Source organism: Gluconacetobacter asukensis (genome assembly GCF_014174375.1).
In the GTDB taxonomy this organism is placed as follows: Bacteria; Pseudomonadota; Alphaproteobacteria; order Acetobacterales; family Acetobacteraceae; genus Gluconacetobacter; species Gluconacetobacter asukensis.
Map to the genome: position 1 here is coordinate 1 of NZ_JABEQE010000001.1, position 230686 is coordinate 230686.

Here is a 230686-nt window from a genome sequence, read left to right on the forward strand (position 1 = left end):
CGACAGACATGACGTCATCCAGCGCTTTCGACGAAGACAGGCACAACCCGTCAGAAAGCGAAGCTCACAAGCTCAAGACCTCAGAAAATATTAACTTCGCGCCTATGGGGCGAAGCCCTCGGCCGCTTGCAACGATGGGGGCGGCAGGTCGTAGCCATCGAACCCGGTGGTGCCATGCACATGCTCGGCGGTACGCAGCGCCCCCACCAGCGGCCCCGCCGCCCCGGCATAGACCGGCACATCCCCCCGTCCCGCCAGTTCCAGCGCCATCAGGGCGTTTCGCGTGGTCAACGCCAGCGGCACGTTGCCCCCCACCGTCGTCAGCGCCAGCACCTCCAGCTTGTCAGGCGATGCCAGCGCCATGAGGAAAGCGACCGCATCGTCCGGTGACGGGTCCGTGTCGATAATGATGGCGCGCGCCACAATATCCCTCCTTCAATCGGACCGATCGTCCGGCACCCAGTACAGCATCCGCGCCAACGCCCGGTCCACCCCCCACCAGAGCAGTACCGTCATCGTCGCCAATACCAGCAGCGCCGCGAACATCAGGTCGGTCTCGAAGCGCGTATTGGCCGTCTGCATCAGGAAGCCCAGCCCCGACGACGCCCCGACCCACTCCCCCACCACCGCGCCCAGCGGCGCGATCGCGGCAGCCACCCGCAGGCCGGAGGCAAAGGCCGGCAGCGCCGCCGGCAGCCGCAGCCGCAGCAGCACCAGCCCAGGCCGCGCATCCATGCTCCGCGCCAGATCCAGCCAGCCCGGCGGCGTGCGGCGCAAGCCATCGAAGAAGGACGAGGTGATGGGAAAGAAGATCACCAGCACCGCCATCACCACCTTCGAGGCGATGCCGAAGCCGAACCACAGCACCAGCAGCGGCGCCAGCGCAAAGACCGGCACCGCCTGGCTGAGCAGCACCAGCGGCATCATCCAGCGCCGCACGGGGGCCGACGCCATCATCAGCAACGCCAGCACGCCACCGCCCAACGTGCCCAGCAGCAACCCCAGCCCGGTTTCCAGCAGGGTCGTCCCCGCCGCGCCGGCCAGCAATCCACGCTGCGCCCACAGGGCCCGCCCCACCGCTCCCGGCGGCGGCAGCAGATAGGGCGGCACCCCGCCCAGCCGGACGATCCCCCACCACAGCAGGCCCAGCCCGCACAGCGTGCCCACCGGCCGGCCCAGCCGCCCCGCGATTCGCCGCATGCTCATGGCCCCGCCGCATCCAGCATGCGGCGCAGCAGCACCCCCTGGGCATGTAGCACGGATTCCTCATCCGCCGGCCGGGGCACCGCGCCCTCCGGCACCGCAATGCCCGCCACGCGCACCGGGTCACCTGCCATCAGCAGGATTTCCTGCCCCAGCCGGCAGGCTTCCAGCGGGTCATGGGTAATCAGCACCACCGTGCGCCCATGCAGGGTCTCGGCCGCCAGATCCTGCATCCGCGCCCGCGTCACGCTGTCCAGCGCCGAAAAGGGCTCGTCCATCAGCACGACCGGACGATCCTCGTACAATGTCCGGGCCAGCGCCACACGCTGGCGCATCCCACCCGACAGTTCGGCCGGCAGCGCCGTCAACCGGTCGGCCAGCCCCATCCGCCGCAGCAACTCCGCCGCCCGGTCACGATCGGGCCGCCGGCCGCGCAGCCGATCGCCCAGCATCACATTGTCGATCACCCGCGCCCAGGGTTGCAGCAGATCGCGCTGGCCCATCCAGGCCACCCGGCCCGCCAGCCGCGCGCCGTCATCGGCCGCGACCGTGCCCGCCGCCGGGCGATCCAGCCCCGCGATCACGCGCAGCAGGCTGGTCTTGCCCACCCCGCTGGAACCCAGCAGCACGGAAAACACCCCGGCCGGCAATGTCAGGTCCAGTCCGGTGAACAACGCCCGCCCACCATGCGCCACGGCCAGATCCCGCAGCCTCAGCGCAGGTGCCGGTGCCGTCACCGGCGGCGAACGGGATAGGCCAGCCCCAGCGCGTCGCGTGCCGCCGTGGCCAGCCGGTCGACCCGCTCGTTATTCTCGTCACCCGAATGGCCGCGCACCCAGCGCCACTCGACCTGATGACGCTTGGTGATCTCCAGCAGCCGCCGCCACAGATCCATATTGGCAACCGGATCGCCCGATGCATTGCGCCAGTTCCGGCGCACCCAGCCAGTGTGCCAGCGGGTGATGCCGTTGCGCACATATTCGCTGTCCGTGTGCAGCACCACCACACAGGGGCGCTTCAGCGCCTCCAGCGCCTCGGCCGCCGCCGTCAGCTCCATGCGATTGTTGGTGGTCTCGGCCTCGCCACCCGAAATCTCGCGTTCGGTGCCGCGAAATTTCAGCAGCGCCGCCCAGCCGCCCGGGCCGGGATTGGGCTTGCAGCCGCCATCGGTCCAGATCTCGACCGGCGCGGACGCGTTCGGCACATCAAGCTCGAACGCGGCATCGGCCTCGATCGGCCGGTCGGTATCAGACGCCATAGACCGACGCATCCTCCGCCGCACGATGAAAGCGTAGGCGGCGCAGGTAATCGAGCGGGTCCTTGCGCGTCACCATCGCGCCGGGTGGCGTGTTCAGCCAGTCATACAGCCGGGTCAGCAGAAACCGCATCGCGGCCCCCGCGGCCAGCACCGGCATCGCCCGCCGCTCGGCCGGGCTGAGGGGCCGCACCGATTCATACCCCGCGATCAGCGCCCGCGCCCGCTCGGGCACGAACGCGCCATCTTCCTCGAAACACCAGGCATTCAGGCAGATCGCAATGTCGTAGGCCAGGAAATCGGTGCAGGCGAAATAGAAATCGATCAGCCCCGACACCCTGCCATCCAGAAAAAAGACATTGTCGGGGAACAGATCGGCATGGATCTGCCCGCGCGGTAACGCGTCGCCCCCCGGCCAGGCCGGCAGGATCGCGGCCAACGCGGCATCCAGTTCCGCCCCCAGGCCCGGCGACACCGAATCCGCATCCGCCCGGCAGGAATCCAGCAGAGGCGCCCAGGCCGCCGGCCCCAGCCCGTTGGCACGTTCGGCCGTAAAGTCCCGCCCCGCGACATGCAGCGCCGCCAGCGCGGCACCCACCGGCGCGCAATGCTCCACCCGCACGTCGCGCGGCCACACACCGGGCAGAAAGGTCGTGATCGCCGCCGGCCGTCCGGCCAGGCTGCGCAGGGCATCGCCGTCGCGCCCCGCCACCGGGCGCGGACAGGACAAGCCGTGATCAGCCAGAGCCCCCATCAGCCCCAGGAACCAGGGCAGATCGGCGGGATTCACCCGCCGCTCGTACAATGTCAGGATAAAATCGCCGTCCGTGGTCCGCAGGACGAAATTGCTGTTCTCGACCCCTTCGGCAATGCCCCGATAGGCCGTGAGTTCACCGATATCGTAGAGGGACAGGAACGCCCGCAGCGCCCCGTCCGACACATCCGTATAGACCGCCATGCGAACCGGGCCTGATCAGCCCAGCGGCGCCGGCAGGCGGAAGGTCACATTCTCTTCCTTGACCGTCCGTTCCTCGATTTCCAGCGTGAAATGCTTGGCCAGCGCCGTCACCATTTCCTGCACCAGCGCCTCGGGCGCCGAGGCCCCGGCGGTGATGCCCAGCGTGTTCACCCCGTCCAGCACCGACCAGTCCAGGTTGCTCAGGCGCGGCACCAGCAGGGCACGCGGCGCGCCGGAGCGTTCCGCCACCTCGCGCAGGCGCTGGGAGTTGGAGGAATTCGGCGAGCCGATCACGATCACGAGGTCGCAGCCCGGCGCAATGGCCTTGACCGCTTCCTGGCGGTTGGTGGTGGCGTAGCAGATATCCTCGCGCTTCGGCCCCTCGATCAGCGGGAAGCGGCGGCGCAGGATCTCGACGATCTCGGCAGTGTCATCGACCGACAGCGTGGTCTGGGTAATGAAGGCCAGGCGCGTCGGATCGGCCGGCTGCACGGTCCGGGCCTCTTCCGCGTCATTGATCAGGGTCACCGCGCCGGCGGGAAGCTGGCCCATCGTGCCCACCACTTCCGGGTGTCCGGCATGGCCGATCATCAGGATGTGACGGCTCTCGGGGCCGCCATCGGCGAAATGACGCTCGGCCTCGCGATGCACCTTGGAGACCAGCGGGCAGGTCGCATCCAGGTACAGCAGGTTGCGCCGCTCGGCCTCGGCCGGCACCGTCTTGGGCACGCCATGGGCCGAGAACACGACATGCGCGTCGGCCGGCACCTCGTCCAGTTCCTCGACGAAGATGGCACCCTGCGCTTCCAGCTCCTCGACCACGGTCCGGTTATGCACGATCTCGTGCCGCACATAGACCGGCGCGCCATAGCGGCGGATCGCTTCCTCGACCACGCGGATCGCACGATCCACCCCGGCGCAGAAGCCGCGCGGCCCGGCCAGAAGAACCTTCAGCGACCGCATGGGCGCCTCAATGGGGGCGGAATCGGAGGTCTGAATCATCTGGTCGGGCATGGTGTTCCCCAAACGGCCGGCGAGCGGTATAGGATACGGGCCGGGGGCAGCGACCGGCCGGCCGCGCATCCCGGTGCTGGTCCGGCCCTACGCAAACCGGGGCCATGGCGCAAGCCATTTTCCTGTAACCCCGGTGCATTTGGACATACCCGTCCAGCCGGAGCCACACAAGCAGCCCGTCCACATGGCGGTCCCCGCAACCATGACCAAGCACGAGACCCCGGAACCCGCATGACCTCCCGCATGACCATCGCCAGCCCGAGCGGCCTTCGCCGCTTTCGCCCCGCCCATCTCAGCGGCCTGGCGATCCTGCCGCTCGCCATGTCGCTGGCGGCATGCACCCTGGACAATCCGGATGCCTTCGCACCGTCCTGCCCGATCGTCGAGGTCCCCGGCGCGGCCGCCGACCTGGTCGCCTTCACCGGCCCGTCGCACGATATCGGCCATCTGGCCTCCCGTGCCAGCGTGACGCGCGTCACCGGCCAGTGCCACAAAGGCCAGGGAAAATCGGCCTCGGTCGTCGCCGATATCAGCCTGGGCCTGAACGTCACGCGCGGCCCCGGCGCCGGGCGCACGCTCGAAATCCCGTATTTCGTCGCCGTGGTCTATGGCGACGAGATCAAGAACAAGAAGCAGTTCACCGAGACGGTGCAGTTCCCGGCCAACGTCACCCAGATGCTGACCCATACCCGCATCGTGCCGATCACGCTGCCGGTGTCCAAGCATGTCACGGTCGACGGCTACCGGCTGGAAGTCGGCCTCCAGTTGACGAAAGAGCAGCTGGAGTACAACCAGACCCACCTGATCGCGCCGACCTTCCATCACATGTGACCAGCAAACGGCCACGGGCCCACAGCCATGCCGGCAGCCGGCGCGCCCGCGGCCTTCACCGACAGACCAAGCGATATTAGCGACATGAAGACAGCATGACGGACACCGCCCTTTCCCAGACCGCGCCCGCCCTCAGCCAGCGGGAAATGACCCTGCGCGGTTTTATCCTCGGTGCCCTGATCACCATCGTCTTCACCGCCTCCAACATCTATCTGGGGCTCAAGATCGGCCTGACCGTCGCGTCGTCGATTCCGGCGGCCGTGATCTCCATGTCCGTATTGCGGGCGATGGGCGGCTCCACGATCCTCGAAAACAACATGGTCCAGACGCAGGCCTCGGCGGCCGGCACGCTGTCCTGCGTGTTCGTCTCGCTGCCCTGCATGATCATGATCGGCTACTGGCAGCATTTTCCCTATCTGGAGACGACGCTGATCACGCTGGCCGGCGGCATGACCGGCGTGCTGTTCACCGTTCCGCTGCGCCGGGCCATGGTGACCAACAGCGACCTGCCCTACCCGGAAGGCGTCGCGGCGGCCGAGATCCTGAAGGCCGGGTCCGAAAGCGGCAGCCCCGAGAGCCTGCGCGCCCTGCTGACCGGCGGCATCCTGTCGGCCCTGGTCACGTTCGCCACCGGCGGGCTGCGCCTGCTGGCCGACGGCGCGGCGCTGACCGCGACATGGGGTGGCGCCATCTTCCGCGCCTCGACCGGCTTCTCGCTGGCCCTGCTGGGCGCGGGCTACCTGGTCGGGATCGCCGGCGGCCTCGCCATGCTGATCGGCACCCTCATCGCCTGGGACGTCGCGGTCCCGATCCTCAGCGTCAGGTTGCCCAATCCCGGCCATCTTGCCGCCGGAGATTTCGCAACCCAGCTCTGGACGCACAAGGTGCGATTCCTCGGGGCCGGCACCATCGCCATTTCCGCCATCTGGACCCTGGCCCTGCTGGCGCGCCCGGTCGCGGCCGGCATCCGCGACATGATGCACGCCCATGGTTCGGACGACGAGGACGGCCGCATGCGCGACCTTACGCCGCGCACACTCCTGCTGCTGACCGGCCTGTGCCTGGCCATCCTGTTCGTCCTGTTCGTCGCCTTCCAGTATCCCTTCGCCCATGGCGGCGCCATCGTCACAGCGGCGCTGGCGGCGGTCGCATTCTGCGCCCTGTTCGGCTTCCTGGTCGCCGCCGCATGCGGCTACATGGCCGGCATCGTGGGGTCCTCCTCCTCGCCGCTGTCGGGCATCGCGATCATCGCCATCGTCCTGGTCGCGTCCTTCATGCTGGTGCTGGAACCGCTGGGCGTCCTGCCCACCGAGATGTCGGCCAACAGCCGGCACCTGGCCGTGGCCTTCGCGCTCTATATCCTCTCGGCCATCGTCGCCTCCTCGGCCATTTCCAACGACAACCTCCAGGATCTCAAGACGGGCCAACTGGTCGGGGCCTCGCCCTGGCGGCAGCAGGTGGCGCTGCTGGTAGGCTGCGTCAGCGGCGCCATCGTCATTCCGCCGGTGCTGGAACTGCTGTACCAGGCCTATGGCTTCGTCGGCGCCATGCCCCATGCCGGCATGAATCCCGACCATGCGCTGCCGGCCCCGCAACCCGCCCTGCTGACCACCATCGCCATCGGCATCTTCCAGCACCAGCTCGACTGGACCATGATCCTGATCGGCATCGCACTGGGCGTCGTGCTCATCGTCACCGACCTGGGCCTGCGCCGCATCGGCGGGGCCCTGCCGCCTCTGGCGGTGGGTATCGGGCTGTATCTTCCTCCTGCGGTCAGCGTCACGCTGGCCATCGGCGCCATCATCGGCTGGGCCTGCTCGCGCGGCGCCCGCCAGGCCGAAGGCGGCATTGCCACCATGCTGGCCTCGGGCTTCATCGTGGGCGAAAGCCTGACGGGCGTGCTGCTGGCCGGTGTTGCCGGCGCCACCGGCCGCGACGACACGCTGGCCATCCTCTCGCCCGACGCGACCACGCTGCCGTCGGTGCTGGGATTCCTGGTCTTTGCCGCCATATGTGCATGGTTCGGCCACCGCATCCGCAAGGCCTGATGGGACATGCGCGCTGGCGGCGATCCGGCGCGCGTTTTCTGCGCTCCGATGCTCACGGCCATCAAGGCCGCTCCGCTTCGGTGCTCGAAAACACACGACGGCCGCGGCCCTGACGGGCCGCTCTCGCTCACCAGCCCACATGTCCCATCAAGCCCTGAGAGCGTCGACACGAACGGCAAAAGGAGTTTCGGACGTTGATCCCCTTCTCGGTCCTCGACCTGTCCCTGATCGTTCGTGGCAGTGACGCCGCCACCGCTTTTCGCAACAGCCTCGACCTCGCGCGCCATGCCGAGGCGCTGGGCTTTCACCGCTACTGGGTGGCCGAGCATCATGCCATGCCGGCCATCGCGTCGGCGGCGACCGCCATCCTGATCGGCCATCTGGCGGCAGGCACGCAGCATATCCGCGTCGGCGCCGGGGGCATCATGCTGCCCAACCATGCCCCTCTGATGGTGGCCGAACAGTTCGGCACGCTGGAAAGCCTGTTCCCCGGCCGGATCGACCTCGGGTTGGGCCGCGCCCCCGGCTCGGACCAGGAAACGATGCGCGCCCTGCGCCGCGATCCCACCAGCGCCGATCGCTTCCCTCAGGAAGTCGCCGAGCTGCTGCATTATTTCGCACCACCCCAGCCCGGCCAACGTGTGCAGGCCGTGCCCGGCGCGGGCATGGATATCCCGGTCTGGCTGCTGGGATCGTCGCTGTTCTCGGCCCATCTGGCGGCCCATCTGGGCCTGCCCTTCGCCTTTGCCTCGCATTTCGCGCCGGACATGATGGAAGAGGCCGTCACGCTCTACCGCCAGCGCTTCACCCCATCCGCCCGGCTGGCGCAGCCCTACGTCATGCTGGGGCTGAACGTGGTGGCCGCCGACACCGATGCGCAGGCCCGGTTCCTGTTCACCTCGCACCAGCAGCAATTCGTCGCCCTGCGCCGGGGCCGGCCCGGCCAGTTTCCGCCACCCGTTGCCGAAACAGAGGGACTATGGACCCCGGCCGAACAGGCCGGAATCGACCGGGCACTGGCCTGCGCCGTCGTGGGCGGCCCGGAAACCGTGCGCACCGGCCTGGCCCGCTTCATCGAACGCCATCAGCCAGACGAGTTGATGATCGTCGGCGCGATCCACGACCACGCCGCCCGCCTGCATTCCTTCGCCCTCGCGGCGGCGGCGCGGCACGCGCTGGCCGGGGCTTGACCGCACAGGACCGTGGACGGGCCGTATCGCGAATGCGATGATGCAGCCATGTCCATCCAATTCGCCGACCTCACTTTCTCCACCCCCTCCGCCGAAAGCCTCGATGCGGCCTTCGGCGCCGTATCCGCCCTGCTGGATGAAGGCGACCGCGCCCAGGCACTGGCCCGCTTCGACGCCGAACGCCGGGCCTATGACAGCTGGGCCTCGATGGTCGCCCTGCGCTTCTCCCAGGACACCACCAGCCAGCAGGCCCGCACCGATCGCGACCTGGCCGACCGCCTGACCCCGCACGTGACCGAGCTTGAAGTCGCCATCAAGCGCCGGCTGCTCGACGATCCCGACCGCACAGGCCTCGCCACCGCCATCGGCACCCACACCGTCCGCCTGTGGGAAACCGACATCACCACCTTCGACCCGCGCATCCGCGAGGCCCTGGAAGAAGAAGCCCGGCTGGGCGCCGACTATACCGCCCTGCTGGCCGCCGCACGCGTGACGGTGCAGGGCCAGACGGTCAATCTGTCCGGCCTCGCCCCCTTCGCCGAACATCCAGACCGCGCCGTGCGCCACGAGGCCGAGAAGACGCGATGGGATTTCTTCGCCGCCAACGGGCCCGAACTTGACCGGATCTACGACCAGCTGGTCCAGGTCCGCCACGGCATGGCGCGCACACTGGGTTATGACAGCTACACCCCCCTGGGCTACCGGCGGATGCGCCGCGTCGATTACGGGCCGGAAGAGGTCGCGCGCTTTCGCGACGACGTGCTGACCCATGTCGTGCCGCTGGTGAGCGCAATCATGGAAAACCGCCGCCTGACCATGAACTGGGACCGGCTGCATTTCTGGGACGAATCGCTGATCGACCCGCTGGGCAACCCGAAGCCGGCCGGCGACCACGACCTGCTGCTGGAACGCGCGCAGACCATGTTCGACCGCATGGGCGGCGATCTGGGCATGTTCTACCGCCAGATGGTCGAGGGCGGCTTCCTGGACCTGCGCAATCGCGAGGGCAAGGCCGGCGGCGGCTTCTGCACCGCCTTTCCCAGCATGGGAATGCCCTTCATCTTCGCCAATTTCAACGGCACCCAGCACGACATCACCGTCTTCACGCACGAGATGGGCCACGCCTACCAGAACTGGAAGAGCCGCGACCTGCCGGGGATCGACCTGCTCTGGCCGACCATGGACGCCGCCGAGATCCATTCGATGGCGCTGGAATTTCTCACCTGGCCGCAGATCGACCTGATGGTCGAGGACGGGCTGGCCGACCGCTTCCGCCGCATGCACCTGATCGGCTCGCTGAGCTTCCTGCCCTACGGCGTCTGCGTCGATCATTTCCAGCACGAGGTCTACGCCAATCCCGACATGACGGCCGCCGAACGCCACGAAACCTGGCAGCGTCTGGAAAAGCTGTACCTGCCCTGGCGCGATTACGGCGACCTGTCATGGCCCGCCGGTGGCGGCCGCTGGCAGGCCCAGGGCCATATCTACCGCTCGCCCTTCTATTATATCGACTACACGCTGGCCCTGTGCTGCGCGATGCAGTTCTGGCTGCACAGCCGGGCCGACCAGACAGGCGCGATGGCAATCTATGCCGATCTCTGCGCGCTGGGCGGCTCGCAGCCCTTCACCGGCCTGGTCGACGCCGCCGGGCTGATCAGCCCCTTCAAACCCGGCACCCTGGCCGACATCGTGCAGGAGGCCGACCGCTTCCTGCACACGCGCTAAAGGCTGCTTGCAAAGTTACCCTGCCGGCGATCCGGCGTGCCGCTTTGCGGCACTCTCACTCGGCAGGCCGACTTTTCAAACAGCCTTTCGAATTAAAAAAAGGCGAGGAAAACCCCCGCCCTTCCATTCAGGCCCCGCGGCCGTTCCAGCCTGCCAGCAGATCAACGACCGCCTGGGCCGACATGCGCCGCGCATTACCCAGTTCCAGCGTACCATCCGGGTTCAGCAGCCGCCCCTGCGGCGTGACGATCAGCACCGTGGGCACGGCCTTGATCGTCACCCCATAATGCTGCGCGATATCCAGGTTGGTATTGATCCGCCCGACATTGACCATCACGGTAACGAAATGCGCAGCCACCCAGGGCGCGACCGAGGGCAGCGCCAGAACACCCGACAGCATCCGGCAATCCGGGCACCAGTTGCCGCCGAAATCGATCAGCACATTGCGGCCGGATTCCTTGGCCGTCTTGAAGGCGGCATCGACCTGCGCCTGCGCGCCCTCGGTCGGCCCATAGGGGGCGGCGACCGGCTTCGGCGTTTCCTGCCCCACCTGGGGCACGGGCGGCAGGTCGGCCAGGGCCGGGGTGGCGGCCAGACCGGCCATCAGGACGGTCAGGGGAAGAAGGCGGCGCAGAAGCATGAAATTCGGTCCATGAAGCCAAGGATGAACAAGGCATAATATCAGGTTAAGATGGATCTTACGCGGCGAAAGCCATACAGATCCATCATGACGATAAAAGGATCTTCTCCCGGATGACAGAGGCCGCGCAACCCGGCATCGCCCGCACCCTGATCAAGACCGCGGCCATGGTGGCCGTAACGGCCGGCCTGATGGCCACCCTGCGCTACAGCGCCCATGTCGCCTATCTGGTCGATCACATTGCCGGGACACGGCTGTGGAGCAGCCTGTACGGCATGACCGGCGCCTCGGACGCCGAGGCCCGCGAACGGCTGATCGTGATAGGGGTCGCCGTTGCCTGCTTCCTGCTGGCCCTGCCGATCGTGCAGGGCGGCGAATGGGCGATCGACCGGCTGCGCGCGCACCGGGCCTCAGCCCGGCGGTAACGGCCCAGCCTGGGCCGCCGCATCGCGGTCCCACAGAAACGTCAGCTCATGCTTGTTGTGCCACAGATGCAGCACCCGCCCCCCCGGAATCGCGGCGAAGGCGACGGCTGTCTCGTGGTCCGTGGTGCCCTGGAACTTGATGGTCATCACGATGCGCCGCGCCGTGCCGCCCGCGATCCAGCGCTGCGCCAGCGCCAGCAGGCGCGTCGGGTAAGCGATGATGTCGGAGAACATCCAGTCCACCGCCCCCAGTTCGGCGGGCTCGATCCCGAACGCGCTTTCCCGGCGCAGCGTCACCCCCGGCATCGCCGCCACCTGTGGTGCCAGGTCCGCACGATCCACCGCCACCACGTCCGCCCCACATTGCGCAATCGCCCAGGTCCACCCGCCGGGCGACGCCCCCAGATCGACGCAGCGTTCACCGGGCATGGGCCACGCACCCAGCCGGGCGCAGGCTTCCCATAATTTCAGATAGGCGCGCGAAGGCGGCCCCACCCGATCCTCGACAAACGGCACCATCCCGTTCACGAAGGGCGAGGATTTGCGCGTCGACAGCAACAGCATATCCGGCGCCAGCAGCGTCCACCCGCCCAGATGCCCGGTGGGCGCCGCGGAGGGAAAGACCAGCGGCCGGGCGGCCACCGGCGGCAGGCGGTCGGCGATCAGCGTCGCGCGACGGTGATGGCGCACGGCATGACAGGCCCAGTTGCGCTGCCGGCCGCGCAGCAGCGCCACCGCCGCACCGATCGAGGCGATGGAGTGGATCTCGGGCTCCAGCCAGATATCCAGCGCCCATGCCGCCGCAACCGGCGGGCTGGCCGAAAGCGCCAGCCGCCCATGCCACGCCATGATGTCCGCGCCCTGCCGGCCCAGTTCCTCGGCCAGCGCGTCCTCGAACCCTTCGGCCGCCAGATAGGCCGCACGCACGGGGTGCGGCAGCACGACCGGCGCCTCATCGCCATGAACAGGTGCGGTCATCGGCGCAGCCCGTCCACCGCCAGCAGCAGCCACGCCAGCATCAGCAGGCTGCCGCCCGTGGGCGCAACCGGGCCCAGATGCCGCCCGGTCACGCCGGTCCAGCCGACGGCACCGCTGAACAGCACCACCCCCAGCGCAAAGGCGGCGCCGGCCAGCAGCAGCGGCACCCGCCGCCCCCGCACACACAGCAGGATGCCGACCGCCAGCAGCGCGGGCGCGTGCCACATGCCCATCTGCACCGCCTCGCGCGCCAGCGCGCGGCCGGAAGAAGCGGCGAACATCGCATCGGGCAGGTGCGCCGCCAGCGCGCCGCCCGCCACCGACAGCAGCCCCAGCAGGCCGCCTAGCGAGAGGAAAAGCCGGGCCGCACGCGGCACCGAATAAGGAGAACCAGACAGTGTCATCACGACCGGCAGTCTAGCCGGGCGCCCCTGTTGCCGTATAGTCGCCCCATGCCACGCCACGACCTGTTTCCGGACATCGCGCCGTACGAAAGCGGCACCCTGCCTGTCGGCGACGGGCACGAACTTTATTGGGAACAGGCGGGCAATCCGGCCGGCCGGCCGGTCCTGTTCCTGCATGGCGGCCCCGGCGCAGGCAGCGGGGCGGTCCATCGCCGCTTCTTCGATCCCACGCACTGGCGAATCGTGCTGTTCGACCAGCGCGGCGCGGGCCGCTCGCGCCCGCACGCCTCGGTGGTCGCCAACACCACGCCGCACCTGGTGCAGGATATCGAGCGCCTGCGCACGGCGCTGAATATTCCAGACTGGCTCCTGTTCGGCGGCTCATGGGGCTCGACGCTGGCATTGTCCTACGCCCAGGCCCACCCCGAGCGGGTGCGCGCGATGATCCTGCGCGGGATCTTCCTGGGCCGGCCGAGCGAACTGGACTGGTTCTTCCACGGGCTGGCCCAGGTCTTTCCCGACGCGCATGCGGCCTTCCTGTCGCACCTGCCCGAGCATGAGCGTCACGATCCGCTGACGGCCTATTGCCGGCTGCTGTTCGACCCCGACCCGGCGATCCACCTGCCGGCGGCGCGGGCCTGGTCGGGCTATGAGGGCACATGCTCCACCCTGATCCCGGCCCCCGCCGCCGTCGCCGGCTTCGCCCGCGACCGCGCGGTGATCGGCCTGGCGCGGATCGAGGCCCATTATTTCCGCCACGGCCTGTTCCTGCCGCCGGGCGGCCTGCTGGGCCATATGGAGCGGATCGCCCATATTCCCGGCATCATCGTCCAGGGCCGCTACGACATGATCTGCCCCTGCACCTCCGCATGGGACCTCGCCCATGCCTGGCCCGGCGCCACACTCAGCCTGGTGCCCGACGCAGGGCATTCCGCGCTGGAACCGGGGATCCGCCGGCGGCTGGTCACCTGCGTCGAAGAGATGCGCACACTCTAGCAGCATCGCCCGAACCCCTTGGGGATGCCCACGTTGGACCTGTATCCGCCATGCCGGAAAGGATCGGGGACCAATGACGAAACATGATCGCTGGATGCTCTTCACGGTGCTGCTGCCGCTGGCCGCCTGCGCCACCGCACCGAAACCCGCACCCGCGCCGCCGCCGCCTGCCCTGACCGAGACCGACGCCACGTTCATCGAAAAGGCCGCCCGCAGCAACGATTTCATCATCGCGACGGCAAAGCTGGCCGCCACCCAGGCCCGCAATCCGCATGTCAAGGATTTCGCCGCCCGGCTGGTCTCCGACCACACAGCCAGCCAGGACCGGCTGAAGGCCATCGCCGACCGGCATGGCACCACCCTGCCCGACGATCTGAACACGGACGAGGAACATGTTCTGCACAGTCTGAAGGCCGAAAAGGGGCGTGCCTTCGACCGCGACTTTACTGCCCTGCAGATCGCGGGCCACAATGATGCCGCCCCGCTGTTCCAGGCCGAAGCCGCCAGCGGGTCCGACCCGGCCCTGAAAACCTACGCCACCGACATGCAGGCGGCCATCCAGTCCCATCTGGACATGGCCAGGACATTGGGCCAACACGGGCACCATCGTCGCCCGCATCACTGACCGGAACGAAGCCGCAGCCGGTCCCCCGACCATGAGGAACCGACACGCACCATGAGCATCCGAATCGATCGCATCGTCACCCGCGGCGGCGATGGCGGGCAGACCTCGCTGGGCGACGGAACGCGGGTGGACAAATCCTGCGCGCGGATCGAGGCCCTGGGCGCGGTGGACGAGGCCAATGCCACGATCGGCGTCCTGCGGCTGCATGTGCCGGCCTCCTCGCCCGATGCCGCCTGCCTGGCGCGCATCCAGTCCCTGCTGTTCGATATCGGCGGCATCCTGTGCGTGCCGGAATCCGGACCGGCCGATACCGACAATTTTCGCGGCGGCGACGCGGCGGTCGCGTTTCTCGAACAGGCGACGGAACGGCTGCGCGCCTGCCAGGCGCCCCTGCGCAGTTTCGTGCTGCCAGCCGGCAGTCCGGGCGCCGCCCACGCCCATCTGGCCCGCACGGTGGCCCGCCGGGCAGAACGCCAGGTCGTGACGCTACGCCATGCCGAACCCGTCAGCGCGTCCGTCCTGCGCTGCCTGAACCGGCTGTCCGATTATCTGTTCGTGCTGGCCCGGCACCTGAACAATGACGGGCAGGACGACGTACTGTGGCATCCCGGCAGCCCGGATATCTGAGAGCCCGACCGAAAATGCGCGCTGGCAGCGATCCAGCGCGTGTTGCCTGCGCTTCGGTGCTCATGGCCATCAAGGCCACTCCGCTCCGATGCTCGGAAACACACGCCGGGCGCGGCCCCTTGGGCCGCTCTCGCTTGCCAGCCCACATTTTCGGTCAGGCTCTGACAGCGGCGCGCCTATCCGGGCCCACGGGGTCTCCATTTTTTCAAATCACGTCGGCGCGCCCGGCATCGCCATTCCGGCGGAATACAGGATCGGACTAGACATCACGGAAACGTGATGTTTATTATCCCATCAATTCCAGAACCCGGGGGAAAGACCAAAAGCCCCCTGCTTCCTCCCACGTCCCCTCGGCAATCAAGCAGGAAATACCCTACCCGTCCAAAATCATCGGGATTTACGCAATAAACAATTACAATATCCCAATGCGATATCAAAAAGATAAAAGACAAAGAAGAAAACATCACTTAAAAAAGAAACATAATTCCATGATGAACACAAAAAACACACAATCTATCCATTCAACACGACAATATTCGTAATTATTTACGACAATTTAATTCTAAGTATTGCACAATGGTGAAATTTTGCACATGCGGTATCAATTCAGGGCAAAGCACCGGAAGAACATGCGATCAGCCCGGCCTTGCATTTTCTTCGGGAAAGAGAGTATATGAAACTTATTGGATCAAATTCTCTTATCCATAATGCGCTGCGCACTCACCGGTTCCGAACCGGTTGCCTGCCTGAAACCGGCGGTCGGTCATTCCGGCGCGGCGCAACAACAAGAACAGTTTCCGTTTCGTCCGGAATGAAATGAACAAGACAAAAAAAACGCCCCCACACCGGCATATTTTCAAACATTCCCCACGATTTTCATCTCCTCTTTGAGAGACACCCCATGTCCGCATCCTATAACGATACCTTCCCCTTTTCCGCAGATACCGAACAGCCCGACATCGACAATCGCGATGAGGTCAACGAACAGGCGCTGCGTCTCGCCCTGTCCCGTCTCGGCTCGAAACAACCCGCCCCCGCTTCCTCCGCCCCATCGGCGCCCCGCGCCAACGCCCGTCCCTTCGATGCGGCACAGCGGCGGCGGAAATTCGTCCAGGACGGCGATGTCCGGGTCGAACATCATGTCCTGAACCGCCCCACAGCCCGCGCGATGCATGCGCCGCAGGACGATGGCGGCGAAATCGAGCGCCTGCGCCAGCAAGTCAAGCTGCTGCAAAAGCAGCGTGACGATGCCGACCGCGCCAGCCACGATGCCCAGACCAGCCTGCGCTCGCTGGAAACCCGCATCGGCCATGCCGATATCATCCTGGCCGAAGCCCAGGCCGGACTGGCCAGCCGTGACGAGGAAATCCGCGCCCTGCGATCCAGCCTGTCCACGGCCCGCGCCGAAATCGCCCGCCTGACAGAGGAGCTTTCTGCCCCCAGGACGCGCGCCGCGGCCCCCCAGCCGCCCAGGCCCGCACCGGTTCCCCGTCCCCGCCGCGCCCTGGCCCCCGAGGTGATCGAGGACGAACCCGAGCCCGTGAAATGGTGGATCAAGAAGAAATAAGCCCGATCATCCGGACAATACGGCCCGTTCGCGCGGATTGGCGCGCCGGCCCTTGATCCGCGACACGCGGACCATGCCCCGTCTTTCCATCATGCTTGAACGGCTCGCGATCGTCCTGGTCATCACCAGCATGGCCGGCGCGGCCGCAATCCTGATGATGGCGCCGCTGGTCAACGGGCTTTTCCTGCTGCTGCGCGATATTTTCGGCATCCTGTTCCTACCCTTCTCCTTCCTGTTCGGCATGGCCGGACAGACAGAGCATGCGCGGGTCATGGGCAATGTCGTCGGCGGCATGGGGATGGAACTGCTCTCTCACCCCCTGCGCACACTGGCCGCCGCCATCGCCAGCGCCGCCAGCGCCGTGCTGTTCGTCGTGGCGCTCAGCGCAGCCGGCCGCATCGTCATGGCCGCCTCGCTGGCCGCCGGGCTTCTGGCCTTCTGGCTGGCCGGCACCGCGACGGGAATGATCCTGCTGCCCGGGCTGATAATCGAAATCCTGTACCTTCTGCGCCCCGCCCGCCCCCGTGGTGCCATGCCGGGCGAGTAACGATTATGCGCAGTCGCGTCAGGCCGTCGCCAGCACCTTGCGCATGATCTTGCCCGATCGCGTCGTCGGAAGCTGCTGCACGAACAGCACGTCCTTCAGCCCCACCCATCGGCCCATGGCGCGCCCGACCCGTTCCACAATCTCGGCCGTCCAGCCTGGCTGTACCGGCCACGAGGCAGGCACGACATAGGCAACCGGCCTCTGCCCCCGCAACCCGTCGGAGACAGCCGCCACGGCGCAGCCATGCACGGCAGGATGGCCGGCAATGATCTTCTCGATCTGGACGCCGGAGACCCGCCGCCCGGCCACCTTGATGACATCGTCCGATCGCCCCAGCATATGCACGGCCTGATCGTCCGTGATCAGCCCTTCATCGAACGTGCGGTAACAGGCCCCATCATCCGCCAGATACGGGGTCGGCGGCCGAAGTGCTCCCTCTTTCCAGATCCCGGCGAGGCAACCCGGCGGAAGCGGCAGCGCCAGCAGGATTTCCCCACTCTGCCCGCCCTCGACCGGCGGGCGGACACGCGGCGAAAAACCGGGCGCGGGCCGCCCGATATCCTCCATGAGGGCCGGAGGGGCGCCCTCGGCCAGTCCAAAGAAATGCGCGGTGATGCTCCACCCGGTTTCAGTCTGCCACCAGTGATTCACCACCGGCCGGCGGAAAGACGACCGCGCCCAGTCCAGCAACGCCGGATCGGCATATTCCCCGGCGACAAAGACCCGCTTCAACGCGGACAGATCATGGCCGGACAGGTCCGCCCCACCCTGGCGCATCACGCGCAACTGCGTCGGCGTGGTGAACAGGCACCGGACATCATGCGCGGCGCACAGCCCTTGGATCACGGCAGCAGAGGGGCACCCTTCCACGATAACGCTGGTGCCCCCACTCAGCAGAGGCGCGTAGACACCATAGGAATGCCCGACCACCCAGCCGAGATCCGACGTGGTGAAGAAGCAATCGCCCGGCCCGCAGCCATAGATCAGTTCCATCGACAGGCTCAGCGCCACCGCATGGCCGCCATTGTCGCGGACGATCCCCTTGGGCGTTCCCGTCGTGCCGGATGTATGGAGAATATAGAGCGGGTCCTCGGCCCGCACCGGCACCGGGGCCACGGGCACGTGCCGCTCCAGCGCATGAAAATCATGATCCCGCGCCGGCTCGGCCCGCATCGGGCAGGCCGCGCGCTGCACGATGACGCAGCCATCGGGCACATGCCCGGCTCCGGCCAGCGCCTCGTCCAGCGTCGTCCGCACAGGCACGGCGGTCCGCCCCTGAAAACTGCAACTGGCCACGACGAGGATCTTCGGCGTCACGTCATCGATCCGCCGCGCCAGTTCCGCCGCCGCATAGCCGGCGAAGACCACGACATGCACCGCGCCGATCCGTGCACAGGCCAGCATCGCAATCGCGGTTTCCACCATGCAGGGCGCCGCGATCAGAACCCGATCCCCCTTGCCGACACCCAGCGCGCGCAGGCCGCCCGCAAACCCCGCGACCCGGCGCCGAAGCGTGGCATAAGACAGGATCTGTGTCTCCTGCGTCGCGCAGGAATGCCAGACCAGGGCGGGCTGCTCCCCGCGTCCGGCCGCGACATGCCGGTCCACCGCATTGTGGCAGCTATTGAGCGTGCCGCCGGCAAACCAGTCATGCCACCCGTCCGCACGGGGCCGGCAGGCGGTCACGGGCGCCCGCTCCCACGCAATGCGCCGCGCCGCTTCCAGCCAGAACCCGTCAGGATCGGTCGCGGCCGCGTCCCGCATGGCGTCATATGTTATCCACGGGAGCATGGCGCGTCTCCTCTCAGGCGATGGGGATCTCTTTGCCGGTGATCTGTCCGGCAAGCCACGCGGCATCACGCGAAATGCCGGAAAACCGGCCAGACCCCCAGGTGTGCAGCCACGGCAGGCCCAGGAAGTAGAAGCCCGGCGCACCGGTCACGCCCCGATCCCACACCGGCTTCGTGGCCCCATTGAAGACCGGCACGTCGATCCAGCGATAATCCGGCCGGAACCCGATGCACCACAGGATGGCGGTAATCCCGGCGGCTTTCAGGTCCAGCGGCGCATTCTCCGCAGCAGGCTCCCACACCGGCACATACGGGGCCTCGGTCGGCGCCTCGATCCCCGCCCGCGCGATATGCGCGTCAATGGATGCCTTGATGTCGGCATTGGTCCTGTCGGCATCGTCCAGATTTTCCCGCAAATCGGGCAGGAAAAACGCGACCTCGTCACGAATGGTCTCCAGCGTACCGTGCAGGCCCACCCCGTCCTTCGCGAACTGCCGCAGATCCAGATCATGCCCGCCATTGCGACCGGTGACGTAATGGTTGGTCTTGTCGCGCGCCCCATCCCGCAACGGGTGCCTGTCCACCGTCAGGTCGTAGAACTTCATATCCGCCAGCCAGTCCACCACATCCCGCCCGCGATAGAAGCGCGAGACACGCGGCGCGCTGCCGACGCACAGATGTACCTTGCGGCCTTCCAGATGCAGGTCCTCGACGATCTGCGCGCCGGACTGCCCGCTGCCCACCACCAGCACCGCCCCCTCGGGCAGTTGCGCGGCATTGCGGTAATCCTGCGAATGAATCTGGACAATCGCGGGATCGATCGCACCGGCATAGCCGGGGATCACGGCGTCATGATAGGCGCCGGAGGCAATGACGACGTGCCGCGCATGCCAGATTTCATCATTGGTCACCACACGATACCCGCCCGCTTCATGACGGGTAACGGAGGTCACGCGCGTATGCTCACGCAGCGGCGGCGCAAAAGAGTCCCGGAAAGACCGCACATAATCGACGATCTCGCCCTTCACCATGAAGCCATGCGGATCATCCCCCGCATAGGGGTGGCCCGGCAGCCGGCACTGCCAGTTCGGCGTGACGAGGCAGAAATTGTCCCAGCGTTCGTCCTCCCAGGAATGGCAGGCCGTTCCCGCCTCCAGCACCACATGCGCCACGCCCTCGCGGCAGAGATACCAGCTCAGGGAAAGACCGGCCTGCCCCCCACCGACAATGACGACGGGAATGGTTTTTTCATTCTGTGACATAAGGATATTCCGCAAAGGGATTTCAGTGGAACGACAGGACACGCACCCGCGCGCCCCCTGAATCGGCAAAACGCCCGCACATTTCGCGAATCACCTGCAACTGGCCGAGCGCGCGACTGCACGCAAACCCGTACCGGGCCTGCACCCGCGCACTGGCCTCCGTCAGGGCCGCCTCCGCCCGGGCGAGGAAATCCGCGACCGGATACTCCGTCCCGACCACAAGGTGATCGCGCACGACCAGAGACGGCGAATAACAGTCGCTCTCCGTCTCGTCCGGCCATCGGACACGAAAGATCATTTCAGGCATGGATCGAACGCTCCTGAAGCGCACTGGACCCGGGCAGCGCCGCCAGGCGCCGGTATGCGGGAATGTGCCGCGCGGCGACGCCGTGCCAGCAGAAGCGGCGCGCAACCGCGGGGCCGATGGCCCGGAAACGCTCGCGCCCGCCGGGGCTCAGCGCGTCGTGCAGGGCACGGATAAGGGTGTCGGGCCGGTGCGGCACACACCACAGGGCCTCATCACCACGCAGATGCTCGGTAAAGGGCGCTGCGTCGGGCACGATGATCGGCGTGCCGCAGGCCAGCGCCTCGACCGGGCACAGCCCGAACCCTTCGCTGCGCGAGGGATAGGCCAGCACCGCCGCCTGCCGGTAGAAGGCCGCCATGTCGGCATCCGCCACTGGCCCCGTCACCGTCACGGCCTCCGCCTGCCCGCTGGCCGCCAGACGATCCGCAAAAGCCGCGCGATAATCGGAATGATCCAGCAGCGACGCACCGCCGGCGATGACAAGATGCACATCCGGGCGCACCGCGCGCAGGCGCAGAAAGGCCTCCAGCAGGGCAAGCGTATTCTTCCGCCGCTCGATCCCGCCGACCGACAGAATCAGATGCCGCTCCGGCGGCAGCCCATGGCGCGCCCGCAACGAACCGTCCCGCTCACCCTCATCGGGCAAAAACCGCAGCGAATCGACCCCATTGCCGACAACCGGCGCTACACGCCCCCATTCCGCAAGCAGGGTGCTTTCCCACAGCGCGCTGACGGTCAACAGCTCCGCCGCCGCCCGCAGCCCCCGCGCCTGACGCATCGCCAGACCGGGATCGGAAAAATGGTCGAGATGATGAACGGTGCGCGCAAAACCGGGAATGCACCCTTCCGCCACCAGATCCGCCAGCGCATTGGCACTGATCGGGTCCTGGGCATGGAATACATCGTACCGCGCCCCCCGCAGCGCCTCACGCATGGCGCCATAATGCAGCTCGACCCGCGCGGAAAGATCGCGCACCTCCGGCACCGCAATGCAGCGCACGTCACAACGCGGCGCGCGGAAGAAACCCGCCCCGCCGGCATCGGGCGCGATCAGCGTTGCCTCATGCCCGGCGTCGCACAGCGCCTCGGCCAGCGCCATGCCATGCACCACGCCCCCGCGCGGGTTGGTCGAATGGGTGAGGATAGCAATGGAAAGCGTCATGGCGCACACCCGATCAGCGGCCCGTGCCCCAGATCCCAGAACGTCTCGCGCGCCCCATCCCACAGCGCATCCAGCCTCCCCGATCCGTCACAGGAGCCGATGATGGCGGCGGCAATGCCCCGCGCCCGGAACCGGGCAAGAACGGCCTCCGCATCCGCCGGCCGCGCGGTCAGAAGATAACCATAGCTGGGAAAGGCCCCGAGCCAGCGCTCCAGAGGCGCCCCCTCCGGCCGGGGAATGGCCTCCAGATCGATCGTGATCCCGATCCGCGAGCATTCCGCCAGCATCAGGGCGGTGCCGAGAATCCCCGCCATGCTGATATCCTTGCCCGCCCGACTGAGCCCCGCCTCCGCGATCTCCGGCAGCAATTCCAGGTCGGCCCGCAGCCGCGCGGCATCCGCGCTCGTCCCCAGTCCGGAACTCGCATCCCAGAACGGGTGCGGATCATGCCAGCGCCCCCGCAGGTCGATGGCCGCAACCAGCACCTCGCCCGGCCGGGCATCGAAACTGGTCAGCAGCCACCGGGCCCGCCCGAGAATGGCAACCGACAGCGAACAATGCGCGCTGCCGAGATTGGTATGCCCGCCCACAACCGGGATGCCATAGGCCCGCGCACCGTCGCGCAGCCCATGCAGGATCGGCGCGGCGCTCTCGGCGGTCTCACCCCACAGCGTATCGACAACCGCGATCGGGCGCCCGCCCATGGCCGCGATGTCGCTGGCATTGACCATGACGCCGCAATAGCCGGCGAACCACGGCATGGCGCGCACGAACCCGTCCTGAAATCCCTCACTGGCGAACAGAAGATAGCCATCCCCATCCGGAATGGCCGCGCAATCGTCACCCAGCGCACTGGCATCCCCGGCCCGATAGCCCAGGGCGGCGACCGTGCCGGCAATATCGCGTTTCGCCGCCAGCGCGCGACTGCTCCGCAACCCATGCAGCATCCCGGCGAGGGCGCCCATCATCACGCACTCCGCCGCAGGACGGGCTGAGGACGCAGCAACCATGTCTGCGCCCGCCCATGCGCCGGATAGCGCGACAGATCGGCCTCCATCTCATGATGCGGCAGGCCATGCAGGGTGATGGTGCCCAGGCTCCTCCAGTGCAGGCGCCGAAAGAACAGCACATTCTGCTCCTGCACCTGCGCCAGAAAGCGCCGCGCCCCGAGCCCGTGCGCGGTGCAGACCGCCATGCGGATCAACTCCGCCCCGATCCGCCCCAGCTTTCGATGCTCCGCATGCACGGCCAGCCGCGAACCGCGCCAGAGGCCGGGCTCGGCCTCATGAATGCGCACGGCGCCGACAATCCGGTCCGGCATCCCGGCCACGCAGCACGAGGCGATGATGGGCATGGCATGCGCATCGACCGCATCACGGTCGTCATCCGCAAAAACCCCCTGCTCCCGACAGAAGATTTCCCGCCGCACGGCATAATGGCCGGCCCGCTCCCATTTCGATCGCGCCAGACGCACGATATATTCCGTCGGGATAAAGGGGCGATCATCCACATCATCCATGGCCGGCCTCATTGCTCATACGCCGAGAGCGACGAACAGGCGCCGCACCGGCCACACCCCGCGCGGATATCGCTCGATTTCATGTTCGCTTCACGCAGCATGCGGCCCAGCGGGGCCAGGACCGATTTCATGAAATCGGACGATGGCGGCGCATGCTCTTCCAGCGGCGTGCCCGAAATCGGCACGAACGGCACCACGAACGGATAGACCCCCAGCGCAATCAGCCGCCGGGCCAGCGCCAGGATCTCTTCAGCCGTATCCCCCAGCCCGGCCAGCAGATAGGTATTCACCTGCCCGCGCCCGAAGACGGGCACCGCACTGGCAAAGGCCTCCAGATAGCGATCGACGCTGACGGTCGCCTTGCCGGGCATGATCCGTTCCCGCACCGCCTGGGTCGCGGCCTCCAGATGCATGCCCAGACTGTCCGCCCCGGCATCGCGCAGCCGCCCGAACCACGCATGGTCACGCGGAGGCTCGCACTGCACCTGAATCGGCAGATCGACCGCCGCCTTGATCGCACGGACGGACTCCGCCAGCACGGCGGCCCCCCGATCCACGATATTGGGCGTGCCGGTCGTCAGCACCATGTCGCGCACATGGTCCAGCTCCACCGCCGCCTTCGCCACTTCGGCAAGCTGCGCCGGGCTCTTGTAGGCAATGGTGCGCCCGGCCTCCAGCGACTGGCCGATGGCACAGAACTGGCACGCTGTCCGCCGGTCGGCATAGCGGATACAGGTCTGGTGCACGGTGGTCGCCAGCGTGTCGCGCCCATGCAGCAGCGCGATCTTCCAGTAGGGAATACCCTCCGCCGTCTCCAGCCCATAAAAACGCGGCGGTGCCGGAAAACGGATCGGGCCCAGAGCCTGCCCATCGCGTACCAGCATGCTGGTACCGTCGGCAGTCGGCACGCTCGCCTGAAAAGGCGAGCGCCGCGCATCGGCCGTATAGACCGGAACCATCACGGTCTGCCCGGCGATGGTAATCGCCTTGTGGTCCGACGGCCCCGCCCCACCCTTGCGGGCGACGCCCCCGCCCTGCTCGCCGATCTGCAACCCGAAGGATTGCAGGTCGGTGATCAATTGCCGTCCGGCAACGGTGCCGATTGTGGGAACACTCATGGCAGAATCTCCATCCCACCCAATTCCGCACCCGGGCCATACGCATGCACGGTGCGGGCCGGGCGCCGATCGACCAGAAGGCTGAGCAGTTCGGGCCGCGCATAATGGCCCACCGAGTCCATCATCCGCTTGCGCTTGGTGATCAGCGCGAAATCCAGATCGGCGATCACCATCCCCTCGCCCTCGGTCAGAGGCGTGCCGAGCAGCTTGCCTTCCGGCGAGACAATGGCAGTGAAACAGCCACCCCGCAGCGGGCCTTCCAGCGCCGGATCGCCCGCAACCTGGCTGATCTGCTCATCGGTCAGCCAGCCGGTGGCATTGACGACGAAACAGCCGGATTCCAGCGCATGATGCCGGATCGTGACCTCCATCTGGTCGGCAAAGATCTGCCCGACCAGCGATCCCGGAAACTGCGCGCAGTGGATTTCCTCGTGCTGCGTCATCAGCGCGTAGCGCGCCAGCGGATTGTAATGCTCCCAGCAGGCCAGCGCCCCGATGCGCCCCACCGCACTGTCCACCACTTTCAGCCCCGCGCCATCGCCCTGCCCCCAGACCATGCGCTCGTGATAGGTCGGGGTGATCTTGCGGCGCCGGAGCAGGATCTCGCCCGTGGCATCGAAGATGATCTGCGTGTTGTAAAGCGTGCCATGATCGCGCTCGTTCACGCCCAGCACGACCACCATCCCGGTCTCGCGCGCGGCCTCGGCCACCATGCCGGTCACCGGACCCGGAATGACGACCGCGCGTTCGTAAAGCGCCAGATGCTCGCCGCCGAAACGAAAGGCCGGCTGGATGAACGAGAAATAGGGATAATAAGGCACGAAGGTTTCAGGAAAGACCGCCAGATTCACGCCCCGTTCCGCGGCGTCGCGAATGCTCTGGCAGACTTTCCGCGCGGTCCCCGATCCGTCATCGCCCAGAACAGGCGAAATCTGGATGGCCGCCGCACGAACGATGCGTGACATGAAGGCTGTCCTTCCCGCAATCGGATGCTCAGAGCGTCCAGGTATCCAGAATGAAGGCGTTATCCCGCCGGTGCAGCAGCACCAGATCCAGCACGTCCTGCGGATTGATGGGCGTGATCCCCGGAATCAGCGACGGCTCGCCATGGCCATACAGCGCCTGGAGCGCGAACCGGCAGGCATAGACCTTGCCGCCTTCCTCGATGATTTTCGAAATCTGCTTGTTGCAGTTCATATGGCCGGGAAAGGCTTCATCCCCCAGACGCGGAAAGCCACGCTGGATGCCAAGCGTCACACCGGGCCCATAAAGCAGGACGGAGGTCTCGAACCCCTTCCGGATCAGCCGCGTCGCCTGCAAGAGATTGACGAACCCGATCGAGCCCTCGAACGCAACGGTATGGAAGGTCACCAGCGCCTTCTCACCCGGATTGGCTTTGACGTCCTCGAAAACCTTGTTTTCGTAATCGACGAAGATATCGCCATCCTTATGGGGGGCGTGTTCGACTTTCGGCATGATGGATCTCCCGTATGGATCACTATCCGGCGGCACAAGGCAGGCCGCCCTGACGGGAGAAGTCGTGGCATGGGATCAGGCGGGAGGTAAAATTTTGTATGTATCTCGCCTTCAATACAATGAAGACAATCACCCCGACGCACCCCACAGCGCCGATTTCAATTCCATACAATATGATATCCGGCAGGGTACAATAGGCTCCCTCCCTCACAACCCATTGTTATACCTCACTTTATAAATCACGAACTCGTGAACGCCCTGCACCTTTATCTGATACCGGTCGGCCTCTCACACGATATCCGCAAATCCCGGCGACCGCTTATGCTGCAACACCGACACGACCCCGCGCAGGGAGTCTTCAAGGCTCGCGGCATCCGGCGCACTCCCCAGCGCAACTCGCGCCCGCTGCGGCGGCTCGCCGCTGATCGTGAACACCGTGCTGGGCACCAGCGCCAGCCCCCGGCGACGGGCATAGGCCACGAAATCCGTGCTGCCCCACCAGTCCGGCAATTTCAGCCAGACATGCGGCCCATCGGGATTCATGCAGTGCCCATCTCCCAGAATCCTGCAGGCAATGGACTGGCGCAGCCGAAGCTCGTTCCGGATCGCATGCAGGATCTGCTCCGCCTCCCCCGTCTGCATCCAGCGCGCGGTCAGCGCACTGAGCAGCCCCGCATTGGTCAGCGCAATCGCCCGGATCGCGGCGGTGACCCGGCGCGTCATGTCCGTGCCCGGCAACGCCACATAGGCCGTACGCAGGCCTGGGCTGAGCGTCTTGGCCAGCGTGGCAACATAGAAGACGCGCCCATGGTCCAGCGCCGCCAGCGCCGGCGGAGGGTTGTCCATCAGCAGGCTGTAAGGATCGTCCTCCACCACATGCAGATGATGCAATTGGGCGACGGAGAGGATATCCCGGCGCCGTTGCAGCGACATGGTCGCCGTAGTCGGATTGTGGATGGTGGGAATGCAATAAAGCAGCCGCGGATGATGCTGCGCGCAGACCCGGTCGAGTTGCTCCGGCATCATCCCCTCGACATCGCTGTCCACCCCCACCAGGATCAGCCCGAACTGCGCGGCGATGGTGCGAATGCCCGGATAGGCGATCCGATCCGTCACGATCACATCGCCGGGTTGCGTCAGCGTGGTGACGATGGCCGCCAGCGCGCTCTGCGCCCCCGGTGCCACCAGCACCTCATCCACCCGGCGCGGCCCGACCACCGGCGCGATCCATTTCGCCCCAAGCTGACGTTCCTCCATCGTGCCGCCGGTCACGCGGTACGACATCAGGCTGTTCAGATCCTGCTGCTTCAGCAGCACCGCGATATCGGCCTGGATCATCTTCTGCAGCGGCGGGTCCTGCGGTACCGGCGGCAAATTCATGGTCAGGTCGATCACCGCCGGCCCCGTATGCCGCCAGTGGCTTTCCCCCGCGCCGACGCGGATAAACGTCCCCCGCCCCACCGTGGCGTCGATCAGTCCCCGCCGCCGCGCCTCGGTAAAGGCGCGGGTCACGGTGGTCAGATTGGTGCCCAGATACTCCGCGATCGTCCGCTGGGGCGGCAGCCGGTCCCCCTCCCGTAGATCCCCCTTGCGGATGGACAGCGCCAGCGCATCGACCAGCGTGAGATAGATCGCCCCCGCATTGCGATCGACCCGTTCTTTCCAGTGCGCGAGATAGGACGGGTCAGACATCGGGCGAGCAACTTTCGTATGGAACCAATGGGCAGACATGTCTCCATACAATACCGGCAATCCCTCCGCGACATTGTATGCATCATGCCACCGCAAGAACCATCGCCGTCCCCCAAGCCGTTTCCGGCCCGGCATGCTACCCTCCTCCACCGACGACCCGGTTACGAGACACAGAGCATGACCCAACCCGCCTCTCCCGCCGCCTACCGCACACTGGACCCGGCCGGCATCCGCGCCTTTCTCGCCGCCCAACCCGCCCTTGCGGCGCGCCTGGGCGGCCAGCCGGACGCGTGGCGGGTGCGCGAGGTCAGCGACGGCAACCTCAACAATGTGTTCCTGGTCGACGGCCCGGCCGGCGGCGTCTGCTTCAAGCAGTCCCTGCCCCATGTCCGGGTCGACCCCAACTGGAAGATGCCGCTGGACCGCACGGCGTTCGAGGCCGCCTATCTGCGCGCCGTCCGCCCCCATGTCGGCGACCTGACGACCGAATTGCTGCATTTCGACCCCGACCGGTTCGTGCTGGTGGTCGAAAGCCTGGACGGCCACGTGGTGCTGCGCCACGGGCTCATGCAAGGCGGCGACTGGCCCGACGCGGCCGCCGCCATCGGCCGTTTCGTCGCCCGCGCCACCTTCCCGACCTCGCCGCTGGCCCTGAAATTCGAGGATGCGTCGACCCTGCTGGCCCCCTTCGCCCGCAACCACACGCTCACCCGCATCACCGTCGACCTGGTGCTGACCGATCCCTACCACGCCCACCCGCGCAATCACTGGCTCAGCCCGGAACTGGATGCCACGGTGGCCGCCCTGCGCGCCGATCCGGCGGTGCGCCGACGGGTGGGACAGATGCAGACCCGTTTCCTCACCTGCCAGCAGGCCCTGCTGCACGGCGACCTGCACACCGGCTCGGTCATGGTCTCAGGCAGCGACACCCGCGTCATCGACGGCGAATTCGCCCTCCCCGGCCCGATCGGCTTCGATTGCGGCCTGTTCATCGGCAACCTGCTGATGCACCTGTTCGCAACCCTCACGCCCGAGGGCCGAGCCCGGGCGCTCCGCGACATCGACCAATTCTGGACCCATTTCCGGCAGGATTTCATCACCCTCTGGACCAACGCCGTCACACACGGCCAATCCGGCGACGCCTACGCCGCCCCCCTGTTCCGCGACGATCCCGCATCCCTGCGCCAGGTGCAGACCCAGTTCCTCGACGACATCGAAACCGACACGATCGCCTTCGCCGCACTCGAGATCATCCGCCGAATCACCGGCTATGCCCACGTCGCGGACTTCGACCTCATCGCGGACCGCACCGCCCGCGCGGCAAGACAGGAAGCCGCCCTGCGCCTGGCCCGCGACCTGCTGGCACATCCCGAACGCACGCCCACCATCGCGGCGCTCAACATGATCGCCGGCGATCGCGCCTGCTGAATGAAGGCACGCCCCGAAATGTGCTTCCCGACAGGTCCCGAATGACAACCGGCTTCTCCGCAACGGTCCGCCGCGCCACGCAGATCCTCACGGCACCGAAATCCGACCGGCCTCTCTTCGGGCAGACATCGACATTGGCGCACAGGCAGCCAAACGCGCGAATAGGCTATTCCCTTGCAATCAGGATGGCTCTTATCGATTTCGTCTTGAGTTCATTATGCTACGTCCTGTCAGGACAGCCGGTTACCGATCCCCACCCAAATCGACAGATAGATCTCACCGAGTTATTAATCGTATTGTTCGTGGATGTACTTTTTGTTGCCCCCCTACTTGAAACATCCATATTCCATTTTCTCTATAAACTCATATTCTCCCAACTCGGAAAACTGACGAACAGAACAAGGCTGATATTCTACATCATTCTGTCGGATCTCATTTTTTTCGTTCTGCATCTCCCCAAGAGGAGCCACGGTATTTTCATCTATCACTCTTTCTACCAGGCCCTTGTCATCGGACTGGTATCCGGCAGTATTTTCAGCCTCACCTATTACAGATCAGTCAATGAATACCATTTCCGCCCCTACCTCACGACGGCCCTCTGCCACGCTCTCGTCAACGGACTGCTGGTCATCGGGCTTACTCTTGTCTAGGCCCTGCCGTGCCACCCACGGTTTACGGCACGCAAGGGCTGCGCAATAAGGGCGCTCCCGCTCCGCCCCTCCCTTCGGCATCTGAGGCCCCATGATCCGTCTCGACACTATCAGCAAGCATAACGGCCATCGCGTCATCTTCATCGAGGCCTCGGCGGCGCTGCAGAAAGGCGAGAAAATCGGGCTGGTCGGCCCGAACGGCGCGGGCAAGACGACGCTGTTCCGGCTGATCACCGGCCAGGAAGAACCCGATGAAGGCCATATCCTGACCGATCGCGGGGTCACGGTCGGCTTCTTCAACCAGGATGTGGGCGAGATGTCGGGCCGTAGCGCGGTCGCCGAGGTCATGAACGGGGCCGGCCCGGTGGCCGAAATCGGGGCGGAACTGGCCGAGCTGGAAACGGCGATGGCCGACCCGGAGCGGTTCGACGAGCTGGACACCATCCTCGAACGGTTCGGCGAGGTCCAGGCCCGCTTCGAGGAACTGGGCGGCTACGCGCTGGACGGGCGTGCGCGCGAGGTCCTGCACGGGCTGGGCTTCAGCCAGGAAATGATGGACGGCGATGTCGGCCGCCTGTCGGGCGGATGGAAGATGCGCGTGGCGCTGGCCCGCATCCTGCTGATGAAGCCGGACGTGATGCTGCTCGACGAACCGAGCAACCATCTCGATCTGGAAAGCCTGATCTGGCTGGAGCAGTTCCTGGCCGGCTATGACGGCGCCCTGCTGATGACCTCGCACGATCGCGCCTTCATGAACCGCATCATCAACAAGGTGATCGAGATCGACGGCGGCGTCCTGACCAGCTTCTCGGGCGATTACGAATTCTATGAGCAGCAGCGCGCCCTGAACGAAAAGCAGCAGCAGGCGCAGTTCGACCGCCAGCAGGCGATGCTGGCCAAGGAAGTCGCCTTCATCGAACGCTTCAAGGCCCGCGCCTCCCACGCCGCACAGGTGCAGAGCCGGGTCAAGAAACTGGACAAGATCGACCGCGTCGAGCCGCCGAAGCGCCGCCAGACGCTCGCCTTCACCTTCCCGCAGGCCCCCCGGTCAGGCGACGCGGTCGTCAATCTGCGCGGCGTGGACAAGACATATGGCAGCCGGGTGATCTATCAGGATCTCGACCTGCTGATCCGTCGGCAGGAGCGCTGCTGCGTGCTCGGTGTCAACGGCGCAGGCAAATCGACGCTCTTGAAGCTGGTCACCGGCACCACCGAACCCGATGCCGGCACGGTCACCCTCGGCGGCAGCGTCAAGATGGGCTATTTCGCCCAGCACGCCATGGACCTGCTGGACGGCGACCGCACGATCTTCGAAACCCTGAACGACGCCTTTCCCCTCGCCCCCCAGGGCTCGCTCCGGGCGCTGGCCGGCGGTTTCGGCTTCTCGGGCGATGATGTCGACAAACTCTGCCGCGTGCTCTCCGGCGGCGAAAAGGCCCGTCTGGTCCTGGCCCTGATGCTCTACGATCCCCCGAACTTCCTGGTGCTCGACGAACCGACCAACCATCTCGACATCGCGACCAAGGAAATGCTGATCACCGCCCTGGCCGATTATGACGGCACCATGCTGTTCGTCTCGCACGACCGTCATTTCCTGGCCGCCCTGTCCAACCGCGTCCTGGAACTGACACCGGAAGGCATCCATCGCTACGACGGCGGCTATACCGAATATGTCGCCCGCACCGGCCGCGAAGCGCCAGGCCTGCATGCCTGACGCTTTACCCACAGGCGAATGACAGCCACAGACCGGCTATCAGAACTCCGCCGACAAGGTGAAGTGGTAGACGCGCGGCAGGCCCGCATACAGGGTTGATGCCGCGCCCGATGTGCCACTCGGCGCACCCGTATAAACCGATGCCCAATACCGTTCGTTGGTCACATTGCTGACGCCGAAACGCGCGACCCACGGAAACCGGGCGACATGGAAGGCATAACGTGTGCCCAGTTCCAGCGTCGTGTACGATCCGGTATGCAGCGTGTTGGTCACGTTGGCCGCGCGGTTACCCATATAATGGATACCGGCATTGAAGGCCCAGCCCGACGCGAAGGCGCCCAATGAAGCCGGCAGGCGGTAATCCAGCAACAGACTGGCCTGCAACGGCGCCGCGCCCACAATCTCCTTGTCATTATAGGCGGCGGTCCTGCTGTCGACCAGTTCCGCATCCAGCCAGGTCATGCCGGCAAGAACCGAGAGGTTCGGCAGCACTTCACCCGAAACCTGGGCTTCCACCCCATAATTGCGCTGCGTTCCGCCATATGTGTAGGTCTGGCACGTCGTGCCGCCTGCGCAGGAACCATTCGCCGCCGCAACATACATCGCATAAGGCGAGGTCATACGGAAACCAGCGACGTTGAGCTGCATTTTCTGATAACGCAGTTTATAGCCGACTTCATACTCTTCCGAATGCGCAATCGGCAATGCGATGTTGGTATTGGTATAATATTGGCTGTTCGGCGTCACCGGCCCCGCTTCAACCGACCGTCCATAGGTAAAATAGAAGGTCTGGTTATCGGTCGGTTTATACATCAGGCTGGTGGTCGGGCTGAAAGCCGCATCGGCCGAAAAGGTCTTTTTCAGCGCACTGGTTGCATTCAGCGCCCCCGCCTGATCGATCCAGCTCCAGGCCAGCGTACCCATGATCGACCAATGTCTGTTGATCGTCAGCGTATCGCCCACGATAAAGGACTGGCTGGTAATGGTGCTGGATTTGTAACGCCCCTGATAATAAGGCTGCGTGCCATTCGTGGGCGCGGCACCATACATATTGTATGTTCCCAGGCTCTGCGCAGGCGTTACCGCACTTGTCGGGTTATAATTTCCCATCATGTAGCCGTTGGTGCCGATGACCAGATCATGCCGGATCGGCCCGGTATAAACACGGCCATTGAAATACGCCATGTTGCTCCCGACGCGGAAATCGTTTGCCGTCGTCGTTGCAGTGGCCTTCGAAGAATAGAACCCATCCGTTCCATCAGTCGCGGTCAGCGTATCGCTGATACCAAAGGACTGCCGCATGGCGTCCTGGTAGAGGCCGCCCAGCGTAAAGCTCCAATCCTCGTTGATCTGGTGCCTGACCTTGGCGAGGAACGTATTGGTCTCCATGTTATAGCCGCTCCAGTCAGGAGCCAGCCGCTTGCCCAGATCCGGTGCCTCGGGCAACTGCCCGCCAATGCCGGTGGGGTTGGCGGCGGTGCCGGCAGGAATCCCGAACCCCGGTGCCAGGCCGCGCGCGGCGTAGGTATAATGGCTGGCGTCAATTTCGATAACCGTCCTGTCGTCCAGGTGGATATCGAAATCGGCGCTGACCATTTCGCGCCGTATCCAGCTTCCCGGTGCGTAGGCCGTGCCATCGGCATGCAGCATGTTCAGGCGGTAGCCAAACCAGCCATTCCTGCCGACACGACCGGAGATATCGCCATTGACGATGGGCGTGCCGATGGAATCCACACCGACCGAAAGCCGTTCGGTCCGCCGGTCGGTCGGGCGCTTGAGTGTATATTCAAAAACGCCGGCCGGATTTTCCGGCCCATACATCGCCCCGGCCAGACCGTTGAGCACCTGCAGGTTATCGACCCATTCAGCCGGATAAGGGGTGGTGGACACCACATTCAGCCCGTCAAGGCGGGAATTGGCGACCACATCGGCCTCGAACCCGCGCGACTGCGGGCGGGACGTATTGGGGTCGCCCCGGATTTCCAGCTGAACCGAGGGCAGATACTGCGCCATGTCATTGATGTTGCGGATCTGCTGATTGACCACAACGTCATGCGGAACACCCATGATGGAATAAGGCGTATCCAGCGTGTCCCGATTGCCCAGCGGCCCGAGATAGACGCTCTTGTTCATATATTTGGCGGCCGTGCCGTCCGCCGCATGATGACCATGAACGGTCACGGTTTCGCCGTTGGAACCGTCCAATATCCCCGCAATCGGGGCTGTGGTGGCCGATGTTCCGGCAGGCGACGTTTTGGCGGCCCGTGTTCCGGCAGCCGGCGTCCTGGCGGGGGGCGTTTTTACGGCGGTCTGGCTGCCAGTCCTGCCCTGCTGTGTGGAGGCAGGCGGTGCGGCCAGCGCCGAAGTGGCCAGCAGAGAGGCGCCAAACGTGCCGGCGATGAACAGGGCATGAAAACGATGAGGCATGGATCTGGCGCATCCGGACTATGAACAAAGAACGTGAGACGCGTCTTTTTTGCCCGCCCTGAGATGGGGCTGTCTATATATCCCCATACATAGATCTGTATATGGGTGAATATAATCACAGACTGTTGCCGGAATAATACAGTTCCGGCGAAGCCCAGATAATTGGCGGAAAACATGATGCTGGAAGAATGCCCGTGGCGCTCATCCACCCAGGTGACCTTTCAGCGGATCAGGGACGAAAGGACAGACATAGCCATCCCCCTCTGGTTTCCACGCTTGCCGTAATCCTCTCACCACAGGCATGATCACTCTCATGCGCCGTTTCCTGCCGATCCTCGCCCTGCTCCTGCCCACTGCGGCGGCGGCGGCCCCAAGCCCCAGCCCCTCCGAGATCGTGGCCCACGCGCCCAACACCGCCTGGGCCGACGTGCCACCGGACCGGCTGCTGGTCATGACGCTGGCCGACGGCGCGCAGGTCGCGATCGAACTCGCCCCCCAATTCGCACCAATCCACACCGGCAATATCGTGCATCTGGCACGCGCGCATTGGTGGAACGGTGGCGCGATCGTCCGCGTGCAGGACAATTACGTCGTGCAATGGGCCCCGCGCGACGAAAAGGCCAAGCCACCCGCGGGCTTTGTCGCCCATCCACCAGCGGAATATGATCGCGCGCGTCAGGATATTGCCATTCGTCCCCTGGGCTTTTCCGATCCCTACGCGCCATCGGCCGGGTTCTCGTCAGGATGGCCCGTCGCCGTGGATGGCGACCGGGTCTGGCTCCCCCACTGTTACGGCATGGTCGGCGTCGGGCGCGACATGCCCCCCGATACCGGCGACGGGCAGGAACTTTACGCCGTCAACAGCGAGGCCCCCCGCCAGCTCGACCGCAATCTCGCCATCGTGGGGCGGGTTCTCACCGGCATGGAGCATCTCGGCGCATTGCCGCGCGGCACGGCCGCCCTGGGCTTTTACGCCAGCAAGGCCCAGAACGTCGCGATCCGGAGCATCTCGCTCGCCGCCGACCTGCCCAGCGCCAAGCAGCCGCATCTTCAGGTCATGCGCACCGACAGCCCCACATTCACGGATTACCTGAACGCCCGCGCCAACCGTACGGACCCGTTCTTCGTCCGCCCAGCCCATGGCGTCGCGCTGTGCAATGTGCCGGTGCCTGTGCGGCTGAAACCGTAAAGTCGCGCTGTTCTTTTTTGAAAAAAGAACCAAAAAACCTTTATTCGTTCAGGGACCTTGTGCTGGGGACACGAGATTTCCCTGAACGAACAAATCTTCCACTATCGCAGGCCGGCTACAAATTCGGCGATCCGCGCGCAGGCCTCGCGCAGCACATCGTCACTGGTGGCGCAGGAGAGGCGCAGGTAAGGCCCCAGCCCGAAGGCGCTGCCATGCACGCAGGCTACATGCTGCTCGTCCAGCAGGGCACGGGCAAAATCCTCATCCGTCCGCACCACCTGCCCGCCCCTGCTTGTCCGCCCCAGGCAGCCGGCAATACCCGGATAGGCATAGAACGCCCCCTCCGGCATGGCACAGGTCACGCCGGGAATGGCGCGCAGGGCCTCCACCACCATCGTGCGGCGCCGCGCATAGGTATCGCGCATCTCCGCGATCAGCGACGCCGGCCCATCCAGCGCGGCGGCGGCCGCGGCCTGCGCGACCGAACAGATGCCCGAGGTCGCATTGCCCTGAATCCGCGTCATCATGCGGATCAGCCGCTCCGGCCCACCCGCATAGCCCACGCGCCAGCCGGTCATGGCATAGGATTTCGACACCCCGTTCACCGTCAGGATGCGCGCTGCCAGATCCGGCGCCACGGCAGCCAGCGAATGGTGCCGTGCCCCGTCGAAAACCAGATGTTCGTAGATCTCGTCGGACAGGATCCACGCCTGAGGATAGCGGCGCAGCACCTCCGCCACGGCTTCCAGATCCGCCAGCCCCATCACCGCGCCGGTCGGATTGCTCGGAAAGTTCAGCACCACCCAGCGCGTGCGCGCCGACATCGCAGCCTCAAGCGCCGGCGCCGTCAGGCGAAACCCGTCTTCCTCGCGACATTCGGCAATCACCGGCACGCCGCCGAACAGCCGCGCCGCCAGCGGGTAGCTGACCCAGTAAGGTGCGGGGATCACCACCTCGTCGCCGGCATCGATGGTCGCCATGAAGGCGTTGAAGATCACCTGCTTGCCGCCGTTGGAAACCATGATCTCCGACAGCGCGTATTCCAGCCCGTTCTCACGCGCGAACTTGCGCGCGATCGCGGATTTCAGCGCCGGAGTGCCATCGACGGGCGGATATTTCGTCTGCCCGTCCAGCGCGGCCCGATGCGCGGCCTCGATCACCGCACGCGGGGTGGCGAAATCCGGCTCGCCCAGCGCCAGCGACAGCACCTCATGCCCCTCGGCCCGCAGCGCCCGCGCCCGCACCGCCATGGCGATGGTGGCGGGCGATTCCAGCCGCCCGGTGCGGGCGGCGAAGCCGGGCTCCTCCGATGTCATGTACCGGCCCTCAGCGCAGGCCGGCGCAGAAGCGCTGAATGCGGGCACACGCCTCGCGCAGGCTTTCCGTGTCCGTGGCATAGGAAATGCGGAAATGCCCGGCAAACATGAAGGCCGCGCCATGCACCGCCGCCACACCCTCTTCCTCCAGCAGCGCGGTGACGAAATCCTCGTCATTGCCGATGGTGCGTCCGCCGGCACTCACCTTGCCCAGACAGCCTTCGATCGACGGGAAGACATAGAACGCCCCCTCCGGCCGATGACAGCTCAGCCCCTTGGCCTGGTTGAGCATGCCCACCACCAGGTCGCGCCGGTCCTGATAGGCAGCCACCATCTCGCCGATGAAATCCTGCGGCCCCGACAGGGCCTCCAGCGCCGCCGCCTGGCTGATCGAGCAGGTGCCCGAGGTCGACTGGCTCTGCAGCTTGTTCATCGCCTTGGTCAGCACGGCCGGCGCGCCCGAAAAGCCGATGCGCCAGCCGGTCATGGCATAGGCCTTCGACACGCCGTTCATCGTCACCGTCCGCTCGCGCAACTTCGGCTCCACCTGCACGATGGTGGCGGGCACGAAACCGTCATAGACCAGCTTGTCATAGATATCGTCGGTGAAGATCCACACATCCGGATGCCGCAGCAGCACGTCGCAGATCGGCCGCAGATCCTCGGCGGAATAGGCCGCGCCGGTCGGGTTGCAGGGCGAGTTCAGGAAGAACCACTTGGTCCGGGGCGTGATCGCGGCCTCCAGATCCTCGGCCCGCAGCTTGAAGCCGGTCTCCGCCGGGCACGGCACGATCACCGGCACACCATCGGCCAGGGCCACGATGTCGGGATACGACACCCAGCACGGCGCGGGGATGATCGCCTCGTCCCCCGGATTCAGGGTCGCGACCATAGCATTGTAGATCACCTGCTTGCCGCCGGTGGAAACGATGATCTCGTCGGCCGTGTAATCCAGCCCGGAATCGATACGGAACCGCTCGGCCACGGCCTTACGCAGCGCCAGCGTGCCGGCCACGTCGGTATATTTGGTCTGCCCCTCCGCGATCGCGCGGATCGCCGCGTCCTTGATGTTCTGCGGGGTGTCGAAATCGGGCTCACCGGCCGACAGGCTGATAATATCCTGTCCAGCCGCCTTCAAGGCACGCGCCTTGGTCGAAATGGCGATGGTCTGGCTGGGGCTGACCTTGTTCAGACGGGCGGCGATAAGATCCATGACACCAAGTCCACAGTAACGGGGAAACACACCGGCACCACGGGCGGGCCGATGCGGGCGCACACCGTAATGCGAAGCGCGGGCCGAGGAAACCGCCGATCGCAGCAGATCAGGCCGGCAGGGGCGCTTTTCCCGTCGCCGCGTCGCGCACGGCCTGCGGGCTCCATCCCGCCTCGCGCAGCGCGCGCAGGGTCTGCGCCCGGTCACGCTTGGCCAGCCGCCGGCCATCCTCGTCCAGCAGCAGGGGATGGTGCAGATAATCCGGCGCGGGCCAGCCCATCAGCACCTGCAACAGGCGATGCACCGCCGTCGCGGGGCGCAGATCCGCGCCCCGCGTCACCAGGCTGACCCCCTGCAACGCGTCATCATGGGTGACGCAGAGATGATACGAGGCCGGGCAATCCTTGCGCGCCAGCACCACATCGCCAAACGGCGCGACCGGCGCCGACAGCATCCGCCGCCCGCCCCCATCCCCCCATTCGTGCCAGCTCATGACATCGCCGCCCGCCTCCCGCGTCGCGCGCGCCATGTCCAGCCGCAGCACATGCGGCACGCCCCGGGCAATGCGCTCGGCCCGTTCCGCCGCCGACAGGCCGCGGCAGGCGCCGCCATAGGCCAGCGTGCCGTCGGGGGCCTGATGGGGCGCATGCGCGGCCTCCGCCGCCTCGCGCTTTATGTCGGCACGGGTGCAGAAACAGGGATAGAGCAGCCCCCGCCCCGCCAGCCCGTCCAGCACGGCCCGATAATCCGCCATATGGTCGGACTGCCGGCGGACAGGCCCATCCGGCACGATGCCCAGCCAGGCAAGATCCTCAAGGATCGCCTCTTCATATTCCACCCGGCAGCGGCCGGAATCGATATCCTCGATCCGCAACAGGAACCGCCCGCCCGACTCGCCGGCCGCATTCCAAGCCGCAAGCGCTGCAGCAGCATGCCCCAGATGCAGAAAACCGGTCGGACTGGGCGCGAAACGCGTCACCCAGCCCCGCCCTCCATCCCTATTTCCACCCTGAAAACAGCAGGATGCCGTCATACCGCCACGCTCCCTCACCCGCCGCCCCGCCGCCGGATCGACACGAATGCCCCCGCCTCCCTTGCGGAAACGAGGAATATTTGCGATATAGATTGAAGGTTCTCAACGGCGCATATCATTTGGCGTTCGGATTTTGAGTAACAACGCCCGATGATGGTGTGGCGGCATCGCGAAAGGATGCGCCCCTTGCTTGCTGGCAGTCCACATTATCCGGCCTTGGTCCTGAACGCTGATTTCAGGCCGCTTTCCTATTTTCCGCTCTCGCTCTGGTCATGGCAGGATGCCATCAAGGCGGTGTTCCTCGACCGGGTCTCGGTCCTCAGCGAATATGACGAGGAAGTCCGCTCCCCCAGCCGGTCGCTCCGATTACCCAGCGTCATCGCGCTGAAGGATTATATCCCGACCGCCCGCCGACCCGCCTTCACCCGCTTCAACGTCTTCCTGCGCGACAATTTCTCCTGTCAATATTGCCTGGACCGCCTGCCGACCCACGATCTGACGTTCGATCACGTCATTCCCCGCTGCAAGGGCGGCCGCACCACGTGGGAAAATGTCGTCACCGCCTGTAGCCCCTGCAATCTGATGAAGGGCTCGCGGATGCCGTATGAACTCCACATGTATCCGCGCCGCACGCCCGCCCAGCCTTCCACGTGGGAATTGCAGGAAAACGGGCGCTCCTTCCCGCCGAATTACCTGCATGAAAGCTGGCGGGATTATCTGTACTGGGACAGCGAACTGGATACCTGACCTGTTCCGCCCCGCACGCCTTTCCAGACAGACTTCCTCATTCCGAGCCTGACTGGAAATGCGCGCAGGCAGCCCGTCACCCCGGCAGCAGCGCGGGTTCCACGGCGGCTTTCCGCACCACCGCACTCTTTCCGGGGCCACGCACCTCCGGCAGGCGGAATTTTTCGACCAGACCGTTGAGCCGCCGCCCTTCGCTGGCCAGCCGCCGGGATGTTTCGCTGAATGTCTCGGCAACATTCGTGTTCTGCTGCGTCGTCTGATCCAGCGAACCCACGGCGGCATTGATCTCCGACAGGCTGGACGATTGCTCCTTCGCCGCCACGGCGATGGCATCCAGATGCTCGCCCATCTCGCCGATAAAATCGGAAATCGTCCGCAGCGCCCCGCTGCAATCCCGGACCCGGCTGGAGCCCTCCTTCACGTCGGCGGCGGTCGCGCGGATCACGCTCCGCACATCCCGGGCGGCGTCGGCGCATTTCTGCGCGAGCAGACGCACTTCGCTGGCCACCACGGTGAAGCCCCTGCCCGCATCCCCGGCCCTGGCAGCCTCGACACTGGCATTCAGCGCCAGGATATTGGTCTGGAAGGCAACGCCGTCGATCATGTCCACGATCGCGGCGATCTTTTCCGATCCCCGTTCGATCCGGCTCATCGCCTCTTCCGTCTCCAGCGTGACGGTGCGCGAGGTCGCCGCCGACTCGCGCGCCCGCACGCCGATCCGGTGGGCATTGTCCGACCGCTCCGCCGTATCCGCCACGCTCCGGACAATCCCCGACACCGCCGCGTTCGTCTGCTCCAGCGCCGCGGCCTGATGTTCGGTCCGGCGCGCCAGATTCTCCGCCCCGGCCGCCAGCTCATGGGTCCCGTCGCGGATCACGCGAACGGCGCCCGACATCTGGCCGAAGGCCGCACCAAGCTGGGCCAGGGACTGGTTGAAATCACCGCGCAGGGATTCGAATTCCGCCGAGAACGGGGTCGTGATCTGGAAGGAGAGATCGCCGCCCGCCATCCGCTTCAGCCCGTCGGCCAGCGCGCTGGTGGCCCGCAGCAGCCATTCCCGCGCCTCGGCCTCGGCCTGCTCCTGAATGGCGGCACGCTCGGCTTCCGCGCGCCGGCGCTGGCTCTCGGCATCCCGCTCCAGTTCCTGCTTCGCAATGGCCGCGACACGAAAGACCTCAAGCGAACGGGAAATCGCACCGATCTCGTCCGTCCTGTCCATCGGAAAGACCAGGTCCGTCTCCCCGCCCGCCAGCCTGGTGATGGAGGTATTGATCCACTGAAGCGGCCGCAGAATCTTGTACAGAACCACAAGAACCGCCGCCAGCATCACGACGAACAGCACGCAATAAGCCGCATAGACCCGCCGGATCGTCGTCCTGTAGACAGCCTCCGACTGAACACCGTAAGAGGCCGCATCCTTGATGCTGCCATCGAGGAACGAGGTCAGGGTTTCCGAAACCGTTTCCTCCGCATCGACCAGATCCTGGCCGGCCGTCGCAACGGCATGGGCATGGTCCTGGGCAACCGACCAGTTCTTGAACGTCTCGTCGTGCAGGTCCTTGTACTGGTACCACTGCTCCTGAATGTTATGAAACAGCGCCTGCTCGCGATCCGTGGTGATGAACGGAACATACTGGTCGATGGCATGGGCGATCTTGTCCGAGGCCACGTCGCTCTCGCCCGAGAGCTTCGTGAAATCATCCTGCGACGACGCGGTGAGCTGCGTGATTTCGATGCCCCGGAAATTCTGGATCTCGGTGCGCAGGGTCGAAAGCGCCTTGATGCTCGCAAGCGACTTGTTGGTAATCGCCTCGACCCGGCCATTCACATAGGTCAGGCCCCCTATCGAAAACAGCCCGGAGAACACACAGGAAAGGGCGATAAAAAACAGAACGATACTCAACGACCCTTTGATACCAAGCGATCGCACAGGCCACCCTTTCGCTATGTGTGGCGCCCGTTTCCCGACACGATGAACGCACGCCGCCGCCCATGGCCGGAATGGCAGGGACAGGCGCGCGAACCTACAATCAATCCACCGGCCGAATTATGAAGATTATATTTACTTTGCCGGCCGACCGTCGGCAGGCCCGCAAGCCGGCCCCGCATTCTTGATCCAGATCATGGAATCCGGGCGCACGCACCCCCATACTGCGCCCCATTTCTGATCATGGAGCGCCGTCATGGCACGTGTTTCCGGCAAAGTCGCGATCGTCACGGGCGCATCCCTCGGCATCGGCAAGGCGGCCGCCTTGATGCTGGCCCGCGAGGGTGCGAAGGTCGCCGTCGCCGACCTGAAGGAAGATGAAGGCCACGCCGTCGTGGCCGAAATCGAGGCGGCCGGGGGCGAGGCCCTGTTCGTCCCGCTGGATGTCAGCCGCGAAGATGAGTGGACGCTGGCCATCGCCGCTGTCCTGGCGCGCTTCGGGCGGCTGGATATCCTGGTCAACAATGCCGGCATCGCCTATTCCGGCACGGTGGAAAGCACCAGCCTGAACGACTGGCGCCGCGTGCAGTCGATCAATCTCGACGGCGTCTTCCTGGGCACGAAGGCCGCCGTCGCGGCGATGAAGGACCATGGCGGGTCGATCATCAACCTGTCCTCGATCGAGGGGCTGATCGGCGATCCGACCCTGGCCGCCTACAATGCCAGCAAGGGCGGCGTGCGCCTGTTCACCAAATCGGCGGCCTTGCATTGCGCCCGCTCCGGCTACCGGGTCCGCGTCAACTCGGTCCATCCCGGCTATATCTGGACCCCGATGGTCCAGGGCCTGACCGGCGAAACCGCCGACCAGATCGCCGCCCGCAAACGGCTGGAGGCGCTGCATCCCGTGGGGCATCTGGGCGAGGCCGACGACATCGCCTACGGCATCCTCTACCTCGCATCCGACGAATCGAAATTCATGACCGGCAGCGAACTGGTCATCGATGGCGGCTATACCGCACAGTAAGCACCGGTTTTACAGGGCGAAGAGCCGCTACCAGCCGCTTTTCGTCCACACACGTGCCAAAAGGCGATGTTTCAGGCACATTTCGTTACGATGGGATTAGACATTTTTCCGGTCCCGCTGCTACCGTCCCGACATCTTTAACCATTGGGACACGCTCCTCCATGAGCAAGGCTTTCATCGCCGCCGTTCTTCAGGATTCTCTTAACTGCACGGGCGTTGCCGCCGGCAAGGCCGCCAACGACCTGATCGATGCGATCGTGGCCACGTTGCACGAGGAAGGCGGGTTCACGCTCCCCTCCTTCGGCACGTTCACCGTGCACAAGACGAAGGCCCGCAAGGCACTCAATCCCCGCACCGGCGAGTCGGTAAAGGTCAAGGCCGGCAAGACCGTCCGCTTCAAGGCCAGCCCGAACCTCAAGAAGGCGGTCTGACCCACCCCAACCGGCATCGGAGGGGCGGCCGGTCCGCCCCCCATGCATCCCTTGCGGGGCCGGCCGCGTTCCCACCCAGGGCCGGCCGGGCGGAATGGGCCCGCCCATCGCCCAGGGAAAGGCCCCCGCCATGCCCACCCAGCACCCGCGCCTGACGATCCGCTACTGCATCCGCTGCAACTGGCTGCTGCGCGCGGCCTGGATGGCGCAGGAACTCCTTTCGACCTTCGGCGCCGCGCTGGGCGAGGTCGCGCTGATCCCCGACGACAGCGGCGGCCGCTTCGAGATCATGCTGGATGACAGCCTGCTATGGGAACGCACGCGCGACGGCGGCTTCCCCGGCCCGAAGGAACTGAAGCAACGCGTGCGGGACGTTATAGATCCGGAGCGATCCCTAGGCCACACCGACCGCTAGGAGGCGGCTGCAAAAGCCCCGCTGGCGGCGGCCTGACGGCGGTTTCCTGCGCTTCGGTGCTCACGGCCCGTAAGGCCGCTCCGCTCCGATGCTCGGAAACACACGCCGGGCGCGGCCCTGCGGGCCGCTCTCGCTCACCAGCCCACATTTCCAGGCAGGCTTTCCATCCACCATAATGGCTCCGCATTCCACTTCATCGCGCTTCGCAGTATGACGGGCTGACGTTCGATGACCGGAGCATGTCCATGACCCACCAGCCTGCCGATCAACGCGTCACCCCTGACGACCTGCTCGGCAATGTCGAGGCGATCCTGGCCGGAGAGCCCGATCTCATCGCCAATGCGGCGAATGTCGCCGCCCTGCTGTTCGAGGCGCTGCCCCGCATCAACTGGGCCGGCTTCTATTTCCTGCGCGACGACCAGCTGGTCCTGGGGCCGTTCCAGGGCCGGGTCGCCTGCACCCGCATCCCGCTTGGCAAGGGCGTCTGCGGCGCCGCGGCCAGCCAGCGCGAGACCATCGTGGTGGCGGACGTTCACGCCTTTCCCGGCCATATCGCCTGCGATGCGGCCTCAGCCTCGGAAATCGTGGTTCCGCTCATCGCCGGCGACCGGCTGATCGGGGTGCTGGATATCGACAGCCCGATCCGCGACCGCTTTACGCCGCAGGACCGGAAGCTTGTGGAAGAGGTGGCCGCATTACTCGTCCGCGCTCTTCCGGCATGACGTTCCGCTCCAGGGCCACCACGGCGGTGCCATCGGGGGGCAGGTCGGCGTGGAAGGCCACCGTATTCCGGCCCGCGGCCTTGGCATGATACATCGCATGGTCCGCGCACAATAGCAGATGCGCCGGTGTATCGGCGTCACCCGGCACCGCCGCCACGCCGATGCTGGCGGTCACGGGATAGGTGACGGCATCGACGCGGAAGCCCCCGCGAAACCTCAGCAGAAACGCGTCGATCAGCCTCCTGACCACGTCCCCACGCGGATCGGCCAGGATCAACGCGGTGAATTCGTCGCCCGACAGCCGCGCCACGACCCCCATCGCCTCGGCACCGCCCTCGGTCGCGTCGCGCACCGTGGCGGTCAAGGCGTTCGCCACCGCGCCCAGCAGCGCATCTCCGGTCCGGTGACCATGCACGTCATTGACCTGCTTGAAATTGTCCAGGTCGATGAACAGCATCGTCAACGGGCGGCCGGTCGTGACGCTGATATGAAAGAACTGGTCCAGCTTGTCGTTGAAATAGATCCGGTTGCCGATCCCGGTCACCGAATCCGTCTCGTACAACTGCCGGATCTGGCGCAGCGATCGCGTCAACTGGCCATGCAGCATCCGCACGTTCGCCGCCAGCCGGCCGACTTCCCCCAGATCGGGCACGTCGATATCGTTCCGGCGATTTTCCGTGATCGCCGTCACCTGGCGGTCCAGTTCCTCGACCGGCGCGATGATATAGCGGCGCACCAGCATCATCAGCACCCACACCGAGATCACACTGAGGCCGATGACAAACAGGCCGGTCACGGCGGCAAAGCGCGTCAGCGGGCCGCGCAGATAGGCGACGGAGGGGGTTTCATGCGCATAGAGGCCCGGAGCCAGCTCGATACCGGCGGATAATTCCCGATACGATCTCTGCGGCGTGCCGCTCAGTTCGACCGGCGCGCCATATTCGTGGGCCATGGTGCGCCGGATCGTCTCGAAACGGCGGGGGCGCACCGCAACCTGCATGACGAGCGACTGATCCGGCTGTGGCCCCACCAGCCCCACGCCCCCGCTACGCGCCTGCACTTTCGCCGCCATCACCAGATAGGTCGTGTCATCCCCTTCGGTCACCAGTCCCGAACGCGAGGCCACCTCGTCATTCAGCACCGCATGCGCGAATGCCGACTGGCCCGTCCCCAGTGTCTGGAACGGGTCGGACCCGTTGTCGAAATAGAAGATCTGCCTGCCATCCGACTGAAAGACGCTGCACGACACGCTCGTCCCGTCATTGGGAACCAGCGATTGCAGACTGTCCTGGACACCGATCGCCAGAACCCTCGTCCGGTATTCGGCGTCGCTTTCATCGATAAAGGTCAGGAAGGCGGAGCTGTTGCGCACGACATACAGCAATTGCGAATCCAGCGACGCATATTCGGCATAGGCGCTCTGGAGTTGCGACAGATTCTGCTGAAGCCTGGCCATGTTCTGCGTGATCAGGGCATGACGGTACCCCAGGTACGCCGCCCCGCCCGCCAGGATATGACCCAGCAGGACAATGGGGAACAGGACCGCGAAGGCGCGTCTATTGAGTGTCATGGATCGTCAGCAGGGCACTGAGGATACGGCGCCGCAGCGGCAGGCTGTCGGTCGGAAAGGGCCCGCGATAGATGATGGGATAGCCCGGCGGCGGATAAATCTGCGGGTCGTCGCGCATCCTGCCCGGCAGCAATGCGGCCGCATGCGGGTTGGTCGGCGGCTGGCGCAGGAAGATGGCATTCGCCGCCCCATTGTCCGGCTGCGCCAGAAACGCGACGAACCGTTCCGCCAGGCCCGGATTATGCGCACGCTTCAGCACGACCAGGCAGTCGGTCCACACCATCGCCCCCTCGCGCGGCGTCACGAAACGCCAGACCTCCTTTCCCCCGCCGGCCATGTTCAATGTCTTCTGGTCTCCCGTTCCGCCCAGGCCGATAAAGATCTGGCCCCTGACATCCCGACGCTGCTGCGCGGTCGATGGCAGCCCGTAGGTCAGCACGGCGGGCGCCTGCGCGCGCAGCAGTTCGAAGGCCCGCCGCAGATCCCCCGGATCGCCACTGTTCATCGGGCGTCCCATGAAATTCAGGGCGGCAGCCAGCAATTCCTCCTCGTCGTCGGTCATGGCGATATGCCCCGCCAGGGCGGGCCCCGGCTTCAGCAGATCCGCCCAGGATTCCGGGGCCTCCTTCAGACGATCGGCGCGATAGACAATCCCGGTATTCCCCCAGCTATAGGGCACGCCGTAACGCCCGCACATGCCGCGCCACCGCTCCTCGCTCCGCGCCGTCTCGGGCAGTGGCAGGCCGGACTGGTCCAGCAGCAGCCCCCGCTCGCCAAATGCCTCAACGTGCGCACTGTCGATCACGGCCAGATCGATCGGCGCATTGACGTTGGCGATCAGCAGGTCCCGCCGATCTCCATTATCAAAGACGATCTGGTTGATCTCGACGCCGGTCATGGCTGTCCACGCTCGTACCACGTCGGGACTGATTCCCCATTTCCAGACAAGCAGGTTCAAGGCATTCGCATGCGCGGCGAAAGGCTGCAGGACCGACAGGGCCAGCATGAAAACGCCCATCCCCACCAGGACAGCCCAACGGGGACACCGGCCCGTCGATGCCCCGACGCGACCAGCCACCAACGCCGCACGCTTTCCGCGCACGGTACCCCACGCCGCACTCCGTCCCCGGCAGCACACCCGCCCGACAGATCGCCCTTTCAAACAGCCTCCCCGACAGGCTCGCACCCCATCCCAATCCGTCAAAAAATCGCCTTGTCAGGCAGTGTTGTATCCGCATGCCCATATCGGTGGTCGCAACGGAGAAAGATAAGCAATCGCAATCGCGTCCAGCCGTCGCCAAGCATTGCGGACGTGCTATTACGCATTTCGCTCTCGCAATCAACTCTCCAGAAGAGGCAGCGCATGCGGCAGGCCGAAATTGCCGAACGCCTTATAATCCCTATCACAATCGCGCGCGCACGACAGGAGTTTGTTTCGATTCCGAATTAATGATTATAATTAACAACAATATTGATAACAATGATGCGCCCCCGGGACCGAGGGAGCGATCACACCCCTCCCGCGCACCGTCCATGCTTTCCCGCCCCCACCGGTTTGGATAATCTGGCCACCCGTCCAGCAAAGGTCCGCGCGTGCTCGACTCCTCCCCCCTCGTTCCACCGATGCCGCCTCTCCTGTCGGAAGGCGCCGGGGGCCTCCGCGTTCTGGCGGCGCTGCGCCGCAACGGCTATTCGGCCTTTCCGCCCCGTTGCCTGACGGAACCGGTCGTCAGCCTGCGCGCGCTCGGCCGTCCGCTGGTGCTGGCCGCCGGCCCCGAGTCCATGCAGGCCATCCTGGCGTCGGATGCCGGGCATTATCGCCGCATGCGCGTCGGCCAGCGCGTTCTCAGCCCCATCGTCGGGCGTGGCCTGCTGGTCAGCGAGGGCGATACGTGGCGGCGGCAGCGCCGTGCCATGGCCCCGGCCTTCACGCCGCGCACGGTGCCGGTGCTGGCCGGGCATATCGCCGCCTGCGCCGAACGGGGCTGCCGCGGTCTGGACACCGACCGGCCGGTCGATCTGTTTTCCGCCATGCGGCGCCTGGCGCTGGATGTCGCCGCGGTGTCCATGTTCTCGCTGGACATCGGGACGTTCGACCAGCCCCTGCGCGATTCCGTCACCCGTTTCATGACCGGCATCGGCACCCCGCGCCCGTCCGACTTCCTGCTCCCGCCCGGCACGCCCACCCTGCTGGGCTGGCGGCGCGCGCGCTTCCGCCGCCAATGGGTGGCACTGATCGGCCAGATCATCGCCGCCCGCCGCACGCCAGGTCCGGCAGAGGCCCCCCGCGACCTGTTCGACCTGATGCAGTCGGCATTCGGCGACCAGGACGGCGGCACCACCTCCGAACTGATCGACGAAGTCGCCACCATGATCGTTGCCGGGCACGAAACGACGGCGTCGGTCCTGTTCTGGGCCTGCCTGCTGCTGGCCCAGTCCCCCCGCTGGCAGGACGAAGTGGCGCGGGAAGCGCGCGACAAGGACCTGACGCCGGATGGCGCCGCCACCTCCCTGCCCGCCCTGCACGCCACCACCGCCGTGGTGCGCGAAACGCTGCGCCTCTATCCCCCCGCCTTCATGAGCGGCCGGGAAACGGTGGGCGAGACCGAACTTTGCGGCCACACCCTGCCCGGCAACGCGATGGTGCTGCTGCCGTTCTGGATGCTGCACCGCAATCCCGCCTTGTGGCACGCCCCCGCGCAATTCGATCCCCAGCGCTTCCTGGACCGCCCCGATCCGCCACGCTTCACCTTCCTGCCGTTCGGCGCCGGCCCGCATGTCTGTATCGGCGCGCAACTGGCCATGACCGAGGCCGTGCTGGTGCTGGCCCGGCTGCTCCAGGATTTCGCGCTCACCCTCGCCGACCATCGGCCGGTGCTGCCGGTGGGGGTGCTGTCGACGCGGCCGGACCACGCCCCGGCCTTCCGGCTACGCCGCCGCTGACAGCACGCCCATCCGCGCGGCCGGCAGTCAGCGATACACCATCCCGCCATCGATCAGGACCGACTGCCCGGTCATGTAATCGGAATCGGGGCCCGAAAGGTACGATACCAGCCCCGCCACATCGTCCGGCGTCTCCGCCCGGCCCAGGGCAATGCCGTCGACATATTTGCGGAACGTCGCGCCTTTCTCCGCCCCCGTGATCTCGGAGAACAGCCGGTCGATCTCCACCCACATATCCGTCCCCACCACACCGGGGCAGTAGGCGTTCACCGTAATGCCCTTGCTGGCATATTCCTTCGCCGCCGCCTGGGTCAGCCCGCGCACGGCGAATTTCGTCGCCGAATAGACGCCCAGCAGCGCAAACCCGTCATGCCCCGCGATCGAGCATGCATTGATGATCTTGCCTTTCCGGCTCGTCGCGATGAACCGGTCGGCCGCCGCCTGGATGCCCCACAGCACGCCCTGGACATTGATGCGGAAGATCCGCTCCACATCCTCCGGCGTCACCGACGCCAGCGCCTTGACCTGCGCGATGCCGGCATTGTTGACCATGATGTCAAAACCGCCCAGCGCCTGCGCAGCGTGGTCGACCGCCGCCCGCACCTGCTCGCGGTCGCCCACATCGGCGACAAAGATCGTGGCCTTGCGCCCGATCGCCTCGATCTCGGCGGCCACCGAGGCCAGCGCCTCGGCCTTGAGATCGACCAGCGCCACATCGGCGCCATCCCGTGCCAGGCGCAGGGCAATGCCCCGGCCAATTCCCTGGGCCCCGCCCGTGACCAGCGCGACCTTTCCTGCGATTGCCATGCAATCATCTCCCGTTCAGCCATGCGAACCGCCGGCTACCGGGCATGAGATCGCCACAGGCCCATGCGGCGCGAAAGAGGCCGCACCCACCCTCTCGCGCCCTCGTGACAGGCCCGCGCACCACCTGTCGCGGACCTGCGACACAGTGGCTGGTGGAGAGAACATCAGGAGCAGGATTGCGATGGCCGGACGGCGGCCACCGGAAACATCACGCCCGCCCCACAACGGTGCCGCACAGGGGCACCGTCGCGGACCGTTGGCCGTCCCTACAGGGACGCGCGCGTCGCGCCGTCAGTCATTGCCGCCAAAGGCCGGGCGCGTGGATTCGAACAGGAACCATGTCCGGCGCTCGGTTTCGTCGATCCAGACTTCCAGCAGGCTCGCCGTCGCCACGTCGCCGCCATCGTCGCAGATCGCATGCACCGCGCGCAGGCGGCCGGTCAGCGCCAGATTATCCTCGCGCAGTTCGGCCAGCATGTCTTCCGGGGTGACATAAAGCGCATCATTGTCCGCCACCTTGGTCAGGCGGCTGATCTCGCCGATCGAATGCAGGGTGGTGCCCCCCAGCTTGCGCGCGCGCTCGGCCAACGGATCGGTCATGGCGAAGATCTGGTCGCTCTGCTCGTCCAGCAGCACATGGAAGTCGCGGAAATGGCGGCCGCTCATATGCCAGTGGAAATTCTTGGTCTTGATATAGAGCGCGAAGACATCGGCCAGAACCGTCCGCAAACCGGCGGAAATGGTTTCGACCGCATCTTTCTTCAGGTCGGTCGGTGTCCCGAGATAGGTGTGAACATGGGCCTCGCCGGCAGCCAGGGCCTTGGTCTTGTTCGACATTGTCTTCTCCATGAACATGACGTTCGACAGGCCATGTGGGCATCGGCCGCGATGTCGGCAACCCCGATCCCCGGCCGTCACGCAACAATCATATCCGGCATGCGCAGGCATCCCGGCTCCGGAATCCTGCGGATTTCCGCCCCCCGACAGGTCCATCTCCTGACGGCCTGCCTTTCTCCACCGCCGCATGCCCCATACCGGCCGTGCCACCCCTTTTATGTTGCAATTGATATTCATTCTTATTACTGATCAGGAACTCACGGCGTCACGACAGTTTCCCAACCGTCGATTTCCCAACCCTCGCGCCGTGAAACCTCCCGCGGCATCGCCATCCCCCGATGGCGGTGCCGTTTTTTATCCGCCGTACAACCTGTCGTCACACCGAGAACAGATCCCGGTAGCGCGGGGGCTGGCAGCGCAGATACTGGTCCGGCGCCTTCACCCGCGCCCCCAGATGCGCCGCCGCATGCCATGGCCAGCGCGGGTCATACAGGATCGTCCGCGCCAGCCCGACCATGTCGGCATCCCCAGTGGCGACAATCGCCTCGGCCTGGTCGAAATCGGTGATCAGCCCCACCGCCACCACCGGCACATCCACCTGCTGCCGCACCGCGCGGGCCAGCGGAACCTGATAGCTGGGCGCCACCGGAATATCCTGCAACGGGCTCAACCCCGCGCTGGAAACATGCACGGCATCGCACCCGCGCTCCTTCAGGCGCTGCGCGAAGGCCACGGTCTGGTCGATCGTCCAGCCCCCCTCGACCCAGTCGGTGCCCGAAACACGGACCGAGACGGGCTTGTCGGGAAAGGCCTGGCGCACGGCATCGAACACTTCCAGCGGAAAGCGCATCCGGTTTTCCAGCGTGCCGCCATATTCGTCGTCCCGCTGGTTGGACAGCGGCGAGAGAAACTGATGCAGCAGATAGCCATGCGCGGCATGCAACTGCACCAGATCCAGCCCCAGCCGTGCCGCCCGCTTCGCCGATGCCGCAAAGGCCTCGCGCACCCGCCGCAACCCCTCGCGATCCAGGGCGGCCGGCGCATGCGTATCCGGCGTAAATGCCAGCGCGGACGGCGCCACCGTCTGCCATCCGTTCGCGGCATCGGGCGCGATCTGCCGCCCGCCCTTCCACGGCACCTCGCACGATGCCTTGCGCCCGGCATGGGAAAGCTGGATGCCGACCGGCATGTCCGACCACGCCCGGACACTGTCCAGCACGCGGCGCAGCGCCTCTTCCGTGCCGTCATCCCACAGCCCGACATCGCTATAGGTGATGCGCCCTTCAGGCAGGACCGACGTGGCCTCGATTGTCAGCAGGCCGGCACCCGACAGCGCCAGATTGCCCAGATGGATCAGATGCCAGTCCGTCATCCGGCCCTCGACCGCCGAATACTGGCACATCGGGGCGATGACGATGCGGTTGGCCAGCGTCAGCCCGCCAATCCCGATCGGTTGGAACAGCCTCGATTGCGGCATGGATGCCCTCCTTCGATATTTCGGCGTGTTTCGGCCGTGTCTCGCCTTACGCGGCCCGGTAGGAAAACCCGCCGCAGCGCCTCAGATATGCGCGCAATTCGCGCAGGAACACATCCACATTCGCCCGCGCCCCCTGGCGATGAGGCCGCAGCGCATAGAAATCGATCCCCTCCCCCGAAAGCTCCGGCAGGATATGCACCAGCTTGCCGGATTTCAGATCGTCATGGACATCGCACATCAGCTTGTAGGCAATCCCCTGCCCCGACAACGCCCAGTCATGGATGACCTCGCAACTCGTCGAGGACAGGCGCGGCTGCACCGTGACCACCTCCCGGTTCTCCTCGTCGCCGAACGCCCAGCGATTGACGAGGGTCATCGACTTGCTGCGCCGCAGGCACAAGCAATCATGCGCCGCGAGGTCCTGCAGCGTCGCGGGGGCCGGATGGTGCGCCAGATAGGCCGGCGAGGCGCAGAGAATGCGCGTCGTCGAGGCCAGATGCGTCACGATGGCGGTCGGCATGTCGGGCATGCCCAGCCGTACGATCAGGTCGAGGCAGTCGCCGAATTCGTGCCGCCCCTCGCTGACCAGCGCCAGCCCGATCTTCAGCTCCGGATAGCGTTCGTTGAAGGCTTCGACGAAGGGCGCGATCAGGCGGCGCCCCAATTCCAGGGGCGCGCCGATATTCAGGCTGCCTTGCGGCATCCGCTCGGCCGACGCGATCTCGGCTTCCAGATCGGTGATGTCGGTGACGATCCGCAGCGCGCGTTCGTACAGGATCTGCCCCGTCTCGCTCAGCTTGAACCGCCGCGTGCTCCTGTTCACCAGGCAACTGCCCAGCCGGCCCTCCAGCCTGGCCAGCCGGCGCGATATCACGGCCGGAGAGGTCCCCATGCCGCGCGCGGCCTTCGTCATGCTCTGCGCCTCGGCCAGCATCACGAAAAACCTCAGATCGCCGACCTCATCGTAGATCATTTTTTCGACGGCTCCGATTTTTGTCGATTCAGCATAAATCTTTTGTCCCGTTTTTGATAGAAAAAATCACGGAAACGGCATAGACTTCCCACATCCCCATGAATATTTATCCACAAAACGACCATGTAAACAATCAACAAAAGAACAAGTAAAATATTTACAGACGCCACACGGCTCCCCTTACTTGATTCTTGCTTCAAGAGGAACCATTCGGAAAATGACGCGGGTACACGGCGAAAATTCCAGCGATCTGGCACAGCAGCTTATTGGCACATGGGAGCTTGTTTCCTACCAGGTCGAGGACAAGAAAAGCGGCGAAATGATCGAGGCCATGGGCGATTGCCCGCGCGGACGGGTCATTTTTACCGCGGATGGCTGGGTCGCCTTCAACCTGGAAGGCAGCAGCCGCCAGCCCGCCGTGACGGACTGGGACCGCGCGCAGCTCATGAAAACCCTCGTCGCCTATATCGGCCGCTACCGGATCGAGCACGATCAATGGATCACGCGCGTCGAGACGGCCTGGGCCCCCGAATGGGTGGGCACGGAACAACGGCGGACCGTCACCGTGGACGGCGCCCATGCCACCGTCATCACGCCCTGGCGCGAAATGCCCAACTGGGCCGATCGCGGTCCCTCCCGCAGCCTCATCCGCTTCCGGCGAGCATGACCGGAAATGCGCGCTGGTGGCGATCCGACGCGCGTTTCCTGCGCTCCGATGCTCACGGCCATATAGGCCGCTCCGCTTCGGTGCTCGGAAACACACGACGGCCGTGCCGCTGCGCGGCACTCTCGCTCACCAGCCCACATTTCCGGTCACGCTCTGCAATTACGGGGCGTGCACATGCGCATTCCGGAGATCTGACGGCAGGAATTGCGGATTGAGCCTGCGCCGCGAATCTGTTCGGATGCCCCATCCGGACGGATTTCGCTGCGGGGAATGTCCTCACATCGTGACGGACCTGATCATGATTTGAATAGTCTCAGGCCTTTCCTCCCCTGTTCTTTCCGGACAACGATGCATGACAGGTTCAGCCCTGTCCGGAGATGATCATATGACAAAGGCATCCGACCTCCTCGTCGCAGCCCTTGAAAATGAGGGCGTCGATCGGATTTTCGGCATTCCCGGCGAAGAGAATCTCGATATCGTCGAATCCCTCCGCACCTCCTCGATCAAGCTGACGATCACCCGCCACGAACAGGCCGCCGCCTTCATGGCCGCGACCCATGGCCGCCTCACGGGCCGGCCGGGCGTGTGCCTCGCAACGCTCGGCCCCGGCGCGCTCAATCTCGCGACCGGCGCCGCCTACGCCCATCTGGGCGCAATGCCGATGGTGATGCTGACCGGGCAGAAGGCAATCCTCTCCGAACGCCAGGCCCGCTTCCAGATCGTCGATGTCGTGGCGACGATGCGCCCGCTGACCAAGATGGCCCGGCAGATCGTCTCCGCCCACATGATCCCCACCCTGATCCGCGACGCCTTCCGCGTGGCGGCCGAAGAACGCCCCGGCCCGGTCCATCTCGAACTGCCCGAAGACATCGCGCGCGAGGAATGCGGCAACCCGGCGCTGATCCGCCCGCACGCGATCGACGCACCCGTCGCCAGTGACGCGGCGATCCGCATCGCGGCCGACCTGCTGCGCTCCGCCCGGCGCCCCCTGGTCATGCTGGGTGCGGCGGCATCCCGCCCGCGCCTGGCCGGCAAGCTGCATGAATTCTTCTCGCGCACGCGCCTGCCCTATTTCACGACGCAGATGGGCAAGGGCGCGGTGGGCGGATGCAGCGATCTCTATATGGGCACGGCCGCCCTCAGCGAGCGCGATTACGTCCACGAGGCCATCGAACGCGCGGACCTGATCCTGACGATCGGCCACGACACCGCCGAAAAGCCTCCCTTCATCATGGGCACCAACGGGCCGGACGTCGTGCATTTCGGCTACGAGCCCGCCCATGTCGAGCAGGTCTATTTCCCGCAGACCGAAATCATCGGCGATATCGGCGCCTCCCTGTCCCGCCTGGCCGACCAGGTCGAAGGCCGCCTTGCCAATGCCGACGCCCTCCTGGGCCTGCGCGACGGCATCCTCGACCATATCCTGGAAGGCTCCACCGACAATCGCTGGACACCGCAGCGCGTCGTCGCCGATATCCGCAAGGTGATGCCGCAGGACGGTATCGTGGCGCTGGATAACGGCATGTACAAGATCTGGTTCGCGCGGAACTACCGCACCAGCGTCGCCAACACGCTCCTGCTGGACAATGCCCTGGCCACCATGGGTGCCGGCCTGCCATCGGCCATCGCGGCTGCCATCCTCTACCCCGACCGGCGCGTGCTGGCCGTCTCGGGCGATGGCGGGTTCATGATGAACAGCCAGGAAATCGAAACCGCCGTCCGCCTCAAGCTCAATCTCGTCTCCCTGATCATCGATGACGGCGCCTTCGGCATGATCCGCTGGAAACAGGCGGTCGATCATTTCCCCGATTACGGCATGACATTCGGCAACCCCGATTTCGTCAAATATGCCGAATCCTACGGCGCCAAGGGCCATTTCGTCGAAAAGATCGAGGATTTCGAAGCAACTCTCGAACGCGCCTTCGCCGAGGGCGGCGTGCAGATCATCGCCATCCCGATCGATTATGCCGACAATATCCGCGTGCTGATCGACGAATTGAGCAAGCGCATCCCCGTCACCTGAAGCGCCCCCGACCGGGCGCCCGCTTCATGGCGAAGACGGCGCCCGCTCACAACGAAAACGCCCAGACCGCACCCTTGTCCCGCGTCCCCGTGCGGACCACCCCCGAACGGGCAGAAATCCGGCGCGCCCTTCATGCACAGGGCGATAAGACGATATCCGAACCCCATCGGCCGCCCGGCGTTCACCCTGCCGGGGCTAACGCCGTCCGGCCACTTTACGTCGTCCGGCGCCAATCCCCCCTCATGCCGATTTTCCGGCCCGGTTTCACGCCTGATCTCGCCGCAAGGAGTGCCATGACCGCTTACTCCCCCGTCCAGGTAAAGCCGCCATCCACCCCGGCCACGCCCCGCCGCCTCGACCGCTTCCTGTGTCTCGATGATTTCGAGACCGTCGCCCGACGGCGCCTGCCGCGGCAGATCTATGGCTATTACTCGGGGGCTGCGGAAACCAACCGCTCCCTGCGCGCCAATCGCGAGAGCTATGCCGCGCTCGCCCTCCTGCCGCGCGTGCTCGTCGATACGCGCGCGCGCTCGACGGTGACGTCTCTCTTCCGGAAATCCTTCAGCCTGCCGGTTGGCATCGCACCCATGGGCCTGTCCGCCCTGTCATCGTTCCGGGGCGACATCGTCCTGGCCCAGGCCGCCGCCGCCGAAGACGCGCTGATGGTGGCCAGCGCCACCTCGCTCACCCCGCTGGAAACGATGGCCATCGAGGGCGGAACACGCTGGTTCCAGGCCTATCTTCCCGGCGACAGGGAGCGCATCGGGGCGATGCTTCGCCGGGTCGATGGGGCGGGGTTCGAGACGATCGTCCTCACCGCCGATGTGCAGGTTCCCGCCAATCGCGAGAACAATGCCCGCACCGGCTTCTCCATGCCCCTGCGGCCCACCCCGCGTCTTTTCTGGGACGGAGCGCGTCATCCGCGATGGTCGCTCGGGACGTTCCTCCGCACCCTCGCGCGCGGCATGCCGCATTTCGAGAACATGGATGCGTTTCGCGGGCCGGCGATCCTCTCGCGCTCCGCCGAACGCAATATCGGCACCCGCGACGGGCTGTGCTGGGAGCATGTCGCCTTCATGCGCGACAACTGGAAAGGCCGGCTCGTCATCAAGGGAATCCTTTCGCCCGAAGATGTCGCGCTCGCCCGCGCGGCAGGTCTCGACGGCGTCTGGCTGTCCAATCATGGCGGACGCCAGCTGGACTCGGCCATCGCCCCCCTGCTCATGCTGCAAGAGGCCGCGCGCGAGGCGGGCGAGATGGCTGTGCTGATCGACGGCGGCATCCGGCGCGGCACCGACGTGCTCAAGGCCCTGGCGCTGGGCGCGGATTTCGTCTTCATCGGCCGGCCGTTTCTTTATGCCTCGGTCGCGGCGGGCACGGCCGGCGTGCGTCACGCACTGCATCTGATGCGGTCGGAAATCGCACGCGACATGGCGATGCTTGGCGTGAACACGATCGGCGAACTGTCCCCCGCCCATGTCCGCCGCTTCGCAGCCCCGTGAAAGCGGGGCTGGTCTCACGGATCACGCGGAAGGGTCGGGGCTCCGCCCAAACCCGCGAGGGGCCGAGGGCCCTACCCCTCAGCCCCCCGTAAAAACCCGGCCCTGTCGCACCTGTCCTCCCGATGGACAGCAGAACTCACACGCTCATGCCGCCGGTCACATGCTTATTGGCCACAGCGGAAATCGAAACCGGAATGCCCGCTGCCTGCATGCCCGCGCCCGAAAAGCGCGGCGGCGCCCCAATCCCCAGTGCGGCCATTTCCTTCCCTGCGACGGCACGAAGCTGCTCGGGCTTATAGCCCATTTTGGTGAATGCCCGGAGCAGCATCGCGCACCCCATGCGGAAGGTGTTCCAGGGCAGCTTCGAACGTCCCGCGACGCTGAACAATCCGATCGCATTGCGTATGCGTGCCTCGAAGTCGCCAACCCGCCTGCCATCGTTCAGATAGCCGCCATAGACATGCATTCCCAGAGGATGGTTCTCGAAACAGGCCATCAGCCCGCGCACTTCCTCCCTCGGATCGACCTTGTCCTCAGCGAACGTATCGTAGATCGGGCCGCTATAGAGCGGCCTTGTATGGGTCATCGGCACCTCGTCCACGATCGCCGCACGGTAGGCGGGCGCCCTCATCAGCATCGCCCAGATCAGATCCGTGCCCCAGCCCGTGAAATGCCGCTCGAACATCGGCAGAAGCGTGCGCAGATAGGACGATTTGATGCAGCACGCCATCGATTCAAGAAAAGTACTGTACCGAAGCCGAAAACCCGGCATGCGCAGGACGACGGCATGCGAAAGGTAGCTTTCGATCGTCATGGCCGGCTGCGCCATCGTCAGATCATATTCCACCGCGATCTCGAACAGCCGATTGATATCCGCCGCTTCCATCAACAGGTCGTCATCGGGGAGCATGATATACTCATAACGATCCAGCAGCTCCGGATTGGCTCTGAAATGGCGTGCGATACTGTCCCACTTGGTGCCGTAATCGAATACCGGTGGCAGATCGCCATCCTGGCAGAGTGAAACATCCTTGGCATACGAATTCAGTTGCAGGTCCCAGTTCCGCGTGACCGTCTTGTCCGCAATCCAGCTATGATGCAGCGACTTGTCACCAACGCGACCAAGGACGAGAAAGCGCCTGTTTTCAGATTGAATCTTCTGTTCCGGTTTCATCACAAATCCTCCATGGACTGGAAGCTGACGATCTCATGCGAACTGCCGGAGGCGGGCATGCGGTCCGTGACGAAAAATACGCATGACCCACGCGGCGATGATTGTACTGGACCGGCCCTTCCTCTACGTCGGAACAACGCCGATGGTTCCTCCCCGGTCGAAGCGCGATTCCGTGCCGCTGCGGAATATTCAGAAAATCGGCGGTGCCCCCCGTTGCAGGAACGGCCAGGAGGCATCCTTCGGCGAGACACCGCTCACATCCAGAGGCCATGAAATCCCGACCAGCGGATCATCATGACGCAGGCCACCCTCCATGCTGGGCGCATAGGCGGCACTGACGGGATAGAAAACCTCGACATCATCCGTCAGCGTCTGGAAACCATGGGCAAAACCGGGCGGCACATAGAGCAGCCGGTGATTTTCGGCGGTCAGATGGAAGGCTTCATGCTTCAGATAGGTCGGCGATGTCCCACGCAGATCCACGATCACGTCGACGATCTCCCCTCTCGTGCAGCGCATCAGCTTGGCCTCGGCATAGGCACCACGCTGGAAATGCAACCCCCGCACAGTGCCCTTGCAGCGCGAAAAGGACATATTGTGCTGCACGAAATCGGAAATCAGCCCGTGTGCCGTGAACTCCTCCTTGCACATCATCCGGGCGAAGAAACCACGGTCGTCCCCCCGCGGCTCCGGCTCGATCAGCACTGCATCCTTCAGCGTGGTTTCATGAAAGATCATAAACCACCTCTTCGACCACGACCGAGGGCACGAAGACTGCCTCCTGCTCCGCATAAAGCCGGTCGATCGTCCGCCCTTCGGGCACATCGATATCGTCGAAGGTGATGGGCCGGTCCCGCGGAATGGGCCTGTTCACCCGCCCGCCGATCGCAAGTCCCAACGGGATCAGGTTTTCCGCCCGCATCGTCTCGATATTCTCGATCATGCCATAGGCTTCGAACCCGCCGAGCGCGGAGATGACATCCCCCGGGGCGAGATCCTTCTTGGCCAGCGCGATGACACCGACGCTCGGCCCCGCCAGCGGCGTCAGCGTCGCATCCCCGAACAGCACCGCCCGCGCGACCGAGCCCGGAACCTCGAAATGGCACAGGTGGAAGGGGGTGTAGAAACAGTAATAAGGCCCCGACCCCATCTTGTAATAATTCAGGAAATGCCGTTGCCGCGCATCCTCCATCGTCCCGATGACGAAAACGCCGGGACCGGGCCGCGCACCGATCACGTAATCGACAAAGCCCGGGCCGCCGGCGGCGAGATGCGCGTCGAGATAGGCGGCGAAGGCGCTGGTCGTTTCCTCGAGCGGCACCAGCGGCGCATAAGGATCTCCGCCGGAGAAATCCGGCCCGATCATCCCGCGCCTCGCCACCTTCATGCCGGTGCCATTGGCAATCACCGTCTGCTCGAACGAGATCTTCGTACCATCGGCGAACGACGCCGCCATGGCCGGGTCCAGACCCCATTTCTGCGCGAAGGAAACCTGCGTATCCGGCGTACGATACGGATCATACAGTCCCTTGATGCTGCCGCACAGTACCGGCCGCACCCCGATCCCTTCCATGAAGCGCACCAGATTCATCATCACGCCCGGCTGGTCGCCATCGCCTGCGGTATAGACGACACCGGCCGCGTCCGCCTTCACCTTCAGGATCGGGCCGATGGTGCCATCGAGTTCCGCATTCACCTGAATCAGATGCTTGCCCCCCTCGATCGCGGCCAGCACCGCACGGGCGGCATATTCCATCGATCCGGTCGCCTCGATCACGGCGTCGATGCCTGTCGCCCCGGCCAGCAGCAGCGGATCGCCGGTGACCGCCCGCGCCCCCGATGCCAGGGCGGCATCAAGGGCCGCGCCGTCCGGGCACCAGACCGGATCGAGCCCGAGTTCGGTAAAGACCGCCTCGCCATTCGCGCGCGTGCGGTTGGCCACGGCGACGACGCGCATGCCGGGTGTCGCAATCTCGATGGTGCGGGCAATGGCCCGCGCCTGGGTGCCCGCGCCGACGATGGCGACGGTCACAGGCCGCCCTTCCGCCTCGCGCTTTTTCAGTGCCGTATCGACGATGATCATGTTCCGGCTCCTGCCAGTTGTGTCATTTCCGATGGTCTCGCGTCACACGGCTCCGTCCGCCGTGCGATGCGCATGCTTCCCCCGGATGCTTTCCGGGAGATGACACGCTCTCCACCACGGCGTGCGTGAAGCCGCCCCCTGTCAGTCGGACCATACTTTCCAGGGCGCTGCCTTGGTTGCCCACGCCGCTTCCAGGACCTGCTTGTCGCGCAGCGTATCCATGCTCTGCCAATAGCCGCTGTGTACGAAGCTCGAGAGCTTGTCGCGCGCGATCAGCCGATCCATCGGCTCGGCTTCCCATGTCGTCAGATCGTCGTCGATCAGATCGAAGATCTCAGGCTCGCACACGAAGAAACCGCCATTGATCAGCCCGCCATCCCCGGCCCGCTTCTCGCCGAAGCCGCGCACGGCGGCGCCGTTGTCACTGAGATTCAGCGCGCCGTACCGGCCGGGCTGGACCACCGCCGTCAATGTGCACCACGTATCGCGGGATTTATGGAATGCCACGAGATCGCTGATGTTCACATCGCTCACGCCGTCGCCATAGGTCAGGCAGAACGTACCGCCTTCCAGATAGCGGCGCGCCCGCCGGATGCGTCCGCCCGTAAGGGACTCCTTGCCGGTGTCCAGCACCGTGATGCGCCAGTTCTCGGCCTGCGCCTGCAGCCAGTCCACTTCCCCGGTGCCGAGGTCGATGGTGAAATCGCTGAGCGACGCCCGATAGCGCATGAAATAATCGCGGATGAAATCGACGCGATACCCGCCAAGGACGACAAAGTCCGAGAATCCGTAATGGGCGTATATCTTCATGATATGCCATAATATCGGCCGCCCGCCGATCTCGGCCATGGGTTTGGGGCGGATCATCGTCTCTTCGCTGAGCCTCGTTCCAAAACCGCCGGCTAGTATCGCGACCTTCATGTCCCCACCCCTCCCATTTTCATGTTATTGGCCCGTCTCCCGCCCATGACGGGAGACGGCGCCAGGCGGAATACGCAGCGCGCGCCTCTCAGGGGCGCGCGGATGCCTGCCAGACCAGCGATGAATCGAGGCGCCCCGCTTCCATATGCGCTTCCAGAACCTTGAGGCGGATCAGGGGCGAATTGCGGAAATCCGCATTGCCGAAATGCATGCGCTCCAGCCCCGCCTTCAGCTCTTCGATGGAATCGCGCAGCGTCACCTGCGGCTGGTGATCAGGCGCGAGTGATTTGTAGAGCCCGAAATCGACCCGGTAGGACCGGCTGTCCACCGGCGCGTCGGTGTTGACGCTGACCTCGGTCCCCGGCAGCGCCTCGGCCACTGCATCAGCGATCTCGCGCACCTGATAGTTGCGGTCGTCGCTGCCGACATTCACCGCCAGGTAACGCCCACCCGCCTCCGCCGAACGGTCCACCGCCCAGTCGATCGCGCGCGCCATGTCGGCGGTATCGATCATCGGCCGCCACGGGGTTCCATCCGAAAGCACGCTGAGCTTGCCGGTCACCATGGCGGATGCGACGAAATCATTCAGCACCAGATCAAGCCTCAGCCGGTCGGACATGCCGCAGGCGGTGGCGAAGCGGAGGCTGGTGATCACCATGTCGGTGTCGATCTGCTCCAGCGCCTTTTCCGCACCGATCTTGGATCGGGCATAGGCCGTCACCGGATTGACCGGATCGGTCTCCTTGCGCGGGCCGCCCTCGGCAATGCCGTAGATACTGCAGCTAGACGCAAAAACGAAATTTTTTACGCCTGCGGATGCCGCGGCCCGAGCCAGCGCAATCGTGGTATCCTGGTTGATGTCGTAGGTGATCTTCTCGAATTTGTGCCCCATCGGATCGTTCGATATGGCGGCGAGCTGAACGACCGCATCATATCCGGCAAGCCGCTCGGGCGTGATGGACCGCACGTCGCCATAGAACTGCGCATCGAGATTCTGTTCCGGCAGGCGCGTGGCACCGGTCAGGCAATGGGCGAAATAGGCATTGTCGAAACCATGCAGTACCGCATCGGGCCGAGCGCGCCGCAGATATTTGCATACCGTAGATCCAACATAGCCCATATTTCCGGTAATCAGTATTCGCATCGCAACCTGTTCCTCACCAGCGGCTAAGGTTCTCAATCCGCGACCTGCCGAAATATCGGCGCATTATTATTGTATCGACAAACTTTCATGAAACTGCCGATCAATGCCGGCACCTCCCACAATTCACGAAGAGCTGAAAAACCACGCAATCCGGGCGGCCTGTCAGCTTCGTGACAAAAGATTAAAGTATTCGGAAGAGAAAGGTTTCGCTATCCGCCAAAAAAAATTTTGCTGTTCGTAAGAAGAGTTTTTCGTTTTTGCCCAGATCTAAAGTCGGTAAAAAAACGTGAAAATATCGAATATTGTGTCTTTATACCCCAACCTCAGTAACAGACACGAGAGACCATCCCGGCTACCATATTCATGCAATCGGACAAGCCGGCCCCTGGTCATGCTGAGCGAGAGCGGCATCCCGCCCACGCCTGGCTGGCAAGCCGCATGAATTCTGCTCGCGTGGCGGGGTGAGGCAGATGCAGTGATCTCTCCTCACCCCGCATCCCCGAGCGCCCGCAACCGAACCGGGAGAGCCGTCACCCCCTGTATCGCAAGGCCTCCACCACCAGCCGGAAGGCCGCGGAAGACTGCCGCCGGCTGGGATAATAAAGATGGTAGCCGGGAAATGGCGGACACCAATCCTCCAGCACCCGCACCAGGCGCCCCGCCTTCACATCATCCGCGACGTGATCTTCCACGACGCAGGCCAGGCCAAAGCCCGACAGCACCGCCGACATGATCATGGGCACGGTGTTGAACGTCAGTTGTCCCCCCACCCGGACATGAAGGGAGCGTTTTCCTTTCTCAAGCTCCCATGCATACACCCCGCCCGACGTCGAGAGACGCAGATTGATGCAGCTATGCCGGGCCAGATCCTGGGGCTTTCTCGGGATCGGACGCTTTTCGAAATAGGACGGCGCGCCGATAACGGCCATGCGTAGCGGTGGACCGATCGGAACGGCAATCATGTCCCTGGCGATGGTCTCCTCCAGCCTGACCCCCGCATCGAACCGCTCTGCCACGATATCGGTCAGGCCGGGATCGACGGACAGCTCGACATGCAGGTCCGGATAATCCGGCAGCAGCCTGGCCAGCGCCGGCCACAGCAGCGTCCGGGCGGCATGCTCGGATGCCGTGATGCGCACCGTGCCCGACGGCTTGCGGGACAATTCGCTCAACGATGCGATTTCCTCGGCGATACTGTCCAACGCGGGGACCAGCGTCTTCAGCAGCCGTTCGCCCGCTTCGGTGGGCGCCACCCGCCGGGTCGTACGCGTCAGCAGGCGCACGTCCAGTCTCGCCTCCAGCCGCCGGATCGTATGGCTCAGGGTGGATTGCGAGGTCCCGAGCCGGGCGGCCGCCCGCGTGAAGCTCTGCTCTTCCGCGACGACCAGGAACGCATTGAGATCGACCAGTTCCTCGCGTCTCATTCATGAATTTCCGATATAGCATCAAGCGAACGATAGCATCTAATCCACATCAATAGAATGCGCCACCATGAACAAGAGAATTCCCGCTGCGGACACATGACTGGAAAAACCGCATGAAAATCGAACGTCCCGGCTTCGCGCCGTCCATCACCGGTCCGTCGGAATGGTTCACCGGCACCGTGCGGATCGATGCCCCTTTCCACGGAAGCGGCGCCCTGTCCTGCGCAACGGTAACGTTCGAGCCCGGCGCACGCACGGCATGGCATACCCACCCTCTGGGACAGACAGTGCTGATCACCGCCGGCCTGGGCTGGGTCCAGCGTGCCGGCGCGCCGATCGAGGAAGTACGACCCGGCGATATCGTCTGGTTCGAACCGGACGAAAAACACTGGCACGGCGCCTCGCCCACCTGCGCGATGAGCCATGTCGCCATTACGGAATCAAAGGACGGTAAAGCCTCCGACTGGCTGGAGCATGTCAGCGAAGCGCAATACCGGCACACACCGACATCCCATTCCGAGGGAACACCGAACTGATGGTTCGATACAGCCCGACAATCAGACTGAACTCCGGTCTGGACCTGCCCGCGCTGGGCTTTGGCGTCTACCGCGCCGCCCCCGAGGAAACCGTCGGCGCGGTGCGGACGGCCCTCACCGCCGGCTATCGCATGGTCGACACGGCCGCCGCCTATTTCAACGAGGCGGAAGTGGGCCAGGCCATCCGCGAAAGCGGCCTCCCGCGCAACGAGATCATCGTCCAGACCAAGGCATGGATCACCGATTACGGCACGCGCGAAATCCGCCATGCCTATGACCGCAGCCGCCGCAAACTCGGTCTCGACCGGATCGATGTCTATCTGCTGCACCAGCCCGCCACGCGCGATTTCACACCGATGATCGCCGCATGGCGGGAACTGGAGAAAATGCTCTGGAACGGCGAAGTCGGAAGCATCGGCGTCTGCAATTTCAGCCCCGACCATCTGCGCAGGCTGGTGGCGGCAACCGATATCCCCCCGGCCCTGAACCAGGTGGAACTTCACCCGTTCTTCACCCAGTCGGCCCTTCGCGCATACGACCGGACGTCGGGCATCGTGACCCAGGCCTGGTCGCCCATCGGGGGCGTCATGCGTTACTGGGGTGATGACAGGCCGCCGGAAGACAATCCGCTGACGCACCCCACCATCATGGCAATCGGACGAAAATACGACAGGACCCCGGCGCAGGTCATCCTGCGCTGGCAACTGGATATCGGCAATTCCGCAATCCCCAAATCGACGCATCCCGATCGCATCCGGGAAAATTTCGCGGTGTTCGACTTCACGCTCACAGCCGACGACATCGCCGCGATCGAGACCCTGGATCGCGGCCGGCGCGGCGGCCCCGACCCCGATCATCTTCCCGATGCATTCTACAACCGTACGATCCCCGACTAAGGAACTGTCTGCAAAGTCCCCCTGCCGGCGGGCGGCACTCTCGCTCGGCGGACCGGCTTTTCAACCAGCCTCCAGGCCTGAAGAAGGAAAAGATCGCCATGAGCAACCGCATCGAAAACAGGATCATCGTCATCACCGGCGCCAGCAGCGGCCTCGGCGAGGCCGCCGCGCGCCATCTGGCGGCCAACGGGGCGAAGCTGGTTCTCGGCGCGCGCCGCCTCGACCGGCTCCACGCTCTGGCAAAGGACATCGGACAGCCCGCATCGGCCGCGATCGAGACCGATGTCACCGACAGCGCACAGGTGAAGCACCTGGTCGATGCAGCCGTCGCAGCCCATGGGCGGATCGACGTCATCATCAACAATGCCGGCCTCATGCCGCAATCCCTGCTCGAACATGGCCGGATCGACGATTGGAACCGGATGATCGACGTCAACCTGAAGGGCACGCTCTACGGCATCGCAGCCGCCCTGCCCCATATGACGCGGCAGAAGAGCGGCCATATCATCAACGTCTCCTCGGTGGCCGGCCACAAGGTCCGCCCGGGCAGCGCCGTCTATGCCGCAACCAAGGCCGCCGTGCTGATGCTGTCGGAGGGCCTGCGGCAGGAAGCCAAGCCCCACAACATCCGCACGACAGTCATCTCGCCCGGGGCCGTCCAGTCCGAATTGCCGCGGAGCGTCACGGACCCCGACGCCGCGCGCAACATCGCGGCGTTCTACAAGAGCTACGCCATCCCGGCGGACAGCTTCGCCCGCGCCGTCGCCTTCGCCATCAGCCAGCCGGACGACATGGACATCAACGAGATCCTGTTCCGCCCCACAGCGCAGGAATTCTGAACGGCATGACACACGCGGCCCCCGGGCAGGTCGCGGAACGGCCGGAGGACGTCGAGACCGCCGGCACGATACAGGCTGCCAGGCAGGAGGCGATCGATCATCGCTGGTGGGTACTGGGCATCCTCAGCCTGCTGATGGGATTCGCGTCGATTTCGACCGATCTCTACCTTCCGGCCATGCCTGCCATGGGCCAGGCCCTCGGTGCCAGTCCCGGCCTGGTCGAATGGACCGTCTCGGGCTACCTGATCGGCTTCAGCTTCGGGCAACTCTTCTGGGGGCCGGTCAGCGACCGCCACGGCCGCCGCCTCCCCGTCGCGCTCGGCCTCGTGCTGTTCATCCTCGGTTCGGCAGGCTGCGCGGTCGCCGGCAGCGGCGCCACCCTGATCGGCTGGCGGATCCTGCAGGCCGCCGGCGCATCGGCCGGCGTCGTCCTCTCCAGGGCCATGGTGCGCGACCTCTATGCAGGGCACCGCGCCGTGCAGATGCTCTCGACCCTGATCACGGTCATGGCCATCGCCCCGCTGCTGGGGCCGATCGTGGGTGGCCAGATCCTGCTCCTTGGCGGATGGCGCGCGATTTTCTGGACCCTGGTCGGGGTCGGCATGCTGACGCTGGCCGCCGTGCCGAGCCTGCCGGAAACGCTCGCGCCCGCGTATCGCAACCATGAGCCCCTGACACGGGCACTCCTGCGCTACGGCGAACTCCTGAAGCAGCCGCGCCTTCTGGGCTATGCGGGCGCCGGCGGCTTCTTCTATGGCGGCATGTTCGCCTACGTGGCCGGCACGCCCTTCGCCTACATCACGTACCACCATGTGCCCGCCCGGCTCTACGGGCTGCTCTTCGCGCTGGGCATCGTCGGCATCATGGCGACGAATACCGTCAATTCCCGCCTGGCCGCACGGGTCGGCGGCGATCGCCTGCTCGTCCTGGGGGCAATCCAGGCCGCACTGTCGGGGCTGCTTGTTGCCGGAGCGGCATGGACCGGCCAGGGAGGGCTCTGGGGGCTCGTGGTCCCTCTCTTCCTCTTCGCCTCCACGACAGGCTTCATCGTCGCGAATTCCATTGCGGGCGCGCTCAACGGCTTTCCCGAACGGGCAGGCGCCGTCTCGGCGCTGGTAGGCGCCATGCAGTATGGCAGCGGCATTCTCGGCTCAGGCCTGGTCGGCGCTTTCGCCGACGGCACCCCCTGGCCGATGGGCTGGGTCATCGCGCTGTCGGGCGTGGGCAGCCTGCTCTGTACGCGCCTCGTCCACGCCCGGCCGGGAAAAACAACATCAGCACCCCGGCACACCCTCAGCTAGATCGCACGTTCATCCGGCCAGCCTCCCGCATCGGGCTTCGGCGGCGTCAGTCGCTACATATTTCCCTTTGACCATCCAAATCATTCATGACAACACAAGAAAATTCCTCTTTCGATCAGGCCGGAACATAAGCCCGGCAAGCCGCCACCAGCCGGTTCGGCCCATCAATCGGATCCATCCGCCTTATGAACAGTGACGGGCCAGCGCCCTACGATGCCTCGCCCCTTGCCTATATGCGCCAGAAGATGGACCAGGCCGATTCAGCGTTCAGGCGCGATCTGCAAGCCGCCACCGGCGAGGCCGATCTCGTCCTTCTGGCCCGGCGCATCCTCCAGCTCTGCGATGAGGTCGCGGAGACGTTGAAACGCATGAGCCCCACCGCGCCGCTGGCCTGCACGAAGGGCTGCGATACGTGCTGCCACAGCCTTGTGCAGGTCAATCCGCTGTTCGCGATCCTCGCCGTTCACGAGGCATGGCACACATTCCCGCCGGAGCGCCTCCAGGTCCTGAAGGAACGGCTGGCCTCGCCTCCAGCTTTCTGTCCGTTCCTCTTCGATGGAAGCTGCTCGATCTATGCCGCCCGCCCCATGGTGTGCCGAGGCTATTACAGCCTGAATTTCGACTCATGCCGGCAGGGAGAGTTCTGCGAGAAACATCTCGGCTATCAGGGCGACCAGGCGCACGCCGCCCACCAGCTCATGATTTTCCTGTTCGCACTGGAAAAACGCCTGGAAAGCATCGAAACGGAGTTCGGCCTCCAGGGCGAACCCGTCTTTCTCAACATGGCGGCACGCACCCTGCTGGACACGCCCGAGGCGCCAGAACGCTGGCTGGCGGGCACTCAGCCCTGAACCCAGGGCGACCCCGATTTCCCGCCCGCCCCGATCCGCCGTCCGGTAAAAGCGCGCCCCCTCCCGCGTCCTGCGCCCTGCCCGGCAAGAGCCGCCGTACGGGACCACACGCGCCGAAGCACAGGGAACCCACCGGGCCGCTCGTCCGTTGACCTATGCTTTTTTATGCACAAGGCATGCCTGTGGGCTATTTGAAATTGCACGCTCATTACGGGGATGCTTCGATACGATCGTCGGTCGCTATTTTTTCTATCAACACTCTCTTTCTGTAATTATACGGAGCCAATCGTATTATATCCGACACGAAACGACGTTATTCATATTGTCATAAGGCTCCGTAGAAATGGAACTTCCGGCCCTGATCTATTTTACGAGCCTGATCAACGAAGGCTCCGCCGCCTCGGCCGCCCCGGTGCTTGGCGTCAGCGCATCCACGCTCAGCCACAGCGTGTCCGCCCTGGAGCAGGCCATGGCGACATCGCTGCTGTCACGCTCGTCACTGCGCCGGGGCAGCAGGGCCGTCACGACCGCGCAGGGCGAGAGCCTGTACCGTTCCGCCCTGCACCTGCTGGGCTGGTGCCTGACCCTGATCGAGGACGATAATCGTTCCCACCTGGCCCCGCCGGAACGCGACACTGCCGGCCCGCTGCCGACGCACCGCCTGCGCGCATTGCTGAGCTCGGGCCTGACGCTGCGCATGATCGGCTATTTCCTGTCCGTCTACGAAACCCGGCGGATCGCCGCCGCCGCGCAGCGTCTGTCGCTGACCCAACCCACGCTCTCCCGCCAGATCGGCCGGCTGGAGACGATTCTCGGCCGGATATTATTTGTACGCAGCCCCCATGGCGTCATGCCGACGGCAGAGGCCGAGGCGCTGCGCCAGGGCTGCCAGCAGGTGGACCAGACCCACCGGCAGATCATGCGCGACGAGAATTTCAGCTATTTCCGCGCGTTCAGGACCCTGAAACTCGCCTCCATGATGCCGACCAGCAGCGACAGTTCCCTGACGGTCCTGCTGGCCAATCTGGTCCGGCTGTGGCGCCACCGCCGCTACCAGCCGCCCCTGACGATCTCGACCATCGCCGCGCCGCAGATGGTGGAGGGGCTGCTGGACGGACGGTTCGATGCCGGCCTGTCCGACCTGATCGACATCCCGCTGGACCTCGACAGCGCGGAACTGGAAAAATCCGCGATCTTCCTCGTCTTCGGCCGGGCGCACAGCCCGCCGCCCGGCCAGACGCCCCGGATCGCCCTGGCCTCTTACCTGCTGGCGGTGCCCGCCCTGGGCACGGGGCTGCGCCGGGTCACGGACCGTTACCTGGATCAGGAAGGCATTACGCCGGGCGGCATCTTCGAGACCCAGTCGCTTTCACTGATGCTGCGCCTGGTCGAGGACGGCACCTGCTGCGCCATCCTGCCCGCCGGCTCGTTCCGCTCCCACGCGGTCCACGCCATCCCCCTGCCCGATCGCTACCGGATGACGACGCGCCTGATCTGGAAGAAGGAGCACCCCAACCTCGCCATCATCGGCCGGTTGCAGGCCGGCCTGGCGGAAATCCAGGCCGAGGCCGGTTCCGCGGGACGGAAATCCGTCGCATGAGCACCATCGCGTCCATCCTCTCTCCCGCCCTGCGCCGCCGGCGCCAGATCACGCTCCTGCTCCTGATGGCGGCCGGATGCGTCAGCTATATCGATCGCGCCGCCCTGTCGGTCAGCAATACGGCCGTGATGGCCGACATGCACATGTCCTACACCCAGATGGGCCTGCTGCTGTCCGTCTTCGCCTGGGCCTATCTGGCCGGGCAGGTCCCGACGGGCCTGCTGGCCGACCGGTTCGACAGCCGCTTCCTGCTGGGGGCGGGCCTGGTCCTCTGGTCGTGCGCACAGATGGCGTTCGGTCTGATGCACGGCATCGCCGGCCTGTTCCTGGCGCGTATCGGGCTGGGACTGGGCGAGACCCCCTTGTTCCTGTCCGGCACCCGCGCATTGGTCCGGTGGTACCAGCCGCGCGAACGCGGGCGGCCCCTCGGCCTCTTCAACGGGTCCGCCGCCCTCGGGCCGGCCCTGGCCCCGCCGCTGCTGCTCGCGATCATGGCACTCTGGGGCTGGCGGGGCATGTCGGTCGCGATCGGCGCCGCCAGCCTGGTGCTGGCCTTCGTGTGGATCCGCTTCTATCGCGACCCCGCCGACCTGGACCTGAGCGTCGCGATGCGCAAGGCCCTGCCCCGCTCCGACGCTCCGGTGCCGGCGAGTATCACGCAATCGCTGCGCGCCGATCTGGGCCATCTGCTGCGCCAGCGTTCAAGCTGGGTCCTGACGGCGGGCTATGCCGGAGTGATCTATCTGACCTGGCTCTATGCCACATGGATGCCCGCATGGCTCCAGACCTCCCGTCACCTGACGATCGGGCAGGCCGGGATGCTGTCCGCGCTGCCGCAATTCTGCGGTTTCGCGGGCAGCGTGCTGGGTGGTGTGGTCGTCGACCGCCTGGCCGCCAGGGGCGTGGGGCTGCTGAATGCCTGCCGTGCCCCCCTGGTGCTGGCCATGCTGGTGGCCGCCATCGCAACCACGCTGACCACGCTGCACACGCCACTGGCCGTCATGGTCGCCTTCATGGCCATCGCCCTGTTCGCGGGCGGCCTGGCCATCAGTTGCGGCTGGATGCTCGGCACCGTAATCGCGGCCGAACACCGGGTCGCGACCCTGCAGGCCATCCAGAATACCGGGGGCTCGCTCGGCGGCGCACTGGCCCCGGCGATAACCGGGCTGCTGGCCGACAGGTTCGGCAGTTTCACCCCTTCCCTGCTCACCGCCGGCGCCATCGGATTGGGCACCGTCGCGATCTACCAGATCGGCCTGCGCCCTGAAGACGTCGCCACGCACGCCTCCCTGCCGAACGGCCAGCCTCCCTCCCGCCTCTCCGGCACCACAGGATGCAACAAGGAATGACCCGATGACATCACGACGGATTCTCGCGCTCTCCACCATGCTCGGCGGCCTCGCGATCGCGCCCCAGCTCCACGCCGCCACGCCCACGCCGGCACAGGCGACGGCCCCGCGCCCGAACGCCCCGGCCCCCAGCCATCGCGCCGCCGGCACGACCGGCGCGGGCAAGGCGGCGGCAGCCGGCACCCCGGCCCCCGCCAACGAGGCCATCTCGGTCTTCGGCCATGGCTCGACCCGGCAGATGACCAGCGTGACGCGCACCATGATGCAGCAGAGCGTGCCGGGCACCTCGCCGCTGAAGGTCCTCAGCCAGCTTCCGGGCGTGCTCTACCAGTCCGCCGATCCGTTCGGCGCCTATGAATATTCCAGCCAGCTGTTCATGCGCGGCTTCAACCAGTCGCAGCTCGGCTTCACGCTCGACGATATTCCCCTGGGCGACCAGCAGTTCAACAATTACAATGGCCTGTCCGTCACACGCTCCATCATCTCCGACGATGTCGGCGGCGTCGACGTCTCGCAGGGTGCGGGCGCGATTGACGTGGCCTCGACCAGCAACCTGGGCGGCGCGATCCAGATCCGTTCGATCGATCCGTCCCATGTGCGCGGCGGCACCGTCGCCCAGACCTTCGGCAGCAATTCGACGATGCGCACCTACGCGCGCTTCGAAAGCGGCGATCTCAATCCAACCGGCACCCGCTTCTACGTCGCCTATGCCCGGCTGAACGGCAATCTGTGGAAGGGCGGCGGCTATGACCATTCGGACCAGGTGAACGCCAAGCTGGTCCAGCCACTGGCGCGCGGTTCGTCCCTGAAACTGTTCTTCGACTGGAGTTCGATCCAGCAGTTCGACTATCAGGACATGACCAAGAACTGGCTGAACACGGTCGGCCCCAACCTGGCGAACTACTACCCCAACTATACGGCCGCGTACAACGCGGCACTCGGGACCTACCCGGCGGAACTGCAGAAAACGAACGACCCGTTCGATGCCGCCTATTACGCCGGCACCGCCAACCGCACCGATTATCTGGGCGGCCTCACCCTCGACGAAAATCTCAGCGAGACCCTCAACTGGAAGACGACGTTATACGGCCACGCCAATAACGGCTACAGCACCTGGACGACGCCCTACATGCCCTCGCCCAACGGCGCGCCGCTCTCCCAGCGTATCCAGACGCCCAACGTCGCGCGCGGCGGCCTCCAGAGCGCGGTCACGTGGAAAATCGCACGCCATGCCGTCAATGCCGGCGTCTGGTACGAATACGGCAATTTCAACGAAGGCCGCTATTTCTCCGAAGCCCCGCTGCTGGGCCAGGGCACGCTTGGCAACCCCACCACCGGCTTCCCGGCCGACAAGGTATTCGCGACCGCCTGGCAGGAAGCATTCTCGACCCGGACCTTCGTGTTTCACCTGCAGGATACCTACAAGGTCACGGACAATCTGACGATCAATGCCGGCTTCAAGTCCATGATCGTCAATTCTGGCAATTCGGTGCCGACGCAGGACGGCACCATCAACGGCACCCGGCTCGCCCAGGGTCATCTGGAAGCCTCGAACGCCTTCCTGCCGCAGGTCTCGGCCAACTGGCGCTTCCTGCCGCATAACGAACTGTTCTTCGACGTGTCGCACAATATGCGGTCCTTCCCGCTCGACGGGTACGGCACCAATGTGTCGGCCACGCCGTGGACCGCGTCGCAGGCCTCGTTCCAGGCCACCCGCAACACGCTGAAGCCCGAAACCGACTGGGTCTATGAAGGCGGCTACCGCTACACCTCGCCCCTGATCAGCGCGCTGGCCTCGCTGTATCGCGTCAATTTCTCCAACCGCCTGCAATTGATCACCAGCCAGGCCGGCATCAATCCGGTCACCGCGGTGCAGAATGTCGGCGGGGTCACGACCAACGGCGCCGAGGCGAGCGTGACACTGCGCCCGGTGCGCGGGCTTTCGATCTACAATTCGTTCTCCTACGCCCATTCGACCTACGACCAGAATGTCATGACCGCGACGGGGCTGCAGCCGACGCGCGGCAAGCTGGTGCCGAACTATCCGCAGTTCATGTACAAGGGCAACATCTCATACGCCATCGGCAATTTTGACGCCCATGTCGATGGAACCTACCTGTCCCGCCGCGAGCTGACCTACACCAACGACCTGCGCGTTCCGGGCTATTTCCTGATGAATTTCGGCATGCGCTATCATTTCGGCCAGGTGGGGCCGTTCAGGGGCCTGACGGCCAGCTTCAACGTCTACAACCTCACCAACAAGACCTACATCGCCACCACGAACGAGCTGGGAAACAATTTCGTCAATACGGACTTCAATTATTTCCTGATGGGCGCCCCCCGCCAGTTCTTCGGCACCGTCAGCGCGGATTTCTGACCGGAACCGCCATGACGCAACAGCCACAGGGACGGAACGGAAAAGCGCTGATTGCCGCTGCCTGCATCGGCAATCTTCTGGAGTGGTACGATTTTTCGGTCTACGCCCTGTTCGCGCCCTATATCGCCCACGCGCTGCTGCCCCCGGCCGACCGCCTGTCGCAACTGGCGCAGAGCCTGCTGGTCTTCGCGCTCGGGGCGGTCGCCCGCCCCCTCGGCGCACTCCTTCTGGGCCAGCTTGCCGACCGTCGGGGGCGCGGCCCGGCATTGATGCTGACCTGCCTGCTGATGGGGGCAGGCACGGCGCTGATCCTGTTCGATCCGCCCTATGCCACGGCGGGGCGCGCCTCCATCGTCATCCTCTGTCTTGCCCGGTTATTGCAGGGCATTTCGGCAGGCGGCGAGATCGGCGGCGCCGCCTCCTTCCTGGTCGAAGGCGCGGGCAATGGCCGCCCCGGCTTCGCCGGCTCGTTCCTGCAAGCCACCATGGGCCTGTCCAACATGCTCGGCGCCGCCGTCGCCGCCGGCCTGACCGCGCTGCTGAGCGATGCGCAGATGGCCCAGTGGGGCTGGCGGGCGCCTTTCGCCATCGGGCTGCTGATCATCCCCTTCGGCATCATCCTGCGTCGCGGCAACGCGGCGCCGAAGCGCCCCGCCACCGACCACGGGCCCATCCTGCGTGACCTGGCCCGCCACCATGGCGGCCGCTTCGTCGCGGCACTCGGCCTCTCCCTGCTCTGGGGCGCGGCGCCCTATGCACTCGTCATCTACCTGCCCCTTTACGCCCAGCGTTTCAGCGGCGTCACCCCCCATGGCAGCTATGTCGCCGCGCTGGCCGGCAATCTCGCCCTCGTCGCCGGTTCACTGACGGCGGGGGCACTGGCAGACCGGATCGGCGTCCGGCGCCTGCTGGTGGCGGCGACGCTGATGCTCATCGCGCTCCCCGCTCCGATCCTGGGCATCCTGAAATATGACCATGGCACGGCCGCGATGATCGCGGTCGCGGCCAGCCTGTGCGGATTGGTGGCGCTGTTCGTCGGCGCCGCCCCGCTCGGCATCGCCAGCCTGTTCCCGACCCGTATCCGCGCGACCGGTATCGCCCTGTCCTACAACGCCTCCGTTTCGCTGTTCGGCGGCTTCGCCCCCGCGCTGCTCGCCAGCCTCGGGCTGGCCTGGCACGGCCTGCCCAGCCCGGCCGTTTATGTCGCGCTCGCCGGGCTTCCGGCCCTGGCGGCGCTGCTGTCACCGCCCTTCGCCCCCGCCCGCGCGGCCCAGATTGCAGAAAATTCTATAGGCCTTGCACAAAAAAGCATAACCGCGCCGATGCCCCGGAATGGGAGACTGGCTTCGGCAACCAGGGACGAAACGCTGTCGTGACCCCCCTCTCCCTTTCCGGCGAAACGCTGCCGCTGACCCGGCTCACCGCCATCGCCGATGGCGCGCCGGTCGTGCTCGGCCCGAACGGCATCGCCCGCCTGCGCGCGGGCGAACGGGCACTGCACGAGGCCCTGGCCCGGGGCGACGGCATCTACGGCACCACCAGCATGGTGGGCGCCTTCAAGGATAACGGCGTCACGGATGACGACCGGCCGAAATACGCCCTGCGCCTCCTGCGCTCCCACCTGCTCGGCACCGGGTCCTACCTGCCGCGACGGGTGGTCCGGGCCGCGATGGCGATCCGCCTCAACACGCTGCTGACCGGTCACGCCGGGGCCAGCCTCTATCTGGCCACGGCCCTGGCGGACCTGCTGAATGCCGGGATCACCCCCGCCGTGCCCGAATACGGCTCGATCGGCTGCGCGGATGTCGGTCTCATGAGCCATATCGGCGCAACGCTGCTGGGCGAGGGCCTGGCCTTCGGCCCCGAGGACGGCCCGGCGCTGCCCTCCGCAACCCTGCTGGCACGGTTCGGGCTCAAGCCCATGGTGCCCGGCCCGAAGGATGTCATGTCGGTCCTGTCCAGCAACGCGCTGGGGGTCGCCGGGGTGGCGCTGGCAACGGCCGACCTGCGGGGCCGCATGCCGCTGCTGCTGCACGTCTTCGTCCTGGCCGCCGCGGGTTTCGGCGCCTTCGGCATCCCGTGGGAAACCGCCCGCCTGGACGGGTTGCGGGACGAAGCCCGCATCGCCCGCTACCTGCAAGGGCTGACAAGTCCCGGCGACTGGACGCCCCGCCGCAATCTTCAGGACCCGTTGAGTTTCCGCTGCATGCCGCAGATCGCGGGCGCCCTGGTCACGGCGCTCGATCGTGTCGAGGCCACGCTGGCCCACAACATCGCCCACGCCGACGACAACCCGATCCTGTTCGACGGACGGGCCATGACCTCCGGCGCCTCCCTGCCGCTCGCCCTGGCGCTGGACGCACAGGCCCTGGTGATCGCGCTGTGCCATTACGCCCGCAGCACGCTCAGCCGTATCCTCGCCTCCTGCCGCGAGGACCTGTCCGGCCTGCCGCGCAACCTCACGCTCGACCCCGGCCGGCAGGTCGCCTTCGGCGCCGCGACCAAGCTGGCCGCCGACCTCACGACGGCGATCCTGCGCGAATCCACCCCGGCCTCGCTCTACCAGATCCCCGTCGCCAACGGGTTCGAGGACGAGGCCAGCTACCTGCCCTCAGTCGCCCGCGCGCTGGGCCTGCAAGCCAATCTGCTGTCCCCCCTGATCGCGCTGGAAGCCCTGGCCGCCCGGCAGGCCATCCGCCTGTCGGACGCAAGGCCGACCGGCAGCCCCGGCACATTGCTGGCTGAACTCGACCGTCATGTGCCGCTTCTGGACGATAGCGGCGCCGTGTCCGACGCCGTGCACCGGACGGAAGACATCCTGGTCCGCTTCGCCGCCCGCCTTGCCGACCCGCTCCCGGCGGATCTCGCCTTTCCGCCACCCCCGTTTCAGGAGAATGCCCGTGCATGACCTGCTATTCAAAGGCCATGTCGTCACCGCGAATACGGTGCTCGAAAATGGCTGGGTGGCCGTCGATGCCGGCCGCATCAGCCGCGTCGGCCAGGGCCTTCCCCCCACCGCCCGCCATGTCGAGGATCACGGCGACGCCCTGATCCTGCCCGGCGCCATCGATGCGCAGGTCCATTCCCGCTCGCAGAAAGGGCAGGAAGATTTCGTGTGGAGCACCCGCGCCGCCGCCGCCGGCGGCGTCACGACGATTGCCGACATGCCCTATGATGACGGGTTCCTGGTCTGCACGGCCGACAATCTGCGCCAGAAGGCACGGGAAGCCGGCGAACAGGCCCGCGTCGATTTCGCGCTGTGGGGCACCATCGCCCCCGATGACGGCCCGCAACACATCCCCGAAATGGCACGGGCCGGCGCCTGCGGCTTCAAATTCTCGACCTTCGGCACCGATCCCGTCCGCTTCCCCCGCATCCCGCCGGACCTGCTGGCCGCCTGTTTCGAAGCCGTGGCGCAAACCGGGCTGATCGCCGGCGTCCATAACGAGGATGACGAGATGGTCCGCGCCCGGATCGCGGCGGTCACCCGGTCGGGCATCACCGACTGGCGCGCCCACGGCCTGTCCCGCCCGGCGCTGGCCGAAACGCTGGCCATGGCCCAGATCTACGAAACGGCAGCCGCCACCGGCTGTTCGGGACACGTCGTCCATTGCTCGGTCGCACGCGGCTATGCGCTGTGCGAGGCCTATCGCCGCCAGGGGTTCGACACCACTGTGGAGGCCTGCATCCACTATCTGGTGCTGGACGAGGAGCATGACGTCGCCCGGCTGGGCGGCCGTGCCAAGATCAATCCCCCCGTCCGCCCCCGCGCCGAGGTCGAAGGGATCTGGGCTCACCTGGCCGCCGGCAACGTCACGATCGTCTCGACCGACCATGTCTCCTGGTCGCTGACCCGCAAATCCGATCCCGACATGCTGAAGAACGCGTCCGGCGTGCCGGGGCTGGACGTACTCTACCCGCTCCTGCTGACCGAACTGTCCCGCCGCAACCTGTCCCTCACCCACGCCAGCCGCCTCCTGTCCGAGAACCCGGCCCGCCTGTTCCGCCTCACCGCCGGCAAGGGCGGGTTGGTTCCGGGCCGGGACGCCGACATCACCATCGCTCGGGGCGAGACCTGGCGCTACGACCCCGCCGCCAGCGACAATGTCCTGACGGACTGGAGCCCCTATGCGGGCCGCGAACTGAACTGGCGCATCGCCGGAACATGGCTGCGCGGCCAGCAGATCTTCGATGGGCAGACCGTCCTCACCACCCCGGGCACCGGCCGCTTCGTCACGCCCGAGCAACCCTCCGGCCTGCAATGAGCATCGCCGCGCACGTCCGGCCCGACCGGCTCCAGGCCGATCTCGACGCCCTGGCCGCCATCACCGATCCCGGCCGCCCCCACACACGCCGCTCCTTCTCGCCCCGCTTTCTCGAAGGCCGCGCATGGCTCACGGCGCGCTTCCAGCAGGCCGGCCTGACCACCCACATCGACGAGTCCGGAAACCTGATCGGCCGCCGCGCCGGCACCACGCCCGGCCTCGGCACGCTCATGAGCGGCTCGCATTCCGACACGGTCCCCGATGGCGGCCGTTTCGACGGCATCCTGGGCGTGCTGGCGGCGCTGGAGGCCGCACGCGCCTTCGCCGATGCCGGGATCGCCCTGCGCCACGATCTCGAAATCGTCGATTTCCTGGCCGAGGAACCCAGCGATTTCGGCCTGTCCTGCATCGGCAGCCGTGGCATGGCCGGCGCCTTGTCGGCCGAGCATCGCACCCTGCGCGCACCGTGGGACGAAAGCCTGGCCGACGCCCTGGCCCGCATGGGCGGCGATCCCGGCCAACTGGACACACCACGCCGCACCGATATCCGGGCCTTTTTCGAACTGCATATCGAACAGGGCATCGTCCTGGAGCAGGCACAGGTCCAGATCGGCGTGGTCGACGCCATCGCCGGCGTCACCCGGCTGGAAATCGTCTTCTCCGGCCGCGCCGACCACGCCGGCACCACACCCATGGACCTGCGGCAGGATGCCGCCGTGCCCGCCGCCGTGATCATCTTCTTCGTCCACCAACGGGCCAGCGCGCTGGCCCGTTCCGGCGCCGGCCATGTCACAGCCACCTGCGGCGTGCTCGACCTCTCCCCCGGCGCCTCCAACGTCATCCCACGCTCCGCCCGGCTGATCGTCGATATCCGCGTCTCCGAACGCCCGGTTGCGGAAGAACTGGTCGCATCGATCCACGCCGCCTGCACCGACGCCGCCCGGGCCAGCCGCACCACCCTCGCCCGCTTCGCGATCCAGTCCGACACGCACCCCACGCCATGCGACCCGGCACTGGCCGCACTGGTCGAGGCCGCAGCCCACGCGCAGGGCTTCACCACCCGCCACATGGTCTCCGGCGCCGGGCACGACGCCGCCTTCGTCGCACGGCTGGCGCCGATGGCCATGCTCTTCGTCCCCTGCCGCGACGGCCGCAGCCATGACCCGGAAGAATGGTGCGCGCCCGAAGACGCCACACGCGGAACGATGGTCCTGGCCGAAGCCATGGCCATGCGCGACCGCACGGACTGAACCAGGAACACACAGGAAAGAACCAAGATGGGCCGTATACTGGTTGAAAAGGATGTCGAATCCGCCATCGCGGGCGGTTCCATCTTCGCCTGCGGCGGCGGCGGCTGGGTCGAGCATGGCCGCATGCTGGGCACGGCCGCAGTCAATGCGGGCCAGCCCGAACTGGTCGGCGCCGACGAGATCGCCGATGACGCCATCATCGCCACCGCCGCCGCCATCGGCGCCCCCGCCAGCACCACCGAATGGCAGATGCTGGGCGTCGATTACGTCAACGCCGTCCGCCTGGTGGAAAAAGAACTGGGCCGCTCCATCTACGGGCTGATGATCGGCCAGAACGGCAAGTCCAGCACGCTGAACGCCTGGCTGCCGGGCGCCATCCTGGGCACCAAGGTCATCGACGCGGTCGGCGACATGCGCGCGCACCCGACAGGCGACATGGGCTCGATCGGCATGGCGGGCTCGCCCGAACCCATGATCCAGGCCGTGGTAGGCGGCAACCGCGCGAACGGCGCCTATCTGGAAGTCGTCGCCAAGGGCGCGACCGCCCGCGTCTCGCCCATCCTGCGCACGGCCTCCGACATGTCCGGCGGCTTCATCGCCTCCTGCCGCAACCCGCTGCCGGCCGCCTACGTCAAACGCCATGCCGCATGGGGCGGCATCTCGCGCGCCCTGGCATTGGGCGAGGCCGTGCTGGCCGCCCGCCCCAAGGGCGGCAGCGCGGTCATCGATACCATCACCCGCGCGCTGGACGGCGCCATCGTGGCCCAGGGCAAGGTCTCGCGGAAATCGGTGGTCTACACGCCGGAAGCCTTCGATATCGGCACCATCACCGTCGGCACCGGCGAGAAGTCCGTCACGCTGCACGTGATGAACGAATACATGGCCCTGGACGATGCGGGCGGGCGGCGGATCGCCTCCTTCCCCGACATCATCACCACGCTGTCGCCCGACGGGCATCCGCTCAGCGTCGGCGAAATCGTCGAAGGCATGGAAATCCTTGTCCTGCACGTGGAAAAGACCAAATTCCCGCTCTCGTCCAGCGTGCTCGACCCCGCGGTTTATCCCCCCGTCGAACGCGCGCTCGGGATCGACCTGACCAGTTACGCCCTCAACGGCATCAGCGACAGGGGCTAGACCATGACGAAGCAACAGTTCGGCGTCACCTCGGGCAGCAATCTGCGATGTCGCGGCTGGCGGCAGGAAGGGCTGCTGCGCCTGCTGGAAAACGTGCTGTCAGTCGGCGAAGATCCCGCCAACCTGGTCGTCTACGCAGCCCTGGGCAAGGCCGCCCGTGACTGGCCATCGCACGACGCCATCGTCCGCGCCCTGACCACCATGGGCGATGATGAGACCCTGATCGTCCAGTCCGGCAAGCCGATCGGCGTGGTGAAAACGCACGAGCGCGCGCCCATCGTCGTCATGGCCAACTGCAACATCGTCGGCCAGTGGGCCCGCGCCGAGGAATTCTACCGGCTGGAAAAACAGGGGCTGATCTGCTGGGGCGGGCTGACGGCGGGCGACTGGCAATATATCGGCTCGCAGGGCGTCATCCAGGGCACCTACGAGATCTTCCGCCGCATCGCCGAACGGCATTTCGCCGGCGACCTGACCGGGCGGCTGATCCTCACCTCCGGCCTCGGCGGCATGGGCGGCGCCCAGCCCCTGGCCGGGCACCTGGCCGGCGCGATCATCCTGTGCGTCGAGGTCGATGACGCCCGCATCGGCCGCCGCATCGAAAGCGGCTACCTGCAACATCGCGCAACCTCTCTGGACGACGCCCTACGTCTGGTCGAGGAGGCCCGCGCGGCGGGCGATGCCCGTTCCATCGGCCTGTGCGGCAATGCGGCGGATATCTTCCCCGAGTTGCTGGCGCGCGGCATCATCCCGGACATCGTCACCGACCAGACCTCGGCCCATGACCTGGTCTACGGCTACGTGCCGGCCTCCCTCACCCTCGACCAGACAAAGGCCCTGCGCCAGAGCGACCCGGAATCCCTGTCCCGCCTGGCCCTGCAATCGATCGCCCGCCATGTGCAGGCGATGCTCGATTTCCGCGCCGCCGGCGCGGTCGTCTTCGACAATGGCAACCTGATCCGCACCCAGGCCAAAAAGGCCGGGATCGCCCACGCCTTCGACATCCCGATCTTCACCGAAGCCTATCTCCGCCCGCTCTTCGCGCGCGGCATCGGCCCCTTCCGCTGGATCGCGCTCTCCAATGACGAAGCGGATCTGCGGAAAATCGACGAATACCTGCTGGAAACATTCGCCGACAATCCATCAATCGTAAACTGGATCACGCTCGCCCGCCGCTTCATCCCCATCGAAGGCATGCCCGCCCGCATCGCATGGCTGGGCCATGGCGACCGGACGAAAGTGGGGCTGGCCGTCAACCGCATGGTGCGCGAGGGCATCCTCTCCGGCCCGGTAGCCTTCACCCGCGACCATCTGGACGCGGGCGCGATGGCCCACCCCAACATCATGACCGAAAACCTCAAGGACGGCTCGGACGCCATTGCCGACTGGCCGCTGCTGAACGCCATGCTCGCCTGCTCGTCACAGGCCGACCTGGTGGCCATCCATTCCGGCGGCGGCGGCTATGCCGGCTACATGACAAGCGCCGGTGTCACCACAATCGCCGACGGCTCGTCGGAAGCCGACGAACGCCTGCGCCTGACCCTGACCAACGACACCAGCCTGGGCGTCATGCGCTACGCCGACGCCGGCTATCAGGAAGCATTCGAAGAAATCAACCGCCAGCACATCCCCTATATCAACCTCGCCACGCCGTCCCCCGAGAAAGCCTGACCGGAAATGCGCGCTGGCGGCGATCCGACGCGCGTTTTCTGCGCTTCGGTGCTCACGGCCATCAAGGCCGCTCCGCTCCGATGCTCGGAAACCCACGCCGGGCGCGGCCCTCTGGGCCGCTCTCGCTCGCCAGCCCACCGGTCAGGCTCTGAGAGGAACGCTGGACCGTCGGCTCCAGCCCAGGTGTCAGATCCCCGGCAGATCCCGATGCCCCTCATCCTGCCGGGATATTTCTTCCTCGCCATGCGCCCGCAGCAGGGCCAGAAGCCGCTGGCGCATGATCAGCCCCGGACGATCCGACGCCATGTGCATCTCGACCCGGCGGGAGACATCCAGGATCGCATCGCAATCGGTCGCCTCCAGGATCTCGCGATCCTCCTCGATGATCGCCCTGTCCCAGGCGATCAGTTTTTCCGTGCTGCACTCGGCCTCGGTATCGTTGCGATAAAGAAGCTGGATGAGTTGGATCTTCCCATCTTCCACCGGGGTCGCGCAATTGATGATGATGTGCCGAATCCCCGAGGGATACAGCATGTCCATCCGGCGCGCGAAGGGCAGGTACCAGTGATTATGCATCGTGCGCGTCGTCGTGGGATTCGGATCGCCCGTAATCGCCACCGCATGCGGCGGATTGACGACATCGACAATGGTCGTCGCCTGGAATCCGTAATCGGTTTCCTCGATCTTGTAGACGCGCGGCCGGGGTTGCGCCATGTCGCCGAACGTGCCGCGATGGACGAAGGCGAAATGCGCGTTATCGAATGAATTTTCCATCAGACGCAGCGGCGCCGTATTCCACTGGTCGTAAAACTGGAAAATGCGCCGGAATCCCGGGTCGCGATCCTCGGGAATATCGAACAGTTCGACCAGCGGCTCATCCAGCGCGACCCAGGCATAGCCATAGCGCGCCTGGCATCCATACGCCCGCGCGCAAAAATCCGGCAGTGCCGCGCCGGGCGCCTGCTGCGGAATCGCCACCACCGCGCCCGTCCCGTCATAGCGCCAGCCGTGATAGCCGCAGACCAGATCACCCTTGTCGCACCACCCTTTGGACAGTTTCGCGGTGCGATGGCAACAGCGATCCTGCAAGGCCCTCGGCGCGCCTTCGGCGTCGAGGAACAGCACGATATCCTCGCCCATCAGCCGAAAGGGTTTCGGACCGTCCGACAGATCCGCCAGCGGAACCGTCGCATACCAGAACCGGCGCAGGACTTTCTGTCGGGTCGTCAGCATCGCGCTCTCCTATCCTGCAAGGGACATCAACCGTGCGACCACGGCGCGGGCACGCGCCATCAGGCGCGGCAGGTCCAGACCGGGAATGGCACCGTCCACCACCACGGGCCGCCCCGCGCACAGCACATGCCGCACCGATGACGGGCCGCAGATGACGGGGGCAAGCAGCGGATCATGCAGCCCCGCATGGCGCGGCGCGTCCAGCGCATGGATCGCCAGGTCCGCGATCTGTCCGACCGCGACCGTCCCCAGTTCCGCAAAGCCCAGCATGGCGGCGCCGGATGCGCTAGACCAGCGCAGCACGTCCTCGACCCGCGCCGCACCGGGGCCACCTACGGCCCGCTGGATCAGCCAGGCATTGTGCATCTCGCTGGCCATGTCGCACGCCTCGTTCGACGCGGCCCCATCCACGCCGATCGCCACCCGCCCGCCGGCACGCTCCAGCGCGCTCGCCGGCGCCACGCCGGAGCCGAGGCGCCCATTGCTCTGCGGACAATGGACCATGAAGGTGCCGGTGGCCGCCAGCAGCGCGATCTCATCGGCATCGATATGCACCAGATGCGCGAAGGACACATCGGGCCCCACCCAGTCGCAGCCGGCGACGAACGCGACCGGACGGCAGCCATGGGTTTCGGCGCAGAACGTCACGTAATTGGTGGTTTCCGACAGATGGGAATGCAGCCCGATCCCCAGGCGGCGGCCGGCGGCCGCCATCTCCTTCAGCTCGGCCGGCGTCGCCCCCCAGGTCGGCGTGTTCGGCGCCAGCAACACGCGACGCATGCTGTTCGGGCCGCTGTCGTGATAGCGCGCGGCCAGCCCCTCGACATGGCGCAGCATGCCGTCCAGCGTCTCGACGGGCATCGGCACGACATCGTCATTGTCATAGACCCGGTCGCGGGTGGTGCCGCCGCGCGACAGGCACAGGCGGATGCCCATCCGCTCCGCCGTCTCGAACAGGATCGCCGCCGGGTCGTATCCGCTTCCCCCGGCGGGCGAAAAGGATGCGAAAGGATAATGATGGTCGTTGACCATCGTGCAGCCGGACAGCAGCAATTCCGCCATCCCGACCTCGGCGGCGGTGCGCAGCGCCTCCTCGTCGAAACGGTGCCAGTAGCGCACGGGCACCAGCCGCAGCCAGGTTTCCAGCCGGGCGTCGATCGCGGCGGGCACGGCCTTGAGCATGCTCTGGAACAGATGATGATGGGCACTGACCAGCCCCGGCGTCACCACCCCGCCGGCGGCATCCAGCACACGGTCTCCCGGCCGGGCCGCAACCGCCCCGATCTCGGCAATGCGCCCGTCATGGATGCGGATATCGCCCCGGCACCGCTCCCCGGGGCCGCGCAGCCCGGTCAGGATGCCGACGGCATTGCGAATGACCAGATCGGCGCCCGTCATGCCGGCACCACCTGCGCCGCGTCGGCAAAACGCGTATCGAATGCCGCGCGCCAGTCCACCCCCGGCGCGATCAGCCCGTTGCCGACCATGAACTCATATGTCGCCCGCCAGCGCGCCTCGGTCATCGACCCCAGGGCCCGCAATCCAGCCTGCCCGCCCGTCAGCACACTGGCGGCACGCATGGTCGCGATGCCATAGGCCAGCCGCGCCTCGTCCTCGCGCGCCGAAGCCTGCCGGATCAGCGCATTGCCCGGTGCCGGATCGCCATGCAGATAATCCCGCCAGCCCATCATCGACGCCCGGACAAACCCCGTCACCGAAGCCGGATCACCACCCGCCAGCGCGCGGGTGGTCACGATGGTCGTGCCATAGGGCGGATAGCCCTCATCGGAAAAAGCAAAGAAGCGCGCGGCAACGCCCGCCTGTCGGATATCGAACATTTCGGAACTAGCATAACCCTGCACCGCGACGTCAGGAGAAACCAAAAAAGGCTGAAGATTGAACGTATAGGGCGCCGCCTGCGCAGCACTGAGCCCATAGCGCCGGCTGAGCCACGGCCAGAATGTCTGGCGCGACGAACTGGCGATCAGGACCCGCCGCCCCTTCAGGTCGGCCAGCGACCGGGCGGGCTCATGCAAAATCATGCCCTGAAGATCGTGCTGGAACGACGCACCCACCGTCACCAGCGGCATGCCGGCGGCAACGCCATGCAGCGTCTGGAAATCATAACCGGTGATCAGGTCGCATTGCCCGGCCAGCAGAAGCTGGACCGCATTCACCTGCGGCCCACCGTTCGAGATCGTCACGTCCAGCCCGGCATCGCGATAGAATCCCCGCGCCAGCGCCTGGAAGAATCCCCCGACCGGGGCCTGGGCATACCATGCCAGGTTCAGGTGCAGCGGCTTCAGCCCCTGCGCGCGCGACGGGCGGGCACGCCCCATGCCGGTCAGCAGCATGGCGCCGAGCACCGCGCGACGCCCGGTCTCCGACGCACTCACGCCACCACCGAAGTCAATGCGTCGGCGAACGAGAAATCGCAGGCATCCTGCCACCGCGCATCGGCGGGCAACTGCCGCGTCGCCACCAGAAAATCGCGGATCGCCTGGCAGCGCGGGGCCGTGATCGTGCCGTAGCGGGCGCCGGCCGGCCCGAACACCCCCATGGCGCGGAAACGCTGGCGCGACCACATGATCTGGTCCAGCCCCATCTGCGGATTGGCCGCCCGGATGGAATCATTGCCCGACGTGGGGTCGCCGCTCATCCAATCCGCCCAACCGCGCATGCTGGCCTGGAGAAACCGCGCGACATCCTCGCGACGGCGCGTCAGCACATCGCGCGTCGTCACCAGCGGATTGCCGTAATCATGATAGGTGGCATCATCCAGAGGAAAAAACCGGCAGGGCACGCCCGCCTTCTGCAACGCATAAGGCTCCGACGTCGCATAGGACTGGATGACCAGCCCGGGATCGAGGATGAAGGGCTGGATATTGAAACTGTAAGGCCGGACCTGGCTCTCATCGAACCCGTAATGATCGCGCAGCCACGGCCAGAACGCGGCACGGATCTCGGTACTCAGCAGGATCGTATGCCCCTTGAGGTCCGCCAGCCGCGTAATGTCGGGATGGGTCAGCAGCCCCACCAGCGAACTCTGGAAACTGGTCGCGACCGCAACCGTCGGCATCCCCCGCGCCGCCGCCATCATCGTCGCACCGATCGACCCGATGACGACATCATAGCGCCCGGCGACCAGAAGCTGCGTATTGTTGCTCTGCGGCGCACCGTGCTCGATCACCACGTCCAGCCCGACGTCACGATAGAACCCGCGTGCCAGCGCCTGATAGAACCCCGCATGCTCGGCCTGGGCATACCAGTTGGTCAGGAAGCGAAACGGGGCGGGTGCCGCACGCGCAAACCGGCTCCCGCCGACGGCCGCCAACGGCGCCGCCGCCAGCAAGGCGCGACGAGACAGGAGGGCGCGCGACAGCACAGGCCGGGTCATGCCCCCTCCTCCGGCGCATCCAGCGGAAACGCATCGGCACGCGCGGTAAAACCGAAACATTGCCGGACATTGTATAGCGTCGCCTCGGCGCAGAAGCCGGGCGATGTCGTCGCCACGCAATCCTCCAGCAGCACGACGTCATATCCCAGCCCGTTGGCGTCCATCAGCGTGCCCAGCACGCACTGGTCGCTGTTCACCCCGGCGAAAAGCAGCGTATCGACGCGCAGATTCCGCAGGATCGAATCCAGCGGCGTATCCCAGAACCCGCTCATCCGATGCTTGGCGATCCGGATATCCTCCGGCAGCGGGGCCAGTTCGTCCACCACCTCCGCATTCCAGCTTCCATATTGCAGGACGGCACCGCTGCCCCCCGGCAGCGTGTCGCCAATCCCGCCCCCCGCGCCGGCGGGATCGTAGACATGCAGCACCGACGGGCTCAGGTTCAGCCGGTCGGGCCGCGCCCCCCAGTTCACCCACAGGACCGGCACCCCGGCCTGGCGCAGGCGCGGCAGAAAGGCGCGCAGGGGTGCGATCGGCGCGCGAAGGGGCGCGATATCGGCGCCGATGCCGGCCAGCCAGCCATCGGGGTGGCAAAAATCGTTCTGCATATCGATCACGATCATCGCCGTGCGGGCAAGGTCGATCGTCAGCGCCTGCGGCAGCGCCGGAACCGCCACCGGCCGCGCGCCGCGCGCCGGGCGCACCAGGCTGACCGCGTCCTGCGACACCTGCCAGCGATTGGCCGCCGTCGGGCCCAGGCTCTTCATGCGCACAGCACCCGCCGATCCTCGTCATCCAGCACCACCGGCGTTCCGCTGCGGATCAGCGCCCCGAACGCCTCGTCGGGCATCATCACCGTCAGCGTATAGAGCTTTCCCGCCCCCGTATTCTCCACCACATGCTCGCTGCCGGGCTTGACCAGCAGCGCATCGCCTTTCTTCAGCGTAGTCCGCTCGCCATCGCACCAGGCCACCCCCTCCCCGCTGAGGACGAAGAACAGCTCGTCCGCCGCCTGATGGGTATTGGGCGGCGTCCTGCCACCAACGGCGAAGATCTCGACCACGGCGACCGACGCGCAATCCCCCGCCTGCCGGTCGGCCAGGATCGCGAAATAATTGCTGTCGGACGGCGAGATGCGAAAGGCTTCGATCTGGTCGATCGATCTCTTGAAGAACGGCATGGGGCTACTCCTGGTCGGATCGGCGCAATGGCGCGTGCAGGCGCGATCCCGCGCGCCGGATGGTCAGGATCAGGACCTGCTGGTCGGCCAGCGCCGCCATCCATGGCGCGGCGCCGGTGCCGGGATTGACGGGAAAGGCAGGAAAACAGGCCGGCGACAGAGACAGCCGCAGCCGTTCGCCCACATCCAGCGTGCAGCATGTCGCGCGCATCGCCACGCACCCGCGCCCGGGCGCCAACGTCGCGTAACCCTCGGCCAGCGGATAGGCGGCGCCCGACGGCGTAACGCGCGACAGCGTGGCCAGCAGGTCGAAGGACAATGCGTCGGTCTCGACCTCCACCGTCACCGAAACTGGCCCGGCCAGAAGCGCGGGCCGTTCGAACGGCGCCGAGGTGAAGGTCAGCACATCCGACCGCGCATCCACCTGCGCCCGGTCCACCGGCCCCGGCGGCTGGCCGAACGCACCGCCGCACGGGCCCACCGGGCGCCAGGGGTCCAGCGTCAGGCGCTCGGTCGCGGTTACCGCTTCTGTCTCCACCGCCATTTCGTCCAGTTCCAGGCCGCCATCGCGCATGTCGATCGCCGCCCGGCCCGTGCCACTGAGCGGCAGCGCAATCGTATCCTCGGGAAAGGACGGGAAATCGCGCCAGACCGCCGCACCCATGTCGAACAGGCACACACCGCCATCGGGACCGGATGGCTGGTCCTTCAGCCAGCGATCGAACCAGGCGACCTGCTGCCGGTCGATATCGGTAACGGCGGCATCGCCGAAATCCAGGGCGCCGATCTTGCGATCCCACGGAAAATGCGCCCACGGCCCCACGACCAGGCGCGACGGCACTGCGCCCTCCAGCGCGCGATAGGCGGCCAGCGTCCCGGGCAGGTGGCTGTCATACCAGCCACCGACAAACAGGATCGCCGGCCTCGCCGCGACGATCCGTTCCAGCCGCGCGGCGGGCGAAATCAACCGCCAATAAGGATCGTCCAGCGGCGTATCGCGCCAGCGCGCATAATGGCTGTAACGGGCCAGCAAGTCCTCATGCGCGGGAAAAGCCGGCCGCGCGCCGGAAAAGGACAGCGCCCGGCTGGCCGCGAACAAGGCGGCCTGCACGTCATGGTCGCCCGCCAGCCGCGCGGTCTCGGCGGCAAGCTGCGTCGCCCAGCCGACATTCCCCCGCAACCCGAAGGCGCCGCCTTCATAGGCCCAATCTTCCGCCAGATCCCAACCGATCATGGCCGGCGCCAGCGCCCGCAGCGCAGGGCACCCCTCGCCCGCCGCCAGAAGCTGGTTGCTGCCCTGGAACGAGAAGCCGAACATGCCCACGCGGCCATTGCTGCCCGGCAGCGCCGCCGCCCAGGCCACGCTGTCGGCCCCATCCTCGGCCTCATGCACGAACAGGTCGAACCTGCCCTCGGACGCACCCCGGCCGCGCACGTCCTGAATCACGACGATATAGCCCTGCGCGGCATACCATTCGGGCGGCGCATAGCACAGCGAGGTGCCGATCCGCCGTCCATAGGCCTGGCGCATCAGCAGCACGGGAAACGGCCCCGGCGCATCGGGCTGCCAGATATCGGCCACCAGACGGGTCCCGTCGCGCGTGCGCATCGCCTCCGTGCGCGGCTTCAATACCGAAAAGCCCGTCATCCCTGCGCCTGCCAGCGACGCAGGACCAGCCGTTGCAGGGCCGCCGTCGCGCCATACAGGACCAGCCCGGCGACGGTAATCAGTGCAAGTGCCGCGAACATGCGAGGAATATCCATCTGGAAACCGGATTGCAGGATCTCGTACGCCAGCCCGGCACTGCTGCCGCCGGTGCCGGCGACGAATTCCGCCACCACCGCGCCGACCAGGGCCAGCCCGCTGGAAATCCGCAGCCCGGCCATGAACATCGGCAGCGCACTGGGAATGCGCAGGCGCAGCAGCATCTGCAACCGCGACGCCTTGTGCATGCGAAAGAACGATTCCAGCCCCGGATCGACGCTGCGCAATCCCTGAAGCGTGTTGGAGATGATGGGAAAGATCGCAATCAGCGTAGCACAGACCACCAGGGCGGGCATCGTGGCCTTGACCAGGATGATGATCAGCGGCGCAATCGCCACGATCGGCGTCACCTGCATGATGATCACGTACGGCATCAGGCTGGTTTCGATCAGCCGGCTCTGCACCAGCAGAAACGCCGACAGCACCCCACCAGCCACCGAAATCGCCAGCGCCGCCATCGTCACCGCCAGCGTGCTGCGCAGCGCATGCAGCAGCGCCGGCCCGTTGGCGGCCAGCGACGCACCGATATCGGTCGGCGCCGGCATCAGATAGGGCGGAATATGCCACAGGCGGCACGCCGCCTGCCACGCCAGCAGGACCAGCACCCCAACGGCAATGGGCGCGGCAACGGCAATCGCACGCGGTGACACTGTCATAGTCCATCCTCCCCGGCGCGGTGAGGCGAAACCTCGCTCAACAGCGCCGTCAGGTCGCGGCAGATCCGCGCAAAGGCATCGCTCATACGAAAGGCCTCGTCACGCGGCATGCCGGGATCAATGACGTATTCAGCATGAATCCGCCCCGGATCGGCCGCCATGACGATAACGCGCGAGGACAGGAACGCAGCCTCGTAGAGCGAATGGGTGACGAAGATCGTGGTCAGCCCGTCGCGGGCGCACAGCCGCGCCATATCCTCGTCCAGGCGGTTGCGGGTAAACTCGTCCAGCGCGCCGAACGGCTCGTCCATCAGCAGCAGGTCCGGCCGCGTCACCAGCGCCCGCGCGATCGAGACACGCATGCGCATCCCCCCCGAAAGCTGGGCGGGATAGCGCTTCGCCGCATGCTCCAGCCCCACCTGCCGCAGCGCCGGCATGATTCGTGCCTCGGCCTGGGCACGCGGCACGCCGTCCAGGTCCAGCGGCAGGCGCACATTCGTCGCGACGTTCGACCACGGCATCAGGGTCGGGTCCTGAAAGACGAAGGACAGGCGCCGCCCCTCCCGCCCGATCGCCGAGAAATCCTCGCCCCACCAGCGGACGGCGCCGCCGCTGGGCTGGTGCAGATTGGCGATCAGCTTCAGCAGCGTGCTCTTGCCGCAGCCGGACGGCCCAATCAGGCTGACCAGCTCGCCCTGCCCCACGGCCAGGTCCAGCGGCGCCAGCCCGCGCACGCCATTGGGAAAAACCTTTTCCACGGACTGAAGATGTATAGTCGGTGCGGGTGCGAGCATGGAAAGCAATTCCTCTCCGGCGCGTTTCATGCGGGCAGCGTGGCGGTCAGTTGCCTGACCAGGTCCAGCGTATAGGCCCCCTTCCAACGGCCGGTATCGGCGATGCCGGCCGTCTGGCAGACCATGGCACCAATCCGCCCCCATTGATGGTCGTCCATCGCCATCGCCAGCCCGCCCGCCGGCCCCATGCCATGGACGGCCCGCAACCGCGCCCGCGACCAGGCCAGATGATCGGCGGTGACATTCGGATTATCGGCATGGATCGCCGCATCCCCCGGCCGGGCGTCACCATGCAGATAGTCGATCCACCCCGCGGCCGACGCCCGCAGAAAACGCAGCAGCATGTCGGGCCGCTGCTCCAGCAGCCGGCGCGAGACCACGACCGCATTCGAATAGGACGGATAGCCGGCGTCGTCGAACAGCAGAAAACGGAAGGGAATGCCCTGGCGCTCCGCCGCATAGGGCTCCGAGGAAATAAAGGACTGGATCGCCATCGCCGGATCATGGACGAAAGGCTGCATATTGAACGTATAGACGCCCGCCTGCGCATCGCTGTAGCCGAACGTCCGGCGCAGCCATGGCCAGTAGGTCGCCCGCGCCTCGGTACTGATCAGGATCGGATGCCCCTTCAGCGCCGCCAGATCCGCAATGTCGGGATGGACCAGAAATCCCGTCATGCATTTCTGAAAGGTGGCGCCGATCGTCACTACCGGCAGGCCATTCAGCACCGCCGTCACCACCGCCTCGGGCTGGGCAATGATCAGGTCGCATTGCCCACCCAGCAGAAGCTGCATGGCATTGACCTGCGGCCCTCCCGACCGGATGGTCACGGCCAGCCCCTGCCTCTGGTAGCACCCGGTGGCGACGGCACTGTAGAACCCGCCCAGCTCGGCCTGCGCATACCAGTTGGTGGCCAGCGTCAGCGGCTCGGCGGCCTCAGCGCGGCGCGCACCCGCCACGCCCATCGCGGCCATCCCGGCCAGCAGCGAACGCCGACCGATGAACCGTCCCCCCGGGGAATGCGATACGACAGAAGCCATAGACGCTCCACACTCCGTGACCATATTGGCAGCGTAACGGAAGCGCGTGGAATTTTTACAGAGGCATTTTCAGGGCGCGCCGCTGCCTTTTCGGCAGCACTGCACGCAGTGCCCAGGAGCCTGTTTGGAAATGTGGGCTGGTGAGCGAGAGCGGCCCAAAGGGCCGCGCCAGCGCACACTTCCAAACAGCCTCCTACTCCTCCTGCATCACATAGATGCAGACCGCCAGCATGGTAATGAAGAAACGAAAGGCCGGCTGCTGGCCGTTCCAGGTCGGGGACTGCCACATCACGAACCACTCGCCACCAACCACCGAAAAACCGAAGAACCAGACCAGAAAGCCCAGCGCCGTGCCCAGCGGAACAAACCGCTTCGCCCGCGCGAAGGCAGCACCATCGCCCCGGAAGGCCCGCACCATCGCATAGGCAGCCACCGCAAACGCCACGCCAGTCGCAGCCTCGCCCACGATGATCAGCGCATAAAGCGCATGCCAGGCCCATTCGGCAGAAATCGCCCGCCACATCAGCCGATTGCCGGAAAAAGTCGTGTCCATGCTCAGAACATGCCGAACGAACAGGAAATTGGACCGATAGTCGGTCACGTTGTTGAACGCGACCAGCAGGCCGAAGACGGACAAGGCCGCAACCATGACGAGCTTCGCCGCCCGCGCCGGCCACGCATCTTCACGGGAATCGATCGGACGGGTCATTTTCATTCCATGACGATCAGGGCGGAAACCCGCATTTACCGCGCGGAGGCGGCGATCGAGCAAGCGTCGTCGCGCGGCAAAAAAGGCAGCGCACGAGGCGCAATTTGATGCTTCATGTGCTGCACGGCCTGCCCCATCATAACGGATAGGAAAAGAAACGGTATCGACCCGACCAGGCGCGTCCCGCATTCATCCGGGGCCCGTCCGGGGATATGGAAGGACCATGGGAATGACCGACACCCTGCCCCGCCACCGGTGGGAAGACATGGCTTCGCGCGATTTCCGCACGCTGACGCCGGCAACGGTCGCCGTGCTGCCGGTCGGCGCGATCGAACAGCACGGGCCGCATCTTCCCGTCTGCGTCGATAGCTGCATCAATGCCGGCCTGCTGTCCCTGGCGCTGGAACGCGCGCCCGCCAACCTGCCCATCACCGCACTACCGATCCAGACGGTCGGCAAGAGCGACGAGCACATCGCCTATCCCGGCACGCTGACCCTCTCGGCCGCCACGCTGACCGCGATCCTGCTGGAACTGGGCGCCAGCGTGCACCGCGCCGGCATCCGGCGGCTGATCCTGCTCAACTCGCATGGCGGACAGCCGCAGATCCTCGAAATCGTCGCGCGCGAACTGCGCCGCACGCACCAGATGTTCGTGGTCACCACAGCCTGGTGGGCCTTCGGCACGCCCGAGGGCATGTTCACGCCCGAGGAACGCCGTTTCGGCATCCATGGGGGCGATGCCGAAACCTCGATGATGCTGTTCCTGCGCCCCGACCTGGTCCATATGGACCGCGCGGCCCATTTCCGCCCGTGGTCGCAGGACATGACCGAGCAGTTCCGCTGGCTGGAACCGGAGGGCCGCATCGGCTTCGGCTGGCATGCGCAGGATCTGCATCCCGCCGGTGCGGCCGGCAATGCCGCCAACGCCACGGCGGAAAAGGGCCGGCAGATCGCGGACAAGCTGGTCGCCGGCTTCCTGGAACTGGTCGACGAAGTGTCGCGCTACCCGCTGGACCGGCTGCGCCCCGCCTCGGCCGATCTCGGCTGACCCGGCCAGGGATCGATCGTGCCCGCCGCCAATATGGGATTTCCCGACATGACGCAGCCCTTCCTTTCGCTTCTCGGCGATATCCCCACGGTCACCGATCCCGCGATCGTCCGGCGCAAAAGCCGCGATTTCTACTGGTACAGCCCCCTGCTGAAGACCCTGCTGGACGGGCTGCATGCCGACTGCCTGGTCGTCCCGCGCGACGAAGCCGACGTGCTGGCCGTCGCGCGCGCGGCCCGGCAGACCAGCACCTACCTGACGGCGCGCGGCGGCGGCACCGGCAATTACGGCCAGGCCGTGCCATTGCATGGCGGCGCGGTGGTGGACATGTCGGCCCTGGACCGGATCCTGTGGGTCCGCGACGGGGTGGTGCGGGTCCAGGCCGGGATGAACATGCTGGCGATGGACCGCGCCCTGCGGGAGCAGGGTTATGAGCTGCGCATGTTTCCCTCCACCAAGCGCACGGCGACCATCGGCGGCTTCATCGCCGGCGGCTCGGGCGGCATCGGCTCGTTGGTCTGGGGCGGATTGCGCAATATCGGCAACGTGCTGGGCGCCCGGGTCGTGACGCTGGAGGCCGAGCCCCGCGCCGTCGAACTGCGCGGCGAGGAAACACGCGCGATCAACCACGCCTACGGCACCACCGGCCTGATCACCGAACTGGAACTGCCGGTGGCGCCCTTCACCGACTGGCAGGACCTGGCCTTTTCATTCCCCACCCTGGCGATGGCCGCACGCTTCGCCCGCACCCTGGCCATGCAGAACGGCATCGACAGGAAACTGGTCTCGCTGTCCGACGGCGGCCTGCTGGCCTATTTCGCCCCCCTGCGCGACATGGCCCCGGCGGGCCATTCCGTCGTCATCGCGATGATCGCGCCATCGGGGCTGGAAGCCACGCGCGCGCTGGCCGATGCCCATGGCGGCGCCCTGGCCTATCACGCCAGCACCCGCGAGGCCGAGGACGATCCGGGACGCATTCCGCTCTACGAACTGACGTGGAACCACACGACCCTGCAGGTCCTGAAGAAGGACCGCACCTACACCTATCTCCAGGCCGCCTTCCCCCCGCGCGACACGCTGGCGCTGGTCGAGGAGATGGCCCGCCTGCTGCCCGACGAGATGATGACCCACCTGGAATTCATGCCGATGGACGGCGAAATCTCCTGCGCGGGCCTGCCGGTGATCCGCTTCACCTCGACCGAGCGGCTGAAGGAGATCATCGCCCTGTATGAACAGAACGGCATCCTGATTGCCAATCCCCATGTCTATACCATCGAGGATGGCGGCACCCACCGCGTCGTCTCGCCGGCGCTGGCGGCGGACAAATGGCGCTTCGACCCCGCCGGACTGCTCAATCCCGGCAAGATGCGCAGCTTCGCCCAGGGCTAGCCGATGGGCGAAACTCCCTCCCTGATCCGAGACGTGCGGATTCCGGACGACCTGCTGGCGGCGGCGCCCGACGGAGCGCAGCCGACAAACGGGCTGACGCGCTGCGACCTGCTGGTCGAACAGGGCCGTATCGGCGCCATCTTCGGCCACGGCACCGCGCCGGAGGGCCTGCCGGTCGCGCACGACCATGGCGGCCGCATCGTCCTGCCGCTGTTCGCCGACATCCACACCCATCTGGACAAGAGCTTCATCTGGGACCGCACCGCCAATCCCGACGGCACCTTCGCCGGCGCCATCGCCGCCGTCACGCATGACCGGGAAGGGTTCTGGACCCCGGACGATGTCCGCCGGCGCATGATGTTCGCCCTGGAATGCGCCTGGGCCCACGGAACCGGCCTGCTGCGGACCCATCTCGATACGATCGGCAGCCATGGCGAGGCCGTCTGGCCCCTCTTTCGCGAGATCGCGGCCCAATGGCAGGGCCGGATCGCCTTGCAGGCGGTCGCATTGGTCATGGTCGAACGCTATCTCGAACCCGGAGCCGACGCCCTGGCCCGCACGGTCGCCGACACGCCGGGCGGCATGCTGGGCGCCGTCATCATGCAGGACAACGCAACCGACGAACGGCTGGACGCGCTGATCGGCCTGGCCGCCGACCATGGCTGCGACCTCGATCTGCATGTGGACGAAAACGGCATCGCCCCCGGCACGGCGCTGGAACGGGTCGCCGACCGGGTAATGGCCGCGCGCTTTTCCGGCCGCGTCCTCTGCGGCCATTGCTGCAGCCTGGCGCGGCAGGATGACGCGGACCAGAAGCGGATCGTCGCGAAGGTCCGCGATGCCGGCATGGGAATCGTCAGCCTTCCCACCTGCAATCTCTATCTGCAGGATCGCGGTGCGGGAAAGACCCCCCTGTGGCGCGGGGTCACGCTGGTGCAGGAACTGGCGGCCGCCGGCGTACCCGTCATGTTCGCCAGCGACAATGTGCGCGATCCGTTCTTTCCCTATGGCGACTACGATATGCTGGACGTCTTCGCGCAGAGCGTCCGCATCGCCCAACTCGACGCCCCGCCCGGCGACTGGCTGACCGCGGTGACCACCCGTCCGGCGGCCTGGATGGGCCACGACCTCACGATCCGCGCGAACGGACCGGCCGACCTGGTGCTGACCGACGCCCGAACCCTCAACGAACTTCTCAGCCGCCCGAAATCGCCGCGCCGCGTGCTGCGCAATGGCGTCATGACCATGCCGACACCCCCGCCCTACGAAAAGATGGACGAACTTCCCGGCATGCATCCCGTTTCGGTCATTTCATAGAAAGCCAGACCGACGAAGGCCGGCGGCACGGCTCCCCCCACATTAATTGTATCGTTATCGAAACATTAAACCCCAGCCGTCTGGCCTCCAGGGCGGATTATCCGCGTCCGTGTCACGCATACCCGGCCCCATCACCGGGCCAGCCCCATTCTCCTCGCCGGACGGACAGCGGGCGCATAACGATTGACATCGTTTCAATAGATACAAAGCATCTCTTCACGTCACGGGGCACGATCTGGGCACGCTGGACAACGCCCCACCCGGCGCGCGCACCCCATCTCCCTCCCGGACCGACCGCCCGCCCTCCCCCCACGCCGGTTCGCGACAGGAGCGGATTTCTGTCCATACGATCAGAATCATGTTGCGGGTTCGAACAGACATGTCTACGGTTCGTAATGAATTCGGATGCGGGATCGACACAAGATTTCACGTCCGTCCGGCCAGGCCAGATGCCAGGCCCGCGATGTTACGATTAGGAGACCTTCGTGAGGTTCCATACACAGATATTGCTGGTCGGCACGATCCTCGCCTCATGTTCCGGGGGGCATATGGTCTGGGCCGCGACAGCCGCACACCACTCCACCCCGCTGGCAAACGCCACCAAGAAAAGCCCGGCACCGGCCAGGGCGCCCGCGGCCCGCAAGCCGGCCGCGGTCCAGTCCGACCCCGAAGCCATCACGGTGCAGGGCAGCCAGGCCGCCCGCGATGGCGGCGGCGGCATGATGCGGATGGAAACCGCCGCCCACGCGGTGCAGAGCGTCGGCCGCCAATATATCGAGATGCGCAGCCCGACTTCGACGGGCCTGGACCTGGTGCAGAACCTCCCCAGCGTCAGCGTCGCGATGCCCGACACCAGCGGCTTCAAGGGCGGCGCGATCTATCTGCGCGGCCTGAACGATTCCGACATGGCGCTGCTGCTCGACGGCGCGCCGGACTCGCTCGCCGCCTACCTGCAGCAGAATGTCGATCCCGAAAATATCGAAAGCGTCAACATCACGCCGGGCAGTTCGCCGGTCGACGCGCCGGCATCCAACGCAGCAGCGGGTACGCTGGAGGAACGCACCATCACACCCAGCCAGAAAATGGGCGGAATGGTCGATTTCTCATACGGCACGAACAATCTGTCGCGTGAATTCATCCGCCTGGAATCTGGTCAGATCGGCAATTCGGGTGTGCGGGCCTATATTTCCTTCTCCAACGCGCATGCGCGGCAATGGATGGGCGCCGGGACCAACGAACGCAAGCATGTCGATGTCGGAATCCAGAAGGATTTCGCCAACGGCTCGTATCTCAAATTCTTCGGCTCATGGCACAATTCGCTGTTCACGATCGACGCCTATCCGACCGAAAGCCAGTTCTTCGCCTACAAGCATACGGGGCAAGGCTATAACCGCACCAATGTCTGGGACCCGACATCGCCGACCGCCGGAAATTACTGGAAATCCAACCTCGATTCCTGGAACCAGTTCTTCCTGACCGCGCCGATGCATTTCGTCGTGAACCGCTCGCTCGATTTCGACCTCACGCCCTATTTCACCACCGGGTTCGGCTGGGACGGGTCCACGGGGGGCACCGTCGGCACGTTCGGCGCATGCACGGGCGGATGTTTCTACGGCAACGGCACCCAGGCCTCCGCCGGCCAGCAGCTCAGCACCTACTGGTCGCAGGGCTGGTCCCCGGATGTCGGCCTGACCGCCAAGGTGAACTACCGGATCGACCGTCACAACCAGCTGACATTCGGCTACTGGTACGAAAACAACGCCATCGATTACGCCTTCCCCTACCAGGCCACCATGCCGGACGGCCGCAATCCGACATCCAACAACAACGCCTACAAGCTCTATACCGCCGACGGCGTGCGGACGACTTTCCAATATAATGCCGGCTATGAACTGAATTCCTTCTTCATCGAGGATACGGCCAAATATCTCGACGACCGCCTGACCATCAATGGCGGCTTCAAATATGTGATGTCGAACTACTGGGACCGCGCATCCGGGCTCAGCAACTATACGATCGGCGCCAACAGCACCGCCCCGCTGCCGCATCTGTCGATCAGCTATCGCTTCAACGAACACCACCAGATCTATATCAACGCGGAAGGCGATTTCCGCCAGCCCTCGCCTTCGGCCCTGTCGAACGCGACCACGATGCCCAAGAACCAGTATTCGATCACCGAACAGATCGGCTACCGCTACAACAACAAATGGTTCCTGTTCGATATCGCCGCCTTCAACGCCAGCATCACCAACCGCCTCCTCAGCATCTATCTGCCCAACACGGCCTACGCGACCACCAATGCGGGCAACCAGACGATCCGCGGTTTCGACGCCATGATCGCAGGGCGCGAATTCCACCATTTCAGCCCGTACGCGTCCGTCGAATATCTCCACGGCACATTCGACAGCAACATCCCGTACGGCGACACCTACCTGCCGACGAAAGGCAAGGAATCGATCCTGACGCCCCGGGTGATGGCGAATTTCGGCCTGACCTATAACAGCAGCGGCTTCTTCGGCAATTTCAGCCTGCATTATACCGGCCCGCAATCGGTCACCCTGGTCGATGACCAGCGGATGCCCGGCTTCGTCACCAATACCCTCGCCGTCGGCTATCATTTCAAGCCCTTCATGTTCCTGAAATCGCCGACATTCCGCCTGAATTTCTCGAACATCACCGGTTCGATCATCCGGGTGGGCACCACCGGACCGGCCAACAATTACCGGCCCGTCACGCTTCTGGACGGGTCCACCCTGGCCGCCGGCAGCGGCGCGCAGTTCTACGTCCTGCCGCGTTTCTCGATGACGGGCACCATCTCGACCTCTTTCTGACCCCGCCCGCCGTCAAGGCGCTTCGATCCCGGAAAGCCGGATGCGTGACAAACGCATCCGGCTTTCCTTTATCCTGGCAAGCTCGGCCCTGAACCTCCGGGCAGACATATATTGCGGTTCCGGACGGAAAAAACCGGGTGCAACCGCGCAGGGTTGCCGAACAGCGTGCCGTCTGTCACAAAACTCGGACCACATGCAGGCAGGTGAGGTGTGAGCCCAGAACGAAACGCGAGAACGCCGCGACAGAACAAGGACTCGGAACGCGTGGGCGTGCGCCGGCGCAATATCGTGCCGCAGATTCTCGACGCCGCCGAACAGATCTTCGCCGCGCGCGGCCTGACCGGCACCCGGGTCGAGGACATCGCCCGCATCTGCGACATCCCCAAGGCCAACATCCTGTATTATTTCGGCACCAAGGAAGACCTCTATCGCGCGACCCTGTTCCGGGTCCTCGAACTCTGGCTGGCCGATGCCGATGACTGGCTGCTGGCGGACAAGGCACCCCTGGACGCCATCGAAGGGTATGTGCGGGCCAAGATCGGGTTTTCGGCCTCCCGCCCCGACGCATCATCCCTGTTCTCGCAGGAATTGCTGTCAGGCGCGCAGATCATCCGGCCGTTCCTGGAAAACGAACTCCGCGCCCATGTCGACCGGCGCGCCGAGATCTTCCTCGGCTGGCAGCGGGCCGGCCTGATGGTCGAAATCGATCCCCGCCATTTCCTGGTCCTGCTGTGGTCGATGACGCAGGCCTATGCCGACATGCGCGTCCAGTTCCAGGCCGTACTCGGCAAGGCTCATCTGGCACGCCCGCAATATGAAACGGGCGTCCGCACGGTCATGACAATGGTCTCTTCCCTGTTCCCCCGCCCATCGGCAGCCGGCACGGACGAGACACCGCCGCCACGGAAATCCCGGCGAACCGCGAAAAACCCCACGCCCCTCGTCAGGCGGCCGGAACCCCCTCGTCCCGCCGCCGCGATTGACGACATCCCCTGACTGTTCTTACCTGAACCGCCGATCGTCGCGGCGCCCTGATGCAGGAAAAATGAGGGAAAGCCCCGTTGCATAGTCGCATCCTGCTCTACCTCGACACCGTGGCCCGCTGCGGCTCGATCCGCAAGGCGGGCGAACAGCTCAATGTCGCGTCGACGGCCATCAACCGCCGCATTCTGGCCCTCGAGGAAGAACTGGGGACGCAGCTCTTCCAGAGACTGCCGCGCAAGCTGGTCCTGACGGCGGCCGGCGAACTTCTCGTCGCCCATGCGCGCGAAACCATGAAAGCCATGACGCATACCAGGCGCCTGATCGAGGAAACGCGCGGGCTGCATCGTGGCGAACTGACCATCGCCGCGATGGCCGGCCCCACCTCGGCGCTGCTGCCGATGGCGCTGGCCGATCTGCGCCGCACCCACGGCAATGTCCGCGTACACGTCAAGATGCTGGGTCTGCACGAACTGATGCGCGCGGTTCACGAGGGCGATGCCGATCTGGGCATCGGTTTCGACCTGCCGCGCGAAACCGGCCTGAACGTCCTGGCCTCGCGCGCCGCCCAACTGGGCGCGGTGATGAGCATCAATCATCCGCTCGCCTACCAGGAATCGGTGGGGCTCAAGGATTGTGACGCCTGGCCGCTGGTCGTCGGCGACAGCACAATGGCCATCCGCCCGCATCTCGAAGCACTCTATGCCCGCCTCGGCGCCACACTGCTGCCGACGATCGAGACGAATTCCATCGAACTGATGTGCAAGATGGCCATGAGCGACGAGGCCATCACCTTCCTGACGCCGCTGGACATCATCACCGAACTGCACACGCGAAAATTGAAATACCTGCCGTTCCGCGACACGGGCCTGCGCCCCCAGCATCTGGCGCTGGTCGCCCACGCCCGCAACACCAATCCCCTCGTCCCGCTCCTGGTCGACCGGATCGAATCCCTGCTGTCCGATCTCGGCTGACCTTCAGATCGCCGCTGTGTCAGGCGCTGGATGACGTCCTCGACACCGGCGTGAAGGCCGGACGTTCCACATACCGCCCCGCTCCCCTCTCGGCGCGCAGGATGCCCTGATCCCAAACGACTTTACCCTGGCTGATGGTCTTCTGCGCGACGCCGCTGACCGTCAGCCCTTCATAGATATTGTAATCGACATTCTGATGATGGGTGCCGGCCGAGATCGTCCGGGTCGCCTGCGGGTCCCACAGCACGATATCCGCATCCGCCCCGGGCACGATCGTGCCCTTGCGCGGGTGAAGATTGAAGATCTTGGCCGTGTTGGTCGACGTCACGGCGACAAACAGCTCCGGGGTCAAACGACCGGTCGCCACGCCGTAATGCCACAGCACGCTCATCCGGTCCTCGATGCCGGGCGTGCCATTGGGGATGCGCGTGAAATCGGCCACGCCCTGTTCCTTCTGCTCCTTGCAGAAACAGCAATGATCGGTCGCCGTCGTCTGCAACTGGCCCGAGACCAGACCGCCCCACAGGGCCTCCTGATGCGATTTCTCGCGAAAGGGCGGGCTCATCACATGGCGCGCGGCGGTCAGCCAGTCAGGGTCCCGATAGACGGTTTCGTCGATGATCAGATGCTGGGGCAGCACCTCGCCATAGACATGCTGCCCGCGCAGTCGCGCCTCGGCAATCGCCCGCGTGGCCTCCCGGGTCGAGACATGGACCACATAGAGCGGCGTCCCGGACAGCGAGGCCAGGGCAATGGCGCGCGACGCCGCCTCCCCCTCGACCGAGGCCGGACGCGACAGCGGATGCGCGGCCGGGCCGGTCTGCCCCTCGGCCAGCAGCATCTGCTGCAGATAGGCCACGGCATCGCCATTCTCGGCATGGACGGTGCAGAGCGCGCCCAGCTCCCCCGCGCGGCGCATGGACAGCAGGAACGCCTCGTCCTGCACCATCAGCGCATTCTTGTACGCCATGAAATGCTTGAAGGAGTTGACCCCGCAGTCGTGCACCAGCGTCGCCATGTCCGCATGCACCTGCTCGTCCCAATGCGTCACCGCGACATGGAACCCATAATCCGCCGCCGCCTTCTCGGCCTTGGCGCGCCAGTCCTTCCAGGCATCCAGCAACGAGCCACCACGGTCGGGAATGACGAAATCGATGATGCTGGTGGTGCCGCCAGCGAGGCCCGCAGCAGTGCCGGTATAGAAATCGTCGCTGGCGGTCGCGCCCATGAAGGGCATTTCCATATGCGTATGCGGGTCGATGCCGCCCGGCATGACCAGCAGCCCCGCCGCATCGACGATCTCACAACCGGTCGGGGCCTCCAGCGCCGGACCGACCTGGGCAATCAGCCCATTGTCATCGCACAGCACATCGGCCCGAACGCTGCGTTCCGCCGTTACAACCGTTCCACCCTTGATCAGCAGCATCACAACCCCGCACTCAGGACGCGTGCTCGCGCCACCCGTTCCGATCTCGCAATCGTATTTTTATTTTGACCATCCGGTCAATCTATCGTCGGCCCTGAAAACCGAAATTCCCTGGTAAAACACGGCCAGGACAAAACAGGCCAATCTTTCAGCCCCTTCGCGCACCCCATCCAGCCCCCCCGCGGAAACACCGGGGAGACGAAAACCATGCCGCTCGCCACCCCGGCTTCGGCCCGGGGGTCAGAACGCGGCGTCAGCCCGCAGGATCGCACCCAGCAGCACATTCGCACCCGCCTGGGCATCCGCCTGGGTAATGCTTTCCTCTTCGTTATGGCTCAGCCCGTCCTTGCACGGCACGAAGATCATGGCGGTGGGGGCAACGCGCGCGACATAGGCCGCATCATGCCCGGGCCCCGAGACGATCGAACGCGGCGCGAAGCCCGCCTCGCGCGCGGCGTCCGTCACCATGGCCACGCAGGCAGGGTCGAAATGCACCGCCGGCGCATCCCAGATCGGCACGATCTCCACATCCACGCCACCGGTTTCGGCAATCGCGCGGAAACGCTCCTGGAACGCGGCCTCCATGGCCGCCACCACATGATCCTCGGGATGGCGGATATCGACCGTAAAGAAGGTCTCGCCCGGCACGACATTGTTGCTGTTGGGACGGTTCTCGATCAGCCCCACGGTGCCGACCGCCGGCGCGTGGGCGCGCGCCACCTCGGCCAGGGCCGCGATCATGTGGGCGGATGCCAGCAGCGCGTCATGGCGCAGGGGCATCGGTGTGGAGCCCGCATGCGCGTCGCGGCCGCGCACCGTCACCTCATACCAGCGCATGCCCTGCACGCCCGCCACCGCGCCGATGGTCAGCTCCTCGGCCTCCAGGATCGGCCCCTGCTCGATATGCAGCTCGAAATAGGCGGCAATCGGATGCTGGCCGCAGACTTCCCCGCCCCGGTAGCCGATGGCCTCCAGCTCGTCGCCGAAGCGCAGGCCCGCGCGGTCGCGCTTGTCCAGCACCTCCTGCTCGGTGAAAATCCCGGCGAACACGCCCGAACACATCATCGGCGGGGTAAAGCGCGAGCCCTCTTCGTTGGTCCAGTTGATCAGCTCGATCGGATGCCGGGTCACATGGCCCGCCTCGCGCAACGCCCGCAGCACCGCCAGGCCACCCAGCACGCCCAGAATGCCGTCGAACTTGCCGCCCGTGGGCTGGGTGTCCAGATGGCTGCCCATGGTGATGGGCGGCAGGCTGTCATCCAGGCCGGGACGGCGCGCGAACAGATTGCCCATGGAGTCGCAGGACACGGTGCAGCCAAGCTCTTCGCAGGTCTTCACGAACCAGTCGCGCACCTGCCTGTCTTCCGCCGTCAGCGTCAGCCGCTTCACGCCGCCCTTCGGCGTGCCGCCGAAGCGGGCCGTCTCCATCAGGTCGGCCCACAGCGCCTCGCCATCCACACGCAGGTTGCTGCCGCTCGTCTTAAGCCCCATGTCGCTCCCTTTCCAAAATACCGCCGTGACCGGGGAAGCTGCCGCCGTCAGGCAGTGACCCGGCTGGGATTGTTGGGATGGTCCCGCCAGGTCTGCACGCCGTCAACCGGCTGCGGCTCCATCGTGATGCATCCATCCACCGGGCAGACATGCGCGCAGAGATTGCACCCCACACATTCCTCGTCGATCACCTCGTACCGCCGGGCCTCGCCGTCCCGCAGCCGGGCGATCGCCTGATGCGAGGTGTCTTCGCAGGCAATATGGCACAGGCCGCATTTGATGCAGGCATCCTGGTCGATCCGCGCGAGGGTCCGGAATTTGAGGTTCAGATCGTTCCAGTGCACGTAACGCGGAATGGCGCGCCCCGTCACATCGTCGATCCCGGCATAGCCCTTGCCGTCCATCCAGCTCGACAGCCCCTCGATCATGTCCTCGACGATGCGGAAGCCATAATGCATCGCCGCCGTGCAGACCTGCAGCGTCGTCGACCCCATGGCCAGGAATTCCGCCGCGTCGCGCCAGTTGCTGATCCCGCCGATACCCGAGATCGGCAGGGCCGACAGCTCCGGATCGCGGGCAATGTCCCCGATCATGCGCAGGGCGATGGGCTTGACGGCGGGCCCGCAATAGCCGCCATGCGTGCCCTGCCCGCCCACCACCGGCATCGGCGCCATGGCGTCCAGATCGACCCCGATCACCGACTGGATGGTGTTGATCAGCGACACCGCATCCGCCCCCCCCGCCAGCGCGGCCCGCGCGGGAGCCAGGATATTGGTGATGTTGGGTGTCAGTTTCACGATCACCGGCATGCGCGTGTACTGCTTGCACCAGCGCGTGACCATCTCGACATATTCGGGCACCTGGCCCACCGCCGCGCCCATGTTCCGCTCGGACATGCCATGGGGGCAGCCGAAATTCAGCTCGATCCCGTCGGCCCCGGTCTCCTCGACGATCGGCAGGATGGACTTCCAACTGTCCTCCTGGCACGGCACCATCAGGCTGACCACCAGGGCACGATCCGGAAAATCCCTTTTCACGCTCTTGATTTCAGCGATATTCGTCGCCAGGGGCCGGTCCGAGATCAGCTCGATATTATTCAGCCCCGCCATGCGCCGCCCCTCATAGGCCAGCGCACCATAGCGGGAACTGACATTGACCACCGGCGGGTCTTCTCCCAGCGTCTTCCACACCACACCGCCCCACCCGGCCTGGAAGGCACGGCGGACGTTATATTCCTTGTCCGTCGGCGGGGCGGACGCCAGCCAGAACGGATTCGGCGAAGAAATTCCGGCAAAAACCGTGCGCAGATCAGCCATTATCCGTTCTCCTGCTCCACGCCGCGTCCTCGCCCGTCCCCGGCGCGCAACGCCTTGTCAATCGCCTCGGCCGCGTCGCGCCCGTCACGCACGGCAGCCACGGTCAGGTCTTCGCCCACAATGCAGTCGCCGCCGGCATAGACGCCGGGCATCGAGGTCCGGTACTGCGCATCCACCACGATCCGCCCGCCTTCGACGGCGATATGCTCGCCCTCGGCATGCGCGGGCAGGAAAACCTGGCCGATGGCCTTCAGCACCATATCCGCCGCCAGCGTAAAACTATCCTCGGGGTCGTAGACAACCCGCCCGTCCGCACCGGCCCGGCCACGCGCGAAGGCAATCCCCGTCAGCGCCCCATCCTCGGACAGCAGGCCCTGCGGCGCGGCCCACAGCCGCACGGTCACACCGTTGGTCTGCGCCCACTCGCGCTCCACCGAGGTGGCGGACATATGCTCCACCCCCCGACGATAGACCAGCGTCACCTCGTCGGCACCCAGGCGCCTGGCCTGCACCGCCGCATCCACCGCCGTGTTGCCGCCGCCGATCACCACGACCCGGCGCCCCACGGGCACGTCCTTCTTGTCGTTCGACCGCAACGTTTCAATGAACGACACCGCATCCATCACGCCGTCCAGCGTCTCGCCCGCCAGCCCCAGCGCACGCACACCCGCCAGTCCCATCGCCAGGAAAACCGCGTCATATTCCACAGCGAGAGCGGAGACGGTGACATCGCGCCCCACCGTCACCCCGCCCTGGAAGGTAATGCCGCCGATCTCCATCAGGAACGCGACCTCGCGCTGGGCGAAATCGTCCGCCAGCTTGTAGGCGGCCACACCATAACTGTTCAGCCCGCCCGGCTGCGTATGCCGATCGAACAGCACCACATCATGCCCATGCATCGCCAGGCGATGCGCGCAGGCCAGCCCCGCCGGCCCGGCACCCACCACGGCGACACGCCGCCCCGTCAGCGGCGCGCGGGTAAAGGGCTGGCCGCCATGGTCCATCTGCCAGTCGGTCGCAAAACGCTGCAGCGCCCCGATCCGCACCGGCTTGCCCGCCTCCAGGCTGTTATGCACGCAGACCTGCTCGCACAGGATTTCGGTCGGGCAGACACGCGCACACGACCCGCCGAGAATATTGGATTCCAGGATCGTACGGGCCGAGCCGGCCAGATTGCCCGAAGCAATAGCCTTGATGAATTTCGGAATATCGATGCTGGTGGGGCAGGCTTCCATGCACGGCGCGTCGAAGCAGTAGAGGCACCGGTCGGCTTCCAGTGCCGCCTGCGGTGCCGTCAGCGTCGGATGCGCGTCCGCGAAATTCTGTGAAAGCTCCAACGCACTCAGGCGGCCACAGGCGATGTCTGGTGTCGCGTTCATGGAAGTCTCCGCCATTCAATCCATGTCCGGCACGATAAAGCCACTCTGTCCGGAACCGCAACTTTTTTCTGACCAAATGTTCAAATTCCGGCGTAACTGCCTTGCACCCTATGGCGTCACGCCGAACAATACGTTCTAGTGTCACAATGATTCGCCTTCGGCCTGTCGCGCAGCGCTTCCCGGACCCGATGGCGAATCCTTCCAGCGGGAGGGACCATGCCACGCAAGATCATCATCGACACCGATCCGGGACAGGACGACGCCGTCGCGATTTTCCTGGCCCTGGCATCGCCCGAGCTGGATGTGCGCGCGATCGTCGCCGTGGCGGGCAACGTGCCCCTGCCCCGCACCAGCGAGAACGCACGCCGCGTCCTGGAACTGGCCGGGCGGACCGATATCCCGGTCTATGAGGGCGCCAGCCGCCCGCTGGCGGCCGCCCAGACCACGGCGGAACATGTCCATGGCCCCACCGGGCTCGACGGGCTGGACTTCACCGCACCCCCCGCCATCGCGGCCCAACCCGAAAGCGGCATCACTTATCTGATCGACACGATCCGCGCCGGCACGCCGGGGGAGTATACGCTGGTGGCGCTGGGCCCGCTGACCAACCTGGCGATCGCGCTGACCCTGGCCCCCGACATCGCCCCCCTGGTGCGCGAGATCGTGCTGATGGGCGGCGCCTGGTCCGAGCTGGGCAACATCACCCCCGCCGCCGAATTCAACATCTACGCCGATCCCAAGGCCGCCGAGATCGTGTTCGGCGCCGGCATCCCGCTGGTGGTCCTGCCGCTGGACGTGACCCATCGCTGCCTGGCGACGCCCGCGCGCCTCGCCGCCTTCCGCGCTGGCGGCAATCGCTGTTCGCTGGCCGCCGCGGACATGCTGTCCTTTTCGGAGCGTTTCGACCTCGCGAAATATGGCTGGGACGGCGCGCCCCTGCACGACCCATGCACCATCGCCTGGCTGCTCCAGCCGGAAATCTTCGGCGGCCGGTCGGTCAATGTCCGCATCGAGACCGAAAGCCCCCTCTCGCGCGGCATGACGGTGGTGGACTGGTGGAAGGTCACCGACAGGCAAGCCAACGCCCTGTTCCTGCGCGATGTGGACGACACCGCCTTCTACGACCTGCTGACCACACGCCTGGCGCGCCTGCCGTGAGCCGGGACCCGGGCCATGACGCGCCGCCACCGCGCGTGGCGTGCGTCGGCGCCGCCGCGATCGACCGCAAATTCTGCCTGCTGGGCCGTCGTCGCGCTGGAATCCACCATCATCACCCACGGCATGCCGTGGCCCAGCAATGTCGAGACGGCAAAGAAGGTCGAACAGGCCGTGCGCGACGCCGGCGGCGTACCCGCCACCATCGCGCTGCTGGACGGCAAGATCCGCGTGGGGCTCGATGACGACACGCTGCTGTGGCTCGGCCAGGCCCGATCGGTGCTGAAGGTCAGCCGGGCGGATCTGGGCTTCGCGCTCGCCTCGGGCGCCGCTGGGTCCACCACGGTCGCGGCCACCATGATCTGCGCCCATCTGGCGGGCATCGACGTCTTTGCCACCGGCGGCATCGGCGGCGTGCATCGGGGCGTGGAACATACGATGGACATTTCCGCCGACCTGACGGAATTCGTCCAGACCCCCGTCACCGTCGTCTGCGCCGGGGCCAAGGCGCTGCTGGATCTGCCCCGCACGCTGGAATATCTGGAAACGATGGGCGTGCCGGTCGTGGGCTACGGCACCGACCAGTTTCCCGCCTTCTGGAGCCGCTCCAGCGGCCTGACCCTGCCGCTGCGCGCCGACGGCGCGGCCGATATCGCCTCCATGATCGCAATGCGCGGCAGGCTGGGGCTGGCGGGCGGCGTCGTGGTGGCCAACCCGGTCCCCGCCGCGCACGAAATCCCCCGCGAGGAAATGGAATCCCTCATCCTCCAGGGCGTGGCCGACGCCACGCGCGAGGGGGTGAGCGGCAAGAGCGTGACCCCCTACCTGCTCGGCCGCATGCTGGAACTGACGGGCGGCCGCAGCCTGGCGACGAATATCGAACTGGTGCTCAACAACGCCCGCGTCGCCACCGAAATCGCCCTCGCCCTGCGCAGTCTCTCCCGCTAGCGCCGGACAGGTTCAGGAGGGCCGCCGCCCATGCCGTCTCATCTGCGCCCGCTCCTGGGTATCGCGGCGCTGCTGGCCATCGGCGTGCTCTGCTCGGCCAATCGGCGCCAGATCCGTCCGCGCGTGGTGCTGCCCGCATTGGCCTGCCAGGTGCTGGCGGGGCTGCTGATGCTGGGCGTCGCCCAGGGGCGCGATGCCCTGGCCGCCGTCGCACGGGGCGTCTCCTGGATCATTTCCTTCGGCCATGCCGGGATCGATTTCGTGTTCGGGGCGCTGGCGGGGCCGGACCTGGCGCGGGTGGTACCGTCGGCCGCCTTCATCTTCGCCCTGCATGTCCTGCCCCAGATCATCTATCTCAGCGCGCTGATCTCGGTCCTGTATCACTACAAGGTCATGCAGTTGATCGCCCGCATGCTGGGCGGCCTGCTGACGCGGACGATCGGCGTCAGCTCGGTGGAGGGGTTTTCCGCCGTCATGGCCATGTTCCTGGGCCAGACCGAGGTGCCGATCGCCATCCGCCCCTACCTGGCCGGCCTCAGCCAGGCCGAGCTGTTTTCGGCCCTCAGCAGCGGCACCGCCTCCATTTCCATGTCCATGCTCGGAGCCTATGCCGGGCTGGGCGTCCCGATGGACGATCTGCTGGCCGCCTCCTTCATGGCGATACCGGGCGGCCTGCTCTACGCCAAGATCCTGATGCCCGCATCGCAGGTCCACCAGCACATCCCGCCGGCGGGAGAACAGGACGAAATCCGCTCGGCAAACCTGTTCGACGCGCTGGCGGTGGGCGCCGCCAACGGGCTCAAGGTCGCCCTGTCGGTCACGGCGATGCTGATCGCCTTCATCAGCGCCATCGCCCTGCTGAACGCCCTGCTCGGCCAGTTCGGGCAGCAGATCGGCCTGTCCGGCCTCAGCCTCAGCGGGGCCATCGGCTTCCTGCTGAAACCGCTGGTCTGGCTTCTAGGCACACCGTGGGACCAATGCCAGGCATTGGCAGGCATCATCGGCACCAAGATCGTGGTCAACGAATTCGTGGCCTATGGCAGCCTCTCGCCCCTCATCCACGCCCACGCGCTGGACGCGCGCGTGCTGGCCATCGCATCCTTCGCGGTGTGCCGGTTCGCCAACCTCTCCTCCATCGGCATCCTGATCGGCGCCTTCGGCAGCCAGTGCCCCGAGCGCAGGCAGGATGTCGCGATCCTGGGCGGACGGGCAGTGCTGGCCGGCACGCTCTCCAACCTGACGAGTGCCGCCATCGCCGGGCTCGTCATGTCCTGAAAGCCCCCGCCTCCCAGCCCGGAGATGACGAACATGGCCCAGAATATCTACGACAATCCCGCTTTCTTCGCAGGCTACAGCCAGCTTCCCCGGCAGGTGCACGGGCTGGCCGGCGCGCCCGAATGGCCCGCCATCCGCAGCATGCTGCCGGACGTCACGGGCAAGCGCGTGGCCGATCTGGGCTGCGGCTTCGGCTGGGCCGCGCGCTGGTTCCGCGAACAGGGCGCGTCCTCAGTCCTCGGCTTCGACCTCTCGCAGAACATGATCGCCCGTGCCCGCACCGATACGGACGATCCCGCCATCACATACCAGATCGCCGACCTGGAAACGCTGGACCTGCCCACGGCCGCATGCGAACTCGTCTACAGCGCCCTGGCCTTCCACTATGTGCGCGACTTCGGGCGGCTGATCCGCATGATCCACGCGGCACTGGTCCCAGCGGGCGAACTGGTCTTCACCATCGAACACCCGATCTTCATGGCGGCGGCCCACCCGCACTGGGTGCTGGACGAGGACGGCCGCAAGACCTGGCCCGTCAACGGCTACGCGACCGAGGGCGAACGCCGCACCGACTGGTTCGCCAAAGGCGTCCTGAAATATCACCGCCGGCTGGCCACCACGCTCAACACCCTGACCGACACAGGCTTCACCCTGCGCCGGATCGACGAATTCGCACCGACACAGGAACAGATCGCACAGATGCCGACCCTGGCGGAGGAAATCGAACGGCCCATGATGCTGCTGGTGTCAGCGACCCGAACATGACCCGACCATGATCCTGCCCCGACGCAAGGCCGATCACCCGGCCGTCGGTCCGCTCAACGATCCATCGACGCGGCCGCCTGTCGGCGCCGCCGGCTCGTTCACCGTGATGGTGGCTTCATTGGCAAAGGCGATGACATCCGCCGGCCGGTCCTTGTTCTCCTGCTCGGTCCGGGCAATGCCGGCGGTGAAGGCACGCAATTGCGCCAGTTCCTCGCGCACATCGTTCAGGATCTCGACGAGCGCCGTATGGTCCTCGATCGCCCGCTGGTCGGTGCCACGCGCAATGACCGCATTGCCGACCATCAGCGCGGGCAGCGCGACGAGCTGAATGCAGTTGCTGATATACAGCAGCGGCCCCTGCCACGACGCATGGAGCACCGGCAGCAACGAAAAGACCGTGAACATATAAACACACCAGATACTACCGAACATCACCGTCATCTTGACGGCCAGCCGATCGTTGAACGTGTCGATCCATCGCGGAGCACTGGGCGGCCGATCCGCCCGATGGCGATCGCGGTAGAACCAGTTGAGCGGCTTCCAAGCATGGGGCGGCTTCAGGGGCATGTCCATCGTCCTCTATACAACCGGCGGCCCACCGGCACGCCGATCGTTCCCAGCCATTCCCACACAGTCAACTGCCAGCGCCCCACTTGCGGCGACTACCAGCCCCTCAATGCGCGCAGCCCGGAATGGGGCCGGGCCTCTGGGCGGGAAACCGCACTGCACCAGCCGGGTGGGATACCCCGCTCCGCAGGGGTGTGGACCTGTCCTGCGCGCGGATTCATGTGACGTGATCGGAGAGGGGGCGCCCGGCGTCATGTGTCGTGTGGATCGATACTTTTGAAACCATAAGTCTCGTAACGCGTGCTTACGCGGCCATTGGCCACATCGACGACCAGAAAGCCTTCCCGGGTGCCCAAACGTGTGCCATGCCACCAATTGCCGCTTACCGCGCCACCGGTAATATAGGGCACGCCGTGCCAGTCGACCCGTTCGAGCACATGCGTGTGTCCCTGCAGCACCGCGATGACATTCACAGTGTCGAACAGGTCGAGGATCTCGCCCGAATTGACGACCCGCAAGGATTGATGGCGTGGCGGAATCTCTGGTGCAGGCAGATACACATCCAGTGCGGTGACGAGAGGAATGTGAACGGATACGACGACCGGCATGCCAGCGGGAATGGTCGCAAGATCATGACGAAGCCAATCTATCTGTTCCGCGTCGATCCGACCTTCATATGCGCGGTCGCCGGTGATCCCAATCGAATCCAGGACGACGAAATGCACGCCCTTATGGTCGAATGAGTAATGCAGAGAACCGAAACAGTCCTGAAAATACTTCTTTCCGTATAGTACATCTTTTGGCGATACGCCACTTTTTGTATAGATGCCCAGGCAATCGTGATTGCCGATCGTATGATGAACCGGAAGACCTAGATCCAGTTCGGTCTTCAGGTAAAGTTTCATCAGATCCATTGCACGCGGACGACCTACGCCGAGCGCGTCGAAGACATGATCGCCACCCTGCATGACGAAATCGGCCGGAATCATATGCGCATGCCGGAAGCAGTCGTGACAACCGCGCGCTGCCGCCAGTTCAGGCTGGATATGCGCATCGGTGATGAACAGGAACGTGAACGGTTCATGGGGTAACAGCGGAGGACGGTCAGGAACCGCCCCCAGGGAACGCGGCGGTCGTGACAGGCTGGCAAGGCCAGTCATCCCGGCGAGCTTCATAAGCTGTCGCCGATCAAGATCCATCATGCAGGTGCCTTTCGTGCGAAACGTCTCGGGTCAACGGGCAATGCGGGTTCGCCCCTAATCATCGCCGTCGATATCGGCGATATCGACGATCGGCCGAAAGCGATGCGCCGGCAGGGGCATGACGGAATCCATGCCTCTGATATCTTTCCAGATCACTTCGCTCAGGGCATGCATGGGGGCCTTGTCGAGACCGGAAAAATCCATCCGAAGGCTCTGTCCCGCGCCATAGGCATGGGCGGTGTTGATCGCGTTCACATCGACTCTCGGTGCGATAACCGTAAAAGGCGTCGGGTCGCTGTCGACGCCGAAGGCCGCATACATCGGCATGGCCGCGGCATCATACTGGCTCATCGGCGGCAGGCCCAGCAGCAGCTCCATGGACCGGATCATGGAGCTGGTGGTATAGAGCGTGCTGTCGACGCGACTGCGCCGCGTATAGGGGCTGATGACCAAACCCATCGTGCGGCGCGCGTCGATATGGTCGGGACCGCCACCCGGATCGTCCTCGATGATGAAGATCGCCGTCTGTGGCCAGTATGGGCTGTGACTGACCGCATCCACAACCTGCCCGATCGCGTAGTCGCTGTTGGCGACCATGGCAATGGGGGTATTGGCACCCGGCCGCGTCCCCATCGTGTGGTCCTCGGGCATGCTCATGATCACGAAATTGGGCAGACGTTGTTCCGGATCCGGACTGCGATAGTTTCTGTCATAGACATGGAGATCGCGGATGAAAATTCGGGCCCGGTCGGTATCCCGGTCCGGGAACCAGTTGAAATAGTCGCGAGCGACATGGCCCTTCAGATTTTCCGCCCCCGGAGCAGCCTCCATCACGGTCGGTCCCGTACTGACGCGGGTGGCGAATTCGCCGTAGGAACGATATGTCAGTCCCTTTTTCCTGGCCAGGTCCCAGATATGCCCAGCCGAAGGGACCATCGCCTTGACGTTGTAATCGCCCACACTGTAGCCGCCATAGAGCGGTGGCCATTGTTTTTCATTGAAGTCGGTCGCATAGGCTGAATCGGACCAGGAATGGCCATCGACGCTGACCTCGCCGTCGCAATAGAGATTGTCGAAAATCATGTAAGTACTGGCCAGCCTGTGCTGGTTCGGCGTCACATCCCAGCCGAACAATGTCAGGCTGGGGTCCCCGTCCGCCTGACGCAGATCGCCGAACAGATTATCGTAACTATGATTTTCCTTGATAATATAAATGACATGCTGGATCGGCGACGGCGCGCCTACCCGCTGGGGCAGGATGCTGGGTTCGCGCGGAGGGCGTGCCTCGGACAGCAGGGAGTCACGATAGGGCGTATTCTCCACGACCTGCCGCGTCCAGGCAGGCAGCCGGCGTTTCAGGTCGGTCAGGGACAGCGAGGCGATGGTACTCAGTTGCAGCGCCATCGTGCTGGTCTGTTTCTCCAACTCATCCATCCTCGCGCCGTCGCGTAACGGGCTGAAGGAACCGTAGGGATTGGGACCGCGTCCGCGTTCGCCTTTCGCGTCGGCGATGTAGAGGACGCGTCCGTTATCGCCCAGGGCCAGCGCGGACGGGTACCAGCCGGTCGGAATGAAGCCCAGGACAGCACTATTATCCGGACGCGCGATATCGACGACCGCGATCGCGTTGTTCCCAGCATTGGCGATATAGAGCAGATGCCGTTCCCCGTCGATCGCCAGCGCATCGGGCGTGGCCCCTTCCGGCGCCTGGGGCGTCTGCGTGGTCAGGATTCTGTCCATGACCTTCAATGTCCGCCCATCGATCACAAAAACCGAATTGTCATTCGAACAGGCCACGAACAGCCGATCATCCGACGACATGACCATCGCATTGGGATTGGCCCCGACGCGCAGCGTCTGGAGCACGCTGCTGGTCCGGGTATCGATGACGCTGACCGTGCCGTCGGACCAGTTCGAGACAAAGAGCCGCCTTCCGTCCCGGCTGGATACGATCTGATAGGGGGTTATCCCCACCCCGACACGCGCCACGGGCTTTCGGGTCGCCAAGTCGAACGCATAGACGCTGCCCGGCTCATGCCCGGTCGTGCGGTCCACGGCGTAAAGCCGATGACTGGACGCATCTTCGACCATGTCCGACCACCAGGTCCTGGCCGGATCGTCATCCCGGGCGAAATGCATCATCCGGTCAGCATCCAGCCGACCGCCCCGATAATCGAAGACATAGATCGATGCCTGGTGGTTTCTCCTGTTCTTCGGCCCCGTCGCGTTGCCTCCCGCGACATAGAGCCGCTTGCCGTCGGCCGACCAATGCAGCCCCTGCCCCACGGCAGGCAGCGTGATCGACTGGATTTTCTCCTGTGTCTTCGTGTCGATGACGTCGATGCCTTCCTTCAGCCATCCAGGATGACTGGCGACCATGATCTTTCCATCCGGTGACAGGGAGAGGTTCGAGACCATGTCCGACAATTCGACAAAGGCCGTGCCGGCCGGACTGATCTTCCAGCCATTGGGCAGGAGCATGCCACCGGAAATGGCACCCGGCTTCGGACCATCACCAATGGCCGTCCTCGCCCTGCCGTCGCCATGCCCCATCACGATGGCGGAGGAAATGCAGAACGCGCATAGTGATGCCCTGATGGCAGGCCGACGGGCCGGACGCCCTGCCGCCCTGCATTTTTCGGCAGATGGCGTGCGGTATGACATGACGAGGCAATTCCTTCCTGCGATGCGTTTCGGGAAAGCGAACGGTCGTCCGCAAAGACTTCAATCGAAGATCACATGGAAATAGGCGCCCCGACCGTAGTACTGGTACTGGTTGATAAAGCTGACATGGCCTTCATACCCGTAAGTATTATATGGCTGCTGGTCGGCGACATTCATCAGTTCGTATTTGAACATCAGATGCGGAATAACCCGGTGCCAGAAGGCCAGGTTCATCGTGAAGAGCGAGCCGAATCCGTAATACAGGCCCGGCGTGGCGCCGAAACTCGTGACATAGCCGCCAGAATAATTAGCCGTTACGCGAAGACCGCCATCTATCTGGGGAATCTTCCATGTCACCGCGCCATTTGCCAGGACGGTCGGCTGGTTGATCAGACTGTGGGTGGTGGCCATCTGCGTCCCGAACATGTACTGCATGCTGCCGTTCATCCACGTCGCATTGGCGGACAGGTCGAAAACCTGATGCAGGAAGCGGATATTTCGCTCCGTCGCACTGAATTCCAGCCCCATGATCGTCGATCCGTTGGCATTTTCTGGCCGATTGACCGTATAAAGCTGGTTGTTGATAGTTTGGAATGAACTAAGAGTATAGATATCGTCTTTAATCTATTTGTCAAAAAACGCCAGGCTGACAAATCCGTTATTGTTGTTGAAATATTTATCGACTGAAATGTCGAAATTCTTGGCTCGACGCGGTCGCAGGTTGGGATTGCCCATCGAGATCGAGCAGTCGGTGATGCTGCCCGGCGTGCTGGTGTTCCCGCAGCTGATATATTCGGCGGCGGCCAGCTGGCTTGGGTTGGGGCGGCCCACCGTCATGCTGAAGGATGCATGAAGATTGACCGCGTAGGGAAAGTGATGGATGACATCGACGGACGGTAGCGGATTGAGATACCCGCCATGCGTGACCGTCGTCGCTCCCGTCAGCATGCTGTTGCTGATCTGCGGCGTCCAACCGGTATAATTCACCGCGTCCGTCCTGACGCCGGCGATGATCACCGTACGCGGCAGACGATAGCGCAGCGAGACATAGCCATCATACAGATCTTCCTGATAGGCATAATCCGACGTGCCGGAATAATATGCCGTCTGCGCGGCATTGAGGGGCAGAGTCGAGAACGGAAAACCGGACACGTTAATGACCGGCAGGGGTTTCGCGAAACCGACCAGCGTGTAGTCAGGATGCAGGAAGTATTTCGGGTCCAGAACCTGCCCTGTATTGAACATGTCCTCGCTGGCATTGCGGGAGATCGACATTTCACGCCATTCGAATCCGGCCGCCACGCCGAAGCCGCGATCGCTCTTTCCGGTGTTCCACGAATAATCCAGCCGCGCGGTCGGCAGCTTCTCAATCGCGCGTTCCGCGTAAATGTCAGCGGAGTCGATCTTGAAGACGGCGTTGTTCCAGAAGCCGGGCTGATCATAACCGGTGATATAGGTCATATTATTATTCGGACCACCGCCGCCATAGGTCAGGGACTGATTGGTCGGGTAGGTCCGGGCTTCGAGGTAGCGTTCGCCATTGGCATAGGTCTCCCATGTGTAGCCAGCCTTCAGCGACAGCAGTGATTGCCTGCTGCGCCACTCCAGATGGCCGAGTACACCATAGCTGTCGCGCTGCCACGTATCACCGGTGCGTTGGCTGAGATACACACTGCCGATCTTCTCGCGTCCGCCGGCTCCCGTCTGATTAGTCACGCTGTTGGTGTACATCGTGTCGTAAGAGCCGGTATTGCCCTCACCACGGCGATAGGCCCATCCCATGACGGAGGCTTGCAGGTTGCTTCTGGTGGGCCTCCACTCGAATCGACCCGAACCGCCGACATTGGTGATTGCATCGGAATAGTCGGCACTTTGAAATCTGCTCGGCGTCAAAAGGCCATTCCAGCCAGGCAGGGTAGGTGAATTGATGACTTGCCCGGCGGTATTATAATATTGCGAATAGCCAAAGGTCTTGCTGGAGTTTCTAACCCGATACTGATAGCGACCCGACAGCACGAAGCCGAATTCGTTGTTCTTGCCGAACTGGTCCGAGATGATTCCCTTGACGCCCTGGCCCCAGTGCGGTGTGCCGCCTTTGGCGCCATCCTTGCCCGCGATGCCCGCCAGGGTGGAATAGATCGCGTCCGCATCGATGAATTTATAGAATCCCTTATGGTCGTAGGCACTCATTGGAATCAGGTCCACGACGCCGCCGATGGCGCCGGCATCCTGCTCTGCCGTGAACGATTTATAGATATCCGTCCGCGCCGTCATGTCGCTCGGGATGTTCTGCAAGTTCACACGTCGTGCCCCAGTTCCGTTTTCTCCCACGGTTGCCAGTGCGATACCGTCGATACTGGTATGATTAAGGTCAGGAGAAATACCGCGCAGGCTGACATAACGCGGCTCGTCGCCGTCGGTAATCGCCGTGACGCCAGGCAAAAGGACCAGGGATTGCGCGATGGACGATGCACCGCCCAGCGTCTGGATGGGGTCGTAGGCAATACTGTCCACCACGACGTCAGACGCCCTTTTATGCGAGAGAGCGTTGTGATAGCCGATCGCGAAGACGTCCTCCGTTCCCTTGACTTTCTGTACAACGGTCTCTCTTTTCGGAGATTTCCTGACAATAACGACGAATTTTCCGTCGAATCGTTCTATGGACAAGGGATTACCCTGCATCATCATGCGAAGGGCCGCCTGGTCGTCCATGCTCCCCCGCACGGCGTGAAACCTCAGGCCTTCGACATCGGCGCCCTTTGCCAGAACGCCGATTCCGCATTGCTTCTGCCACCTGGACAGGGCATCCGGCGCGTTTTCGGCCGGAATGTCGAACTGATGCGTTGCCGCCCTGGCCGCATCTGAAAAATAGAGGCTTGTCCCCAAAAGAATTGCGGAAAAAGGACAAATGAACCGACGCATCACGCTCGAACCTCAGGGTTGGTGAAAAGCACAGCTAAGACGAGCGGCGATGTCGTTTTTCCCTCCCTCGATGACCATAATTATTGTGAAAATTATATGACGGAAATATTGAGGATAATTTCTGTCTCGACGAGTTCGCCTCTAAAGCATGGAAAAGACTTTGTTTCATGAGGGCGACTTTTAACAGAACGCGGCGGCGGCCGATCGTCAGCGGCCCGTGCCTGGCTTTAAGGGCGGAAGCGAGGCGTGATACGTAGCCACCGAGATCTGGCAGGGGATGCCGCAAGGCCGTGGAAGAAACCAGCAGGACAGAACACGGGGAGAGGCCTTCGAAGCCTCTCGATGAGTCCCGACTGGCATGGATCATTGACCATGTGTTGCCGCATGAGCGTGAGGTGAGGCAGTGGCTCAGGCGGTTCACGCTGGTCGATCCCGACGACGTCATCCAGGAATGTTATGCCCGTCTTTGCGCGGGGCCGGAGCGAGAAATCCTGAACGGGAGGGCGCTTTTCTTTCGCTGCGCCCATAATCTGGTCATCGAGGAGGCGCGCAAGGCGAACGTCCGCTATGTTGGCCAGGCCCTCGCATTCGATGACGGGCGCGAGCCCATGACCCAGCTTACCCCGGAAAGGCATGCCGCATCGCGACAGGAGATGGCGCGTATCAGGGGACGCGTGCTGAGTCTGCCGAAGGAATATCGCGACGCTTTTCTGCTGCGTAAGATCTATTGCATGACCTACAATCAGATCGCGAAAAAACTCGGCATCACAAGACGCACGGTCGAGCGCCGCGTTCTGCGCGGGCTCAAGCTGATTTCGGATGATCTTGAAATCACAACGATGTCAGTGTCGTCCGAAGAAATGGCGGGAGATGATACGTTCGATCATGTACGGAAACCCGAGAAGATAAAGAAATAGCGACCGATATATGATGGACTTCTATATGCGGGGCAGGAAAATGACACATATGATGCATCTCCCGGAGATCGCGTGACAGCTGCCGTGCGGAAGATCGGAACACAGCGCGCGAGACAGGCGGAAGAATGGATTATCCGCCAGGACGGCGAGCCGTTGCCCGCAGCCGATTCCGCGCGTTTGGACGCCTGGCTGGAGGAAGACAGCCGCAATTTTGGCGCATATGTACGGGCTGCCGCGCTTTACCGCGCGCTGGACTATGCCGCCGCGCCGCAGAGCATGCCGGTCAATGCGCGGTCTCCTGTCTCGCGGCGAATGGCGATCGCCGGGGCCGCCGCCGCGTGCGGGGCCCTCTTCGTCACGAAGCGCGTGCCGCCGGACCCGCTCTTTTTTGTGCGCCATGCCCATGAAGCGCCCCGGCGCTATGCGTGGCAGGGGAATGTTCTTATCCTCGACGCGCTGTCGGACATGGATGTACCCCAGAGTTCCAGGGGGACCCTCCAAGTGTTGAGCGGCCGTATCGGGGTGGAAGGAACGGGAAGCGGGTGCCGCCTGTCCGCCGGCGGTTTCAACGTGCAGACACGTCATGCGGATTTCGATCTGTCGGTACATCGCGACGGGATTGAACTGGTGAATTATGGCGGAGACGTCCGGGTGTCCTCCCATGGCTCCGTCATGCGCCTGGACGCACCAGCCGTTTACCGGTTGTCGCTGCCTGCCGAAGGCACGCCGGCCGTCGCCCGCCATGACAGCATGAAGGATGCCGAATCCCTGACCAGGCGGGCCTGGCGCGGCGGGCAGATCGTGCTACGAAACACGTCCCTTGTCGCTGCTGCGTCGCAGTTTATGAAATATTCGCCGATCGTCATTTCCATCGACAATCCCGTTCTTGCCGACCAGCTTGTGACTGGCCGCTTCAGCCTGCTTCAACCCTACGATTTCGCTCGCGCTGTGCAGAAACTGTTTCGGTGCGGCCTTCAGGCGACGAAGGACCGGATTGTCCTGACGTGACCGAAGGCTGCGTGTGGCAAATCGCCACATATCGGCTGTTGCGGATGCGCGTCTACCTGTCGAACGGCGATACGCCCCGTCGATTCAACGACTACACGCAGACAATTGCGCCGTCATCCACTATACGGAGTGCCTGCCCCCGGCCGGGATCGGGCCGACGCCATGCTCGACAACGCCGGTCACAAGGCGCCCAGCCCGGCCATGATCCGACGGTTTTCGCAGGCCATACGCGAGCGCACCCGGCTCGAAGGGGGCGGCTATCGGCGGGATCACCTGCGCGCTGGCGCAACGTGTCGAAGTTGCCGACTGCGAGATTCGCATCATGGAATCAAAGACCGACCTGCTGAGCGCGCGTTCTACTGTCCCAGGAAGGAAATCGGCGCCTATTGGCATGCCCAGAGACGAACTGAAATGGCGGAGAGGGTGGGATTCGAACCCACGGTACGCTTGCACGCACAACGGTTTTCGAGACCGCCCCGATCGACCGCTCCGGCACCTCTCCGTCTTCGCTAGCGGCGATGGATCGGGCTTATAGGGTGGCGCGGCAGGGCGTGCAAGAGACCTTGATGCGTTTTTCCGACATAATATTCCCCCCTCTCCCGCCCAGCCCATCAATCGGCGGTTGACGGCGCGCGGCAGCCGGCAGTAAAAGCCGCACCTCGCCCCCGCGCTGACGAGGGGTAGCCGTGTCCGCACGGCCAATAAAAAAAAGCGACTGGGTCGCGTCGCCTGTCCCGCCACGGGGCCGCACGCGCCAAGAGATCGGAAAGACAGGTTAGAACATGTTTGCAGTCATTCGTACCGGCGGAAAGCAGTATCGCGTTTCCCCCAACACCGTCCTGAAGGTCGAGAAGCTGGAAGCCGAAGCCGGCTCCACCATCACCTTCACCGACGTCCTCGCCGTCGGCGGCGAGAGCGGCACGACGATCGGCGCCCCGCTGGTCCCCGGCGCCACCGTGACCGCCACGGTCATCGCGCAGGATCGTCTGGACACGGTCATCATCTTCAAGAAGCGCCGCCGGCAGAACAGCCGCCGCAAGAACGGCCATCGCCAGCCCGTCACCGTGCTGCGCATCGCCGAGATCAACGCCGCCTGAACCCGTCAGGCGGCCTAACAGCGCCGCCGACAGGCTTATCAGGTCAGTTCAGAGTCAGGAGTTCAGGCAATGGCACAAAAAAAGGCAGGCGGTTCATCCCGCAACGGGCGCGATAGCGCCGGACGTCGTCTCGGCGTCAAGAAGTTCGGCGGCGAGAGCGTGATCGCCGGCAACATCATCCTCCGTCAGCGCGGCACCAAGATGAAGCCGGGCACCAATGTCGGCCTCGGCCGCGACCACACGATCTTCGCACTGGTCGATGGCCACGTGAAGTTCGAGCGCCGCGCCGAAGGCCGCGTGCACGTGTCGGTCGAGGCGCTGCCGATCGCGGCCGAGTAAGCACCCCGCTTCTCGGGACCGTTTTCGACCCGCGAAGGGCCGGTCCTCGGGACCGGCCCTTTTTGCGTCATGGCGGGGTATTATCTCCAGCCAGGACCACAAGCTGCCACCGGACCAGTACGATGAAATTCCTCGACCAAGCCAAGATCTACGTAAAGTCCGGTGACGGCGGCGACGGCGTCGTGGCCTTCCGGCGCGAGAAATACATCGAATTCGGCGGTCCGGACGGCGGCAAGGGCGGGCGCGGCGGCGACATCGTGTTCGTCGCCGCGAGCAACCTGAACACACTGATCGATTTCCGCTACACCCAGCATTTCCGCGCCCGCAAGGGCGGCAACGGCGCAGGCTCGGACCGTACGGGTGCTGCCGCCCCCCCGGTCGTGATCCAGGTGCCGATCGGCACCCAGATCTTCGATGAAGACCGCGAGACGATGCTCGCCGACCTCGACGAACCCGGCAAGCGCATCGTGCTGTGCCATGGCGGCGATGGCGGCCACGGCAACGCGCATTACAAGACCAGCACCAACCGCGCCCCCCGCCGCGCCGACAAGGGCTGGCCGGGCGAGGAACGCTGGATCTGGCTGCGCCTGAAGCTGATCGCCGATGTCGGGCTGGTCGGCCTGCCGAACGCCGGCAAATCCACCTTCCTCTCCGTCGTCTCGGCCGCACGGCCCAAGATCGCGGACTATCCCTTCACCACCCTGCATCCGCAGCTCGGCGTCGTCCGCCTGTCGGTGTCCGAGGAATTCGTCATCGCCGACATCCCCGGCCTGATCGCCGGCGCGCATGAGGGCGCGGGCCTGGGCGACCGCTTCCTGGGCCATGTCGAGCGTTGCGCGGTGCTGCTGCACCTGATCGACGGCGCCGCCGGCGACGTGGTCAAGGCATGGCGCACCATCCGCCACGAGCTGGAAGCCTACGATCCCGGCCTGGCCGCCAAGCCCGAGATCATCGCGCTCAACAAGATCGACGCCATGACCCCGCAGCAGATTTCCAGCCGCCGCCGCGCGCTGGAAAAGGCCAGCGGCGCCAGGGTCGTCACCCTATCCGGCGTCACCCGCCAAGGGCTGGACGACGTGCTGCGCCTGCTGCAGGACGAGGTCACCGCGATTCGCGAGGCCGAACGCAACGAGGCTCCGCCGGCCGCCACCCAATGGCCCGAGCCCACGCCGTGACCGGCGCGGAACTGCCCAGCCTGGCCACGGCCCGCCGCGTGGTCGTCAAGATCGGCAGCGCGCTGGTGGTGGATTCGCACAACGCCGCCCCGCGCACCGACTGGCTGGACAGCGTGGCGCAGGACGTCGCGGCGTTACGCGGCGCGGGCATCGAGGTCATCCTCGTCTCCTCCGGCGCCATCGCGCTGGCACGCCACAGCCTGGGCCTCACCCGTCGCACCCTGCGGCTGGAGGAAAAACAGGCCGCCGCCTCGGTCGGGCAGATCCGCCTGGCCCAGGCCTGGACCGACGCGCTATCCGCGCACGGGCTGGTCGCCGCACAATTGCTGCTGACCCCCGGCGACACCGAAGACCGGCGCCGCTACCTCAACGCCCGCGCCACGCTCGACACGCTGCTGGGCCTGGGCTGCGTCCCCGTGATCAACGAAAACGACGCCATCGCCACCACCGAGATCCGCTTCGGCGACAATGACCGCCTGGCGGCACGGGTGGCGGAAATGACCGGCGCCGACCAGCTCGTGCTGCTGTCGGATATCGATGGGCTGTATACGGCCGACCCCAGAATCGACCCCACCGCCCGCCACCTGCCCGTCATCGCCACCCTGACGGCGGATATCGAGGCCATGGGCGGCGCGCCTCCGCCCGGCTATTCCTCCGGCGGCATGCGCACCAAGCTGATGGCAGCCCGCATCGCCACCCAGGCCGGCTGCGCCATGGCGATCACGCTGGGCAAGGACCCGCACCCGCTGGCGCGCCTGCGCGACGGGGCGCGCTGCTCGTGGTTCCTGCCGCTGCCCGACGGGCGGTCGGCCCGCAAGCGCTGGATCGCCGGCGGCCTCGCGCCGGCCGGCCAACTGGCCATCGACGACGGCGCCCGGCAGGCCCTGGCGGCTGGGTCGTCCCTGCTGCCGGCCGGCGTGCGCGCGGTCCACGGCACGTTCGAACGCGGCGACCTGGTCCTGGTCACCGACCTGGACGGCAACGAAATCGCCCGCGGCCTGTCAGCCTACGGCGCAACCGACGCCCGCCAGATCGCCGGCCACCGCTCGGACGATATCGAGGCCCTGCTGGGCTGGCGCGGACGCGACGAAATCATCCACCGCGACGACCTCGTCCTCACAGCCTGAGCGGAAATGCGCGCTGGTGGCGATCCGACGCGCGTTTCCTGTGCTCCGATGCTCACTTCCATCAAGGCCGCTCCGCTTCGGTGCTCGGAAACACACGCCGTCCGCGCCGCTTCGCGGCGCTTTCGCTCACCAGCCCACATTTCCGCCCAGGCTGTGGCGGCCTAACGGGAATGGCCGCCCTCAGGTTCGGGGTGGCCAACGCAAGGTGGGCTCCGACCTAGGCCTCTCATCCCATTCATCGTCGCGCTGCGGCCGGACCGCACGCTCGTCAGGCACGCGATAGGCCGGCCGAAACGGCGTCTCTTCGGCTGCCGTTGGCGCGTCGGGGACGGTCGGCGGCGGCATATGAGGCGGCCGCGCCTCTTCCGGCGGCACGAAAAAAATCGGATCGCGCGGGGCTGCGGCCGGCCGGTCATGCCAGGGCATGGGCCGGCTGGCGTCATGCGAAGCGGGCGCACTCGAACGCGGAGCATAGGCCGGCGGCTCGACCGGCGGCGCGGCACGCACGCCGGCCGGCGCGGAAGGCGGCGGATCGAAACGGGTCGGACGTGCCGAAACCGGCCGTTCGGGCCGCGCCACATAGGCATCGCTGGCCGAAACGGGCCCGGGCGACCGCACGGGCGGCGGCGCGGGGGCCACAGGCTCCACCACCGGCGCGGCAGCCGCCGCCGGGCGCGGAGCCGGCGCCGAAACCGGCACCCGCTCCTCAGGCCGAAGGGCCAGCACGCGCAATTCGGCCTGCAGATCCTCGATCTGCAACGCCAGGGCATCCAGCCGCCCCTTCACGCCGAACACCGCGAACGGCACCAGCATCCAGAGGAAGATGAACAACATCCCCAAGATCAGCAGCACAAGCTGCAGCCACCAGGGCATCCAGTCGGAAAATGGAAACGGCATCTGCGCACGACCACGGAAAAAACGAACCCCGCCGCGCATGTGACCAGATCAGCCACCACCAGCGCAAGGATCGCGTGAACGCCTAGAGACTGCTTCAACAGCCCTGCTGGCGGCTGCCTGACGGCGCTTTTCTGCGCTTCGGTGCTCACGGCCCATAAGGCCGCTCCGCTCCGATGCTCAAAAACCACCGCCAGACGCGCGGCTGACGCCGCGCTTCCACTCACCATCAGGGCTTTTGAAGCAATCTCTCAATACCCGAGACAAACATCCCTTGAAACGTAAAGTCTGCCTTGAAAGCTGGCCTGCTGAGCGAGAGCGCCGCGCAGCGGCGCGCCCGGCGTGTATTTTCGAGCATCGGAGCGGAGCGGCCTTAAGGGCCGTGAGCACCGAAGCGCAGAAAATGCGCGTCGGATCGCCAGCAGGGCGGCTTTCAAGGCAGACTTTTTTTACATGCCGAGGGCGCGGCGATAGATATCGAGCAGCGTCTCCTGCTCTTCCACCTCGGCCGGCTCCTGCTTGCGCAGGCGGATGATCTGGCGGATGACCTTCACGTCGAAGCCGGCCGATTTCGCCTCGGTGAAAATGTCCTTGATGTCGCCGGCCAGGGCCTTGCGCTCTTCTTCCAGGCGCTCGACACGCTCGATAATGCTGCGCAGCCGGTCCGCCGCAATCCCGCCGACCGCCGCCGCCTTGTCGTCATCACCGAAATTTTCCGCGTCCATGGAACGGCCTGCCTCCAGCATGGGAATGGAATCTGGCCCCTCCGATCCGCCCCGGATCGAGGATCGGGCCGCAACCGGTCAGGGAACGGGGGGCTTATCGTGACGGTGGCGGCCGGTCAATGGCAACTTGACAGGGTGCGGGGCCTCGGCCCAAACCCGTGCAGGCAGGTCATCCCCCCTATGACAACGGTGCCGGTCTCGACAAAGGCCATGGGCGCCCCCCTAACGCTCCGACCCGATGCAAGGAGGCCTTATTCGATGCCCCAGCTCCCTCCCGTTGATGTTTTCGACTATATCGTCTTCGGCGCCACCGGCGACCTGACGATGCGCAAGCTGCTGCCGGCGCTGTATTATCGCTACCGCGACGGGCAGATCCCCGATCAGTCCCGGATCATCGGCACCGCACGCTCCTCCCTCTCGCGCGCCGACTATCAGGAGCGTGCCGAAAAGGCCCTGACCGAGTTCGTCAAGCCGGCGGACCTCGACGATGCCACCGTGCGCCGTTTCCTGGACCTGCTGCATTATGTCAGCCTGAACGGCGCCGAAGCCAACAGCACCTGGCCCGCGCTGAAGGACCTGCTGGAACAGGCGCCCAAGGACCGTATCCGCGTCTACTACCTGGCCACCGCCCCCGGCCTGTACGGCCAGATCTGCGAGAATCTCAGCACCCAGGGGCTGGTGACCGAGCAGTCGCGCGTCGTGCTGGAAAAGCCGATCGGCACCGACCTGCAAAGCGCCGACGCGATCAACGACCATGTCGGCCGGCATTTCCCCGAGAACCACATCTTCCGCATCGACCATTACCTGGGCAAGGAAACGGTCCAGAACCTGATCGCGCTGCGCTTCGCCAACCCGGTGTTCGAGCGGCTGTGGTCCAGCGACGCGATCGACTATGTCCAGATCACGGCGGCCGAGACGGTGGGCGTGGAAAGCCGCGGTCCGTACTACGACAAGTCCGGCGCGCTGCGCGACATGATCCAGAACCACCTGCTGCAGGTGCTGTGCCTGGTGGCGATGGACCCGCCCGGCTCGCTGGAAGCCGACAGCCTGCGCAACGAGAAGCTGAAGGTGCTGCGCGCCCTGCGCCCCATCGCACCCGACGACGTGGCGGCCTTTACGGTGCGCGGCCAGTACGCGCGCGGCCGCAGCGGCGACAACACTCTGCCCAGCTACCTGGAAGATCTGGGCGAGGACGCCACCAGCAGCACCGAAACCTACGTCGCCATCCGGGCCGAGATCCATTCCTGGCGCTGGGGCAACGTGCCGTTCTACCTGCGCTCGGGCAAGCGCCTGGCCGAGAAGTGCAGCGAGATCGTCATCCAGTTCAAGGCCGCCCCCTGGTCGATCTTCCCCGGCACCCCGCGCGCCAACCGGCTGGTGATCCGCATCCAGCCCGACGAGGGCGTCACCCTGTCGGTCTCGACCAAGGACCCGACGCCCACCGACAGCCTGACCCTGCGCCAGGCCGACATCAACATCGCCTTCGAGAAGGCCTTCGGCACCCGCTACCCCGACGCCTACGAACGCCTGCTGCTCGACGTGGTGCGCGGCGACCCGATCCTGTTCATCCGCCGCGACGAGGTCGAGGCCGCATGGCGCTGGGTCGACCCGATCCTGCGCGGCTGGGCCGAGAACAAGGCCCCCCTCCAGACCTATCCGGCCGGAAGCTGGGGCCCCGAAGCCGCCCGCGCCCTGCTGGCCGAGGACGGCCATGCGTGGCATGAGGACATGACATGAAGTCACCCGCCGGCATGGCAGCCACACCGTCCGGAACGCCACGCCGCCCCCGGCGGACGATGCGCCAGCGCATCGTCCGCCGGGTGGTGATGGTGGTGCCGCTGGTGCTGCTGGCGACGGTCGCCGCCCGCATGGGCTGGCTGGACCAGGCGGCGGACCAGATCACCTTCCGCCACGCGAACTGGTTCGACGACACCGCCCTGGTCGAGCATTTCCGGACGGTGGTGACGCATGACGGCATGACCGACACCCCCGGCCGCTGCCTGCTGTTCATCGTCAACGGCAACGACCCGCCGGATGCCGCCCGCTTCGACGTGATGGAAAAACATTCCGGCTCCTGCCCCGGCGACAGCAAGACATTGCCCAAGCTGTTCACGCTCAAGGTCAACCGCATCGACCAGACAGTGCAGACCGACTGGGGCTCGCCCAACACCTTCCACCCCATGCCCCACTAAACCTGCTGGGGAATGCGCGCTGGCGGCGGTCCGACGCGCGTTTCCTGCGCTCCGATGCTCACGGCCATCAAGGCCGCTCTGCTTCGGTGCTCGGAAACACACGACGGCCGTGCCGCTGCGCGGCACTCTCGCTCACCTGCCCACATTTCCCGGCAGGCTCTCACGTTCCAAATGCCCGAGACCCGGCAGAGCGCATGACAACGACCGGCCCAACCGAAACCGACAGCCCCGCGACCGATACCCCGCCCACCGGCAACCGGCGCGATTTCCTGACCCTGCTGACGCTGGCGGCCGGTGGTGCGGGGGTGGCGGCCTTCTCCTGGCCGTTCCTGGACAGCCTGCGCCCCGGCGATGCGGGCTCGGCCCGGCCGCCGATCGATGTCGACGTATCGAAACTGCCCCCGGGCCAGCAGATCACCGTGGTCTGGCACGGCAGCCCGGTCTTCATCACCCATCGCACACCCCAGGCGCTGGAGCGGCTGCAACAGGCGTCGCTGGCGGCCCGTCTGCGCGACCCGTCCTCGGGCGCGCTGCAGCAGCCCCCCTATGCCGCCAACTGGCACCGCTCGATCGTGCCCGCCTATGGGGTGGTGGTCGGGATCTGCACCCATCTGGGCTGCGTGCCCACTTATTCCCCGGCGCCAGACCCCACCACGCCGGTCGCCAACTGGCCGGGCGGCTATGCCTGCCCCTGCCACGGCTCCAAGTTCGATCTCGCCGGCCGGGTCTTCATCGGCGCACCGGCCCCCTACAACCTGCCGGTCCCCCCCTACGCCATGCCCACCCCGACCACGATCCGCATCGGCGAAAACCCGCCGGGCGTGGATTTCGACTTCTCGTCTATCCAGCAGATCTGACCGCCCGACCGGCCGCCCCGGCAAAGGCCGCGCGCAGCCGCCGCCCGCCAAAGCGGATCGCCGCCTTCCCCCACGGCATGAACGAATACATGTTCAGATAGCCATGGATGGTCCCGGGAAAGCAGCGGATTTCCGCCTGCCCCCCAGCCTCCCGCAGCACCTCGGCATAGCCCGTGGCCTCGTCATACAGCGGGTCGAACTGCGCAGGCACGATCACCGCCGGCGGCAGCCCGGCCAGCGAATCGGCAAAGATCGGCGCCAGCAGCGGATGGCTCAGGTCCTCGGGCGTGCGGGCATATTGCTGGCCGTACCACTCCATCAGCCGGGCCGTCAGCATATAGCCCTCGGCATAGCGATGCCGCGACGGCACATCCCGCGCGCCATACAATGACGGGTAATAGAGCAACTGCATCGCCAGCTCCGGCCCGCCCCGGTCCCGCGCCAGCAGCGACAGTACCGCCGCCAGGTTGCCGCCCGCGCTATCGCCCGCCACGGCAAGCGGCCCACCCCAGCGCCAGGCCTCGCCCGCCAGCCAGTCCAGCGCCGCCAGGCAATCTTCGACCGCGGCGGGAAAGCGATGTTCCGGCGCCAGACGATAATCGTAGGACAGCACCGCCGCCCCCGATTCCCGCGCCAGCCGGCAGCAGATCCCATGATGCGAATTCAGCCCGCAATGCACGAACCCGCCTCCATGCAGGAACAGCACCGCGCCCCACACCCGGCCATGGGGCACATACAGCCGCGCCGGCCGCAACTCCTCCGCCCCCGGCACCCGTAGCGCCAGAACCCGCCGCAAGGGCAGGCCGGACAGCACCTGCGGAAAACAGGGCTGGTCCAGTGCGCGACGCAACGTATCGAGCGTACGCGGCCGCCCCGCCGCCCGCCCGCTCCGTCCGCGACCGGCCAGATGCCGCATCAGCAGGCGCGCCATCACCCCGGGCTGCTCCCGTCGTGCCACCGACTGATCCATGCGCCATCTCTCCCGCCCACTCTCTATATATTTTTGATGCGGCGCATTCCCCCTTGACGCAACCCGGGGTGGCGGTCAGTTTCCGCCAGCCAGACGGTCGGGCGACCGCTGTTGCATGGATTTCCATGCGATGGAGGAAAGTCCGGGCTCCACGGAGGAACGGTGCCGGCTAACGGCCGGCGGGGGCGACCCCAGGGAAAGTGCCACAGAAAACAGACCGCCCCCACGGCATTCCGGTTCGCCGGAGATGGTGCGGGTAAGGGTGAAACGGTGCGGTAAGAGCGCACCGCGCCCGCGGCAACGCGGGCGGCAGGGCAAACCCCACCGGGAGCAAGACCGAATAGGAACGGCAGACGGGTCGCTTGCGGCACCGTCGGGGGCTCCTCCGCCCCGTCGTTCGGGTTGGTCGCGTGAGGCGTGCCGCAAGGCGCGTCCCAGAGGAATGGTCGCCCATCCTTCTTCGGAAGGTGGACAGAACCCGGCTTACAGACCGTCTGGCCTCGTTTCCCTCTTGTATCCATCGCCGCACCCGCCGGGCCGCCCATCGGCGCGGCAGTCATGCGAACAATATCTGTTCTCGTTTTGATCTCATCAAAACTAGAACATAACATAAACATCCGTCATCCAGCCTCATTGCTCTCCCGAGCTGGGACGAAGACTGGCCGCCCGCAATGCCACGACTGCACGAATTCTCGAAAAACAGCGGTTTTCCGCCAGAATTTCCGCGCGTTTAATTTGACGTCCCATAAAATCCCATGATATCCCATGCAGACCCAGCATGGCACCATCCGGCGCCCGGCCACGCCTGCGTTCAGAACCATTCCACCCAAGGGAGCATCGCATAGCGTGAGTGTGTTCCTTGGCACCCACCAGAACCGTCTCGACGCCAAGGGCCGCGTCTCGATCCCGGCCGCCTTCCGCACCGCCCTGCGCACGCACGCCACCCCCGGCGAATCGCTGGTGATCCTGCGCCCCTCGCACCTGCACCCCTGCATCGAAGCCTGGCCGCCCGCCGCGTTCGCAGCCCTGAGCCAGCCGCTGGACCGCATGGACATCTTCTCCGACGACCATGACGACCTGGCCGCCGCCCTCTACGCCGACGCCTATCCCATCGACGCGGACCGCGAGGGCCGGATCATCCTGCCCGACCCGCTGAAGGAGCATGCCGGCCTGACGGAAACGGTGGCCTTCATGGGCGTGGGCAAGATCTTCCAGATCTGGGAACCCGCCGCCGCCGAACGCCGCCGCGCGGAAGCCCGGACCCGTTCGCGCGCCCTGTCCGGCGCCCGCCCCGCCGCCCCGCGCCCGGAAGCCGACGCATGAACGCCATGACCACTCCGCCCCTCAGCACCACGCCGCCGCCCGGCCATGTCCCCGTCATGCTGGCCGAAGTGCTGCAGATGCTGGCCCCCAGGGACGGCGCGACCTATCTCGACGGCACGTTCGGCGGCGGCGGCTATGCCCGCGCCATCCTGGCCGCCGCCCGCTGCACCCTGTGGGCCATCGACCGCGATCCCGCCGCCATCCGCCGCGGCGAGGCCCTGCAGGCCGAACTGCGCGCCGCCGAAGGCACCGGCAGCAGCCGCCTGCACATGGTCGAAGGCGGATTCGGCGACATGCGCGCCCTGCTCGAAGAGCGCGGCGCCCCGGCACTGGACGGCGTGGTGCTGGATCTCGGCGTCTCGTCCTTCCAGATCGACGAAGGCGCGCGCGGCTTCTCGTTCCGCCATGACGGGCCGCTGGACATGCGCATGGGCGATACCGGCCCGACGGCGGCGGATATCGTGAATCGGACCGACGAATCCGACCTCGCCGACATTCTCTATCAATATGGCGAGGAACGGCTCTCCCGCCGCGTGGCGCGCGCCATCGTCGCCGCCCGCGCCCAGGAACCGATCCTGACCACCTTCCGCCTGGCCGAGATCATCCGCTCGGTCGTGCCCGGCGACCGCTCGGGCATCGACCCCGCCACCCGGTCGTTCCAGGGCCTGCGCATCCACGTCAATGACGAGCTGGGGCAGATCCGCTCGGGGCTGGAGCAGGCGCTGGAGATGCTGGCCCCCGGCGGCCGGCTGGTCGTCGTGTCCTTCCATTCGCTGGAGGACCGGCTGGTCAAGCAGGCCATGCACCGCGCGGCCGGCCGCCTGCCCGGCCCGTCGCGCCACGACCCCCGCTCGATCCAGGCCCGGGACGAAGCCCCGGCCTTCCGGCTGCTGACCGGCCGCACGCTGCGCCCCGGCGACGCCGAATGCCGCGCCAATCCCCGCGCCCGCAGCGCCCGCCTGCGCGCGATCGAACGCCTCCCCGTCGCGGACACATCAGACACCAGCCCCACGGAGCGCCGCCCATGATGCGATCCTTCACCGTCCTCTGCGCCATGATGGCCGGCCTGTCCGGATTGTTCCTCTATTCCAAGAAGCACCAGACGACGCTCCTCGACCATCAGATCGCGCAGATCGTCGGCGACACGCAGCATATCCGCGAGCAGACGGCGATGCTGCGTGCGGAATGGGCCCTGCTGAACCAGCCCGACCGCCTGGGCAGCCTGTCCGCGCGCTTCCTGCCCGACATGCACCCGATGGCCCCGGCCCAGTTCATCCAGATGGCCTCGCTGGCCGAGCGCCTGCCCGCGCCCGGATCGCGCCCGCTGGCGGCGGTCGATCCCCGCGCCCATCTCGATGACAGCCTGGCCTCCCACGCACCGGCCCCCGCCGACAGCCCCGCCGCGCCCCCCACCCCGATGGCGGCGGCGTCGGTCCCGCCGGCGCCGGCCCATGTCGCCCAGCCCCCGATGGTGGTCGCGGCGGCGGTGCAGCACCCGCTCGCGACGCACCACCTCTCCGTCGCCGATTCGACCCCGGCCGTGGCCCGCCCCGAGCGCCCGATCATGATGGCCCAGGCCGCGATCGAGCCGGTCGTGGCGCATGTGGCGGCCCCGAAGCCGCACCTCGCCCCGGTTTCGCCCGATTTGACACATAATGCCGACCGTCATGCCGCTCTCTCCGTTGCCCGCGCCGCGCGCCCCGTGCTACCGCCAGCGGCCGCATCCACGCCGCGCTTCGCAGCCGCCAGGCCGGTCCGTCCGCTGCCGGTCGCGGTCGCGGCCTGGAGGCCGGCAGCGCCCCCCACGCCGTATGAGGAGGCAAGGGGATACGGCAGGGGCTCTTCTCTCGGCTTCTCCCGTTCCGGCGCGCTTCCGCCCCCCGTTCCAGTCAGCAACTGACGACCCCCCACAGGTGACATGACCCACGGCCCGACCGACACACCGGACGATATGCGGGACGGGCCCTCCCGGCCCGCGCGAATGGATGTGCGGGTCACCGGCGACGATCTGCGCACGCGCACGGCACGCGAACGCACGCAATCCCGCCTGCTCGTCCTGTCGGCCGGCTTCTTCGGCCTGTTCGGCGCCGTAGCGCTCAAGCTGGCAACCGCCACGGTCATCATGCCGATGGCGCCCGAACAGCGGCAGATCGCCCCCCAGGTCCCCCCGATTCCGCGCAGCGATCCCAAGGGCATGCTGGCCGGCGATTTCGCGTTGCCGCAGGTCCACCGCGCCTCGGTCACCGACCGCAACGGGCAGGTGCTGGCCATCTCGCTGCCGGTGGCGCAGGTCTATGCCAACCCGCAGGAAATGATCGACGCCCAGGACACGGCCAGGAAGCTGCGCACCGTCCTGCCTGCGCTTGACGAAGCCGAACTCATCCGCCGCCTGTCGACCAAAAAACAGTTCGTCTACCTGGCCCGCGACATCTCGCCGATACAGGAAGTCGCCATCAACAATCTCGGCATCCCCGGCATCTATTTCGAACCCGGCGAGCGCCGCCACTACCCGCTGGGCCGGGTCGCCGCCCACATCCTCGGCGCGGTCGATATCGACGATCACGGCGTGGCCGGCATCGAACGCTCGATGGACAAGCGGCTGGACCGCGACCGCACGCCCCTGCGCCTGTCGCTCGACGTCCGCATCCAGGCCGTGGTGCGCGACGAACTGGCGGCGGCCAAGGACCTGTTCCAGGCCATCGGCGCCTGCGCCATCGTCATGGACGTCAATACCGGCGAGATCATCGCCATGGTCAGCCTGCCCGATTACGACGCCAACGATTTCGGCCGCGCCGACCCCGACGCCCGCTTCAACCGCGCCGTCACCGGCATGTACGAACCCGGATCGACCTTCAAGCTCCAGACGGCGGCCATGGCGCTGCAACTGGGCGTGGCCCATCCGTGGGACCGGTTTTCCTCCATCCCCATCCATATCGGCCGCTTCACCATCGCGGACATGAAGAGCGATCATTTCGCCCCATGGCTGACGCTGAACGAGGTGATGGCCTATTCATCCAACCCCGCCGCGGCCCATATGGCGCTCGATGTCGGCGCCCAGCGCCAGCAGGAGTGGCTGCGCGGCATGGGCTTCTTCGCCCCGGTGCCGATCGAACTGCCCGAGGCCGGGCGTCCCATCGTGCCGCAGATGCGCAACTGGGGCATTTCCACGGTCATGACCGTCGGCTTCGGCCACGGCGTCGCCGAACCCCCGCTGGCCATCGTGCGCGGCACCGCCGCCACCGTGAATGGCGGCATCCTGCTCCACCCGACCCTGATGGCCCGCGACGGCGAACAGCCGGACGACACCGCCCCGCTCACCCCGGCTGTCGCGGACGGGGCCGCCCCCACCCTCACCCCGGCAGTCCTCACCACACCCGAGACCACAGAAACCACGAACGCCGCCAGCATGCCGGGCGCCACGCGCGTCATCTCGCCCGAGATCTCGGCCCTGCTGCGCCGCATCCTGCGCCTGGACGTCACCAAGGGCACCGGCAAGACGGCCGAATCACCCGGCTATTTCGTCGGCGGCAAGACCGGCACCGCCGAGAAGATCGGCCCGCATGGCGGCTACCTGAAGCATGTCAACATCGCCGCCTTCACCAGCATCTTTCCGATGAACGCCCCACATTACGCCGTCTACGTCATGCTCGACAGCCCCAAGGCGACCCCGCAGACCCACGGCTGGACCACGGCCGCGTGGAACGCCGCGCCCACCGTGTCGAAGATCGTGACCCGCGTCGGCCCGATGCTCGGCCTGTTCCCCAACACGGCCAATCCGCAGGCGGTCGAAGACGCGCTGGCGATCCCGCTGGAACCCGCCGTGCCGCATGGCTATCGCCCGCTGGGCCCCGGCAACGACCCGGGCGACCCACGCAACCTGCCGAAAGCCACCGCCCACGAGGCCGCACACACCGCCTCCGCCACCCAGACGCCCCGCGCGCGGCTGCACGCCGCGCGGGCCGAACAGGCCTCGTCAGGGCGCCCCACGCATCCGGAGGTCCGGGGATGACGCACATCCTGTCCCACCTGCTGGCCGCCGCCGGCGTGCCCGCCCCCGAAATGGCGGACCCCGCGATCAGCCTGGTGACCGCCGACAGCCGCAAGGTGCGCCCGGGCACGCTGTTCGTCGCCATCCCCGGCACAAGGGCCGACGGCCGCGCCTTCATCCCCGCCGCCCTCGCGGCGGGTGCCGCCGCCATCGTCGCCCCGTCCGACGTCTCGCCCGACACGGCACCCGGCATCCCCCTGATCCACACTCAGGAACCGAGGCGGGCGCTGGCCCTGCTGGCCGCCGTTTTCGCAGGCGCGCAGCCGGGCCGGATCGCCGCCGTCACCGGCACCAACGGCAAGACCAGCACCGTCGATTTCCTGCGCCAGCTCTGGACGCGCCAGGGCCGCCAGGCCGCCAGCATCGGCACGCTGGGCGTCATCGCGCCGGTGCCCCTTCCCCCCACCGGCCCGGTCCTGACCACGCCCGACAGTGTCGTGCTGGCCGACACGCTGGCCGCCATGGCACAGGGCGGCGTGACCGAATTGGCGATCGAGGCCTCGTCCCACGGGCTGGAACAGCACCGGCTGGACGGGCTGCACCTCACGGCGGCCGGCTTCACCAACCTCACCCGCGACCATCTGGACTATCACGGCACGCTGGATGCCTACCGCACCGCCAAACTGGCCCTGTTCGACCGGCTGCTGCCGGAAGGCGCGCTGGCGGCCGCCAATGCCGACATGGAGCCCGAAACCCTGGCCGCGCTCCGCGCCATCGCGGCCCGGCGACGCTTCGACCTGCGGCTGGTCGGCATGGCAGGCGACGCGATCCGCCTGATCGACAGCGCCCCCCTGCCCGAAGGCCAGCGCCTGCGGCTGGAGGCTGGCGGCACGATCCACGAGATCACCCTGGCGCTGCCCGGCCGCTTCCAGGCCGACAACGCCCTGCTGGCCGCCGCCCTGGCCGCACCGGGCGCCGACGGGCTGGCCCAGGCCATCGCCCTCCTGCCCACCCTGACAGGGGTGCGCGGCCGCATGGAGCGCGCCGCCCTGCTGCCCAACGGTGCCGCGGCCTATGTCGATTACGCCCACACGCCCGACGCCCTGGCCCGCCTGCTGGACGCGCTGCGCCCCCACGCCACCGGCCGGCTGATCGCCGTGTTCGGCGCCGGCGGCGACCGCGATCGCGGCAAACGGCCCCTGATGGGGCAGGAGGCCGCCAACCGCGCCGATATCGCCATCGTCACCGACGACAATCCCCGCACCGAGGCCCCGGAAGCCATCCGCCGCGACGTGCTGGCCGGCGCGCCGAACGCGATCGAAATCGGCGACCGCGCCCGCGCGATTGCCGAGGCCCTGTCGATGCTGCGCTCCGGCGACGTGCTGGTGGTGGCCGGCAAGGGCCATGAACAGGGTCAGACCATCGGCACCACCACCCTGCCCTTCGACGACGCATCCGTCATCCGCCAGACGGCCGGGGTGGCGGCATGACGGTCTTGTGGACCCGCGACGCGCTGGAAGCGGCCACCGGCGGCCATTTCGCCGGCAACGCACCGGTCAGCGTGACCGGCATCTCCATCGACACCCGCACGCTGGCCCCCGGCGACCTGTTCATCGCCCTGGTCGGCGACAGCAGCGACGGCCACGCCCATGTCCGCACGGCGCTGGAGCGCGGCGCCTCGGTGGTGCTGATCCATGACCGCGCGGCCGCCGGCACCGACGCCGCCGATCCGCGCGTCCTGCTGGTGCCCGACACGATGGCGGCGCTGAACGATCTTGCCCGCCATGCACGCTCTCGCTTCAGGGGCCGCATGCTCGCCGTCACCGGCAGCGTGGGCAAGACGACGACCAAGGACATGCTGGGCCTGGCACTGGGCGCCATCGGGCCCACCCATGTCGCCGCCGCGTCCTACAACAACCATTGGGGCGTGCCGCTGACACTCGCCCGCCTGCCCGCCGACGCCGCGTTCTGCGTGTGCGAAGTGGGCATGAACCACCCCGGCGAGATCGCCCCGCTGGCCGCCCTGGTCCGCCCCGAGGTCGCGATCATCACCACCATCGCCGGCGCCCATCTGGGCCATATGGGCAGCCTGGACGCCATCGCGCGCGAAAAATCGGACCTGATCGCCGCCCTGCCGCCCGGCGGCACCGCCATCGTCCCCGACGATGCCGAGGGCCAGCCGATCTTCGCCGAACAGGCTGCCCGCGCCGACGCGCAATTATGGCGGGTCGGACAGGCCCCCGACAGCATGGCCATCCTTTCGGACCTCACCCTCGCCGCCGACGGCAGCGACGCCGTCGTCACCATCGCCGGCCGGCCCTACCCGCTGCGCCTCAACGCCCCCGGCCGCCACCTGGCGCGCAACGCCACCACCGTGCTCGCGGCGGTGGCGGCCCTGGGGGCCGATATCGCGACGGCGGCGTCCGCCCTCGCCGCCTTCCGCCCCGGCGCCGGGCGCGGCCAGCTGGCGCCGATCCTGGGCGGAAGGGCAGCACTGCTCGACGAAAGCTACAACGCCTCGACCCTGTCCATCCGCTCCTCGCTTGCGGTGCTCGACCTGCTGGCCACCGCCCGCCGCATCGCCGTGCTGGGCGACATCCGCGAACTCGGCGCCTTCGCGCGCGCCGAACATGAATCCCTCCTGTCCGCCGCCCTGGCACATGCGGACCTCGTCTTCTGCTCCGGCCCGAACATGCAATATCTCTTCGACCTGCTTCCTCCTTCCCGACGCGGCGCATGGGCGCCCGATGCGGCCAGCCTGGCGCCGACGGTCCTGGCCGCCATTGCCCCCGGCGACACCATCCTGGTCAAGGGCAGCCTGGGCAGCCGCATGCGCGATGTCGTCTCGGTCCTGACCACCACCGGGACGGATACGCACTGATGCTCTATGATCTCGTCCAGCATCACGCCGGCGCCCATATCACGGCGCTCAACCTGTTCCGCTACATCACCTTCCGCGCCGGGGCGGCCTGCCTGACGGCGCTGGTCATCTCGCTGCTGCTGGGCCAGCCGCTGATCGCGCAACTGCGCCGCATCCAGCGCGGCGGCCAGCCGATCCGCGCCCTGGGCCCGGAACGCCATATCCTGGAGAAGGCCGGCACCCCCACCATGGGCGGCGTGCTGATCCTGATCGCCCTGTTCGCATCCACCCTGCTGTGGGCGGACCTGACCAACGGCTTCGTCTGGGCGGTGCTGCTGATCACGCTCGGCTTCGGCGCGGTTGGCTTCGCCGACGATTATCTCAAACTGTCACGCCGCAACACGGCGGGCGTGTCCAAGCGCGCCCGGCTGGGCAGCGAATTCGCCGTCTCGCTGATCGGCGGCTACTGGCTGCAAAGCCTGATGCCGGCCGACCTGGCCAATCACCTGGCCTTTCCCTTCATGAAGGACTGGCTGCTGCCGCTGGGCTTCGCCTTCCCGCTCTTCGCCATGATCACGATCACCGGCTTCGGCAACGCGGTCAATTTCACCGACGGGCTGGACGGTCTGGCCATCGTGCCGGTGATCATCGCCGCCCTGGTCTTCGGGCTGATCGCCTATCTGGTCGGCAACCACGTCTTCGCGGACTATCTGCAACTGCACGCGGTGCCGGGCACGGGCGAACTCTGCGTCTTCTGCTCGGCCCTGGTCGGCGCAGGCCTGGGCTTCCTGTGGTTCAACGCCCCCCCGGCGGCGGTGTTCATGGGCGATACCGGCTCGCTCTCGCTGGGCGGCGCGCTGGGCGCGGTCGCGGTCGCGGTCAAGCATGAGCTGGTGCTGTGCATCGTCGGCGGCCTGTTCGTGGTCGAAACCCTGTCGGTGATCATCCAGGTCTTCTGGTTCCGCCGCACCGGCCGGCGGGTGTTCCTGATGGCCCCCCTGCACCATCATTTCGAAAAGAAAGGCTGGCAGGAGCCCAAGATCGTGATCCGCTTCTGGATCGTCTCCATCGTGCTGGGACTGTGTGGCCTCGCCACGCTGAAACTGCGATGAGCCGCTTTCCCACCCTCCTCTTCGCCGGGCGGCGCTACGCCGTGCTGGGCCTGGGCAATAACGGCGCCCCGGTGGTCCGCGCCCTGGCCGCCATGGGCGCCTCGGTCCGCACATGGGACGACAATGCGGGCGCCCGCCAGGCGCTGGGCGACATCCCCGGCGTCACCGTGGCCCCCTTCGAATCCCTCGAAGGCCTGGACGCGCTGATCCTGTCACCGGGCATCCCGCATGTGCTGCCCAAACCGCATCCGGTGGCGCTGATGGCGCGCGAGGCCGGCATCCCCATCCTGTCCGACGCCGACCTGCTGTTCCAGGCGGTGCGCCGCGCGGGTTCGCGGGCCCGCTTCGCCGGCATCACCGGCACCAACGGCAAATCGACCACCACGTCCCTGCTGACGCACATGCTGGCCACGGCCGGCATCCCGGCGGTGGCGGGCGGCAATCTGGGGCCGGCATCGCTGTCCCTGCCGCTGCTGCCCGACAATGGCGTCTACGTGCTGGAAATGTCGTCCTACATGCTGGAACGCCTGCAGGACCTGCATTTCACCGTCGCCTGCCTGCTGAACCTGACGCCCGACCATCTGGACCGCCATGGCGACATGCAGGGCTATCTGCGTGCCAAATGGCATATCTTCGACAGCCAGCGCATGGGCGACCTGGCCGTGCTGGGCTTCGGCGACGCGCCGGGGGACAGCGTTCCCCGCATGGTCGACAGGCTGGCCGCCAGCGGCGACCGGGTCCTGACCATCTCGGGCACCTCCCCCAACGCCGACCTCTCCGGCGCCGGCGGCATCCTGCGTGACGAGGAAGGCGAGATCGCGGACCTGGCCGAGGCCCCCGCCCTGCCGGGCGCGCACAATGCCGAAAACGCGGCGGCGGCCACGGCCATGGCCCTGGCGCTGGGCGTGCCGCGCGCCGCTATCGCCCCCGCGCTGCGCAGCTTCGCCGGCCTGCCCCACCGACAGAAACCGGTCGCCACGGTGGCGGGCATCCTCTTCATCGACGACAGCAAGGCCACCAACGCCGATTCCGCGTCCCGCGCCCTGGGCTGCTACGACCGGCTGGTCTGGATCGCGGGCGGGGTCGCCAAGGCCGGTGGAATCGACGACCTCGCGCCGCTTTTCCCCCGCATCGCCCATGCCGTGCTGATCGGGCAGGACGCCCCGGCCCTGGCCGAGACACTGGCCGCGCACAACGTCCCCCATACGCTGGCGGGCACGATGGAAGCAGCCGTTCCCCTGGCCTTCGACCTGGCACGCCAGACCGGCGCCGGCACCGTCCTGCTGTCCCCCGCCTGCGCCAGCTTCGACCAGTACAAGAGCTTCGAACATCGCGGCCGGCATTTCGCCGAACGCGTCCACGAACTGGCCGGCACGAAGGGAGAAGGCTGATGGCCGCGTCACGCGTCGATACCTCGTTCCTTGCCCGCTGGTGGCGCAATGTCGACCGCGTGACGCTCTCCTGCGTCTGCATCCTGATCGGCTTCGGCTATGTGCTGATGCTGGCCGCCAGCCCGGCCGTGGCCACGCGCATCGGCGCCTCGCGCGACATGTTCATCCTCAAGCAGGTGGTCTTCCTGTCCCTGGCCGGCCTGATCGTGGTGGCCACCTCCCTGCTCTCGCCGCGCGGCATCCGGCGGCTGGCGCTGGCAGGCTTCGTCCTGGCCACCGCCGCCACGGCCCTCACCCTGGTCCACGGTATCGAAATCAAGGGCGCACGGCGCTGGATCGCCCTGCCGATGATGTCGGTCCAGCCCTCGGAATTCCTCAAACCCTGCTTCGCCGTCGTCACCGCCTGGCTGCTGACCGAACGCCGCCACCGCCGCCTGCTGCCGGGCATGCCCATCGCGCTGGGCCTGTTCGCAATCATCCTGCTGCTGCTGAAATCGCAGCCCGATATCGGCATGCTCAGCGTCATCACCACGGTCTTCATGGCCCAGCTCTTCATCGACGGGCTGAACATCTTCTTCGTCGGCGCCGGCGCCGGCTGCATGATCGCGGCCTTCCTGGGCGCCTATGTGGCCTTTCCCCATGTCCGCTCGCGCGTCGAACGCTTCCTGCACCCCAATGTCGGCGACCATTACCAGATCGACACCGCTTTGCGCGCCTTCGGCAATGGCGGCCTGATGGGGCGCGGCCCCGGCGAGGGACGGGTGAAGGACCTGCTGCCCGACGCCCATGCCGATTTCGTCTTCGCCGTCGCGGGCGAGGAATTCGGCATGCTGGTCTGCCTGTTCATCATCGGCGTGTTCTGCCTGATCGTGGTGCGGACGCTGCTGAAACTGCTGCGCGAGGACGACCCGTTCATCGTCGTGGCAACCGTGGGGCTGGTCACGGGTTTCGGCCTCCAGGCCTTCGTCAACATGGGCTCGACCCTGCATCTGATCCCGACCAAGGGCATGACCCTGCCCTTCATCTCCTATGGCGGCTCGTCGGCCATGTCGGTGGCGCTGACCATCGGCATGGTGCTGGCCCTGACACGGCACCGCGTGGGCGAAAGCCGGATTCCGCGCGGGCGCCCCGCCTTCCGGGCACGAAAGGCCACCGCATGAGCACGCTGCCCCCCTCCGGCGCGCCCCGCCCGATCGTCATCGCCGCCGGTGGAACCGGCGGCCATTTCATTCCGGCCGAGGCCCTGGCCCACGCGCTGGCGGCGCGCGGACACACGATCGCCCTGATGACCGACCAGCGCGCGGGCGCGCGCGACCACGGCATCTTCGCCCAGGGGCAGCAATTCGTCCTCCCCGGCGCCGGCATCGCCGGACACGGGCTGGCCCGCGCCGCCCGCGCGGCCGTGGCCCTGGCGCGCGGCACGCTCCAGGCCCGCACCATCCTGCGCCGGCTGGACGCGGCAGCGGTGGTGGGCTTCGGCGGCTACCCGTCCGTGCCCCCGCTGCTGGGCGCGCGCCTGCTCGGCCGCCACCGGCCGCTGATCATCCTGCACGAGGGCAATGCCGTGCTGGGCCAGGCCAACGCCCAGCTCGCACGCTTCGCCGACGGCATCGCCACCTCCTTCTCCCAGGTCGCCCGCCTGCCGACAGGGGCCCGTACCACCCTGACCGGCATGCCGGTGCGCGACGCCATCGCCGCCCTGCACGACCAGCCCTACACCCCGCCGGGGAACGAGATCCGCCTTCTGGTCTGGGGCGGATCGCTCGGTGCCCGCGTGTTCAGCGACGTGGTGCCGGACGCCATCACCCGCCTGCCCGCCGCCCTGCGCGCGCGCCTGCGCATCACCCAGCAGGCCCGCGCCGAGGATGCCGAGCGCGTACGCGCCACCTACGCCACGCTGGGCATCCCGGCCGAGATCTCCCCCTTCTTCGCCAACGTCGCCGACCTGCTGGGCGCAGCCCATCTGGTCATCGGGCGCGCCGGCGGCTCTTCGGTCGCGGAACTGACCGATGCCGGGCGGCCGGCAATCCTGGTCCCGCTGCCCATCGCCGCCAGCGACGAACAGGGCGCCAACGCGGCTTCCATGGTCACGGCCGGCGCCGGCTGGATGATCCGCCAGCCCGATTTCACCGCCCCGTCCCTGGCGGCGCGGCTGGAGTCCCTGCTCTCCGACCCCGCCACCCTGGCCGGCGCGGCAGCAGCCGCACGCAGCCTCGGCCGGCCCGACGCCGCGGAACGTCTGGCCGATCTGGTCGAAGGACTCTTGCATCACCGCCCCGACCCCGCCTATCCGACAGCCGCCGCCACGCTGACAGCCGCCACCACGGAGACCACCTCATGAGAGCCCTGCCCCTTTCCATCGGCACCATTCATTTCGTCGGGATCGGCGGCATCGGCATGTCCGGCATCGCCGAGGTGCTGCACATGCTGGGCTATGCCGTGCAGGGTTCGGATATCGCCGAGAGCGCCAACGTGCTGCGCCTGCGCGCGGCGGGCATCCCGGTCGCGATCGGCCATGACGCCGCCAATCTCGGCCAGGCCCAGGTCGTCGTCACCTCCACCGCCGTCAAGCGCGACAATCCCGAGGTCGTGGCCGCACGCGCCCGCCTCATCCCCGTCGTGCGCCGGGCCGAGATGCTGGCCGAACTGATGCGCCTGCGCTGGTCCGTCGCGGTGGGCGGCACCCACGGCAAGACCACCACCACCAGCCTGGTCGCGGCGGTGCTGGAAGCCGCCCGGCTCGACCCCACCGTCATCAATGGCGGCATCATCGAGGCCTACGGCACCAACACCCGCATGGGCTCGGGCGACTGGATGGTGGTCGAGGCCGATGAGAGCGACGGCTCGTTCCTGCGCCTCCCCTCGGTCATCACCGTGGTCACCAACATGGACCCGGAACATCTGGACCATTGGGGCACGCCGGAGGCGATGCAGGCGGCCTACGACCAGTTCGTCTCCAACATCCCCTTCTACGGCTTCGCGGTCCTGTGCATCGACCACCCGGCGGTGCAGCAGATGATCCCCCGCCTCTCCGACCACCGCATCGTCACCTACGGCTTCTCCCCCCAGGCCGACATCCGCGCCGAGAAGGTGATCACCGACAAGCTGGGCGCGACGTTCGAGGTCGTGGTCACCAACCGCAACCGCAACCGCACCCGCCGCGCGGGGCCGTTCCGCCTGCCCATGCTGGGCCACCACAATGTGCAGAACGCGCTGGCCGCGATCGCCGTGGCGGTGGAGATGGATATCGACGACGCCACCATCCGCTCGGCCTTCGCCGGCTTCAGGGGCGTCAAGCGCCGCTTCACCCGCACGGGCGAGACCGGCGGCATCACCGTGATCGACGATTACGGCCACCACCCGGTGGAAATCGCCGCCGTGCTCAAGGCCGCCCGCCAGGCCGGCGCGCGCGACGTCATCGCCGTGGTGCAGCCTCACCGCTATTCGCGCCTGCAAAGCCTGTTCGGCGAATTCTGCACCTGCATGAACGACGCCGGCACCGTGATCGTCGCCGATGTCTACGCGGCCGGCGAGGCCCCGATCGACGGCATCAACCGCGACACGCTGGTCGACGGCCTGCGCGAGCGCGGCCACCGTTCGGTGGTACCGCTGCCCGATCCGGAACATCTGGCCGAAATGGTCCATGCCATCGCCAAACCGGGCGATTTCGTCGTCTGCCTGGGTGCCGGCAACATCACCGGCTGGGCGCAGGCCCTCCCCGCCCAGCTCGCCGCCCTGCAGAACCCCAATGCCCGCAAGGGCGACTGCGCGGCATGACCATGCCGGCCGCCACCACGGACCAGAACTGGACCGACACGGTCCGCGCGGCCCTCGCCGGCCTGCGCGGCCGGCTGAGCGCCGACGCGCCGCTGGGCGCGCGCACCTGGTTCCGCGTCGGCGGCCCGGCGGACCTGCTGCTGCAACCGGCCGACGCCGACGATCTCGCGCACGCGCTGCGCCACCTGCCGCCGGACCTGCCGGTCACGGTGCTGGGCGCCTGCTCCAACGTCATCGTGCGCGACGGCGGCATCGACGGGCTGGTCATCCGCCTCGGCGGCGGCTTCGCCGACATCACGGTCGAGCCTGACGGGCTGGTCGTCGGCGCCGCATGCCTCGACATGGTGGTGGCCGAACACGCAGCCGGCGCCGGCCTCAAGGGGCTGGAATTCCTCGCCGGCATCCCCGGCTCGATCGGCGGCGCGGTGGCCATGAATGCCGGCGCCTACGGCTCGGACATCGCGACCGTCCTCGACTGGGCGGACATCGTGACCCGCGACGGCAACACCGTCCGCCTGTCCGGCCCGGCGCTGGGCTTCGGCTATCGCCGCTCGCGCCTGCCGGCCGGCGCCGTGGTCACCCGCGCCCGCCTGCGCGCCACCCCGGCCGACCCGGCCGAGATCCGCCAGGCCATCGCCACCATCCGCCAGTCGCGCGAAGAGTCGCAGCCCACGCGGGCCCGCACCGGCGGCTCGACCTTCCGCAATCCCGAACACGGCAAGGCGTGGGAACTGATCGACGCCGCCGGCTGCCGGGGCCTCACGCTGCACGACGCGCAGATCAGCGAAAAACACTGCAACTTCATGCTCAACACCGGCCACGCCAGCGCCGCCGACCTGGAAGAACTGGGCGAGACGGTCCGCGCGCGGGTGCAGGCCCGCACCGGTATCCTGCTGGAGTGGGAAATCAAGCGCATCGGCCGCGCCACCCCGCCAGTCGATGCCACGCCCACCGACGCCGAGACAGGAGAAACGCCATGACCACCCGCACCCCGGCGCGGCGCGTCACCGTCCTGATGGGCGGCATCTCCGCCGAACGCAGGGTCAGCCTCTCCAGCGGCGCGGGCATCAGCGCCGCCCTGCGCGAGGAAGGGTACGAGGTCCACGTGCTCGATGCCGGCCCCGACCTGGGCGCGATCGTGGCCGACCTCACCACCCACCGCCCCGACGTGGTGTTCAACGCCCTGCATGGCCGCCTGGGCGAGGACGGCGCGATCCAGGGCGTGCTGGACTGGATGGACATCCCCTACACCCATTCCGGCGTCCGCGCCTCGGCCACGGCGATGGACAAGGCAGCGGCCCGCGCCGTCTTCCTCGCCGCCGGCCTGCCGGTGGCCGCAGGCGCCGTCATCGACATCGCCGTTTTCCCGGCCGCCGACCCGCTGCCCGCCCCCTATGTCATCAAGCCGCTGAACGAGGGCTCGTCGGTGGGGGTCGAGATCGTCCGCACCGGCTCCAACCGCCGCGCCGCCATCACCGCCGCCTGGACCTACGGCCCCCACGCCCTGGTCGAGGAATTCATCCCCGGCCGCGAACTGACGGTGGGCGTGATGGGCGACCGCGCCCTGACCGTCACCGACATCACCCCCAATCCCGCCACGGGGCACGAATTCTACGATTACGCTGCCAAATACCAGGCCGGCGGATCGCAGCACGTCCTGCCCGCGCGGATCCATCCGGACGCCTTCGCCCAGGCGCTGGACCTCGCCGCCGCCGCCCACCGTGCGCTCGGCTGCACCAGCGCCACCCGCACCGATTTCCGCTATGACGACACGCAGTGCGGCGACGGCCCCGGCCGCCTCGTCATCCTGGAGGTCAACACCCAGCCCGGCATGACCCCGACCTCCCTGCTGCCCGAACAGGCCCAGACGCAGGGGATCGGCTATGGCGCGCTCTGCCGCTGGATGGTCGAGCACGCCGCATGCCGCACATGACGATACGCACGGGCGGCTGACGATCCCATGAGCCCTCCCCCATGAGCCTTCCATGAGACGGACAGGAGACAATCGCGACGACCGCCCCTCACGGCTGTCGATCTTCCTGCGGCGGCGACGCCGCATGGTGCGGCCGCTCGGGCTGGCGATCGTCCTTCTGGCCGCCGGGGCCGGCGGCGCGGTGGTGGTGCGCGACATGAAGTCCGAGGAACAATTCGCCCCGATCCGCGCCCGGCTGGTCAGCATGCTGCCGCTGCGCATCACCGACATCCAGGTCAGCGGCCGCGTGCTGACCAACGAGGCCGCATTGCGCGACGCGCTGGGCGTGCATGTGGGCGATCCGGTCCTGGGCTTCTCGGTCGAGGGCGCGCGCGAACGGATCGACGCCCTGCCCTTCGTCGATCATTCGGTGGTCGAACGCCACCTGCCCGGCACCATCGTCGTGCGCCTGACCGAGCGCAGCCCCTTCGCCGTCTGGCAGAACCAGGGGCGCTTCATGCTGATCGACCGCGCCGGCAACCAGGTGCGCGACCAGGGCATGACCGGCAAGGACGCCCAGGCCTTCATGCAATTGCCGCTGGTGGTCGGGCTGGGCGCCAACGAAGCCGCCGCACCGCTGATCGACGCGCTGGCGGGCCAGCCCGTGGTGCGCGACCATGTGGCCGCCGCCGTCCGCGTCGGCCTGCGCCGCTGGAACCTGGTCCTGCGCGACGGCACCACAGTGCTTCTGCCCGAAGGCGAGGAAATCCCGGCCCTGAAACGGCTGGCCGATCTCCAGGCCGCGATGAAGCTGCTGGACCGCCCGGTGATCAGCATCGATTTGCGCCTGCCCGACCGGATGGTGGTGGAACAGCCACCCCCGGCCGATCCCGCCGCCGACGGCCAGCCCGCGGCAAACCCGCAAGCCCCGGGCGCACCGAAGCCCGCCGCTACTCCCCATGACGGCACCGCACCCGCCGGCAACGGCAACGCCCCGCCGCCCAGGGCCGCCCCCCGGGTGCCGCCCGCCGACCAACGGGCGCCCACCCACGCGCCCGCCGCCGCGCCGCACGGCCTCCCGCCGCCGGTTTCGGCGCTGGCACCGCCAGCCGCCTCCCCGTCCACCACCCCATCCGGGCAGGCCCAGCCCCGCAAGGCCCTGCCCCCACCGGTTCCCAACCTGCCGCCGAATGGCGAGCCCGAAGCGAGGAGGCGCGCATGAACGATCTGGTCGTGGTCCCGCAGGATAGCGAATCCGCTCCGCGCGCCCCGCGCCGCCGCCGTGCCCGGCGGCGCGACCAGTCCCTGGTGCCGGCCACGCAGTCCGGCCGCAGCGTGGCGCTGCCGCCGCCGGACGAACCCATGCCGCCGCGCGCCTGGCGGCCGGGCACGTTCGGGGTGCTGGATATCGGCTCGACCAAGATCATGTGCCTGATCGGACGGGGCGAAGCCGACGGCACGCTGCGCGTGCTGGGCCATGGCTGGCGCCGGTCGCACGGCGTGCGCTGCGGCGGCATCGTCAACCTGCACGATGCCGAGGCCGCCATCCGCGCCGCGGTCGGCCAGGCCGAAGACGCCGCCGAACGGCGGCTGGACCGCGTGTATGTCAACCTGTCCTGCGGCCATCCGGAAAGCCGGCTGTTCAATGTCCGCTGGCCCGTGGGCGGGCGCGAGATCACGGCCGCCGACGTCCGCCGCGTCGTGACCGAGGGCCAGATGCGCGCCCAGACCGAGGGCCGCTCGACCATCCACACCATCCCGCTGGATTTCTCGGTGGACGAAACCGCCGGCGTGCCCGATCCGCGCGGCCATCTGTGCGACCAGCTCACCTCGCGCCTGCATGTCATCGACTCATCGACCACCGCGCTGCGCAATCTGGAAACCGTGCTCTCGCGCGCCGAACTCAAGATCGAGGAACTGGTCTCCGCCCCCCTCGCCTCCGGCCTGTCGGTGCTGGACGAGGACGAGCGCGAACTGGGCGTCACGGTGGTCGACATGGGCGGCGGCACCACCTCCATCGCCATCTTCGGCGAGGGCCATCTGCTGCACACCGCCTGCCTGCCGGTCGGCGGCATGCATGTCACCCGCGACATCGCCCATGTTCTGTCCACCTCGATCGACAGCGCGGAATGGCTGAAGACGATGTACGGTTCGGCCGAACTGTCGGGCGATGACGATCTGGACGTACTGCCGGTCCAGCTCATCGGCGACAACGAACATCAATTCGTCAATATTTCCCGCTCCAAGGTGGTCTCCATCATCCGGCCACGGATCGAGGAAACGCTGGAGATGGTGCGCGACCGGCTGGAATCGGCGGGCGTCGGCCGGGCAACCGACGGCCGCGTGGTGCTGACGGGCGGCGCGTCCCTGCTGGACGGGGTGGGCAACATGGCCGCGCGCATCCTCAACCGCCAGGTGCGGCTGGGCCGGCCGAACAACATTCGCGGCCTGCCCGAGGATGCGGCGGCCTGGCCCTCCTTCGCCACCTCGGCCGGCCTGCTGGCCTGGGCGGCGGGCGGCGGCGGCGCGCTGGGCGACATGGATTTCTCCGAGCCCCGGCCGCGCGGTTTCCTTCGCCGCGTCGTGGAATTCATACGAGACAGGGTATAGGAAGATGATTCAGAATATCCCCTGAAAATCCGCATGCGAATCGGTACCCAAAAATCTAACGACTCGTCCTGGGAGACGTCGATGACCCTGAATCTCAGCATTCCGCAGCAGAACCACTCCGATTTCACGCCGCGGATTACCGTGATCGGCGTGGGCGGCGGCGGAACCAACGCTGTCGACAACATGATCCAGTCGCAGCTCCAGGGCGTGGAATTCGTCGTCGCCAACACCGACGCGCAGCAATTGTCCCACAGCAAGGCCGATCGCCGCGTCCAGCTCGGCCCGCATCTCACGCAGGGCCTGGGCGCCGGCGCCAAGCCGGAAATCGGCCGCGCCGCCGCCGAGGAAGCCGCCGACGAACTGGCGCGCCATCTCGAAGGCGCACACATGGTCTTCATCACCGCCGGCATGGGCGGCGGCACGGGTACGGGTGCGGCACCGGTCATCGCCCGCATGGCGCGCGAGCGCGGCATCCTCACCGTGGGCGTCGTCACCAAGCCCTTCACCTTCGAAGGCGGCCGCCGCACCAAATCGGCCGATGCCGGCATTGCCGAGCTTCAGCAATATGTCGACACGCTCATCGTCATCCCCAACCAGAACCTCTTCCGCCTCGCCACCGAGCGGACGAGCTGGAAGGACGCGTTCAAGATGGCCGACAACGTCCTGTATATGGGCGTGCGCGGCGTCACCGACCTGATGATGGCACCCGGCCTGGTCAATCTCGATTTCGCCGACATCCGCACCGTCATGGCCGAGATGGGCAAGGCGATGATGGGCACCGGCGAGGCCGAGGGCGACAACCGCGCCATTTCCGCCGCCGAGGACGCCATCTCCAACCCGCTGCTGGAAGATACCTCGATGGCCGGCGCACGCGGCCTGCTGATCAACATCACCGGCGGCGACGACATGACGCTGTACGAGGTCGATCAGGCCGCCAACCGCATCCGCGAGGAAGTGGCCGAGGACGCCAACATCATCTTCGGCTCGGCCATCGACGAATCGCTGACCGGCCGCATCCGCGTGTCCGTGGTCGCCACGGGCATCGACACACCCTCGGTCCGCGCGGCAGAGCCGCAACCCGCCGAAGCCGCACCGGCGCAGGGCAGCGACACCCAGCCGGCGGCGGCCACCGCCCAGCCGACGGCCGAAGCCCAGGCGCAGGCCGACGCCGCCGCACAGGCCGCCCGCCCCGCGCCCAATTTCATGAACACCCCGCCGGTCGCGGCCCCCTCGCCCCATTCCGCGCCGCAGCAGATGTTCCATCAGGGCGCCCGCCCCTCGCCGCGCTCGTCCCTGTTCTCCGAACAGCCGCGCGCGCCCGAACCGCAACCCGCGGCCCAGCGCGGCAGCCTGTTCAACATCGTCACCGGCGTCCTGCGCCGTGGCGCAACCCCGGCGCAGGAGACCCAGCGCGCCGAACCCGCCCTGCCGGAACAGGAACCCTCCGCCACAGTCCGCCAGGCCTCGGCCGACGAGGTGGGGTTGGATATCCCCGCCTTCCTCCGCCGCCAACCCTGAGACCCTGGCCGTAAATGCGCGCTGGTGGCGATCCGGCGCGCGTTCCCTGCGCTTCGCTGCTCACGGCCATCAAGGCCGCTCCGCTGCGATGCTCGGAAACACACGCCGGCCGCGGCCCTGACGGGCCGCTCTCGCTCACCAGCCCACATTTCCGGCCAGGGTCTCCCTTTTCCAGGCCCGGCCTCCCGCCGTCAGGGAAGCTCAGGCTGGTGGCGATCCGGCGCGCGTTCCCTGCGCTTCGGTGCTCTCGGCCATCAAGGCCGCTCCGCTCCGATGCTCGGAAACACACGCTGGGCGTGCCGCTGCGCGGCACTCTCGCTCGCCAGCCCACATTTCCGAGCAGGGTCTCCTTTTTCCGGGCCCGGCCTTCCGGTGCGTGTTATCAGGCGCGCTTCGGGAAGTTCCCCTGAAACAAACTTTGTGTCTTTATTTTGTCCTTATGTTTCAGTCTGTTAAGTCGTAATAGTCGGCAATAAACAGTGACTCGCACTCCCGCTTTCGGGTCATTACAGATCATGCTGTTCGTGCTGTCGGTTCTGTAACGGCCAGGCAAGAAGCAACGGTAACAACCGCGAGGGACTGTAATGGACGGTATGCTGACGATGTCGGGGCAGGATTCCTCATCCATCGGCGACACCGTTTCCGCCCGTCCCCTCCCCACGCGCATCGCCCGCCAGCAGACGCTGCGCCAGAGCATTTCCTGCGTCGGGGTCGGCCTGCATACGGGCCTGCGGATCAGGCTGGCGCTCCATCCGGCCGCCGAGAATACCGGAATCGTCTTCCGCCGGACCGATCTCGACGGCCTTACCATCCCCGGCCGTTTCGATCATGTCGTTGATACGCGGCTTTCCACCGTCATCGGCGATCCCGCGAATCCCGCCCTGCGGGTCGCGACCATCGAGCATCTGATGGCCGCGCTCTCGGCCACCGGAATCGACAATGTGCTGATCGACGTCGACGGGCCGGAACTGCCGGTGCTGGACGGTTCGGCGGCCGATTTCGTCTTCCTGCTGGATTGCGCCGGCGTGGCCGAACAGGCCGCTACCCGCGCTGCGATCGACATCCTGCGCCCCGTCCGCGTGACGGATGGCGACGCCTTCGCCGAACTGCGCCCGGCGCGCGAGCCCGGCCTGGCCCTGACCATGTCCATCGCCTTCCCCGCCGCCGCGATCGGCGAACAGAGCTTCACCACCCGGCTGGACCGCCAGAGCTTCCGCGACCAGATCGCCAATTGCCGTACATTCACCCTGCGGCAGGAAATCGAGGCCCTCCACGCCGCCGGCCTGGCGCGCGGAGGGTCGCTGGACAATGCCATCGTGGTCGACGGCGCCACCATCCTCAATCCGTCCGGCCTGCGCCGCCCCGACGAATTCGTGCGCCACAAGATCCTCGACGCGGTGGGTGACCTGTATCTGACCGGCCGTGCGATCAACGGCGTGTTCACCGGCCACAAATCGGGCCACGCGCTGAACAACCGTCTGCTGCGCACCCTGCTTGCCGACGCGGACGCCTGGCGGCCGCAAGGCCGCGCGCCGCGCACCCAACCTCTCCGCGCGGCGGCCTGACCGCACGCCCGACCGACCAAATTCAGGCCGGATCGCATTGAAAACGACGCCATGGCCTTCACCCCGGCCCGCCGCATGATATAAGGCAGACCGAACTGGAAGAGCCGGCATGTCCCTGCGCAGCATTCGAAACCATTCCGCTGACCGTTCGGCCGGCCGTCGTGCCGCCCGATACGCCTCGATCGCCGTCATTCTGTCGCTCGCAGCCTGCAGCGGCGACAAGAAGACGATCAACGACCTGGAATCGCATGTGCCTCCGGTCGATACGCTCTACAATAACGGCATCGACGCCCTGCGCGACCAGCGCTACGCCCTGTCGGCGGCGGAATTCGAGGTCCTGCAACAGAACTATCCCTATTCCGCCTATGTCGCGAACGCGCAGTTGATGGCGGGCTACGCCTACTACCTGCAGGATAAATATCCCGACGCGGTGCAGCAGCTCGACCGCTTCCTGGAACTGCACCCGACCAGCCCCGACGCCGCCTACGCCTTCTATCTGCGCGCGCTCTGCTATTACGAGCAGGTCGCCGAGGTCCAGCGCGACCAGCAGGGCACGATCGAGGCGATGAACGCGCTGGAAGAGGTCATCACCCGCTTCCCGCAATCGCCCTACGCGCGTGACGCCCAGCTCAAGGTCGATCTGTGCCGCGACCATCTGGCCGGCAAGGAAATGCTGGTCGGCCGCTATTACGAGCAGCAGCGCGCCTATCATTCCGCGGTCAACCGCTACCAGCGCGTGGTGCAGGATTTCCAGACGACCAACCACGTGCCGGAAGCCCTGGAACGGCTGGTCGAGGTCTATCTGGACCTGGGCCTGACCGACCAGGCCCGCCGCACCGCATCCGTGCTGTCCTACAATTATCCCGGCAGCAAATGGTACCGCTACGCCTACGACACGCTGCGCAGCAAGCACCTGCTGTCCGCCAGCACCCCGGTGCCGGGCCTGGTCACGGACAACGCCCCCGCCAGATCGGCTGACGCGGCCGACACGGCCAAGCCGCTGGCCAAGGCCCCGCCGCCGCCGTCCCAGGCCACGCATGCCCAGCGCGGCTTCTTCTCGCGCGTATGGCATTCCGTCTTCTGACGGGCGTGGAGCCCCTCCTTCCGCCATCCGGGGCAACCCGATGCTGACCCATCTGTCGATCCGCGACGTCGTCCTGATCGAACGGCTGGACCTGCCGTTCTCCCCCGGCCTCACCGTGCTGACGGGCGAGACCGGGGCCGGCAAGTCGATCCTGCTCGACAGTCTGGGCCTGACCCTGGGCGAACGCGCCAGTGCCGGCCTGGTGCGGGCCGGCGCCGAGCAGGCCAGCGTCACCGCCTGTTTCGACCTGCTGCCCGACCACCCGCTGCCCACCCTGCTGGCCGAACAGGGAATCGTCATCGACGACCCGCGCGAACCGCTGGTCCTGCGCCGGATCGTCACCGTGGACGGGCGGTCGCGCGCCTATATCAACGATCAGCCGGTGGGGGTGAGCCTGCTGCGCCGGGCAGCATCCCTGCTGGTCGAAATCCAGGGCCAGCACGAACAGATGGGCCTGGCCGACCAGGGCACCCATCTCGACCTCCTCGATTCCTTCGGCGTGGCACCCGCCCTGCGGGCCGACACCGCCACCGCCTATCGCGCCTGGATGGCGGCCACGGCCGAACTCGCCGCCGCCCGCGCCACGATGGAAAACGCGGCGCGCGAGGAGGAATGGCTGCGCCAGTCGGTCGAAGACCTGTCCACCCTCGCCCCGCAGGAGGATGAGGAAACGCATCTCGCCGGCATACGCCAGAGCCTGCAACAGGGCGAACGGCGCGGCGAGGCCATCGCCGCCGCCCTGGCGGAACTCTCGCCGCGCGACCGCCGCTCGTCCGGCCCCGCCGCCGCCCTGCGCGGCGCCAGCCGCACCCTGCAACGCCTGCTCCCCACGGCCGGCGACACCCCGACCGAAGGCGCCGACCGCCTGGCGCACGAGGCCCTGGCCGCCCTGGAACGCGCCGAAGAGGCACTGGGCGAGGCCGAAACCCTGCTCTCCCGCCTGGCCGCCGAAGCCGATTCCGACCCCCGCCTGCTGGAACAGACCGAGGAACGGCTGTTCGCGCTGCGCGCGGCCGCGCGCAAGCACGGCGTCTCGGTGCCGGAATTGCCGGGCCTGCTGGCGGCACTCAGCGACCGGCTGGCGGCGCTGGATTCGGGCAATATCCGCATCGGCGCGCTGGAGACCATGGTCCGCGAACGCCGCGCCCGGTTCGAGGACGCCGCCGGCCTGCTGTCGGCCGCGCGCGAAAAGACCGCCCGCCGGCTGGAATCCGCCGTCACGGCCGAGCTCAAGCCCCTGCGGCTGGAACGCGCCCGCTTCTTCGTCACCCTGCCGTCCCTGCCGCCCGAGGCATGGAACGCGCGGGGCCGCGAGCAGGCGGCCTTCCAGATCGCCGCCAATCCCGGCCAGCCGCCCGGCCCGCTGGCCAAGGTCGCCTCGGGCGGCGAATTGTCGCGCCTGATGCTGGCCTTGAAGGTCGTGCTGGCCGGCCGCTCCGCCGTGCCGACCCTGGTGTTCGACGAGGTCGATTCCGGCGTCGGCGGCGCGACCGCCTCGGCCATCGGCGAGCGCCTGTCCCGCGTGGGGCAGGATGTCCAGGTCCTGGTCGTCACCCACAGCCCGCAGGTCGCGGCACGCGGCAACGCCCATCTGCGCATCAGCAAATCGGTGGCCAAGGGCCGAACCGAAACGCGGGCCGAACCGTTATCGACCGAACAGCGGCGCGAGGAAATCGCCCGCATGCTGGCCGGCGACACCATCACCGAGGCCGCGCGGGCGGCGGCCGACAGCCTTCTGCAAGGGTAATTGCCCCCATGTCCCCCGCACCCGGTGCCGACACCCCCGATCCCGCCACGATCGACCCCACAGACCTGACCGAAGCCCAGGCCACTACCGAACTGGAGCGTCTGGCTCACCAGATCCGCACGCTGGACCGCGCCTATTACGAAAACGACGCCCCCGCCGTCACCGACGCCGAATATGACGCGCTGCGCCGCCGCAACCTGGCGATCGAGGCCCGCTTTCCCGCCCTGCGCCGCGCCGACAGCCCCTCGCTGCATGTCGGCGGCACGGCCGCCCCCACCTTCACCCGGCACCGCCACCTGGTGCCGATGCTGTCGCTGGACAATGCGTTCGACCGCGAGGAATTCGAATCCTTCGTGACCCGCGCAGCCCGTTTCCTGGGCCTGGACGAGGACAAAACCCGCGCCCTGCGCTTCGTCGCCGAACCCAAGATCGACGGTCTGTCGATCAGCCTCACCTACGAACACGGCCGCTTCGTGCGCGGCACCACCCGCGGCGACGGCACCGAGGGCGAGGACGTCACCGCCAACCTCCGCACGCTGCACGACCTCCCGCAGCACCTCAAAGGCCACGCCCCGGCCCTGATCGAAATCCGGGGCGAGGTCTTCCTCTCCAAACCCGCCTTCCTGGCCATCAACGCGGCCCAGGCCAGCGCCGGCCAGAAACTGTTCGCCAACCCCCGCAACGCGGCGGCCGGCTCCCTGCGCCAGCTCGACCCGTCGATCACCGCCCGCCGGCCGCTGTCGCTGTTCGCCTACGCGCAGGGCTTTTCGTCGGAGCACGTGGCCGATACCCACGCCCATTATCTCGACCGGCTCCGCGACTGGGGCTTCACGGTCAACCCGCTGTCAAAGATCGTCGAAAGCGCCACCGCAGCCGAATCCTTCATGGACGACATCGCGCGCGAACGCTCGGGCCTCGAATACGATATCGACGGCGTCGTCTATAAAATCGACGATCTCGCCTTGCAGGATCGCCTGGGCTTCGTCGGCCGCGCCCCCCGCTGGGCCATCGCCTGGAAATTCCCCGCTGAGCAGGCCATCACGCGCCTCACCCGCATCGACATCCAGGTCGGCCGCACCGGCGCGCTGACCCCGGTGGCGATCCTGGAGCCCGTCAATGTCGGCGGCGTCATCGTCACCCGCGCAACGCTGCACAATGAAGACGAAATCCAGCGCAAGGATGTCCGCGAAGGCGACCTGGTGCAGATCCAGCGCGCGGGCGACGTCATCCCGCAGATCCTGGGCGTGGTGCCACGCAAGGAAGGCGACCCGCCGCGCAAGGAGCCCTTCGCCTTCCCCCACACCTGCCCGATCTGCCACGCCCATGCCGAACGCCCGCCGGGCGAGGTCGTCTGGCGCTGCACCGGCGGCCTGACCTGCCCCGCGCAGGTAGTGGAACGGCTGATCCATTTCGTCTCGCGCGACGCCTTCGACATCGAGGGCCTGGGCGAACGCACGATCACCGAATTCCACACGGACGGCCTGCTGAAAACCCCCGCCGACATCTTCCGTCTTCCGAATCATGAAGAACAGATCGCCAAACGCGAAGGCTGGGGCGAACTCTCCGCCCGCAACCTCACGGCCGCGATCCGCGCCCGCCAGACCATCCCGCTGGCCCGCTTCATCTACGCGCTGGGCATCCGGCGCATCGGCTCCAGCAACGCCCGCCTGCTGGCCCGCCACTACGGATCGTACACCAACTGGCGCGAACAGATGCTGGCCGCCACCACCATCGGCTCCGACGCACGGCTGGCCCTGGGCTCGATCACCGGCATCGGCACCGCCATCGCCGACGAACTCGCCGCCTTCTTCCTGGAAGCCCACAACCTCACCACCCTCGACGACCTCACGGCGATGCTGACGACGATCGAGGACGAGGAACCCCAGACCGAAGGCACCCTGTCCGGCAAGACCATCGTCTTCACCGGCACGCTGACCACCATGACCCGCCCCGAAGCCAAGGCGATAGCCGAACGCCTCGGCGCCCGCGTCACCGACAGCGTCTCCAAAAAGACCGACCTGGTCGTCCTGGGCACCGACGCCGGCTCCAAAGCCCGCAAAGCCGCCGAACTCGGCCTCGACACACTGGACGAACCCGGCTGGCGCGAACTCGCGGGCCTGCCGGAAGCGTAAGTCGGCGTCCTCAACCCGGACTCAACGCTGGAACTGCTCCAGCCACGTCACCAGCCGCCCCGCCAGGGCAATCCGGGCATCGGAAAAACTATGGTCGGTCTCGACCATCTCGGCCTCCAGATGCCGGGCACCGGCCTTCCGCGCTGCCCGGGCCGCCGCCTCCGCCATCGTCCCGATACCCCGCGTCGCCCCAATCAACGCCAGCGGCCGCCCGGCCAGCGCCGGCATCGCGGCGACCAGATCCAGCGACCGGCCGGCATGCGCCGTCTCCGCCATGATCGCCTCCTCGCTGGTGCCCACCAGCGGCGGCATGTCGCCCCGCACTTCGCCCAGCAGAAACGCCTCGCGCTTCTTCGGATCGACAAAACCACGCCCGATCGCCGCGAAATCGGCCGGATCGATCAGGAACGTTCCGATCACACGCGGATCGTCCGCGCCAACCCGCGCCGCCACCATGCCCCCCATACTGTGACCCGCCACCGCAATCCGGGACGGATCGATCCCGAACCGCGCGATCACGTCGGGTTGACGCAGATATGCCAGCGCAGTCGCCCCATCCTGCAGGCAGTTGGCGAATGAAAAGCGCCCCGGACTCCCCCAAGACCCGCGATAATGGAACGTCAGCACATTCCACCCCGCCCGCCGCGCAGCCTGCGCCAGATCGAGATTCTGTTCGTTGCCGGGAAATCCATGCAGCAGCAGAAGCGTCGGATGCGGCCCCGCACCCGCCGCGCGATACATCACCGCATTCAACGCCCCATCCGGCGCAGGAATGACGAACGCGGCCATCGCCGCCGGATGCAGCCGATCAGCAGGCGGATCGGCAATCACGGCCACCGGCGGCGGCGCGGCCAGCACAGCGGCAGGCAGAGTGAGAAAAAGCGGAAAAAGAAAATATCGCATCAACACGATCCTGTCTTACAGCATCATTTCGGCTGGGCCGGCACCAGCAGCAACGCCAGACTCTCAGGCGCCAGCCTGACATCACACTGGCGCGCACGCCTGCAATCCACCGCCGGGCTCGGCGCAGGCAAACGCGCAGCCGCAATCAACGCATCCGCCTGCTGTCGGGTCGGCGAGACGGGCCGCCCCATGGCCTCGAACAATGCGGCCGGCGTGCCATGATTCCGATCGATCACGATCACCGTCGCCCCTTCGACGGACGCCAGCCCCCTGAACGCCAGATGCGCATCCCGCGCCCTGTCGGCATCCCGGTTCCACAGCGCGACCGCAATCACGCCATCCTCCCGGCGCGTCGCAAGCACATCGCCATCGCCCGATCCGGCCGGCAACCGCCGGTTCCCCAGACGATGCAGCAACGCAAAGGCATTGAACGCCGGCTTGGGAATGCCATGGGTGGTCAGCAACCCATAGGCACCCGGCAGCTCATTGGCGACCACCCCCTGTTCCTCGAAATCGTCTGAAAACGTCCAGTAGGACATGATCGGCGCCAGCCCGTCACAATCATGCACCGTCTGCGCAATCCACGGCGCGATCCACGGACGATCCGCACTGCCATTATGAATATCCCAATCCGCGCCGAATTCGGTGATGTAGAGCGGCAGATCCGGATGCCCCGAACGGTCGATCGCCCGACGCGCCGTCCGCGTCGCATCGCATACCGTATTGCCCGTATTCGCAGGCGATTTCGGCAATCGCAGCAGATCCGGCGGATCATTCGCATAGATATGCGTGGAGACGAAATCGACCGGCACATGCTCCCGCATGACGTGATCGACAAAATCCCCAACCCAGTGAATGGCACCCGTCGCAGGCCCACCGACCCGCAAGGCCGGATCGACCGCCTTGATGGTGCGGGCGGTATTGTCATAAAGCGCGAAATACGTCGCCATTTTCGGCTGCGCCACCCAGGTCGCCTGATCGGGCTCGTTCCACACCTCGAAGGGCCATTGCCGGACTTCCTCGGCGCCATAACGCTGTTCCAGATGCGCGACGAAGGCACGGATCAGCGCATTCCAGTCCGCCATATGCGCAGGAAACGTCACATTGGCCCGATACCACAGTGTCCCGCCGCTATAATCGGTGATCGGCTTTGCCTGTTCGTCCGCCTTCCAGTGAACCAGCGGCTCCAGCCCCCCATCGCGGCGCAGCACGTCGCTGCCAATGGCGCTGGGCATGAACGAAAGCTCGACCAGCGGCCGGATATGATGCGCCAGAAGCCCGTCATACACGGCATCGACCTTGCGGAAATTATAATGCATGTGGCCGTCCGCATCCGGCGCCATGATGCCCATCGTATCGTCGAAGATGCCGTGGAACCGCACATAGCGGAACCCGGTCGCCTCCCGCGTCCGATCCGCGTTCCGCAGATAACTCTCCGTCAGCGCCATGTCGGCGCGATCCGAACCGAACGCCTGCTCCCAACTGTGCCGGAACGGCGTCCCGCTCCCGGTGGCATCGATCTCTATGGCGGGCACAGCCTCATCGGACCAGGCCGGGACCGGCCACGACGCGCCACCCGCCAGAAGAGCGATCACCGCCGAACAGGCCCGAACAATCCGAAATCCAGCCACCCTTTTCATAAACGCAAACGCTCCTGGTTGAGGAAGCGGGACAGCATCGCAATCGACACGCACTTGTCAAACCCGTGATGTCCCGCCCCCTATGAACCCCCACCCTCCATCCGGCTGGCCGAAAGAGGCGCGGATGCGCTAGGCTGCTGATCTCATGACCCATCCCGCCCAGGGGCACCCGGCCCCCACCCGCCATCCCGCCGCGTTCCCGGCACCCTGCTCCGGCCTCGCCGCACGGGCGGAGGCACGGCCATGATGCTGCTGGCCGGGCTGGTCGCGGTCGTGGTCCTGATCGGGTTCAGCATCCTGATCGCCCTGTCCGAAATCTCGTTCGCGGCGGCGCGCGAGGTGCGGCTGCGCACCCGGGCCGAGGCCGGCGACAGCCGGGCGGTGAACTTCCTGCGCCTGCGCCGCAACAGCGGGCAGGTGGTGACGGTACTGCAGATCTGCCTCAATGCCGTAGGCGTGCTGGGCGGCGTCATCAGCAGCGACATGGTCACCCCGCCGCTGGCCGACATCCTGCACCGCGCCGGGCTGGAAGAGGGTCTGGCCGGGCACGTCGCCTCCACCGCGTCGTTCATCCTGATCACGGGCCTGTTCGTGCTGTTCGCCGACCTGCTGCCCAAGCGCATCGCCATGAACGCGCCCGACCGCGTGGCGCTGAGCATCGGCTGGTTCCCCGCCATCGCGCTGAAGGTGCTGTACCCGTTCGTCTGGATCTTCTCCAAGATGTCGGACGTCATCCTGCGCGCGCTGAAAATCCCCGCCGCCTCGGCCGTCGAACCGGTGACGCCGGAAGACCTCCGCGCCATCCTGGCCGCCGGCACCGCCTCGGGCGTCCTGCTGGAGCAGGAACACCAGATGATCCAGAACGTCCTGGGCCTGCAGGACCGTTCCGTGACCTCGGCCATGACCCCGCGCGACGAGATCGTGTTCCTCGACATGCAGGAAAGTGCCGAAAGCCAGCGCGACAAGGTGCGGGCCAAGCCCTATTCCCGCTACCCGCTCTGCAATGGCGGGCTGGACAACGTCATCGGCTCGATCCGCGCCGAAGACGTGCTGGCCGCCGTGGTGGAAAAGCCCGAGGATGTCGACCCCACGGCCACCATCCTGCCGGTGGCCAAGCAGATCTCCCGCATGCGGCGCGACGTGCTGTCCCTGCCCGACACGCTCAATCTGTGGGACACGCTGGCCCAGTTCGACACCCACGGCGCGGGCTTCGCCCTGATCGTCAACGAATACGGGCTGGTGGTCGGCCTGATCACCTTCAAGGACATCATGGGCGCGCTGATGGACGGGCTCGCCAACCCGTTCGAGGAACAGGCCATCGTCCGCCGCGACGAGAATTCGTGGCTGATCGACGGCGCCGCCCCGATCGGCGACGTCATCCGCGAACTCGGCGTGCCGGACCTGCCCGACAGCCACAATTTCGATACGATCGGCGGCTTCGTCATGCACCGGCTGCGCCGCATGGCGCGCAAGGCCGACAAGGTCGAAGCCGCCAATTTCCTGTTCGAGGTCGTGGACGTCGAGGGCTTCCGCATCAACCAGCTCCTGGTCACGCGCCGCCCCCGCCGCCCGGACGCCGATCAGCCGTAATCGGGAATGCCGGGCATGGTGACAAAACCCGGCAGCCCCCGCACCGCCCGCACCCAGCGCCGCAACGCGGGATAGGCGGAATATTCCTCCCCCCAATCCCGACACAGCGCGGCGGCGGGAAACAGGGCGATATCCGCCACCGTCGGCCCATCGCCCACAAACCACGTACCGCCCTCCAGCCGCCGATGGGCCAGATGGTCCTCCATGATCCGCAACGCCCCCACAGCCGCCCGCCGGCGGGCGGATTGCTCATCCCCCACTCCGCCAAACAGACAGGCCCGCCGCATCAGCAGCGTCGCCCGCAACGGCCCACCGGCAAACTGCAACCAGTGCGCCACCCGCGCAAACGCCGCGCGCGCCTCAGGCAGCCACTCCGGCCGCCCATGCGCCAGCGCCAGCAACGCGCCACCGGCCCCACAGACCATTTGCCCGTCGATCCGCAGCACCGGCAGCAACCCGGCCGGCGAAACAGCACGAAAACCCGGACTATCCTGTTCGCCACCAGGCACGACATCGACCGCGACCCGACGCGCCTCCAACCCCAGCAGCGACAGGAACAGCCGCACCCGATAGCAATCCTCGTCCAGCTCGTCGTCGTGCAGCACCAGTTCACTCATGCCACGACCCCCGCCAGAAAAACCTGCCCGGCCCGTTCCTCCGCCCGCGCCCGCACATCCTGTCCCCAATCGGCCAGATCATGCAGCCGCTCTACCCCGGCAGACGCCGCCGCCAGCAGATGCAGCATGCACGCCCCCTCACGCACCGGCAGCAGCGCCGCCAGCACCCGGCCTTCCACATCCCGATCCAGCACGGCGGCCCTATGCCCGTCCGGCACCCCGACCGCACGCGCCACATCCTGCCACGGGGCCTCGATCCGCAGCGAGCGCACCGGCACCCACGCCACCGCATCCACCTCCGGCAAGGGCCCGTCCTCCTCAACAGAAGCCCAGACCAGCCCATGACATTCCGCAACACGCAAAGGCGCGGCCCGGATCGTCCCCGGCGGCGACAGGTCGGGATGCGCCGGAATATGCACGCACCGCCCATCCGCCCCGAAGCGCCAGCCATGATACAGGCAGGCCAGCGCCCCCTCCCGCACAAAGCCCAGGCTCAGCCGCATGCCGCGATGCGGGCACCGGTCGTCCCACACATGCGCCTGCCCCTCCCGGTCCCGCCTGACCGCAAGGTCACGCCCCAGCACGGTACTGCCGGCCACCGTACCCGGCTCCAGATCCGCCGACAGCATCAGCGGATACCATCCGCCCTCCCGCGTCCCACTCATTCCCTCTCCCCCTGAACCCCGTCCTCACCGGGCACGGGCAGGCAGCGCACCACCGGCACCACACACCCCGCCGGCCCCAGACTGCACGCCATCTCGAACGCGCCCACCAGCGGCTCCGGCCCCGCAACCTCGAACACCACCCGCACCGGCCCGGCCTCCACCACCACGCACTCCAGCGCCATCAGCGCGGCACGCTCACGGGCGAGGCACAGAATGGCCTCCACCGCCGTGCATCCCTCCAGTTCCAGGCGCATCCGCTCCCACCGGCTCATGCCCGCCTCCTGCCCCGAATCCCCGATAGCCCGGCCATTCGAAACGTGCCATCCCTGTTCCGAAACCGTACCGAACGGAGAGCTTCCATGATCCACGTCACATCCCATGATGCGCTGCTGGTCATCGATCTCCAGAACGATTTCCTGCCCGGCGGCGCCCTGGCCGTGCCGGACGGCGACGCGGTCATTCCGGTCATCAACCATCTGACCCTCCTGCCCTTCGGCCAGCAGGCGGCCAGCCAGGACTGGCATCCGCACGCCCATGTCTCCTTCGCCAGCACCCACGGGCGCAAAGCCACGCCCGATCACTGGCCCGACCATTGCGTGGCAGGGACCCACGGCGCCGAACTGGCAGCCACGCTGCACCAGGCACGGATCGGCATGGTGATCCGCAAGGGCCGCGACCCGGATGTCGACAGCTATTCCGCCTTCATGGACAACGACCGCGCCACCCGGACGGGGCTGGATTCCTGGCTGAAGGGGCTGGACATCAACCGCGTCTTCATCACCGGGCTGGCGCTGGATTATTGCGTGCGCTTCACCGCCATCGACGCGAAGGCCCTTGGTTTCGAGACGATCGTGGTCGAAGATGCATGCCGCGCGGTCGGCTCCGACCCGCAGGCCACATGGCAGATCCTGGCGCAACACGGCATCGCACGTGCCCACGCCGCCGATCTGGCCGGCCTGTAGTTACGGGGCACGGCCCGTTTCCGGGGGGAACAACCCGGCGCCGGGTGGGACCGGCCCGGGCGATCATCGAGGGGGGAATGCGGAACCATGACCATTCCAGGTCAGGTATGACCACGCACGCGCCGACCAGGCGGCTGCTCACATCACGACGACACATGCTGGGACTAGCCGCCGGAGCCGCCGGCAGCGGGCTGCTCCGACCACCCGCCCTGCGGGCACAGCCACGGACATTGCTCCCGGTGGCCGAGGCCGACGCGCTGATCGCCTTCGGCCATACCAGCCCGGTCACCGACGGCGGCTGGACAATGGCGCACGACCAGGGCGTGCAGGCGGTGCGGCGGGCCTTTCCGCGCCTGCGCACGGTCTATGTCGAAAGCGTGCCCTACTCGGCCGACGCCACGCGCATCTTCCGCCAGTTCGTGGCCGAAGGCGCGCAGATGGTCATCGCGACGTCGAATTATGGCGATTTCATCCGCGACGTCTCCGACCGCGCGCCAGAGGTCGCGTTCATGGAATGCGACGGCCACGCCGTCAGCGGCAATCTGGGCTGGTATTACATCACCCACTGGTACGCCAGCTACGTCATCGGCATCGCCGCCGGGCTGATGACACGCACCAACAAGATCGGCTTCGTCGGCTCCTTTCCCATCCCGTCCGTCTATGCGGGCGCCAACGCCGTGCTGCTGGGCGCCCGCTCGGTCAACCCGGCCGTCACCCTGCAGGCCATCTCGATCAACGCCTGGTTCGATCCGCAGGCCGCCACCCAGGCCGGCAGCGCGCTGGCCGATAATGGCTGCGACTTCCTGTGCGGCATCATGGACGAGCCCGCCTATCTGCGCGTGGCCGAACAGCGCGGCATCAAGGCCGCGATGTGGAACACCGACATGCGCCAGTACGGGCCGGAAGCCTATGTCAGCTCCGTCACGCTGGATTTCCGCGATTACTATGTCGAACAGGTCCGCGCCCGCCTGGCCGGCACCTGGCAGCCCCAGGGCCGCTTCCTCACCCTCGGCCACGGCGTGGACCGCGACCCGTGGGGCCGCACCGTCCCCCCCGAAGTCGCGGCCCAGGCCGACGCAATGCGCACACGCATCATGGCAGGCTACAACCCGTTCCAGGGCCCGATCCACGACGCCGCCGGCCGCCTCCGCGTGCCCCAGGGCCAGGCGATGGACGACGCGCTGATCTATCAATGGGACTGGGCTGTGGCGGGAGTGACCGGCCTTGACTGACCTGCGCCACACCCAGCCCGACGCCCCGCCCCCGGTCGCGCCCGGCACGCCGCCGATCCTGCAATTGCAGGGAATCTGCAAATACTTCCCCGGCGTGATCGCCAACCAGGATGTCAGCCTCGACATCGCACCGGGCGAGATCCACGCCCTGCTGGGCGAAAACGGCGCCGGCAAGTCCACGCTGATGAACGTGGTCACCGGCATCTACCAGCCCGACGGCGGCGAGATCATCCTCGACGGCTACGGCCAGAGCTTCGCCGCCCCGCAGGACGCGATCCGTGCGGGCATCGGCATGGTCCACCAGCATTTCAAGCTGGTCCCCGCCTTCACGGTGGCCGAGAACATCCATCTCGGCTGGCGCGAAACCCCGTTCCGCGCCTCGGCGAAAACACTGGAAGCCCGCACCCGCGCCCTGTCGGACCGGTTCGGCTTTTCCGTCCGCCCCGACGCCATCGTGGCCGACCTGTCGGCGGGCGAGCAGCAGCGGGTGGAAATCCTGCGCGTGCTGGCACGCCAGGCCCGGCTGCTGATCCTCGACGAACCCACGGCGGTGCTGACCCCGGCCGAAACGCGCGACCTGTTCCGCGCCCTGCGCGCCTTCCGCGCCCAAGGCAACGCCGTGATCCTGATCAGCCACAAGCTGGACGAGGTCATCGACATCTCAGACCGCATCAGCATCCTGCGCGCGGGCCGCAATGTCGGCACCTACCGCACGGCCGACTGCACCGCCGCCGGCCTCGCCACCATCATGGTCGGGCGCGAGATCGTCCGCCGCGACCTGCGCGCCCGCACTCCCGGCGCCGCCCCCATTGCCACCACCCCGGTCCTGAGCCTGCGCGGCGCCACCTGCCGCGATCCACGCGGCGTGGAAACCCTGCGCGACGTCACGCTGAACCTGCATGGCGGCGAAATCCTCGGCATCGCCGGCGTCGCCGGCAACGGACAGCGCGAACTCACCCAGGTCCTCACCGGCATGATGCCCCTCTCGGCGGGTAACATCCTGCTCGACGGCACCCAAGCCCCGCTGGCCGACCCGGCGGCCTTCGCCCGCGCCGGCATCGGCCACATCCCCGAAGACCGGCTGCGCAGCGGCCTGGCACCATCGCTCGACATCACCGACAATATGGCCCTGCGCGAATATGACCGCCCGCCGATCGGCCGCCACGGCCTGTACGACCGCAGCGCCGCCGGCCGCCTGGCCCAAACGATCGTCGAGGCCGCCGAAGTCCGCGTGCCCGACCTCGCCACCCCCATCCGCAACCTGTCCGGCGGCAACCAGCAGCGGCTGGTGGCACGACGCGAAATCCGCATCGCCAGCCGAGTGCTGGTCGCAGCCTACCCCAGCCGGGGCCTGGATATCGGTGCCATCGCCACCGTGCTCCGCTACCTGACCGAACTGCGCGACCAGGGCGTGGCGGTGGTCCTGGTATCCGAGGATCTGGAGGAACTGCTGAACGTCGCCGACCGCATCGGCGTCCTGTTCCACGGCCGGCTGATGGCCACGATCGACGCCGCAACGGCCGATATGGAAACGATCGGCCTGCTGATGGGCGGCCGCCCGGCACCCAGCGGCTCGGCTCACAGCGGAGGACAAGCCTGATGGCCGGCACGCTGCAACGCCAACCCACCGTCACCCCGGCCCGCCGGCTGGGCTGGCGCGCGGGCGCCGTCGTCACCGCCCTGGCGATCACCACCCTGTTCCTCGCTTTGTCGGGCCGCGACCCGCGCCTATTGGCCGATCTGGTAGTGCGCTCCACCGTGGGCTCGCGCTTCGGGCTGGAAGATCTCGCGCTATTCCTCACCCCCCTGCTGCTGACCGGCGCGGCCGTCACCGTCACCGGGCGGATCGGCGTATGGAATATCGGCGCCGAGGGCCAGTTCTACGCCGGCGCCATCGGCGCCACCGCCGTCGGCCTGTTCCTGCCCGGCCCGTCCTGGCTGGTGCTGCCGCTGATGGCCGCCAGCGGCATCGCCTGCGGCATGGGCTGGATCCTAGTCCCCGCCCTGGCCCGCGCCTATGCCGGCGTCAACGAGATCATCACCACCCTGCTGCTCAATTTCGTCGCCGGGCTTCTGACCACCTATCTGGCGGTCGGCCCTTGGCACGACCGCGTCACCGGCGCGCTGGCCTCGACCGGCCGCCTGCCGGTGCGCATCCCCGAAATCTGGGGCGTGGTCCATTGGGGTTTCCCCATCGCGCTGGCCATCGTGCTGGCCCTCGCGTGGCTGACCACCCGCACGCGCTGGGGCTACCAGATCACCATCGGCGGCGCGAACGAGCAGGCGGCCCGTTATGCCGGCATCCCGGTCCGCGCCCGCATCCTGGGCGTGATGCTGCTCTCCGGCGGGCTGGCAGCCCTGGCGGGCATGTTCGAGGTCGCGGGCACGGTGCACCGACTGCAAGGCGGCCTTGCCAATAATTTCGGCTATTTCGGCATCGTGGTCGCAGTGCTGGCGCGCGGATCGTGCCTCAACGTGCTGCCCGCCGCCCTGCTGATGGCCTTCATCCTCAATGCCGGCATCGTGCTGCAAACCCAGCAACTGACAAGCTCCGCCGTGCTGGCCATCACCGGACTGGTCCTGTTCATGATCGCCATCGCCGACGAACTCGCCCATTACCGCCCGGTGACCGTCCGTCCCACCACCACCCGCCCTGCCACCGGCGCGGAGGCCCGGCCATGATCGACCTGCTGACCGGCATGCTCTCCACCGCCGTCCTTGCCGGCGGCGTGCTCGCCCTGGCCGCACTGGGCGAGGTCCTGGCCGAACGCGTCGGCGTCACCAATCTCGGCGTCGAAGGGCTGATGTCGATGGGCGCGGTGGTCGCCATCATCACCGTGGTCGCCACCCCCAACCCGTGGCTGGGCCTGCTGGCGGCCACGCTCGCCGGCGCCGCAGGCGGCATGGTCTTCGCCTTCGCCACCGTCATCGTCCGCGCCAACCAGGTCCTGTGCGGGCTGGCCGTCACCTTCCTCGGCCTCGGCCTGTCCGCCAGTATCGGCCATGATTACGCAGGCGTGCCCTCGCCCGCCACCTTCGGCCGCGTGCCCGTCCCCGGCCTGTCGTCCCTGCCGGTCATCGGCCCTGCCTTCTTCGGCCAGAACCTGCCGGTCTATCTCATCTACCTGGTCCTGCCAGCGATGGCGCACTGGGTGATGTTCCACACCCGCCACGGTCTGGCGATGCGCGCGGTGGGCGAAAACCCGGCGGCGGCCGACGCGGCGGGCCTGCCGGTCACCGCCTTGCGCTTCTGGTACGTCACGCTGGGCGCCGGCCTGGCCGGCGCCGCCGGCGGCTACCTCACGCTCACCTACGTCCCCGTCTGGTCCGAGGGGCTGGTGGCCGGAAGAGGCTGGATCGCCCTGGCCCTGGTCATCTTCGCCGGCTACCGGCCCTTCGGCGCCACCCTGTCGGGCCTGCTGTTCGGGCTGATCACCGCGCTCTCCTTCGTCGGCCAGGCCCGCAACTGGCCGATCGCCCCCGCCTTCCTGAACATGCTGCCCTATCTGGGCACGATCGCGTTCATCATCGTGCCGGTGGTCGTCTGGCACCGCATGCGCCGCATCATGGCCGCCCCGGCGGCGCTCGGCGTGCCATATCATCGCGACGTCCGATGAGAGGCCGGCAGAAAAAGGCCGCTGCCGGCAATCCGACGCGCGTTTTCTGCGCTTCGCGGCGGGCGGCCATCAAGGCCGCTCCGCTGCGATGCTCAAAAACACACGCCGGACGCGGCCCGTACCGGGCCGCTCTTGCTCGGCATCAACCTTTTTCTGCCAGCCTCTAAGGAGCACCCAATGACTCCGACCCATCGCGTGGACCCCACCGACCGCGCCGTGCTCGATGCCTGGCACGCGGTCGGCTTCCTCGAAACACTGGCGGCAGGCCCCACCCATACGCGCCTGCTCGGCGTCGGCCTGACGATCCAGCGCACCGCCGACGGCACGGTGCAGATCCGGGCCGAAGGGCACGACACCCCCCTACCCGTCGCAGAACGGTATGGCTGCCTGTGGACCAGCCTCGGCACGCCCCCCGCCACGCCACTCGCCATCCCGGAAGCCGACGAGCCCGATCGCCGGCTGGTCTGCTGCGGCTCGATCGACGTCCACGCCTCCGGCCTGCGCGTGATCGAGAACTTCCTCGACATGGCGCATTTCCCCTTCGTCCACACCAACATCCTGGGCGCCGAACCGCAGACCGAAGTCCTGCGCTACCACACGGAATGGCGGCGCGACGTGGACGAGGTCTGGGCCACCGACTGCCGCTTCCACCAGCCGCAGGCCGCTCTCTCGGCAGCAGGAGGGCAGGACACGGGCTATATCTACCGCGTCGCCTCGCCCTTCGTGACCCTGCTCTACAAGACCTGCCCCAACGACGCGCTACGCCCCGACGTCATCGCCCTGTTCGTCCAGCCGACGGAACCCGAGCGATGCCGCGCCCACCCCGTCATGTTCCTGATCGACGAACTCTCGGCCCAGGCTGACCTGATCCAGTTCCAGCAGAAGATCTTCCTGCAGGACCGCATCATTCTCGAAAACCAGCGCCCCCGCCTGCTCCCGCTGGACGCCCGCGCCGAAATCCCCACCCGCGCCGACTCCCTCTCGGTCACCTATCGCCGCTGGCTGAAGGAAAAACAGGTCCAATACGGCGCCACCCAAACCCTGCCCACCTCCTGAGAGGCCGTCAAATCCGCATCGAGCCCGTCTCGATAAAGCGCTGATGCCAGGACAGGGCCTCGCCCAGCAGATGGGGCGTATCGCCCCCGCCTCCATCCACCCTCTCGGCCCGCGCCAGATAGTCCCGCAATTGCGGCCGGAAATCCGGATGGGCACAGTTCTCGATAATCACCCGCGCCCGCCGCCGCGCCGACAGGCCGCGCAGATCGGCCAGCCCCTGTTCCGTCACCAGCACCTGAACATCCTGATTGATGTGGTCGACATGCGACACCATGGGCACGATCGAGGAAATCGTCCCATTCCGGGCAACCGACGGCAGCATGAAGATCGACAGCAGCGCGCTGCGGGCAAAATCGCCCGACCCGCCAATCCCGTTCTGCACCCGCGACCCCATGACGCGGGTGGAATTGACGTTGCCGTAGATATCGGCCTCGATCCCCGCATTCATCGCGATACAGTTCAGGCCCCGCGCCACCGCCGGATTGTTGCTGACCTCCTGCTGGCGCAGCACCAGACGGTCGCGCAGCACCCCCATGTCGGCCTTCGCCGCCGCCGCCTGCGCATTGCTCAGATACAGCGACGCGCCGGAGACGACGCGCATCTTGCCGCTGCGCACCATGTCCAGCATGCCGTCCTGGATCACTTCGGTATAGGCGGTCAGGTTCTCGAACGGCGCATCGGCCAGCGCGGTCATCACGGCATTGGCAATATTCCCCACCCCCGATTGCAGGGGCGGCAACGCCTCCGGCAGCCGGCCGCGCACCACCTCGTGCTTGAGAAATTCGATGATATGGCCCGCAATGCGGGTGGCATCGGGCACGGCACGGAACGACTGGCCCAGATCCCCCTCATCGGTTCGCACCACTGCTGCGATCTTGTCCGGCGGCACCCGCAGCACCGTCCCGCCGATGCGCTCGCCCGCCCATGATACCACGGGCAGCCGGGCACCGGCCTCGCGGTCACCGGCCCAGATATCGTGGATGCCCTCCAGTTCGGTCGTATGCCAGCCATTCACCTCGATGATGATTTTGTCGGCCATCTCCAGCCAGGTCTTGGCATTGCCGATGGCCAGTGTCGGCACGATGCCGCCATCCTCGCGGATCAGCGCCGCCTCGATGACCGCCACATCGACCTTGCCCAGGAACCCCGCGCGCGCCCAGGGCGCAACGCGGCTCAGATGCGTGTCGACATAGGCCACCCTGCCTTCATTGGCCTGCGCCCGCAGATCGGCATCCCCCATATAGGGCATGCGGAAACTGATCGCCTCGGCACGGGCCAGCACCCCATCCACATCCGGCGTGGTGGAGGCCCCCGTCAGCAGGCTGATCGCGAACGCCTCGCCCCGCTCATGCCGCGCAATGGCCCGACGGGCCAACGCCCTGGGCAGCGCCTTGGGCGTGCCACCGGGGCCGAACCCGCCCATTCCCACCACGTCCCCATGCGCGATCAGGCACGCCGCCTCATCCGCGTCCATGATCCTGTGCCTGAACGCCGCATTGTGGACACGCTCTTCGGCCATGGCGTTCTCCCGTCATCTTCTTGTTCTTGTTTTTTCCGGTTTCCGACGGTCATGACCGCATATTTCCGGAAGGCACAGCCACTCTCAGTCTCTCAAACGCACACCAACAAAAATACCAATCATTTGTTAGGTTAACTCGTGTAAAGCCCGACCCCGCGCCTGTCGAGGCCGAATATGAAACCGCACCATCACACGTGATTGAACGCCCATGCGCCGATGCCGGTTTCCCCAGGCCGACGCACCCAATCGCCTCGGGCGGAAGGAAAAGCAGCTCCGCCGCCCGAGGCCGCCAGTCTCAGAGCCTGACCGAAAATGTGGGCTGGTGAGCGAGAGCGGCCCCAGCGGGCCGCGCCCGTCGTGTGGTTCCGGGCATCGGAGCGGAGCGGCCTTGTGGGCCGCCCGCCGCGAAGCACAGGAAACGCGCGTCGGATCGCCGCCAGCGCGCATTTACGGTCAGGCTTTCAGGCGGAAAACCCCTCCAGCACGATCTTGCCCCGCGCCCGCCCGCTTTCCAGCAGAGCATGCGCCCGCTTCAGATTGGCAGCACAGATCGGCCCGAACTGCTCGGCCAGCGTGCTGCGCAGCGTCCCGGCATCCACCAGCCGCGCCACCTCGTCCAGAATCTCGCCCTGGCGCCCCATATCGGGGGTGCCGAACATCGAGCGGGTAAACATCAATTCCCAATGCACCGCCACGCTCCTGGTCTTGAACGGCAGGATGTCGAAAGCCGGCGGATCGTCGATCAGCCCCATATGGCCCTGCGGCGCGATCAGCTCCGCGATATCGGCCAGATGCCGGTCGGTCTGGGTCGTGGAAAAGACGAAGCCGGGCGCCCCACCGGACAGCGCCGCCACCTGCGGGGCAAGAGAACGGGCATGGTCGATCACATGCGTGGCCCCCAGTTCCACGACCCAGTCCCGCGTCTCGGGCCGCGAGGCGGTCGCGATCACCTCCAGCCCCATCAGCGCCCGCACAAGCTGAATGGCCACCGACCCGACGCCGCCGGCCCCGCCGACGATCAACACCGAAGGCGCCGCACCCGGCACCGAGCGCCGGATATCCAGCCGGTCGAACAGCATTTCCCACGCCGTCAGCGCGGTCAGCGGCAGGGCGGCGGCCTGTGCCCAGTCCAGCGTGCGCGGCATGTGCCCGACGATGCGTTCATCCACCAGATGATATTCCGCGTTCGTCCCCTGCCGCCCCAGCGCCCCGGCATAGAAGACCGGGTCACCGACCTTGAAGCGCGTCACCTCGGGTCCAACGGCGGCCACCACCCCGGCGGCATCCCAGCCAAGGACTTTCCACTCGCCCGGCTCGGCCTGCGCGCGCAGGCGCACCTTGGTATCCACCGGGTTGACCGACACCGCACGAACCGCAACCAGCAGGTCGCGCCCGGCGGCAACGGGCACCGGCAAATCGAGATCGACCAGCGCATCATCGGCGCTGATGGGGCGGGAGAACTGATAACCGACGGCGCGCATGGCCATGTTCCTTCCTTGTCGTGCCGTCAGGTGAACCCCTATGGCGCGCTATACGCAAGAACGCACATTGATCGCCCATATCCTGTCCGAACGCGGACGCACGCCACACCGGGCTACCATCAGGTGCCAGCACACCCCCCCTGAACGAATCAAAGTTTTTTGGTTCTTTTTTTCAAAAAAGAACGTCTTCCCCTTACGCCTTCAACTTCCGCGCCAGAACCGCCAGAGCCACCAACTGCCGCGCCAGGAAATCGCGCGTCGCGGTATCGGTCAGTTCCTGCGCCTCCGCATCGATCTTCTGCGCGGCCAGCCCGATCATGGCTTCGGGCCTGTTCAGCACCATGGCATCGAGAGAAACCAGGCTCTGGCGCAGATGATACTGCGCCCGCGCGCCCCCGATCACCCCCGGCGAGGCCGTCTGGATCGCCACCGGCTTTCCCGCCAGCGGCTGCGGCGCGAGGCGCGACAGCCAGTCGATGGCGTTCTTCAGCACACCGGGCATCGAGTAATTATATTCGGGCGTCACGATGATCACCCCATCCGCCGCGCGGATCTGCTCCGCCATGAGCTGAACGGGTGCCGGAAATCCCTGGTCCTGCACATCCGCGTCATAGAGCGGGAACGCACCGACCGAGCCCAGCGCGCTGATCGTCACCCCCTCGGGCGCCAGCGCGGGCAGCGCCTTCGCCACAGCGCGATTGAGCGATTTCCTGCGCAGGCTCCCCAGCAGGGTCACGAAATGAAGAGGAACCAGATCCGTCATGGTACGCCTCCGGTAGGGGGCGGAACACGCGCGCCCCGTCCACCGATGTCTCATGGACAGGCCGGCCCATGCAATCACGATGCACACCGCGCGCCCCGGCCGGGCGGGCCGCCACGGGGGAACCCCTATCGTCTTCAACCGTAAAAGATTGAACATCATCGCTTTATGTGCCGGATACCCCCTCCCGGCACCCTGCGAGGCCCTGAGAACGGAGACCCATTCTTGACCGCACAACCCGGCACACCCCGCTCCCCGCTCCGCAGGCCGCTGCCCATCCTGGCCGGCCTGTCGGCGCTCGCGCTCCTGCTGCTGGTCGTGCTGTGGAACTGGGACTGGTTCGTCCCCATGATCGAACGCCGGGCCTCGGCGGCCCTTCACCGCCCGGTCACCATCGCCCACCTGCACGTCCGCCCCGGCTGGACGACCACCATCACGCTGGATGACCCGCATATCGGGCAACCGGAGGGCTTCACCGCGGAGAAGGAGGACTTCGCCAGCGCGAAATCCCTGACCGTCTCGGTCAAGCCCTGGCCCTATCTGGTGGGCCGCGGGCTGACGCTCCCGCTGGTCGCACTCGACACACCGCGCGGCGATATCGTGGCCCTACAGGACGGGCGCAACAATTACACCTTCACGGCCGACGGCAAACCGGCCCCGGATAACGGCTCACCGACCAGCCTGCCGCATATCGACGAATTGCGGATCACCGACGGCGATATCCGCGTCGCCCTGGCCCGCCTGCGCAGCGATTTCCGCCTGGCGCTCCACACCACGCCACCGGCGGAGGGCAAGCTGGGCACCATCGTAGCGGAAGCCAAGGGGCGCTACGCGGCACAGCCGATCACCGGCCATTTCGTCGGCGGCGCGCTGCTGACCCTCGCGGACGCGCAAAACCCCTATCCCGTCGACCTGCACGTGGCCAACGGCCCCACCACGGTAACCCTGCGCGGCACGGTGAACGACCCGATCCATTTCGCCGGCGCGCAGCTCAACCTGACCCTCACCGGGCCGGACATGTCGCTGCTCTACCCGCTGATCGGCATCCCGATTCCGCAGACGCCGCATTATTCCATCGCGGGAAAACTCGATTATACAGAAGCAAAGATCCGCTTCACCGGGTTCGAAGGCCGTCTGGGCAGCTCGGATCTCGGCGGCGATCTCACCGTCGATCCGCACCAGAAAGTCCCCTTCGTCGAGGCCGCCCTGCACTCCCATCTCGTGGACCTGGCCGACCTCGCCGGCTTCGTCGGCGGCGAACCGGGCCACGCGAAGACCGAGAACCCGTCAGACACCAAAATCCTGCCCGACCAGCGCATCAACGTTCCCAAACTGAACGCCGTCAACGCCCATATCGCCTATCATGGCGACCATATCGAAAACAAACGCCTGCCGCTGGATAATATCGATGTCGAGGCCACGGTCCAGGACGGCGCGATCGACGTCCGCAAGCTGAACTTCGCGGTGGGCACCGGCACACTCGCCTCCGTCGCCACCCTCACCCCCGCCGCGAACGACGATTTCAGCACGCGCTTCAAGCTCGATGTCTCGCGCGTGCCCGTCACGCGCCTCATGAAGGGTCTCGGCTCGCTCGAGGGACAGGGCACGATCGGCGGCCATGTCACCCTGTCGGCCACCGGCCATTCGGTGGCCGACCTGGTCGCGCACGGCACAGGCGGCATCACCATCGTCCTCGACCAGGGCGGCCATCTCTCCGCCATCCTGCCCGACCTGCTGGGCCTGCAACTGGGCAATGCGCTCCTCTCGGCGCTGGGCCTGCCGCCCCGCACGCCGCTGCAATGCTTCATCGCCGACATGCCGCTGAAAGACGGCATCCTGTCCACACACTCCTTCCTGATCCAGACGGGCGATACGCGCACAACAGGTGACGGCACGGTCAATTTCCGCAACAACACGCTGGATTACGCCATCACCACCCGCGCCATCCATTTCACCGTCGCCTCCTTCCCCGGCGCGGTCCATATCAGCGGCCCCCTGCGCAGCCCGATCATTCTGCCCGGCGCCGAAATCGCCGGCCGCGTGGCCGCGACGGGCGCGCTGGCCGCCGTCTTCCCGCCCGCCGCCATCATCCCGACCATCCAGTTCGGCGTCGGCAAGGGCTCGGCCTGCGAACAGGCGGTGGCCCAGGCCTACGCCCACCCCGCCGCCGGCATCGCCCCCGGCACCACCACCGGCCCCCACCCGTCGCCTGCCGCCCGCGCCGGCCGGGCCAGGGCAACCAGGGCAACGACCGCCGCCGAGCGGAAAGCCGCGGCGGAGGTCCGCGCCGCATGGGCGAAAAAGCAGCAGAAAACCGGCCATGAATGACCCGTCGACGCCTCACCCCAGGGCCGCCCCCCCGTTCGTGTCAGTTGGCTGACGATGCGACGGCCTGTGCCGCCTGCTCCTTTTTCTTCTCTTTCCTGAACTGCTCATCCAGAAGCAGGGAAGCAAGGTGAAAAGCCCGCCTGGCATGCGCATAGGGCAGCCATTGGCCCAGCGCGTTCCACGGCATGCCATTATTATACGTCGCCACGGCAACCAGCGCCTCGCCCGTCGCGGCATCCGATGCGACCAGCTCCTCGCTCGCACCGCCCGGTGCCGGCGGGGGGACCGGGGGCATGCCGCCACCGGCCGCACCGGCGGCAAATCCGGCGACGACCGGGATCGCATTATAATACCATTTGCTCCGCCGGATATTCGTGATGGCGGCACGGACGCGGATCACGTCGGTGCAGGCACCGCAATCGCCGACGGGCAGAACCCGGAAATCATGGCCCAGGGCCTCGCCCAGTTCCTTCTGGAAGGCAGCGGTCATCCGTGCCTCGGCCTTGGGGGAAAGCTTCGGCGCTTTCGCGACCGGCTGCCAGACCACCGGCTCGATCATGACAGTGTGATATCGCGCCACATCCATGTTCGGATCGACATAGATCAGATCATCCGTGTGATCTTTCGTGTGGCTCATCTGCGCATAGGTTTCAGGCGGGATAAAACCTGTCCGGGTCAGTTTCTGTCCGGCGCATCCCGCAAGCGAAGCAATCGCCGCACAGGCGATCAGGGGGGTCGCCGCACGACGGACGCGGCGTGTCCCCGCCTCTCGGAAGGATGTGGAAATCATGGATAGCTCCGGCTACCGACGGAAAGGCCCCGTCGCGGCATGGCCTGCCACGATGGAGCATCCCGATACGGTCGTGTTTCGATGGAGCCAGATTAGCGGGCCGGTTTTTCCCGCATGTGTCCGATATGTGCCGGTCCGGAAACATTGCGACCAGTCTGTATCATGGCCGGAAGCATCACGCGGACTTCCAGCCCGCCACCCTCGCGGTTTTCCATCACGATATCGCCGCCATGCGAGCGGATGATCGCCTGCGCCGAGGTCAGGCCAAGCCCGACGCCGCCCGTCTGTCGGTTACGCGACTTGTCGACACGGAAATACGGCTCGAACACGCGCGGCAGCGCTTCCGGAGGAATGCCCGGGCCACGATCGCGGACAAAGACGATCAGGCTGCCATCGTCCCGCTGTTCGAGGTCGATCGTGGGCGCCTTGCCGTATTTTATGGAATTTTCGACAAGATTCGTGAAAACCCGCTTCAGGGCATATAGCCGCCCGACATAACAGGTCTTGTTCGGGCCGTGATAGTCCACCCTGTGGCCCTGATCGCTGTAATCATAGGCGATGGTCTGAAGCAGGCCGGGCAGGTCGAACATGGTGGCGGCTTCACTGGCCGCATCGTCGCGAAAGAAAGAGAGGGCGCCGTCGATCATGGCCTGCATCTCGTCGACATCGCGGAACAGGTTGGCCTGCTGCCACTTATCGTCGATATACTCGCCGCGCAGGCGTATGCGCGTCAGCGGCGTGCGCAGATCGTGCGAGATCGCCGCCAGCATGGTCGTCCGGTATTCGATGAAGCGCTGGATCTGGGCCTGCATGCCGTTGATGGTCCGCGCGACCAGCTTTATTTCTCTCGGACCGACTTCCTCGATGGAGGCGCTCGGCGGCTGATGTCCGAGCTGGCGGACGGACTCCGCCAGATGTTCGATCGGGCGGGAGAGCTGGCGGGACGCGATCAGCGACACGGCGATCACCCAGAGCGCGAGCGTGACGACCTGCAGCATCAGGCGTTCGAACGGATAGAACCCCCAAAATCTCTGTAGCGCGATGCCGAGGATCCAGCTTCCGTCCGCCAGCCGCACACCGACGAAATAGGCATCGGGATTGCGTATCCGGTCATAGGGCAGGCCGGGAGCCCAGGAGACAGGGTTGTCTTCCTGGAAGACCACGATCCTGTCCGGCTTGCGGGCCAGGAACGGTTCCAGGAAGGCGCGGCTCTGCGCCACCTGCGGCTCCAGATACTGTCCGCGCTCCAGCACGCCGGCCACGGCGCTCCCCGCGTCGTACCACCCGTAATGGATGGTATCGGTATTGGCCGCCGCCGCCAGGCGGGCCCGCTCGGCGGGCGTGGCGGCATCCACCAGGCGGATGACGGTCGCGACCTGTTGCACCAGGCCCGTCGCCTGCACGTCGGGCTTGGCCCACGTTCCTCCGAAAGCGAAGAAAAGCTGGAGCAGCAGCAGGGTGACACCGGCGGCGAGCGCGACCGTGACGACCAGCCGGCGGGTGATCGTATCACCCAGGAACAGGAAGCGCCTCATGCCCTGGTCACCGCGGAGGCGAACATATAGCCGCCATTGCGGACCGTCCGGATAATCTCGGGGTTCTTGGGGTCATCCTCCAGCTTGTGGCGCAACCGGCTGACCTGCACGTCTATGCTCCGGTCATAGGCCGCGTGCGACGGCCCGCGCGCCAGATCCATCAACTGGTCGCGGGTCAGAACGCGCTGGGGATGTTCGACAAAGGCCAGCAGAAGCTCGAACTCGCCCCCCGACAACAGGACCAGCGACTGGTTGGCCGAACGCAGTTCGCGGCGTGTGACATCCAGCCGCCAGGTGCCGAAGCACAGGATCGGGCGCGCCGGCTCTTCGGGCCCCGCGACCTTGTCCCGGACCCGGCGGAGAACGGCCTTGACCCGGGCCAGAAGCTCCCGCTGGTCGAAAGGCTTGGTCAGGTAATCGTCCGCCCCGATCTCCAGCCCCACGACCCGGTCCGTATGGTCGGCCATCGCCGAGAGCATGATCACGGGAATATTCGATGTGCTGCGCAGCCTCTGGCACAGGCTGAACCCGTCTTCCTTGCGCAGCATGATGTCGAGGATCACAAGGTCGATGGCCTCGGCTTCAAGGGCGGCGAACATGTCCTGCCCGCCTTCGGCGACCGAAACCTGGTAGCCGTGCTTCTGCAGAAAGCCGGTCAGCAGATCGAGGATATCCCTGTCATCATCGACAACGAGAAGAGTGGGCATGCTGGTCATCGGCCTCCTGTAACACGGCCGGACGGCCCGATGATGTCCAGGGAATGAAACCTTATTTCAACCCGGACACAAAAAGAGCCCCATTGCACACGGCCCGCCCCATCGAGATTGCACCAAACCCATAAAGAGTCTTCGACCGGGTCGAAAGGGTGAACTGATAGCAAGGTACCGCCCCACACATAAAGACATCACGGAATGTCCGGATGGCCCATATTTTCCATCATGATCTCCGTCCCTGGGCGGAGCCCATACGAAATATCTGACCGGACAGCACCTCCATCGTAAAATAAAATACAAACGAGACCCATATTATCTTCTTTATAGATGTCACGACGATACTCATTTTCAAGCGTCTTTAAGATAGAAAACTGCAATAAATTCGTCGATTTATTATTTCTTCACTTCCGTTAGATAAATAAACGAAATAGATATGGATATCACCATGTAAGACACAAGAAATACCCAGGGAAAGACGGAAAAGGCGAATTCGGCAACATATCGAATCAACCCCATCATGATTTTCCTTGCTTTTATTTTCGATGGGTCGATCGCGGGAGCACTGTCAATCGACGTATGGGCTTGCGTTCTGCAACTGGGATAAAAAATCATCTTCTTCCTTGCTCCTTTTGATCCCAGTCGACAAACGCTCTACACCTTGCGACGAAGGGTTCCGTCGCCAGTTTGTAATCAGCCTTTTTTTCTGCGGTATGTCTTGAATATGTCGCGCCTGAAACATGGTCCTTCTTTTGACGGGCCGACCAAAAAGTCGGCCCGGCACAGGCTTCGAGTAAAGCCCCGCATAATTCCAACGATTCCAGCTAGGATTTCAGAGCCTGACCGTAAATGCGCGCTGGCGGCGATCCGACGCGTGTTTTCTGCCTGGTTCTCAGGTAGGCGTCTCCACCACCCGCAGAATGGTCGCCGCAATCATCTCGGCATTCGCCGTCACTCCCGGCAGCCCCATCAACTCGCCGAACGTCCCCCGCGACAACGGCCCGACGACAAACAAACTCGGTTCCGCCGCGCCCGCCACAGACAGCGCATGGCCTGATCGGTGCCCCCCAACCCCACCGGGTCGGCCCGCAGACCCCCTGCCGGGCCAGTCCGGCCCGAAAGGGCTGCGAAGACAGGATATGGGCATGATCAGGCCCGGTGGTCGTCACCACCACATCGAACGACGCAAACCTCCTGCCCGCCACCATGCCGACGCAACGTCACGGCAACCCCCTCGCCCTGCTGGTCGGCGGCATCAATCCGCGCAGCCAGCACATCCAGCGTCCCCTCGGCGATCCGCCGATGCAGCACCCGCTTCACCTGCGGCGCGATGCGAAAGCGCCGCGTATCCCAGAACGGACGGAGATGCCGCACCAGCCGCCGCCGCCCCACGACCGACAACGCCGCCCAGATGGCCCCAGCCTGCCGGCGCATGGCGTTGAAGACGGTCTGCCAGGGCCGATCCGGATCATCGCGCAACGCAAGCCGCACCCGGCGCAGCCCCCCGCCGCCGCCCGCGCCGGCAGAACAAAGGCCACCACCCCGCCCCCTGGAAATCAGCGGCGCAAGTCCCCGCCGCGTGGGAGAAAAAGCAGCCGCAGAAGGGCCATTGATGACGAGACGTTTGGACATGCGTGCTGCCGGCGCGCCGACGCGCGTCTCCCCGGTCGAAGCATGCAGCCGGTCTGATTATAAAAACATGGACAGGCCCCAAGGTCCGCCGTTACGCTTCATGCTGAATCCGGAAAGCAGGACATACTCGAATGCAGTCAAGCATAAGGCAAGGCCGCAGGATCATATTGTCCCTTCAATATCTCCGGGCTCTTGCCGCCGTCGGGGTCGTGTTATTCCATCAGTTCCAGAATGTATCGCCAATCTTCATCCTAGGAAAATATGGGGTCGGTCTGTTCTTCATTATCAGCGGCATCATCATGGTTTCGCTTACAGAAGGACGAGCGATCAAACCGTTGAATTTCTTCATCGACCGCCTGACGCGCGTGGCGCCGATGTATTGGATCGCGACATTCATCACGTTCATTCTGGGGTGCGTCGGAATATATAGCCCATCCATTTATTCCCACGGGATCGGCCATTTCATCCTGTCGTGCCTGTTCATTCCTTCCCTTAACGAGCATGGCAATATGATGCCTACGCTGTTTATTGGTTGGACATTGAATTATGAGATGTTTTTTTACTTGGTTTTTGGTGCTCTCCTGCTCATTCAGGGTCGCTACCGGCTGATTGTGTTGGCAATGATATTTTTGTCATTGGCACTGTGCGGCGTGATCTTTCCACAGGCACCCGACCTCGTTCATTTCTATACCAGTCCGTATTTGCTTGAGTTCCTGGCCGGGTGTTGCCTCGGGGCGATCTTCGGACTCGATCTCATGAAGCTGCGCGCCTGGCCAACAGTTGCGCTTATCGCCGCCGTCATCATTGCCATGGCCGGTTTGGGGTTTGTTTTTCCCCTTTTGTGGACCGGAGCGGCGACAGTCCTCCTCGTCGCCACGTTCATGTGGGCCGAGCGTCGGGGTTATGCCCCGTCATTTCCACTCGCACTGATGCTTGGAAATGCGTCATATTCCATCTACCTTTTCCAGCAGATCGCGTTTGATGCGACCCAGACGGCTCTTCGCCTGCTGCATTATCGGCCTGGTCTTCATACCATACCGACGCGATGCGTTGCGGTCCTGCTGGCGATATTGACCGGCATCGCGGTATATCGGTTTATCGAAACGCCGCTTACGAAGACGATCCGCAGAGCCCTGGATGTCAGCCGGGGTGCATCCAACTCCTCCTCGAAGACGGCTGCCACGGCACGCATCTAGAAGATGCCGTGCGCGGGGGATTCCGCCGACGGGCCCGCCTTTTCATGTCCTTGATTTGGAAAATCTTTCCGGCTTCATGTCGATCCGTGACCGGCGCTTTCCGGGGCTCTGGGAGGACAATGGGACGTGCTTGGCGAAGCTGCGGCATGGTCTGCGTCGCAGGCCGCAGCTTCGCCCTCGTACCCAAAAGGTGTAGCCAAGGTGGCAAGCATCATGAGCATGAATTTTTTGAACGATTCCAATGTGTGATCAAAAAATCAGGCCAAGAAACCGCCTGTGAAATACTGTCCTGATGGAGACATAGGTTTCGACTTAGCCGGCTCCGCATCGGCCGCCCGCAGAATGATCGCGGCAATCCTCTCCGCATTGGCCGTCACTTCCGGCAACCCCATCAGTTCGCCGAACGTCCCGCGCGACAGCGGCCCGGCGACAAACAAACTCGGTTCCGCCTCGCCCGCCACAGACAGCGCATGACCCTCCCGGTCGGTCTCCACCCCCAACCCCACCGGGTCAGCCCGCAGCAACCCCCGCCGCGCCAGCTCGGCCAGAAAGGGCTGCGAGGACAGGATATGGGCATGGTCCGGTCCGGTGGTCGTCACCACCGTGTCGAACGATGCAACCTGCGGCTCCCCACCCCGCCGGCGCAGCGTCACGGCAAATCCATCCCCCTGCCGGGCAGCCGCCTCGATCCGCCCGGCCAGCACATGCAGCGTCCCCTCGGCAATCCGCCGATGCAGCACCCGCTCCACCTGCGGCGCAATGCGAAAGCGCCGCGTATCCCAGAACGGCCGCACATGCCGCACCAGCCGTCGCCGCTCCACCACCGGCAACGCCGCCCAGATCGCCCCGGCCTGCCGCCGCACGGCGTTGAAAATAGTCTGCCACGGCCGGTCAGGATCGTCGCGCAACGCAAGCCGCACCCGGCGCAGCACACCGCGCGCCGTCGGCGCCGGATCGGTGGAGAAATCCCCCCACGCATCGGTCACATCGCTCAGATCCGCCTGCGACACCTGCCCCCGGCGCGACAGCGCCACGATCTCCCCCCGATGCCCGGCCGCATCCAGTGACGCCACCACATCCGCCATGCTCAACCCGGTGCCCACGATCAGCACCCGATCCTCCAGCCCAATCGCCCCCAACGCCCCGACCGCCCAAGGATCGACGACCAGCCCCCCACGCCCGACCAGCCCGGCCAACGCCGTCGGCGGCGCCGGTGCGGGGTGCGAGGTCGCAATCACCACGATATCGGCTTCTTCCCGCGCACCATCATCGGTCGCAATCCACCATCCACCCTCCGGCCGGGGCGCGACCTCCGCCACACGCGCCCGCCGATGCACCACCCGCCCGCTGGCCAGGCGCGGCGCCAGCCGCGCCGCCACATAGCGGCCGAACACCGATCGCGCGGGATAGGCCGCCCCATTGGGCAACAGGGCCTCCGGGTCAGCCTCCAGCGCCCCATCCGCCCGCAGCCAGGCATGGAAATCATCGGGGATAGCGGTCGTCAGGCTCATCCGCGCGGCCGGCACGTTGATGCGGTGGCGCGGATCGCGCGCGCCATACGCCACCCCCTGCCCCAGCGCCTCGCGCGGCTCGAACACCGTCACCGGCGGCAGTTCGGCCGCCCCATTCGTCAGATGCCACGCAATGGCGGCCCCGCTGAAGCCGCCGCCGATAATGGCAATCCTGGGCAATATCTCGCTCATGCCGTCTCCGTACGACGCACGCGGCTGGCCGGATGGTCCGCCCCCAGCCGGTCCCCGCGTCCGAACAGTTTCTCACGCAGGGTGCCGGGACGATAGGCCTGCTTGTAGATGCCGCGCCGCTGCAATTCCGGCACCACGAATTCCACCACATCGGCAAAACTCTCGGGCGTCACGGCATAAGCCAGGTTGAACCCGTCGACACCGGTGCGGACCACCCACTCCTCCAGCAGGTCGGCAATCCGCTCCGGCCCGCCGACAATGGTGGTGCCCATGCCGCCGATCGCCGCATGCTCGGCCAGTTCGCGCACCGTCCACACCTTGCCGGGGTCCTGCACCGTCAGCGCATCGACGGCGGAATGGATCGCATCATTGCGGATATGCCGCACCGGGTCATCCGGCGCGTAACGCGAGAAATCGATCCCCGTCCACCCCGCCAGCAGGGTCAGCGCCCCCTCAAGACTGACATGGCGGCGATACTCCTGCCATTTCGCCTGCGCGGCGTCGTCATCAAGCCCGGTAATGATCGTCAGCAGCGAGAAGATCAGCGGATCGCCCGCATGCCGCCCTTCCTGCCGGGCCCGGGCGCGCAGATCCGCGACACTGGCCGCCACCACCGCCGCCGAAGGCCCGGCCACGAACACGCATTCCGCATGCCGCGCGGCAAAGGCACGGCCACGAGAGGACGCCCCGGCCTGATAGAGAACCGGCGTGCGCTGCGCCGAGGGCTCGCACAGATGAATCGCATCCAGCCTGAAATACTCACCCTCATGCACGATGCGATGCACCTTGGCCGGATCGGTAAAGATCCCCCGCGCCGCATCGCGCAGCACCGCATCGTCCTGCCAGCTTTCCTCCCACAGGCGATAGACCAGATGCAGATATTCGTCGGCAATGTCATAGCGCGTGTCATGCGCCACCTGCCGCACCTGCCCCGTCCCCCGCGCCGCGCTGTCCAGATAGCCGGTCACGATATTCCAGCCGATCCGCCCCTCGGTCAGATGATCCAGCGTCGACATGCGCCGCGCGAACGGATAGGGCGGCTCGAAAGACAGAGTGGAGGTCAGGCCGAATCCCAGATTCTCCGTCACCGCCGCCATGGCCGAAATCAGCATCGCCGGATCGTTGACCGGCACCTGCGACGCATTGCGCAGCGCGGCGTCCGCATTGCCGCCATACACGTCATACACTCCCAGCACATCGGCCAGGAACAGCCCGTCGAACAGGCCGCGCTCCAGCAGCCGCGCCAGATCGGTCCAGTAACGGATGGTGTTGTACGTCCCCGACCGGTCGCGCGGGTGTCGCCACAGGCCGCTGGCCTGGTGCGACACGCAATTCATGTCGAAGGCATTCAGCCGGATCTCGGTCATGGCCCAGCCCCTTAGTTGAAGCCCAGCGACAGGCCGGCAAACACGCCCAGCCCATCACCCGGCTGCATCACCGCCAACTGCTTGCCCGCCGCGATGTATCCCGGCACGACGATGGCCGCGTAATGCGTGTTGGCGAGGTTATTGACGCTGAGGAAGACCTGCCGATGCTTGCCCGGCCAGTCATAGCCGATGTTCAGATTGTAGATGTGATAGGATGGCGCGAAATAGGTCTCGTCATACGCGGCCCCGACCTTCGACGACACCTGGGCATTGAAGCCGGCATAGAACCCGGCCTTGGTGTCGAGATGGATCTCGCCCTGATAGAAATGTTCCGGAATGCCCGGCAGGCGGTTGCTACCGAACACCGCATCATGGCGGAAGCGGAAATCCTGCCACGTATAGGCCTGCCGCAGCGACAGCGTATTGCCCGCCCACTCATACAGCGTGGTTTCCAGCGAGGCTTCGACACCCTGATGCGTGGTCGGTGACGCATTGCCGTAGATCGAGGCCCCGATGGCCTGCGATGCCGGCGTCATCACCGACAGCAATTCGTTGCGCACGTCGGAATGGTAATAGGTCAGGCTCCACTTGTTCCGCCACGCATGCCCGGTGGTGCCGATCTCATACGTCGTGGCCGTCTGGTTGCGCAGCTTCCCAGCACCCGAATTCATGCCCGACTGAGGCGTGTTTCCGGTGAAATACGGCCCGGCATAATTGAGGTTCCAGTCATTGGGCGGCTGGATGCTGCGGCTCACATTGCCATACAGTTCCACATGCGGGCTGATGACATAGCGAAAGCCACCACGCGGCACGAAATTGACCGAGGATTGCTTGAAATTCGCCCCGGCCGCCGTGTACGGATACGGCACGCCCGAAGATTTCTGGATAAACGCCACCGCGGCCGCCGTCGTCAGCCAGAAATTATGGAACAGTTCGGTATTGTTCCGCAGATGGAAGTAGTTTTCCGTCCCGCCATAGGTCACATGGCGCAGGATCTGCCCGATCGGCAGCCCCACCAGATTGGCGGTCTGCACCCGCACCCGGTTGGTCTGCCACGCTTCCAGGTCCGACGTATCCATAAAGCCGAGCTGCGTATCACTCTTGTGCCCGGCCAGCACATCGTGGCGCGTATAGTTCAGCACCCCCGCCACCGTCTTGTAGCCCCAGATCTGGCTGAATTTCACATTCTGGATGTCGATCGGCGCGTCCTGGTAATCGAATCCCAGTTCCAGCTTCGACTGGTCGTCAATCTGGAACGTGGTCATGTTGCCATAGAATTTCGTGCCCGGCTGAATACGCACCGAATGCCAGGCCCGATAGGGAGCCTGCGCCTGCTTCGGATTCTCCAGGATCTGGTCGCGGGTCAGGTAACCCGGATACCCGTTCTCGGTCTGCCGGTAACGGAAGAAGAAGCGCGTCGAAACCCGGTCGTTGAAATGATAGCCGAAATTGGCATTCACGCCGAAACTGTTCGCCTGCGTCTCGGTCTGGTACCCGCCCCGGTAGGAATTGGTCACGCTGATATAATAATCGGCCTTGCCGATCACCTTGCCCGAACTGAGCTGTTCCTTGTTGTAGCCGAAACTGCCGGCCTCGACGCGCGCCTGATAGGTCTGCGCGTCATAACCGGTCTGGGTCACGTAATTGATGCCGCCGCCCAGTTGCAGCCCGCCATAATCGAACGCATTCGCCCCGCGCAGCACTTCGGTGTAACGCAGCCCCAGCGGCTCGAACAATTCATAGGGCGTGCCGGCAGGCGTGGTCACGGGCAGTCCGTCGAACATCATCAGAAGGCCCGAGCGGAAATAATTGGTGCCGACCTGGATCCCCGACCCACGGATCGACAGGCGCAGCCCGTCGCCGCCGCCCGAGGACTGGGCGAACACGCCGGGCTGAAACGCCAGCGCATCCGCATTGGTCAGGTTCCGCCCGCGCAACACCTGCTTGGCGTCGATCACGGTCGCGGCCCCCGGCAGACTGTCCAGTTGCGCCCGTGCCTGATCGGCGGGGGACAGGCGATGGGTCGCGACAACGATATCCTCGCCCTTCACAGGGGCCGCCGCTGCAACCGGGGCGGTCCGGGCCGCCGCCGGCGCCGTTTTCTGAGCGGGCGCCGCATGGGGCGCATGGTCCGCGGCCCGGCGCGCATGGCTGTCGTCAGCCCATGCGCTGGCCGCCAGCGGGCCGGCCTGCATCAGGGCCAACGCCGAAGGGCCCAGCAATACTCTGGCGGATTGCGAAAACCGGCCCGCCCGCCGGGGCCAGGCAGAACGACGCGAAAAGGAACGGGGCATGATACTCGATATCCAGACTCTGAAGGAATGATCGCAGGCTTTCGAATTTACGCACTTATTGTCGTCGTTATTTCCATCGCAACAAAAAGCACATATTTTCTTTGTTTCTTTTTATATTCGCGATTTTTATAGTGGATTACGGACGCGCGCCGTCCGCACCAGGCCTCCGGTCAACAGGATGTCGGCAACACGGCATAGCGCCGGGCAAACCACACGAGCCCGTCCGTCTGCCCGCCCGCCAGATGCACATCCAGCACCTGGGCAAACACCACCGTATGGGTGCCGGCCTCCACAACCCGCTCCACCCGGCATTCGAAGGTCGCCAGCGCACCGTCCAGAAGCGGCGCGCCGGTCACGCCCCGCTGCCAGCTTGCGCCGGCAAACCGCTCGTCCATCGTCTTCGACCGGCTGCCGAAGGCCGAGGACAGCGCCTGCTGCGCCCCGCCCAGCACATTCACCGCCAGCACCCCATGGTCGAGAACATGCGGATGCGCGCTGGTGGTACGATTGATGCAGACCAGCAGCGTCGGCGGCGCGTCCGACACGCTGCACACGGCCGTCGCGGTAAAGCCATGCCGCCCATTCTCGCCATCGGTGGTGACAATGGTCACGGCCCCGGCCAGCAGCGCCATGCCGTCGCGAAAACGCTGCGCGGACTCGGCTTCAAGGGCGCCGGGCACCGGCGCCTTTACGGAAATGTTCATGTCAGGCGATCCTTCGGGTCACTGTTCACGCCGCGCGATGGCTGGCGCCACCGCCGGGCCGATGATCGCCGGCAATCGTCTCGCCGAACGGCCCCATATTGCTGATCGAGGCCGCCCCCCGCACCGGATGCGCCGTCGGCAGCAGCGGCAGCACCAGTTCGCCGAACTGATAGGCCTCCTCCAGGTGCGGATAGCCCGAGAAGATGAAACTATCGATGCCCAGCCTGCGATATTCGTCGATCCGCTCGGCCACCGTCGCCGGATCGCCCACCAGCGCGGTGCCCGCGCCGCCGCGCACCAGCCCCACGCCCGCCCACAGGTTGGGGCTGATTTCCAGCTTGTCGCGCCGGCCGCCATGCAGCGCGCTCATGCGCGCCTGCCCCACGGAATCCATCCGCGCGAACACTTTCTGCGCCTCGGCAATGGTCGCATCGTCCAGATACGAGATCAGCCGGTCCGCCTCGGCCCACGCCGCCTCGTTCGTCTCGCGCACGATCACATGCAGCCGGATGCCGAACGACACCTGACGCCCCTGCGCCTCCGCCTTGCGCCGCACATGCGCGATCTTCTCGGCCACCTGTGCCGGCGGCTCGCCCCAGGTCAGGTATTTGTCGATATGCGTCGCCGCCACATCCACCGCCGCCGGCGAGGACCCGCCGAAATAGAGCGGCGGCCCGTTTTCCTGAAAAGACGGGAACAGCAGACGCCCGTCCTCGATCCGGAAATGCGGCCCCTCATGATTCACCGTCTCGCCACGCAGCAGGGCGCGATAGATCTCCAGGAACTCGTCGGTGATCGCATACCGTTCGGCATGGTCGGCAAAGAACCCGTCGCCGGCATTCTCCTTCGGGTCGCCGCCGGTCACGATATTGATCAGCAGCCGGCCCTGCGAAATCCGGTCCAGCGTCGACGTCATCCGTGCCGAGAGCGTGGGCGATTGCAGCCCCGGCCGCACCGCGATCAGGAATTTCAGCCGCTCGGTGCTCGGCGCCAGCGCCGACGCCACCACCCAGCTATCCTCGCAACTGCGGCCGGTCGGGATCAGCACCCCGTAATAGCCCAGCGAATCCGCCGCCCGCGCCACCTGCTGCAGATAGGGCAGATCGACCGGTCGCCCGCCCTTCTGCGTGCCCAGATAACGGGAATCGCCATGCGTCGGCAGAAACCACAGGACGTTAATCTTCTCGGGGATCGCGACACTCATGTCAGGATGCCTTGTTCTGGATCAGGTCTGGAAAAAGCGGCGGTGTCGGCGTGGCCAGCGCCGCCGGGTCGCGATAGCGCCCGGCGGCATGCCGATCCGGCAGGCGGGCATGACCCGCGCCGAACAGCCGCTCGCGCAAGGTCTCGTCCGGCGCATAGGCGGTGCGATAGCGCCCGCGCGCCTGCAACTCGGGCACGATCAGGTCGATGAAATCCCGCGCGGTGTCGAAGGAATGGTACTGGCGCAGATTGATGCCATCGATGCCATCCACATCCAGCCAGGACTCGATCGCATCCGCCACCCGCCCCGGTTCGCCGGCAATGAAATAGCGCCCTTCGTCAAAGCGGCCGATCTGCTCCAGCGCGCTGCCCACCGTCTGCTCGGGCCGGAACCGCCGGCCCATATTGCCAAAACGCGCACCCTCGCGCTTCAGCACGCTCTCGATCGTGTCGTTCGGGTCATAGCTTCGCAGATCCACTTCCGACTGCGCATGGATCAGCGCGCCTTCCAGGCTGTAGAACTCCCGATAGGCCTTCAGCTTTTCCTGCGCCGCCTGCTCGGTCGGCCCGGTGATGATGCCGGCCTGCACGATAAAGCGGATATCGTCGGGCCGACGGCCAAAGGCCTGTGCCCGCCTGCGGGTGGCCGCGATGTTGCGGCGCACATCCTCGGTCGTCTGCCCGCCGATAAACACCACTTCCGCATGGCGCGCGGCATATTCCAGCCCCGCCGCCGATCCCGTCGCCTGGAACAGCACCGGCGTGCGCTGCCGCGACGGCTGCACCAGATGCGGCCCGGCCACCTGGAAATGCGCGCCATGATGATCGATGGCCCGCACCCGCGACGGATCGGTAAAGATGCCGGCCGCCCGATCGGCGACAATCGCGTCGTCGTCCCAGCTTCCTTCCCAGAGCTTGTAGAGCACATCGATATATTCGTCGGCGATCACATAGCGCTCGTCATGCGGGATCTCGTCCTCCAGCCCGAAATTCCGCGCGGCGGATTGCAGGTAGGAGGTCACGATGTTCCACCCGACGCGCCCGTTCGTCAGCACATCCAGCGTCGCCATGCGCCGCGCGAAGGCAAAGGGCGGCTCATAGGTGGTCGAAAAGGTCACGCCGAAACCGACATGTTTCGTCACCGCCGCCATCGCCGGCACCAGCATCAGCGGGTCCAGGTTCGGGATCTGCACCGCCTGTCGCAGCGCCGCCGCCGTGCCGTCGCCAAACCGGTCATAGGTCCCGACCACATCGGCCAGGAACACGGCATCGAACAGCCCGCGCTCGGCAAGCTGCGCCACCTCGGTCCAGTACGACAGTTCGGAAAAACGATGGCGGTTATTGCCGGGTGCGCGCCACATGCCATGCACGATATGGCCGACGCAGGCCATCTCGAACAGGTTGACGTGCAATTGCCGCCGCGCGGGACTTTCCTGCGTACTCATGCCGTGCGCTCCGTCGTCGGCGTGGCGGCCCGCCAGATCGCATCCAGCGCCGTGCCGTTCAGTTCCAGATCTCCCAGCGCCCGCGCCCGCTGCACCGCCGGATTGTGCGAGGCCAGCACACGGGCATTGCGCCAGTGCCGGTCCAGCCCCAGCGAGGACGCGGTGGCCGAAGCCCCCCCGACCTCGAACAGGCGCGTCGTCGCCTCCAGCGTCTGCTCCAGCACGATCTGCTGCGCCTGGAAGGCGATGCGCTCCGCCTCGTCATAAAGCGGATGTTCCGTCACGCCCGCCTCCCACGCCTCGGCGCCACGCTCCAACGCGCGCGCCACATCCTCGACCAGCGCCGAGGTCGAATAGGCCAGCGCCGACAGCCGGCCCACCACCTGCTGCACCAGCGGATCATGGCGCTGGCTGACCTTGCCCGGCACGCCGAAGGTCCGCGTGCGCGGCCGCACGAACGCCACCGCATCGCGCAGCGCCGCCCGGCTGATCCCCGCCAGCGTCGCCAGATGGAACAATTGATAATAGGCGGTCAGGAAACTGCTGCTCGGCACATGGTCAAAGGACGACCGCGCCAGGATCTGCCCGTCCGACACCGCAACCCCGTCGAAGCGCGTGGTGCCACTACCGGTCAGCCGCTGCCCGAACCCGTCCCAATCATCCTCACGCGTCACGCCGGCCGCCGTGGCCGGCACCGCCAGACGCACGCGCTCGCCCGCCTCGTCGGCCACGACGATAATCCAGTCGGCATAGAGCGTGCCGGTCGAATAATATTTGGTCCCGTCCAGCCGCCAGCCCTCGCCCTGCCGCGTCAGCGTGGTGCTGGTTCCCGTACTGTCGGTCAGCTCCGCCATCGCCGCGCCGAACAGCGCGCCATCCACGATGCGCGCGTACCAGGCCGCCGAGCGTGCCCGGTCGGGGTCGTGCCGCAATCCCTCGATAAAGGCAAAATGGGCCCGCACGATCTGCGGCAGGTTGGAATCCGCTGCCGCCAGTTCACTCAGCAGGCGGAAAATCTCGACCAGCCCCAGGCCCGCGCCACCGGCCTCGCGCGGCACCCGCAGGGTCCCGAACCCCACCTCACGCAGCCATGCCACCGCCTCGTAGGGAAGAACGCGCCCCTGCTCACGCACCACCGCGCCCTCGGCGATCCGCGCGAACACCTCCCGCAATCCCCCCTCCGTTGAGGCGACCGGGGCCGGCGCATCCTGTGTCAATGCGTCCATCGTCTTCCGGGACCTTCCGCCATAAACAACGACTTTCCTGCGTAATTAATCTACGCATGACGGAGGATTATAAACGATTCACCATGTGTCAATGCACATATCACGAAATCGCTATCGCCCCCGGCGATGAGGCCCATATAACAAACTGAAATATAATACTTAAATTATTCTCATCACTTTTTATCCCGCCCCCTCCATCCCCTCCCCATCCATTTCGGATCGGCAGCGGCGCCCGGGGGCATACTCCTTGCCGCAGGACAGACACCTGCCGCCCCCATATCCCCCGCCCCAAATTACACAACAAAACATGATATATTTCACTTGAGATTGCCGAATAACACGATAGAAATCGTCAAAGTCCGATGGAACTGACGATATTGCGGGGCGGCCAAGCCCTTGGAAGCCTGTCGATGCGCCCCTTGCACTCCCCCACCCTGCCACGCCGCGCATTATGGCTCGGGGCCGCCGCACTGCTGCTGGCCACGACAGGCTGCCGCCGCCACCAATCCCGCACCACGGCGCACGAACCGGTCCAGGGCGGCACCCTGATCTACGCAACCGACCGCGAGCCGATCTGCCTCGACCCGCACGTACAGGGCGACATGCCGCAGGTTTTCCTTGCAGAACAATATCTTGACTCGCTGGTCGCGATGGACCGCTCCGGCCATATCCTGCCGTGGCTGGCCACCGACTGGACGGTGTCCGATGACGGGCGAACCTACACATTCCACCTGCGCCACGACGTCACCTTCACCGACGGCACGCCCCTGACCGCCGAAGCCGTGCGCGCAAACCTCGACCACATGGTCGACCCGCACACCCAATCCAGCACCGCCGGCGGCTACATCAAGCAATATGCCGGCACCGACATCATCGACACCTACACCGCCGCGGTGCACCTCAGGACACCCTATGCCGCCTTCCTCGAAGTGCTGGCACAGGGCTTCCTCGGCATCGAATCCCCCCGCGCCCTGGCCCGCCCGCGTGACGAAAACTGCCAGAATCCAGTCGGATCAGGCCCGTTCCGCATCGTGCGCTGGGACCATCAGAGCCAGATCGTCCTGGCACGCAACCCGGCCTATCACTGGGGCCCGCCCACCGCTCTCCATACCGGCCCGGCGCGCCTGGACGGCATCGAATGGCGGATCATCCCCGAAGCCTCGGTGCGCTTCGCAGCCCTGCAGGCCGGCGAGGTCGATGTCATCGACTCCCTCCCGCCCGAAGCCGAAACCCCGGCCCAGCGCAATCCGGACCTCTGGCTGCTGATGGCCGACCGCCCCGGCAACCCGACCAACGGCACGCTGAACATCAAGCGCGCACCATTCGACGATATCCGGGTGCGCGAGGCCTTCATCCGTTCCGCCGACATCGACGGCGCGCTGGCCAGCGTCTTCTTCCATCACTACCGCCGCGCCGGCGGCCCGCTCAGCCCGACCACGCCGTTCTACAGCCCGGCCTTCGAGCATCACGCCGATTACGACCCCGACCGGGCGCGCGCCCTGCTGGACCAGGCCGGCTGGACCGGCCGCACCGCGGAGGGCATCCGCACCCACGACGGCCGCCCCCTGGTGGTCCATATCCCGCTCAAGGCCTCGCTCTCCGCCGCCGAACGCACGCTGTGGGAACAGGTCCAGGCCACCGCACGCGCAACCGGCTTCGACGTGAAACTGGAAAATGGCGACGACACCACGATCCTCGAACGCGAAGGGCATTGGGATTACGACGTCCGCATCGGCTACTGGAACACCAATACCGCCGACGTGCTGCGCATCGTCTTCTCCTCCGCCTTCCTCGGCGCCGCCGGCGTCGGCGGCCACCACCAGAACGAGGCCGGATTCAGCGATCCCACCTTCGACCAGGTCGTGAACGACGCCCTGCTGACCACCGACCCGGACAAGCGGCGCGCGCTCTATCTGCAAGCCCAGACGATCGCGGCACAGAACTTCCTGCAGATCACCACCTATCCGCAAAGCACCCGCCTCGCCTTGTCGCGCGCGGTGCACGACGTCCGGCTCGAACCGTCGCTGAACGTGACCAGCCTCTATGATTCATGGGTGACGCGATGACCCACCTTCTCCACCGCGCGGCATGGCGCCTGCTGGGCGGCATCCTGGTGCTGCTGGCGGCGGCCAGCCTGACCTTCGCCGCCCTGCACCTCACGCCGGGCGATCCGGTCACCGCCATTCTCGGCGGCGCATCCGCCAACCCAACGCCGGAGGCCATCGCCGCCGCCCGTCACGAATACGGGCTGGATCGGCCGATCGCGGTGCAGTACGCCCTCTACATCGCCCGTATCGCGCGCGGCGACCTCGGCCAGTCCTTCTCGCAGCACATGCCGGTCATTGCAGTGCTGCGCGCCCAGGCCCCCCCGACACTGGCGCTCATGGCGTCGTCCCTGGCCGTGGCGTGGCTGCTGGCGCTGCTCTCGGTGGTGCCCACCGCCCGGCGCGGCGTGGCCGGGGCCATCGCCTCGACGCTGGAGACGATCGGCGCCGGGCTGCCGCAATTCTGGCTCGGCATCCTGCTGCTGTGGGGCCTGGCCTTCGAATGGCGGCTGCTGCCGCCGGCCGGCAATCACGGCCTGCCGGCACTGGTTCTGCCCACCCTGTCGCTGGCCATCCCGCTGGCCGGCTTCATCGCGCAGGTCATGCGCGAATCCTTCGACCTGGCGCTGGACCAGCCTTTCATCCTCACCGCCCGCGCACGCGGGCTGGGCGATGGCGCGGTCCGGCTGCGCCACGCCCTGCGCCACGCGCTGCTGCCCTGTGTCAGCCTGTCGACCTGGGCGGTCGGCGCCCTGGTCGGCAACGCGGTCGCGATCGAGATCATCTTCTCGCGGCAGGGGCTGGGGCGCGAACTGTTCCTGTCCGTCGCCACGCACGACATGCCGCTGGTCTCGGGCATCGTCCTGTTCATCGCGCTCACCTACATCCTGGCCGGCTTCGCCGCCGACACGCTTTATGTCCTCATCGATCCCAGACTGAAGGGAACGCGCCCATGACGAGCCTGTCCCTCGCCCCCTCCGTGGCCCGCCTACCATCCCGGCGCCGCCTGCCGCGCCCTGGCCAGCTTGGCCCGGCGGCTGCGATTCTCTTCCTGACGCTGCTGGCCATCGCCGCCCTGGCCCCGCACCTGCTCACCCATGCCGACCCGCTGGCCATCGCCCCGCGCGACGCCTTCCAGGCCCCGTCGATTGCCCACCCATTTGGCACCGACCAGTCCGGCCGCGACATCCTGGCGCGGGTGATTTATGGCGCCCGGCAATCGCTGGCGCTGGGCTGCGGCGCCATCACACTGTCGCTGAGCATCGCCACCATTCTGGCCCTGATCGGCGGTCTGGGCGGCCGGATTGCCGAGCAGGCGGTACGCTGGCTGATCGATATCCTGTTCGCCTTTCCCGTACTGGTGCTGGCGCTGCTATGCACGGCCACATTGGGCAGCGGCATCGGCCCGCTGATCGTCGCCATCGGGGTGGGCAGTGCGGCAGGCTATACACGCATGGTGTTCGGCCAGGTGCTGTCGGTGCGCGACGCGGGCTATGTCGAGGCCGCGCGGGCGCTGGGCCACAGTCCGGCGCGCATCGTCGTCCGCCACATCCTGCCCAATGCCTTCCGCCCGCTGGTCGTCACCGCGACCATGGGGATCGGGCAGACCGTCGTGTGGTCGGCCGCGCTCTCCTTCCTCGGGCTGGGCGCGCCACCGCCGGCGGCGGAATGGGGCACGATGTTGTCGATGGGCCGCGATTTCATCGCCGAAGCCTGGTGGATGACCTTCTTCCCAGGCCTGGCCATCGTGCTGACCATGCTCTCCACCACCGTCGCCGGCCGCGCCCTGCAACGCGCGATCGAGGGACGCTGACCATGACGCTGGAAGTCGAAAATCTCTCGGTCTCCTTCCCCACACCCACCGGCGAACATGTGGCGGTGCATGACCTGTCCTTCACCCTGCGACCGGGGCGCGTGGTGGCATTGGTCGGGGAATCCGGCTCCGGCAAGAGCGTCACCGCCCGCAGCCTGATCGGCCTCGCGGGGCCAACGGCCCGGGTCTCGGCGCAAAGATTGTCGCTGGGTGGGCAGGATCTCCGCCGCCTGTCGCCGCGCGACTGGCGCGCGCTGCGCGGCCGGGATATCGGCATGGTGTTGCAGGATGCCCTGGTGGCGCTGGACCCGCTGCGCCCCGTGGGGCGGGAAATCGCGGAATCCCTGTCCGCCCACAAATGGGGCACACGGGCTGGGCGAAACCAGCGCGTGCAGGACCTGCTGGAACAGGTCGGCATTCCCGAACCGGCACTGCGCGCCCGCCAGCGCCCCGACGAACTGTCCGGCGGCCTGCGCCAGCGTGCCCTGATCGCCAGCGCCATCGCGCTGACCCCGCCCTTGCTGATCGCGGACGAGCCGACCACGGCGCTGGACCCGTCGGTGCAGGCGCAGATCCTGCGCCTGCTGGGCCGGCTGCGCGAAGGCGGCACCGGCCTGCTGCTGATCAGCCACGATCTGGGCTTCGTCTCCCGCCTGGCCGAACATGTGATCGTGCTGCACCATGGCACGGTGGTGGAACAGGGCGAGACCGCGCGCGTCCTCGGCAGGCCCGTCCATGCCTATACACGAACCCTTCTGGACGCCGACCCGGTGCGCCACCCGCCCCGCATCACTACGCACGGCACGGGCACGCCCCCGCTGTTGACGGCCCATGATCTGTCGCTCAGCCGGCGCGGCCCAGACGGGGTGGCGCGGCGCATTCTGTCCGATGTCGGCTTCAGCCTCCATCCGGGCCGCACGCTGGGCCTGATCGGAGAATCGGGCTCGGGCAAGACCACCACCGCCCGCATTATCATGGGCCTGACCCAACCCGACACCGGGGACGTGACGTTCAAGGGTGAGCGCTGGGTCCGGGGCGGGCGGCAAGGCGTGCCGGAAGGCGCACGCCGCCCGCGCCGCCGCGCGATGGCCATGATCTATCAGGACCCGCTGGGCTCGTTCGACCCACGCTGGACGGTGCGCGAGATCCTGGCGGATGCGCTGTCGGCGGGCGGCGACCCCTCCGGTGATCGCGACCACGCCATTGCCACCCTGCTGGACCGCGTCCGCCTGCCCCCCGCCATCGCCGCGCGGCGGCCAGCCGGCCTGTCGGGCGGACAGCGCCAGCGGGTAGCGATCGCACGTGCGGTGGCGGTACGCCCGGCGCTGATCGTGTGCGACGAACCGGTCTCGGCGCTGGACGTTTCCGTGCAGGCCCAGGTACTGGACCTGCTGGAGGAATTGCAGCGCGAGCTGGGCATGGCCTATCTGTTCATCTCGCATGATCTGGGCGTCATCCGCCGGATGTGTGACGATGTGCTGGTGATGCAGGGCGGCCGGATCGTCGAAGCCGGCCCGGCGACGCAGATCCTGACGGCCCCCCGCCACGCCTTCACCCGCACCCTGCTGGACGCCGCGCAAGACCTGTCCGCCGCCTGACCGGCGGCGTAACCGAGAAGGAACCTCCGGCATGGATTATATCCGACTGGGCCACACCGGCCTGCAGGTCTCGGGCCTCTGTCTAGGCTGCATGACCTACGGCCTACCCGATCGCGGCAACCATTCCTGGACCTTGGACGAGGAGCGCAGCCGCCCCCTGATCCGCCAGGCGCTGGAAGCCGGGATCAATTTCCTCGACACCGCCAACAGCTATTCCGACGGCACATCCGAGGAAATCGTCGGCCGCGCGATCCGGGATTTCTCGCGGCGCGAGGATGTGGTGCTGGCGACCAAGGTCTTCTTCCCCACCCGCCCCGGACCGAACGGGTCGGGCCTGTCCCGCCGCGCCATCCTGGCCGAGATCGACAACAGCCTGCGCCGCCTGGGCACCGATTACGTCGATCTATACCAGATCCATCGCTGGGATCCCCATACCCCGATCGAGGAAACGCTGGAGGCCCTGCATGACGTCGTGAAGGCGGGCAAGGCGCGCTATATTGGCGCCTCGTCGATGTTTGCCTGGCAGTTCGCCAAGGCGATCTATACCGCCCGCCTGCATGGCTGGACCGAATTCGTCAGCATGCAGAACCATCTGAACCTTTTGAACCGCGAGGAAGAGCGCGAGATGCTGCCCTTCTGCCGCGATCAGAAGATCGGCATCCTGCCCTGGAGCCCACTGGCGCGCGGCCTGCTGGCGCGCAACTGGCGCGAGCGCACCACACGGCAGGAAACCGACAATGTGCTGCATAATCTGTATAACCACACCCAGACCGCCGACCGGGCAGTGATCGACGTGGTCGGCCGCATCGCCCAGACGCGCGGTGTGCCGCGCGCCCAGGTGGCCCTTGCCTGGCTGCTGCAAAAGCCCGGCATCACCGCGCCCATCGTCGGGGCATCGAAACCCGACCATCTGGACGACGCGCTCGCGGCACTGGACCTGAGGCTGGACCATGCCGAAATCGCGGCGCTCGAAGAACCCTACGTCCCCCACCCTATCGCCGGCTTCTGAGAACCTGTCTGGACATGCGCGCCGGTGATCCGGCGCGCGCTCCTAAAAGCCGGCCGTGGCCGTTACCATCATCGCGAACGTACTGGCGATCAGATAGGCCGGGGCGCCGGAAGAATCGATCATGTTGCCGCGCACGCCCATGGTCGCATTGGTGTTGTTCGACAGGCTCTGAATCCCCGACCGGTAGTGCCAGCTTGCCAGATTGTACATGTTCAACTGGATCTGCGGATGCTTCAGGCGCCACATGTCCGGCAGGCGATAGCCCAGCGTCATGTCGATCTGACCATGCGCGGGCAGTGACTCCTGATCCATGAAATCGGAATATTGCCGCCCGATCCAACGATACATGAAATTTCCAAAGACGCGGCTGTCATCGTAGCTCAGGGCGGCGCTGGTCGTCCATTCGGGAGCCATCGGCGCCCGCTTGCCGGCGGTGGGCAGGTAATCGAGCGCACCATTATCTGCCGTCGCGGGCAGATTGTTATCGGTCCGGGCATAGAGATACTCGCCTGACACGTACGGACTGAAATGATGCCATGGGCGCAAGCCGAATTCCACATCGGCGCCGCGCACGGTCTGGCCACCGGCATTCATCGAAACGCCGGCGAAGGAACTGCCATTGACGATGGTATTTGTGGTGATGTTGCGATTGGTAAAATTGTAATTGAACAGATTGATCGTCAGGTTGTACAAGCCGAAATGGCGGTAGCCGAGTTCCTCGGAAATCGCGAATTCCGGCTTGACCGACCCGCCGATACCCATCGTGTTTCCCGGTAATCCTGAGAAATAGGAGTTGGTCGTCGGCATGCGAAAATTCGTCGCTACGTCGAAAAAGACCTGGTCATGATCGTCGATCATGTAGCTGCCTGAAAGGCGGGGCAGCGGCGTGGCGTAATTCGTACCCACTTCATAGGGCACCGCATTGTCGTAATTGTTGGTGCCCGCCCGATTCATCATGACATATTTGAAGCCGGCATTCAGCTTCAGCCGATCGTTCAGCCATGAAGTGGAATCGCTGACATACAATCCGACGGATTGCGTGATCATGTGATAGTTCAGGAACAGATTATATTCATACCCGTTCGGAAATTTCAGCCCGTAGGAACCCCATGTGTTCGGCGGATCGCCATTCGGCCCCAACTGGCTGATATTGGTCACCTCGGCATCGTCATAATAATCGTAGAATGCGCCGAGGCTGATCGTCTGATGGCGGCCCGCCTTGTAATCCAGATGTCCGGTGATGCCCGGGTGATATTCCCGCATCAGGTAATACCCGTCGCCATGGAAGGATTGCGTTCCCGAATCGTCATAGGCCAGACCCGGATAAGGCAGGACCAGATTCTCATTCTGTCCCGTGGAAGGATTGTAATTGTTGACTGGCATGTCCCACTGGCCCATGCCGCTGCCGCCGCTGCCCCAATATAGATAGGGCGTGATGTGCAGCGACAGGTTGCGCGTCAGCGTGAAATGCATGGGCGCCACCAGGATCAGGCTGCGCCAGTCGCCGACCTCGGTTTGCCAGTAGCTGCCGGCCTCGTTTGTCTCGAACGGGTTCGCTGTATAATTGAAGCTGTTGCCCGATTGCCGCCATTGCTGCGCCGTCACCGGAGCATAGACCGGCTGGTTGTTCTCGTTATAAGCTTCGACGAAGGAAATCGAATTTCCCTGTCCCCATTCCTTCATGAATTTCGAATCGATATGCCGCCTCTGCCCCCGGCCGGGACCGCGCCAGGTGCCATAGGTCGCGTTGGAATAGGAAATATAGCCGCGCCCGCCTGTATTGAGGATATCGCCTGTATTCACGCGGATGAACCCACGATTCGTCTTGTGCGACCCATAGGAATAATCGACCAGCCCGCCGAAATTGTGCGACGGATCGACCGTCCGGATGTTCATCTGCCCGCCGGTGGCGCTGACCAGCGGTGCGTTGATGTCCGACGTGCCCTGGGAGAGCTGCACTTCCTGATAGTTCTCGGTGTCGCCCCATTGCGAGGTATAGGGATCGTAGGCCGAAATGTCAGCGATCGGCGCGCCGTCGTACAGATAGCCGAGTTCCGACTGGTTCATGCCGCGCACATTGACCGATGTCTGGTCCGACAGGCCGAACGGATCGGATGAGGCGATATTGGTGCCCGGCGCGAACTGGATCATCTGCGCGGCCGAGGTGATGGGCGCCAGCTTGGCGATGAAGTCACGGCCGACGGTGGTGATGGCCTTGGCCTCGGTCTGCTCGCTCATCATTCCGCCGCCGGGCGCCCGGCCTGTCACGCCATCGGCGCTCTCCACAGGATTGCTGCCGGTGACGGTAATGGTCTCCGTCTTCGGACGGGAGGCTTCCACCACCGGGCGCTTCGCGGGCTGGTCCTGCCCGGCCACCGCCGCCTGGGCCCAGGCACGCGAGGTACCATTGGCAGAAAGCGCCGTACCGGCGATCAACAGAGAGAAAACAAACCTCGACGACAATCCAATCCCCTTCCCAGCTTCCAGCAGGACCACACGATCCCCGCTTTATGACGAAATCCGACGCCCTTCGCGTCACCACATCGCGACCCGACGGCGAATAAACTTCTCCGTGTCCGTCCGGAAACACCCTCGGCCCGGCCGCCGCGCGCATTCGGGCAGGCGCGCAGAGAGCGCTTGAAAAGCCGGTCTGCCGAGCGAGAGTGCCGCGCATCGGCACGCCCGTTGTGGGTTTCCGAACATCGGGGCGGATGCGGCCTTATGAGCCATGAACACCGAAGCACCAGGAAGGCCGCGCCGGATCGCCGGCTAAGCGGCTTTGCAAGCACTCTCTCAGGTGTGGCGTTGGCCGGCTACCCAGACTTCCCGCACCGTGAAATCACCATCCATGACGACGAAATCGGCACGCATGCCCGGCACCAGCGCCCCGCGATCGGTCAGGCCCAGATAACGCGCGGCGTTGTGGCTGACCAGCTTTGCCGCGTCGACCAGACTCGTGCCCGCCGCCAGCGCATTGCGCAGGGCGGCGTCCAACGTCAACACGCTGCCGGCCAGCGTGCCGTCGGGCAGGCGGGCAATGCCGTCGCTGATCATCACCTCCTGCCCCCCCAGTTGGCTGGGGCCGTCGCCCAGCCCGGCGCCGCGCATGGCATCCGTCACGAACAGCAGGCGCTCGCCCATCAGCCGGTGCGCCAGGCGGAAGCTGGCGGGGTGAACATGATGCGTGTCGAAGATCAGTTCGGCATGGCCGGCGTCGCTGCACATCAGCGCGGTGGCCGGGCCCGGGCGGCGGCCCTCGATCCCACCCATCGCGTTGAACAGGTGCGTGGCGCCCACGGTGCCCCCGGCGGCGCAGATCCGGCAGATTGCCTGTTCGGCCTGTTCGAAGCTGGCGACGGTGTGACCGATGCTCACCCGCACGCCGGCGGCAGCGAACGCGGCGATTGCGGTTTCCGCATGCTCCAGTTCCGGCGCCAGCGTCACGACCCGTACTACGCCGGTCGCCAGGGCCTGGGCGACGTGATCCGGGTCCGGCGCGATGGCAAAGGGCGGTTGTGCGCCCAGCCGGTGCGGGCTGACGAACGGGCCCTCCAGATGCGCGCCATGAATCGCGGGGCCGCCCGACAGGCCTGCGTGCCGCACCTCGGCCACCGCGCGCAGCGCGTCCATCACGTCCGGCCAGGGACGGGTGATGGTGGTGGGCAGGATGGTCGTGGTGCCGTGCGCCATGTGGAAGCGTGCCAGGCGGCCGATTGCCGCGACGCCCTCCATCGTATCGGCCCCGTCACCACCATGGACATGCGTGTCGATGAAGCCGGGCAGGATGTAGCGGGTGGCCTCGTGCGCCACCGGTCCGGGTTCGATGGCCCGGATCGTGTCGTCAAACGTCACGCGCCCCGGTGCCAGCCGGTCCGGCAGTACGAGCGTCCCATCGAGGATCATGGCCATTCCCTTTCCGGCAGGATCACGTGCGCCACCGCCGAGCATCCGGCAACCCTGTCCGGCGTTAGCAACCGCATGGACCGGCCGCAAGTCATCACGGAGCGCGATCGGTCAGGGGCGCCGCGCTCACTGGCCCCGCATGTTCTCTCCCACGCACAGGGTATTGCTTCGATGTCCGATATTTCACGCACCACTGAGGCTCTGGTGATCCACGACAGGGAGGATCTGCGGCTCGACAGGGTGTCGGTGGCCGAACCCGGACGCGGCGAGGTGACGGTGCGGGTCGCATGGGGCGGCATCTGCGGCTCCGACATGCATTATCTCAAACATGGCGGGGTGGGCGCGTCGGTCCTGCGCGAGCCGATGATCCTCGGCCATGAAATCTCGGGCTTCGTCGAACGGCCCGGCCCCGGCGTCAACGGGCTGGCGCCGGGCGCCCCGGTCGCGATTCATCCGGCTCGCCCCTGCGGGGACTGCCCAGAATGCCGGCGGGACCTGCGCCATCTGTGCCGCGAGACGCGCTTTCTGGGCAGTGCCGCCTTTCTGCCGCACACGGATGGCGGGTTCCGGCGCCTGATGATCGTCGCCGCCAGCCAGGTCTACCCCCTACCGCAGGGTCTGGACGTACGCAGTGCCTGCTTGGCCGAACCGCTGTCGGTGGCGCTGCATGCCATTGCCCGCGCCGGAGACGTGCGTGGCAGGACCATCCTGGTTCAGGGCGCCGGTCCCATCGGGGCGCTGATCGTGGCCGGGCTGGCAATCGCGGGAGCCGAGGCGATCGTCGCTACTGATCTCCAGGATTTTCCGCTCTCGATTGCCCGGCGGATGGGCGCCACATCCGTCCTCAACACCGCGTCGGCTCCTTATCTTGCGGAGCATGACATCGTGTTCGAAGCCTCCGGTGCTGCCAGCGCATTGCCGACGGCCATCGCCTGCACCGCCAAAGGGGGCATTCTGGTCCAGGTGGGCATGTTCCCGCCCGGCAATGTCGGTATCCCCCTGGGCCAGATCATCGCACGGGAATTGGATTATCGCGGTTCATTCCGGTTCGACACAGAATTCGGCACAGCCCTCGACCTGCTGGCCGCCCATCCCTGGATCGCAGACGGGCTGGTGACCCATCGTTTCGGGCTGACGGCGTTCGACGAGGCATTCGCAACATCCCTGAACCGGCATCAATCCTCGAAAGTGCTGTTTGACATGAGCGGATAGACCGGAAAACGCTTCCGGCGGCGCCCTGTTCTGAAACGTCAGATATGGTGCAGATGCGACCACAGCATCGTAAAAACATCTCAAAAAAGAGAGTGCTCCCGGATCGGGGACAAGCCATTGTCATGGCCTCAGACAGGAGTCTCCGGCCATGCCGCATGCCAGCCCACTGATCACGATTCTGGTCATCGGCCTGACATTGGCCTTTCTGCTGGGGATGGTGGCCACCCGGCTGGGGATATCAGTGCTGGTGGGCTATCTGCTGGCCGGCGTGATGGTGGGGCCCTTCACCCCCGGCTTCGTCGCCGACCAGGGGCTGGCGCCGCAATTAGCCGATGTCGGCGTCATCCTGCTGATGTTCGGTGTAGGCCTGCATTTCTCGGTCAAGGACCTGCTGGCGGTGCGGGCGGTCGCCCTGCCGGGCTCGATCGCGCAGGTCGCGCTGTCGACCGGTGCCGGCATGGGGCTGGGGCTGCTGATGGGCTGGGGCGTGCCGACCGCCCTGATCTTCGGCCTGTCGCTCGGCGTCGCCAGTACGGTGGTGCTGATGCGCGCGCTGGAAGAGCAGCGGCTGATGGAGACCGAACGTGGCCGGCTGGCGATCGGCTGGCTGGTAATTCAGGACGTGATCACCGTGCTGGCGCTGGTCATGCTGCCCGCCCTGATGCCGTTGATGAAAAACGGCACCACCCATGCCCCAGCCCTGCTGGACCTGGCATGGACTCTAGGCCTGACGCTGGGCAAGGTCGCGGCCTTCGTGGGGCTGATGCTGCTGGTCGGCCGCCGCGTCATCCCTGCCGCCCTGCATTACGTGGCGCGAACGGGCTCCCGCGAACTGTTCAGGCTGGCATTGCTGGCAGTGGCATTGGGCGTGGCCTTTGTGGCGTCGGGCTTCTTCGGCGTGTCGTTTGCGCTGGGGGCCTTCGTGGCCGGCATGGTGCTGAGCGAATCCGCCCTGAGCCAGCACGCGGCCGAGGAAACGCTACCGCTGCGCGACGCCTTCGCGGTGCTGTTCTTCATCTCGATCGGCATGCTGTTCGATCCCTCGGTTCTGCTGCGCCATCCCGGCGTCCTGCTGGCCGCGCTGGCGGTCGTCTGCGTCATCACGCCGATGATCGTCTTTGCGATCCTGTGCCTGCTGGGGGAGCGGCGGCAGACGGCCCTGACGATGGCGGCGGGACTGGCACAGATCGGCGAATTCTCGTTCATCCTGACCACGCTTGGGGCTGATCTGGGACTGGTGGATTCATCGACACGTTCACTGATCCTCGCGGTTTCCATCTTGTCGATCCTGCTGAACCCGCTGGCATTCCTGATCGTCGGGCTGCTGGCACCATGGGCGGAACGGCGCGATACCGCGCGGGCCGGCACGGCACCCGACGCAGCGGCCCATGCCGCCGGGCCGCTGCGCAACCATGCCGTCGTGGTCGGTTATGGCCGGGTCGGCGCGCTGGTGGCGGAGGGGCTGCTGCGCCGGCACTGGCCGCTACTGGTCATCGAAACCGGGGACAGCGCGATATCGGCCGTACGCGCGCAGGGGGGCGAGGCCATTCTGGGCAATGCCGCCGATCCGGCCATTCTGGCCGAGGCGAACATCGGGGCGGCACGATTGCTGGTGGTGGCGATCCCCGAAGCTTTCGAAGCTGGGCAGGTGGTCGAACAGGCGCGGACGGCAAACCCGAAGATTACCATCATCGCCCGCGCGCATTTCGACAGCGCGGTCGATCATCTGCGCCAACTGGGGGCGGATGTCGTCATTATGGGTGAGCGCGAAATCGCCCATGCGATGCTGGATTATGCCCTGCACGACATGAAAACGCAGTCTCCGCCCGCCCCGCCCCCGACCGGGACCTTCAGGAGGTGAACAGAACCGCCGTCGCCTCCGAAAGCGTCGACATATCCATGGCCCCTGCCCCGGCCAGGACCGCCAGGATGCCGACGCAGAACAGAACGACGACAAGGGCATTCCCGCCCTCCGCCCCGCAGGATTCGGACGGAAGCACCACCCGGTCGCAATGGTCACTCATGCGGCCGCCGGGCCGCCCTGACCCGTGCGGAACTGCCGGGTCACTGTCCGCAACAGCACCGCGAGGTCCGGCGAGGTCTCGTTATGCAGGGAACGGACCTTGTCATGGGCCGCGTAGAAACGCCGCGCGTTGAAACCATCCACCAGGATGGCGGCACCGACGAAAATGCCGTCGACTTCGATGATCGTGGAACTCAGCATGGCGGAATGCCCCTGAACCTTGCTATGCAGGCTTGCTCCGGCCTGCTTCATGACGTGACAGGCGGCCCTCAGGCGGGGCCGCTACAGTCCTCGGGACATCGCTCCCCGATCCAGATCCGTTTCGTCATGTCCGCCGCATCCTGAATTTCACCATCAAAAATAGTATGTATTTCATAATACAACATCAGGCAACGAGTCAATTAGACACACCTTGATCACACGTTGTTTTTAAAACATCCGGACAACGCTGCCATGAGCTGAATGGATGGCGGGCGCCCGATACCGGAAACAATCGCGGCACACTTGGTCAGCGGGCAGGCAAAGCCGCCCGACCAGGCTGTTTTCAGGATCGCGATGCGGGAGATTTCTGGCGCCGGACCGGCGGGCATCTTGCGCTCTCGGCGCACGCCTTGTCTGGGGGCGCCATTCGGGCGCGGAAGGGGCGATCGGCGTCAGGAACGCACGGTCGCCACTATCATATCCGTAAGGGACAACAACCCATCCCGCAGGGCGCGGCTTCTTCCGAAACCGCGGGGCCGTCAGCGGGTGTAGCTGTAGCCGTACTGGTCGGCCAGGGCCTGCAGGTCCGGGGCACCACGCAGGTTCAGCGGCACGGGCTTCGGGTTCTTCGTGCCGATGACGAAATTATGGTCCGTCATGCGCTGGCAGGTATTGGCCGCCAGCGGGAAGCTCAGCTTCAGCTCGGCACCCATCTGGGCCCGCAGGCAGGAGATGTCGGTATCCGTGGGGCGGCGCCCGATTTCCGACGAACACCCCGCCAGGAGGATCGCGGCACCGGCAACCCAACCAAGAGCCGTTCCGTTCTTATGCTTCATTCCGACCGCCGCAGCTCCTTTCCGGAGCCGTCCATACCGTGATTTCGCGCCCGATACCGCTTGAACGGAACGATATCGGGACACTTTGTTTCCAATCAGCTTGCCATGGATCGTCCGTCCGCGATAGGGCGCCGGGTGCATGACAGAATGGCATGGATCGTTCACGTCTTCATGAAGACATCGCCAACTTGTCGATCGTGCAACAATATCCAACCGCATCCCCCCAGAAATCCAGCAATAATCGGGTTCGGCCTGCCACGGGATGGAGTCATCCCCCTGCATGCATAGGTGTCATTACCCACAATTCGGGTGACGGACCCGGCTCCTTCTGAAAAAAATATTGGGGCCCACGACAAGCCATTGCCCAAGCGAGCCGCCGTATCCTTTCGGCATGGCCGCCACGTCATTCCGCCACGCTCAGGTGGCGAAAAGCGAGGTGTCAGAATGAGAATACTCGCCGTCCATCCCAGCGCGCTGATGTACACCAAGGTCTTCCTGCGACTGGAGCCGCTGGGCCTGGAACTGGTGGCAGGCGCGGCCCGACAGGCCGGGCATGAGGTGAAGATCATCGACCTGCAGGTGGAAACCCACCGCGACTATTGGCGCATGATCGAGGATTTCCGGCCCCACGCCGTCTGTTTTTCCGGAAACTATCTGGCCAACGTGCCGGAGATCGTCGATCTGTGCCGCGAGACCCGCGCGCGCATGCCGACCGTTTTCCTGTTCGTCGGCGGCCATTCGGTCTCGTTCATCGCGCGCGACATCCTGGAACTGGCCGAGGGCGCGATCGACTGCATCCTGAAGGGCGAAGGTGACGCCACCGTCGGGCAGTTGCTGGACACACAGCAGGAAGGCGGCGACATCACCATCGTCCCGGGCGTGGTGACATTGACAGGCGAAGGGCCGCCGCCGATCTTCGTCCCGTCGCTGGACACGATCCGCCCGGCGCGCGACCTGCTGCGCCATCGCCGCAAATATTTCATCGGCACGCTCGACCCCGCGGCCTCGATCGAATTCGCGCGCGGCTGCCCGTGGGACTGCACGTTCTGCAGTGCCTGGACCTTCTACGGTCGGTCCTACCGCACGGCCAGCCCGAGCGTGATTGCCGACGAACTGGAGGCGATCCGCGAACCGGGCATCTTCATCGTCGACGACGTGGCCTTCGTCCATGCCGAACATGGCATGGCGATCGGCGAGGAAATCAAGCGGCGCGGCATCCGCAAGGAATATTACCTGGAAACCCGCGCCGACGTGCTGCTGCGCAACAAGGAGGTCTTCCGGTTCTGGAAGGAACTGGGGCTGAGCTACATCTTTATCGGCATGGAGGCGGTGGACGAGGAAGGGCTGAAACATTTCCGCAAGCGCGTGTCGCTGGACCGGAATTTCGAAGCCCTGGAATTCGCCCGCTCGCTGGGCCTGATCGTCGCGATCAACATCATCGCCGATCCGTCATGGGACCGGAAGCGCTTCGAGGTCATCCGGCAATGGTGCCTGGAAATCCCGGACATCGTGAACATCTCGGTCACCACACCCTATCCGGGCACCGAGATCTGGCACCGTGAGGCCCGGCGGTTGACGACGCGGGACTATCGCCTGTTCGACATTCAGCATGCGGTGCTGCCCACCACCCTGCCGCTGGAGGAATTCTACGAAGAACTGGTCAAGACCCAGCAGGTGCTCAACCAGAAACATCTGGGCTGGAACGCGATCAAGGACACGATGGGCCTCGCGCTCCGCCTGGCACTGCGCGGGCAGACGAACTTCCTGACCATGATCTGGAAGTTCAATTCGGTCTTCAATCCCAAGCTGCAACTGGCCGATCACCGACGCAAGCCGCGCTATGAAATGCCACTACAACCCGAGGCCGAGGATAAGGTCGACCGCAAGGCGCTGTATGTCCACAACCCCGCCGGGCGCCGCAGCCGCGCCATCGACGACGCGACCGAGACTTTCGTGGATGAAGCCCGGGCTGCCCCGGTCGATTAAAAGAGCCGGTTGACGGGACCTGTCCGGCGCCACACCTTTGGCATGGCATCCGTCCATGGGCGGGCGCATGGACAGGAGGCCGCACCGCGCCCATGACATCCGCGCAACCCCTCACCCTTCCGCTGGAAGGCATGACCTGCGCCGCCTGCGCCACGCGCATCGAAAAGGTGCTGAACCGCCTACCGGGGGTCACCGCGTCGGTCAATTTCGCCGCCGCGACCGCCACGGTGGAGCGCGCGGACCAGACCACGCCGGTCGATGCGATCGTCGGCACGATCCGCAAGGCGGGTTTCGACGTACCAACCCGCCATATCGCCCTGGCGATCGCGGGCATGAGCTGCGCCGCCTGCGCCACCCGCATCGAGAAGGTGCTGAACCGTCTGCCGGGGGTCACGGCGCAGGTCAGTTTTGCCGGCGAGCGGGCGGAGATCGATTATCTGCCCGGCCTGGCCGACCCGGCCACCCTGATCCGACAGGTGGAAAAGGCCGGTTACAGCGCCACCCTGCCCCGCGACTCCAACGATGCGGCCAAGGACGATGCAGCCCGCAGGCGCACCGCCTGGCGGCGGCAGGTGGGGCTTTTCGCGCTGTCATTCGTCCTCACCCTGCCGCTGCTGGCCGGCATGGTGACGATGGCGGCCGGTTGGCCCGACCTGTTGCCGATGTGGGTGCAATGGCTGCTGGCCACACTGGTCCAGTTCATCTGCGGCCGGTCGTTCTATCGCCAGGCGTGGAACGCGCTGCGCGGCGGCGGTGCCAACATGGATGTGCTGGTGGTGCTGGGTACCAGCGTCGCGTGGCTGTCCAGCACCGCGACCTTGCTGCTGGGCCTGTCCGGGCCGTTCTATTTTGAATCGGGCGCCACCGTCATCACCCTGGTCCTGCTGGGCCGCCTGATGGAAAGCCGGGCCCGCCACCGCACGCGCGAAGGGGTCGAACGGCTGCTGCGCCTGCAACCGCAGATCGCGCATGTCGTGGTGGACGGTGCCGTCGAAGACCGGCCGGTGGAGAGCCTGCGCGTGGGCGATGTGTTCGTGGTCCGTCCCGGCGAGAGCATCCCCGTGGACGGCACGATCCTGGATGGGCAGTCGGACATCGACGAATCGATGCTGACTGGCGAACCCGTCCCCGTGGCCAAGGGCACCAACGATCCGGTCTCGGGCGCCACCATCAACCGCGACGGCGTGTTGCATGTCCGCGCCCGGCGCGTGGGAGCAGACACGACCCTGTCGCGCATTGTCCGCATGGTGCAGCAGGCACAGGGCAGCAAGGACCCGGTGCAGCATCTGGTGGACCGGGTTTCTTCCGTCTTCGTGCCGGCGGTACTGGTTGTCGCCGCCATTACCTTCGCCACCGGCTGGGTGCTGACCGGCCATCCGGCCGGCGCGCTGACCGGCACGATCGCCGTCTTGGTCATCGCCTGCCCTTGTGCGCTGGGGCTGGCGACGCCGACGGCAATTATGGTGGGGACCGGCCTGGGCGCACGGGCCGGGCTGCTGTTCCGCAATGCCGAGGCGCTGGAACGCGTCCACAGGATCACCACCCTGGTGCTGGACAAGACCGGCACCCTGACCGAGGGCCAACCGGGCGTGACCGACATCGTGCCGGCCCCCGGCGTGCCCGTCGAGGCCTTGCTCTCTGCCGCACTGGCGCTGGAAGAGAATTCCGAACATCCGCTGGCGCGGGCCATCGTTGCCCATGCCCTTGCCGCCGGCGCCGCCCCCGCCCCGATCCGCGCGGTTCGTGCCCTGCCCGGCCGTGGCATCGAAGGCGAGAGCGGGGAGACGTCCGGCGGCACCCTGCGCCTGGGCTCGGCCCGTTTCCTGACGGAAGCCGGCTGTGATCCCGACAGCGCCACCGTCGAACGACTGGAACAGGAGGGGAAGACGGTGATCGGCGTCGCGCGCGAGACCAGTCTGCTGGGCCATATCGCGCTTGCGGACCAGATCCGGCCCGATGCCGCCGAAAGCCTGGCCGCGCTACGCGCACGCGGCATTCGCCTGGTGATGCTGACCGGTGACAATCCCCGCACCGCTGCTGCCGTAGCCAGCCGGCTGGGGCTGGATGACGTGATCGCCGGTGTGCTGCCCAAGGGCAAGGCGCAGGAGATCGCGCGCCGCCGCGCGCCGGGGCAGCTTGTGGGAATGGTAGGCGACGGCATCAATGACGCTCCGGCGCTGGCGGCGGCGGATATCGGCATTGCCATGGGCAGCGGGTCGGACATCGCGCTGGAAACCGCCGACGTGGTGCTGATGCGCGGCGAACTGCGGGGGCTGGTCGATGCGATGGACCTCTCCCGCGCGACCCTGGCCAAGGTGCGGCAGAATCTGTTCTTCGCGTTTGTCTACAACGTCATCGGCATTCCACTGGCGGCATTGGGCTGGCTGAACCCGGCTCTGGCGGGGGCCGCGATGGCCGCCAGTTCGGTCTCGGTGGTCTCGAACGCCCTGCTGCTCAATCGCTGGAAGCCGTCCTTGCGCCGGCCCGGGCCCGCGCATAGCTGAAAGACATGGCGACCCAGCCCCATAAGGAGACAGGACAATGGAAACACTCACGCTGAACATCACGGGCATGACCTGCAATGGCTGCGTCACGTCGGTAAAAAACGCACTGGAACGGACCGACGGCGTCAGCGCCGCCGATGTCACGCTGGAACCCGGCCGCGCCAAGGTCAGCTACGACCCGGCCTTTACCTCACCCGCCGCCCTGCGCATGGCCATCGAGGATGCCGGGTTCGAAATCGCAGCCTGATTTTCTCAAAAAAGGGCGGCGTAGGCTTCGGGTTTGAACCCCACGGTCAGCGCGCCGTCCACATCCAGCACGGGCCGCTTGATCATGGAAGGCTGGGCCAGCATCAGTGTGACGGCTCGCGCCCCGTTCAGATCGGCCTTGTCGGAATCGGGCAGCTTGCGGAAGGTAGTGCCAGAACGGTTCAGCAGGACCTCCCATCCGACCTGCCGGACCCAGCCTTCGATTACCGGGCGCGCGATACCGCCGCCCTTGTAGTCATGGAATGCGTAGGCCACGCCATGTGCGTCCAGCCAAGCTCGCGCTTTCTTCATCGTGTCGCATGATTTGATACCGTAAATCGTGACCGAGCGTACCATGCCGCCTTCCCTCTTCATCCCGCCGGAACCGGGCCGGCTGCCGCTGGTCGTGACGGACCGCGCCTGCCCGGCATCGACACTTTGAAAACAGTCTCTTAATATCACTTCCAAAGCCGCGCCAAATCGGATGAGAGAGCAGGAACAGACATGATGGCACCCCGAAACACGCGTCACCTCCTCCACCGCCTGTCGCGGTCCGCGCGGCTGCTGCCCGTCGCAGCCCTGGCGCTGGCCATGCCGCTGCGCGCCCATGCCCAGGCCTCGGTCATCACCGGCAACCAGGTCACCCAGGCAACGGTGGAGACAATCGACCCGGCCTCGGGCGAGGTCCTGCTGCGCGATGCCGATGGCGGGCTGATCACGGTCGATATTCCTCGTTCTGTGCACAACCTGCCCCATATCCAGCCGGGCGACCGGATCAATATCCGTTTCTTCCAGACTATCGGCGCCGACGTTGTGCCCGCCGACACGCCCCCGCCGGAATCGACCGTGACCTCGGCCCATGGCGTGACCAACCGCCACCCCCATGGCATGATGGTCTCCTTCCGCCGCAAGCGGGTGCGCATTGCGGCGGTCGATGCGGCGCATAACGTCGTCACGACCATTGGCCCGGCCGATGCCACCCAGACAATCACCGTCCACACCAAGACCATGCAAGCCCTGCTGCCGACCCTGAAGGTGGGCGACACTGTCGACGTGACGACGATGGACGCCGTGTCGTTCGAAGTCCTGAACCGCGTCGTCACGCCGTCGACCACCGTGCATGAGGGCACGGGCACCACTGGCGCATCCGGTACCCCCACGGGCCACTGAGCGCACGTTTTTTCCAGCGCCTGCCGTCACGCGCCGCATCCCGGCGCCCCGGCAGGCGTTTTGATTGCGCTCCATAATGATGCCACGCCTGCATGGGACGGAGGCACAGCGCCCACAGGGAAGGAAACACAGGAATGGTGACGATCAGCCCACTGGCCGGCAAACCGGTTCCGCTCTCGCGTCTGATTGATGTCGCGAAACTGACCGCGGCCTACTACGATCTGAAGCCCGATCCGGCCATCGCCGCGCAGCGCGTCGCATTCGGCACCTCCGGCCATCGTGGCTCGCCATTCCATACCAGCTTCAACGAAGACCATATCCTCGCCGTCAGCCAGGCGGTGTGCGACTACCGGGCCTCGGCCGGCATCGACGGGCCGCTTTTCATCGGTATCGACACCCATGCGGTCTCGAAACCCGCCCTCGCCTCGGCGCTGGAAGTCTTCGCCGCCAACGGGGTGGAAACCTTCATCGACGCGCAGGGTGGTTACACCCCGACGCCGGTGATCTCCCACGCCATCCTGACCTACAACCGGGGGCGTACCAGCGGCCTGGCTGACGGCGTCGTTATCACCCCGTCACACAATCCGCCGGAAGACGGAGGCTATAAATACAACCCGCCCCATGGCGGGCCGGCCGATACCAACATCACGAAGATCGTCGAGCGCGCGGCCAATGATTTCCTCGCTGCCGAGCTGGCTGGCGTGCGCCGCATCCCGCACGAACAGGCGCTGCGCGCCGCCTGCGTGCATCGGCACGACTACATTACCCCCTATGTCGCGGATCTGGGCGCCGTGCTGGACATGGAGGCCATTCGCGCCTCCGACGTCGCGATCGGCATCGACCCGCTAGGCGGGGCGGCCGTCGCCTACTGGCAGCCGATCATCGAGCACTATCGCCTGAACGCCACGGTGGTCAGCACCGTGGTCGACCCCACCTTCTCGTTCATGACAGCCGACTGGGACGGGCAGATCCGCATGGACTGCTCATCGCCCTATGCCATGGCACGCCTGATCGAACTGGGCAGCCGTTTCGATGTGGCCTTCGCCAACGATACCGATGCCGACCGGCATGGCATCGTCGCCGGCACCGAGGGGCTGATGAACCCGAACCATTATCTGGCCACCGCCATCGACTATCTGTTCGCCAACCGTCCGGGCTGGAGCCCTCAGGCGGCCATCGGCAAGACGGTGGTCAGCAGCAGCCTGATCGACCGCGTCACCACCCGGCTGGGTCGCAGGCTGGTCGAGGTTCCCGTGGGTTTCAAATGGTTTGTAGATGGGCTAATTGATGGGGGATTCGGCTTCGCGGGCGAGGAAAGCGCCGGCGCGTCGTTCCTGCGCAAGGACGGCACGGCCTGGACCACCGACAAGGACGGCATCATCCTTGGCCTGCTTGCTGCCGAGATCACCGCCCGCACCGGCCATAATCCGGGCGTCGCCTATCGCAGGCTGACCGCCGAACTCGGTACGCCCTATTACGCGCGAATCGACGCCCCCGCCACGGCGCCACAGAAGGCGCTGCTGAAATCGCTGACGCCCGAGCAGGTCGGGCTGCACGAGCTGGGCGGCGAACCGATCCGCGCCACGCTGACCCGCGCGCCGGGCAACGATGCCGAAATCGGCGGGCTGAAAGTGGTGGCGGATAATGGCTGGTTCGCCGCCCGCCCCTCGGGCACCGAGGATGTCTACAAGATCTACGCCGAGAGCTTTGTCAGCGACGATCATCTGCACCGCATCCAGGATGAGGCAACGACCGCCATATCCGCCCTGTTCGCGGCCAACGCGGCGCCGTAATACAAGCGGGGTGAGGCGCCAGCCTTGCGGCTGGCGTTTCCCCTATTTCTTCCCGTCACCGAAGATCGCGACATGCGACACGCCGTCGCGCCCCACCCAGGCACGGTACATGCCGCTGGTGTTGAAGGGCATCGCGATATCGCCCTGGGCATCGACCAGGATCGCACCACCATCGCCACCCAGCGCCGGAATTTCGTGGTTGATGACATCCTGCGCCGCATGAGCCAGCGCTTCATGCATCGCGGTCACGCGCATGCAGATCTCATGCGCGGCGACGGTGCGGATATAGAACTCGCCCCATCCCGTCCCGGACATGGCGCAGCCGGCATTGGCGTAGGTCCCGGCCCCGATCAGCGGCGAATCGCCCACCCGGCCCCATAATTTGTCGGTCATGCCACCAGTCGATGTTCCGGCGGCCAGATGGCCCTCGCGATCCAGCGCGACCGCGCCGACGGTGCCGAAATGCCGGTCGGTCGTCTCGTCGGCATGCTGGCTGTGCGCCGCGTCCTCCTTGAGTGCCTTCTGCAGCTGGTCCCATCGATGCTGGGTCCAGAAATAGGACGAATCCACCAGCGGAATCTTCTGGGTCTGGGCGAAAGCCTCCGCCCCCGCGCCGATCAACAGCACATGCTTAGACTGTTCCATGACCGCCCGGGCCAGCGTGATCGGATTGCGTACATGCTGCACGCCGGCAACCGCTCCCGCCTGGAGCGTCGCGCCGTCCATAATCGCGGCATCCATCTCGTTATGCCCGTCATGCGTAAAGACGGCGCCCTTGCCGGCATTGAAATTCGGATCGTCCTCCAGCACCCGGATGGCCGCAACCACGGCGTCCTTCGCCGGCTGCCCGGCCTTCAACGCCGCGTATCCGGCCTGCAACGCACGCGCCAGCGCCGCCTTCACGATCTGCTGGCGTTCGGCAGACATGTCGGCCTTGATCACCCCGGCGCCGCCATGGATCACCATCACCGGCACCGTATCGGCCCGCGCCTGCCCACCAGACCACAGGCAAGTCGCCAACGCCCCGACCGCCGCCATTACCTTCGGCCCGATTCTTCTTCCGTTCATTTATTACCTCGCTGTTTGGCGGCACGGTATCATCGGAACCGAAACGAACAAGGGTCTCGTTCTTTTTTTTAAAAAAGAACCAAAAAACTTCTGATCCATTCAGGAGGCTTGTGCTGGGGACATACGATGCCCCTGAACGCATAAAAGTCTTTTTGCTTCTTTTTCTTCAGAAAAAGAAGACCTTCTCTTCATCCGCCCAACCGCTGGATGCGCCGTGCCTCCCGCGCATGATCGCGCAGGATGTCGCCCAGATTGGCCAATAGCGGCACCCCGTCCGACACCAGCACCTTCCCGTTGACGATGGTGGTGCCAGCCACTGCGGGCGCGCAGCGCAGCCACGCCTCGACCGGATCGCTCAGCGCGCCGGCGGCCGCGACCTCGGACATCGACCAGATGATCAGGTCGGCGCAAGCGCCGGGCCGCAAATGTCCGATCTCATCCTCCCAGCCCAGGCAGGCGGCGCCGCCGCGCGTCGCCATGTCCAGCGCGTCACGCGCCGACATGGCATGCGGACCATGCCGGAACCGTCCCAGCAGCATTGCCATGCGGGTTTCTAGCCACATCGACGCATGGTCGGTCGAGGCCGAACCGTCGCAGCCCAGCCCGACACGCATGCCGCGCCGCCGCATGTCCATCGCATCGGCCGTGCCGCCGCCGATCATCATATTGGAGCATGGACATTGCGCCGTGCAGACCCCGGCATGGGCCAGCCGGTCGATCTCGTCACCCGTGGGGTAGATATAATGCGCGACCCACGAACGCGGGCTGGCCCAGCCGACACGCTCGAAATACTCCGTCGGCGTGCAGCCGTAGATTTCGGCGCAATAGCTGTCTTCGTCAGGATCTTCCGCCAGATGGGTATGCAGGCGCAGATCGTGCTTGTCCGCCAGGCGCGCGGATTCCACCATGATCCGTTCCGACACGCTGAACAGTGAACAGGGCGCCAGCGCCACCCGCCCCATCGCGCCCGGTGTGGGGTCATGGAAGGCCGCCACCAGCCGTTCGCTGTCGGCCAGGATCGTATCCTCGTCCTGCACCACCGACGCGGGCGGCAGGCCACCATCCTCGACCGAACGCGTCATCGACCCGCGCGTGGCATGGAAACGGAACCCGATATCGCGCGCCGCGCGAAACTGCGCGTCGATTAGGAACGGCCGGGGATGGACATACATATGGTCCATCGAGGTCGTGCAGCCACCCATCAGCAATTCGACCATGGCGACAGAAGTCGATAGATAGACCGACTCCGCATCCAGATCGGCCCAGAGCGGATACAGGCCCTTGAGCCATTCGAACAGCGTGCCGTTCGTCACCGGCGCATAGGCCCGGGTCAGGTTCTGGTACATATGGTGATGCGCATTGACCAGTCCGGGCGTGACCAGCCGCCCGTGGGCCGAGATCACAGACTTTGCCGCCGGCGCATCCTCGGCCCGATCGCCGATGGCATGGACGCGGCCGTCCTTGACGGCCAGCCAGCCATTCGCGACTTCCCAGTCGCGATCAATGTAAAGATAAGCATCCCTGATCAACAGATCGACCGTCATGACGGCTCCCCCGGTACCGAATGTCAGGGCGGTGACCACCCTGTCGCGATGAAGCCCTGTCCCGGAGGTGCGAAGTCCGGATCGTCATCAAGTTCGGTACTGAACGGGCGAGGATCAGAAGTTTTTACCAGCGGACGGCCGCAATGGCCAGACATTCCAGCAAGCTTTCCACACACCCGATCCACGGCCCGTCTTGTCGTGCGCACGGTCGCATGATCAGAATGCCGGCCCCTGGCGAGATGGCGCGGATCGGCACGTCTGCCCGGGATATAATGTGGAGCAGGATATGGCCGACAGATTTCCGACCCTCTGGTTTCGGGACAAGACCGGCCTTCTTCTCGCTCTTCTCGGGTCTTTCTCTCTTCCCTTCCACGCCGCGCAGGCCGAAAGCGCTACCCCGACCTTCCAGATCGTCGAGAGCGTGCCGGAAGAAACCATCTATGGCGAACCGGGTGTCCCGCGTACCCAGCCGGTATGGCTGGACATGATCCGCCATGCCAGCCGAACGATCGATGTGGGGCAGTTCTATATCGCCGATCGTCCCGGCCGCGCGATGTCGGCGGTCCTTCAGGCACTGATCGAGCGCGCCAATGCCGGCATCCACATCCGTCTGATCGTGGATGACAGTTTCCTGAAGGAAACCGCACCGGTTCTGGAGCGGCTGAAGCCCATCCCCAACATCCAGATCGAGACCCTGCCCACGCATCGTCTGACGGGCGGCGTGCTGCATGCCAAGTTCATGGTCATCGACGGGCGGCAGGTCTTCGTCGGCAGCCAGAACTGGGATTGGCGGGCGCTGGAGGAAATCCATGAGATCGGGGCCGCGATCGACGATACCGCCATTGCCGGAAGCTTCGAGACGGCATTCGACACGCTCTGGGCGCTGGGGAGCGGCCGCACCCTGCCCGAGGCGCGCATGCAGCCGCCAGCCGACCGGCCGGTCGCGACCCAGTTTGCCCCCGTTACGCTGCGCGATCCGGGCGGCGAAAGCGTGATCGCCTTCCCCGCCTTCAGTCCGCCGATGATGATGCCGGTTACACTGACGGCGGAAGAACCGTCACTGATCACGATGATCCACGCAGCCCGGCACGTCTTCCGGCTTCAGGTGCTGACGCTGAGCGCCCTGAAACATTACGGACCGAAAGGATACTGGCCCGAGCTGGACACAGCCTTGCGCGATGCGGCAGCCCGTGGGGTGTCGGTGCAGATCATCGTGTCGAACTGGGCGCTGAACGAGCCGATGCAATCCTATCTGAAGAGCCTGGCTGCGATGCCGAACATTGACGTGAAATTCAGCACCATTCCACAGGCCAGCACCGGCTTCATCCCGTTCGCCCGCGTCGAGCATTGCAAATATGCCGTTGCCGACGACGATGCTGTCTATGTCGGCACCGGCAATTGGGAATGGAGCTATTTCAACACCACCGTCGACGCATCGATCTTCGTCCACGGCCACAACCCGGCCGCGACCCTGAACCGGATCTTCACGCGCGACTGGACCGGCCCCTACGTCACCACGATCGCGCCCGGCGCACATTATACGCCTATCAAGCCGGGCTAAGAGGCAGAGTCGTCCGCCGTCCTGTTCCCCCTGCCACCTGTCATGCTCGGCAGAACATCGTCGCGCAGCAGCAACCCATGCATCAGCGCCGCTGCGAGATGGACCAGGACGACGCCGAACAGGATGAGCGCCAGCCATGTATGCAGACGGAGCAATGTCGCGAACAGGGCCGGATCGTGCGGCAGGATCGGCGGCAGGACAAAGCCCGACCACATCTCCACCGGATAGGCCCCAGCCGACAACATGCCCCATCCCACCAGCGGCAACGCGATCATCAGGGCATAGAGCACGATATGCGACAGCCGCGCCGCCAGGCGCAGGACCGGCGGCAATGTGTTCGGCAATGGCGGGACCCGGATCAGCCAGCGATTGACCAGCCGGACCACAGCCAGCAGCAGAATACTGATCCCCAGCGGGCGATGCAGATCGACCAGCCGGTGATAGGCCGGCTCCACGGTCGTCACCATGATGATGCCGATGAACAGCATCGCCAGAATCATCGCGGCCATCAGCCAGTGCAGGATACGGGCGAAAAGGGAAAAATGCTCGACCGGATGCATCATGGTTCTCCCGGCCGGATATCGGCCCCGCTGATTGCGCTCGCCGTTTCCGGCTCTCCTGACCGCAAGGCAAAGGAGCGAGCATAGACCGCCGATCGCGCGGCGGGGATGGGATCGTCGGAAGGTGCGATTCCCTCGGGCAGGATCAGCGGGTCGTACGTAATGCCCTTGCAGGGGCCGCCATCCTCGCTCTCAGCCCGAACCAGTGTCAGGGTTCCTGCATCGACCTGCCGACGGCCGGCCGACCAGGCCACGGTCGGATCGGCCGTGACATCCCCGGCCCCGCCGACGGTCACGACCAGGTGCCAGCGCAACGGCCCGCGCGCCAATGCTTCGATCAGATCATGAAACAGGTAATCGCGCCCCACCCCGGGCCCGGCGGGCGGGCGCGCCGCCTGCTCGGGAACCATTGCCCACCGCACGGGGGTGGTCGTGCCCTCCCCATTGATGAACGTGAAACTGTCGAGGCTGTTATAGGTATCGTCCGCGAAACCCGAGGTCAGGGCGCGTGTCTTCAGCAACGCCAGCGCCTGCTGCGTTTCCGGATGCCGTGCCAGAAAGGCTGCCATGCGTGACGGATCGGGCCCATGCGTCTGCGGATCGGGGCGCGATGCCAGCAGGAAATCATTGAACTCAGCCGCATTGCGAACTGGAAAGACAGGGATATCGTTGATCCCCATACGCCATTCGCCGCCATGCGCCGGCATGATCCTCAACGCGAGGCTGCGGACCTTCTCCGGTTCGTCATCCTGAAAGGGCATCCCGCCGGCCAGCGCGAACCGGCCGACGACCGGCGAACGACTTCTGAACAGCACAGCACGGGAAAGCGATGCCGCCTCCCCGCTGCCCTCGAACCAGCCTGTCACGCAGACGCCCTTGGCATGGTTGCGCCGAAAGCCCGGATGCGGCCCATCGACCAGCCCGAATGTTCGCATGAACGTCCCGGAGGTCAGGCGGCCAGGCACCAGCCATCCAGCCGCCAGAGCGAACGCCAGCGCAAGCAGGGTAGGCGCCGCGCATACCGCCGCCAGCCGGAGCCATCCCCCTTTCTCCGCCAGCGTCTCGCGTATCGTTGCCATCATGATGCATGCTTCCCTGCAATCTGAGGGCAAACGCCGCCGCATGATCATTATTCCAGTGGAGACAATTTATTTTCGCGCTGTCCTGCCGCCTGGATTGAGGCCCCGGCGTAAAGCATCCCTCTCACGCCAGACAAGGAACTGTCCCCTGTCCGATCCGTTCAGACATAAAAAAACCCGGCCGAGAGGCCGGGTCTTTTCATCAAGCCGGGGCGCTGAACTTACGCCGCCAGCCCTTCGTCCGAAACGACTTCCGGACGCGGGCCGCTATCCTGGCCCTTGGCGGACACATCGCGGTCCACCAGTTCGATCACCGCCATGTCGGCAGCGTCGCCATGACGGATACCCGCGCGGAGAACCCGAATATAGCCGCCATTGCGGGCCTTGTAGCGATCCGCCACCGCCGCGAACAGCTTGGAGACGATCACGTCGTCACGGAGCTGCGCATAAGCCTGACGGCGGGCGTGCAGATCGCCGCGCTTGCCGAGCGTGATCAGCTTCTCGACCACCGGGCGAAGTTCCTTCGCCTTGGGCAGAGTCGTGGTGATCTGCTCGTGCTTGATCAGCGCGACAGCCATGTTGCGGAACATGGCGGCGCGATGGGTGGAGGTAACGCCGAGCTTCCGGCCGGCAACACCGTGACGCATGATAAAGTCTTCCTGTCTTTCCGGTCAGAAGGGCTCGTCGAGCCTCTTGGCCAGGTCTTCGATATTTTCCGGCGGCCAGGCCGGGACGTTCATACCAAGGGACAGCCCCATCGAGGTCAGGACTTCCTTGATCTCGTTCAGGGACTTGCGGCCGAAATTCGGCGTCCGCAGCATCTCCTGCTCGGTCTTCTGCACCAGATCGCCAATATAGACGATATTGTCGTTCTTCAGGCAGTTGGCACTGCGGACCGACAGTTCCAGTTCGTCGACCTTGCGCAGCAGGTTCCGATTGAACGGCAGATCGTCCTGCGGCTCTTCGGTCCGGACCGGGCGCGGCTCGTCGAAATTGATGAACAGCTGCAGCTGGTCCTGCAGGATCCGGGCGGCCAGGGCCACCGCATCCTCGGGCGTCACCGCGCCATTCGTCTCGACCGTCAGCAGAAGCCGGTCATAGTCGGTCACCTGGCCCACGCGGGTCGGCTCGACCTTGTAGGACACGCGCTGCACGGGCGAGTAGATGGCATCCACCGGAATCAGGCCGATCGGCGCGTCCTCGGGGCGGTTGGCCGCCGCGGGAACATAGCCCTTGCCGAGATTGACGGTAAATTCCATCCCGAACTTCACGCCCTCGTCGAGGGTGCAGATCACGAGATCGGGGTTCATCACCTCGATATCGTGGCCGGTCTGGATCTGGCCCGCGCGCACTTCGCCCGGCCCGGTGGCCGTCAGCACCATGCGCTTCGGGCCCTCGCCATGCATCCGCAGCGCGAGCTGCTTGATGTTCAGCACAATGTCCGTCACATCCTCACGGACGCCGGCCACCGACGAGAACTCATGCAGCACGCCGTCGATCTGGATCGCCGTCACCGCCGCCCCCTGCAGGGAGGACAGCAGCACGCGCCGGATGGCATTGCCGAGCGTCATGCCGAAGCCACGCTCGAGCGGTTCCGCCACCACAGTCGCTGTGCGCAACGGCTGCCCGCCCGGCTCGACTTCCAGCTTCTCCGGCTTGATCAGAGATTGCCAGTTTTTCTGGAGGACCAAGGTGATGGCCTTTCAAAACTGATCTGCACCAAGGCAGATGGCACCCGTGCGAACGGGTGCCGGATGACACTCAACCCCGCCGGCGCAAGAGCCGGCGGAAAACGAATCCGAGCCTGACGATCAGACGCGACGGCGCTTACGCGGACGGCAGCCGTTATGCGGCACCGGCGTCATGTCGCGGATCGAGGTGATCGCGAAACCGACCGCCTGCAGCGCGCGCAGTGCGCTCTCACGCCCCGAACCCGGACCCGACACTTCGATCTCCAGCGTCTCCATGCCGTGCTCGCGCGCCTTGCGGCCCGCATCCTCGGCCGCGACCTGCGCCGCGTACGGAGTGGATTTGCGCGAGCCCTTGAAGCCCTGGGCACCAGCGGAAGACCACGCGATCGCGTTGCCCTGGGCATCGGAGATCGTGATCATCGTGTTGTTGAAGGTGGAGAGCACATGCGCCACCCCCGAGATAATGTTCTTCCGCTCTTTCTTCCGAATACGCGGAGCAGCAGCCTTCGCCATAGTCTTCCTGGTCCTGTCTGTTCATCAACGCGAGCCGTGCCGGATGCCCCTGGAACATCGTAACCGGGGGCACCCCGCACTGGCCGCGAATGCGGCTGGAGCCGCTTAGCGGGTAGCCTTCTTCTTACCGGCGATTGCCACCGCCTTACCCTTGCGGGTACGGGCGTTGGTGTGCGTCCGCTGGCCACGAACCGGAAGACCGCGACGGTGACGCAGGCCACGGTAGCAACCCAGGTCCATCAGACGCTTGATGTTCATCGCCACTTCGCGACGCAGATCGCCTTCAACCCGATATTCGCTGTCGATCAGCTCACGGATCTTCAGGATCTCGTCGTCCGACAGCTCGTTCACCCGGCGCTCGGCCGGAATCTCGAGCTGCTGGCAGATCTGCTCGGCCTTGGTCGGGCCAATGCCATAAATATAACGCAGGCCAATCGTCACCCGCTTGTTGGTTGGGATGTTCACGCCGGCAATACGCGCCACGCCACTTACTCCTCGTCCGCCCGCGTCACTCGGGCCCTTAAGATCGTCGCCGGGGCTTTTCCACACCACCGGCTAGCCGGAGCGTCGTGAACGTGCCGGCACCGCCGGTCAACCCCATCATCAATCGGATTCGTGATCTCTGCTCTTCGTGCCAGCAGGACACGGGAGCCGATACCTTGAGGGCGCGCAATATACCCGCGCACCCTTGAGAGTCAATGAATAACGATCACTTCTTTGTGATGCCATCCATGATTTTGAAGACCTGCTCCGTCACCGTGTCGATGTCGGCCATGCCGTCCACCGGGCACAGGCGGCCCTCGGCCTCGTAATACGGCAGGATAGGCGCTGTCTGCTCCCGATAGGCTGCCAGCCGGGCCGCCACGGTCTCACGCCGGTCATCCTCGCGGCGGACAAAATAATGCCCACCGCAGACGTCGCAGGTGCCTTCGACCTTCGGCTTCTTGAACAGGTCGTTATATCCGGCCCCGCAGGTCCCGCAGGTAAAGCGGCCCGCGATCCGGTCCGCCAGCGCGTTTTCGTCGACCTCGAGAAACAGCACGACGTCGATTCGCGCCCCGCGCCGCTTGAGCATCGAATCCAGCGCCGCCGCCTGCCCCGCCGTCCGGGGGAATCCATCCAGAATGAATCCCTTGGCACAGTCGGGCTGCGCGATCCGCGATTCGAGCATCGCGATGATCACGTCATCGGGAACAAGCTGTCCCGAGTCCATCAGCGCCTTCGCTTCCTTCCCGATCGGAGTCCCTGCCGCGACCTCGGCCCGCAGCATGTCTCCAGTCGAGATCTGGGCGATCCCGTAGCGTGCCTCCAGCCGCTTGGACTGGGTTCCCTTGCCGGCCCCCGGGGGGCCAAGAAATATGACGTTCACCGCCCTCTGCCTTTCCCACGCGCCCGCCGCATCAGCCCCTGGTACTGGTGAGCCACCAGGTGGGACTGGATCTGCGTCACGGTGTCGATGGTCACCGACACGATAATGATCAAGCTGGTCCCGCCGAAATAGAACGGCACGTTATAGTGACTGATTAGGACCTGCGGCAGCAGACATACCGCCACCAGATAGGCAGCGCCGATGGTCGTCAGTCGCGTCAGGATCCGGTCGAAATAGGCCGCCGTGTTCGCACCCGGCCGGATACCCGGGATGAACCCACCCTGCTTGCGCAGATTGTCGGCCGTCTCCTGCGGGTTGAACGTCACAGCCGCATAGAAATACGAAAAGAAGACGATCATGGCGGCATAGAACAGCATGTAGAGCGGCTGCCCCTGCCCCAGTTCCTGCCCCAGGAACGAAAGCCATCCAGGCATCGACGCGCTGTTCATGAACCCCGCGATCGTCACGGGAATCAGCAGCACCGAGGATGCGAAGATCGGCGGAATCACACCGGCGGTATTTACCTTCAGCGGCATGTGGGTCGAGTCGCCGCCATAGATGCGCTGGCCGACCTGCCGCTTGGGATACTGGATCACCACCCGGCGCTGCGCCTGCTCCATGAAGACGATGAAGGCGATGGTCACCGCCGCCAGCACCAGGAACACCAGCACGAAGAACGGCGACAGCGCGCCCGTATAGCCAAGCTGGAACAGGCTCGCCAACGCATGCGGCAGGTTGGCGACGATACCGGCGAAGATGATCAGCGAAATGCCGTTGCCCACCCCGCGCGAAGTAATCTGCTCGCCCAGCCACATCAGGAACATCGTGCCGCCCAGCAGCGTCACCACGCAGGAGACGATGAAGAACAGGCCGGGCGCGATCACCGCCGAACCGGCGGCGCTGTGCATGTTCTCCAGCCCCACGGCAATGCCATAGGCCTGAAACAGCGCGATCAGCACCGTCAGGTAGCGTGTATATTCATTGAGCTTGCGCCGCCCCTGCTCGCCTTCCTTCTTCAGGTTTTCAAGCGAGGGAATCGCCGAGGACATCAGCTGCACGATGATCGATGCACTGATATACGGCATGATGTTCAGGGCGAAGACGGTCATGCGACCGAGCGCACCGCCGGTGAACATGTCGAACATTCCCAGGATACCGCCCTGGTGCTGCGCCAGAAGCTGGCCCATGACCGTCGCGTCGACGCCGGGAACCGGAATGTAGGTCCCCAAGCGGTAGACGATCAGCGCCCCCAGGGTGAACCAGATTCGTTTCTTCAGTTCCGTCGCGTTGGCGAAGGAGCTGAAATTCAGATTGGCAGCCAGCTGCTCGGCCGCGGAGGCCATGCGCCCGTCCCTTTCAACAACAACAGCGTCACCGCACGAAACGGGACGCTGTCATGACACATCTGCAAAGAGTGTAAGGCGTCGCCTTGCATCAGCGCAAGAGACAACGCCGGCAGAACACATCCTGTCGGATGGCGCCGGTCCGGGATGGCATGGCAGGCACGCCACCCCGGAACCGTCATCAAGCCGAGGCCGCGGCCTCGTCCTGCGCACCGGCGACCCGGACGGTCCCACCGGCCTTCTCGACCGCCGCAATCGCGGTGGCGGAGGCGCCGGAGACCTCGATGGTCACGGCACGGGCCAGTTCGCCCTTGGCCAGCAGGCGGACGCCGGCGAACTTGCCGGAGCCAACCAGACCGGCCGCGCGCAGAACATCCTCGGTCACGGTCGCACCGGCGTCGATCTTGCCGGCCTCGATCGCCTGGTCCAGCGCGCCCAGATTCACCGGGGCGAAGACCTTGCGGAAGATGTTCTTGAAGCCACGCTTCGGCAGACGGCGATACAGCGGCAGCTGACCACCCTCGAAGCCGTTGAGGGACACACCCTCACGCGCCTTCTGGCCCTTCACGCCCTTACCCGACGTCTTGCCCTTGCCGGACCCGATGCCGCGACCCAGACGCTTCTTGCGGTAACGCGAGCCCGCGTTATCGCGCAGTTCGTTGAGGTTCATCTCAATCCTCCACCTTCACGAGGTGGGCCACCTTGGTGATCATGCCGCGAACCGAAGGTGTATCCTCCAGTTCCCGCGTGCGGCCGATCTTGTTCAGGCCCAGCCCGACCAGCGTCGCCTGCTGGCCCGGCTTGCGGCCGTTGCCCGACGCCACCTGCGTGACGCGGACGGTCTTGCCTTCAGACATCAGCGCTCACCTCCGCGGCACCAGCCACCTCGCGGCGACCCAGGATGTCGGACACCTTTTTGCCGCGACGGTTGGCAACCGAACGCGGGCTGGCGCAACGCTCCAGCGCGGCGAAGGTCGCCTTGACCATGTTGTGCGGGTTGCGGGTTCCGAGCGACTTGGCCACCACGTCGTTGATGCCCAGGCTCTCGAACACGGCGCGCATCGGACCACCGGCGATGATACCCGTGCCGGCGTCAGCCGAACGAAGCACCACCTTGCCAGCGCCGAAATGACCGGTCACGTCATGATGGAGGGTACGGCCCTCCTTCATCGGAACGCGGATCATCGCGCGCTTCGCCCGATCGGTCGCCTTGCGGATCGCCTCGGGCACCTCGCGGGCCTTGCCGGCACCGAAGCCGACACGACCCTTCTGGTCACCCACCACGACAAGCGCGGCAAAGGCGAAGCGACGGCCGCCTTTTACGACCTTCGCAACACGGTTGATCGTGACCAGCTTGTCGACGAGATCGTCGCCCTCGCGCTCACGCTCGCGGCCACCCCGGCCGCCTTCTCTCGGTTCACGTGCCATTGCGTGCCCCTTTCCTTAGAAGGCGAGACCACCCTCGCGGGCAGCCTCCGCCAGGGCCTTGATACGCCCATGATACAGATACGAACCGCGGTCGAAAACGACCTGCGTCACACCGGCCGCCACCGCGCGCTCGGCAACCAGCTTGCCAACCGCCGTCGCTGCGTCTGAATCGGCACCGGTCTTCAGCTGCTCGCGCAGCGCCTTGTCCAGGCTCGAAGCGGCGGCAAGGGTACGCCCGGCGGCATCGTCGATGACCTGGGCGTAGATGTTCTTGCCTGACCGGAACACCGACAGGCGCGGACGCCCGCCGCCCTTGCGGCGAAGCTGGAAGCGCAGACGCTGACGCCGACGCTCCCGCAGATCCTGCTGCGTGCTCATTACTTCTTCTTGCCTTCCTTGCGACGGATGGTCTCGGTGTCGTAGCGGACACCCTTGCCCTTGTAGGGCTCGGGCTTGCGGAAGCTGCGGATATCCAGCGCAACCTGACCGACCCGCTGCTTGTCCACGCCTTCGACCACGATGGCGGTCGGACGCGGCGTCGAGATCTTGATGCCCGGCGGAATCGCATAGACGATGTCATGCGAATAGCCGAGGTTCATGACCAGGTTGCTGCCCTGCACGGCGGCGCGATAGCCGGTGCCGGTCACTTCCAGGGTCTTGGAGAAGCCCTCGGACACGCCCTTGACCATGCTGGCCACCAGCGCGCGCGTCGTGCCCCACATCATGCGGGCCTGCGCGGCGCTGCCAACCGGACGGACCGCGACCTTGTTGTCGGCGATCTCAGTTTCGACATGCGAAGACAGCGGCAGCTTCAGCTCGCCCAGCTTGCCCTTGGCCACGAACACGCCATCGACGATCGAAACCTGGACGCCCGACGGAATTTCGACGGGATATTTGCCTACACGCGACATGTATCCCTCCTCAGAACACGCGGCAGAGGACCTCGCCGCCAACATTGGCAGCGCGGGCTTCCGCATCGGACAGGACGCCACGCGGCGTCGACAGGATCGATACGCCGAGGCCGGCATAGACCCGCGGCAGTTCCTTGATCTTCGAGTAGACCCGGCGGCCCGGCTTGGACACGCGATGGATCTCCTTGATGACCGGCTCGCCATCCAGGTATTTCAGCTCGATGCGCAGCTGGGCAATGCCCTTACGCACCTCTTCCTGGGCGTAGCCACGGATATAGCCCTCGCGGCGCAGGGCCTCGAGAACATTGGCGCGCAGCTTGGAAGCCGGCGCGACACAGGCCGCATGACGCGCGCGCTGCGCGTTGCGGATCCGGGTGAGCATATCACCCAACGGATCAGAAAGTGACATCGTTCCCTGCCCTTACCAGCTCGACTTGACCATGCCAGGGATCTGGCCACTGGAAGCCAGATCGCGCAGCGCGATACGGCAGAGTTCGAACTTCCTGTAATTGGCGCGCGAACGCCCGGTCAGCTTGCACCGCAGACGCACGCGAACGCGCGAACCATTGCGGGGAAGCTCTGCGAGTTTCAGAGTTGCCTCGAACCTGTCCTCGACCGGAAGCGTCCGGTCCATGACAATGTTCTTGAGCGCAATCCGCTTAGCCTTGTCCCGGGTTGCCATGCGCTGACGCTTGGCATTCCGGTTAACGGCGGAGATCTTGGCCATGCCTTGTTCTACCCTCCGGAACCTGTCGGGCCATCCCGACGGTTTTCCAAACAACGTGTCTAATAGGTCTTCTGACCTTTGGGCGGAAGCCCCAATCGCCGCAATTAAGCAGCGAAGGGCAGATCAAACGCCTTCAGAAGAGCCTTCGCTTCCGCATCCGTCTTCGCACTGGTGACGAAGATGATGTCCATGCCACGGATATCGTCGACCTTGTCGTACTCGATTTCCGGGAACACGATCTGTTCCTTCATGCCCATGGCGAAGTTGCCGTGGCCGTCGAAACCCTTGTTGCCGGGCAGACCGCGGAAATCGCGGACGCGCGGCAGCGTGATGGTCACCAGACGGTCGAGGAATTCGTACATCTGGGCGCGGCGCAGGGTCACCTTGCAGCCGATCGGCAGGCCCGCACGGATCTTGAAGCCGGCGATCGCCTTCTTGGCGACCGTCTTGACCGGCTTCTGTCCGGCGATCAGCGTCAGCTCGGCAACGGCGGCATCCAGCTTCTTCTGGTCGCCCGCGGCCTCACCAACACCCATGTTGATGACGATCTTCTCGAGATGCGGAACCTGCATCACGTTCTTGTAGCCGAACTCTTCGCGCAGCTTCGCGCGCAGCTCGTCCTGATAACGCTTCTGCAGACGCGGCACCGAGCGGGTGGCTTGTACTTCAGACATCCGCGCCTCCTCAGCCTTCGATGACTTCGCCGGTCGCCTTGGCGACGCGGACCTTGCGGCCGTCTTCCAGCACGCGGAAACCGACGCGCGTCGGCTTGCCGCTCTTGGGATCGACCAGCTTCAGGTTCGACAGGTGGATCGGCATCTCCTTCTCGATGATGCCTCCCTGCTCACCCATGCGGTTCGGGCGCGTGTGGCGCTTGGCCACCGCTGCACCGCGCACCACGGCCTTGTTGTCACCGGGCAGAACCGACAGCACCTCGCCGCGGACGCCTTTGGAAGACCCGGTGGTAACGACGACCTGGTCGCCCTTCCTGATACGCGCGGCCATTACAGCACCTCCGGTGCCAGCGAGATGATCTTCATGAACTTGCGCGCACGCAGCTCACGGACAACCGGCCCAAAGATGCGGGTGCCGATCGGCTCCTGCTGCTTGTTGATCAGGACGGCCGCGTTCCGGTCGAAGCGGATGGCACTGCCATCGGGACGACGCACGGGGTAGGAAGTGCGCACGATCACCGCCTGGTGAACGTCGCCCTTCTTGACCTTGCCGCGCGGGATCGCTTCCTTGACGGACACGACGATCACGTCGCCGACCGAGGCAGTCTTCCGCTTGGAACCGCCCAGCACCTTGATGCACTGCACCTGACGCGCGCCCGAATTATCGGCGACGTCCAGGTTGGTCTCGGGATGGATCATAACCTATGCCCTTCTTACGCCTGCGCGCCGGACTCGACGCCGGCGGCGCCCAGCGGGGCACCGTTACGGACGATCACGGTCCAGGTCTTGCGCTTGGAGATCGGCTTGCATTCTTCAATGCGCACCGTGTCGCCAACCTTGCACTCGTTCTGCTCATCATGCGCCGCATACTTCTTCGAGCGGCGGATGAACTTCTTATACAGCGGGTGGATGACGCGACGATCGACAAGGACGGTCACCGTCTTGTCCATCTTGTCACTGGTCACCCGTCCGCTCAGGACGCGCCTCGGCATCGCCCGTCTCCCTTCAGGACTTCGCGGCCGACGCGTCCGCGCCGGCTGCACTCTTCTTCAACGCCTCGGACGCGATCGTCTTCAGACGGGCGATCTCACGACGCACCGTACGAACACGCGCCTGTCCTTCATTCTGGCCGGTCGCGCGCTGGAACCGCAGGTTGAACTGCTCGCGCTTCAGGTCAATGAGAAGCGCCTCCAGTTCTTCCGCGGTCTTGGCACGCAGATCGGCCGGCTTCGTTGCCTTTGCCATATCTCACGCCTCTCCGATGCGGGTCACGAACTTGGTCTTGATCGGCAGCTTCGCAGCGCCCAGCGCCAGCGCTTCACGCGCCAGTTCCGGCGAAACGCCTTCGATCTCGAACAGGATACGACCCGGTTTCACACGGGCCACCCAATATTCCGGCGACCCCTTGCCGGAGCCCATACGCACTTCGGCGGGCTTTGTCGAGACCGGAAGATCGGGGAAAATCCGAATCCAGACGCGACCGGCACGCTTCATCGCGCGGGTGATGGCCCGGCGGGAGGCCTCGATCTGCCGGGCGGTGACCCGCTCCGGCTCCAGGGCCTTCAGGCCGAACGCACCGAAATTCAGTGTCGTTCCGCCCTTCGCCAGCCCATGAATGCGGCCCTTGTGGGCCTTGCGGTACTTTGTCCGCTTGGGAGAAAGCATTGTTCTAAATCCTCACGCGCCGCCTGGCGCCGTTCTAGATCCTTAGGTCCCGCGTCTTAGCGCTGCGGGGCCTGCTCGGCGGCGCGACGATCCTGCGCCAGCGGGTCCTGGGCGAGGATCTCACCCTTGAAGATCCAGACCTTCACACCGCAGGTGCCATAGGTGGTCTTCGCCGTGGCCACGCCATAATCGATGTCCGCGCGCAGCGTGTGCAACGGCACCCGCCCTTCGCGATACCACTCGATACGCGCGATCTCGGCCCCGCCCAGACGGCCGGAGCAGTTGATCCGGATACCCTGAGCGCCCAGACGCATCGCCGACTGCACGGCGCGCTTCATGGCGCGGCGGAAGGCCACGCGGCGCTCCAGCTGCTGGGCAATGTTCTCGGCCACCAGCGTCGCGTCGATCTCGGGCTTGCGGATCTCGACGATGTTCAGCGCAACGTCGGTCTTCGCCATACGGGTCAGATCCTTGCGCAGGACGTCGATATCCTGGCCCTTCTTGCCGATCACGACACCCGGACGGGCGGCATAGATCGTCACGCGGGGCTTCTTCGCCGGACGCTCGATCACCACGCGCGACACGCCGGCGCCCGACAGCTTGCGTCGCAGGTGCGAACGCAGCTTCAGATCGTCATGCAGCAGGCGCGAATAGTCCGCGCCGGCATACCAGCGGCTGTCCCAGGTGCGGTTGATGCCGAGCCGCAGCCCGATCGGATTGACTTTATGTCCCATGGATCAGGCCGCCTTCTGCTCGGTTGTCTCAGCCTCGGCCGAACGCTCGGCCACGACGATCTTCAGATGGCTGAAGAACTTCTCGATCCGCGAAGAACGGCCACGGCCACGCGCATGGAAGCGGCGCATGACAATCGACTTGCCAACCTCGGCGCGCACGACCACCAGCTGGTCGACGTCCAGCTGATGATTGTTCTCGGCGTTCGCGATCGCGCTCTGCAGGGTCTTCTTGACATCCTGCGCGATGCGACGCTTCGAGAACGTCAGCGTCGCCACGGCCTGGGCCGCCGGCTTGTTGCGAATCAGCGCCGCGACCAGGTTCAGCTTGCGCGGGCTCACGCGGATATTCCGCGTGACGGCCTGCGCCTCGGTTTCCGCGAGCGTGCGCGGATGCTTCGGCTTGCTCATATCAGCCCCGCTTCGCCTTCTTATCCGAGGAATGCCCCGTGAAGGTCCGCGTCGGCGAGAACTCGCCGAACTTATGCCCCACCATGTTTTCCGACACCTGCACGGGCAGGAACTTGTGCCCGTTATAGACGCCGAACGTCAGACCGACGAACTGCGGCAGGATTGTCGAGCGACGCGACCAGATCTTGATCACTTCGTTACGGCCCGACGCGCGCGACGCATCGGCTTTGTTCAGCAGATACCCGTCCACGAACGGGCCCTTCCAGACGGAACGTGCCATCTTCTTTGCCCCTTACTTACCGGTCTTCCGGCGACGGATAATCAGACTGTCCGTACGCTTGTTAACCCTGGTCTTGTAACCTTTGGTCGGCTTGCCCCACGGCGTGACCGGATGACGGCCGCCCGAGGTGCGGCCTTCGCCACCACCATGCGGATGGTCGACCGGGTTCATCACGACGCCGCGGTTATGCGGACGACGACCCAGCCAGCGGCCGCGACCGGCCTTGCCCATGTGCTGGTTCATGTTGTCCGGGTTGGACACCGCGCCAACCGTCGCCATGCACTCGCCGCGCACAACGCGCAGCTCGCCCGACTGCAGCTTGATCTGCGCATAGCCGGCATCCTTGCCGACCAGCTGCGCATAGGTCCCGGCCGAACGGGCCAGCTTGCCGCCGGCGCCAGGCTTCAGCTCGAGATTATGCACGATCGTGCCGACCGGAATGGCCGAAAGCGGCATCGCGTTGCCCGGCTTGATGTCGACGCGCGCGCCGGCAACGACCTGATCGCCCACCTTCAGGCGCTGCGGCGCCAGGATGTAGGCCAGCTCGCCGTCCTCGTACTTCACCAGCGCGATGAAGGCGGTGCGGTTCGGGTCGTATTCCAGACGCTCGACCGTGCCGACCACATCGAACTTGCGCCGCTTGAAATCGACGAAGCGATAGGAC

At 66.0% G+C, this 230686-nt stretch carries 211 protein-coding genes, 1 tRNA gene and 1 other RNA gene (1 of these 213 cut by a window edge); 99 read left to right on the forward strand and 114 right to left on the reverse strand.

The window, feature by feature from the left end; genetic code table 11:
* Positions 1-102 precede the first annotated feature (102 nt).
* Genes HLH35_RS00005 through ispH form a run of 6 tightly spaced genes read right to left on the reverse strand, consistent with a single transcriptional unit; the run spans position 103 to position 4430 of the window.
* Positions 103-423 carry a nucleoside hydrolase gene (locus HLH35_RS00005; protein WP_408870073.1) on the reverse strand — a complete coding sequence of 107 codons (321 nt, stop codon included), beginning with the start codon at positions 421-423 and terminating at the stop codon, positions 103-105.
* Between the two features lie 12 nt (positions 424-435).
* A complete protein-coding gene (locus HLH35_RS00010; protein ID WP_246384738.1) occupies positions 436-1206 on the reverse strand; it encodes an ABC transporter permease in 771 nt (256 codons plus the stop codon).
* Positions 1203-1940: an ATP-binding cassette domain-containing protein gene (locus HLH35_RS00015; RefSeq protein WP_182977213.1), complete on the reverse strand. Its 738-nt coding sequence runs from the start codon at positions 1938-1940 to the stop codon at positions 1203-1205. Before HLH35_RS00015 ends, HLH35_RS00010 begins: the two co-directional genes overlap by 4 nt.
* Positions 1937-2461, reverse strand: a complete 525-nt coding sequence (rnhA, locus tag HLH35_RS00020; RefSeq protein ID WP_182977214.1) for a ribonuclease HI — start codon at positions 2459-2461, stop codon at positions 1937-1939. The genes HLH35_RS00015 and rnhA overlap by 4 nt, the downstream gene beginning before the upstream one ends.
* Positions 2451-3416: a homoserine kinase gene (locus HLH35_RS00025; RefSeq protein WP_182977215.1), complete on the reverse strand. Its 966-nt coding sequence runs from the start codon at positions 3414-3416 to the stop codon at positions 2451-2453. The genes rnhA and HLH35_RS00025 overlap by 11 nt, the downstream gene beginning before the upstream one ends.
* 15 nt (positions 3417-3431) lie before the next feature.
* Positions 3432-4430, reverse strand: a complete 999-nt coding sequence (ispH, locus tag HLH35_RS00030) for a 4-hydroxy-3-methylbut-2-enyl diphosphate reductase (protein WP_182977216.1) — start codon at positions 4428-4430, stop codon at positions 3432-3434.
* A gap of 231 nt (positions 4431-4661) precedes the next feature.
* On the opposite strand from ispH, the gene HLH35_RS00035 reads away from it, so the two are divergent.
* The 4 genes from HLH35_RS00035 (at position 4662) to HLH35_RS00050 (ending at position 10224) form a co-directional block, all read left to right on the forward strand.
* Positions 4662-5261, forward strand: a complete 600-nt coding sequence (locus HLH35_RS00035) for a hypothetical protein (RefSeq protein WP_182977217.1) — start codon at positions 4662-4664, stop codon at positions 5259-5261.
* A gap of 95 nt (positions 5262-5356) precedes the next feature.
* Complete coding sequence (locus tag HLH35_RS00040) at positions 5357-7309, forward strand: OPT family oligopeptide transporter (RefSeq protein WP_246384739.1); 1953 nt, start codon at positions 5357-5359, stop codon at positions 7307-7309.
* 194 nt (positions 7310-7503) lie between these two features.
* A complete protein-coding gene (locus tag HLH35_RS00045; RefSeq protein ID WP_182977218.1) occupies positions 7504-8499 on the forward strand; it encodes an LLM class flavin-dependent oxidoreductase in 996 nt (331 codons plus the stop codon).
* A gap of 48 nt (positions 8500-8547) precedes the next feature.
* Positions 8548-10224, forward strand: coding sequence for a M3 family oligoendopeptidase (locus tag HLH35_RS00050; RefSeq protein WP_182977219.1), 1677 nt, complete (start codon positions 8548-8550; stop codon positions 10222-10224).
* Positions 10225-10351: 127 nt separating this feature from the next.
* Here HLH35_RS00050 and HLH35_RS00055 read toward each other — a convergent pair whose 3' ends face one another.
* Positions 10352-10864: a thioredoxin family protein gene (locus HLH35_RS00055; protein WP_182977220.1), complete on the reverse strand. Its 513-nt coding sequence runs from the start codon at positions 10862-10864 to the stop codon at positions 10352-10354.
* Between the two features lie 113 nt (positions 10865-10977).
* Here HLH35_RS00055 and HLH35_RS00060 point away from each other — a divergent pair, with 113 nt between their 5' ends.
* Positions 10978-11289: a hypothetical protein gene (locus HLH35_RS00060; protein ID WP_182977221.1), complete on the forward strand. Its 312-nt coding sequence runs from the start codon at positions 10978-10980 to the stop codon at positions 11287-11289.
* Here the strand turns inward: HLH35_RS00060 and HLH35_RS00065 are convergent.
* Both HLH35_RS00065 and HLH35_RS00070 read right to left on the reverse strand, forming a co-directional pair.
* Complete coding sequence (locus tag HLH35_RS00065; RefSeq protein ID WP_182977222.1) at positions 11275-12267, reverse strand: SAM-dependent methyltransferase; 993 nt, start codon at positions 12265-12267, stop codon at positions 11275-11277. The two genes, HLH35_RS00060 and HLH35_RS00065, sit on opposite strands and share 15 nt — an antisense overlap.
* Positions 12264-12671 (reverse strand): DUF423 domain-containing protein, encoded by a 408-nt coding sequence (locus HLH35_RS00070; RefSeq protein ID WP_182968443.1) that lies wholly within the window; start codon positions 12669-12671, stop codon positions 12264-12266. The genes HLH35_RS00065 and HLH35_RS00070 overlap by 4 nt, the downstream gene beginning before the upstream one ends.
* Before the next feature lie 48 nt (positions 12672-12719).
* Between HLH35_RS00070 and pip the strand changes: the two genes are divergently transcribed.
* The 5 genes from pip to HLH35_RS00095 all read left to right on the forward strand — a co-directional run bounded on the left by pip (position 12720) and on the right by HLH35_RS00095 (position 17033).
* The gene (gene pip, locus HLH35_RS00075; protein WP_182977223.1) at positions 12720-13667 is read left to right on the forward strand and encodes a prolyl aminopeptidase; all 948 of its coding nucleotides are present in this window, start codon (positions 12720-12722) and stop codon (positions 13665-13667) included.
* 73 nt (positions 13668-13740) lie between these two features.
* Positions 13741-14292, forward strand: a complete 552-nt coding sequence (locus HLH35_RS00080; protein ID WP_182977224.1) for a DUF4142 domain-containing protein — start codon at positions 13741-13743, stop codon at positions 14290-14292.
* Positions 14293-14343: 51 nt separating this feature from the next.
* Positions 14344-14919, forward strand: coding sequence for a cob(I)yrinic acid a,c-diamide adenosyltransferase (locus HLH35_RS00085; RefSeq protein WP_182977225.1), 576 nt, complete (start codon positions 14344-14346; stop codon positions 14917-14919).
* Between the two features lie 901 nt (positions 14920-15820).
* Positions 15821-16486 carry a coiled-coil domain-containing protein gene (locus HLH35_RS00090; RefSeq protein ID WP_182977226.1) on the forward strand — a complete coding sequence of 222 codons (666 nt, stop codon included), beginning with the start codon at positions 15821-15823 and terminating at the stop codon, positions 16484-16486.
* Positions 16487-16559: 73 nt separating this feature from the next.
* Positions 16560-17033: a hypothetical protein gene (locus HLH35_RS00095; protein ID WP_246384740.1), complete on the forward strand. Its 474-nt coding sequence runs from the start codon at positions 16560-16562 to the stop codon at positions 17031-17033.
* An 18-nt stretch (positions 17034-17051) separates the two neighbouring features.
* On the opposite strand, the gene HLH35_RS00100 is transcribed toward HLH35_RS00095, so the two are convergent.
* The 10 genes from HLH35_RS00100 to HLH35_RS00145 form a co-directional block, all read right to left on the reverse strand.
* Entirely contained in the window at positions 17052-18824 is a 1773-nt protein-coding gene (locus HLH35_RS00100) for an AMP-binding protein (protein WP_182977227.1), read from the reverse strand.
* A 13-nt stretch (positions 18825-18837) separates the two neighbouring features.
* Entirely contained in the window at positions 18838-20085 is a 1248-nt protein-coding gene (locus tag HLH35_RS00105; protein ID WP_182977228.1) for an MSMEG_0569 family flavin-dependent oxidoreductase, read from the reverse strand.
* Positions 20086-20107: 22 nt separating this feature from the next.
* Positions 20108-20392, reverse strand: a complete 285-nt coding sequence (locus HLH35_RS00110) for an MSMEG_0570 family nitrogen starvation response protein (RefSeq protein WP_182977229.1) — start codon at positions 20390-20392, stop codon at positions 20108-20110.
* Positions 20385-21554 (reverse strand): MSMEG_0565 family glycosyltransferase, encoded by a 1170-nt coding sequence (locus HLH35_RS00115; protein ID WP_182977230.1) that lies wholly within the window; start codon positions 21552-21554, stop codon positions 20385-20387. The genes HLH35_RS00110 and HLH35_RS00115 overlap by 8 nt, the downstream gene beginning before the upstream one ends.
* The gene (locus tag HLH35_RS00120) at positions 21551-22522 is read right to left on the reverse strand and encodes a sll0787 family AIR synthase-like protein (protein ID WP_182977231.1); all 972 of its coding nucleotides are present in this window, start codon (positions 22520-22522) and stop codon (positions 21551-21553) included. The genes HLH35_RS00115 and HLH35_RS00120 overlap by 4 nt, the downstream gene beginning before the upstream one ends.
* Positions 22522-23073 carry an MSMEG_0567/Sll0786 family nitrogen starvation N-acetyltransferase gene (locus HLH35_RS00125; RefSeq protein WP_408870074.1) on the reverse strand — a complete coding sequence of 184 codons (552 nt, stop codon included), beginning with the start codon at positions 23071-23073 and terminating at the stop codon, positions 22522-22524. The genes HLH35_RS00120 and HLH35_RS00125 overlap by 1 nt, the downstream gene beginning before the upstream one ends.
* A gap of 8 nt (positions 23074-23081) precedes the next feature.
* Positions 23082-24191 (reverse strand): MSMEG_0568 family radical SAM protein, encoded by a 1110-nt coding sequence (locus HLH35_RS00130; RefSeq protein ID WP_182977233.1) that lies wholly within the window; start codon positions 24189-24191, stop codon positions 23082-23084.
* Complete coding sequence (locus HLH35_RS00135; protein WP_182977234.1) at positions 24188-25156, reverse strand: Nit6803 family nitrilase; 969 nt, start codon at positions 25154-25156, stop codon at positions 24188-24190. Before HLH35_RS00135 ends, HLH35_RS00130 begins: the two co-directional genes overlap by 4 nt.
* A 28-nt stretch (positions 25157-25184) precedes the next feature.
* Positions 25185-25667 carry an MSMEG_0572/Sll0783 family nitrogen starvation response protein gene (locus HLH35_RS00140; protein WP_182968415.1) on the reverse strand — a complete coding sequence of 161 codons (483 nt, stop codon included), beginning with the start codon at positions 25665-25667 and terminating at the stop codon, positions 25185-25187.
* A 288-nt stretch (positions 25668-25955) separates the two neighbouring features.
* Positions 25956-27359 (reverse strand): aminotransferase-like domain-containing protein, encoded by a 1404-nt coding sequence (locus HLH35_RS00145; RefSeq protein ID WP_182977235.1) that lies wholly within the window; start codon positions 27357-27359, stop codon positions 25956-25958.
* A gap of 177 nt (positions 27360-27536) precedes the next feature.
* Between HLH35_RS00145 and mtnK the strand changes: the two genes are divergently transcribed.
* From mtnK to HLH35_RS00160, 3 genes are all read left to right on the forward strand, one after another.
* Entirely contained in the window at positions 27537-28787 is a 1251-nt protein-coding gene (mtnK, locus tag HLH35_RS00150; protein WP_182977236.1) for an S-methyl-5-thioribose kinase, read from the forward strand.
* Between the two features lie 41 nt (positions 28788-28828).
* Positions 28829-29437, forward strand: coding sequence for a CPBP family glutamic-type intramembrane protease (locus HLH35_RS00155; RefSeq protein WP_182977237.1), 609 nt, complete (start codon positions 28829-28831; stop codon positions 29435-29437).
* 91 nt (positions 29438-29528) lie between these two features.
* Positions 29529-31151 carry an ABC-F family ATP-binding cassette domain-containing protein gene (locus tag HLH35_RS00160; protein WP_182977238.1) on the forward strand — a complete coding sequence of 541 codons (1623 nt, stop codon included), beginning with the start codon at positions 29529-29531 and terminating at the stop codon, positions 31149-31151.
* A gap of 39 nt (positions 31152-31190) precedes the next feature.
* Here HLH35_RS00160 and HLH35_RS00165 read toward each other — a convergent pair whose 3' ends face one another.
* Positions 31191-33578 (reverse strand): TonB-dependent siderophore receptor, encoded by a 2388-nt coding sequence (locus HLH35_RS00165; RefSeq protein WP_182977239.1) that lies wholly within the window; start codon positions 33576-33578, stop codon positions 31191-31193.
* A 313-nt stretch (positions 33579-33891) separates the two neighbouring features.
* Here HLH35_RS00165 and HLH35_RS00170 point away from each other — a divergent pair, with 313 nt between their 5' ends.
* Positions 33892-34767 carry a peptidylprolyl isomerase gene (locus HLH35_RS00170; RefSeq protein ID WP_182977240.1) on the forward strand — a complete coding sequence of 292 codons (876 nt, stop codon included), beginning with the start codon at positions 33892-33894 and terminating at the stop codon, positions 34765-34767.
* A 101-nt stretch (positions 34768-34868) separates the two neighbouring features.
* Here the strand turns inward: HLH35_RS00170 and HLH35_RS00175 are convergent, their stop codons facing one another.
* The 3 genes from HLH35_RS00175 to gluQRS form a co-directional block, all read right to left on the reverse strand.
* A complete protein-coding gene (locus HLH35_RS00175; RefSeq protein ID WP_182977241.1) occupies positions 34869-36083 on the reverse strand; it encodes a pyridoxal phosphate-dependent aminotransferase in 1215 nt (404 codons plus the stop codon).
* Between the two features lie 10 nt (positions 36084-36093).
* The gene (locus HLH35_RS00180; protein ID WP_182977242.1) at positions 36094-37296 is read right to left on the reverse strand and encodes a pyridoxal phosphate-dependent aminotransferase; all 1203 of its coding nucleotides are present in this window, start codon (positions 37294-37296) and stop codon (positions 36094-36096) included.
* Between the two features lie 109 nt (positions 37297-37405).
* A complete protein-coding gene (gene gluQRS / locus HLH35_RS00185) occupies positions 37406-38329 on the reverse strand; it encodes a tRNA glutamyl-Q(34) synthetase GluQRS (protein ID WP_182977243.1) in 924 nt (307 codons plus the stop codon).
* A 177-nt stretch (positions 38330-38506) separates the two neighbouring features.
* Here gluQRS and HLH35_RS00190 point away from each other — a divergent pair, with 177 nt between their 5' ends.
* Positions 38507-39076: an HNH endonuclease gene (locus HLH35_RS00190; protein ID WP_182968405.1), complete on the forward strand. Its 570-nt coding sequence runs from the start codon at positions 38507-38509 to the stop codon at positions 39074-39076.
* A 76-nt stretch (positions 39077-39152) separates the two neighbouring features.
* On the opposite strand, the gene HLH35_RS00195 is transcribed toward HLH35_RS00190, so the two are convergent.
* Positions 39153-41006 (reverse strand): methyl-accepting chemotaxis protein, encoded by a 1854-nt coding sequence (locus tag HLH35_RS00195; protein WP_182977244.1) that lies wholly within the window; start codon positions 41004-41006, stop codon positions 39153-39155.
* A 253-nt stretch (positions 41007-41259) separates the two neighbouring features.
* On the opposite strand from HLH35_RS00195, the gene HLH35_RS00200 reads away from it, so the two are divergent.
* The 4 genes from HLH35_RS00200 to HLH35_RS00215 all read left to right on the forward strand — a co-directional run bounded on the left by HLH35_RS00200 (position 41260) and on the right by HLH35_RS00215 (position 43595).
* Complete coding sequence (locus tag HLH35_RS00200; RefSeq protein ID WP_182977245.1) at positions 41260-42027, forward strand: glucose 1-dehydrogenase; 768 nt, start codon at positions 41260-41262, stop codon at positions 42025-42027.
* A 161-nt stretch (positions 42028-42188) separates the two neighbouring features.
* Positions 42189-42458, forward strand: a complete 270-nt coding sequence (locus HLH35_RS00205; RefSeq protein WP_182968402.1) for an HU family DNA-binding protein — start codon at positions 42189-42191, stop codon at positions 42456-42458.
* 130 nt (positions 42459-42588) lie between these two features.
* Positions 42589-42873, forward strand: coding sequence for a SelT/SelW/SelH family protein (locus HLH35_RS00210; protein ID WP_182977246.1), 285 nt, complete (start codon positions 42589-42591; stop codon positions 42871-42873).
* Between the two features lie 245 nt (positions 42874-43118).
* Positions 43119-43595 (forward strand): GAF domain-containing protein, encoded by a 477-nt coding sequence (locus tag HLH35_RS00215; RefSeq protein ID WP_182977247.1) that lies wholly within the window; start codon positions 43119-43121, stop codon positions 43593-43595.
* Here HLH35_RS00215 and HLH35_RS00220 read toward each other — a convergent pair.
* A complete protein-coding gene (locus tag HLH35_RS00220; RefSeq protein WP_182977248.1) occupies positions 43528-45165 on the reverse strand; it encodes a GGDEF domain-containing protein in 1638 nt (545 codons plus the stop codon). The two genes, HLH35_RS00215 and HLH35_RS00220, sit on opposite strands and share 68 nt — an antisense overlap.
* Positions 45152-46171 (reverse strand): polyamine ABC transporter substrate-binding protein, encoded by a 1020-nt coding sequence (locus HLH35_RS00225; RefSeq protein WP_246384742.1) that lies wholly within the window; start codon positions 46169-46171, stop codon positions 45152-45154. Before HLH35_RS00225 ends, HLH35_RS00220 begins: the two co-directional genes overlap by 14 nt.
* Positions 46172-46758: 587 nt before the next feature.
* Between HLH35_RS00225 and HLH35_RS00230 the strand changes: the two genes are divergently transcribed.
* Entirely contained in the window at positions 46759-48108 is a 1350-nt protein-coding gene (locus HLH35_RS00230; protein WP_182977249.1) for a cytochrome P450, read from the forward strand.
* Between the two features lie 27 nt (positions 48109-48135).
* On the opposite strand, the gene HLH35_RS00235 is transcribed toward HLH35_RS00230, so the two are convergent.
* The 4 genes from HLH35_RS00235 to HLH35_RS00250 all read right to left on the reverse strand — a co-directional run bounded on the left by HLH35_RS00235 (position 48136) and on the right by HLH35_RS00250 (position 52202).
* Positions 48136-48915 (reverse strand): acetoin reductase, encoded by a 780-nt coding sequence (locus tag HLH35_RS00235; RefSeq protein ID WP_182977250.1) that lies wholly within the window; start codon positions 48913-48915, stop codon positions 48136-48138.
* Between the two features lie 291 nt (positions 48916-49206).
* Entirely contained in the window at positions 49207-49752 is a 546-nt protein-coding gene (locus HLH35_RS00240; RefSeq protein ID WP_182977251.1) for a Dps family protein, read from the reverse strand.
* Positions 49753-50128: 376 nt separating this feature from the next.
* Positions 50129-51229 (reverse strand): NADH:flavin oxidoreductase/NADH oxidase, encoded by a 1101-nt coding sequence (locus HLH35_RS00245; protein ID WP_182977252.1) that lies wholly within the window; start codon positions 51227-51229, stop codon positions 50129-50131.
* 46 nt (positions 51230-51275) lie between these two features.
* The gene (locus tag HLH35_RS00250; protein ID WP_182977253.1) at positions 51276-52202 is read right to left on the reverse strand and encodes a LysR substrate-binding domain-containing protein; all 927 of its coding nucleotides are present in this window, start codon (positions 52200-52202) and stop codon (positions 51276-51278) included.
* 217 nt (positions 52203-52419) lie between these two features.
* On the opposite strand from HLH35_RS00250, the gene HLH35_RS00255 reads away from it, so the two are divergent.
* The 3 genes from HLH35_RS00255 to HLH35_RS00265 all read left to right on the forward strand — a co-directional run bounded on the left by HLH35_RS00255 (position 52420) and on the right by HLH35_RS00265 (position 56394).
* Positions 52420-52869, forward strand: coding sequence for a lipocalin-like domain-containing protein (locus HLH35_RS00255; RefSeq protein WP_182977254.1), 450 nt, complete (start codon positions 52420-52422; stop codon positions 52867-52869).
* A gap of 385 nt (positions 52870-53254) precedes the next feature.
* Positions 53255-54892 (forward strand): acetolactate synthase large subunit, encoded by a 1638-nt coding sequence (locus HLH35_RS00260; RefSeq protein WP_182977255.1) that lies wholly within the window; start codon positions 53255-53257, stop codon positions 54890-54892.
* 293 nt (positions 54893-55185) lie between these two features.
* On the forward strand, positions 55186-56394 hold the full coding sequence (locus tag HLH35_RS00265; RefSeq protein WP_182977256.1) for an alpha-hydroxy acid oxidase: 1209 nt from the start codon (positions 55186-55188) through the stop codon (positions 56392-56394).
* A 136-nt stretch (positions 56395-56530) separates the two neighbouring features.
* Here HLH35_RS00265 and HLH35_RS00270 read toward each other — a convergent pair whose 3' ends face one another.
* The 6 genes from HLH35_RS00270 to HLH35_RS00295 form a co-directional block, all read right to left on the reverse strand.
* Complete coding sequence (locus HLH35_RS00270) at positions 56531-57568, reverse strand: DUF707 domain-containing protein (RefSeq protein WP_182977257.1); 1038 nt, start codon at positions 57566-57568, stop codon at positions 56531-56533.
* 189 nt (positions 57569-57757) lie between these two features.
* Positions 57758-58306, reverse strand: a complete 549-nt coding sequence (gene rfbC, locus HLH35_RS00275) for a dTDP-4-dehydrorhamnose 3,5-epimerase (RefSeq protein ID WP_182977258.1) — start codon at positions 58304-58306, stop codon at positions 57758-57760.
* Positions 58293-59651 carry an NAD(P)H-dependent oxidoreductase gene (locus HLH35_RS00280; protein WP_182977259.1) on the reverse strand — a complete coding sequence of 453 codons (1359 nt, stop codon included), beginning with the start codon at positions 59649-59651 and terminating at the stop codon, positions 58293-58295. The genes rfbC and HLH35_RS00280 overlap by 14 nt, the downstream gene beginning before the upstream one ends.
* Positions 59652-59792: 141 nt before the next feature.
* Positions 59793-60572, reverse strand: coding sequence for a glucose-1-phosphate cytidylyltransferase (gene rfbF / locus HLH35_RS00285; RefSeq protein ID WP_182967044.1), 780 nt, complete (start codon positions 60570-60572; stop codon positions 59793-59795).
* A gap of 88 nt (positions 60573-60660) precedes the next feature.
* Entirely contained in the window at positions 60661-61716 is a 1056-nt protein-coding gene (locus HLH35_RS00290; RefSeq protein ID WP_182977260.1) for an NAD-dependent epimerase/dehydratase family protein, read from the reverse strand.
* A 530-nt stretch (positions 61717-62246) separates the two neighbouring features.
* Entirely contained in the window at positions 62247-63140 is an 894-nt protein-coding gene (locus HLH35_RS00295) for a LysR family transcriptional regulator (RefSeq protein WP_182977261.1), read from the reverse strand.
* 113 nt (positions 63141-63253) lie between these two features.
* On the opposite strand from HLH35_RS00295, the gene HLH35_RS00300 reads away from it, so the two are divergent.
* From HLH35_RS00300 to HLH35_RS00365, 14 genes are all read left to right on the forward strand, one after another.
* Complete coding sequence (locus tag HLH35_RS00300; protein ID WP_182977262.1) at positions 63254-63676, forward strand: (R)-mandelonitrile lyase; 423 nt, start codon at positions 63254-63256, stop codon at positions 63674-63676.
* A complete protein-coding gene (locus HLH35_RS00305; protein WP_182977263.1) occupies positions 63676-64572 on the forward strand; it encodes an aldo/keto reductase in 897 nt (298 codons plus the stop codon). Before HLH35_RS00300 ends, HLH35_RS00305 begins: the two co-directional genes overlap by 1 nt.
* A 98-nt stretch (positions 64573-64670) precedes the next feature.
* Positions 64671-65411, forward strand: a complete 741-nt coding sequence (locus tag HLH35_RS00310; protein ID WP_182977264.1) for an SDR family oxidoreductase — start codon at positions 64671-64673, stop codon at positions 65409-65411.
* A gap of 5 nt (positions 65412-65416) precedes the next feature.
* Positions 65417-66712 carry a multidrug effflux MFS transporter gene (locus HLH35_RS00315; protein ID WP_182977265.1) on the forward strand — a complete coding sequence of 432 codons (1296 nt, stop codon included), beginning with the start codon at positions 65417-65419 and terminating at the stop codon, positions 66710-66712.
* A 185-nt stretch (positions 66713-66897) separates the two neighbouring features.
* Positions 66898-67563, forward strand: coding sequence for a YkgJ family cysteine cluster protein (locus HLH35_RS00320; RefSeq protein WP_182977266.1), 666 nt, complete (start codon positions 66898-66900; stop codon positions 67561-67563).
* A gap of 343 nt (positions 67564-67906) precedes the next feature.
* Entirely contained in the window at positions 67907-69163 is a 1257-nt protein-coding gene (locus HLH35_RS00325; protein WP_182977267.1) for a LysR family transcriptional regulator, read from the forward strand.
* Positions 69160-70512, forward strand: a complete 1353-nt coding sequence (locus tag HLH35_RS00330; protein ID WP_182977268.1) for an MFS transporter — start codon at positions 69160-69162, stop codon at positions 70510-70512. The genes HLH35_RS00325 and HLH35_RS00330 overlap by 4 nt, the downstream gene beginning before the upstream one ends.
* A 4-nt stretch (positions 70513-70516) precedes the next feature.
* The gene (locus HLH35_RS00335) at positions 70517-72889 is read left to right on the forward strand and encodes a TonB-dependent receptor (protein WP_182977269.1); all 2373 of its coding nucleotides are present in this window, start codon (positions 70517-70519) and stop codon (positions 72887-72889) included.
* 11 nt (positions 72890-72900) lie between these two features.
* Positions 72901-74265, forward strand: coding sequence for an MFS transporter (locus HLH35_RS00340; RefSeq protein WP_182977270.1), 1365 nt, complete (start codon positions 72901-72903; stop codon positions 74263-74265).
* On the forward strand, positions 74262-75797 hold the full coding sequence (locus HLH35_RS00345; protein ID WP_182977271.1) for an aromatic amino acid lyase: 1536 nt from the start codon (positions 74262-74264) through the stop codon (positions 75795-75797). The genes HLH35_RS00340 and HLH35_RS00345 overlap by 4 nt, the downstream gene beginning before the upstream one ends.
* Positions 75790-77154: a dihydroorotase gene (locus tag HLH35_RS00350; protein WP_220790476.1), complete on the forward strand. Its 1365-nt coding sequence runs from the start codon at positions 75790-75792 to the stop codon at positions 77152-77154. The genes HLH35_RS00345 and HLH35_RS00350 overlap by 8 nt, the downstream gene beginning before the upstream one ends.
* The gene (locus HLH35_RS00355) at positions 77151-78404 is read left to right on the forward strand and encodes a Zn-dependent hydrolase (protein ID WP_182977273.1); all 1254 of its coding nucleotides are present in this window, start codon (positions 77151-77153) and stop codon (positions 78402-78404) included. The genes HLH35_RS00350 and HLH35_RS00355 overlap by 4 nt, the downstream gene beginning before the upstream one ends.
* 27 nt (positions 78405-78431) lie before the next feature.
* Positions 78432-79538, forward strand: coding sequence for a DUF917 domain-containing protein (locus tag HLH35_RS00360; protein WP_182977274.1), 1107 nt, complete (start codon positions 78432-78434; stop codon positions 79536-79538).
* 3 nt (positions 79539-79541) lie between these two features.
* Positions 79542-81209, forward strand: a complete 1668-nt coding sequence (locus tag HLH35_RS00365) for a urocanate hydratase (protein WP_182977275.1) — start codon at positions 79542-79544, stop codon at positions 81207-81209.
* 186 nt (positions 81210-81395) lie between these two features.
* Here HLH35_RS00365 and HLH35_RS00370 read toward each other — a convergent pair whose 3' ends face one another.
* The 11 genes from HLH35_RS00370 to HLH35_RS00420 form a co-directional block, all read right to left on the reverse strand.
* A complete protein-coding gene (locus HLH35_RS00370) occupies positions 81396-82442 on the reverse strand; it encodes an aromatic ring-hydroxylating dioxygenase subunit alpha (protein WP_182977276.1) in 1047 nt (348 codons plus the stop codon).
* Between the two features lie 9 nt (positions 82443-82451).
* On the reverse strand, positions 82452-83840 hold the full coding sequence (locus tag HLH35_RS00375; RefSeq protein ID WP_182977277.1) for an amidohydrolase family protein: 1389 nt from the start codon (positions 83838-83840) through the stop codon (positions 82452-82454).
* Entirely contained in the window at positions 83837-84838 is a 1002-nt protein-coding gene (locus tag HLH35_RS00380; protein WP_338029259.1) for an ABC transporter substrate-binding protein, read from the reverse strand. The genes HLH35_RS00375 and HLH35_RS00380 overlap by 4 nt, the downstream gene beginning before the upstream one ends.
* Entirely contained in the window at positions 84835-85839 is a 1005-nt protein-coding gene (locus HLH35_RS00385) for an ABC transporter substrate-binding protein (RefSeq protein WP_182977278.1), read from the reverse strand. Before HLH35_RS00385 ends, HLH35_RS00380 begins: the two co-directional genes overlap by 4 nt.
* A complete protein-coding gene (locus tag HLH35_RS00390) occupies positions 85836-86606 on the reverse strand; it encodes a cysteine hydrolase family protein (RefSeq protein WP_182977279.1) in 771 nt (256 codons plus the stop codon). The genes HLH35_RS00385 and HLH35_RS00390 overlap by 4 nt, the downstream gene beginning before the upstream one ends.
* Positions 86603-87019: a cupin domain-containing protein gene (locus tag HLH35_RS00395; RefSeq protein ID WP_182977280.1), complete on the reverse strand. Its 417-nt coding sequence runs from the start codon at positions 87017-87019 to the stop codon at positions 86603-86605. The genes HLH35_RS00390 and HLH35_RS00395 overlap by 4 nt, the downstream gene beginning before the upstream one ends.
* A 4-nt stretch (positions 87020-87023) precedes the next feature.
* A complete protein-coding gene (locus tag HLH35_RS00400) occupies positions 87024-88667 on the reverse strand; it encodes a CocE/NonD family hydrolase (RefSeq protein WP_182977281.1) in 1644 nt (547 codons plus the stop codon).
* A complete protein-coding gene (locus HLH35_RS00405; protein ID WP_182967189.1) occupies positions 88664-89434 on the reverse strand; it encodes an ABC transporter permease subunit in 771 nt (256 codons plus the stop codon). Before HLH35_RS00405 ends, HLH35_RS00400 begins: the two co-directional genes overlap by 4 nt.
* Before the next feature lie 2 nt (positions 89435-89436).
* Positions 89437-90234: an ABC transporter ATP-binding protein gene (locus HLH35_RS00410; protein WP_182977282.1), complete on the reverse strand. Its 798-nt coding sequence runs from the start codon at positions 90232-90234 to the stop codon at positions 89437-89439.
* Positions 90235-90260: 26 nt separating this feature from the next.
* The gene (locus tag HLH35_RS00415; RefSeq protein ID WP_246384743.1) at positions 90261-91274 is read right to left on the reverse strand and encodes an ABC transporter substrate-binding protein; all 1014 of its coding nucleotides are present in this window, start codon (positions 91272-91274) and stop codon (positions 90261-90263) included.
* 193 nt (positions 91275-91467) lie between these two features.
* Positions 91468-91983, reverse strand: a complete 516-nt coding sequence (locus HLH35_RS00420; RefSeq protein ID WP_246384744.1) for a DUF2165 family protein — start codon at positions 91981-91983, stop codon at positions 91468-91470.
* 229 nt (positions 91984-92212) lie between these two features.
* Here HLH35_RS00420 and HLH35_RS00425 point away from each other — a divergent pair, with 229 nt between their 5' ends.
* From HLH35_RS00425 to HLH35_RS00450, 6 genes are all read left to right on the forward strand, one after another.
* A complete protein-coding gene (locus tag HLH35_RS00425; protein ID WP_182977284.1) occupies positions 92213-93031 on the forward strand; it encodes a creatininase family protein in 819 nt (272 codons plus the stop codon).
* A gap of 48 nt (positions 93032-93079) precedes the next feature.
* Complete coding sequence (locus tag HLH35_RS00430) at positions 93080-94420, forward strand: FAD-binding oxidoreductase (protein WP_182977285.1); 1341 nt, start codon at positions 93080-93082, stop codon at positions 94418-94420.
* Between the two features lie 3 nt (positions 94421-94423).
* Positions 94424-95737: a cytosine deaminase gene (locus tag HLH35_RS00435; RefSeq protein ID WP_182977286.1), complete on the forward strand. Its 1314-nt coding sequence runs from the start codon at positions 94424-94426 to the stop codon at positions 95735-95737.
* 719 nt (positions 95738-96456) lie between these two features.
* Complete coding sequence (locus tag HLH35_RS00440) at positions 96457-98568, forward strand: TonB-dependent receptor (protein WP_182977583.1); 2112 nt, start codon at positions 96457-96459, stop codon at positions 98566-98568.
* Between the two features lie 264 nt (positions 98569-98832).
* Positions 98833-99564: a TetR family transcriptional regulator C-terminal domain-containing protein gene (locus tag HLH35_RS00445; protein WP_338029261.1), complete on the forward strand. Its 732-nt coding sequence runs from the start codon at positions 98833-98835 to the stop codon at positions 99562-99564.
* Between the two features lie 65 nt (positions 99565-99629).
* Entirely contained in the window at positions 99630-100523 is an 894-nt protein-coding gene (locus HLH35_RS00450) for a LysR family transcriptional regulator (protein ID WP_182977288.1), read from the forward strand.
* Between the two features lie 19 nt (positions 100524-100542).
* Here HLH35_RS00450 and hydA read toward each other — a convergent pair whose 3' ends face one another.
* From hydA to HLH35_RS00470, 4 genes are all read right to left on the reverse strand, one after another.
* Positions 100543-101949 carry a dihydropyrimidinase gene (gene hydA, locus HLH35_RS00455; RefSeq protein ID WP_182977584.1) on the reverse strand — a complete coding sequence of 469 codons (1407 nt, stop codon included), beginning with the start codon at positions 101947-101949 and terminating at the stop codon, positions 100543-100545.
* 240 nt (positions 101950-102189) lie between these two features.
* Positions 102190-103440 (reverse strand): M20 family metallo-hydrolase, encoded by a 1251-nt coding sequence (locus tag HLH35_RS00460; protein WP_182977289.1) that lies wholly within the window; start codon positions 103438-103440, stop codon positions 102190-102192.
* Between the two features lie 47 nt (positions 103441-103487).
* The gene (gene preA, locus HLH35_RS00465) at positions 103488-104756 is read right to left on the reverse strand and encodes an NAD-dependent dihydropyrimidine dehydrogenase subunit PreA (protein ID WP_182977290.1); all 1269 of its coding nucleotides are present in this window, start codon (positions 104754-104756) and stop codon (positions 103488-103490) included.
* Entirely contained in the window at positions 104756-106135 is a 1380-nt protein-coding gene (locus tag HLH35_RS00470; RefSeq protein WP_182977291.1) for an NAD(P)-dependent oxidoreductase, read from the reverse strand. The genes preA and HLH35_RS00470 overlap by 1 nt, the downstream gene beginning before the upstream one ends.
* Positions 106136-106351: 216 nt before the next feature.
* On the opposite strand from HLH35_RS00470, the gene HLH35_RS00475 reads away from it, so the two are divergent.
* From HLH35_RS00475 to HLH35_RS00490, 4 genes are read left to right on the forward strand one after another with little or no spacing between them, the layout of a single operon-like run.
* Positions 106352-107293: a nucleoside hydrolase gene (locus HLH35_RS00475; protein ID WP_182977292.1), complete on the forward strand. Its 942-nt coding sequence runs from the start codon at positions 106352-106354 to the stop codon at positions 107291-107293.
* A 15-nt stretch (positions 107294-107308) separates the two neighbouring features.
* On the forward strand, positions 107309-108238 hold the full coding sequence (locus HLH35_RS00480; RefSeq protein WP_182977293.1) for a pseudouridine-5'-phosphate glycosidase: 930 nt from the start codon (positions 107309-107311) through the stop codon (positions 108236-108238).
* Between the two features lie 30 nt (positions 108239-108268).
* On the forward strand, positions 108269-109513 hold the full coding sequence (locus HLH35_RS00485) for a NupC/NupG family nucleoside CNT transporter (protein WP_182977294.1): 1245 nt from the start codon (positions 108269-108271) through the stop codon (positions 109511-109513).
* A 33-nt stretch (positions 109514-109546) separates the two neighbouring features.
* Complete coding sequence (locus HLH35_RS00490) at positions 109547-110278, forward strand: class I SAM-dependent methyltransferase (protein WP_182977295.1); 732 nt, start codon at positions 109547-109549, stop codon at positions 110276-110278.
* A gap of 33 nt (positions 110279-110311) precedes the next feature.
* Here the strand turns inward: HLH35_RS00490 and HLH35_RS00495 are convergent, their stop codons facing one another.
* The 5 genes from HLH35_RS00495 to HLH35_RS00515 all read right to left on the reverse strand — a co-directional run bounded on the left by HLH35_RS00495 (position 110312) and on the right by HLH35_RS00515 (position 117633).
* Entirely contained in the window at positions 110312-110719 is a 408-nt protein-coding gene (locus tag HLH35_RS00495) for a hypothetical protein (RefSeq protein ID WP_246384772.1), read from the reverse strand.
* A gap of 377 nt (positions 110720-111096) precedes the next feature.
* The gene (locus HLH35_RS00500; RefSeq protein ID WP_182977296.1) at positions 111097-112047 is read right to left on the reverse strand and encodes a metallophosphoesterase family protein; all 951 of its coding nucleotides are present in this window, start codon (positions 112045-112047) and stop codon (positions 111097-111099) included.
* A 54-nt stretch (positions 112048-112101) separates the two neighbouring features.
* Complete coding sequence (locus tag HLH35_RS00505) at positions 112102-114528, reverse strand: alkaline phosphatase family protein (RefSeq protein ID WP_220790477.1); 2427 nt, start codon at positions 114526-114528, stop codon at positions 112102-112104.
* Positions 114529-114771: 243 nt separating this feature from the next.
* Positions 114772-115239, reverse strand: coding sequence for a porin family protein (locus HLH35_RS00510; RefSeq protein WP_182977297.1), 468 nt, complete (start codon positions 115237-115239; stop codon positions 114772-114774).
* Between the two features lie 96 nt (positions 115240-115335).
* A complete protein-coding gene (locus HLH35_RS00515; RefSeq protein ID WP_246384773.1) occupies positions 115336-117633 on the reverse strand; it encodes a TonB-dependent receptor plug domain-containing protein in 2298 nt (765 codons plus the stop codon).
* A 290-nt stretch (positions 117634-117923) separates the two neighbouring features.
* On the opposite strand from HLH35_RS00515, the gene HLH35_RS00520 reads away from it, so the two are divergent.
* Together HLH35_RS00520 and HLH35_RS00525 are read left to right on the forward strand one after the other, a co-directional pair.
* Positions 117924-118550: a sigma-70 family RNA polymerase sigma factor gene (locus HLH35_RS00520; protein ID WP_182977299.1), complete on the forward strand. Its 627-nt coding sequence runs from the start codon at positions 117924-117926 to the stop codon at positions 118548-118550.
* 72 nt (positions 118551-118622) lie between these two features.
* Positions 118623-119558: a FecR/PupR family sigma factor regulator gene (locus HLH35_RS00525; protein WP_182977300.1), complete on the forward strand. Its 936-nt coding sequence runs from the start codon at positions 118623-118625 to the stop codon at positions 119556-119558.
* Positions 119559-119970: 412 nt separating this feature from the next.
* On the opposite strand, the gene HLH35_RS00530 is transcribed toward HLH35_RS00525, so the two are convergent.
* A tRNA-Ser gene (locus tag HLH35_RS00530) sits at positions 119971-120060 on the reverse strand.
* 280 nt (positions 120061-120340) lie between these two features.
* On the opposite strand from HLH35_RS00530, the gene rplU reads away from it, so the two are divergent.
* The 4 genes from rplU to proB all read left to right on the forward strand — a co-directional run bounded on the left by rplU (position 120341) and on the right by proB (position 123296).
* A complete protein-coding gene (gene rplU, locus HLH35_RS00535) occupies positions 120341-120655 on the forward strand; it encodes a 50S ribosomal protein L21 (protein WP_114727576.1) in 315 nt (104 codons plus the stop codon).
* Positions 120656-120724: 69 nt separating this feature from the next.
* Positions 120725-120994, forward strand: a complete 270-nt coding sequence (rpmA, locus tag HLH35_RS00540) for a 50S ribosomal protein L27 (protein WP_114727575.1) — start codon at positions 120725-120727, stop codon at positions 120992-120994.
* A gap of 122 nt (positions 120995-121116) precedes the next feature.
* Complete coding sequence (gene obgE, locus HLH35_RS00545) at positions 121117-122169, forward strand: GTPase ObgE (protein ID WP_182967145.1); 1053 nt, start codon at positions 121117-121119, stop codon at positions 122167-122169.
* Positions 122148-123296: a glutamate 5-kinase gene (gene proB / locus HLH35_RS00550; RefSeq protein WP_182977301.1), complete on the forward strand. Its 1149-nt coding sequence runs from the start codon at positions 122148-122150 to the stop codon at positions 123294-123296. The genes obgE and proB overlap by 22 nt, the downstream gene beginning before the upstream one ends.
* Positions 123297-123476: 180 nt before the next feature.
* Here proB and HLH35_RS00555 read toward each other — a convergent pair whose 3' ends face one another.
* Both HLH35_RS00555 and HLH35_RS00560 read right to left on the reverse strand, forming a co-directional pair.
* Positions 123477-124193: a hypothetical protein gene (locus HLH35_RS00555; RefSeq protein WP_182977302.1), complete on the reverse strand. Its 717-nt coding sequence runs from the start codon at positions 124191-124193 to the stop codon at positions 123477-123479.
* 446 nt (positions 124194-124639) lie between these two features.
* On the reverse strand, positions 124640-124915 hold the full coding sequence (locus HLH35_RS00560) for a DUF2312 domain-containing protein (RefSeq protein ID WP_114727655.1): 276 nt from the start codon (positions 124913-124915) through the stop codon (positions 124640-124642).
* A gap of 258 nt (positions 124916-125173) precedes the next feature.
* Between HLH35_RS00560 and zwf the strand changes: the two genes are divergently transcribed.
* The 3 genes from zwf (at position 125174) to petA (ending at position 127964) form a co-directional block, all read left to right on the forward strand.
* Positions 125174-126652: a glucose-6-phosphate dehydrogenase gene (zwf, locus tag HLH35_RS00565; protein ID WP_182977303.1), complete on the forward strand. Its 1479-nt coding sequence runs from the start codon at positions 125174-125176 to the stop codon at positions 126650-126652.
* Between the two features lie 14 nt (positions 126653-126666).
* Positions 126667-127107, forward strand: coding sequence for a hypothetical protein (locus HLH35_RS00570; protein WP_182977587.1), 441 nt, complete (start codon positions 126667-126669; stop codon positions 127105-127107).
* Between the two features lie 194 nt (positions 127108-127301).
* Positions 127302-127964, forward strand: a complete 663-nt coding sequence (petA, locus tag HLH35_RS00575) for a ubiquinol-cytochrome c reductase iron-sulfur subunit (protein ID WP_182977304.1) — start codon at positions 127302-127304, stop codon at positions 127962-127964.
* Here petA and HLH35_RS00580 read toward each other — a convergent pair.
* Positions 127948-128934 (reverse strand): alpha/beta hydrolase, encoded by a 987-nt coding sequence (locus tag HLH35_RS00580; protein ID WP_182977305.1) that lies wholly within the window; start codon positions 128932-128934, stop codon positions 127948-127950. The genes petA and HLH35_RS00580 overlap by 17 nt on opposite strands.
* An 89-nt stretch (positions 128935-129023) precedes the next feature.
* On the opposite strand from HLH35_RS00580, the gene rnpB reads away from it, so the two are divergent.
* From rnpB to ligA, 21 genes are all read left to right on the forward strand, one after another.
* Positions 129024-129436, forward strand: an RNA gene (gene rnpB, locus HLH35_RS00585) — RNase P RNA component class A.
* Positions 129437-129780: 344 nt separating this feature from the next.
* Positions 129781-130257, forward strand: coding sequence for a division/cell wall cluster transcriptional repressor MraZ (gene mraZ / locus HLH35_RS00590; RefSeq protein ID WP_182967157.1), 477 nt, complete (start codon positions 129781-129783; stop codon positions 130255-130257).
* Positions 130258-130262: 5 nt separating this feature from the next.
* Positions 130263-131285, forward strand: coding sequence for a 16S rRNA (cytosine(1402)-N(4))-methyltransferase RsmH (rsmH, locus tag HLH35_RS00595; RefSeq protein WP_408870080.1), 1023 nt, complete (start codon positions 130263-130265; stop codon positions 131283-131285).
* A complete protein-coding gene (gene ftsL / locus HLH35_RS00600; RefSeq protein ID WP_182977307.1) occupies positions 131282-132157 on the forward strand; it encodes a cell division protein FtsL in 876 nt (291 codons plus the stop codon). The genes rsmH and ftsL overlap by 4 nt, the downstream gene beginning before the upstream one ends.
* An 81-nt stretch (positions 132158-132238) precedes the next feature.
* A complete protein-coding gene (locus HLH35_RS00605; RefSeq protein WP_408870081.1) occupies positions 132239-134266 on the forward strand; it encodes a peptidoglycan D,D-transpeptidase FtsI family protein in 2028 nt (675 codons plus the stop codon).
* Positions 134263-135735 (forward strand): UDP-N-acetylmuramoyl-L-alanyl-D-glutamate--2,6-diaminopimelate ligase, encoded by a 1473-nt coding sequence (locus tag HLH35_RS00610; RefSeq protein ID WP_182977309.1) that lies wholly within the window; start codon positions 134263-134265, stop codon positions 135733-135735. The genes HLH35_RS00605 and HLH35_RS00610 overlap by 4 nt, the downstream gene beginning before the upstream one ends.
* Complete coding sequence (locus HLH35_RS00615; RefSeq protein WP_182977310.1) at positions 135732-137126, forward strand: UDP-N-acetylmuramoyl-tripeptide--D-alanyl-D-alanine ligase; 1395 nt, start codon at positions 135732-135734, stop codon at positions 137124-137126. Before HLH35_RS00610 ends, HLH35_RS00615 begins: the two co-directional genes overlap by 4 nt.
* Positions 137126-138217 (forward strand): phospho-N-acetylmuramoyl-pentapeptide-transferase, encoded by a 1092-nt coding sequence (mraY, locus tag HLH35_RS00620; protein ID WP_182977311.1) that lies wholly within the window; start codon positions 137126-137128, stop codon positions 138215-138217. The genes HLH35_RS00615 and mraY overlap by 1 nt, the downstream gene beginning before the upstream one ends.
* Complete coding sequence (murD, locus tag HLH35_RS00625) at positions 138214-139608, forward strand: UDP-N-acetylmuramoyl-L-alanine--D-glutamate ligase (RefSeq protein WP_182977312.1); 1395 nt, start codon at positions 138214-138216, stop codon at positions 139606-139608. The genes mraY and murD overlap by 4 nt, the downstream gene beginning before the upstream one ends.
* Positions 139605-140768 carry an FtsW/RodA/SpoVE family cell cycle protein gene (locus HLH35_RS00630; RefSeq protein WP_182977588.1) on the forward strand — a complete coding sequence of 388 codons (1164 nt, stop codon included), beginning with the start codon at positions 139605-139607 and terminating at the stop codon, positions 140766-140768. The genes murD and HLH35_RS00630 overlap by 4 nt, the downstream gene beginning before the upstream one ends.
* Positions 140765-141949: an undecaprenyldiphospho-muramoylpentapeptide beta-N-acetylglucosaminyltransferase gene (gene murG, locus HLH35_RS00635; RefSeq protein WP_182977313.1), complete on the forward strand. Its 1185-nt coding sequence runs from the start codon at positions 140765-140767 to the stop codon at positions 141947-141949. Before HLH35_RS00630 ends, murG begins: the two co-directional genes overlap by 4 nt.
* Positions 141946-143385 (forward strand): UDP-N-acetylmuramate--L-alanine ligase, encoded by a 1440-nt coding sequence (gene murC, locus HLH35_RS00640; RefSeq protein ID WP_182977314.1) that lies wholly within the window; start codon positions 141946-141948, stop codon positions 143383-143385. Before murG ends, murC begins: the two co-directional genes overlap by 4 nt.
* A gap of 2 nt (positions 143386-143387) precedes the next feature.
* The gene (murB, locus tag HLH35_RS00645) at positions 143388-144365 is read left to right on the forward strand and encodes a UDP-N-acetylmuramate dehydrogenase (RefSeq protein ID WP_182977589.1); all 978 of its coding nucleotides are present in this window, start codon (positions 143388-143390) and stop codon (positions 144363-144365) included.
* Positions 144362-145318, forward strand: coding sequence for a D-alanine--D-alanine ligase (locus HLH35_RS00650; RefSeq protein WP_182977315.1), 957 nt, complete (start codon positions 144362-144364; stop codon positions 145316-145318). The genes murB and HLH35_RS00650 overlap by 4 nt, the downstream gene beginning before the upstream one ends.
* A gap of 52 nt (positions 145319-145370) precedes the next feature.
* Positions 145371-146519 (forward strand): cell division protein FtsQ/DivIB, encoded by a 1149-nt coding sequence (locus HLH35_RS00655; RefSeq protein WP_182977316.1) that lies wholly within the window; start codon positions 145371-145373, stop codon positions 146517-146519.
* Positions 146516-147907: a cell division protein FtsA gene (ftsA, locus tag HLH35_RS00660; protein ID WP_182977317.1), complete on the forward strand. Its 1392-nt coding sequence runs from the start codon at positions 146516-146518 to the stop codon at positions 147905-147907. The genes HLH35_RS00655 and ftsA overlap by 4 nt, the downstream gene beginning before the upstream one ends.
* A gap of 81 nt (positions 147908-147988) precedes the next feature.
* A complete protein-coding gene (ftsZ, locus tag HLH35_RS00665; protein WP_182977318.1) occupies positions 147989-149425 on the forward strand; it encodes a cell division protein FtsZ in 1437 nt (478 codons plus the stop codon).
* A gap of 584 nt (positions 149426-150009) precedes the next feature.
* On the forward strand, positions 150010-150990 hold the full coding sequence (lpxC, locus tag HLH35_RS00670) for a UDP-3-O-acyl-N-acetylglucosamine deacetylase (RefSeq protein WP_182977319.1): 981 nt from the start codon (positions 150010-150012) through the stop codon (positions 150988-150990).
* 109 nt (positions 150991-151099) lie between these two features.
* Entirely contained in the window at positions 151100-152074 is a 975-nt protein-coding gene (locus tag HLH35_RS00675; RefSeq protein WP_182977320.1) for an outer membrane protein assembly factor BamD, read from the forward strand.
* A gap of 40 nt (positions 152075-152114) precedes the next feature.
* Complete coding sequence (gene recN / locus HLH35_RS00680) at positions 152115-153821, forward strand: DNA repair protein RecN (RefSeq protein ID WP_182977321.1); 1707 nt, start codon at positions 152115-152117, stop codon at positions 153819-153821.
* Between the two features lie 8 nt (positions 153822-153829).
* Entirely contained in the window at positions 153830-155953 is a 2124-nt protein-coding gene (gene ligA / locus HLH35_RS00685; RefSeq protein ID WP_182977322.1) for an NAD-dependent DNA ligase LigA, read from the forward strand.
* 21 nt (positions 155954-155974) lie between these two features.
* On the opposite strand, the gene HLH35_RS00690 is transcribed toward ligA, so the two are convergent.
* Positions 155975-156856, reverse strand: coding sequence for an alpha/beta hydrolase (locus tag HLH35_RS00690; RefSeq protein WP_182977323.1), 882 nt, complete (start codon positions 156854-156856; stop codon positions 155975-155977).
* A 23-nt stretch (positions 156857-156879) separates the two neighbouring features.
* Entirely contained in the window at positions 156880-158487 is a 1608-nt protein-coding gene (locus HLH35_RS00695) for a GH39 family glycosyl hydrolase (protein WP_182977324.1), read from the reverse strand.
* A gap of 252 nt (positions 158488-158739) precedes the next feature.
* On the opposite strand from HLH35_RS00695, the gene HLH35_RS00700 reads away from it, so the two are divergent.
* Complete coding sequence (locus HLH35_RS00700) at positions 158740-160086, forward strand: hemolysin family protein (protein ID WP_182977325.1); 1347 nt, start codon at positions 158740-158742, stop codon at positions 160084-160086.
* Here the strand turns inward: HLH35_RS00700 and HLH35_RS00705 are convergent.
* From HLH35_RS00705 to HLH35_RS00715, 3 genes are read right to left on the reverse strand one after another with little or no spacing between them, the layout of a single operon-like run.
* Positions 160077-160703: a glutathione S-transferase family protein gene (locus HLH35_RS00705; protein ID WP_182977326.1), complete on the reverse strand. Its 627-nt coding sequence runs from the start codon at positions 160701-160703 to the stop codon at positions 160077-160079. The genes HLH35_RS00700 and HLH35_RS00705 overlap by 10 nt on opposite strands.
* The gene (locus HLH35_RS00710) at positions 160700-161368 is read right to left on the reverse strand and encodes a Rieske (2Fe-2S) protein (RefSeq protein ID WP_182977327.1); all 669 of its coding nucleotides are present in this window, start codon (positions 161366-161368) and stop codon (positions 160700-160702) included. The genes HLH35_RS00705 and HLH35_RS00710 overlap by 4 nt, the downstream gene beginning before the upstream one ends.
* Positions 161365-161640, reverse strand: a complete 276-nt coding sequence (locus tag HLH35_RS00715) for a hypothetical protein (RefSeq protein ID WP_182977328.1) — start codon at positions 161638-161640, stop codon at positions 161365-161367. Before HLH35_RS00715 ends, HLH35_RS00710 begins: the two co-directional genes overlap by 4 nt.
* Positions 161641-161727: 87 nt before the next feature.
* Here HLH35_RS00715 and pncA point away from each other — a divergent pair, with 87 nt between their 5' ends.
* The 6 genes from pncA to HLH35_RS00745 all read left to right on the forward strand — a co-directional run bounded on the left by pncA (position 161728) and on the right by HLH35_RS00745 (position 168235).
* Positions 161728-162330, forward strand: a complete 603-nt coding sequence (gene pncA / locus HLH35_RS00720; protein WP_182977329.1) for a bifunctional nicotinamidase/pyrazinamidase — start codon at positions 161728-161730, stop codon at positions 162328-162330.
* A gap of 107 nt (positions 162331-162437) precedes the next feature.
* The gene (locus HLH35_RS00725; protein WP_182977330.1) at positions 162438-163562 is read left to right on the forward strand and encodes a BMP family ABC transporter substrate-binding protein; all 1125 of its coding nucleotides are present in this window, start codon (positions 162438-162440) and stop codon (positions 163560-163562) included.
* Positions 163555-165162, forward strand: a complete 1608-nt coding sequence (locus tag HLH35_RS00730) for an ABC transporter ATP-binding protein (RefSeq protein ID WP_182977331.1) — start codon at positions 163555-163557, stop codon at positions 165160-165162. Before HLH35_RS00725 ends, HLH35_RS00730 begins: the two co-directional genes overlap by 8 nt.
* Positions 165162-166244 (forward strand): ABC transporter permease, encoded by a 1083-nt coding sequence (locus HLH35_RS00735; protein ID WP_182977332.1) that lies wholly within the window; start codon positions 165162-165164, stop codon positions 166242-166244. Before HLH35_RS00730 ends, HLH35_RS00735 begins: the two co-directional genes overlap by 1 nt.
* Positions 166241-167179 carry an ABC transporter permease gene (locus HLH35_RS00740; protein ID WP_182977333.1) on the forward strand — a complete coding sequence of 313 codons (939 nt, stop codon included), beginning with the start codon at positions 166241-166243 and terminating at the stop codon, positions 167177-167179. Before HLH35_RS00735 ends, HLH35_RS00740 begins: the two co-directional genes overlap by 4 nt.
* A 177-nt stretch (positions 167180-167356) precedes the next feature.
* On the forward strand, positions 167357-168235 hold the full coding sequence (locus HLH35_RS00745; protein ID WP_182977334.1) for an aromatic ring-hydroxylating oxygenase subunit alpha: 879 nt from the start codon (positions 167357-167359) through the stop codon (positions 168233-168235).
* A gap of 7 nt (positions 168236-168242) precedes the next feature.
* On the opposite strand, the gene HLH35_RS00750 is transcribed toward HLH35_RS00745, so the two are convergent.
* The 3 genes from HLH35_RS00750 to HLH35_RS00760 form a co-directional block, all read right to left on the reverse strand.
* Positions 168243-169754 carry a succinate CoA transferase gene (locus HLH35_RS00750; protein WP_182977335.1) on the reverse strand — a complete coding sequence of 504 codons (1512 nt, stop codon included), beginning with the start codon at positions 169752-169754 and terminating at the stop codon, positions 168243-168245.
* A 461-nt stretch (positions 169755-170215) separates the two neighbouring features.
* On the reverse strand, positions 170216-171235 hold the full coding sequence (locus tag HLH35_RS00755; protein WP_182977590.1) for a zinc-binding alcohol dehydrogenase family protein: 1020 nt from the start codon (positions 171233-171235) through the stop codon (positions 170216-170218).
* Between the two features lie 193 nt (positions 171236-171428).
* Positions 171429-171998 (reverse strand): NADPH-dependent FMN reductase, encoded by a 570-nt coding sequence (locus tag HLH35_RS00760; RefSeq protein ID WP_182977336.1) that lies wholly within the window; start codon positions 171996-171998, stop codon positions 171429-171431.
* 165 nt (positions 171999-172163) lie between these two features.
* Between HLH35_RS00760 and HLH35_RS00765 the strand changes: the two genes are divergently transcribed.
* A complete protein-coding gene (locus tag HLH35_RS00765; RefSeq protein ID WP_182977337.1) occupies positions 172164-174323 on the forward strand; it encodes an AsmA family protein in 2160 nt (719 codons plus the stop codon).
* A gap of 40 nt (positions 174324-174363) precedes the next feature.
* Here the strand turns inward: HLH35_RS00765 and HLH35_RS00770 are convergent, their stop codons facing one another.
* The 5 genes from HLH35_RS00770 to HLH35_RS00785 all read right to left on the reverse strand — a co-directional run bounded on the left by HLH35_RS00770 (position 174364) and on the right by HLH35_RS00785 (position 178990).
* Entirely contained in the window at positions 174364-175113 is a 750-nt protein-coding gene (locus HLH35_RS00770; protein WP_182977338.1) for a DUF3313 family protein, read from the reverse strand.
* Positions 175114-175205: 92 nt separating this feature from the next.
* Entirely contained in the window at positions 175206-176648 is a 1443-nt protein-coding gene (locus tag HLH35_RS00775; RefSeq protein WP_182977339.1) for a sensor histidine kinase, read from the reverse strand.
* Entirely contained in the window at positions 176645-177364 is a 720-nt protein-coding gene (locus tag HLH35_RS00780) for a response regulator (protein WP_220790479.1), read from the reverse strand. Before HLH35_RS00780 ends, HLH35_RS00775 begins: the two co-directional genes overlap by 4 nt.
* A gap of 886 nt (positions 177365-178250) precedes the next feature.
* Positions 178251-178373, reverse strand: coding sequence for a hypothetical protein (locus tag HLH35_RS20115; protein WP_275944202.1), 123 nt, complete (start codon positions 178371-178373; stop codon positions 178251-178253).
* Positions 178374-178507: 134 nt separating this feature from the next.
* A complete protein-coding gene (locus tag HLH35_RS00785) occupies positions 178508-178990 on the reverse strand; it encodes an FAD/NAD(P)-binding protein (protein ID WP_182977340.1) in 483 nt (160 codons plus the stop codon).
* Positions 178991-179157: 167 nt separating this feature from the next.
* Here HLH35_RS00785 and HLH35_RS00790 point away from each other — a divergent pair, with 167 nt between their 5' ends.
* A complete protein-coding gene (locus HLH35_RS00790; RefSeq protein ID WP_246384747.1) occupies positions 179158-180186 on the forward strand; it encodes an acyltransferase family protein in 1029 nt (342 codons plus the stop codon).
* A 257-nt stretch (positions 180187-180443) separates the two neighbouring features.
* Here HLH35_RS00790 and HLH35_RS00795 read toward each other — a convergent pair whose 3' ends face one another.
* The 7 genes from HLH35_RS00795 to HLH35_RS00825 form a co-directional block, all read right to left on the reverse strand.
* Positions 180444-181889: an FAD/NAD(P)-binding protein gene (locus HLH35_RS00795; protein WP_182977342.1), complete on the reverse strand. Its 1446-nt coding sequence runs from the start codon at positions 181887-181889 to the stop codon at positions 180444-180446.
* A complete protein-coding gene (locus tag HLH35_RS00800) occupies positions 181886-183256 on the reverse strand; it encodes an LLM class flavin-dependent oxidoreductase (protein ID WP_182977343.1) in 1371 nt (456 codons plus the stop codon). The genes HLH35_RS00795 and HLH35_RS00800 overlap by 4 nt, the downstream gene beginning before the upstream one ends.
* 11 nt (positions 183257-183267) lie before the next feature.
* Complete coding sequence (locus HLH35_RS00805) at positions 183268-185451, reverse strand: TonB-dependent receptor family protein (RefSeq protein WP_246384777.1); 2184 nt, start codon at positions 185449-185451, stop codon at positions 183268-183270.
* A gap of 269 nt (positions 185452-185720) precedes the next feature.
* Complete coding sequence (locus HLH35_RS00810; protein WP_182977345.1) at positions 185721-186254, reverse strand: flavin reductase; 534 nt, start codon at positions 186252-186254, stop codon at positions 185721-185723.
* A 25-nt stretch (positions 186255-186279) separates the two neighbouring features.
* Positions 186280-187458, reverse strand: a complete 1179-nt coding sequence (gene ssuD, locus HLH35_RS00815; protein WP_182977346.1) for an FMNH2-dependent alkanesulfonate monooxygenase — start codon at positions 187456-187458, stop codon at positions 186280-186282.
* Position 187459: 1 nt separating this feature from the next.
* Entirely contained in the window at positions 187460-188902 is a 1443-nt protein-coding gene (locus tag HLH35_RS00820) for an LLM class flavin-dependent oxidoreductase (protein ID WP_182977347.1), read from the reverse strand.
* The gene (locus HLH35_RS00825; protein ID WP_182977348.1) at positions 188899-190128 is read right to left on the reverse strand and encodes an acyl-CoA dehydrogenase family protein; all 1230 of its coding nucleotides are present in this window, start codon (positions 190126-190128) and stop codon (positions 188899-188901) included. The genes HLH35_RS00820 and HLH35_RS00825 overlap by 4 nt, the downstream gene beginning before the upstream one ends.
* 410 nt (positions 190129-190538) lie before the next feature.
* On the opposite strand from HLH35_RS00825, the gene HLH35_RS00830 reads away from it, so the two are divergent.
* The 5 genes from HLH35_RS00830 to HLH35_RS00850 are packed head-to-tail and all read left to right on the forward strand — an operon-like array spanning position 190539 to position 196593.
* On the forward strand, positions 190539-192194 hold the full coding sequence (locus HLH35_RS00830) for an ABC transporter substrate-binding protein (protein ID WP_182977349.1): 1656 nt from the start codon (positions 190539-190541) through the stop codon (positions 192192-192194).
* Positions 192191-193129, forward strand: a complete 939-nt coding sequence (locus HLH35_RS00835) for an ABC transporter permease (RefSeq protein WP_220790480.1) — start codon at positions 192191-192193, stop codon at positions 193127-193129. Before HLH35_RS00830 ends, HLH35_RS00835 begins: the two co-directional genes overlap by 4 nt.
* Complete coding sequence (locus HLH35_RS00840) at positions 193126-193986, forward strand: ABC transporter permease (RefSeq protein WP_182977351.1); 861 nt, start codon at positions 193126-193128, stop codon at positions 193984-193986. Before HLH35_RS00835 ends, HLH35_RS00840 begins: the two co-directional genes overlap by 4 nt.
* Positions 193987-193988: 2 nt before the next feature.
* Positions 193989-195584, forward strand: a complete 1596-nt coding sequence (locus HLH35_RS00845) for a dipeptide ABC transporter ATP-binding protein (RefSeq protein WP_182977352.1) — start codon at positions 193989-193991, stop codon at positions 195582-195584.
* Between the two features lie 31 nt (positions 195585-195615).
* Positions 195616-196593: an aldo/keto reductase gene (locus tag HLH35_RS00850; RefSeq protein ID WP_182977353.1), complete on the forward strand. Its 978-nt coding sequence runs from the start codon at positions 195616-195618 to the stop codon at positions 196591-196593.
* A 42-nt stretch (positions 196594-196635) separates the two neighbouring features.
* On the opposite strand, the gene HLH35_RS00855 is transcribed toward HLH35_RS00850, so the two are convergent.
* Positions 196636-199029: a TonB-dependent receptor gene (locus tag HLH35_RS00855; protein WP_182977354.1), complete on the reverse strand. Its 2394-nt coding sequence runs from the start codon at positions 199027-199029 to the stop codon at positions 196636-196638.
* Positions 199030-199386: 357 nt separating this feature from the next.
* Positions 199387-200502: an N-acetylglucosamine-6-phosphate deacetylase gene (gene nagA, locus HLH35_RS00860; RefSeq protein WP_182977355.1), complete on the reverse strand. Its 1116-nt coding sequence runs from the start codon at positions 200500-200502 to the stop codon at positions 199387-199389.
* Between the two features lie 165 nt (positions 200503-200667).
* On the opposite strand from nagA, the gene HLH35_RS00865 reads away from it, so the two are divergent.
* Together HLH35_RS00865 and ybaL are read left to right on the forward strand one after the other, a co-directional pair.
* A complete protein-coding gene (locus HLH35_RS00865) occupies positions 200668-201708 on the forward strand; it encodes an L-idonate 5-dehydrogenase (RefSeq protein WP_182977356.1) in 1041 nt (346 codons plus the stop codon).
* Between the two features lie 148 nt (positions 201709-201856).
* Positions 201857-203569: a YbaL family putative K(+) efflux transporter gene (ybaL, locus tag HLH35_RS00870; RefSeq protein ID WP_182977357.1), complete on the forward strand. Its 1713-nt coding sequence runs from the start codon at positions 201857-201859 to the stop codon at positions 203567-203569.
* On the opposite strand, the gene HLH35_RS00875 is transcribed toward ybaL, so the two are convergent.
* From HLH35_RS00875 to HLH35_RS00890, 4 genes are all read right to left on the reverse strand, one after another.
* The gene (locus HLH35_RS00875) at positions 203559-203732 is read right to left on the reverse strand and encodes a hypothetical protein (RefSeq protein ID WP_182977358.1); all 174 of its coding nucleotides are present in this window, start codon (positions 203730-203732) and stop codon (positions 203559-203561) included. The genes ybaL and HLH35_RS00875 overlap by 11 nt on opposite strands.
* On the reverse strand, positions 203729-203932 hold the full coding sequence (locus tag HLH35_RS00880; RefSeq protein ID WP_182977359.1) for a hypothetical protein: 204 nt from the start codon (positions 203930-203932) through the stop codon (positions 203729-203731). The genes HLH35_RS00875 and HLH35_RS00880 overlap by 4 nt, the downstream gene beginning before the upstream one ends.
* A gap of 215 nt (positions 203933-204147) precedes the next feature.
* Positions 204148-204321, reverse strand: a complete 174-nt coding sequence (locus HLH35_RS00885) for a hypothetical protein (RefSeq protein ID WP_182977360.1) — start codon at positions 204319-204321, stop codon at positions 204148-204150.
* Between the two features lie 150 nt (positions 204322-204471).
* Positions 204472-204768: a hypothetical protein gene (locus tag HLH35_RS00890; RefSeq protein WP_182977361.1), complete on the reverse strand. Its 297-nt coding sequence runs from the start codon at positions 204766-204768 to the stop codon at positions 204472-204474.
* Positions 204769-205212: 444 nt separating this feature from the next.
* On the opposite strand from HLH35_RS00890, the gene hpnR reads away from it, so the two are divergent.
* The 3 genes from hpnR (at position 205213) to HLH35_RS00905 (ending at position 209505) form a co-directional block, all read left to right on the forward strand.
* Positions 205213-206754 carry a hopanoid C-3 methylase HpnR gene (hpnR, locus tag HLH35_RS00895; protein ID WP_182977362.1) on the forward strand — a complete coding sequence of 514 codons (1542 nt, stop codon included), beginning with the start codon at positions 205213-205215 and terminating at the stop codon, positions 206752-206754.
* A gap of 92 nt (positions 206755-206846) precedes the next feature.
* On the forward strand, positions 206847-209258 hold the full coding sequence (locus tag HLH35_RS00900; protein WP_182977363.1) for a heavy metal translocating P-type ATPase: 2412 nt from the start codon (positions 206847-206849) through the stop codon (positions 209256-209258).
* A gap of 37 nt (positions 209259-209295) precedes the next feature.
* Positions 209296-209505, forward strand: coding sequence for a heavy-metal-associated domain-containing protein (locus HLH35_RS00905; RefSeq protein ID WP_182977364.1), 210 nt, complete (start codon positions 209296-209298; stop codon positions 209503-209505).
* 5 nt (positions 209506-209510) lie between these two features.
* Here the strand turns inward: HLH35_RS00905 and HLH35_RS00910 are convergent, their stop codons facing one another.
* A complete protein-coding gene (locus HLH35_RS00910) occupies positions 209511-209861 on the reverse strand; it encodes an ArsC family reductase (RefSeq protein ID WP_182977365.1) in 351 nt (116 codons plus the stop codon).
* A 147-nt stretch (positions 209862-210008) separates the two neighbouring features.
* On the opposite strand from HLH35_RS00910, the gene HLH35_RS00915 reads away from it, so the two are divergent.
* Positions 210009-210674: a preprotein translocase subunit YajC gene (locus tag HLH35_RS00915; protein WP_246384748.1), complete on the forward strand. Its 666-nt coding sequence runs from the start codon at positions 210009-210011 to the stop codon at positions 210672-210674.
* A 134-nt stretch (positions 210675-210808) separates the two neighbouring features.
* Positions 210809-212467 (forward strand): phosphoglucomutase (alpha-D-glucose-1,6-bisphosphate-dependent), encoded by a 1659-nt coding sequence (pgm, locus tag HLH35_RS00920; protein WP_182977366.1) that lies wholly within the window; start codon positions 210809-210811, stop codon positions 212465-212467.
* Positions 212468-212509: 42 nt separating this feature from the next.
* Here pgm and HLH35_RS00925 read toward each other — a convergent pair whose 3' ends face one another.
* Positions 212510-213535 carry an isoaspartyl peptidase/L-asparaginase family protein gene (locus HLH35_RS00925; RefSeq protein WP_220790481.1) on the reverse strand — a complete coding sequence of 342 codons (1026 nt, stop codon included), beginning with the start codon at positions 213533-213535 and terminating at the stop codon, positions 212510-212512.
* A gap of 188 nt (positions 213536-213723) precedes the next feature.
* Positions 213724-215079, reverse strand: a complete 1356-nt coding sequence (locus tag HLH35_RS00930) for an 8-oxoguanine deaminase (protein ID WP_182977367.1) — start codon at positions 215077-215079, stop codon at positions 213724-213726.
* 286 nt (positions 215080-215365) lie between these two features.
* On the opposite strand from HLH35_RS00930, the gene HLH35_RS00935 reads away from it, so the two are divergent.
* On the forward strand, positions 215366-216640 hold the full coding sequence (locus HLH35_RS00935; protein ID WP_182977368.1) for a phospholipase D-like domain-containing protein: 1275 nt from the start codon (positions 215366-215368) through the stop codon (positions 216638-216640).
* Here the strand turns inward: HLH35_RS00935 and HLH35_RS00940 are convergent.
* The 25 genes from HLH35_RS00940 to rplB form a co-directional block, all read right to left on the reverse strand.
* Positions 216637-217203: a cytochrome b gene (locus HLH35_RS00940; RefSeq protein ID WP_246384749.1), complete on the reverse strand. Its 567-nt coding sequence runs from the start codon at positions 217201-217203 to the stop codon at positions 216637-216639. The two genes, HLH35_RS00935 and HLH35_RS00940, sit on opposite strands and share 4 nt — an antisense overlap.
* Entirely contained in the window at positions 217200-218282 is a 1083-nt protein-coding gene (locus HLH35_RS00945; RefSeq protein WP_182977369.1) for a catalase family peroxidase, read from the reverse strand. Before HLH35_RS00945 ends, HLH35_RS00940 begins: the two co-directional genes overlap by 4 nt.
* 218 nt (positions 218283-218500) lie before the next feature.
* Complete coding sequence (rplQ, locus tag HLH35_RS00950) at positions 218501-218926, reverse strand: 50S ribosomal protein L17 (RefSeq protein ID WP_182966078.1); 426 nt, start codon at positions 218924-218926, stop codon at positions 218501-218503.
* A gap of 24 nt (positions 218927-218950) precedes the next feature.
* Positions 218951-219970 carry a DNA-directed RNA polymerase subunit alpha gene (locus HLH35_RS00955; protein ID WP_114727510.1) on the reverse strand — a complete coding sequence of 340 codons (1020 nt, stop codon included), beginning with the start codon at positions 219968-219970 and terminating at the stop codon, positions 218951-218953.
* A 120-nt stretch (positions 219971-220090) separates the two neighbouring features.
* Positions 220091-220483 carry a 30S ribosomal protein S11 gene (rpsK, locus tag HLH35_RS00960; protein WP_182966076.1) on the reverse strand — a complete coding sequence of 131 codons (393 nt, stop codon included), beginning with the start codon at positions 220481-220483 and terminating at the stop codon, positions 220091-220093.
* Between the two features lie 105 nt (positions 220484-220588).
* Positions 220589-220966, reverse strand: coding sequence for a 30S ribosomal protein S13 (gene rpsM / locus HLH35_RS00965; RefSeq protein ID WP_114727509.1), 378 nt, complete (start codon positions 220964-220966; stop codon positions 220589-220591).
* Between the two features lie 226 nt (positions 220967-221192).
* On the reverse strand, positions 221193-221852 hold the full coding sequence (locus HLH35_RS00970) for an adenylate kinase (protein ID WP_182977370.1): 660 nt from the start codon (positions 221850-221852) through the stop codon (positions 221193-221195).
* Complete coding sequence (secY, locus tag HLH35_RS00975) at positions 221849-223195, reverse strand: preprotein translocase subunit SecY (protein ID WP_182977371.1); 1347 nt, start codon at positions 223193-223195, stop codon at positions 221849-221851. Before secY ends, HLH35_RS00970 begins: the two co-directional genes overlap by 4 nt.
* Before the next feature lie 181 nt (positions 223196-223376).
* Positions 223377-223865: a 50S ribosomal protein L15 gene (gene rplO / locus HLH35_RS00980; RefSeq protein ID WP_182977372.1), complete on the reverse strand. Its 489-nt coding sequence runs from the start codon at positions 223863-223865 to the stop codon at positions 223377-223379.
* Between the two features lies 1 nt (position 223866).
* Complete coding sequence (gene rpmD, locus HLH35_RS00985; protein ID WP_114727505.1) at positions 223867-224052, reverse strand: 50S ribosomal protein L30; 186 nt, start codon at positions 224050-224052, stop codon at positions 223867-223869.
* Positions 224045-224623, reverse strand: a complete 579-nt coding sequence (rpsE, locus tag HLH35_RS00990) for a 30S ribosomal protein S5 (protein WP_182977373.1) — start codon at positions 224621-224623, stop codon at positions 224045-224047. The genes rpmD and rpsE overlap by 8 nt, the downstream gene beginning before the upstream one ends.
* Positions 224624-224638: 15 nt before the next feature.
* Positions 224639-225001 (reverse strand): 50S ribosomal protein L18, encoded by a 363-nt coding sequence (gene rplR, locus HLH35_RS00995; protein ID WP_114727503.1) that lies wholly within the window; start codon positions 224999-225001, stop codon positions 224639-224641.
* On the reverse strand, positions 225001-225534 hold the full coding sequence (gene rplF / locus HLH35_RS01000; protein WP_182977374.1) for a 50S ribosomal protein L6: 534 nt from the start codon (positions 225532-225534) through the stop codon (positions 225001-225003). Before rplF ends, rplR begins: the two co-directional genes overlap by 1 nt.
* A gap of 10 nt (positions 225535-225544) precedes the next feature.
* Positions 225545-225943 carry a 30S ribosomal protein S8 gene (gene rpsH, locus HLH35_RS01005; protein ID WP_182949557.1) on the reverse strand — a complete coding sequence of 133 codons (399 nt, stop codon included), beginning with the start codon at positions 225941-225943 and terminating at the stop codon, positions 225545-225547.
* Positions 225944-225955: 12 nt separating this feature from the next.
* Positions 225956-226261 (reverse strand): 30S ribosomal protein S14, encoded by a 306-nt coding sequence (rpsN, locus tag HLH35_RS01010; RefSeq protein WP_114727500.1) that lies wholly within the window; start codon positions 226259-226261, stop codon positions 225956-225958.
* A 104-nt stretch (positions 226262-226365) separates the two neighbouring features.
* Complete coding sequence (gene rplE / locus HLH35_RS01015; protein ID WP_182966065.1) at positions 226366-226935, reverse strand: 50S ribosomal protein L5; 570 nt, start codon at positions 226933-226935, stop codon at positions 226366-226368.
* A gap of 10 nt (positions 226936-226945) precedes the next feature.
* A complete protein-coding gene (gene rplX, locus HLH35_RS01020; protein ID WP_182966062.1) occupies positions 226946-227266 on the reverse strand; it encodes a 50S ribosomal protein L24 in 321 nt (106 codons plus the stop codon).
* Entirely contained in the window at positions 227266-227634 is a 369-nt protein-coding gene (gene rplN, locus HLH35_RS01025) for a 50S ribosomal protein L14 (RefSeq protein ID WP_042059420.1), read from the reverse strand. Before rplN ends, rplX begins: the two co-directional genes overlap by 1 nt.
* A gap of 14 nt (positions 227635-227648) precedes the next feature.
* A complete protein-coding gene (rpsQ, locus tag HLH35_RS01030) occupies positions 227649-227927 on the reverse strand; it encodes a 30S ribosomal protein S17 (RefSeq protein ID WP_182966061.1) in 279 nt (92 codons plus the stop codon).
* A 13-nt stretch (positions 227928-227940) separates the two neighbouring features.
* Positions 227941-228180: a 50S ribosomal protein L29 gene (gene rpmC / locus HLH35_RS01035; protein WP_182966059.1), complete on the reverse strand. Its 240-nt coding sequence runs from the start codon at positions 228178-228180 to the stop codon at positions 227941-227943.
* Positions 228181-228183: 3 nt separating this feature from the next.
* Positions 228184-228600 (reverse strand): 50S ribosomal protein L16, encoded by a 417-nt coding sequence (gene rplP / locus HLH35_RS01040; protein ID WP_114727495.1) that lies wholly within the window; start codon positions 228598-228600, stop codon positions 228184-228186.
* A 56-nt stretch (positions 228601-228656) separates the two neighbouring features.
* Positions 228657-229334, reverse strand: coding sequence for a 30S ribosomal protein S3 (gene rpsC / locus HLH35_RS01045; RefSeq protein WP_182966057.1), 678 nt, complete (start codon positions 229332-229334; stop codon positions 228657-228659).
* 3 nt (positions 229335-229337) lie between these two features.
* The gene (rplV, locus tag HLH35_RS01050) at positions 229338-229742 is read right to left on the reverse strand and encodes a 50S ribosomal protein L22 (RefSeq protein ID WP_114727493.1); all 405 of its coding nucleotides are present in this window, start codon (positions 229740-229742) and stop codon (positions 229338-229340) included.
* Between the two features lies 1 nt (position 229743).
* On the reverse strand, positions 229744-230022 hold the full coding sequence (rpsS, locus tag HLH35_RS01055; RefSeq protein ID WP_007399623.1) for a 30S ribosomal protein S19: 279 nt from the start codon (positions 230020-230022) through the stop codon (positions 229744-229746).
* 12 nt (positions 230023-230034) lie between these two features.
* Positions 230035-230686, reverse strand: partial view of a 50S ribosomal protein L2 gene (gene rplB, locus HLH35_RS01060; RefSeq protein ID WP_182966055.1) — the 3' portion only. The gene runs 179 nt beyond the window's last position; 652 of the gene's 831 nt are visible here — the last part of the coding sequence; its start codon lies beyond the right edge, outside the window — the gene reads right to left on this strand; the stop codon is at positions 230035-230037.

Coding starts and splice junctions, on each gene's coding strand:
- rplP (WP_114727495.1), bottom strand. CDS start 228,600: ATGCTTTCTCCCAAGCGGACAAAGTACCGCAAGGCCCACAAGGGCCGC.
- preA (WP_182977290.1), bottom strand. CDS start 104,756: ATGGCTGATCTGCGCACGGTTTTTGCCGGAATTTCTTCGCCGAATCCG.
- HLH35_RS00095 (WP_246384740.1), top strand. CDS start 16,560: ATGCCCCGTCTTTCCATCATGCTTGAACGGCTCGCGATCGTCCTGGTC.
- HLH35_RS00675 (WP_182977320.1), top strand. CDS start 151,100: ATGTCCCTGCGCAGCATTCGAAACCATTCCGCTGACCGTTCGGCCGGC.
- hydA (WP_182977584.1), bottom strand. CDS start 101,949: ATGCTGCTGATCAAGGGTGGAACGGTTGTAACGGCGGAACGCAGCGTT.
- HLH35_RS00055 (WP_182977220.1), bottom strand. CDS start 10,864: ATGCTTCTGCGCCGCCTTCTTCCCCTGACCGTCCTGATGGCCGGTCTG.
- HLH35_RS00715 (WP_182977328.1), bottom strand. CDS start 161,640: ATGAGCCGGTGGGAGCGGATGCGCCTGGAACTGGAGGGATGCACGGCG.
- HLH35_RS00280 (WP_182977259.1), bottom strand. CDS start 59,651: ATGATCATCGTCGATACGGCACTGAAAAAGCGCGAGGCGGAAGGGCGG.
- HLH35_RS00300 (WP_182977262.1), top strand. CDS start 63,254: ATGAAAATCGAACGTCCCGGCTTCGCGCCGTCCATCACCGGTCCGTCG.
- hpnR (WP_182977362.1), top strand. CDS start 205,213: ATGAGAATACTCGCCGTCCATCCCAGCGCGCTGATGTACACCAAGGTC.
- HLH35_RS00340 (WP_182977270.1), top strand. CDS start 72,901: ATGACGCAACAGCCACAGGGACGGAACGGAAAAGCGCTGATTGCCGCT.
- secY (WP_182977371.1), bottom strand. CDS start 223,195: ATGGCCTCCGCGGCCGAGCAGCTGGCTGCCAATCTGAATTTCAGCTCC.
- ftsL (WP_182977307.1), top strand. CDS start 131,282: ATGATGCGATCCTTCACCGTCCTCTGCGCCATGATGGCCGGCCTGTCC.
- HLH35_RS00010 (WP_246384738.1), bottom strand. CDS start 1,206: ATGAGCATGCGGCGAATCGCGGGGCGGCTGGGCCGGCCGGTGGGCACG.
- rpsC (WP_182966057.1), bottom strand. CDS start 229,334: ATGGGACATAAAGTCAATCCGATCGGGCTGCGGCTCGGCATCAACCGC.
- HLH35_RS00785 (WP_182977340.1), bottom strand. CDS start 178,990: ATGTCCAAACGTCTCGTCATCAATGGCCCTTCTGCGGCTGCTTTTTCT.
- ftsZ (WP_182977318.1), top strand. CDS start 147,989: ATGACCCTGAATCTCAGCATTCCGCAGCAGAACCACTCCGATTTCACG.
- HLH35_RS00320 (WP_182977266.1), top strand. CDS start 66,898: ATGAACAGTGACGGGCCAGCGCCCTACGATGCCTCGCCCCTTGCCTAT.
- HLH35_RS00515 (WP_246384773.1), bottom strand. CDS start 117,633: ATGCGTCGGTTCATTTGTCCTTTTTCCGCAATTCTTTTGGGGACAAGC.
- rplN (WP_042059420.1), bottom strand. CDS start 227,634: ATGATCCATCCCGAGACCAACCTGGACGTCGCCGATAATTCGGGCGCG.
- proB (WP_182977301.1), top strand. CDS start 122,148: ATGGCCCGAGCCCACGCCGTGACCGGCGCGGAACTGCCCAGCCTGGCC.
- HLH35_RS00390 (WP_182977279.1), bottom strand. CDS start 86,606: ATGAAGAGCCTGGGCCCGACGGCGGCCAATCGCTGGCAGGTGTCGCAG.
- HLH35_RS00325 (WP_182977267.1), top strand. CDS start 67,907: ATGGAACTTCCGGCCCTGATCTATTTTACGAGCCTGATCAACGAAGGC.
- murG (WP_182977313.1), top strand. CDS start 140,765: ATGAGCACGCTGCCCCCCTCCGGCGCGCCCCGCCCGATCGTCATCGCC.
- HLH35_RS00610 (WP_182977309.1), top strand. CDS start 134,263: ATGACGCACATCCTGTCCCACCTGCTGGCCGCCGCCGGCGTGCCCGCC.
- HLH35_RS00425 (WP_182977284.1), top strand. CDS start 92,213: ATGACCGACACCCTGCCCCGCCACCGGTGGGAAGACATGGCTTCGCGC.
- nagA (WP_182977355.1), bottom strand. CDS start 200,502: ATGGCCATGATCCTCGATGGGACGCTCGTACTGCCGGACCGGCTGGCA.
- HLH35_RS00750 (WP_182977335.1), bottom strand. CDS start 169,754: ATGGCCGAAGAGCGTGTCCACAATGCGGCGTTCAGGCACAGGATCATG.
- HLH35_RS00365 (WP_182977275.1), top strand. CDS start 79,542: ATGACGAAGCAACAGTTCGGCGTCACCTCGGGCAGCAATCTGCGATGT.
- HLH35_RS00875 (WP_182977358.1), bottom strand. CDS start 203,732: ATGAGTGACCATTGCGACCGGGTGGTGCTTCCGTCCGAATCCTGCGGG.
- HLH35_RS00215 (WP_182977247.1), top strand. CDS start 43,119: ATGACCCACCAGCCTGCCGATCAACGCGTCACCCCTGACGACCTGCTC.
- HLH35_RS00490 (WP_182977295.1), top strand. CDS start 109,547: ATGGCCCAGAATATCTACGACAATCCCGCTTTCTTCGCAGGCTACAGC.
- HLH35_RS00850 (WP_182977353.1), top strand. CDS start 195,616: ATGGATTATATCCGACTGGGCCACACCGGCCTGCAGGTCTCGGGCCTC.
- rfbC (WP_182977258.1), bottom strand. CDS start 58,306: ATGATCTTTCATGAAACCACGCTGAAGGATGCAGTGCTGATCGAGCCG.
- ftsA (WP_182977317.1), top strand. CDS start 146,516: ATGAACGATCTGGTCGTGGTCCCGCAGGATAGCGAATCCGCTCCGCGC.
- HLH35_RS00160 (WP_182977238.1), top strand. CDS start 29,529: ATGATCCGTCTCGACACTATCAGCAAGCATAACGGCCATCGCGTCATC.
- HLH35_RS00510 (WP_182977297.1), bottom strand. CDS start 115,239: ATGGGGCTGGAATTCAGTGCGACGGAGCGAAATATCCGCTTCCTGCAT.
- HLH35_RS00485 (WP_182977294.1), top strand. CDS start 108,269: ATGCCGTCTCATCTGCGCCCGCTCCTGGGTATCGCGGCGCTGCTGGCC.
- HLH35_RS00650 (WP_182977315.1), top strand. CDS start 144,362: ATGACCACCCGCACCCCGGCGCGGCGCGTCACCGTCCTGATGGGCGGC.
- rplE (WP_182966065.1), bottom strand. CDS start 226,935: ATGTCTGAAGTACAAGCCACCCGCTCGGTGCCGCGTCTGCAGAAGCGT.
- HLH35_RS00260 (WP_182977255.1), top strand. CDS start 53,255: ATGACAAAGGCATCCGACCTCCTCGTCGCAGCCCTTGAAAATGAGGGC.
- HLH35_RS00745 (WP_182977334.1), top strand. CDS start 167,357: ATGACTCCGACCCATCGCGTGGACCCCACCGACCGCGCCGTGCTCGAT.
- HLH35_RS00430 (WP_182977285.1), top strand. CDS start 93,080: ATGACGCAGCCCTTCCTTTCGCTTCTCGGCGATATCCCCACGGTCACC.
- HLH35_RS00175 (WP_182977241.1), bottom strand. CDS start 36,083: ATGACATCGGAGGAGCCCGGCTTCGCCGCCCGCACCGGGCGGCTGGAA.
- HLH35_RS00110 (WP_182977229.1), bottom strand. CDS start 20,392: ATGCCTGAAATGATCTTTCGTGTCCGATGGCCGGACGAGACGGAGAGC.
- HLH35_RS00475 (WP_182977292.1), top strand. CDS start 106,352: ATGCCACGCAAGATCATCATCGACACCGATCCGGGACAGGACGACGCC.
- HLH35_RS00310 (WP_182977264.1), top strand. CDS start 64,671: ATGAGCAACCGCATCGAAAACAGGATCATCGTCATCACCGGCGCCAGC.
- zwf (WP_182977303.1), top strand. CDS start 125,174: ATGCCCCAGCTCCCTCCCGTTGATGTTTTCGACTATATCGTCTTCGGC.
- HLH35_RS00900 (WP_182977363.1), top strand. CDS start 206,847: ATGACATCCGCGCAACCCCTCACCCTTCCGCTGGAAGGCATGACCTGC.
- HLH35_RS00130 (WP_182977233.1), bottom strand. CDS start 24,191: ATGAGTGTTCCCACAATCGGCACCGTTGCCGGACGGCAATTGATCACC.
- murC (WP_182977314.1), top strand. CDS start 141,946: ATGAGAGCCCTGCCCCTTTCCATCGGCACCATTCATTTCGTCGGGATC.
- HLH35_RS00840 (WP_182977351.1), top strand. CDS start 193,126: ATGACGAGCCTGTCCCTCGCCCCCTCCGTGGCCCGCCTACCATCCCGG.
- HLH35_RS00690 (WP_182977323.1), bottom strand. CDS start 156,856: ATGCGATATTTTCTTTTTCCGCTTTTTCTCACTCTGCCTGCCGCTGTG.
- HLH35_RS00250 (WP_182977253.1), bottom strand. CDS start 52,202: ATGATCTACGATGAGGTCGGCGATCTGAGGTTTTTCGTGATGCTGGCC.
- HLH35_RS00090 (WP_182977226.1), top strand. CDS start 15,821: ATGTCCGCATCCTATAACGATACCTTCCCCTTTTCCGCAGATACCGAA.
- HLH35_RS00930 (WP_182977367.1), bottom strand. CDS start 215,079: ATGACGGTCGATCTGTTGATCAGGGATGCTTATCTTTACATTGATCGC.
- rnhA (WP_182977214.1), bottom strand. CDS start 2,461: ATGGCGTCTGATACCGACCGGCCGATCGAGGCCGATGCCGCGTTCGAG.
- rplV (WP_114727493.1), bottom strand. CDS start 229,742: ATGAGCAAGCCGAAGCATCCGCGCACGCTCGCGGAAACCGAGGCGCAG.
- HLH35_RS00885 (WP_182977360.1), bottom strand. CDS start 204,321: ATGCCCGCCGGTCCGGCGCCAGAAATCTCCCGCATCGCGATCCTGAAA.
- HLH35_RS00935 (WP_182977368.1), top strand. CDS start 215,366: ATGGCCGACAGATTTCCGACCCTCTGGTTTCGGGACAAGACCGGCCTT.
- HLH35_RS00200 (WP_182977245.1), top strand. CDS start 41,260: ATGGCACGTGTTTCCGGCAAAGTCGCGATCGTCACGGGCGCATCCCTC.
- HLH35_RS00370 (WP_182977276.1), bottom strand. CDS start 82,442: ATGCTGACGACCCGACAGAAAGTCCTGCGCCGGTTCTGGTATGCGACG.
- HLH35_RS00245 (WP_182977252.1), bottom strand. CDS start 51,229: ATGCCGCAATCGAGGCTGTTCCAACCGATCGGGATTGGCGGGCTGACG.
- pip (WP_182977223.1), top strand. CDS start 12,720: ATGCCACGCCACGACCTGTTTCCGGACATCGCGCCGTACGAAAGCGGC.
- HLH35_RS00560 (WP_114727655.1), bottom strand. CDS start 124,915: ATGGACGCGGAAAATTTCGGTGATGACGACAAGGCGGCGGCGGTCGGC.
- ispH (WP_182977216.1), bottom strand. CDS start 4,430: ATGCCCGACCAGATGATTCAGACCTCCGATTCCGCCCCCATTGAGGCG.
- HLH35_RS00710 (WP_182977327.1), bottom strand. CDS start 161,368: ATGAGTGGGACGCGGGAGGGCGGATGGTATCCGCTGATGCTGTCGGCG.
- HLH35_RS00915 (WP_246384748.1), top strand. CDS start 210,009: ATGATGGCACCCCGAAACACGCGTCACCTCCTCCACCGCCTGTCGCGG.
- HLH35_RS00155 (WP_182977237.1), top strand. CDS start 28,829: ATGACAACCGGCTTCTCCGCAACGGTCCGCCGCGCCACGCAGATCCTC.
- HLH35_RS00410 (WP_182977282.1), bottom strand. CDS start 90,234: ATGCTCGCACCCGCACCGACTATACATCTTCAGTCCGTGGAAAAGGTT.
- rplU (WP_114727576.1), top strand. CDS start 120,341: ATGTTTGCAGTCATTCGTACCGGCGGAAAGCAGTATCGCGTTTCCCCC.
- HLH35_RS00270 (WP_182977257.1), bottom strand. CDS start 57,568: ATGAAACCGGAACAGAAGATTCAATCTGAAAACAGGCGCTTTCTCGTC.
- recN (WP_182977321.1), top strand. CDS start 152,115: ATGCTGACCCATCTGTCGATCCGCGACGTCGTCCTGATCGAACGGCTG.
- rpmA (WP_114727575.1), top strand. CDS start 120,725: ATGGCACAAAAAAAGGCAGGCGGTTCATCCCGCAACGGGCGCGATAGC.
- HLH35_RS00605 (WP_408870081.1), top strand. CDS start 132,239: ATGGATGTGCGGGTCACCGGCGACGATCTGCGCACGCGCACGGCACGC.
- HLH35_RS00820 (WP_182977347.1), bottom strand. CDS start 188,902: ATGAGTACGCAGGAAAGTCCCGCGCGGCGGCAATTGCACGTCAACCTG.
- HLH35_RS00555 (WP_182977302.1), bottom strand. CDS start 124,193: ATGCCGTTTCCATTTTCCGACTGGATGCCCTGGTGGCTGCAGCTTGTG.
- HLH35_RS00085 (WP_182977225.1), top strand. CDS start 14,344: ATGAGCATCCGAATCGATCGCATCGTCACCCGCGGCGGCGATGGCGGG.
- HLH35_RS00105 (WP_182977228.1), bottom strand. CDS start 20,085: ATGTCACAGAATGAAAAAACCATTCCCGTCGTCATTGTCGGTGGGGGG.
- HLH35_RS00100 (WP_182977227.1), bottom strand. CDS start 18,824: ATGCTCCCGTGGATAACATATGACGCCATGCGGGACGCGGCCGCGACC.
- rpsH (WP_182949557.1), bottom strand. CDS start 225,943: ATGTCACTTTCTGATCCGTTGGGTGATATGCTCACCCGGATCCGCAAC.
- mtnK (WP_182977236.1), top strand. CDS start 27,537: ATGACCCAACCCGCCTCTCCCGCCGCCTACCGCACACTGGACCCGGCC.
- HLH35_RS00205 (WP_182968402.1), top strand. CDS start 42,189: ATGAGCAAGGCTTTCATCGCCGCCGTTCTTCAGGATTCTCTTAACTGC.
- HLH35_RS00580 (WP_182977305.1), bottom strand. CDS start 128,934: ATGGATCAGTCGGTGGCACGACGGGAGCAGCCCGGGGTGATGGCGCGC.
- HLH35_RS00420 (WP_246384744.1), bottom strand. CDS start 91,983: ATGACCCGTCCGATCGATTCCCGTGAAGATGCGTGGCCGGCGCGGGCG.
- murB (WP_182977589.1), top strand. CDS start 143,388: ATGCCGGCCGCCACCACGGACCAGAACTGGACCGACACGGTCCGCGCG.
- HLH35_RS00570 (WP_182977587.1), top strand. CDS start 126,667: ATGGCAGCCACACCGTCCGGAACGCCACGCCGCCCCCGGCGGACGATG.
- HLH35_RS00065 (WP_182977222.1), bottom strand. CDS start 12,267: ATGACCGCACCTGTTCATGGCGATGAGGCGCCGGTCGTGCTGCCGCAC.
- HLH35_RS00835 (WP_220790480.1), top strand. CDS start 192,191: ATGACCCACCTTCTCCACCGCGCGGCATGGCGCCTGCTGGGCGGCATC.
- HLH35_RS00240 (WP_182977251.1), bottom strand. CDS start 49,752: ATGTCGAACAAGACCAAGGCCCTGGCTGCCGGCGAGGCCCATGTTCAC.
- pncA (WP_182977329.1), top strand. CDS start 161,728: ATGATCCACGTCACATCCCATGATGCGCTGCTGGTCATCGATCTCCAG.
- petA (WP_182977304.1), top strand. CDS start 127,302: ATGACAACGACCGGCCCAACCGAAACCGACAGCCCCGCGACCGATACC.
- HLH35_RS00210 (WP_182977246.1), top strand. CDS start 42,589: ATGCCCACCCAGCACCCGCGCCTGACGATCCGCTACTGCATCCGCTGC.
- ybaL (WP_182977357.1), top strand. CDS start 201,857: ATGCCGCATGCCAGCCCACTGATCACGATTCTGGTCATCGGCCTGACA.
- HLH35_RS00760 (WP_182977336.1), bottom strand. CDS start 171,998: ATGACGGATCTGGTTCCTCTTCATTTCGTGACCCTGCTGGGGAGCCTG.
- HLH35_RS00190 (WP_182968405.1), top strand. CDS start 38,507: ATGCGCCCCTTGCTTGCTGGCAGTCCACATTATCCGGCCTTGGTCCTG.
- HLH35_RS00765 (WP_182977337.1), top strand. CDS start 172,164: ATGTGCCGGATACCCCCTCCCGGCACCCTGCGAGGCCCTGAGAACGGA.
- HLH35_RS00865 (WP_182977356.1), top strand. CDS start 200,668: ATGTCCGATATTTCACGCACCACTGAGGCTCTGGTGATCCACGACAGG.
- HLH35_RS00035 (WP_182977217.1), top strand. CDS start 4,662: ATGACCTCCCGCATGACCATCGCCAGCCCGAGCGGCCTTCGCCGCTTT.
- HLH35_RS00880 (WP_182977359.1), bottom strand. CDS start 203,932: ATGCTGAGTTCCACGATCATCGAAGTCGACGGCATTTTCGTCGGTGCC.
- HLH35_RS00140 (WP_182968415.1), bottom strand. CDS start 25,667: ATGCCGAAAGTCGAACACGCCCCCCATAAGGATGGCGATATCTTCGTC.
- HLH35_RS00025 (WP_182977215.1), bottom strand. CDS start 3,416: ATGGCGGTCTATACGGATGTGTCGGACGGGGCGCTGCGGGCGTTCCTG.
- HLH35_RS00945 (WP_182977369.1), bottom strand. CDS start 218,282: ATGATGGCAACGATACGCGAGACGCTGGCGGAGAAAGGGGGATGGCTC.
- HLH35_RS00805 (WP_246384777.1), bottom strand. CDS start 185,451: ATGCAGGCCGGCCCGCTGGCGGCCAGCGCATGGGCTGACGACAGCCAT.
- ssuD (WP_182977346.1), bottom strand. CDS start 187,458: ATGAGTGTCGCGATCCCCGAGAAGATTAACGTCCTGTGGTTTCTGCCG.
- HLH35_RS00470 (WP_182977291.1), bottom strand. CDS start 106,135: ATGAACGCGACACCAGACATCGCCTGTGGCCGCCTGAGTGCGTTGGAG.
- HLH35_RS00355 (WP_182977273.1), top strand. CDS start 77,151: ATGAGCATCGCCGCGCACGTCCGGCCCGACCGGCTCCAGGCCGATCTC.
- HLH35_RS00395 (WP_182977280.1), bottom strand. CDS start 87,019: ATGCCGTTCTTCAAGAGATCGATCGACCAGATCGAAGCCTTTCGCATC.
- HLH35_RS00255 (WP_182977254.1), top strand. CDS start 52,420: ATGACGCGGGTACACGGCGAAAATTCCAGCGATCTGGCACAGCAGCTT.
- HLH35_RS00940 (WP_246384749.1), bottom strand. CDS start 217,203: ATGATGCATCCGGTCGAGCATTTTTCCCTTTTCGCCCGTATCCTGCAC.
- HLH35_RS00315 (WP_182977265.1), top strand. CDS start 65,417: ATGACACACGCGGCCCCCGGGCAGGTCGCGGAACGGCCGGAGGACGTC.
- HLH35_RS00180 (WP_182977242.1), bottom strand. CDS start 37,296: ATGGATCTTATCGCCGCCCGTCTGAACAAGGTCAGCCCCAGCCAGACC.
- HLH35_RS00415 (WP_246384743.1), bottom strand. CDS start 91,274: ATGGCTTCTGTCGTATCGCATTCCCCGGGGGGACGGTTCATCGGTCGG.
- rpmC (WP_182966059.1), bottom strand. CDS start 228,180: ATGGCAAAGGCAACGAAGCCGGCCGATCTGCGTGCCAAGACCGCGGAA.
- HLH35_RS00810 (WP_182977345.1), bottom strand. CDS start 186,254: ATGAACATTTCCGTAAAGGCGCCGGTGCCCGGCGCCCTTGAAGCCGAG.
- rpsQ (WP_182966061.1), bottom strand. CDS start 227,927: ATGCCGAGGCGCGTCCTGAGCGGACGGGTGACCAGTGACAAGATGGAC.
- HLH35_RS00235 (WP_182977250.1), bottom strand. CDS start 48,915: ATGGCAATCGCAGGAAAGGTCGCGCTGGTCACGGGCGGGGCCCAGGGA.
- HLH35_RS00385 (WP_182977278.1), bottom strand. CDS start 85,839: ATGACCCGGCCTGTGCTGTCGCGCGCCCTCCTGTCTCGTCGCGCCTTG.
- HLH35_RS00125 (WP_408870074.1), bottom strand. CDS start 23,073: ATGGATGATGTGGATGATCGCCCCTTTATCCCGACGGAATATATCGTG.
- rplF (WP_182977374.1), bottom strand. CDS start 225,534: ATGTCGCGTGTAGGCAAATATCCCGTCGAAATTCCGTCGGGCGTCCAG.
- rplX (WP_182966062.1), bottom strand. CDS start 227,266: ATGGCCGCGCGTATCAGGAAGGGCGACCAGGTCGTCGTTACCACCGGG.
- HLH35_RS00135 (WP_182977234.1), bottom strand. CDS start 25,156: ATGTCACGCATCGTTCGTGCGGCGGCCATCCAGATTTCGCCTGTTCTG.
- murD (WP_182977312.1), top strand. CDS start 138,214: ATGAGCCGCTTTCCCACCCTCCTCTTCGCCGGGCGGCGCTACGCCGTG.
- rpsK (WP_182966076.1), bottom strand. CDS start 220,483: ATGGCGAAGGCTGCTGCTCCGCGTATTCGGAAGAAAGAGCGGAAGAAC.
- rsmH (WP_408870080.1), top strand. CDS start 130,263: ATGACCACTCCGCCCCTCAGCACCACGCCGCCGCCCGGCCATGTCCCC.
- HLH35_RS00780 (WP_220790479.1), bottom strand. CDS start 177,364: ATGACCAGCATGCCCACTCTTCTCGTTGTCGATGATGACAGGGATATC.
- HLH35_RS00120 (WP_182977231.1), bottom strand. CDS start 22,522: ATGATGGGCGCCCTCGCCGGGATGCTGCATGGGTTGCGGAGCAGTCGC.
- rplQ (WP_182966078.1), bottom strand. CDS start 218,926: ATGCGTCACGGTGTTGCCGGCCGGAAGCTCGGCGTTACCTCCACCCAT.
- rplR (WP_114727503.1), bottom strand. CDS start 225,001: ATGAGCACGCAGCAGGATCTGCGGGAGCGTCGGCGTCAGCGTCTGCGC.
- ligA (WP_182977322.1), top strand. CDS start 153,830: ATGTCCCCCGCACCCGGTGCCGACACCCCCGATCCCGCCACGATCGAC.
- rplO (WP_182977372.1), bottom strand. CDS start 223,865: ATGAACCTCAACGAACTGCGCGATAACGCGGGCTCGCGTTACCGCAAG.
- rpsN (WP_114727500.1), bottom strand. CDS start 226,261: ATGGCCAAGATCTCCGCCGTTAACCGGAATGCCAAGCGTCAGCGCATG.
- HLH35_RS00500 (WP_182977296.1), bottom strand. CDS start 112,047: ATGATGGATCTTGATCGGCGACAGCTTATGAAGCTCGCCGGGATGACT.
- HLH35_RS00830 (WP_182977349.1), top strand. CDS start 190,539: ATGCGCCCCTTGCACTCCCCCACCCTGCCACGCCGCGCATTATGGCTC.
- HLH35_RS00115 (WP_182977230.1), bottom strand. CDS start 21,554: ATGACGCTTTCCATTGCTATCCTCACCCATTCGACCAACCCGCGCGGG.
- HLH35_RS00170 (WP_182977240.1), top strand. CDS start 33,892: ATGCGCCGTTTCCTGCCGATCCTCGCCCTGCTCCTGCCCACTGCGGCG.
- HLH35_RS00910 (WP_182977365.1), bottom strand. CDS start 209,861: ATGGTACGCTCGGTCACGATTTACGGTATCAAATCATGCGACACGATG.
- HLH35_RS00795 (WP_182977342.1), bottom strand. CDS start 181,889: ATGAGCGAGATATTGCCCAGGATTGCCATTATCGGCGGCGGCTTCAGC.
- HLH35_RS00265 (WP_182977256.1), top strand. CDS start 55,186: ATGACCGCTTACTCCCCCGTCCAGGTAAAGCCGCCATCCACCCCGGCC.
- HLH35_RS00290 (WP_182977260.1), bottom strand. CDS start 61,716: ATGCGAATACTGATTACCGGAAATATGGGCTATGTTGGATCTACGGTA.
- HLH35_RS00165 (WP_182977239.1), bottom strand. CDS start 33,578: ATGCCTCATCGTTTTCATGCCCTGTTCATCGCCGGCACGTTTGGCGCC.
- HLH35_RS00775 (WP_182977339.1), bottom strand. CDS start 176,648: ATGAGGCGCTTCCTGTTCCTGGGTGATACGATCACCCGCCGGCTGGTC.
- HLH35_RS00505 (WP_220790477.1), bottom strand. CDS start 114,528: ATGCTCCTGCCCAATGGCTGGAAGATCAGTCCGGCCGGCACGGCCTTT.
- obgE (WP_182967145.1), top strand. CDS start 121,117: ATGAAATTCCTCGACCAAGCCAAGATCTACGTAAAGTCCGGTGACGGC.
- HLH35_RS00440 (WP_182977583.1), top strand. CDS start 96,457: ATGATGCGGATGGAAACCGCCGCCCACGCGGTGCAGAGCGTCGGCCGC.
- pgm (WP_182977366.1), top strand. CDS start 210,809: ATGGTGACGATCAGCCCACTGGCCGGCAAACCGGTTCCGCTCTCGCGT.
- HLH35_RS00335 (WP_182977269.1), top strand. CDS start 70,517: ATGACATCACGACGGATTCTCGCGCTCTCCACCATGCTCGGCGGCCTC.
- HLH35_RS00725 (WP_182977330.1), top strand. CDS start 162,438: ATGACCACGCACGCGCCGACCAGGCGGCTGCTCACATCACGACGACAC.
- HLH35_RS00070 (WP_182968443.1), bottom strand. CDS start 12,671: ATGACACTGTCTGGTTCTCCTTATTCGGTGCCGCGTGCGGCCCGGCTT.
- HLH35_RS00770 (WP_182977338.1), bottom strand. CDS start 175,113: ATGATTTCCACATCCTTCCGAGAGGCGGGGACACGCCGCGTCCGTCGT.
- HLH35_RS00060 (WP_182977221.1), top strand. CDS start 10,978: ATGACAGAGGCCGCGCAACCCGGCATCGCCCGCACCCTGATCAAGACC.
- mraY (WP_182977311.1), top strand. CDS start 137,126: ATGCTCTATGATCTCGTCCAGCATCACGCCGGCGCCCATATCACGGCG.
- HLH35_RS00400 (WP_182977281.1), bottom strand. CDS start 88,667: ATGACGGGCTTTTCGGTATTGAAGCCGCGCACGGAGGCGATGCGCACG.
- gluQRS (WP_182977243.1), bottom strand. CDS start 38,329: ATGACGGCATCCTGCTGTTTTCAGGGTGGAAATAGGGATGGAGGGCGG.
- HLH35_RS00305 (WP_182977263.1), top strand. CDS start 63,676: ATGGTTCGATACAGCCCGACAATCAGACTGAACTCCGGTCTGGACCTG.
- HLH35_RS00145 (WP_182977235.1), bottom strand. CDS start 27,359: ATGTCTGACCCGTCCTATCTCGCGCACTGGAAAGAACGGGTCGATCGC.
- rpsE (WP_182977373.1), bottom strand. CDS start 224,623: ATGGCACGTGAACCGAGAGAAGGCGGCCGGGGTGGCCGCGAGCGTGAG.
- HLH35_RS00295 (WP_182977261.1), bottom strand. CDS start 63,140: ATGAGACGCGAGGAACTGGTCGATCTCAATGCGTTCCTGGTCGTCGCG.
- HLH35_RS00755 (WP_182977590.1), bottom strand. CDS start 171,235: ATGCGCGCCGTCGGTTATCAGTTCTCCCGCCCCATCAGCGCCGATGAT.
- HLH35_RS00460 (WP_182977289.1), bottom strand. CDS start 103,440: ATGGGGCTTAAGACGAGCGGCAGCAACCTGCGTGTGGATGGCGAGGCG.
- HLH35_RS00435 (WP_182977286.1), top strand. CDS start 94,424: ATGGGCGAAACTCCCTCCCTGATCCGAGACGTGCGGATTCCGGACGAC.
- HLH35_RS00480 (WP_182977293.1), top strand. CDS start 107,309: ATGACGCGCCGCCACCGCGCGTGGCGTGCGTCGGCGCCGCCGCGATCG.
- HLH35_RS00905 (WP_182977364.1), top strand. CDS start 209,296: ATGGAAACACTCACGCTGAACATCACGGGCATGACCTGCAATGGCTGC.
- rpmD (WP_114727505.1), bottom strand. CDS start 224,052: ATGTCTGAAGGCAAGACCGTCCGCGTCACGCAGGTGGCGTCGGGCAAC.
- lpxC (WP_182977319.1), top strand. CDS start 150,010: ATGGACGGTATGCTGACGATGTCGGGGCAGGATTCCTCATCCATCGGC.
- HLH35_RS00330 (WP_182977268.1), top strand. CDS start 69,160: ATGAGCACCATCGCGTCCATCCTCTCTCCCGCCCTGCGCCGCCGGCGC.
- rfbF (WP_182967044.1), bottom strand. CDS start 60,572: ATGAAGGTCGCGATACTAGCCGGCGGTTTTGGAACGAGGCTCAGCGAA.
- HLH35_RS00375 (WP_182977277.1), bottom strand. CDS start 83,840: ATGACGGGCGCCGATCTGGTCATTCGCAATGCCGTCGGCATCCTGACC.
- HLH35_RS00495 (WP_246384772.1), bottom strand. CDS start 110,719: ATGACGGTGATGTTCGGTAGTATCTGGTGTGTTTATATGTTCACGGTC.
- HLH35_RS00825 (WP_182977348.1), bottom strand. CDS start 190,128: ATGGACGCATTGACACAGGATGCGCCGGCCCCGGTCGCCTCAACGGAG.
- HLH35_RS00800 (WP_182977343.1), bottom strand. CDS start 183,256: ATGACCGAGATCCGGCTGAATGCCTTCGACATGAATTGCGTGTCGCAC.
- HLH35_RS00740 (WP_182977333.1), top strand. CDS start 166,241: ATGATCGACCTGCTGACCGGCATGCTCTCCACCGCCGTCCTTGCCGGC.
- HLH35_RS00705 (WP_182977326.1), bottom strand. CDS start 160,703: ATGAGTGAACTGGTGCTGCACGACGACGAGCTGGACGAGGATTGCTAT.
- HLH35_RS00360 (WP_182977274.1), top strand. CDS start 78,432: ATGGGCCGTATACTGGTTGAAAAGGATGTCGAATCCGCCATCGCGGGC.
- rpsS (WP_007399623.1), bottom strand. CDS start 230,022: ATGGCACGTTCCGTCTGGAAGGGCCCGTTCGTGGACGGGTATCTGCTG.
- HLH35_RS00655 (WP_182977316.1), top strand. CDS start 145,371: ATGAGACGGACAGGAGACAATCGCGACGACCGCCCCTCACGGCTGTCG.
- HLH35_RS00220 (WP_182977248.1), bottom strand. CDS start 45,165: ATGACACTCAATAGACGCGCCTTCGCGGTCCTGTTCCCCATTGTCCTG.
- HLH35_RS00890 (WP_182977361.1), bottom strand. CDS start 204,768: ATGAAGCATAAGAACGGAACGGCTCTTGGTTGGGTTGCCGGTGCCGCG.
- HLH35_RS00615 (WP_182977310.1), top strand. CDS start 135,732: ATGACGGTCTTGTGGACCCGCGACGCGCTGGAAGCGGCCACCGGCGGC.
- HLH35_RS00040 (WP_246384739.1), top strand. CDS start 5,357: ATGACGGACACCGCCCTTTCCCAGACCGCGCCCGCCCTCAGCCAGCGG.
- HLH35_RS00735 (WP_182977332.1), top strand. CDS start 165,162: ATGGCCGGCACGCTGCAACGCCAACCCACCGTCACCCCGGCCCGCCGG.
- HLH35_RS00080 (WP_182977224.1), top strand. CDS start 13,741: ATGACGAAACATGATCGCTGGATGCTCTTCACGGTGCTGCTGCCGCTG.
- HLH35_RS00700 (WP_182977325.1), top strand. CDS start 158,740: ATGATGCTGCTGGCCGGGCTGGTCGCGGTCGTGGTCCTGATCGGGTTC.
- HLH35_RS00845 (WP_182977352.1), top strand. CDS start 193,989: ATGACGCTGGAAGTCGAAAATCTCTCGGTCTCCTTCCCCACACCCACC.
- HLH35_RS00050 (WP_182977219.1), top strand. CDS start 8,548: ATGTCCATCCAATTCGCCGACCTCACTTTCTCCACCCCCTCCGCCGAA.
- HLH35_RS00925 (WP_220790481.1), bottom strand. CDS start 213,535: ATGAACGGAAGAAGAATCGGGCCGAAGGTAATGGCGGCGGTCGGGGCG.
- HLH35_RS00225 (WP_246384742.1), bottom strand. CDS start 46,171: ATGCTGGCCCTGTCGGTCCTGCAGCCTTTCGCCGCGCATGCGAATGCC.